Below are 230,686 nucleotides of genomic sequence, written 5' to 3' on the forward strand. Positions count from 1 at the left end.
AACCTGACCGAGGCCAACGCCAAGTCGTACTTCGACTTCGCCCAGGTCGGCGACCCGATCACCTACACCAACACCGGTGGCCCGACGATGCCGACCTGGGACGGGTACGGCGACTGGAACGTGGCCTGGACCACCTGGCAGGCGGGCGGCGCGGTGCCGGCCAACTGACCCACATCTTGACATGATGTCGGGCGTGGAGATCGAGCTTGTCACGGGGGACATCACCGCCGAGCGGGTGGACGCGATCGTCAACGCCGCGAACTCGTCGCTGCTGGGCGGCGGCGGGGTGGACGGCGCGATCCACCGCAAGGGTGGTCCGGCGATCCTGGAGGAGTGCCGGGCGTTGCGGGCCAGCCGGTACGGGCGGGGACTGCCGGTGGGGCAGGCCGTGGCGACGACCGCGGGCCGGCTCCCGGCGCGCTGGGTCGTCCACACCGTCGGGCCGGTGTGGAGCGCCACCGAGGACCGCTCGGCGCTGCTGCGCGACTGCTACCGCAACTCGCTGACGGTCGCGGCCGGACTCGGCGCGACGTCGGTCGCGTTTCCGTTGATCTCGTCCGGCGTGTACCGCTGGCCGAAGGAGGACGCCGTCATCCAGGCGTTGACCGAACTGCGGACGCTGCCGCCGGGCATTGAGCGGGTACGTCTTGTCCTCTTCGACGACGCCACCCGGCAGGCCGCCGAACGCGCCATGAACTCCGGCAGGCACTGACTCGGGCCGCCATGACGTGGGCGGCGCCCGAGCCCCGAAGGGTGTACGGGCTTATCCGCCGGGGTAGACGGCCGGGGTCCGCCGCCGGACGGCGATGTCGGCGAGCCGGGACAGCATCTCGGCGCTGCGCGGGCCGAGCAGCGCCGCTTGGACCCGGCGCGGGAGGTACCGGCCGATCCCCTCGGTGAGGTCGTACGTCAGGGTCACCCGGGTGCCGGCCTCGACCGGTTCGAGGTCCAGCCGTACCGTCGCCGCGCCGAGCGGCCACGCCCGGGCGTGCAGCTCGAGCATCTGGCCCGGGATCACCGCCCGCACCGAGGTCACGTCCGTGATGTGCAGTGGCCAGGGCCCTACCTGGTGGCGCAGGCGGGTCCCGGCCGCGGGCCAGGCTTCGTCGACGTCCCGGATGTGGGACGCGCCGACCACCCAGCTGGCGTACGTCCAGCCGTCGGCCAGGACCGCGAAGATGCGATCGGGTGAGGTGCGGACGAGTTTGCGTCGCTTGGCCACTGCCGTCTCCCTTCGACGCGCCGGGATCCGCAGCCTTCCCGATCCTGGCCGGATTAAAAGCCTGCGCGGTTCAGCCGTACAGCCGCCCAGGCCCGAGCCGCGTTACGAGCGCGCCGGCGCCGTCGCCTCGGCCAGGTCCGCGGCGGCGGTCGCGGTGAGGCCGTCGACCGCCGCCGCGGACTCGGTGCGCGCCCGCGTCGCGTCGCCCAGGGCGTGATGCGACGCCGCGTACTCGGCGATCGGCAGGTACGGGTTGGCCCGCAGGTTGGCCGCGGCGATGCGCAGCGCGAGCGGCAGCCGGGCGCACTGGGCGATGACGTCGGCCACCGCGTCCGCCTCACCCGCGACCCGCTCGGTGCCCAGGATCGCGTGGGATGGCCCGGCGTCCAGCGGCGCCGGCGGCACCGGGGCGGCACCGTCCAGCGCGACCAGCCCGCGCAGGTGGTCCCGGCTGGTGACGATCACGCCGCAGCCGGGGGTGCCCGGGCAGCAGCGGGCGGATCTGGCCGGGCTCGGCCGCGTTGTCGAGCACGATCAGCAGCCGGCGGTCGGCGGCGACGCTGCGGTACAGACTGATCAGCTGTTCATCGTCGGCCGGCAGCTGGGCCGGGGGCACGCCCAGCGCGCCGAGGAACCGGGCCAGTACCACCGCCGGTGCGAGGGGCGGGGTGACGGAGTACCCCTGCAGGTTTGCGTAGAGCTGCCCGTCGGGGTAGTCGCCGCGCACCCGATGGGCGACGTGCAGCGCGAGCGCGGTCTTGCCGACCCCGGGCGGACCGACCAGCAGCACCGGGGCGGCCGCGAGGCGCCGCCGCACGTCGGTGTACTGCGTCTGGAGCCGCAGCGGCCGTCGAAATCGTGGCCGGCCTTGTCTTCCGCTATTGGCGCGACGATCTCGCGGCCGGAGAACGGCTGGCTCCCAACGTGCGACGGCCAGGCTGAATGGGCTCACATCAACCGGATGGGACGCCGCCTCCCGGCCGGCTTGCAAAGTGCGCCCAGAGGCGGTTCGGCGGTGTCTGAACGGCTGCTGATATCCGCGTTCGAATAAGATATGAAGGTCGATGTGGAGGCTGGGGAGAAGCTGGCTCAGGGTGGCTTGTTGCGCGGTGAACTGTTGCTGGCCGACGCGCTGGAGAGCCTGCGCGAACAGCTGACGGAAGCGGTCGACCGGGCTCAAGGCCAGGACTTGTTGCTTTCGTGTGAGAGCGTCGAGGTGCAACTGCAGGTGGTCGTGTCCACCACCCGTAAGGGCGAGGCCAAGGCGGGGCTTTGGACTGTCGTCACGGTCGGCGGTGGCGTCGACTACGCGTCCAGCGCCACGCATGTCGTCAAGCTCGTGCTCAAACCTGAGCTCAACGGCGCCGGCGGCAAGCTGAAGCTGAGCGATGCATGACGGGCTCGTGATCGACGACGTGCACGCCAGGGTTGTTGAGGTGTCGAGCGCAACTGGCGGGCGCGGTTCAGGATTTGCCGTCACCCCCGATCTGGTACTGACGGCGGCGCACGTCGTCGCGGACGGTTCGGCGGTCGAGGTTGTCGCCAGTGGCGGCGAGCAGTTCCGTGGCGCTGTCGTGTGGCGTAACGCGACGCTTGACGCCGCGTTGGTTCGTGTACCTGTTCGGCGCTGGGACGGTATCCACACCCGGTGGGCCACGCTGTCGGGCACGCAGCCGGTGTCGTGCACCGCGATCGGCTACCCGAGGGTGCAGAAGACCCCCGACGGTCGTCGCGTCGAGGAGCATCTGGCCGGGTTCATCATGCCCGCCACCGGACGCCGCATCGGCCGGTATGCGATCAACGTCATCAGCTCGCTGCCGTATGAACGGGCCGGAGGCGGGTCACCGTGGTCGGGCCTGTCCGGGGCCGCGGTGCTGACCGGCGACGGCCGTCAGGTTCTCGGTGTGCTGGTGGACGATCCGACCGGGTTCGAGGCGTCGCGTCTGGAAGCGGTGCCTGTGGCGGAGCTGCTCAACGACGCCGGCTTCGCGGGTCTGGTCGGCGTCGGCCAGGCCGCACTGGTGGTGGTGATCGGCGGACCGAGCGCGGGCGCCGCCGTGGACCGGGTGGCTGTAGCGGCATCAGTGGCTTGGCCGTTGTGTGTCGGCATGGTGCCGGAGCTGGCCGCGGCATTCCAGCCCCGTCGGCTGCTGCGGGAGCGGGTCGAGGCTGCGCGGAACGCCGGCGCCGATGTGATCCTGGCCGACGGCGGACGGATTCGGCGGCGGACCGGGCTTCTGGCTGGTCACGGCGGCGTCGGCAAGTCGCAGCTGGCGGCTTGGTTCGCCCATGAGGCGATCAGCGATCCGGGCCTCGATCTTGTGGTGTGGGTGCCGGCGGACAGCGCGGAACAGGTCATCGCGACGTACGCGAGGGCCGGCGGGCGGGTGGTGGCTCCGGGTGTCACGGGCGGTGACGCCATGGCCGACGCGGTGGCGTTTCGGGAGTGGCTGCTGAGCACGGACCGGTCCTGGCTGGTCGTGCTGGATGACGTCACCAGCCCGGCGCAGCTGGCGGACTGGTGGCCACCGTCGCGGCCGAACGGCTGGACCCTGGTCACCACCCGGTTGCAGGACGCCACCGTGATCGGCTCGGGACGCTACAAGATCGACATTGACGTGTTCGCGGTGGAGGAGTCGGCGGCGTATCTGGCCGATCGGCTGTCCGAGGCCGGACGGCAGGGCCTGCTCGACGGGGCGGCCCCGGAGCTGGCCCGGGAGCTGGGCCAACTGCCGCTGGCGCTGTCGCACGCCGCCGCGTTCATGATTAACGAGGAAGAGTCCTGCGCGCGGTACCTGGCCCGCTACCGCGGCGGCCGGCAGCGCCTGTCCGAGCTCATGCCCGCCAGCATCGATCCGGACGGGTACGGCCGGCCGGTGGCCGTCACGCTGCTGCTTGGTCTGGACGCGGCCGACGCGCTCGGCTCGGATGCCGCCGCGTCCGCCGTTGACGGGCTGGCCCGGCCGACGCTGTTGCTGGCATCGCTGCTGGACCCGGCCGGTCACCCCGAAGCGATGTGGGCCACCTCTGCGGTCACCGGCTACCTGTCCGCGCACCGGACGCGCTCCGCAGGAACGTCGGTCAGCGCCGGTCAGGCGCGGATGGCGGTCCGGCGGCTACACCGTTACGGCCTGCTCACCCACACCAGCTCAGACCCCACGCGCGCCGTCCGAATACACGCCCTGACCGCACGAGCCGCTCGCGAGGCCGCTGACGATCTCACCGCCGCGGTCCGCGCCGCGGCAGATGCCTTGATGGAACTGTGGCCCGTCCTGGAACGGGACACCGCCTACTCGCAGGCGCTTCGGGCCAATGCCATGGCCCTGCGCTCGGCGGCCGACCCGCTCCTGTGGACGGTTTGTGGTGGCGCTCATGAGCTGCTGCTGCAGCTCGGTCGCGGCCTCGGCAACGTCGGACTCGTCGACGCCGCGCGCGCCTACTTCGACCAGTTGCACGCCACGGCCGTCGACCGGCTCGGCCCGGATCACCGGCTCTCCTTCATCGCCCAGCACAACGTCGCCCGGTGGCAAGGGGAGGCCGGAGACCCGGCTGGCGCCGCGCGGGCTTTCGAGCGGCACCGGGACGACATGTTGCGCGTATTCGGTCCGGACCATCCATACACACTGACCAGCCGACACAGCGTGGCCTGGTGGCGCGGCAAGTCCGGCGACGCTGCGGGCGCCGCGGCCGCGTTCAAGGCACTGCTGACCGACCGTCTTCGGGTGTTCGGCCCCGACCATCCCGATACCCTGGCCAACCGCCATGACGGCGCCCTGTGGCTGGGGAATGCCGGCGACCCCGTCACGGCGACGGCAGCGTTCGAGGTGCTGGTGACCGACCGGCTGCGAGTCCTTGGCCCCGACCATCCCGATACCCTTTCCAGCCGCCACACGCTGGCCTGGTGGCGCGGCACATCAGGCGACGTGGCTGGAGCTGTGGCGGAGTTTGAGACACTGCTGACCGACCGGCTGCGGATCCTCGGTCCCGATCACCCGGCGACCCTGACCGCACGGAGCAGTCTCGCCTGGTGGCTCGGACGGGCCGGAGACGCCACGGGGGCCGTGGCCGCGTTCGAGGCGCTGCTGGCGGATCGTCTTCGAGTGCTCGGCCCCGATCATCCCGCCACTCTGGCGACCCGTCACTGCCTCATCCACTGGCGCGGGGCGACCGGTGAGGTCGAGGGGGCGGTCGCGGCGTCCGAGGTTCTGCTCGTCGATCAGCTGCGGGTGCTCGGGCCCGGCCACCCCGACACCTTGGTGACCCGCTTCACCCTCGCCTGGTGGCGCGGCAACGCCGGGCACGTCGTTGCCGCGACGACCGACCTTCGGACACTGCTCGCCGATCGGTCGCGGCTGCTCGGCGCGGACCACCCGGACACGCTGGCCACGCGGCGTGCCATGGCCCAGTGGACCGCACGGGCGGGCGACGTTGCCGGCGCGGTGGCCGCGCTGGAGACGGTGCTCGCGGACTGCGAGCGAGTGCTCGGGGTGGCGCATCCTGACACACGCGCAATTCGTGACGACCTGGTCGCGTGGCGGTCGGCGGCGGCTACGGCGGCGAAGGACGACGGTACGGCTCGGTAAGGCGTCGCGGGTCGGCCAGGCCATCGGCGTACTGTGCGTCGATGGCGAGCGGCCGGGCCGGCGGGAGATACAGGGAGCGGCCCGGCTCCTGCGGCGCGGACTCGGTGCCGCCGAGGTCGCCCAGGACGAAGCAGTCGAGCTGCGGCTCGCGAGACCCGGCCATGCTTGACGAGACGTACCACACGAGGTGCTCGGCGGGGTAGAAGCGCAGCAGGTAGTCGCGCAGGGGCCGCAGTGCGAGCGCGGTCGGTTGCCGGTCGCTGGCCACGAACACCGTGCCGAAGGCATTGGGCTGCATGAGCAGGCAAGCGATGTCGGTACGCGGCTGCAGCTGATAGATGAGCAGCGTGCTCGCCTCATAGATCTGCAGACCGGGAGCCGCGTCCCGGCGCAGGTCGACCAGGATCGTGTCGATCGAGGAGACGCCGGCGAGTATCTCGATCGACAGCCCGAGCCGATCACCAGCGGCGAGGAGGCCCTGTGCGACGCTGTCGAAGACCATCGGGTTGCCCGGCGTGAGGTAGGCGACAGGCGGATCTGCCCGCGCGGCCGACACGATTGCATCGACCTGGAGGGCATAGGTATCGTCGCGCAGCTCGCCCGGCCGGTAGAGGGGCATGAGACTACGGAACCGGGCGCGCAACCCCTCCGGCAGCAGAACCTGATAGCCGTCCGGCCAGATGCTGAAGATCGTGCTGCAGGCGTCCAGCGCCCGCAGCACCTCGATGGTCAGGTGATCCGGCAGGCGTACACCCGATCCGCAGACGTAGACGTCGACCACTCAGCCGCGACCTCCGCTAGTTGGTCCAGTTGCCCCAGTTGGTCCAGTCGTTCCAGTTGTTCCACGCCGGCGGCGGTGGTGCGTTGGAGAAGTCCCCCCAGGACGGATCGGTCATGGCCTCGGCTTCGCCCGCGAGGTCTTCGTCCAGGAGGTTCAGCAGCGCTGCTGAGGGCGACGAGATGAGCTGTTCCAGGATGGTCACGGCGACTCCTTAGACACTGTCGAGTGCAACGCGGTCACGAGCGCTTGCTGGGTATTGACGCAGTAGGTGGTCTCGGCGATGTCGAACGTGCCGTGCTCGAAGTACCGGTTTCCGGCCTGGGCGCCGCCGCAGAAGTCATAGAACTCGCAGGTCGCCGCGCACGCGCTCAGGGCCGACTCGAATTCGGCGACGTACCGTCGATCATGGGCCTGCGCGAGCATGGCCGGTAGGAGTTCCCGGGCCACGTTGCCGATCACGAAGTTGTCGTACGCCTCGTCCTGAATGCCGGCCAATTCGGGTGACAGCAGCACTGTGTCGCCGTTCCAGGCAACGGTGGGAATCGGCTCGTACTTGCGATTCGACGGCATCCGGCCGGTGCGAGCTACACGCAGGTATGACAGCAGCCGCTCGATCTCACGCACCCGGAATTCCATGCCCTGGGCGCGGCGCCGGAACAACGACGCCCAGAACTGTTCGACGGCGGCTCGGGTGATGACCGGCTCCCGTCTGTTCGCGCCCTCGAACTCCTCAATGTTGAAGCCGACACGGTCGGCGCCGAGGTCGTTGAAGAAGTCCACCAGTTCATCGGCACGGCCGATCGTCTCGGCCGTCACGACGGCGATGACCGTGAACCGCAGGCCGTGGCGCTTGAGTGTGTCCAGGCCGCGCATTGCCCGGTGAAAGGCGGGGCGGCCCCCGGCGTCCCGCCGATGCGCGTTCGCCCATTCCGGGCCGTCGACGCTCACGCCGATGCTGAATCCGTGACGCGAGAACAGCTCGCACCACTCGGTGGAGATCAGGCCCGCATTGGTCTGGACGGAGTGCCGCACGCGTCCGGCGGCGCGCAGCGGTTCGAACGGCACGAGCAGCCGTTCGAACCGTTCCCTGCGCAACGACAAGGGCTCGCCGCCGTGCCATACGACGGTCACCGGATCGGCGCGGTCCTGGGCTTCGATGCCACGGGCCACCCCGTCCGCCACGCCAGGGGTCATCTCGAGTCGCTGATCGCGGGTGGTCAGGTAGCAGTAGTCGCAATTCCATGAACAACGGGTCGTCGGCTGGAGAACGACCATGCTGAACTTGCGGCCGACGCGCCGATCGGTGTCGACTCTCACGGCAGGCTCCGTATTGGCGGGCTGATCGACGACTGACGCTGTTCAGCGTACGGAGCGGCTTCCCGGAACGACTCGCCCTAAACGGCGAATCAGCCAAGCCACACAGCGCGCTGTTCGCGGATCACGTCGCCGCACCTCGATGGGAGCAGTTCCGTATGCGAGCCCAGGTCAGCTCGCCCTCGGCAAATGGGTCATCGGTGCGACCGATGGAGCCGTAACGTCGACGGTGATCACCGCCAAGGGCGTGTTTCGCGGTCCGCACTCGGCCGGTTCGATGCAGTCGAGGTACAGGTCGATGCGAGTCCGGCCGATCTGGTCGTGCGACACGACCAGTCCGATTCCGTCGGTGAAGTTCCAGTCCCCGGACGGCCCCGGCCCTTGAAGGAAGATGCCGTCGGGGTGAAAGCGCAGCTGTGCCGCACACGGCCCCTCGGCCTGCAGCAATATCATCGAGTTCCCGGGCATGGTGACGAGGTTCCCGCCGCCGCCGGGCTGAATATGCGCGAGCGGCGTGGTGGGGCCGCCGGCGGTGGTGGGAGGCTTGACCGCGGTGACCGACAGCCCGGCACAGGATCCGTTCGTGACCAGCGCGACGGGCTTGGTCGCGTCGTACGAAGCGGTTGCGGCGGGATCTCCGTCTCCGGTGACGAACGCACGGTTCGTGATGGCACCCGCGGCAAGCACCAGTACAGCGATGCCGAGGACAGCGGCAAACCGGCGGCGTCGGTATCGGCGCAGCGCCCGCCTACGGACGACGACCAACAACGTCGTGTCGTCGGGCGCCTGATCGCCCTGCTCCACGAGGGCCTGCCGGACAAATTCCTCCAACCGACTCACTGCCGATCCTCCCGCCGCGCCGTCGTGCGTTCGATCTCGTCACCTAGCTCAGGGTGGCTTCGTAGCGTGCTGAATGCCCGGGTGGCGAGGCTGCGCACGGTGCCCTCAGCGCACCCCAGGAGATTCGCGATCTCCCGATCGGGAAGTCCCTCGTAGTACCGAAGGACCAGGACGGCCCGCTGTCTTCGCGGCAGTTGCGACAACACGCGCCGTATCCGTGCCCGTTCCGTCACGCCTTCCGCGTGATCACCGTCGGAACGATCCGGAACCGGCCCGACGACCTCCCGACTGGATCGCCTCCGCCACCAGCTCACGAACTCGTTGACGATGATCTGCCGCACGTACGCTTCCGGCCGCTCGATGGCCGCCCGTCCATCCCAGCGGAGGTACGCCTTGACCAGGGCGTTCTGAACGAGATCCTCAGCCAGGCCGCGATCGCCGGTCAGCACGTAGGCAAAGCGCAACAAGACCGAGCCGCGCGCCCGCACGAACTCATCGAATGCCGCCATGCGTCCCAACCCGATGCCCTCCACAACCTGACTGGACGCGATGACGCACACGATCCGCTGCAACCGACTTGTGTCACCGGGCGGGACCCGGCCGGGTGCGGGCCGGGTGCGGTTCGGCGGGGACCGGACGACATCGCGTCGGGTGGTCGGGCAGGACCGGCGGCCGAGCGGGCAGACCCGGCCCGCGACCCCTGGCCTGGCAACCAAGGCCCGGCATGGTGGAACCCGTCGCCGCATGGAAGCGGCGGGAACGGAGCACCCCATGCCATCGAGGGCAAAGCGGCGACGGATCGTCGCGTCCGTCGCGGCCACCGCTGCGGCCGTCGCCGGACTCGGCGCGGCCGCGGCACCGACCCACCCCATCAGCGACGCGGCCGGGTGGGCGTCCAGCGCCTGGCTCGGCGGCAGCTCGAGCGGCACAGGCACGAGCCTCGCGACGGTTCGCGCGGCCATCAACGCCTCCACCGGTACGGCGGCCACCCTGACCGGCGCCGGAGTCGGCGTCGCGCTCATCGACACCGGCGTCGCCCCCGTCGCCGGGCTGCCCGCGTCGCAGATCGTCAACGGGCCCGACCTTTCGTTCGAGTCGCAGTCCCCGGACCTGCGCTACCTCGACACGTACGGCCACGGCACCCACATGGCCGGCATCATCGTCGGCAATGACACCGCGACCGGGACTGTCGGGCTGGCCCCGAAGGCGAAGCTGACCTCGATCAAGGTCGGCACCGCCAACGGCGCCGTCGACGTGTCGCAGATCGTCGCCGCCGTCGACTGGGTCGTGGCCCACCGCAACGACGACCCGGCGAACCCGATCCGCGTGCTCAATCTCTCGTACGGCACCGGCGGCACCCCCGAGTCGTGGAGCGACCCCGTCCAGTTCGCGGTCGAGCAGGCCTGGCTCAAGGGCATCGTCGTGGTCGCGGCCGGCGGCAACGGCGGCAACAGCGACCTCACCCTGACCGACCCGGCCAGCGACCCGGCGGTCATCGCGGTCGGCGCCGCCACCACCAAGGGCACCACGATCGCCACCGACGACGACTTCGCCAGCTTCACGACGGTCGGCGGCAACAACCGCCGCCCCGACTTCATCGCCCCAGGCGAGTCGATCCTCTCGCTGGCCGACCCCGGCTCCAACGTCGACCTGTCCTACCCGTCGGCGAAGGTCGGCACCACCCTTGTGCGCGGCAGCGGCAGCTCCCAGGCGGCCGCGGTCACCTCGGCGGCGATCGCGCTGCTGCTGCAGGCCCGCCCGACGCTGACCCCGGACCAGGTCAAGACCGTGCTCAAGACCTCGGTCAGCAACACCTCCGGCCTGGCCAACGCCCGCAACGTCGGTGAGCTCAACCTGGGCGCGGCCCTGACCAGCCAGAACACCTGGGCGTCGGGCTGGAACCGGTCCAGCGGGACCGGCGCGCTCGAGGGCGCCCGCGGCCCGAGCCACGTGGTCCGCGACAACGTGACGCTCAGCGGCGAGAACACCGTGTGGGGGCCGATCAGCACGCCCGCGTGGGCCCCGAAGAGCGCCGCCCAGACCGCCTGGTCGGGTGGCACCTGGCTCGGCTACCGCGTCGCCGGCGACAGCTGGACCGGCACCTCCTGGGCGTCGAAGACGTGGGCCGCCGCGACCTGGTCCGGAAAGCCGTGGAACGGCGCGTCGAGCTGGACCGACCCCGACTGGTCCGGGCACTACTGGTCGGGCCACTACTGGTCCGGGCACTACTGGTCGGGCCACTACTGGTCCAGCGACGACTGGTCGACGGCCTACTGGAACTGATCGAGGTCCCGCACCGCGGCGACGACCGCGGGGGAGTCCTTACTGAGGATCTTGGAGTGGTTGCTCGCGACCCGGGCACTGATGCTGATGTTCGGGTTGCGGGCGACGATCGGGTCGAGGGTCGACCGGCCCTCGTCCATCTCGCCGTCCTGGCTGCCGAGGCTGTCCCCGGTGGCCAGGACGAACCGCACCGGGCGGGTCAGCCGCTCCAGGACCGGCCCGCTGGCCGCCCCGATCTCGTTGAGCTCGATGTTGACGTCGGCGTGCTCGTCGGCGCTCATCCGCGCGCCCATGCCGAGCCGGGCGGTGATCGGCAGCAGCAGCCGCATCCGGCGGAACAGCTTGCGGATGCGGGCGGCGCCCTCCGGGCCGGTCAGCCCGACCGGGAACGCGTCGACCGTCACCAGGCCGACGACCCGCTCCGGGTTCCGCTCCGCCCAGTGCCAGCCCAGGACGCCGCCGTAGGACCAGCCGACGAAGATCGCCCGCTCGACCTCGCGGGCGGCGAGGACGGCGTCGAGGTCGCGCAGGCAGGCCTCGAACGAGTAGTCGGCCGAGCGCTTGGACTTGCCGCGGGCCCGCTCGTCGTAGCGGATGTGCCGGTAGCCGTCGCCCAGCCCGGCGACGACGTGGCGCCAGTGCGACTGGTCGGCGTAGGCGCCGTTGAGGTAGACGACCGGCAGGCCGGGGCCGCCGGTGTCGGTCACGTACAGCTCGGTGTCGTCGACCGGAACCCAGTACTGCTGCTGCTGTGTCATGGTGAGAACGATCGCGGGCCGCCCTGACACGGAACCGCCACTGCGCTGACACCGTCCGGGATATCGTGGACGACCGTGATAGCGCTGGCGTTCGCCGTGGCCGGCGCGCTCGGCTACGGCATCGGCTCGATCGCCCAGGCGGCCGGCGCCCGGCGCAGCCGCGACACCCTGCGCGCCCTGGGCCACCCCCTGTACCTGGCCGGCCTCGCGTGTGACCTGCTGGCCTGGTTCGCCTCCCTCGTCGCGCTGCGGACCCTGCCGGTCTACCAGGTCCAGGCCGTCCTGGCCGGCTCCCTCGCGGTGACCGTCGTCGCCGCCCGGCTGTTCCTGGCCGCTCGCATCCGTCCGCGGGACGCGGCGGCGGTCGTGGTCACGATCCTGGCGCTGGCTGTCGTGGCCGCGGCCGCCGGGCCCCAGGACGAGGTGCGGCCGTCCGCGGCGCTGCGGTGGGGCCTGGTGGCGTCGGCGGCCGTGCTCGCGGGCGGTGGATGGCTCGCGACCCGTGCGCTGCGGCCGGCCGCGGCCGCGCTGGCCGGGCTCGCCTACGGGGGAGCGGCGCTGTGTGCGCGGGCCCTGCCCGTGCCCGCCCACCGCGATGTCCTCGCCATCGCCGGCTCGCTGCTGGCCGAGCCGCTCACGTGGGCCCTGGCCGTGTTCGGCGTCACCGGGACGCTGCTGTACGCGTTCGCCCTGCAGTACGGGCAGGTCGGGCCGGTGACCGCGGTGCTGTGGATCACCGAGGTCGTGGTGCCGTCCGTGGTGGGGGTCGCGGTCCTGCACGACACGGTCCGGGCGGGCTGGGCCCCCGCCGCCGTGCTCGCGGTCCTGGCCACCACGGCCGCCGCGGTCGTGCTGGCCACCGCCCCGGCCACCGCGACCGCCACCGTGGAGAGCGCCGAATAAGCTGTGCCGAGTGGGATGGGAAGCACTCCGGCGATGGGGTGAGGACGCCACTCGCCTCGAACCGCTCACCGGCGGCGTCGCCAACGACGTGTGGAGCGTGCGCGTCGACGGGCGGCTCGCGGTCGGCCGGCTCGGCACCCGGAGCGACGCCGATCTCGCCTGGGAGACCGGGCTCCTCCAGCACCTCGACCGGGCGGGGCTGACCGTTCCGGTCCCGATCCCCACCACCGACGGCCGGCAGTTCGCCGACGGTCTGGTGGTGATGAGCTACGTGGACGGCGGACCGCCCGAGACGCAGGACGACTGGCGTCGCGTGGCGGCCACGCTCCGCGAGCTGCATCGCCTGACGCGGGGCTGGCCGCAGCGGCCGGGCTGGCGTTCGTCGACCGACCTCCTGCACGCCGAGACCGGGACGAAGATCGACCTCGGCGCGATGCCCCCCGAGGGCGTCGCGCGATGCCGGGCGGCGTGGGCGCGGCTCGCCGGACGTCAGACGTGCGTCGTGCACGGCAACCCCACCAACCCGGGCAACGTCCGGGTGACCGCGGGCCGGGTCGCGCTGATCGACTGGGACGAGTCGCACGTCGACGTCCCCGACCTCGACCTCGTGCTGCCCGGCAACGCCGCCGGCCTCGACGACGGCGCGCTCGACATCGCCGGGCAGGCGTCGGCCGCGTGGGAGGCCGCCGTGTGCTGGGACGACGAGTACTCGGCCAGGCGCCTCGCCGAGGTCCGGGCAGTCTGAGAACGGCCTACGGCCGCCCGTTTGCCGCGCGAGAATGTGGTTGCGGGTATGAGATGCGCCTCGTCTTCGCCTACTGAGTTGCACCCAGTGCATCGTTGCACCTAGTGTAAGCGGACGTGAGTGATCATGGGGGACGGCGGGAGGCGCTCAAGGCCCGCCACCGCGCGGCCATCCTGGATGCCGCGCGGAGCCTCATCGACGAGCGGGGCGGGGCGCACTTCTCCGTCGACGAGCTTGCGGACCGGGCCGACGTCGCCCGCCGTACCGTCTTCAACCACTTCGCCTCCCTCGACGACGTGCTGCTCACGCTCGGCACCAACGTGCTCTCCGTCGTCATCAACGACTTCCTCGCGCAGGTCGCGGCCGCGCCCGTCGGCGACGGCAGCCGGGCCTCCATGTTCGACGAGCTCGCCCGGACCCTGCGCGCGGCCGACCTCGCGGCGGTGATCGTCTCCGTGACCGCGATCGTCGGCGTGGCCTTCGAGGACGACGCTCGCTCCCCGATGCTCACACACACCGCGTTCCGGCGGACCGGGGGCGCGCTCGCGGCCGAGGTCACGCGCCGGTACCCCGGGGCCCACCCGCTCGACGTCGAGTTGCTCATCAACTCGCTCATGAGCGGCATGACCGTGATCGCCGGCCGCTGGATCGCGATGACCGGCGCCGCCCTCGACGACGAGTCCCGGGCGGTGTGGGACGACCTGCTCACCCGGCTTCTCGACAACATCCGCAACGGATATCTGCCTGCCTGAAAGGAATACCGCGGCCATGGCCGAACTGTTGTACCGGCTCGGGCGTTTCAGCGCCCGCCGCCATTGGGTGGTGATCGCGACCTGGATCGTGGTCATCGGCCTCGCCGGGGGCGCCTACGCGCTGTTCCACGGCTCGCTGTCCGGGGCGATCACGATCCCCGGCACGCCCACGAGCAAGGTGGCCGACGAGCTCGCGGCGAAGTTCCCGAAGGCGAGCGGGGGCAGCGGGACCGTCGTGTTCGCCACCACCTCCGGCTCGGCCTTCACCGACCAGCAGAAGGCGGGCATCGCCGCGCTGCTCAAGGACCTCGGCGGCGAGCCCGGCGTGAAGGGCACCACCGACCCGTTCCAGACCCAGACCGAGCGCGACGCCCAGCAGCAGAAGATCACCGACGGGCGGGCCCAGCTCACCCAGGGCAAGCAGCAGCTCGACGCCGGTCAGGCGCAGCTCGACACCGGCAAGCAGCAGCTCGAAGCCGCCCAGCAGCAGCTGGACGCGGCCAAGGCGCAGTCGCCCGGCTCGGCCCAGCTCGCGGGCCAGCAGCAGCAGCTCGACAAGAAGAAGCAGGAGCTGCAGGCCAGTCAGAAGCAGATCGACGACGGCCGGGCCCAGCTCGAGGCGCAGGGCAAGCAGCTCGAGGTCGGCGCGCAGCTGATGGACCTGGCCAAGGAGCTGCGCACGGTGTCCAAGAGCGGCTCCGCGGCCGTCGGCGTCGTGCAGTTCGACACCCCGACGTACGAGGTGCCGAAGGAGGTCAAGGACGACATCGTCCAGAAGGCCGCCGACGCGAAGATCGACGGGGTCGAGGTCAACGTCTCCAACGACATCGCGCAGACCGTGCCGAGCGTGCTCGGGCCCGGCGAGGTCGTCGGTGTCGTCATCGCCGCGATCGCGCTGTTCGTGATGCTCGGCACGCTGCTGGGCGCCACCCTGCCGCTGCTCGGGGCGCTGCTCGGCGTCGGCGTCGGGGTGCTCGCCGCGCTGTCGTTCTCCGACGTCGTCACCATGATCTCGGTGACGCCCGTGCTCGGCGTCATGCTCGGCCTGGCCGTGGGCATCGACTACGCGCTGTTCATCCTCAACCGGCACCGGCGCCAGCTCAAACAGGGCGTGGAGATGGGGGAGTCGATCGGCCTGGCCAACGGCACCTCCGGCAACGCCGTGGTGTTCGCGGGCTCGACCGTGCTCGTCGCGCTGCTCGCCCTCAACGTCACCGGGATCCCGTTCCTGGGACTCATGGGTACCGTCGGCGCGGTCTGCGTCGCCGTAGCCGTGCTCGTCGCGATCACACTCACCCCGGCGCTGCTGTCGCTCGTGGGCCTGCGGATCCTCAGCCGCAAGGAGCGGCGCCGTATCGGCGAGGCCTCCGCGCTGCCGGCCGTGCCGCAGACCACGATGTCGACGGGCCGCTCGGTGCTCACGCTCATCGCCGGGGTGCTCGTGCTCGGGGTCATCGCGATCCCGGCCATGTCGATGCGGCTCGGGCTGCCGGTGGGCTCCGCGGAGGCGGAGGACTCGCAGCAGTACCGCGCCTACAAGACGGTCGAGCGGGAGTTCGGGGCCGGCGTGAACGGGCCGCTGCTCGTGGTCGCCCACCTGCCCGGCAAGCCCACCGGCACCGACCTCACCGCGATCGAGGCGGCCATCGGCGCCAAGCTCGCCGCCCAGCGGGACGTGGTCGCGGTCGCTCCGATCGGCGCGTCCGACGACGGGACCGTGGCCGCGTTCCAGGTCGTGCCCAAGGACGGGCCGTCCAGCGAGTCCACCGCGCAGCTCGTGCGGGACCTGCGCGCCGCGTCACCGCTGAGCGTCGAGGCCGGGAAGGTCGAGCTCGGCGTGGCCGGCAACGCCAGCGGCAACATCGACGTGTCGCAGAAGCTCGCCGACGTCCTGCCGTTGTACCTCGCGCTCGTCGTCGGACTCTCGCTGATCATCCTGATCTTCGTGTTCCGGTCGATCCTGGTTCCGCTGACCGCCACCGCCGGCTTCGTGCTGTCGCTGCTGGCGGCGTTCGGCGGCCTGACCGCGATCTACCAGTGGGGCTGGCTCGGCGGGATCTTCGGCGTGCACGACCCGTCGCCGGTGCTGAGCTTCCTGCCGACGATCGAGATCGGCATCCTGTTCGGCCTGGCCATGGACTACCAGCTGTTCCTGGTCTCGGGGATGCGGGAGGCGTACGTCCACGGCGCCCCGGCCCGCCTCGCCGTGCGCCGCGGCCTGCACGCCGGCCGGGCGGTCGTCACCGCGGCGGCGATCATCATGATCGCCGTGTTCGCCGGCTTCATCTTCTCGGAGTCTGCGACCATCCGGCCGATCGGCTTCGGGCTCTCCTTCGGCGTGCTGGTCGACGCCTTCGTCGTGCGCATGCTGCTCATCCCCGCCGCGATGCACCTGCTGGGCCGGTCGGCCTGGTGGCTGCCGAAGTGGCTCGACCGCATCCTGCCCGACGTCGACGTGGAGGGCGCGAAGCTCGAGCGCACCCACCCGATCGACCCGCACACCACTCACCCCGAGCCCGTCCCGGCGGAGGCCGCGACCGGCACGGCCTGAGTCATCGCAACTGCCCGGCCGGCGTTCGCCCGGCCGGGCAGTTCGCCGTTCAGGCTCGACCCGCGCCGGCCGCGACCGGCACCGGCCGGGCGTCCGCTCCGGCCTGGGTGCCGCTCCGGCCGGGCAGGAGCAACGCGAGCACCAGCGCGATGCCGGTGAAGCCGACGGTCCACCAGAACGCGATGTCGAACGCGGACGCGAGCGAGCCGGTGCGGGTGGCCGAGGTGGCCAGGATGACGGCGAGCAGCGCCACCCCGACCGAGCCGCCGACCTGCTGCGCGATGCGGGTCACGGTGCTCGCGTGCGGCACCTGCTCGCGCCCGAGGCCGACGAACGCGACCGTCATCAGCGGGATCATCACGATGCCCATGCCGAGGCCCCGCACGAACAGCGTCGCCAGGAGCCACCAGGTCGCCGTGTGGGCGCCGGCGAACGCGAACGGTACGGTGCCGAGCCCGACGAGCAGGAACCCGAGCACGGTCACCGAGCGGGCGCTGAAGCGCTCCATCAGCCGACCGGCGACGCTCCGGCTCAGCAGCGAGCCGACGCCCTGCGGGATCAGCAGCAGGCCCGCGCCCAGCGCGTCGGTGCCGCGCAGCTGCTGCCAGTACAACGGCAGCAGCAGCATCGCACCGTAGAGCGACGCGCCGGAGAGGAACATCAGCGCGGAGGCGGCCCACGTCGGGCGGGAGCGCAGCACCTCGAGGTCGACGAGCGCGGCTCCCCGGCGGTGCAGCGCCCACAGCACGAACGCGACCAGCAGCGCGGCGCCGGCGATGAGCGGCGCGAGGACGTCGGCGCGGCCGAAGCCGCCCGGCTTGGTCACGTTGGACAGGCCCCACAGCAGGGCGACCAGCGACGGGGACAGCAGGACCAGGCCGACGGCGTCCAGCGGGGCACGGCGGGCCGGGCCGTCGGCCGGGATCATCCGCCAGGCCAGGAACAGGCCGGCCAGGCACAGCGGCACGTTGACCAGGAACAGCCAGCGCCAGTCGCCGACGCCGAGGATCAGCCCGCCGATCACGGGTCCGAGGATCGGTCCGACCGCGGCCGGCAGCGCGACGGTGCTCATCAGCCGCGCGCGGTCCGGGCCGGTCGCCGCCTGCATGACGATCGTGGTCAGCAGCGGCATCATGACGCCGCCGCCGAGGCCCTGGACCACGCGGAACGCGATGAGGCTCGGGGCGTCCCAGGCGAACGAGCACAGCACCGAGCCGAGCAGGAACACCGTCAGCGCGGCCATCCACAGCCGCTTCGCGCCGAGGTGGCTCTGCAGCCAGCCGACGAGCGGGATGACCACGCCGAGGGCGAGCAGGTAGGCCGTGGAGACCCACTGGATGGTGCCCACGCCGGCGTGCAGGTCGCCGCCGAGCTCGTGCAGGGCCACGCTGACGATCGTGGAGTCGAGGATGACCGCCACGGCGCCCACGAGGACGGCGACGGCGGTGCGCATGGCGGTTCGGTCGGTCATCGGAGCCACCTTAAGATACGCGTGTGTACCTAACCGACGGTACGGCGGCATGTTAAGATACGCAAGTGCACCTTAAAACGCGTCGACGCGGCGCCGATCTCGAGGACGCGATCCTCGAGGCGGCGTGGGAGGTGCTGAACGAGCACGGCTACGAGGGCTTCACCTTCGAGGCGATCGCCGCGCGGGCGGGGACGAGCCGGCCGGTGCTGTACCGGCGCTGGCCGCAGCGTGACGACCTGCTCCTGGCGACCCTGCGCAAGCACTGGACCGCGACGCCGATCCCGGTGCCCGACACCGGCAGCCTCCGCGACGACGCCGTCGGCGTGCTGCGCAACGCCGACGGCTCGCGCTCCCAGTGGATCACCCTCGTGAGCGTGCTGCTGGTCGACTACTTCCGCGAGACCGGCCAGAGCTTCAGCGACCTGCGTGCCGCGATGCGCCCGCCGGGCCTGGCCACGCCGTTCGAGCGGCTCGTGGCCCGCGCCGTGGAGCGCGGCGACCTGCCGGCCGCGCCGCGCTCGCCCCGCGTGGTGAACCTGCCGTTCGACCTGCTCCGCCACGAGATGCTGATGACCCTGCGCCCGGTCCCGCCCGAGGTCATCGACGAGATCGTCGACGACGTGTGGCTGCCGCTGCTGTATGCCACCACCGGTGCCGCATGAGGCTGCTCGTCGACGACCTGCGCGACTTCCTCGACCCCGCCCCGGCGCACGTGGCGCGCACGAGCCTCGCCGGCCTGGGGCTGCTGCGTCGGTACCGTCACGAGCGCATCGACGAGCTCTGGCTCGATCACGACCTGGGCGGCGACGACACCATCTGGCCCGTCGTCGAGGAACTGGAGCGGGCCGCCTTCGACGGCGCCCCCTTCGACGTCGGCACCGTCTACGTGCACTCCGCCAACCCGCCGGGCGCCGCGAAGATCCTGCAGGCGCTGCGCCGCTGGAACTACCACGCGGTGGCGGCCACGCATTCGGCCGCCGTCGGCTACCGGGACGTGTGAGGGCCCCGGATGTCCTGGCGGCCCGCAGCGATCCCGTGGACCGAGCCCGATCCGGCCGGCCCTCGCGGCGAGCCGGTCGCGGTGTCGGCGGACGGGCGGCTGCGCGCGGTCGGGAAGTACCAGACGGCCGAGATCTGGGACACGGCAAGGTCGACCCTGCTGCGCACGATCGCCGCGCACCGGCGGCTCGTCCAGGCCGTCGCCTTCTCGCCCGACGGGCGCACCCTCGCCACCCGCAGCTTCGACGACCTGGCGCTGTGGGACGTCGAGAGCGGGGCGAAGCTGGGGGAGATCGCCGGGCTCGCCGGGCCCACGTGCTCGGTCGCGTTCTCGCCCGACGGCGGGCTGCTCGCCAGCGGCTGCGACAAGGCTGGCGCCGCGCTGTGGCGGGTGAGCGACCTGACGGTCGCGGCCTGGTTCCCGGTCGGCGGCTTCCAGCTCGCGGCCGCGTTCTCGCCCACCGGGGACCGTATCGCGTTCGCCGGGCAGGACGAGACCGTCCGCATCTGGCCGGTCGACGGCGGCGGGCCGGTGACGCTGCGCGGGCCGGTCGGCTGGGTGGACGCGCTCGCGTTCGGCGCGGACGGGCGATCCATCGCCGCGACGAGCCGTGGCCGCGTCCACCACTGGACCGAGACGCCCGAACCGGGCCCGGCGTTCGCCGTGTCGCCGAAGGCCGCGGAGTTCATCGCCGGGGCGGTACGCCTGCCGTGGTTCACGCAACTCGGCCGGCCCTCCGCGCGGGACGACACCTGCGTGCGGCTGGCCGGCTGGGACGACTGCTCACCCGAGCCCGACGAGCAACAGCAGGGCTGGGCCGACGCGATCGAGCTCGAGGCCCGCACGCACGGCCGGGCCGAGGTCACCGGGCTGGTCGAGCGCGCCCGGCGCGAGGTGCTCGCCGCCGCCCGCCGGGCCGTGCCCTACGACGACGCCGAGGACTACTACCACCTGCCGAACGTCTGCGTGTGGGACGCGGCCGAGACCGCGGCGACCATCGCCGGCTTCCTCGCCCTCGGCTGGGCCGTCCCGGCCGGGCTCGAGCGGCGCTGGACCTGGTTCGCCGCCGGCCACTGGCCCTGCGGCGTGGACGGCACCGGCCGGCTGCGGGTGTTCTAGTCGCACCCTGAAGGAATAGTTAACAAACCTTGACATTAGGCGACCGAACCACTCTCATCAATGCATGCGTAGGTGGAGAGGTCTGGCGATCGGCGCCGGGTGCGTCACGGCCGCCGTGGTGGCGATTTCCGCGATGGTGCTGCCGGCCAGCGCCGGCACGAACGCCGTCGGCGATCCGGGCTTCGAGTCCGGCCTGTCCGGGTGGACGTGCAGCGGCACCGCGAGCGCGGCGACGGGCACCGTCCACTCCGGGACGTACGCGCTGAAGGCCACGCCCAGCGCCGCCGACACGGCCCAGTGCACCCAGTCCGTGCCGGTGTCGCCGAACACCACGTACACGCTGACGGCGTGGGTGAACGGCAGCTACGTGTACATCGGAGCCTCCGGCGCGAGCATCTGGACCCCGTCCACCGGCGGGGCGTTCCAGCAGCTCTCCACGTCCTTCACGACGTCGTCCACCACGACGAGCGTGACGGTGTTCGTGCACGGGTAGTACGGGCAGCCGACGTACTACGCCGACGACTTCGCCCTCACGAGCGGCTCGGGCGGCGGCGGTACGACGGCACCACCGACCAGCCCATCGCCGTCGAAGAGCCCGTCGCCGACGAGCAGCCCGAGTCCCACCAAGAGCCCGACCACCAGCCCGACCACCAGCCCGACCACCAGCCCGACGGGCGGCACGGGTCCCGGCGCGAGCCTCGCGGCCTGCCCGTTCTGGTCCACCGTCACCCCGCCGGCCCGGGTCATCGGGCCGAGCCACAACGCGACGAGCCAGGCCCCGATGATCAGCCTGAGCGGCCGGCTCCCCGCCCCGTCCACGGTGACCGGCTCCCTGAGCGGCTCGAGCGTGACCATCACGTTCAGCCGGGTGACGGGCGCCGCGGCGTACCGGGTGTGGCGCAACAGCCAGTCCGTCGGCTGGGTCGACGACTGGGGCCAGGCGACGCTCTCCGTGACCGACACGGCCCCGTGCCGCAACGCGCACTACACGATCGCGGCCCTGCGCTCCGACGGCAGCGACGCCTCCACCGGCGCGCTGTCCCAGCCGTACATCCTCGCCGACAGCGGCGCCGTCCAGCCCTACGCGCTCACCCCGGGAACCCAGTTCCAGTACGAGATCACGTCCTACAACGACGCCGGCCAGACCGCGAGCGGCATCAACACGGCGCTGGGCATCTGCGCGGTCGACACCCGCTACATCCCGTGGGGGACCCGCTTCAAGGTCGACGGGTACGGCTACTGCTACGCGGCCGACATCGGCACCTGGATCCAGGGCCAGATCGTCGACGTGTGGCTCCCGGGCGCCGAGGCCGACGCTTGGGGCGTGCAGAAACGGACGATCACCATCCAGTAAGCGGTGGTGAGTGACCGCCCACCGAACCTGCACATGTTCGCCCCGGCGCCTGCACGCCCGCGTCGCGAGTGTCGAGTAGCGTGCGCGCAATGGGTGTGCGCTGGGCTGCTTGGGTGTCAGCCCTGGGATTGACGCTCGCGCTGCTCGGCGGGTGTGCTGGTCGTGATCGGGGCCCTGTGACGGCGGTGGGCTGGACGTCGGCCGGGGATGTGGTGCTGGTGCGCGACGCGTACGACGAGGCGGCCGTGCTGTGGACGGGCCCTCGTGGTGGCCGCCTGCAAGCGGTGTCGCTCGGTCGGGTTTGCTCCGGCGTGACGGTGATGTCGATCTTCGCGTTGGCCGCACCGAAGATCGGGTTGGTCGTGTCGTGCGGCGGGAACGACCCGCGCGTCGCGTTCGTGTCCTTCGACCCGCTGACCCTTCAGGGACAGGCCCTTGCGGCGGTGGCGAGCGCGAATCTGCCGCTGCTGTCCGGGTACGGCGGGGGTGTCTGGTCCGAGCCGGATCGCTCCGCGTTGATCGAGTACACCACCTTGGGCTGCGCAGGCTTGGGGACGCTGACCGGAGCCACGGTGCATCCGCTGGACATCGACGTCGTGTTGCCCGGCGGTTCCCTGCGGCTCGCGGACGCGCTGCCGGAGGTCGGCGGTGCGGGGTGCGCGGCCCGATCGTTGGCCCGGGCTGTGTCCCTGTCGCCGCACGGACGGTATCTCGGGTTCTTCGTCCATGTTTGCGCAACGCCGTGCGCCGGGCCGATGCCCGATGCCCGGCCTGGACCGGTCGCCGTGGACGAGATCTGGCAGGTCGTGGTGCAGGACCGGATCAACGGCACGGTCACCGTGCCCGGCGCGCGGTTTCGATGGCCCCTGAACACGGCGATGACCGACGAGGGTGTACTTGTGATCAGCGCCGGTCAGGGCGACGAAGCCGGGTTGTACAGGTGCCGCATCACGACCTGCGACACCCCGATCCGGTTGGCGAACGGCCGGTTCGGCTCGGTGCACATCCGGCCGGACGGCGACGAGATCATCGCGCTGCGGCAGGGCACAGACGAGCCGACCTTCATCCCGCTCGGACGGTGACAGCCGTACCCGGTCCTCGCCGCGACCTGCCGGGACACACGGGTGCGGTAGGACCGAATGACCGCGCGAGATGCTCCGAGTCTCGGCCAACCGGGGAAGTATCGCTAGTACGTCTTGCTCGTGACGGATGGGAAGAGGACGGATGACAACCAGCACGGCCGCCGGGAAGGTCAGTCTCGTGACCGGGGCCAACAAGGGCATCGGGTTGGAGATCGCGCGACAGCTGGCCAGGCTCGGCCATACGGCATTGGTCGCAGCGCGCGACACCACGCGCGGCCAAGCGGCGGTGCGGCTACTTCAGGCGGAGGGACTGGATGCGGTGTTCCTGCCGCTGGATGTCACCGATCAGTCGAGCATCGATGCGGCGGCGAACGCGGTCGAGGAGCGTTTCGGCCGGCTCGACGTGCTGGTCAACAACGCTGCCGTCGCCTTGGACGACGCGCCGCCCAGCGGCCTGGACGTCGCCATCCTGCGTCGGACCTACGAGACCAATGTGTTCGGTGTCTTCGCGGTCATCCGGGCGATGCTGCCTTTGCTGCACAAAGCGGACGCCGGCCGGATCGTGAACATGTCCTCTGGTGCGGGATCGCTCACGCTGACCAGCGGCCCGGACTGGCGACCGGAATGGAACACGCTGGCGTACAACACGTCGAAATCGGCGCTCAATGCCATCACGGTGCATTTCGCCGTCGAGCTGCGGTCCACTCCGATCAAGGTCAACGCGGTCAATCCCGGCTACGTGCGTACCGACATGTCTCCGCAAGGCGACCGCACCGTGGAGCAAGGAGCGATCGCCCCGGTCCGGCTTGCCACCCTGCCGGCCGACGGCCCGACCGGTGGCTTCTTCGACGAAAACGGCATCGTTGCCTGGTGAGGGCTTACGAACCGGCGCAATCAGCGAACACGGTGAGGCCGGAGACGCCTACCTGACAGCGCAGGAGGTATGGCACCGGATGGAACGCGTTGCTGATGCCGGGCGATCCCGTCCCGGCGACGAGCACGCATCGAAGGAGCGCGATCATGACGCACCCGTTCCGCACGTTCCTGCGCCGGTCCACCCTGGTTGCCCTGGCCGTGGTGGCCGCGGTCGGGCTGACCGCCACGTCGGCGTCGGCGTTGAACCCACGCACCTACAACCAGCTGCAGAATGCCAACGCCCACCGGTACTGCATGGACATGAAATCCGAGGACCCGGCCGAGGGGGCCAGGGCGCAGCTGTGGAACTGCACGCACGTAGCGGAGCAGCAGTTCATCCTCGTCGGGGCGAGCGGGCCGGTGCTCGGCCTGCAGACCATCCGGTCCAAGAGTGCCGGCAAGTGCCTGGCGGTCGCCGGCACGACGGCCGGGTCCGGCATCATCCAGCACACCTGCTACAGCGGCCCGGTTCCCAACCCCGGCGGCAGCTTCACCCAGGCCGAGAACTGGGATCTGCGCACGACCGGTGAGATCGTCAACGAGCTGACCGGCATGTGCCTGGACACCACCGCCGACAGCAAGGGCGCGTTCCTCATGGTGTGGCCCTGCAACGGCAACATCGCCCAACGCTGGTTCTTCTGAGAATCCCGGCTGTCCTGCGCCCACCCGCGTCACCGCTGCGGGCGGGCGCAGGACGCTGCGCGGGTTCGGTGGACGCGCTTGCTGGCAACCCCGGCGGCCGCGTAGTCTGCACAAAGATTAGCGTAGTGCTAACTAGTCGAGGCCAGCCCGAGTCGCACCAAGTTGGGTCCGGGTGTGATCCGGGGGAACCATCTGCGGGGAGTGACATGACGGGGGTTCACGAGATGCCGGAGGCGGCCCCGGCCCTGCCGACGTGTGAGGTTCACACGCGTCAGGGCGCGGTGCGTGGAGTGGTGCGTGGGGGTGTTCGCACCTTCTGGGGCCTGCGTTACGCCAGTCCCGCAGTGTTTCCAGCGTGCCCGGCCGAGCCTCGGCTGGAGCGGCGTCTTCGACGCCACGGTGCCGAAGGCGATGGCCCCGCAGGCTCCGTTCGGCGACATCTTCCGGACCCCGCCGGGTGGCTTCTCCGAGGACTGCCTCTATCTGAACCTCCATGTGCCCAATGAGCCCTCCCTGGCTCCGCGGCCCGTCCTCGTCTGGATCCATGGGGGCGCGGGTGGCTCCGGGGCTGCGAACCAGTACGACGGAACCGCGCTCGCCCGCCAGGGCGACCTCGTCGTCGTGACGATCAACTACCGGCTCGGGCCGCTCGCCCAGGTCGACGTCGCGGAATGGGGGCCCGGGTATGAGGGCTCGGGCGATCTCGCCTTCTACGACCAGGTGTTGGCCCTGGAGTGGGTGCGCGATCACGTCGGCGACTTCGGCGGGGACCCGCAGCGCGTCACCATCGCCGGTGAGTCCGCGGGCGCCGGCGCGGTCGTCGAGTTGTGCGCGTCCCCCGTCTCCGCCGGCCTGTTCCGCGGTGCCATCGCCTCCTCCGCGCCGGTCCTGTCCGGCCGGCGGCCGGGTGGGCACCTCGCGGAGCTCGGCAAAAAGCTCAAGCTGGCGCCGGAGGAGTTGCGGCGCCGGCTCGTCGAGTGCTCCTGGCCCCAGCTGTTCGACCTGGCGGCGAAGGCGCGAGGGCGGCGCGAGGTGGCGAAGACCTACCTGCGCGGGCGGGTCGCTGATCTCATCGCCGCGAAGGGGGAGCGGGCCCCGGACCTGGTGATCGGATACGCGTGCCACGAGGGTGACTCGATGGAGTTCCTCATGCGGCGGGGTCTGCGGCGGCTCGGTCCGCTCGCCGGGCCGGCGCTGCATCTGCTGATGCTGCAGGTCGTGCCGCACGTGGCGGGTGGACGGGGCCTGCGAGGCGAATACCTGCGGCGGCTGCGGCGCGAGCACGGTGTCCGGTACGGCGCGCGATTCAACGACCTCGTGTGGACCGACCTGTTCCGGCGCGGCGCAGTCGAGGCGGCGGAAGGCGCGACGCGCTCGGGCGCTCGGGCGCACCTGTACGAGCTCGACGTCCCGACCGTCATCGCCGGGCAGCGTATGCGATCCACCCACGGCGTGGACATCAGCCTGACGTTCAACTGCTGGCGTGATCCGGGCGCGATGGACGATCCGCTCACCGACGATCCGCACGCCCCGGCACTCGCCGACCGATGGGTGGCGATGATCGCCCAGTTCTGCCGGACGGGCTCGGCGGACGGTCCCCTGGGTGCATGGCCGGCGTACGACCTGGTTGCACGCCGGGTCCTGCGGGTGACCCCGCAGGAGAGCCGGGTCCTGCGCGACCCCGACCCGGAGTACCGGCAGCGCGTCTGGCCTGAGCGGGCCGAGTAGGCGGATCTCTTGACGCCGCCCCGATCGAAAGTTTAGCGTAATGCTAAATCGGCTGTGAGTCAGGAGTGCAAATTGGTGGCCGTGCCCGCTGAGTGCCACTTCGCGACCCTCTGGGAGGCCATCGCCGATGTCATCGGCGACGAGCCCGCGGTCACGCAGGGCGCCCGAACCGTCACCTGGTCCGACTATGAGCGGCGGGCCGCTCAACTGGCCGGGGCGCTGAGCGACGCCGGCATCGGGGCCGGCAGCAAGGTCGCGCTCTACCTCCACAACGCCCCGGAGTACCTCGAGGCGCAGTTCGCCGCCCTGAAGATCCGGGCGGTGCCCGTCAACGTCAACTACCGGTATCTCGACGCCGAGCTCAGCTACGTGCTGGACAACAGCGACGCGGAAGTGGTCGTGTTCCACGCTTCGCTGGCCGGGCACGTGGCCGGGGTGATGGACCGGCACCCCGCCGTGCGGCTGTGGTTGCAGGTCGGCGACGCCGGGGCCGCACTGATCCAGGGCGCGACGTCGTACGAGCACGCGATCGCCGCGGCGAAACGCGCTCCGCGGCAGGCCAGGGACGAGCGCGACGTCTACATGCTGTACACCGGCGGCACCACTGGGACGCCGAAAGGGGTGATGTTCCCGATCGGGAGTTCACCCGGCGCTGGGTCAACTCCATCGCCGAGCTCCTCGAACAGCCACCGCCGCAGGGCCTCGGCTGGTGTATTGAGACCGCACGACACCTGGCGGCCGCCAAAGCCGCGCCGGTGGTGCTTCCCGCCTGTCCGCTGATGCACGGTACGGGCATGTGGCTCGGGGTCTTCCTGACCCACTCCATCGGGGGGCACGTCGTCCTGGCGCCCAGCGGGTCGTTCGATCCCGACGAGATCTGGGCCACCGTGAGCGCGCATGCGGTGACCGCGCTCGTCATCGTCGGGGACGCGTTCGCGCTTCCGCTGGCCCGGGCGCGCGAGACCGCCAGAGCGGCCGGGGCGGAGGACGACGTGTCCAGCCTGACGTTCGTCATGAGCTCCGGCGCCATGCTCAGCGCGCCCGTCAAGGCCGCGCTCATCGACGTGCTGGGCGACTCCGCGGTCATCGGGGACCTGATGGGGTCGACCGAGGGTCCGGGCGGATCTGCCACCACGACGAAGCACGACGCGACGGACACCGCCCGGTTCATGCCGGCGCCGGGCGCCCGGGTGTTCACCGAGGACGGAACCGACGTCCGGGCCGGCTCCGGTGTCCCGGGCCTGCTCGCCATCACGGGGCTGGGCAACGTGCCCATCGGCTACTACAAGGACCCGGAACGCAGCGCCCGGCTCATCCGCACCGTCGACGGGGTGCGTTACTCGATCCCCGGTGACTGGGCGACCGTCGAGACGGACGGCACGATCGTGCTCCTCGGGCGTGGATCGGGCTGCATCAATACCGCCGGGGAGAAGGTGTTTCCCGAGGAGGTGGAGGAAGTCCTCAAGCAGCATCCGAGGATCGACGACTGCATCGTCGTCGGCCTTCCCGATGAGCGCTTCGGCGAGCGCGTCGCCGCCGCGGTAGCGGCCGCCCCCGGCGCCGATCTGGACCACGACGAGGTTCGGTCGTGGGCCAAGACACAGCTCGCGGGCTACAAGGCCCCCCGGGTCGTGCTCATCCTGCCGAGCATCCCGCGGGCGGTCAACGGCAAGGCCGATCTGCGTGCCGCCCGCACCCTGCTGCTCGAAGCCGAAGCGCAGCAGCGCGCCGCGGGCCGGTCCGCCGAGCGGCCCACGACGACACAAGCCGCCCGTGCGGACGAGGAGAACCTGTGACCGACCCAGTGGCGATCATCGCCGACCTCGCGGACGAACACGCCGCCCTCGACGGGCGGGTGTGTGACCTGGACGAGCGCCAGTGGCAGGCGCCGTCGCCCGCGGCCGGCTGGACGATCCGCGACTCCATCAGCCACCTGTACTACTTCGACGCCCGCGCGCTGTTCGCGATCACGGACCCGGACGGGTTCGCGCGGCATCGCGCCGAGGTCCATGCGTCCGGCCTGGCCCCGGGTATCGACGTCGCCCCCGGCCGCGAGCTCGGCGGCCGCGGCCTCCTGCGAGCCTGGCGCGAGACCAGAGCCGACCTGCTCGCCGGGCTCGCCGCCTTCGACCCCGGCCGCCGGGCGCTGTGGTACGGGCCGGACATGTCGCTGACCAGCTTCGTGACGGCCCGCCTGATGGAGACGTGGGCCCACGGTCAGGACGTCGCCGACGCGCTCGATCTGCCGCCCGTGGTCACCGACCGGCTGCGCAGCGTCTGCCACATCGGGATCGGGGCGCGCGCCTACTCGTTCTGGCAGAACGCCGCGACGGACCCCGGGGACCCCATCCGTGTGGAGGTCACCGGCCCCTCCGGACAGCTGTGGACCTGGGGACCCCAGGACGCCGCCGACCGGGTCACCGGGACGGCCCTTGACCTCGCCCTGCTCGTGACCCATCGGCGCCATCGCTCGGACACCTCGCTCACCGTCACGGGCGAGACGGCCGAGGCCTGGCTTGCGATCGCCCAGGCGTTCGCCGGTCCCAGCCTACCCGGTCGGCATTCTCGGCAACAACGGCCCGCTGTTCCCGGAGTCGGCGGTCAAGGCTTCGCAGTTCATCCAGCTCTGCAACAAGATCAGCACGCCGTTGCTGTTCCTGCAGAACATCACCGGCTACATGGTCGGCAAGGAGTACGAGCGGGCCGGCATGGTCAAGCACGGCAGCCAGATGATCAACGCGCTGTCGAACTCGAAGGTCCCGCACATCACGGTCGTCCTCGGCTCGTCCTACGGCGCCGGCAACTACGGCATGGGCGGCCGCGGCTTCGACACCCGCTTCCTGTTCCTGTGGCCGACGGCCAAGCTCGCGGTCATGGGGCCGCAGCAGATGGCGGGCGTCACGTCCCTGGTGCGGCGGGGGCAGGCCGCGCGCAAGGGCATCGCGATCGACGAGGCGGCCGAGCAGGCGCTCACGGACGCGGTCGCGGACATCACCGAGCGGATGTCGCTCGCCCTGTACGCGACCGGTCGGGGCGTGGACGACGGCGTCATCGACCCGCGCGACACCAGGACGGTCGTGGGGCTGTGCCTGTCCGCCTGCCACAGCGCGCCGGTCGAGGGCGCCACCACCTTCGGAGCGTTCCGGCCGTGATCACCACGCTGCTCGTTGCCAACCGGGGCGAGATCGCCCGCCGGATCATGCGCACCGCCGCGGCCATGGGCATGCGCACCGTCGCGGTCTACAGCGACGGCGACGCGCACGCGCCGTTCGTGCGCGACGCGGACCTGGCCGTGCCCCTGCACGGGCAGACCGCGGCGGAGACCTACCTCGACGCGGCGAAGGTGCTCCACGCGGCGCGTCTGGCGGGAGCGGACGGCGTGCACCCCGGCTACGGCTTCCTGTCGGAGAACGCGGGCTTCGCCCGGGCCGTCGCCGAGGCGGGGTTGACCTGGGTCGGCCCGACGCCCGCCGCGATCGCCGCCATGGGCGACAAGCTCGCCGCCAAGACCCTCATGGAGGAGGCCGGCGTCCGGACGCTTCCGTCCCTGCGGCTCGAGGAGGGTGCGGACCTCGCCGCCGCGGCCACCAGGGTCGGCTTCCCCGCCCTCGTGAAGGCCGCCGCCGGCGGCGGAGGCAAGGGCATGCGGGTCGTCGAGCGGGAGGAGGAGCTCGAAGACGCGATCGCGGGCGCGCGCCGCGAGGCGCAGGCCGCGTTCGGCGACGGCACGGTCTTCCTCGAGCGCTACCTCACCGGGGCACGCCACGTCGAGGTGCAGATCCTCGGCGACAAGTACGGCAATCTGGTGCACCTGTTCGAGCGGGAGTGCTCGATCCAGCGCCGGCACCAGAAGGTGATCGAGGAGTCCCCGTCCCCGGCGGTGAGCCCGGCGCTTCGCGAGCGGATGGGGCAGGCCGGACTGCTCGCCGCGAAGGCGATCGGCTACGAGAACGCCGGGACGGTGGAGTTCCTGCTCGCGCCGGACGGCGCGTTCTACTTCCTGGAAGTGAACACGCGACTGCAGGTCGAGCACCCCGTCACCGAGATGGTCACCGGGCTCGACCTGGTGCGGGAGCAGTTGCTGGTGGCGCAGGGCGCGGCGCTGTCGTTCACGCAGAGCGACCTGGCCCTCACCGGGCACGCGGTCGAGGCGCGCCTCTACGCCGAGGACCCCGACAACGACTTCCTTCCGGTCACCGGCACAGTGCTCGTGTGGGAACCGGCGACCGCACCGGAAGCGAGGTACGACAGCGGCATCGAGTCCGGCAGCCGCATCGGCGTCGAGTTCGACCCGTTGCTGGCCAAGGTCATCGCGCACGCGCCGAGCCGCGCTGAGGCCGCGCTGCGGCTGGCCCTGGCCCTGGAGCGGACCGCGATCCAGGGCACGACGACCAACCGCGACTTCCTCGTCGCCACCCTGCGGCACCCGGCGTTCCTGGCCGGCGACACCAGCACGGACTTCATCACGACGATCGACCCGCCGCGCTCGCGCGAGGTCGCTCCGGCCGACCTGGAGGCGGCGGCCGTGCAAGCCGCGCTCGCGGCCCAGTCCTGGCGCCGTGCGAGGTCGGCGCTGGGGCGCTTCCCGAGCGGATGGCGCAACAGCGTCCTGCCGCCCGAGACGTTCACGTACCTGCACGCGGACCGCGCTGTGCCGGTCACCTACCGCGCGCTGCGCGACGGCAGCTACGCGGCGACCGTGGCCGAGCGCGCCACGACCGCGCGGGTGCTCGCATGCACCGAGCGCGAGATCGAGGTCGAGTTCGACGGGATCAGGCACCGCTCGATCGTGCGCAACCACGGACCGCGCTGGTGGGTGCACGGACCGCACGGCGACGTGGAACTCGCGCTCGTGCCCCGCTTCCCCCAACCGGAGGCCGAGGGCGTCGACGGCGGCCTCGTGGCCCCCCTGCCCGGTGCGGTCATCGCCGTCCAGGTGAGCGCCGGGGACGCGGTCGAGCCGGGCCGGCTCCTGGTCATCGTGGAGGCAATGAAGATGGAGCATCGCATCACCGCCCCGCACGCGGGGACGGTCGCCGAGCTGCGTGTCGCGGTCGGCGACCAGGTGGCGGCCGGTGACCTGCTCGTCGTACTGGAGGAAGCGTGACCGCGCGGCGTGCTGTACGGATCGCGAACTGCAGCGGCTTCTACGGAGACCGGCTGGCCGCCGCACGCGAGATGGTCGAGGGCGGTCCCATCGACGTCCTCACCGGCGACTGGCTCGCCGAGCTCACGATGCTCATCCTCGCCAAGGACCGCATCAAGAACCCGGACGGCGGCTACGCCAAGACGTTCCTGAAGCAGATGGAGCAGGTCATGGGCACCTGCCTCGACCGCGGCATCAAGGTCGTCGCGAACGCCGGGGGCCTCAACCCGAAGGGCCTGGCCGGCGCGCTCGAGCGGCTCGCCGAGACCCTCGGGCTCGCCCCGGCGATCGGGTACGTGGCCGGCGACGACCTGCTCCCGCGGCTCGACGAGCTCAAGGGCGCCGGGCACGAGCTGCGCAACCTCGACACCGGCGAGGCCATCGGGGACCGGACCGTGCTCACCGCCAACGCGTACCTCGGCGGCTGGGGAATCGTCGAGGCGCTGAGCCGGGGGGCCGACATCGTGGTCACCGGCCGGACCACCGACGCCGCCGTCGTGATGGGCCCGGCGGCGTGGTGGCACGGCTGGGGGCGCACCGACTACGACGCCCTCGCCGGCGCGCTCGTCGCCGGGCACGTCATCGAGTGCGGCTGCCAGGCGACCGGCGGCAACTACGCGTTCTTCCAGGAGGTTCCCGGCCTGGAGCACCCGGGCTTCCCGATCGCCGAAATCGCCGCGGACGGCTCGTCGGTTATTACCAAGCACGACAGCCACGGCGGTCTGGTCTCGGTCGGCACCGTGACCGCGCAGCTGCTGTACGAGATCGCCGGGCCGCGCTACCTCAACCCGGACGTCACGGCGCGCTTCGACACCATCGCCCTCGCCCCGGTGGCGCCGAACCGGGTACGGATCAGCGGGGTCCGCGGCGAGGCGCCGCCCGCGACCTCGAAGGTCTGCGTCAACCTGGCCGGTGCGGTGAAGGCGTCACTCACGTTTCCGCTGGCCGGCCTCGACGTGCGGGAGAAGGCCGACCTGCTGGTGCGATCCCTGTTCGCCGCGGTTCCCGGCGGACGCGAGAGCTTCCAGTCGGTCGAGGTCGATCTGGTGCGCTCGGACCACGAGGACCCGCAACGCAACGAGGCGGCGATCGCCAACCTGCGCATCACGCTCAAGGACCCGGACGAGAAGAAGTTCGGCAAGCCGCTGACCTCGGCGATCACCGAACTCGGGCTCGCCTCGTACCCCGGCTTCTTCGGCGGCCCGAGCTCCGTTCAGGCGTACGGCGTGTACTGGCCGGCCGCGGTGCCCTCGGACCTGCTCTCGCACGAGGTCGTGGTGGGCGGCGAGGTGACGCGGGTCGCCCCGACACTGCCCACCGGGGCGGAGCCGGCGGTCGAGGTCGAGCGACCCGCGATGCCGGGGCCGGCCGGTGGGCGGACGCGGCGAACACCCCTGGGCCGGGTCGCCGGAGCCCGCTCCGGCGACAAGGGCGGGAACGCGAACGTCGGGGTGTGGACCCGCACCGACGAGGCGTTCGCGTGGCTGAGCGGCTACCTGACGATCGACCGGCTCAAGGCGCTGATGCCGGAGACCCATGGGCTCGAGGTCGAGCGGTTCGACCTGCCCCGCATCCGGTCCCTGAACTTCGTCATCCACGGGCTGCTGGGGGAGGGGGTCGCGTCGAGCGGCCGGATGGACCCGCAGGCCAAGAGCCTGGGTGAGTACCTGCGGGCCAAGCACGTCGAAGTGCCCGTCGAGCTGCTTGAGGGGAAGCCGTGACCGCGGTCCGCTACGAGGTGCGCCACGGCATCGCCACCCTGACCCTGGCCGAACCCGAGAACAAGAACGCACTCAACGCACGCATCATCAACGGTCTCGGCGATGGACTTTCGGCGGCGGCCGCGGACGAGGCCGTACGGGTCATCGTCGTCACCCACGAGGGCACCACGTTCTGCGCGGGCGCCGACCTCAAGGGGGGCGGGCCGGCGGAGACACCGAGGTACTCCTTCCCGGACGTGCTGGCCGGCATCCAGGACTCGCCCAAGCCGGTCGTCGCCGTGCTCCGGGGGCATTGCATGGGCGGCGGCGTCGGGCTCGCGGCCGCGGCCGACCTGTCGTTGGCCTCCACCGACGTGACGTTCGGCTTCGCGGAGGTGCGCATCGGTGTCGCGCCCGCGATGATCTCGGTCGTCCGCCTGCCCAAGCTCTCCAGGGCCGACGCGGCGGAGCTCTTCCTGACCGGGCGCAGGATTGCTGCCGCCCGGGCCGCCGAGGTCGGCCTCATCAACCGGGCGGTCGCGCCACCCGACCTGGACAACGAGGTCCGTGCCCTCCTCGACGAGATCGTGGCGGGAGGCCCGCAGGCGCTGGCGGCCACCAAGATGCTCCTGTCGAGCGTGCCGGCCCTGAGCCGATCGGAGGCGTTCGCGTTCACGCAGACGCTCTCCACGGAACTCTTCCGCAGTTCGGAGGCTGCCGAAGGGATCGCGGCGTTCCGTGAGCGCCGGCCTCCGGCATGGATGCCGTCCTAGCGGGCTCCCCCGCCGAGTTGGCGCTACGCTAATATCAGGGCATGGCTGAAGCGGCGGCGAACGACAACGACGAGGCGCAGGGTCGCCGGCGGGGTCGGCAGGAAACCGAGGCTGTGCTCATGCGTGCCGCCCTGGAGCTGCTCGCGCGAGAGGGTGTGCTGGCGGGCCTGAACCTCAAGGACGTGGCGGACGAGGCCGGGGTGAACCGCGGCCTGATCCACCACTACTTCGGCAGTCGCCAGACGCTGCTCCGCAACGCCCTCGACATGGAGATGCACGCCCTCGCCGAGCGCGTCGGCATGGAGGCCTACGTCAATCCGGCACGACGTGGCGCACGGAGCTTCCGGGCCCAGGCCGACGAGATGCAGCTCGCCCGCGTCGTCATGCTCCTGGCGCTCGACGGGGACGACGAGCTCGCGCCCATTCCGTTCTACGAGAGCTCGCTGGAGTTCCTGAAGGACGAGCAAAGCCGAGGCATCTGGGACGAGGATCTCGACCCGCGGGCTCTGCTGGCGCTGTGGTACTCCTTCCTCAGCGGTTACCTCGTGCTGCGTCCGGCGTTGGCCCGGCAGCTCGGGTTGGCGGTCAAGACCCTGGACGCCCGGGTGATGAGCACGATCGGCCGCATGTGGGGACCACTGTGGCACGAGGGCGACGACACCGCGGCGCACTGAGGACCTGACCTCGTCACCACGCGTTGATGGGTCCGCGCTGCGGGACCCGTCAACGCGGACTTCCGCGCGCGCCGGTGTCGCGCACCGAATTCGACTCGCTTGCAGTCACCGCGGCCGCGGACGGCATCGCGGTGGCTGACTCGCGCCTACCGTGCGCCGCGACCGCTTCCCCGCGACTTAGCATAATGCTAATCTCTGGGGCATGCGCGGACTGGTCTATCACGGCCCCCGGGACGTTCGTCATGACGTCGTGCCGGATCCCATCCTCTCCAACCCGGCCTGGAGCCGCACCCAGCGAAGCATCGTGGGGTAGAGCCGTTCGAGCAGCCGGCGGTCTTCGTAGTGGAGCCAGTGCTGCCATGGCACGTGCGCGGCCGCATCCGCCCAGCCCGCCGCGGTCGCGAAGAACGCCGCTTCGAACGGGTACTCGTCGCGCAGTGATTCGTGCCGGTCCGGGACGATCGTGGGGACGCCCCCGGACGGGTGCTGCTGTGCGGCGAGGTCGTGCAGCCACTTGGCGTTGAAGCCGGCGACGTCGTAGAGGAAGGCGGCGGTCGGCATGAACAGTTGCCAGTCGCCGGTCCAACCGGCTCGCTCCCGCGTCGGGCAGTCGGTGGGCACGTCGCAGGCGTTGCCCCGGAAGCTCCAGTCGCTGATCTCGTGCAGCTGGTTCAGCTCGTCGTTGCTGCAGGCGAAGTGCCCGGTGCGTTCCAGGTCGCTGTGCACGACCTTGGCCGTCACGTCCGCCACGGCCAGGTCGCGCGGATGGCCGGTGATCGAGACGTACCGGAATCCCTTGGTGGTGTGCCGCGGCTCGTACGGCTCGTCGTTCCCGGCGGAGACGATCGAGTCGGTCTGCGCCACGCCGTCCAGGTGCGCGAAGTGCAGATGCTCGATCGTGACGTCGCCGCCGGCATCCAGCGCCTCCCCGTACACCAGTGAGACCTCGCATCCGGCGGGTCCCGCGTCGCGCAGCCGCAGCCAGCCGTTGATGTTCTGCCCGACGTCGACGACCTGGGTGCCGTTCGGCAGCTTGTGCACCGCGGCAGCGGACAGTTCCTGGACCTGCCGGACGGGTGGTGCGACCGGGCCGACGAGCGTGTCGTGGCCGCGGTCCGCGCGGAGCACCGGCTGCCAGTCCGACGGCGTGATGCGCTGGTCCTGGTGCTGCCCGCGGGTCAGCTCGACCGCGGTGACCGAGCTCGGGGCGCACTCCCAGGCCGGGCCGGTGCCGAAGACCGTCGTCGTGCCGTCCTCGAGCTCGATGTGCAGCTGCCCCAGGAAGGCGGTTCGGTCGCCGTAGCCATCAGCGATGTTCATGTGCGGACTCACCGACCGGTACCAGCCGTCGCTGAGCAGTGCCGACACCTCGTTGCTACCCACGCGCAGCATCGGCGTCACGTCGTAGGACTGCACCTGTGTGCGGTGCGCGTATGCGGTGGAGCCCGGGGTCAGCTCCAGGTCGCCGACGCGGGTGCCGTTGACGAACGCCTCGTACAGGCCGTGCGCCGTGGCCAGCAGGGTCGCGCGCCGCACGGCAACGTCGAGGTCGAACGCACCCTTCAGCCAGTAGGCGGGCCGCTGGCCGCCGGGCGGCAGGGGCATCGTCTCATGTGGACCGATCCAGGCGGAGGCCCACTCGGGGAACGTGAGTAGCCCGGTGGAGAAGCGTTCCGGCTCGGACCAGTCGCTCTGGCCCAGGTCGGTCCAGACGCGCACCCGCCAGGTCAGGTCCTGCAGGCTCTGCAGGTGAAGACCCGCGGCCTCCACCAGGACGCTTCCCGTGGACTCGACGCGACCGGAATCCCATTCGCCCACCTGGAGTTGGTAGGCCACCTGATGGATCGTGCCGACCGGCAACCACCAGGAGAACCGCGGTGAGGAGAGCGTCAGGCCACGCGGGCCGCGCAGCCCCTCCACCCGAAGCCGGGATGGCCGTCCCACAACCAGTTCCGACACGTAGCCCCCTCGAATCTCGAATTTAGCAAAACGATAACACGGGTCGGAGAAGGCTCCGCCGGGCATTCGCGGGCGCGACGAGCGCACCGGAAGCGCTCGGGGTGTGCGCCGTGCACGGGATGCGCGCGGGACGATGCGTACGGTCGTACGCTGAGTGATGTGCTGGCAAGGCCGGATCGTGGGGCGGCGCCGGGAGCAGGCGGGCCTCGCCGCCGGTCACCCTCGGCGGGCGAATCTGTCGCGCTCGGGTGTGGGTCTCGTCGAAATGGAGAGCGTGGCTGTCGCACCCCCCGCGTGGTGCTCAGGGATCGGAGGGAACGTCGTGACCACCGAATCCATGCCCGCTGCTGCCGTCGTCGTCGGCGTCGACGGCTCCCACGACGGTGCGCGCGCCGTGCGGTGGGCAGCCGCCGACGCGGCCCGGCGGCACCGCCCCCTGCACCTGGTCCACGCGTGTGGGGCGCCGCCGGACCTCAACCCACCGGTGGGGCCGGCGGTGCCCGTCGCCTGCCAGGAGGAAGCCCGGCAGATTGCCGAACGGACCGTCGCCGGTGCGTCGGTGCAGGCCCGCGACGTCGCGGCCGATCTGCGGATCACCACCGAGATCGTCGCCGACCGGCCGGTGCCGGCCCTGCTGAACGCGGCGAGGAACGCCTCGGTGTTGGTCGTCGGCAACCGGGGTCTCGGTGGCTTCGCCGCACTCCTGGTCGGTTCGACCGGCGTCCAGCTCGCCGCGCACGCCGAGTGTCCGGTGGTGATCGTGCGCCGTCCCGATCGTCCGGACGGGCCGGAGGCCGGGCGGGTCGTCGTCGGCGTCGACGGTTCCCACGATGCCGAGCACGCCCTGCGGTTCGCCTTCGAGCAGGCCGCGTTCCGCGACACCGGGTTGACGGCGGTTCACGGATACTGGTTGCCGGTTCGGGTGGAGGCGGGTGGCATCACCGCGGTCGCGTACGACGAGGACGAGGTGCGCGAGGAGCGACGGCGGGTGGTGTCCGAGTCCCTCGCCGGTTGGCGCGAGAACTACCCCGACGTCGACGTGCGCCTGAACGTCGTGCCGAGACTGGCCGGCGGGGCCCTCAGCGATGCCGCGGCCGGTGCGGAACTCCTCGTTGTCGGCGCCCGCGGTCACGGTGGATTTCCCGGGTTGCACCTGGGTTCGGTCAGCCAGGCGATGCTCCACCACGCGCCGTGCCCGGTCGCGGTGGTTCGCGAGCCGCACAGCCCGCCGGGCCCGACGCGGTGACGATCGTGACGCCGGTTCCCGGCCGGACAGCGAGGAGGCGATGATGCCGGCCAGCATCAGCCTCGGCTACGACGGTTCCCCGGCGGCGACCGCGGCGATCGAGGCCGGTGCTCGGCTGTTCCCGCAGGCGTATGCGTGGGTGGCGCACCTGTGGACGCCGCCGTTCGGCAGCACGAGCTTGCGCGACCGGCTGTGGACCGGCGCCGAGCGCGTCGACGAGTTCGTCGAGGCGGTCGAGCGGGAGGGCCGACGGGAGGCCGACCGGATGGCGGCTGTCGGTGTCACCCTCGCCACGGCCGCCGGTTGGACTGCCGAACCACTCGTCGTGTCGAGCTACGGCGGGGAAGGAATCCGGTTCGCCGAACTCGCCGAGCGCGTCGACGCCGATCTCGCCCTGGTCGGATCGCGCGGGCTCGGCGGCACTCGGGCGGTGCTGGGCAGCGTGTCGGACATGGTCGTGCACTACACGTCCCGGCCGGTCCTCGTCGTCCCGTATCCACTGGTGATCGACGAATTCGCAGCCCTGGCCGAGGGACCGGTGCTCGTCGGATACGACGGCTCCGCCGGGGCACAGGCTGCGCTGGCGACCGCGGGCCGGCTGTTTCCGACCCGGACGCTGCTGCCGGCGACGGTGCAGGACGGTCAGGTCACCGGCGAGGCAGCACATTCGCCGCCGGCGGGCAACCGTGTGGCGGCGCGGCTGCAGCTGGCCGGCGGGCAGGGACCGCACGGACGTTCGGTTGCCGCGGCGCTGGCGGGATGCGCCCGGCAGCGCGCGGCGGCCGTGCTGGTCGTCGGGTCGCGCGGCCGCTCGGCCGTTCGTGAGATTCTGCTCGGCAGCGTGGCGATGGCCGCGTTGCACCACGCTCATCTGCCAGTGCTCGTCGTGCACACAGCCTCTGCCGGGGTCGAGCACGAACCCGCTGGGACGGCAGCAACGCAGCCGGCCGTGGCACCGTGAACAAGCGGGGACTCAGGGTTGCCCCGCGTCGGCGTCATGAAGTGGCGGCGGTGGGCAGGGTCAGGCTCACGGTGAGCGCGCCGCCAGGAGCGACGTGGTGGCGAAGCGTGCCGCCCATGGCCTCGGTGAGCGCGCGGGCGGTGTCCATCGGGATGCTGCGGACAGCGTCGACGCCGATCGTCCGAGGCGTTGCCCGGGTGTGCCGTTCGTCCACCGCCGGTGGCCGCCGGTCGTCGCCGGTGACGTCGATCGCGAGACCATCGGGCAGCACGTGCACGCTCAGCGTGGCCTGCGCGGGCCGTGGGGTGCGGCGTAGGACGTCGGTGGCGAGGCTGGTGATCACGCGGGTGAGCAGGTTGGCATCCGCGATGACGTCGGGCATGTCTTCGGGGGCGTCCACCGCGATGTCGCGGCCTCCCGGGCCGAGGTCTTCCAGCGCCACCGACAGGACCTCGTCGAGTTCGACGGGGCGCAGGTGGATGTCCAGTGCTCCCGCATTGGCCTGTGCGAGGTGTCGCAGGTCGGTGAGCACGCCCGCGATGCGGTCGAGGCCGGCGCGCCCGGCCGCGGTCCGATCCTGTCGCTGCCGGACGCTGAGCGGGTCGTCCGTGGCGAGGCGGTCGAGCGTGTCGCGTACCAGGGTCAGCGGCTCCTGCAGTTCCCGTTCTGTGGCCAGCAGCATCGTGGTGCGCGCCCGGTCAGCGGCGATCTGCTGGTCGGCGCTGGCGACATGCGCGGCAAGCCGCTGGCGGTCGCGGCAGGCGGCGAGCTGGGCGGCACACGCCACCAGCACCCGCTGGTCGTTGTCGCCCAGGACGCGGCCTCGCCCGGCGAGGGCGAGCGACTGTCCCGCCGGGACGCTCGTGTCGGCCTCGTCGGGGAGTTCCGGTGGGCGGTCGCCGGCCGATGCGAGCACCTGCCAGGGCCGCCGCGATGTGCTCGTCGATTCCCGGCCGAGCAGGCTGACCGCGTCCAGCGCGAAGAGCCGGCGGATTCGCTCCACCTGGGCCGGCAGGTTCGGCTCACCCAGCGCGGCGCGGGCCAGTGAGCTGAGCGCGGCCGCCTCCGCCGACGCGCGTACGGCGCGGCGGGTCTGCCGGGTGGCGGTGTCGATCGCCCAGCCGAGGATCGTCGCGACCGCGACGAAGAGGACCAGCGCGGCGATGTCGTCCGGCCTGGTGAGCAGCATCGCGTGCTGCGGCGGCATGAACCAGTAGTCGGCCAGCAGCGCGGCCGCCAATGCCGTTGCCGTGGCCGGGTACAGGCCACCGGTCAGCGCCGCGACGATCACGGGCAGCAGGTAGCCCAGCAGGACGCTGGAGTGCGTGAAGCGTGTTTGCAGCCCGGCGAGTGTGACGGCGGACAGCAGCAGCACCGACAGGACCACGGCGGCGAGATACTGCCGGGCACCCCGCCCTCGGCCCGCGCGTGGCAGCCGCAGCCCGGGTGCGACGGCCGCGTGCTCGTGCGTGACCATGTGGACGTCGATCGGCCCCGACAGGCGGATGACGCGGGCGCCAACGCCTTCACCGGTCAGCGCCGACATCGGCCACGGTGTGCGGCTGGCGCCGAGCACGATCTGCGTGGCGTTCTCGGCCTGGGCGAACTGCAGGATCGCCCTCGCGACATCGTCGCCCACGACCTGGTGGTAGTGACCGCCGAGCGACTCGGCGAGCACGCGCTGGGCGGCCAGCGCCGGTTGGCTGCCCAGCGTCAGGCCCCCGCTGGGGATGACATGGACCGTGAGCAGTTCGGCGCCCTGGATGCGTTCGGCGATGCGGGCGGCCCGGCGGATGAGCGTTTCGCCCTCGCGGCCGCCGCTGAGCGCGACCAGGATTCGCTCGCGCGTCTCCCAGCCTGTGGCGATGCCGTGCTCGGCGCGATACCGCTGCAGGCACTCCTCGACCCGGTCGGCCACCCACAGCAGGGCCAGTTCGCGCAGGGCGGCGAGGTTGCCAGGGCGGAAGTAGTGGGTCAGCGCCGCCTCGATCCGGTCCGGCGGGTAGACGTTGCCGTGCACCATGCGCCGGCGCAGCGCCTCCGGCGTCATGTCGACCAGTTCGACCTGCTCGGCGCGCCGCGCCACCGAGTCCGGCAGTGTTTCGTGCTGGGTGATGCCCGTGATCTGGCGGACGACGTCGTTCAGGGACTCCAGATGCTGGATGTTGAGCGTGGTGACCACGTCGACGCCGCGGTTGAGCAGTTCCTCGACGTCCTGCCACCGCTTGGCGTTGCGGCAACCGGGGGCGTTGGTGTGGGCCAGCTCGTCGATGAGCGCGACCTGCGGGTGCCGGGCCAGCACCGCGTCGAGGTCCATCTCGGTGAGCCGGGCGCCCCGGTACACGACCTCACGCCGGGGCACCAGCTCCAGCCCATCGGCCATCGCCGCGGTGAGCCTGCGGCCATGTGGCTCGATGAACCCGATCACGACGTCGGTTCCCCGCGATCGGCGGCGTTGCCCCTCGGCCAGCATGGCGTAGGTCTTGCCGACTCCGGGCGCCGCGCCCAGGTAGATACGCAACCGCCCCCTCGGCGTCGTCGTGCCGATCCGGCGCTGTTGTGCGGGGCGCGGCGAGGCTCCGGTCGCGGCCGAGCCGGTCATCGGTGGACACCTCCGGCGGAGAGCTCATTGTCCCGCCGCGGCCGACTCGACGTGAAGCGACCAGCCGACCGGCACCACGACGTTGACCTGATGGTTCGCGCCCAGGCTGACCGTCACGTCGCCGATGCGGACCCGGCCGTCGTGGTTGTCCGGCGGGCGTTGGCCCGCGGAGAAGGACGCGATCCAGGACAGCGCGGCATTCCAGTTGATCGCAAGCTCGTTGGTCGACCAGGACTCGATGTCGTCCAAATAGCAGAACTGCGGTTTGGGGTGTTCCCCGCTGGGCGTGTGGAACAGGACCTTCTTCGCCTTCGGGTCCTCCAAGCCGGGGTTGGGCCCGCCGGCGACGGATCCCGCGGGCGGCCGGGGCAGCCTGGGGTCGAGCTGGTGACCGTAGATGCGGCTGTGCTGGTTCTGGGAGCAGCGGCTGCCGTAGCCGGTCACGTAGGAGTTGTTGAGCGCGTTGCGGCCGAGGATGAAGTCGAGGCCTTCGAGGACGCCGTCGCGGTAACGGCGGTCGCCGGTCAGATCGAATGCGGTGGCGATGACCATGAGCTTGTTGAGAATGACGCTCGTAGAGCCCCAAGTGTACTCGTTGTCCCCGATCGGGACGCCGTAGGCCTGATCCCGGATGGTCTGCAGATAGTGGTCGGCGGCCTCACGCACCGAGGAGCGGGCGGCGTCACGGTCGTTGTCGGCCAGTCTGCTGGGCACTGTGGCGAGATCCATCCGGCCGAGCGGCGCGACGAACTTCCAGTCGGGCCCGGTGTTACGGAAGGCGTCACCGGTCCAGTACGGCGGGGAGCGCAGGTAGTCGAGGTACGGCTGCTCGCCCGTCGTGATGTACAGCTCGGCGGCGGCCCAGTAGAACTCGTCGCGGACATCGGTGTCGTCGTAGGCGCCGCCGCCGTCGGTGTCGTCCGGCCGGGCGTACATCGCCGGATGGTCCTGGGCGGCCTTCCACGTGGTGCGGGCCGCGGCCAGGCAGCGGTCGGCGAACGGGCCGTCGAAGGGCTTGAACAGCCGGGCGGCCTGGGCCGCGGTTGCGGCAAGGTTGAGGGTCGCCGCCGTCGATGGCGGGTGCAGCTCACGGATCTGCGGGTCCTGGTCGGGCAGGCAGGGCAAACCCGTCCAGCCACGGTCGTGGACCTTGTGGTGGACCATGCCGGCGTTGGGCTTGCCGTCCGGAACCTGCATGCGCAGCATGAACTCGAGCTCCCAGCGGGCCTCGTCGAGGATGTCCGGGACCTTGTTGCCCCGCTCGGGGATGTCGAGGGTGCCGTCGCCCAGCGCGTCCGGGTCGCCGGTCTTTGCGGTCTTGGTGCGTTCGTACTGGCTGAGCAGCTGGGCGGTGGCGATGCCGCCGTTGACGACGTATTTGCCGTGGTCGCCGGCGTCGTACCAGCCGCCGCGCACGTCCAGCCGGTAGTCACCGGCGCCGGGCTGGCAGGGCACGCTGGTATCGCCCTGGTTGGGCGGCACCCCGGTGTGACCGGCCGGGCGGGCGTAGCCGGGCGCGAGCGCGTTGTCGATGGCGATGCCGCTGCGCTGCACGTAGAAGAAGTGCAACGCGTCGCGGCGCAGCCGTTCGTGGACGGAGTCGGCGATGACGAACGGGAAGCTCTGCTGCCCGTCGACACGCAGGGTGTAGCCGTCGCCGGGCGTGGTCACCGCCGTGAAGTCGATGGTGTGCACCTTCTGCCCGGACGACGTGTCGAGGCCGCGCGGGTTCGACCGGCCGGACGCCACGACCTCGCCCGTGCCGGAGACGACCTGCCAGGACTGCGGGTCGGGTACGTCGGTCACCACCGTGGCGTGCTTCGGGCCGTCCGGCAGGTAGCCGACCTGGTTGACCCGCACCGGCGGGTCGGTCTTCGGGACGTACCACTCCCACGGCTCGCCGCCGACCAGCGAGACGTCGTCGAGGGTGAACGTCCACGGATCGCCGGACCCGCCGATCTGGAAGGAGACCTGGCCCCGCTCGGTGCCGAGGTTGGAGGTGAACGAGTAGTGGTACTGCTGCGCGTTCGTGGTGAGCTGAAGGTCCTGCGACCACGTCGCCGTGTAGGGCGGGTCGCTGAGCTGGACCTGAGCCTTGATTGCCACCGGTCGGCTGGCCGAGGCGGTGAACGAGATCGAGTACGGCGTATTGGCGCTCAACCGAATGTCGTTCTCGCCGACGAGCACGTCCCAAGGCTGGCGCGTGCCGCCGGGCACCTGCACCCGCAGCCTTCCGTCGGCCGCCGTCAGCGCCGTGCCGGCGGAGAACCAGCCCGCGGTGTCGTTGCCGTCGAACGTGCCGTTGAACACCTGCTCACGCGGTTCCTTGACTGTCACCATGTCTCGACCATGCCGCCGCAAACGCGGGCGTCACCACGGGATGTGACTCGTGGCCGATGCTCGTGTCGTTGCCGTCGCCCGATCAATCACCACTTCGGTGCGGGATGTGTGGTGGCCAACGGCTACTCGGCGCCGGCCGAGCTTCCGGTCGCACGACCGCATCGCGGCCGGACGCATCGTGGACGGCCGCGCGCGCTCACGAGGCACCGTATCCGCCGCCGCCCGGTGTCTCCACGACCAGCACGTCGCCTGGCTGGACGTCGACAGAGCCGCAGCCGGGGAGGCGGACGACACTGCCGTCGGCGCGTTCCACCCGGTTGGCGCCGAGCCCGCCGGGCGAGCCGCCGGCCAGGCCGTACGGCGGCACTCGCCGGTGGCCCGACAGGGTGCTGACGGTCATCGGCTCGCGGAAGCGGATGCGGCGCACGGCGCCGTCGCCGCCTCGCCACCGGCCGTCGCCGCCGCTGCCGTGCCGGACGGCGAACTCGTCCAGGAGCACCGGGAAGCGCCATTCGAGGACCTCGGGGTCGGTCAGCCGGGAGTTCGTCATGTGGGTCTGTACCACCGAGGCCCCGTCGAACCCGTCACCGGCGCCGGATCCGGAGGCGATGGTCTCGTAGTACTGGTGCCGGTCGTTGCCGAAGCTGACGTTGTTCATCGTCCCCGACCCTTCGGCCTGGACGCCGAGCGCGGCGTAGAGCGCGCCGACGATCGCCTGCGACGTCTCCACGTTTCCGGCGACCACGGCGGCGGGGTAGACGGGCGCGAGCATCGAACCGGCGGGCACCACGATGCGCAGCGGGCGCAGGCAGCCGTCGTTGAGCGGGATCTCGTCGGTGACCAGCGTCCGGAAGACGTACAGCACCGCCGCGGTGACCACCGACGAGGGTGCGTTGAAGTTCGTTGCCAGCTGCGGTGACGTGCCGCTGAAGTCGATCGTCGCGGCGCGGCCGGCGTGGTCCACCGCGACCCGTACCGCGATCGTCGCCCCTGAGTCCATCTCGTAGCGGTACTGGCCGTCACTGAGCGCGTCGATGACGCGCCGTACGGCCTCCTCGGCGTTGTCCTGGACGTGCCGCATGTACGCGTGCACCACGTCGAGGCCGAAATGGTCGATCATCCGCCCCACCTCTTCGACACCCTTGGCGTTCGCGGCGATCTGGGCGCGCAGGTCGGCAAGGTTGGTCGCCGGGTTCCGGGACGGGTACGGCGCCTCGGTGAGCAGCCGGAGCGTCTCCTCTTCGCGGAACCGGCCGTCCTCGACCAGCGGCCAGGTGTCGAACAGCACGCCCTCCTCGTGGACGTCGCGGCTGGTGGCGGGCATGGAGCCGGGCGTGAGTCCGCCGATCTCCGCGTGGTGGCCCCGGGAGGCGACGTAGAACAGCACCTCGGTCCGCTCGTTGCCGAAGACGGGGGTGACGACGGTGAGGTCGGGCAGATGGGTGCCGCCGTGGTACGGATCGTTGATCGCGTACACGTCGCCGGGCCGCATGCCGGGGCGGCGGCGGATGACCTCCTTGACGCTGGCGCCCATCGAGCCGAGGTGTACGGGGATGTGCGGCGCGTTGGCGATGAGATTGCCGTCCGGGTCGAACAGCGCGCACGAGAAGTCCAGCCGCTCCCGGATGTTCACCGACTGCGCGGTCGACTCCAGCCTTGCCCCCATCTGCTCGGCGATCGACATGAAGAGATTGTTGAAGATCTCCAGCAGTACCGGGTCGACCTGGGTGGTCGCCTCGGATGCCGTGTCGCTCGGCCGCACCCGTTCCAGGAGCAGGTGGCCGAACTCCGTCACCGCCGCCTGCCAGCCCTCGTCCACCACTGTGGTCGCGTCCGCCTCGGCCACGATGGCCGGGCCGCCGACGGTGTCGCCGGGACACAGGCGCTCCCGCTCGTACAGCGGCACCTCCCGCCAGACTCCGCCGGTGTACAGGCGGGTGGTGGTGAGCGGTCGTGCGGCGGCGCGTTCCGGCGCGCCGGCGGGCTCACCTAGCAGGGTGAGGTCCGGGGGTTCGGTCAGTCCGACGGCTTCGAGCGAGACCGCCTCGACGATCAACGGCCGGTCCATGAGGAACGCGTACATGCGCCGGTACGCCGTCCGGAACGACGCAACCATCGTGTCCAGCTCGGCGAGCTCGACCGGCAGCGCGGTGTCGGTGCCCTCGAAGCGCAGGTGCACGCGCCGGTGCACCCGGATCCGCCGGGCCGGCACGTCCTCGTCCAGCAGCTGCGAGCGCGCCGCCGCCTCGAGGGCGTCCGCGACTTCGGTCAGCCGCCCCATCACCGCGGGCTCCAGGCGGCTCTCCACCGACTGTTCACGCATCGCGGTGGTGTCGGCGAGGCCGATGCCGAGCGCGGACAGCACACCGGCCATCGGCGGCACGAGCACGGCGCGGATACCCAGCGAGTCGGCCACCGAGCACGCGTGCTGCCCGCCGGCGCCCCCGAATGTCGTGAGCACGTACCCCGTGACGTCACGGCCCTGCTGTACCGAGATCCGCTTCACCGCGTTGGCCATCTTCGCGACCGCGATCTGCCGGTACCCCTCCGCGACCTGCTCCGGCGTGCGCTCGTCGCCGGTCTGTCCGGCGATGGCCGCGGTCAGGTCGGCGAAGCGCCGTCGCACCACGTCGGCATCCAGCGGCTGATCGCCGGCCGGACCGAAGACCTGGGGAAACGTCGCAGGCTGGATGCGGCCGAGCATCACGTTGGCGTCGGTGACGGTGAGCGGCCCGCCGTTGCGGTAGCAGGCCGGTCCCGGGTCGGCACCGGCGGAGTCCGGGCCGACGCGATAGCGGGCGCCGTCGAAGTGCAGGACCGACCCGCCTCCCGCCGCGACGGTGTGAACGTCGATCATGGGGGCGCGCAGCCGCACCCCCGCGATCTGGGTGTGGAAGACCCGCTCGTACTCGCCGGCGTAGTGCGACACATCGGTGGAGGTGCCGCCCATGTCGAAGCCGATCACCTTGTCGAAGCCGGCCAGCTGCGACATGCGCGCCATACCGACGATGCCACCGGCCGGGCCGGACAGGATCGCGTCCTTGCCGCGAAAATGCCCTGCCTCGGCCAGGCCCCCGTTGGACTGCATGAACATCAGCCGTACACCGTGCAGCTGCTCCGCCACCGCTTCGACGTACCGGCGCAGCACCGGCGACAGGTACGCGTCGACGACGGCGGTGTCGCCACGCGGCACCAGCTTCATCAACGGGCTCACTTCGCTGGAGCACGAGACCTGACCGAAGCCGATCCGCTCCGCCAGCCTCCCGATGTCCCGTTCGTGGGCCGGGTACAGGTGGCTGTGCAGGCAGACCACGGCGGCCGCGTGAATGCCGCTGTCATGCACACGCTGCAGGTCGCCGGCCAGCCGATCGAGATTCGGCGAGCGCAGCACGGTGCCGTCGGCCGACATCCGTTCGTCCACCTCGACCACGCGCTCGTACAGCGCCTCCGGCGGCACGATACGCCGGTCGAAGATTCGTGGCCGGTTCTGGTAGCCGATCCGCAGCGCGTCACCGAAGCCTTCGGTGATGACCAGCACGATGCGTTCGCCCCTGCGTTCCAGCAGCGCGTTCGTGGCGACCGTGGTCCCCATCCGCACCGCCTCGATCCGATCCACGGGTATCGGTGCCGCATCGGGAAGGCCGAGCAGTGCCCGAATTCCGGCGACCGCCGCGTCGGCGTAGCGCGCCGGGTTGTGCGACAACAGCTTGCGTGTCACCAGCCGGCCGTCGCCGGGCCTCCTGGCGACGATGTCGGTGAACGTGCCGCCACGGTCGATCCAGAACTGCCACCGTCCGCCTAGCATTGCGGTCCCCCCTTCGGGTTCCGGTGACGCATCGCCGCGGATCCACGGACGGGGTACCGTTCGCTGTGTCTGCGACGAAACGCGTTCCCATGGCACACCAGACAGTCGGCGTCTACAGCGAAACCGCGCCGGGCGAACGGCGCGTGGCGGTGGTGCCTGCGGCCGTCCGTTCGATCCTCGACCTCGGGCTCGCGGTCGCCGTCGAAACCGGCGCCGGGCGCGAGGCCTGGTTCCCCGACACCGCCTACACCCGGGCCGGGGCCACGCCGGTGCCCCGCGCCGAGGTGTTCGACGCGGCTGACATCCTCATCGGTGTCCAGCCACCGAACGTCGCCGCGACACACCGCTTCCGGGCCGGGCAGGCGCTCATCTGCCTCCTGCAACCGCAGCACGTGCCGGATCTGATCCGCCGCTGGGCCGATCAGGGTCTCACCGCGATCGCCGCCGACCTGATGCCCCCCACTTCTGGCCGCGCCGGGCCGATGGACTTTCTCGGCGCGCAGGAGCGGGTCGTCGGCTACCAGGCGGCGGTGACCGCCGCCGACATCTTCGGTCGCTGCCTCTGCGAACCCGCTCCCGGCAGCGGCACCGGCCGGCCCGCGCGCGTCCTTGTCGTCGGCCGTGGACCGGCCGGCCACCAAGCCGCCGCCACCGCGCGCCGGTTGGGTGCGGTCGTCCACGTCTGCGAGGCTCATCCCGCAGCGTGCCCGGACATCGCGGCGAGCGTTCGCGGCAGCGACATCGTCATCGTCACCGCCGAGCACCCGGGCAGGCGGCCGCCCGTGCTCGTGCCCGCGCGAGGCATCCGGGCCATGCGCCCTGGATCCGTCGTCGTCGACACCACGGCCGGCGCGTTCGGCCGCGCGGTCGAGCTCGCCCAGCCCGGCGACACACGGGTGGTGGAGCCCGGCGTCACCGTCGTCGGCGACGACAACCTGGCCTCCAGGACGCCCACCGATGCATCGACGGCCTACGCGATGAGCGTCACGGCCCTGCTCAAGCGTCTCGTCCGCGGCGGTGCGCTGTCGATCGATCTCACAGATCCCGCCCAGGCCGAGGCGGTGGTGACACATCACCGGGACATCCTCAACGACGCAGTGTGGCAGCGAATCCTCGACCAGATCTCACTGGCGGGTCTGCCCTGAGTCCGCGGCCAGGATCGCGTGCCGAGTCATGGACACCGCGAGCTCAGCACAGCGTGCGTAGTACCGGCACGCCAATGAGGTGTCCAGCGCGGCATCCACATCGACCGGAGCCGGGTCGTGCAGCAGCAGGCGACAGAGCCGCTGTCGCAGCCGCCGCACCTCGGCATCGGCCGCCTCGATCCGTGCCTCCGTATCGGCCCGCGGCGACCTGCCGGCGCTGCCCGCCGTGGCCATCATGTCGGTACAGAGCCGACCCATGCGGCACACGACGGCCTGCACGTCGCCCGGCACCGCCGGCCGCCCCGGCCGTGACCCGGCGATCTCAGCCAGCCGCCTCGCCAGTCCTTCGACACACTCCGCGTCGGCGTTGACCTGCGCGGCGACGATGATCGCGCGCACAGGGACCGCGGGTGACACGACCCGGGTCTCCGCGATCGCCAACGCCTGATCCTCGACCGCCTGGCGCAGCGCGTACAGGGCCTTGTCGGCGTCGGGCAGAGCGCTCGCGGCGGAAGGACCGGAGTCGCACAGAGCCCTGGTGACGTGTTCCAGCGCGATGTGCGAGCGTTCGATCACCTCGGTCAGGTGACCGCTCAGCCCGCTCGACATTTGTTGATCCCACACCCCAGCCTCCTACTGGATGGTCGCGGCGCCGCAGCGTATCGGGGTGGCTCGTGGCCTGGGCGTCATTCGCGGTGGGGGTACCCCGGGCGCCGAGGACGAATCACCCGCGGCCCGGCACGCCCTCGCTCAGCCGGACACGTTGACCCCCGCGATGCCGGTCATCCTGGGCCGTCTCGGGTCTGCGTCGCGCGGAGGAACGCCGGTGTGCTGGCCAGCGTCGCGAGCTGTGGATAGTCCTCCTCCTCGATGCGATGCCCGGCCAGGTTGGCGTACCACCGGTCGGCCTCGAACTCGCCCGCGTCGACCAGCACCGTGGCGCCGTGGGCGAGCGGGGCGATGATGCCGTGCGACGTGCCGGTGACCCAGCCGGGATCGGCGGTGCACCAGAACACTTCGTCGCGGGTCGGCACGCACGGGCGCCACCTTCTGCTCGTAGTACTCCGGCGTGGTCACCAGGACGGCGGCGTCGCCGAGCCGGAGCCGCTCCCGCACCGGCTCCGGCCCGAAGGCCGAGAACAGCGGCGACAGCACCGCGGTGTACTTCAGGGTGCCCAGCGCCGCGACGTAGAGTTCGGGGCAGCGGCCCAGCAGGGAGAACACGCGCTCGCCGGGTTGGACGCCCAGACCGGCGAGCATGTTCGCGAAGCGGTTGGTCTGGCGGGCCAGTTCGGCGTACGTCAGGTCCTGCGGCACTCCCCGTGCCTTCTCAAGGCAGGCAGCGCCTAAGTGTCGGTAGCACCCGAACAATGCCTCGAGGTCTCACCCCGCCAACGCCACGCCCTCGGCGTAGCGTTGGCGGCGATTCCCACCGACCTGATCCAGGTCTCTTGCTCCGCCCGGGTCGTGGCTGGACGTCCGCGCGTTCGCGAGGAGGCGGACGATGATCTTCGAAGGCTCGGTCTTCGAGAACCGTGCCGACGCGGGCCGGCAGCTCGCCGGGAAGCTGTCCTTCCTGCGCGGCCAGGACATCGTGGTGCTGGGGCTGCCGCGTGGTGGGGTACCCGTGGCCTATCAGGTCGCCGCGGCGCTGCAAGCTCCGCTCGACGTGATCATCGTGCGGAAGCTCGGCGTCCCGGAGCAGCCCGAACTCGGCATGGGCGCTATCGGTGAGGATGGCGTGCGTGTCCTCAACCCGCAGGTGATACGTCTTGCCTGGGTCAGCGCCGGCGACCTGGCGGAGGTCGAGAAGTCCGAACGAGCCGCGTTGGCCAGGCGCGTCGGGCGGCTGCGCGGGGACCGTCCGGCGGAGGAGCTGGCCGGGCGCATCGCGGTCATCGTCGATGACGGCGTCGCCACCGGCGCCACGGCTCGCGCCGCGTGCCAGGTAGCTCGCGCCCGGGGCGCGATCCGCGTCGTCCTGGCGGTCCCGGTTGCGCCGGCTGACCTGATCGAGCCGCTGCGTCGAGATGCCGACGAGGTGGTCTGCGTGCGAAGCGTGAACTGGTTGTCGTCGATCGGCGAGTGGTATGCCGACTTCGCCCCCACCTCGGACGACGAGGTCCGAGACTCGCTCACCAGGGCCGCCGCCCATCGACCGTCCCCCGGAACAGCGGCCGAGGCCCGGTAGGGCGCGATGACCGGCCTGTGCACCGACTTGGCGCGACGCGAGTCCGGGCAGGCACGACTGCCCGGACTCGCGGGTTTCAAGCGCGTCAGCTCGGGAAGCTCGCGTATGCAGATGTGCGAGCCTGATACAGCACACCGCACGGGTGGAAGTGGTCGACATGTCCGTCGAATTGCATGACGCGATCGACAGCATGAGTAAGGTGCAGAATCCCGCCGAACAGCAGCATCTGGTGCAGTCGGCGGTGGAGCTGATTCCACCGGGGCAGCGCGAGGCGGTCGTGGAGGACGTGGCGTCGTCCGTCCTCGGCAGCCCCTCCAAGTGGGGTTACGAACGTCATCTGGCTGATCGTGTTCGGGATGCTGGCAGCCGTTGTGGTAGGCGGCACGCTGCTGGGGCTGAACGCGAGCGGTAGCGGGCAGACCGCGGTGTTCGGATTCGTCGGGATAGCCCTTGGCGCCATTGTCGGCATCCTCGCCCCGCGGCCCGGAACGAAAGCATGAGTGAGCGCTGCATCGCGCGAATGGCCACTGTGGATGTGGTCCTGACATCCAAGGTTCACCCCTGAATCGCTCGACGGCACCCGCAGGTGGCCGCGGGCGTGCTGGTGGCGGGTTCCCCCATCCCGGCCATCCGCGAGATCGTCGAGGGCTCGTCTCCTCCGCCGCGTGCCGAGGCCCACGTGCGCTACCACGCCCGCCATGCGGCGGAGGCGTCCGTCGGCAGCCGTGAGATCGGCAACCCCGACCAGCCGCACCTGTACGTACAGTGACCTGCCCGCGCCGGGCGAGCCCCGATCGATAGCATTCCCGCATCGTCGGCGGCCTATGCCGCCTGTGATCTCGCCCAGGGCGTACCGCGCTGCCCGGACGATGGCCGGCATCGGTGCAACCCTCGTCCGGCCTTCGGGGGGATTTTCCGTCAGACGAAACGGTACGTCGCCGGTGCGGAAGTCGTGGCGTGGTTTGGCGGGAGATCATCCAGCGCCGCGGCCGCGACGGGCCGCCGGGCGGCGGGCGGGTCGACTCGGCGTTTTTCGGGAGTTGGAAGGTTTTGCTTTCCGTCCTTCGCGTCGCGGAACAAAGGTGATTCGCCATTGACACTAGGAGCATCGATGTCAATATTGGTGACGGGTTCGATCGGTCTCGGCGGCGAGTCAATCAATTTAGGAGAGTCAATGATTGGGTCGATTAGTGACTCTATCTACTACCCGGTCAGTGACATAATAATGGTGCGGGGTGAAGGTATCTACGTCTACGACGACGGTGGAAACCGATACATCGACTGCGCCTCCGGGACATTCAATCTCAGTCTCGGCTACTCGCACCCCGCGGTTGTCGCGGCCATTCAGAAACAGGCCGAGAGCCTCGTGCACGTCACCTCTTCGTTTCAGACGGAGTCGGTCAACACGCTCGTGAGGCACCTGCTCGCCGCAGCACCGGCAAACCTCGTCAAGGTCCACCTGAAGGTCGGCGGGGGTTCCGAGGCCAACGAGGGCGCGATCAAGATGGCGCAGCACGCCACCGGCCGCGGCGAGGTGATCTCGCTGTTCCGCAGCCACCACGGCCAGACGATGATGACGACCTCGCTGTCGGGCAACGCCTTCCGCAAGGCGCCGTTCCCGCTGCTGTACCCGGGCTCGCTGCAGGTCCCCGACCCGTACTGCATGCGCTGTTTCTACGGCCAGCGGCGCGAAACCTGCGGGCTGATGTGCGTCGAACGCATCGACGACTTCCTGGAGTACGCCAGCGGCGGACAGGTCGCGGCGATCATCCTGGAGCCGATCTCCGGCAACGGCGGCAACATCGTGCCGCCCGAGGGCTACCTGCCGCGGCTGCGCGAGTTCTGCGACGAGCACGACATCCTGCTCATCTTCGACGAGATCCAGACCGGCATCGGCCGCACCGGGCGGATGTTCGCCGCCGAGCACTTCGGCGTGCGGCCCGATGCCATCACCGTCGGCAAGGGCCTCGGCGGCAGCGGCGCGCAGATCGCCGGGATTCTGGCCGGCGAACGTCTCGCCGGGCTGCCCGCCCATCACCACTCGTTCACCTACGGGGCGAACACGCTGGCCGCGGCGGCGGCTGTCGCCGCCCTGGAGGTCATCGACCGACCCGAGTTCCTGGCGAACGTCCGCGCCACCGGCGAGCACATCATGCAACGCCTGCGCGACCTGCAGCGGCGGATGCCGGTCATCGGCGATGTGCGTGGTGTCGGCCTCATGATCGGCATCGAGCTCGTGCAGCCGGACGGCGCACCGGCCGTGGACCTGGCCAACGAGGTCGCCCGCCGCGGATTGGGGCACGGGCTGTTGCTGCGCACGTCGCGGTACGGCTACGGCAACGTCGTGAAGATCCGGCCCCCGCTCATTCTCACCCACGAGCAGGCCGACGACATCTGCGACGCGTTCGAGACGGTGCTGCGTGAGGTCGTGGCGTGAAGGACCTCGTGACCGGCACCGCGGCGGCGGTGCGCAGCGCGTTGATGGCGCAGGGGCATCGCCGGCGCAGTGTGCACGGCGATTCGCCCGGCGGCGATGCCCAGTTCGACATCGACAAGGTGGCCGAGGAGGCGGTCTGGGAGTACGTGTGGCGGCACGCGCCGGTGCCCGTGGCCGTCTACACGGAGGACGAGGGGCTGCGGACCACCGGCCCCCAGCCTGAGCACGTGCTCGTCGTGGACCCGATCGACGGCACCCGCCCCGCCTCGGCCGGGCTGGAGATGGCCACCGTCTCCATCGCCGCGGCGCGGATGGGCGAAGGCCGCCCGACCGTCGGCGATGTCATAGCCGCGCACGTCCTGGAGATCAAGTCCGGTGCGTGGTTCTACGCGGACACCCACACCGGACTGCGAACGGGCGGACACGACCGGCCGGTGCCGTGCTTGAGCCCGAACACCGACCTGACCCGGATGTTCTGGTCGATGGAGCTCAACGGGCACCCGATGCGGCTCATGTGCGACGCCTACGGTCACCTGGTCGACGCCTCGGCCAACACGGGCGGGGTGTTCGTGTTCAACAGTGCGTCGTACTCCATCACGCGCATCATCACCGGCCAGCTCGACGCGTTCGTCGACGTAGGCAACCGCATTCTGCGCGATCACCCGGAGACCGAGGCCGCGTTCCGGCGGGTCGGCCGGGGCAGCGTCCTGCACTTGTTCGGGTACGACATCGCGGCGAGCGTCTATCTGGCCCGTCGTGCGGGTGTCGTCATCACCGATGCCTACGGCGATTCGCTGGACACCATGCCGCTGCTCGCCCTGGACCCCGCCAGTCAGCGTTCCTGTGTCGCGGCCAGTACGCCGCGGCTGCACGCCGCGCTTCTTGAGTCCATCACCTGGAACACCGTCAGTGGAGGTACACCGTGAAAGCGCTTGTCCTGCAAGAGGATCGAAGCCTGCGCCTCGTCGAACGGCAGCGCCCCGTCTGCGCCGCGCCCGACGACGTCATCGTCCGCATCACGCAGGCCGGCATCTGCGGCACCGATCGCGGCGTGCTGCTCGGCAAGTTCCAGGCGGATGCCGGTGTGGTGATGGGCCATGAGGCCGTCGGCGAGGTCACCGAGACCGGGGCCGGTGTCACCACGCTCAAGCAGGGCGATCGGGTCATCATCAACCCGACGCTGTACTGCGGACTGTGTCACTGGTGCCGCCGTGGCGCGCTCAACTTCTGCCTGAACAAGGCGGGCAACGAGATCGGCATCGACCGCGACGGCGCGTTCGCCGGATTCATGCGGCTGGAGGAGCGCTTCCTGCATCTGGTGCCGGAAGGGATGTCGGACGACCAGGCCGTGCTCGCCGAGCCGATCGCATGTGTGCTCAACAATCTCGAGGCCGCCGCCATCCGCCCGGACGACGAGGTCGCCGTGCTGGGCGGCGGGCCGATCGGCACGCTCGTCGCCCTCGTCGCGGGCCACTCCGGCGCCGCGGTGCGGGTGGTGGAGGTCGACCCGTACCGGCGCGCCGTCGCCGAGGCGTTCCTGGCCGCCGTACCGGGCTGCACGGCGCGCGTCGAGGAGCCGGGTGCCATCGCCGCGCGTTCGGCGTCGCTCGTGGTGGACAGCGTCGGATCGCTGACCGCGGAGGCATGGGAGCTGGCGGCGAACCTCGGCCGGATCGTCGTGATGGGGTTCAACGACCGCGCCACGTGGACGATGCGCCCGCTGGAGCTGCTGCAGCGCGGCCTGCGCGTCATCGGTGCCGGCGACTACAACAGCCTGCTGTTCGACCGGGCCGTCGACCTCGCATCCCGGCTGCCGTTGTCCGGCCTGATCAGCCACCATGTGCCCATCGACCGCTTCACCGAGGCCCTCGCCGCGATCGGGGCCGCCGGCGGCGACCACGACCAGTACGCCGGCATGAAGGTCGTCATCGATCTGCGGGACGCGGCATGAGCACCGGATATCCGTTCGGATACGAACGACCGGTGATCTTCGGCGAGTACCCCTACTATCGGGCGGACCCCGATCGCTGGGGGCCGAACCTCGCCGCGCTCGCCGAGGCCGGTGTCGATGTCGTCACGTGCTACATCCCGTGGCGTTTCCACGAGCGTGCACGGCACCGCTACGACTTCCGTGGCGTCGGCGACAAGCAGCGCGACCTGCTTCGGCTGCTCGACCTCGCCGCCGCCGCCGGGCTGCGCGTGCTGCTCAAGCCGGGGCCGTTCATCCACGCCGAGGTACAGCTCGGCGGTCTGCCGGACCGGGTCAGCCCGACCGTCGATCCGCGGTTCGCGGCGGTGCTCGACGTGGGCGGCCGGCCGGTGACGTCGCAGGGACTCGCCCTGCCGAGCCTGTTCTGCCCGCTGTACCGCGAGGAGGTCCGCCACTGGCTCGGTGCCGTCGAACGGCACGTCCTGGCGACCGCGCTGGCGCCGCACGGACCGGTCGTGGCGGTGCAGCTGGGCAACGAGGGAATCTACAGCGACGCCAATCAGCCGGTGACCGCGCACGATTTCAGCGCACCGGCCGTGGCGGCGTTCCTGCGCGACACCGGCCGGTCCGACGCCGGCGACCCGTCGACGTGGCCGGTCGAAGTGCGCGAGGCATGGGCCGAACACAGCGGCACGGTGCTGCGCCGGCACTACCTCGACCTGGCCGAGGGGCTCTCCCCGGCCGTGCGTCAGGCGGCGACGGTCAACCTGCCGCTGCCGGCGCTCGACGGCGCGGCCGGTGGCGCCGCGGCGTGGTTGCTGCGCACCGCGCCGCTGGCCGGGATCGGGTTCGCGCTGGGGTACACCGGCTGGGTCGGCAGCGTCGCGCGCAGCCGCAGCGCCTTCGCATCGCACTGGTTCGGGGTGCGCGCTCGGCGGTACAGCAACGTCGAGGACAACTGGGGCTTCACCTGGACCGACCCCGCCTACGACCGGCCCGGCAACGCCATGTTCCAGGCGCTGCTGGCCCTCGCGCTGGAATCCCGGACCTACAGCGTCTACACCGCCTGTGCCACCGAGCACTGGGGAGCGGCGATCGACTTGGACGCGCAGGCGCTGCTGGCGGAGGGCATCGACCCGATCGACTACGCGCCGCCCTACTGCCCCGGTGCGCCACTGCGCGAGGACGGCGGTACCGGCGCGAACATCGCCGCACTGCACGCCCTGCGCGACGTCGTCCGATCTGCCGCGCCGCTGCCGGAGTCGTTCAGCGCGGACCTGGCACTGCTGGTGCCCTCGGCGCTCGCCCGATCCGAGGCTTGGCCGGAGGAGACCGCACCGGCCGGACCCGCGCTGCGCGACGCGGCCGATTTCTGCGTCGAGCTGATGGAGCGGCAGCAGTACCAGATCGAGGTCCTCACCGAGGAGAGCGCCGAGCACAGCTCGCTGCCGTGGCTCGTGCCGGTAGGGCCGGACGGGCCCGGCGAGCGGCTGGCCGGGCTGATCCGCGACCACCGGCGCGCCGGTCACCTGGTCGTGCTCCTCACGGGCGCCGGCGGTGCCCCGCGCACCCCGCACGACCCGCTGCCGGTGTTCCCGCTCGCGACGCGCGATCGGGCACCGCTGCTGCGGATACTGCCGGCGGCGCGGCACGCGCACCCGGCGACCGATCCCGCCGTCGTCCTGGTGCACACCGGTCCCGACGGCGCGGCGCGCTCGGTCTTCGTGTTCAACCTCGGCGCCGAGCACGCCACCGTCCGCCGGGCGATCGACGGAGGCACGGTGAGCGTGGAGGTGCCGCCCCGCAGCGCGGCCCTGCTGCGTCGCACCGGCGACCGGTTCAGCCGCATCATCACCAGCGCCGAGCTGGATCCGCCACCGCCACCGCCGACGGGCATCTTCGCCACCGTCCCGGCCAGCATCGAGGAGAGCCCATGACCGCCGACACCATCGCGCCGCCCGCGGAAATCACGTTCGACAACACGGTGCCGCGCGCGCTCGTCGACCGCGGCGACACGACCACCGTGCTCATTACCAGCTGGGTGAAGACCCCGACGTCGATCACCGCCGGTGCGGTATGGCCACGGCTGGGCGGCTACTACACGCTCCTGGATCATCAGCGGCACGACCCGATCCTCGTCCTGGAGACCTTCCGGCAGTGCGCGTTGCTGCTGGCCCACGTGGTCGACGACGTTCCGCTGGCGACGATGCAGATCCTGCGCGCGGCGCACTACACCGCCGACCCGGAGGGCCTGCGCGTCACCGACAGGCCGACCGAGGTCGTCGTCACCATCGACTCCGGCCGGATCGAGCCGACGGGTCACGCGATTCTGCAGACCTCGATGGACTGCCGGCTGTTCCGGGACGGCCGCCTCGTCGCGAGCGGTGGCGGCCGGGTCATCGTGCCGCCGAACGACCGGTACCTGAAGGTGCGCGGCCGCGACCCGCAGGAGGTGAAGATGCCCGCCGCGGCACCCGAGGCGTCCGTGCCGCCGGCGAGCGTCGGGCGGGCACTGCGGCGTGACGTCGTCATCGCGCCCGGAGCACGCCCCGGCGCCTATCTGCTGCACATCGATGCCGCGCACGCCAACTTCTTCGACAATCCCACCGACCACACGCCGGGCATGCTGCTCACCGAGGCGATGCGTCAGGCGGTCGTCGCGGAGTCCGGCGACCCGTACTTCGCGCCGATGACCCTCGCGGTGCGGTTCCACCGCTTCGTCGAGCTCGACCAGCCGGGCGAGGTCCTGGTGCGCCGAACCCGGCAGGGCTTCCACACCGAGGTCCGGCAGGACGGCAAGCTCGCCGCGCACGCCGACTGGCCCGTGACCGGCCAAGCCGATGGATGAGCTGCTCGCGGCCGGCGCGGTGCGGACGATCGCGGCGCTGCGCTCCGGCGAGGTGAGCCCGGCGGACCTGCTCGACGCCGTCGAGGCCCGCATCGCCGAGACCGAACCGCGGCTGCACGCGATGACGGCGGTCTGCGTCGACCGCGCCCGGCGGCGACGATCCGGCAACGACGGCCCGCTCGCCGGGCTGCCGGTCACGGTGAAGGACGTCGTCGACGTCGAGGGGGTGCCGACGACGTTCGGATCCGAACCGTATCGCGGGAATGTGCCACGGCGTTCGGACCGGCTCGTGACGCGTATCGAGGCCGCCGGCGGCGTGATCGTGGGCAAGACGAACCTGCCGGAGTTCAGCGCCGGCGCCGACACCGTCAGCCCGGTCGGCGGTCGTACCGTGAATCCGGCCGATCCGTCCGTGTCGTGTGGTGCGTCCAGTGGCGGCGCCGCGGTCTCCGTCGCCGCGCACCAGGCGTGGCTGGCCCACGGCGCGGACACCGCCGGTTCGATCCGCATCCCGGCCGCGTTCTGCGGCGTGGTCGGGGTGCGGCCCACGCCGGGGCTCGTCACCACCGACCGCGACGACGATCCTTCCGGGCTCGAGGTACACGGACCGCTGGCGCGCACCGCCGCCGACGCCGCGCTGTTCCTGCGGGTGTTGGCGTCCCAGGACCTGCCGTCGCCGGAGCCGGGTGCCCGGCTGCGGATCGCGTTCAGCCCGGACCTCGGCGGCATCGTGCGGGTCGAGGACGAGGTCGCCGCGGCGTGCGCTCGAGCCGTGGCGGACCTCGTACGGCTGGGTCACCAGGTCGAGGAGGCGGTGCCGCCGGTGCGGGGGGTCCACGACGCTTGTCTGATCCTGCTCGGGCACCGAGCCGTGGCGCTGCACGCCGAGCGGGTCGAGCGGCACGGTACGGCGCTGGGCCCGGCCCTGCGCGCCGAGGTTTCCGCCGGGCTGGCGATTCCGGCCGACCGGGTCGCGTCCGCGCTGCGTCGCCGGGCCGAGCTGCGGGCGGCGATGGAGACGTTCTTCGGCCGGTTCGACGTCCTCGTGACGCCGGTGTTCGGGGTCGGGCCGTGGCCGTTGCCGCACGGAACGAGCCCGTACCCGGACGAGCCGTACCTGAGCCTGGGCGCGGCGGCGTGGCCGCTGACGACCCTCGCGCCGATGGCCGGCTGCTCTGCGGTCGCGGTGCCCTGCGGCACCGCCGGCGGGCTGCCCGTGGGCTTGCAACTGCTCGGCGCGCCGTACAGCGACCTGCGACTGCTGCGCCTCGCCGCCGACCTCGAGACGGCCGGCCTGGACACGGCCGCCGCGGCCGCCGGGTCGGCGACCCGCGATGGGACCGGCGATGGGAGGCGATCGTGAACGAATACCCGGCCGCTCGCGAGGCTCCGGACCTGGTGCCCGCGCGGTACGCGGACTGGCGGGAGGAGGGCCCAGCGACTCGGGTGAAGCTGCCGGACGGGCGGCCCGCCTGGCTGGTCACCCGCTACGACGACGTGCGCAACGTGCTGCGGAACGCGACGCTGAGCTCCGACACGAGCGCGCCGGCCTGTCCCCGCTTCGGCTCGGCGGTCGAGGTACCGCCGCTGAACACGACGCTGATCGCGCTCGACGGACCTGCGCACACCCGGCTGCGCCGCATGCTCGGGCCGGAGTTCTCGATTGCTTCCGTTGCCCGGCTCACGCCGGTGGTCGATCGGATCGTGGAGGAGTCGCTCGACCGGCTCACGGCAGGGCGGCACACCGCCGACGCGCCCGCCGACCTGGTCGAGGGGTTCGCGCTGCCGGTCGCCTCACGGCTCATCTGCCACATCCTCGGTCTGACCTACGAGGCCCACGCGACCTTCGAGCGGAGCACCCACGTGCTCTCCGCGGGCACCAGCACGGCGCAGCAGAAGCTCGATGCGGGAGCCACCATCGTCGGGCTCGTCACCGAACTCGTGGCCCAGCGGCTGCGTGAGCCCACCGACGCGGACCTCACCGGCCGGCTGACCGGACGCTACGTCGCCACCGGTGAGCTGACCGAGCAGGAGGCCGTGCACAACCTGACGCTGCTGCTCGGCGCCGGGCACCATACCTCCGCCAACATGACCTCGCTCAGCGCGCTGAGCTTCATGCTGCATCCATCCCTCGCGCGGCGTTTCCGCGACGAGCCGGAGGTGCGGCCGAACCTCGTCGAGGAACTGCTGCGCCATCACACGATCGTGCAGCTGGGCCTGTCGCGGGTGGCGGGGACCGACATCGCCCTCGGCGACACGGTGATCCGCGAAGGCGAGGGCATCGTCCTGAGCCTGCAGGGCGCCAACGGCGACCCGCGGCATTTCACCGGTCCGGGCACGCTCGACCCCGACCGTGCGGAGGCGCGCTACCACCTGGCGTTCGGGTTCGGACCGCACACCTGTATCGGGCAGAACGTCGCCCGCGTCACCATCCGCAGCGCGCTGAGCGGGCTGGTGCAACGGCTGCCCGGCATGCGCCTCGCCGTGCCGCTCGAGCAGCTGAGCTTCAACGACGCCCTGGACTTCCACGGGCTGCGCCGGCTGCCGGTCCATTGGTAAACCGTCACCCAAGTTAGGAGCAACAATGAGTACCACCGAGACCAACCGTGAACTCCTGCGCCGCTGCTACGAGTCCTACTTCGTGCACGGCAGCCTCGACGAGGTCGCCGAGGCGGTCCACGAGGAATTCGTGCAGCACAGCCCGGACGCACCGTCAGGCCGGGAGGCGTACCTGGCACACCTGGCCGAGGCCGCCTTCAAAGGCGGCACCAGCGACGTCAAGCGGATCCTCGCCGACGGCGACTTCGTCGCCGTGCATCATCATCTGCGGCTGCGCGACGACAACGGCCCCGGTCTGGCCGTGGTCGACCTGTGGCGTGTCCAGGACGGCAAGCTGATCGAGCATTGGGACGTCGAGCAGCCGGTGCCAGACCCGCAGCGGGTCCCCAACGGCATGTTCTGACGGACACCTGGGCAGGCGCGCGCAGCCGGACAACGCGGTCCGTGCGCGCCCGGCCGCACCGAGAACCTGCACAGAAGCGAGGAGACCGTCAACGTGACGATCGGCCTAGAACTCGTACGTACCTCCAACGATCGGGTCTTCGAACTTCTCGACGCGCTCGCGTCGCTCGGCCCGGGGGCGCACCGGCTCCGGGACGTTGCCGCCCGCGCCCGACTCGCGACACCGACCGCCCATCGCATCCTGCAGGCCGCGATCCGCGCCGGTACCGTGTCCAAGGCCCAACGCGGCCAGTACTCGCTCACGGTCCGCGCCGGATCGCCCGGCCCGCAGCCCGTCGTGTCCGCGCCGGCTACCGCGACGCGGCACAGCGCACAGGACGCGACCGGGCCGGGGAGCCTGTCGCTGGCGATCTCCCGGCGCATCCGGATCGGCCTGGCGGCCCTGCAGAAAGCGACCGGGCAACCGGTGCTGCTGTACGTCCCGCTCATCCTCGACGCTCCGATGCGGTACTGCCTGGCCTATTTCGCTCCCGAACGAGACGAGCTGCTCGGCGACGCGGAACGGTTGCTCGCCACCGACATGGTCTTCTGCGCGCCGCTCACCGTCGACGCGGCGGGACGGCTGATCGAAGCGCACATGATGGGCCACCTGCCGGGCCGGGCGGACCAGCGCGAGCGCGCGATCCTGCAGGCCGGCTACACGTACGGTCCCTCGCCGGTCGCGGGCTGGGACACGCTCGCCGCGCCGCTGCGCAGGTACGGGCAGATCGCGGGGGCGATCTGCGTAGCGGCGCGAACCGCCTGGCTGGAAGAGCACCGGGACCGAACGGTCGGGCAACTGCGACAGCTCGCCTCGGAACTGAGTGACGAGGTACCACCGCGATAGAGCCGCGGGTCCCTCGCGGAAGGAAGGACGCTCGATGACATCGAAGACCCCCGCGGTCGTGCTCGGCGCCGGCATGGCCGGCCTGCTGGCGGCCGCCGCCCTGGCCCGAACGGCCGATGTCGGTGAGGTCGTGCTCGTGGAACGTGACCGGCTGCCGGCCGGCCCGCACCCGCGGCGTGGCCTGCCGCAGGGGCGGCACGCCCACGTGCTCATGTCCAGCGGTGCCCGTGCGATCGAGGCGCTGCTGCCCGGCACCACCGAACGATGGCGCGCCGCGGGGGCGCACCGCATCGGACTGCCCGACGGCTACGTGATGCTGCTGCCGCAGGGCTGGCTCCCTCGCGGCGAAACCGGCCAGTTCGTCGTCAGCTGCAGCCGGGCGCTGCTCGATTGGGTGGTCCGCGAGCAGGTCCTGGCGCTGCCCGGGGTGCGCCTCGCCGACGAGACGGAGGCCGTCGCGCTGTGCGGCGACACAGCTCGCGTCGACGGCGTCGAGGTGCGCGATCTGCGCGACGGCAGCACGCGGCGGCTCGACGCGGGAATCGTGGTCGACGCCACCGGCCGCGGTTCCCGGGCACCGCACTGGCTGGCGACGCTCGGCCTGCCGAGCGTCGACGAGGACGTCGTCGACTCGGGACTGCGCTACGCGACGCGGGTGTTCCGGGCACCGGCGGGTGCGGAGACCGCGTTTCCGATCGTCAACATTCAGGCCGATCCGGAGCAGGACCGTCCGGGCCAGACGGCCGCGCTGATGCCGATCGAGGACGGTCGGTGGCTGGTGACGCTGTCGGGCACCAGAGGTGGTCAGCCACCCGCGGACGAACGCGAGTTCGTCGGCTTCGCCCGGGCCATGCGCCACCCGATCGTCGGCGACCTCATCGCGGGCGCCGAAGCCCTCGGCCCGGTCGCGGTGACGAACAGTACCGCGAATCGGCGCCGGCATTTCGAGCGGCTCGCCGAGTGGCCGGACGGTTTCGTTGTGCTGGGTGACGCGGTCGCCAGCTACAACCCGGTCTATGGCCACGGCATGACGGTCGCGGCACACGGCGCGGCGGCCCTCGCCGCCGTGCTGGACACCGTGCCGGTACTGCAACCCGGCGCGGCCCACGAGGTGCAACGGCGGCTCGCGTCCATAGCGGCGGACGCCTGGGGCCATGCGACCGGGACCGACATCCGCTTCCCCGGCGCGCGTGGTCCCGCGCCGTCGCGGGTCGAACGGGCGATGTGGCGGTACCAGAGCCGCCTCATGCGAACCGCGCTCGGCCGGCCCGGGGTGGCTCGCGAACTGGTCGAGGTGTTCACGCTGTCGGCGCCGGCGAGTCGCCTGATCCGCCCGCGGATCGTGCTGGCGACGCTGCTCGGGCCCGGCCGTGCGCTGCTGCAGCAGCCCCCGTTCACCGCGACGGAGCGGGCGGCCGCGGCGGTGTGAACCCGCCGTGCCGGGAGGCGCCCGAGCGCGGTTCCCGGCACCGCGCGGCCCATACCCGGGCCTCGTCCGGTACGGGTGGCGCCGGCTCCTGCCCGCCCGGGGGACGCTGGCCTTGATGACTGACGTCCGGTACCGCACGGCCGAGGTCGACGGCCTGCCGGTCTTCTACCGGGAGGCCGGGCCACCCGGCGCGCCCACGCTGCTGCTCCTGCACGGCTTTCCGTCCGCGAGCCACATGTTCCGCGAGCTGATTCCGCTGCTCGCCGACCGGTACCACCTCATCGCGCCGGATCTGCCGGGCTTCGGGCAGTCGGCCACGATCGGGCGGCCCACCTTCGAGCGCCTCACCGACGTCATCGAGGGTCTGACCGAGCGGCTCGGGCTCGCCCGCTTCGCGCTGTACGTGTTCGACTACGGCGCGCCGGTCGGGTTCCGGCTCGCGCTGCGCCACCCCGAGCGCATCACCGCGATCATCTCGCAGAACGGCAACGCCTACGAGGAGGGGCTCAGCGACGGCTGGAAACCGATCCGTTCGTACTGGCACGACCCGTCCCCGGCCAACCGCGAGGCGCTCCGGTTCATGCTGGCGCCGCAGACGACGATCTGGCAGTACACCGAGGGCGTCACCGATCGGTCCCGGGTGAGCCCCGACGGCTATGGGCTCGACAACGCCTACCTCGCCCGCCCCGGCGCCGATGCGGTCCAGCTCGACCTGCTCCTCGACTACGCGAGCAACGTGGCGTGCTACCCGGCGTTCCACGAGTACTTCCGCACCAACCGGCCGCCCCTGCTCGCGATCTGGGGCCGCAACGACCCGTTCTTCCTCCCGGCCGGCGCCGAGGCCTTCCGGCGCGACCTGCCCGAGGCCGACGTCCGCTTCCTCGACACCGGCCACTTCGCGCTCGAGACCCACGCCGGGGACATCGCCGAGGCGATCGGAGGGTTCCTCACGTAACTTCGGAGCTGGTAGGTGCGCCGATCAGCCGGAGACGACCGCATCGGTCAGCCGGGCGGGACGGCCTTCCTCGGCCGGACTCTCACGGTCGCAAGCAGCACGCAGCGCCGCCTCGACCCGGCGGTTGCTGGTCATGGTCGACGTGACGGCGGTCATGGCAAGCAGGAGGCCCGCGGCGGTGTAGAGCGGGGCGCGTACGTCGTAGGTGGTGGCCAGCCAGCCGCCGAGGAAGGCGCCGAGCGGGGCGGCGCACATGGCGAGCATGCGGGAGGTGGAGGCGACCCGGCCCATCAGGTGGGCGGGGACGATCGCCTGTCGGAGTGAGGGGCCGAGGACCATCGTGGCGCCCATGCCCGCTCCGCAGACGGCGAGCGCGAGACCGGCGACGTACGGGTTCGGGGCTCCGGCAAGACCCAGGATGGCGAGTCCCTCGACCGCGGCCGTGCAGGTGAGCGCGGTGCCGGTGCCGAGCCGTCGGCCGAGGGCGGAGGCGATGCCCGCGCCGAGCAGACCGCCGGTGGCCTCTGCCGTGAGGAGCAGGCCGAAGCCGGAGGTGCCGATGCCGAGCCGGTCTCGGGCGAAGAGGGCGAGGACGGTCTCCACGGCGAGGAAGGCGATGTTCCCGACCGCCGGACGCAGCGCGAGCCCGAGCAGCAACCGATCTCGGAATACGTACGAGGCGCCGGCCCGCGCTTGCCGCAGCAGCGACTCACGGGCCTGCGGTGCGGGCCGGGGTACGGCGGGCAGCGACCGTACGAGCAGTGCGGAGAGCGCGAACGACACCGCGTCGGCGAGCAGCGGGACCGCCCGCCCGAGCGTGAGCAGGGCACTGCCCGCGGGTGGCCCCGCGAAGCCGGATGCGGCGGTCTGGGTGCCGCGCAGGCGGGAGTTGGCGCGTTCCAGGAGCGCGGGGTCGCGGCCGAGCAGATCCGGCAGATAGGCCGTGGCGGCCGTGTCGAAGAAAAGTCCGCCGAGGCCGAGCAGGAAGGCGACGGCCGCGAGCAGCGGAATGCTCAGCACGTCGAGCATGGTCGCTGCCGCCGGGATCGCGAGCAGTACCGCACGCGCTGCATCCGCGACCCACATCGTGCGCCGGCGGTCCCAGCGGTCCACCAGCGCACCGCCGAGCACCCCGAAGAGCAGCCACGGCAGCGTTCCGGCGGCCGTGACGACGGCGAGCGCCATCGGATCCCGCGTCAACGTCAACGCGAGCAGTGGCATCGCGGCATGCGTTACCCCGTCACCGAGCGAGGAGATCGTCTGCGCGGTCCACAGCCGTCCGAACCCGGTCGGCAACTTCCGAGCGTCCGAGGTCATTCGGCGTCCTTCGGGGCCTGCTCGCGCCACGCCGGGTGGAACAGAGCGAAGACGAGTGACGCGTCCGGCAGCGACGGATCCGACAGTTCCCGGTACTCGTCCGCCAGTGCGTGCAGCCGAGCCCCCAGTTCCGCGAACTGTTCCTCGGTGAGCCGCAGGTGCGTCATCTTGACGTGCCGCTCGCCATCCAGCGGCGCTGCCTCCAGGTCCGCCACCGCATGCCGCATCAGCACGTCCGGCCCTCCCTCGCCCGGATCCGGCAGCACGATCGAGCGCGCGGCCATCGCGTAGTACCGCTCGGTGACCCCCCGAACCTTCCGCGTCCGTACGACCTTGATCAGGCCGGCCCGTTCGAGCAGCCGCACGTGGTAACTGGAACTTCCCTTCGCGAGGCCCACTCGCTCGGCGATCTGCGTGATCGTCGCGGGCTCGAAGCGAAGCACGGCCATGATCCGGTGACGGGTGAGATTGGAGACGGCACGTAGCTGCTCGTCAGTGGTGACGTGGAACGCCTCGGGAAGGTCGGCGGTAGGCACGCGGACAATGGTCAACGATTCTTGACCATTGCGCAAGGGGGTTCCCGATCGACGTATGGATGGGCGTGCGTGACCCCGGCACAATGTGTGCCGTGAAGCCGTTTCGGCCGAGTGCCGTGTCTGTTGCCGCGGCCGGGCTCGCGCTCGCCGGCGGGGGAGCGGCCGCCCTCGCCAACTTCGTCGCCTGGCCCGTGGCCGTGGTGCTCGGGGCCGGCTCGGCCGCCGCCGCGCTCGGTGCCGCGGCCGTCGTGCGCCGCGGCGAGGCGGCGCGGGGGCGACAGGGAGCGCTGGGCGACGGGACCGACAGCGCCTACGACGTCGACGGGCCGCTCAACGCGCTCGACCCGCGGCTGGAGGTGGTTCGGTTCAACCATGCGCGGCACCGGGAGCTGACCGGGCTGCGCGCCTGGGCGCTCGGCGAGACCGACGGGCCGGCGGTGTGGCTGCTGGCGGGGGAGCCGGGGGCGGGCAAGACGCGGCTCGCCGTACAGCTCGCGGGGGATCTCGCCGAGCACGGCGTCGCGGCCTCGTGGGCACGGCCGGAGCGCGGGGCGGCGGCCGCCGGGCTGGTGGGGGAGCGGACGGCGCCGTCGCTGCTCATCGTCGACGACGCCGATCTCGCGCCCGATCTCGCCGACGTCCTCACCGCGTTTCTGCGGGAGCCCGCGGGCAAGGCGCGGCTGCTGCTCGTCGCCCGGGACTTCGGCGGCTGGTGGCTGCGGCTGTGCGCGAGCCTGCCGTCCGGGGTCGCCGCCGCGGTGCCGATCGTCGCGCCGGCCCCGCTCGGGCCGCTGACCGTCTCGCCTGCGGTACAGAGGCAGCTGTTCCGGCAGGCGCTGCGGGCCTACAGCGTGTGGTGGGAGCTCGACCCGCCCGCCGCGACCCTCGCGCCGACCGGCGAGCCGGTGCCGGTCGGCCTGGTCCACGCGGCCGCGGCCGTGCGGGCCTGGGAGTCGCAGGACGGGCCGATCGAGCTCGGCGCCGCGCTCGAGGCGCTCTTCGCCGCCGAGGAGGAGCGCTGGCACGACGACGAGCGCGCCGCCGTGATCCGCCCCTACGGCCGGGCCGCCGTGCGGGCCGCGGTCGTCGCCGCCGTGGTGGCCGGCGCGCCCGACGACGACGCGGCGGTCGACATGCTGGGCCGGATCGACGACCTCGCCGGGCTGGACGACATCACCCTGCGGCGCATCGCGCTGTGGCTTCGCAGTCTGTACCCGCAGCAGCCCCCGGACTGGCTCAGCCCCCGGCTGCCGATGTACCTCGTCGAGCGGTACGTCGCCTTCGCCCTGACCCGCCAACCCACTCTCGCCGCCACGCTCGCCCGGGCCGTCCCCGAGTCCCGCGAGGCCCGCATGGTCACGGCGCTGGCCCGGGCCGCCCGCCACTCCGCGGCGACCGCGACCGCCCTGCGCGAGGCGCTGCTGGTCCGCCCCGCCCTGCTGCGCGGTGCGATCGCGGCGGTCCGCGCGGCGTCCGGCCCGGTGGACGCGGTCGTCGCCGAGGTCGTCGCCGAACTGCCGCCCACCGCCGAGACCCTGGCCGTCCTGCCGGTGGTGACCCCGCTGGACATCCGCCACGCCCCGCGCACCGCCCTCGCCGTGACGCTGCACCGCCTCGCCGCCGCGACCGACGATCCCGGCCCCCTCCTGGAGACACTCGGCACGGTGCTGCTGGCCGTCGCCGACGACGAGGCCGGCTACGCCGCGACCGTGGACGCGGCCGCCCTGGTCCGCGGCTTCGTCGCCGGCGGGCACCCAGGGCTGGCCACGCCGCTGGGCCTGATGCTGACCGCGCTGGCCCGCCAGCTCGCCGCCGCCGGACGCCCCGCCGAGGCGCTCATCGCGGCCGAGGACAGCGTCGCCCTGCTCGCCGCGGCGGCCGGCTCGCAGGACTGGGTGCAGGCCATGACCACGCGCGCGATGGTGCTGCACAACAGCGGCCGGTACGAGCCGGCGGTGCAGTGCGCGGCTGAGGCCGTCGAGGGCGCCGCCGGGCCGACCGCCCGCGCCCGGGCCCTCGTGCACCACGGTGGCCGGCTCGTCCTGCACGGTCAGGAGATCCGCGCGTACCGCGCCTACGCTGGGGGAGCGGAGGACTTGCCGATGTTCGCCGACCCGACCGCCGACGGCCGCCGCGAGCTCGACGAGGCGATCGAGCTGCTGGAGGCGGGCAGCCCGGCCGGCTCCGACCACGAGACGCTGCTCGCCGATGCGCTGATGCTGCGGGCGGTCGCGGGCGCCATGGACGACGGCGAGCGCGCGATCGAGCTGCTGCGGGGGTGGGACGCGGCGGGCGGGTCGCGTTACGAGCTGCGGCTGGCCGCCGCGCTGACCAACTCGATCGCCGACCTCATCGTGCGCAACCGCGGCGACGAGGCGGTGGCCCGGGCCCGCGAGGCGGTCCAGATCGTGCGCCGCCTCGCGCAGCAGCGCCCCGAGCGGTTCCGGCACTGGCTCGCCGCGACACTGCTGAACCTCGCCACCGCGGAGTTCTTCGTGCACCACGACGAGCGGGGGGCCATGGCCGAGGCCCTCGACCTCGGCCATGAGCTGCGCCGGGCCGAGCCGGCGCAGTTCTCCGGCCTGCTCGCCGCGATCCTGTTGAACGGCTCGGCGATCCTGGGCGCCATGCGCCGCGAGACCGACGCGGCCAGGCTGTGCGACGAGTGCCTCGCCCTGGGCGCCGACGACGGCACGGGAGCCTCGTCGATGCCCCATGCGGTGAGCATAGCGCTGGCCAACGTCGTCATGAACCGCATCAACGCGGGGCCGGCCCCGAACCTGCTCGCCGCCGAGGAGGAAACCCGGCGCATCGTCGTCGACCTGCGCACCGCGCTGCGCGACGCCTCAGTCCGCGGCATCCCGACGCTGGGCCAGAGCAACGACGGCGTGTACACCGTCTACATGGTCACCCTCCTGATCTTTCCGACGCTCGCGTCGCGGATGGCGTTCGCGGCCTGAGCCTCAGGCGAGGATCACATCGGCCGCATCCAGGTCCGCTCCCGCACCGTTGCGCTCAGGCGGTCAACTCGGCGGCCGAGACGATCTGGGCGCGCAGCGGGGCCAGTGCCGCGGCGATCTCCATGATGTCGTCGTCCGGCACGCCGAGGTCGGTCAGGGTGGCGGCGAGGTGGCCCACCACGGCGTCGAAGGCGCCGTCGGTGATGTTCAGCCCGGCATGCGCAGCGGACATGTCCCGGCCCGCGTAGATCGCCGGCCCGCCGAGCGCCGCGGCGAAGAACGCCCGCTGGTGCGACTTCAGGCGGTTGATGTCCACGTCCTTGAAGTAGGGCGCGAGACCCGGGTCGTCCAGCACCCGCGTGTAGAACTGCTCGACCGCCGCCTGCACGGCCCCCGCGCCGCCGATCCTGTCGTAGATGCTCATGTCGCCTCCGTCGTCGCGGCGCCCCACCGGCCGGGGGCGCCTGCGTTCGGCGGCGACGCTAGGCGTACCGCGTTGCCCGGCCGTTGGGGCGCGGAAACATCAGCGATTCCAACGCCGCACAACGCCGCGCGGCGCGTCGTGAACGCCGCCGGAAGCGGCCCGCTGCAGCGGTTGTACTTCCACGTCTCGATCACTGAAACAGCGCCCGCGTTGACCAAACGGCCGATGTCGGACCGGCCAGGTGGTGCTAGCTTTAAATCATCCAAAATGGTATGATTTGGGCCTGGCGTGTCTAGCATTCGGGGCAACCTCCCGGGTCGCCGGCGGCGGCCCGATCGTCCATTGTGGAGAGGATCCCCGCTCGTGTGCTACGACGCCGACGCCAGCCCACCGATCCACGGCCCGGCCGTCACGACGGTGAGCAGCGCGCCGCTGCTGCTCACCTCGGCCGACGTGACCCAGTTCGCCGCGTATCTGGCCGTACCGGCCCAGCCCACCGGCATCGGTGTGCTGCTGCTGCCGGACAACGGCGGACTGTCCAAGTTCTACGAGCGCCTCGCGGTACGCCTGGCCGAACAAGGCCACACCGCGCTGGCCGTCGACTACTACGGCCGTACGGCCGGCACCCGCTACCTCGAGCGTCCGGCCGATTTCGCCGCCCTGCCGAACCTCATGCCACACCTGGCGCAGCTACGGCCCGACACCCTGTACGGGGACTTCGACGCCGGCATCGCCCACCTGCGCGCCGACGGCGGCGGGGCACACACCGTCGTGTCGCTCGGCTTCTGCCTCGGCGGGCGGTTCGCGTTCCTCACCGCGGCCGAACGCTTCGGCCTGTCCGGCGCCATCGGCCTGTACGGGGCGCTCGACGCCATCAACGGCGCACCGGGACCGATCCAGCGGGCCGGCGAACTGCGGGCGCCGATCCTCGGCATGTTCGGCGGCGCGGACCCGCACATCCCGGCGAGTACCGTCGAGGCGTTCGACGCGGCACTGTCCGAAGGCGGGGTGCCGCACGAGATCGTCACCTACCCCGGCGCACCGCACGGCTTCTTCGAGCAGGAACTGCACGAGCAGGCCGATGCCTCGGCCGACGCCTGGCGACGCATCCTCGCGTTCCTGGAGCGGGCCAAGGACTGAACACGCGCCGTGCCACGCCGGCGGATGCCGGCGTGGCACATGCGTCTGCTTGCGATCAGTGGCCCTGGTCGTGCGGAACGGTGACCGTCACGGTGCAGCCGGCCGGGCGGCCGATCTCGTCGTGGCCGCGATAGGTCAGGGTGTAGACCCGGTCGCCGCCGTTCCCGGACCTCTCGGCCCGCAGCTGTCCGGTCAGCGACGGCTGCCCCGCCACGAACCCCGTGACGTCAGAAGCGTCGCCACCGGTGACGCCGACGAGCTCGAACCCGCGCGGCCCGAGGACGCCGTTCTGGAGGTCGACGCTCACGTTGACATCGACCATGCGGTGGTTCGGCGGCCACAGCCGCGGCCGGTCGACCGTGCAGTTCAGCTGCCGCTCGGGCAGCGGCTCGTCCAGCGTGGCCACCGCGTGCCCGATGGTGGCGGTGAGCCGGGCACCGGCCTCGTAGTACATGTGGACGGTGGTGCCGTCGAAGTAGAAGGTCGGTGCCGCGGAGCGGCCCGAGTCCGGCGCGGCCGTCATCGAGTCGTGCACGACGCCGAGGTGAATCTCCTGGTCGAAGTTGTCGCCGACGTCCACCGCGTGCATGTCGCCGTCGGACGCGTGGAAGATCACCAGGTTGCGGCCCTGCCAGCGCAGGAAGAACGGGCCGGAGGCGTTGGGGGCTTCGTCGCCCTGCGGGGTGACGATCGGCTGCGGCTGGATCGTCCAGTTCCGGGCGTCGGTGGAGACGGCCCAGCGGATGCGCCGCGCCACCGGACCGGTCGGGCTGGGGGGCGCGGAGATCGGGTTGTCCATGAACAGCATCAGGTACCGGTTGCCGAGCCCCGGAACCGACTGTTCGAAGACGCGGGCGTACGAGGTCTCGCCGCCGGTGCTGCTGTCGCGCTGGACTGCGGTGCCGCCGTACTCGAAGTGGATACCGTCGTCGGACGTGGCGTACCGGGTGATCGGGTTCTCGCCGTGGAAGTACAGGAACAGCTTCTGCTCACCCTCGACCCAGATGGCGTGTGGTGAGGAGATGTGGCTGACCGTGTTGTAGTACGGCAGCCAGGTGTTCGAGATCAGCGGGTTGTTCGCGTACTCGGTCCAGGGCCCGTTGATGGAGTCGGAGTAGGCCAGGGCGATGCCGCCCGGCTTCTCGTGCGGCGCGTAGTACATGTAGTAGGTGCCGAGCGGGTGGGCGAAGTAGTCGGCCGCCCGGATGACGCTGGGGAAGATGAACTCGCCCGTCGGGTTGTACTTCAGCTTCGTCTTGTCGAACGCCGTGCCGACATAGCTGAAGCTGGGAAAGCTGAACGAGGCGCCGTCGGCCGGTGACGCGGTCGCGGCCGGCGTCGCGGCGAGGGCGGCGGTGACGAGTCCGACGGCCGCGGCGCAGGCGGTACGGCGGACAAGGCGCTGAGATGTCACAGAAGGCTCCCTTGTGGACGGTGGTCGACATCGCGCATGGTCGCGACGGCGCCGATTGCGGCGGTCGTAGGACAGGCGCGACTGACCGTCCGGGCGATGAACGGTAGAGGGTGGAAAGCGATCAGCGGTGCGGTTGCGGAGCCAGAAGCTCCACAATGGATGGAAACGCCACGGAGGGCCGCGGGTGTCGGACACTCCGCGCCGAGACGGTGCCGTCGGGGATCGGCGGCACCGTGGTCCGGCTGAAGTCGACGGGACGAGGGACGTCGTGCTGAGCCGTGCGGTGGTAGCCGTACACCAGCTGTCCCTCCTGCCCATTCGTGTTAACGGCGTGTTATCGAATCGTGGCGGGCACGCTGCGTTAAGTCAAGATGGTAATACGTATTATCTATGGCTTGGCTCGATGCAAGATGTCTCCGAACACGCGCCCCGGGCCCTGGTGGGTGCACATGGCTGACGGCCACCCGCCGACAGTGCGTCGCCGGGTCCGCCGCTGTACGAGCATGGGATACCGAGCTTCTTCCGCCGCCGTCACGAGGTGCGACGTGCGCGCTCGGCCGTACGCGGCAGCCGCCCATCCGAGACCGGCAGAACGGTCAATCTCGGCATCGTCGATCGCATGAGCAGACACGCGAAGCGCGGGCCGATCCCCGGCTCAGGGCCGCCGGCGGTGACCGCGGCGCAGCGCGGCGGTGGCGTTGCTCGTGCGCGCGCCCCCGACCCGCTCGTCGGCGCCGCGGCCCCGCGGCGCGTCCGGACGCGGCGACGCCTCCGGCCGCAGATGCTGGGCGAGCGCGGCGATGGTCGGATGGGCGAAGAACGCGGTCAGCGGGATGTCGATGCCGTGCCGGTCGCGCAGCTCCTGGCGGATCCGCACGATCAGCAGCGAGGTCGTGCCGGCGTCGAATACGTTCTCCGTGACCCCGACCCGCGAGACGCCGAGCACGTCGCACCAGATCTCGTGCAACAGGTCCTGGCCGGGCCCGCTCGGGGCCGTGGGCTCCGCGCTCGCCGGCTGCCGGCGGGCGATGGCGCGCAGCGCGTTGCGGTCGGTCTTGCCGTTCGGGGTCAACGGCAGCGCCGGCAGGGTCAGCACGCGGCTCGGCACCATGTACTCGGGCAGGCTCCGCCGCAGCGCCGCCCGCGTGCTGTGCCGCAGGACCCGCAGCAGCGCGCCGAGCCGCGGGTCGTTGCTGACCGGCCCGTCGACCGCCGGCCGATCGCCGACGAACGGGGCCGCCGGCCCGTCGGCCGCCGGGTTGCGGCGGGTGAAGGTGGTCCGGATGCGCCCCTGCTCGGGGTGGCGACCGGACCAGGCGTGGTGGGCCCGCCGGCCGCACCGGGCGGCCACCTCGTCGAGGTCCGCCGGCGACCACGCGGGCTCGGGCGCGTCGACGTCGCCCACGAGCCGGGCGAACCGGGCGACGCGGGCGTTCGGGATGTCGTCCACGACGACCGTCCCCGGCGCCGCGTCCAGCAGCCGGTGCAGCCCGGCCAGGTCGGCGACGTCGGCCCAGTCGCGGTGCTCGACCGGTTCGGGAGCCGGCGGGGCGGCCGTGCCGATCCGCAGCAGCACGTCGTAACGGAAGCGGGTCATCTCGTTGTCGCGTCCGGAGGCCTTGAGCGTCACCTGGATGCCGGTGATCGCGGGGAGCGCCTGCCGCAGCAGCGTGAAGTACCCGGGGTCGAGCAGGAGCTCGTCCTCCTCCAGCGCCCGCCGGGCGGCGAGGGCACGCAGCTCGTCCGGGCCGATCCGCTCGTCGGCGCGCAGGACGCCGGCGTGGAAAGCCTCGGCCAGGCGCAGGCTGCGCAGGTCACCGACGAAGATGTGGCCGCCGGGCTCGACAATCCGGCTCGCCTCGGTCAGCACCGCGGTGAGGTAGTCCGCGCTCGGGAAGTACTGCGCGACGGAGTTGAGCACCACGCAGTCGAACCGCTCGCCCGCGGCCGCCGTGCCGATCTCGGTGGCGTTCGCCGTGACCAGCCGCACCCGGTCGGACAGCCCGCGCCGGCCGACGGCCGCCCGGACCTGCTCGACGGCGCCGGCGGAGAAGTCGAGGCCCAGGTACCGCTCGGCGGCGGGGGCCAGCCGCAGCAGGAGCAGTCCGGTGCCGCAGCCGATCTCGGCGAAGGTGCGCGCGCCCGTCGCCGCGATCCGCTCGACGGTCCGGGCCACCCAGTCGCGCATGTCCGCCTCGGGCAGCGGTTGCCGGGTGTAGCTGTCCTGCCAGCCCCGCAGGTCGAAGTCGTCGGCCGCGGCGCGGTCGGGGGAGCCGGCCGCGACCCGGTCGGGGGAGTAGGTGCCCTCCCACAGGTTGCGCCAGTCGTCCGTCGAGTCGCCGGCCGGCTCCGGCGTCACGAAGGTGACCAGCTGGTCCTCGCCCGAGGGGGCCGGCACGGCCAGCGTGCAGGCGTCGCGGACGCCGGGGCAGGCCCGGGCGACGGCGTCGATCTCGCCCGGCTCGACCCGGTGGCCGCGGATCTTCACCTGGTCGTCGAGGCGGCCGAGGTACTCGAGGTTGCCGTCGGAGCGCCATCGGACGAGGTCGCCGGTGCGGTACACCGGGATCCCCTGCACCTCGGTGAACCGCTGCGCGGTGAGCTCGGGGCGGTTCAGGTAGCCCAGGGCCAGCCCGGCACCGCCGATGCACAGCTCGCCCGGCACCCCCAGGGGCAGCTCGCGGCCATCCGCATCGGTTACGAACAGCCGCGTGTTCGCGATCGGGCGCCCGATCCCGGTCACGGTGTCGCGCCGGCCGAGCACCGCCCGCGTCGACCAGATGGTGGTCTCCGTGGGCCCGTAGAGGTTGTGGATCTCCGGCCCGAGCGCCGTCAGCGCCTGGGCGAGCGAGTGCGGGAGGTGCTCGCCGCCGCTCCAGATCTGCCGGAGCGCGGGCGGGGTGGCGGCGAGGGCCGAGACGTACAGCTTCCAGGTCGCCGGGGTCGCCTGGACCACGGTGACGGCCTCGTCGGCCAGCAGCCGGTGCAGCCGCTCCGGGTCGCCCCCGACCCCGGCCGGGCCGACGATCAGCGTCGCGCCGGTGAGCAGCGGCAGCCACAGCTCGAGCCCCGCGATGTCGAACGACAGCGAGGTCAGGGCGAGCAGGCGGTCGTCGGCGTCGAACCGCGTCTCGAACCCGAAGTCGTCCAGCAGGTTGCCGAGGCTCGCGTGCGTGACACGGACCCCCTTCGGGCGGCCGGTCGAGCCGGACGTGTAGATCACGTAGGCGACGCTGTCGCCGTCGACCGCCGGGGCCGGTCGGTCGCCGGAGGCCGCGGGCATCGGCTCGTCGAGGCGGAGCACCTCGGTGCCGGCCGGCACCGGGATGCGCTCGGCGAGGTCGCGCGTGCTCACGAGCACCTTGATGCCGGCGTCCTGCGTCATGTGCGCCAGGCGGGCGGGTGGGTAGGCCGGGTCGAGCGGCACGTAGGCGCCGCCGGCGATCCAGACACCGAGCAGGGCCGCCGGCAGGTCGCGGCAGCGGGGCAGGGCGACGCCGCCGAGGTCGCCGGGCCGCAGCCCGCGTGCGGCCAGCTGCGCGCCGATGGCCTCGGCGCGCTCGATGAGTTCGGCGTACGTGTACTCCCCGTCGGGCGCCCGCACCGCCGTGACGTCCGGCCGGCGGCGCGCGGCCTCCGCGAGCCGGGCCGGCAGCGCGCGCGGGTCGACCGGGCGGGTCGGCCCGGTGCCGAGGCCGCGCAGCACGGCCCGCTCCGGGGCCTCGACGAGGTCGAGGTCGGCGAGGCGGACGTCCGGGTCGGCCGCGACGAGCTCCCACAGGCGCCGCAGGTGCCGCGCGAACCGCTCCGCAGTGACGCGGTCGAAGAGGTCGGTGGAGTACCGCAGCCGGCACCGCAGCCGCCCGTCGACCGGGGCGACGTCGAGGTCCAGGTCGAACTGCGAGGCGCCGGTCTCGATGCCGGCCGCGTCGGCGAGCTTCGGCGGGAGGTCGGGTTGGTCCCGCCACGCCGCCATGACCTGGACCAGCGGGTGGTGGGACAGGTTGCGCTGCGCGGCCAGCCCGTCGACGAGGTCCTCGAACTCGACGTCGGGCTGGGCGTGCGCCGCCGTGAACGCGTCGCGGATGCGCTGGAGGTGCTCGGCGAACGACGGGTCGCCGGTCATGTCGGCCGGGACGACGAGGGTGTCGACGGCGGGGCCGATGAGCGGTGGGCCGGCGGGCGCCGGCGCGGCCACCAGGATGCGCGACTGGCCCGCCCAGCGCCCCAGCACGACCGCGAACGAGGCCAGCGCCGTCATCGCCGGCGTGGCGCCGACCCGGCGGGCCACCCGGTCGAGCCCGAGGACCAGCGGGGCCTCGACGCTCCAGTCGACGTGCGCCGCCGCGAGGCTCTGCAGGGCCGGTCGGGGGCGGTCGGCCGGCAGGTCCAGCACGGTCGGGAAGCCGGTCAGCTCGTCGACGCGGGACTCCCGCCGCTCGGCGGCCGTCGACTCGGCCGCAAGCGCTCGCCGGCGCGCCGCGAGGTCGGCGTACTGCATGGCGGGCGGGGGCCGGTGGCCGCCGTACAGGTCCGCGACCTCGCGCAGCAGGACGTGCAGCGACGGCGGGTCGGCGACGATCCGGTGCAGCACGAACACGAGCCGGTCGCGGCCCACCAGGCCGACGCGCAGCAGGGGCGCGTCGGCGAGGCCGAAGGGCTCGCGGGCGAACTTCTCCACCGCGTCGTCGTCGAGCAGCCGGACGGCGACGCGGGCCTCGGCGAGCACCCGCTGGACCGGGGCGCCGTCGACGACGTCGAAGCGGGTGCGCAGCACCTCGTGCCGGGCGATGACGGCGTTGACCGCCCGTTCGAGGGGCGCCGGGTCGATCGGGTCGCGGGCGAGGACCGACACGCCGAGGTTGTGCAGCGCGGTGCCCGGCACCAGCTGCTCGACGAACCAGATCCGGTGCTGCGTCGGCGAAATGGGCGTCATGAGGCCTGCTCCCTCGACAGATCCGCGGGGTGGTGGTGGTCCTCCCGCAGCGCCGGGTGCACGTAGGCGGTCCGGTCGAAGCGGCGGGGCGCCGTGTCGATCCGCAGCGCGGGGTCGCGCTCGGCGTAGGCGTTCCAGTCGACGGGCACGCCGCGCTCCCACAGCTCGCCGACGGTCTGCGGCAACGAGCGGCCGATCACGGCGTCGTCGGCCGCGCCGCTGGCGGTGCCGCTCAGGTGGAGGTATACGGCGCCCGGGTGCCGCGCCGCCACCGTGCGCACGGCCGCGCCGAGCTCGGCGGGCGCCCGCAGCTGCGCGCCCCAATACCCGGGGTCGCGCGCCTCCTCGTCGGTCAGCCACGCTCCGGTGACGGCGGACAGGATCGGCACCGTCGGCGCGTGCAGCCGCAGCTCGCGCAGCCGGCCGGCGAGGCGAGCCGCCTCCACCGGGTCGGCGTCGGCGTCGGCCCGGCCGCGCCAGCACACCGCCCGGGCCGCGTCGTCGAAGGACAGCACGCCGCTGAGGTGGGCGGCCGTGAGCTCGCCGACGCCCTCGCCGACGAGCGCGTCGGGCCGGATGCCGAGCGTGCCGAGCAGCGCGTGCTGCCCGACGGCGGCCAGGTGCAGCACCGGCTGCCGGACGGGCGCCGCGGCCGGGACCTCGCCGCGGCGGACGGCGTCGCGCACGGCCGTGAACGCCTCGGGGGCCAGGGCCCGCTCCATGACCACGAGGCCGTCGTCCACGGCGGATCGGAACGCCGGCTCGTCGGTGTAGCCGGCGAACCCGCCGACGCCCCGGCCCGGCAGCACGAACACGAGCACCGGCGGCTGCTCGGGGGCGATCCGCGACCGCCGCGCCTCGGCCGGGCCGCCGTCGACGGGCACGAGGACGGCGGCGCGGGCGGCCAGCTGCGGCCGCCCGGTGCGCAGCGTGTGGCCGAGGTTGCGCCGCTCGTCCGGCGCCGCCGACGCGACGGCGGCGCGCACCGCCTCCACCGCCGCCGTCAGCCGCGGTGGATCGTCCGCGGACACCGGCAACACCTGCCAGGAGCGGCCCCGGCGGGCGGCGGCGCGCGGCTCGGGCTCGGCGTCGCCGATGATGACGTGCGCGTTCGTCCCGCCCAGGCCGAAGGAGCTGATCGCCGCGTAGCGGCCCTGCCCCGCGCGCGGCCAGGCGATCGGCCCGTCTGCCACCGCGAACGGCGTGCCGTCGAGGTCCGCCGGTCGGGCGCCGTGCGCCAGCGGGGCGTTGGGCGGGATCGTCCCGTGCCGCAGGGCCAGCAGGGCGGCGACGATGCCGGCGGCCCCGGCGGCCGCGGTGAGGTTGCCGACGTTCGCCTTGACCGAGTGCAGCCGGCACGCGCCCGGCTCGGCCCCGCTGGACCGGTAGGCCTGGCTCGCCGCGTCGATCTCCAGGGCGTCGCCGATGCGGGTGCCGGTGCCGTGGCCCTCCAGCAGCCCGATCTGGGCGGCCTTGAGCCGGGCGACCTCGAGGGCCTCCCCGATGAGCTCGACCTGGCCGGCGATCCCGGGCGCGGTGAAGCCGGCCCGCTCGCGGCCGTCGTTGTTCACCGCCGTGCCGGCTACGACGCCGAGGATCGGGTTGCCCTCGGCCAGCGCCACGTCGAGGCGCCGCAGGAAGAGCGCCGCGACGCCGTTGCCGTCGACCGTTCCGTCGGCCGTGGCCGTGTAGGGCTCGCAGCGCCCGCGGGGCGAGTACAGGCCGCCCTCGACGTAGCGGTAGCCCGCGTCCCGGACGTTCACCGCGACGCCACCGGCGAGCGCGGAGTCGCACTCGCCGGCGAGGATCGCCTGGCACGCCAGGTGCACTGCGACGCTGGAGGAGGAGCAGGCGGTCAGCACGGCCATCGACGGCCCGGTGAGGCCGTAAGTGTAGGAGATCCGGCCGGCCAGGTAGTCGGGGTCGGTGCCGAGGGCGAGTCGGCCCGGGTCGAGATCGTCGCCGGCCGCCGCGTGGTGCAGTCCGATCCGTGCGCCGTAGTCGCTCGCGCGCAGGCCGACGAACACGCCGACGCGGTCCGGCAGCGCGCCGATGAAGCAGCCGGCGCTCTCGACGGCCCGGTAGCACGCCTCCAGCATCACCCGGTGCTGCGGGTCGATCAGCTCGGCCTCGGACGGGTCGATGCCGAAGGCCGGCGCGTCGAACGCCAGGGAATCGTCCATCGCAAAGGTGACGGGGACGAAGTCCGGATTCTGGTACCGACGTTTCGCGACGCCCCGCCGCGCCAATTCCTCGGGGCTGATTTCGCGCCGGCCGCAACCGCCGGTGCTGAGCAGTCGCCAAAATGAAGATGGGTCGCGCACCCGGGCCGCGCGGATCGACATGCCGACGACGGCAACACGATCGGACATTACGCTACTCACCTCACGAATAGCATCGGTGCACGGCAGATTCGGACCGATCCTGTCTCGCCGGCGAGACAAACGCAATGCGCGCGCGCCAACAATTGCCGCGGTGGGCGGCGGGCGGTCACAATATGACGACTCCGTCGGTTACGGTGTCAAAATTCGAGGAGAGTGTCATGACGAATCCGTTCGAGAACGAAGAGGGCACATATGTGGTGCTCATCAACGATGAGAATCAGCACTCATTGTGGCCGGCGTTCAGCGCGGTGCCGGCCGGCTGGACCGTGGTCCACGGCGAGGATTCGCGCAAGAGCTGCCTTGATTTTGTCGCGGCCAACTGGACGGATATGCGGCCGGCCACGCTGATTGCCGCAATGGGCGAGCGGGCGCGGTAGGGCGGTGGCGCAATCATGGTGACCGAGGACGAATTCCGCAACCCCATGGATGCGTTGGTAATCGCCAGCGTGCGCCGGCTCGTCGGCGACGCGACCGTCGGCATCGACGACGACTTCTTCGCGATCGGGGGCAACTCGATCGTTGCGATGCGACTCGGGCAGATCCTGAGTGAGAAGCTGGGCATCGCCCGCCCGGCCCGCGTCATCTTCCGGAATCCCGTGCTGGGCGACCTCAGCGACGCGCTCAGCGAGCTGACCGGCCGCCCGACCTGAGGGCTCAGCCGGATGCTGCGGCGCGCCGCAGCATCCGGGCCGCCCAGGTCTCCAGCGGCGCGCTCTCCTTGCTGGCGGCGCGCTCGAAGCTGGCCAGATCTTCGGGGGAGAGCTGCAGGTGTAGCAGCAGTGCCGTGGGCGTCGGGCGGTCGCCGACCGGCCGGCCGCGCTCCTCGTGCGGGCGTGCCGCCTCGCCGTGCTGGGTCAGCAGGCTGCTGCGGACCTCGGTGCGCAGCTTGTTGCGGCTCCAGCTCAGCTCCTCGGCCTTGCGCAGCCAGTAGTCCTGCTGGGGCTGGTCGAGGGCGACCACCTCGAGGTGGTGGCTGAAGCTCAGGCCCTGCCGGCGGCGCGGCAGCGGGAACTTGCGGGCGACCCAGGTGTAGTTGCGCAGGGTCTGGTAGCTCAGCGGCGTGCGCTTGACGGCCTCGCCGTAGCGGTCGCAAAAGGTGGTTTCGCCGTAGACCAGCCAGTCGGCGATCCACCACGCCGACGAATTCGCGAACGAGAACAGGTCGACGCCGATTTTCTCCCACATGTTGAGGCTCTGCCGCGACGTGAACAGCAGGCCCGACTTGTGCAATTGTACGCCCAGCCCGATTGGTTGCCCCGAAGTGCTGACGGCCACCGCACGCGAGATGGCCGCGCCGATTGGTCTGGCATGAATTGCATCTGTACCCATCGCTCCCCCGTTGGATGCGCTATGTACAACTTTCGATCGGCCACTATAACAGCGGCTCGCCAGTCCCGCCGCCCCACGCGGGCGAGGAACCGGTCGGGCGCGCGCGCCACATCGCACATCGACGCCTAACTGACCAGCGCTGATACGCGCCGCCGTTGCATCCTCCCAAGTTGCTGACAGTGCGGCGGTGGTCGGCGAGCGCGGGCAGCGCCGACGATAGCCCGAGGGTGCGGTTGTCCCGCCAGTCTTGTCTCGCCGGCGAGACAGGACCGGCCCGGTCGTTGTGGCGGTATTGCATCGACGCGTCATGGTTCGGTTAAGCTCGCCTCCGCCCGGTTTCGCCGGGTCATCCGTACCGCGGCTTCTTTGCCAAAATGCAATAGGTGTCCGTGATTCTCTGTCCCGCCGTGCGGGAATGCTTTCTCGTTGCATACGGCCGATCGGTCGGAGGTTTTTCGTGTCGCAAACGCGCCAGATGAAATGGCAGGACAAGCCGGCTGCCCCGGCGGCCGCGCCCGGCCCGCGGGAGATCCCCGCGACGTCGGCCCAGCGAAGGATGTACTTCGCCTCGATGCTGCTGCGGCCGGGCAGTCTGGCCGATGTCTGGGGGACCGTCCTCGTCGTCGATGGAGAACTCGCGATCGACCGGCTCGAACGCGCGCTCGAGGTGCTGCACGGCCGGCATGACGCGCTGCGGGCGACGTTTCTGGAGCGCGGCGGCGAGGTTCGGCAGGTCGTGCACGACGGCGCCGCCCAGGCGGTGCGGATCCGGTTCGTCGACGCCGAGGGTGAGGGCCGTGAATGGGCCGACGCCGAGGCCCGGCGATTCATCGATGCCCCGTTCGACATCGTGTCGGGACCCCTCTGGCGAGCGGGCGTCATACGGCTGTCGGCCATCCGGCACCTGCTGGTCTTCGGGTTTCATCACCTCATTACCGACGACATTTCCGTACAGGTGTTCGCCGAGGAGCTACGGGCGGCCTACGCCGACCCGAATGCGCCCGAGCTGCTGGTGCCGGCGGCGCAGTACGCCGATTACCGTGCGGCCCAGAAACCGGATCGCGAAGGCCTTGACTATTGGTGTCGGCGGCTCGCCGGAATCGAGCCGGCGCGGCTGCCGGAGGACGGTTCGCCGAGCCCGGACGGGCTCGTCGGCGCGCGCCTGCCGGTCGCCGTGGCGCAGCCGGTGCTGGCCGAGTTCGAGGCGTTCTGCCGCGACCGCGCGGCCACGCCGTTCATGGGCCTGCTGGCGGTGTACTGCCTGCTGCTGCAGCGCTGGGCGGGCACGAGCGACGTCCCGGTCGGCACCCAGGTGCTCGGCCGGCCGCATTCGGCGCTCTTCGGCACCATCGGGTTCTTCGCCAACACCGTCGTGCTGCGCTGTCCGGCGGCGCCGACGCTGACCTTCGAGGAGTACCTCGATCAGGTTCGCGAGGCGGTCCACGACGCGCTCGACTACCAGGACGTGCCGTTCGAGGCGGTGGTGGACGCGCTGGCACCGCAGCGCGACGCCGACCGCAACCCGCTGTTCCAGCTCGCCATCGGCTATCGGGCGGTCGACCCGGCCGACGTGTGGGCGCTGCCCGGGCTTCGGGTGACGCCGGAGCCGGACCCGGCGCAGGTGCCCGGGGTCCAGTTCGACCTGACGCTGGACATCCAGCGGCTGGCCGGCGAGACGACGATCGCCGTCGAGTTCGACCGCCGACGCTTCTCCGAGGCCGCCATGCGGCGGTTCGCGGCGGCCTACGCGCACCTGCTGCCCGCGCTGTGCCGGGCGCCCGGCGCCCCGCTCGCGAGCATCGCGCTCATGGATGCGGCCGCCCGGGCCGAGACGCTGGCGCTCGGTGCCCCCGAGGCGCCCGACACCGCCCCGCCGGCCGGCACGTCGGTCTGGGAGCTCTTCGAGCGGACCGCGGCCGGCGTCCCCGACCGGGAGGCGGTGCGTGCGGCGGGCGAGCGGCTCACCTTCGCCGAGCTGGCGGGCCGGGCCCGCGCGGCGGCTGCGGGCCTGCGGGCGCGCGGGGTACGTGCGGGCACGACTGTGGGCATCTGCCTGCCCCGGCGCGCCGAGCTGATCGTCGCGATCCTCGCCACCTGGTGCGCGGGCGGTGCCTTCCTGCTGCTGGACCCGCAGCAGCCGCCGGCGCGTCGCGGGCTGCTCGTCGAGGAGGCGGGCGTCGGCCTGGTGATCGCGGACGAACCCTTCGCCGGGGCGGCCACGGTCGCCGTGGCCGCGCTGCACGGGGAGCCGGCTGCGAGCGCCGTCGACCGCCCGGCCGTGGCCCCGGCGTACGTCGTGTTCACCTCGGGCTCCACCGGGCGGCCCAAGGGCGTCGTCGTCGACCAGGCGGGCGTGATCGCCCTCGCCACCACCCAGCTCGGGCCGATGTACGCGCGGCTGCCGGCGGGCCGCCAGGTCAACGTCGGCGGGCTCAGCGCCCTGACCTTCGACGTGTTCATCAACCACTGCCTGGCCATGATGGCCTTCGGGCACCGGCTGCTGCTGCTCGACGACGAGGAGCGGACGGACCCGCTGCGGCTGCTGGAGCGCGGCTCGGACCCGGACACCGCGATCGAGGTGCTCGACGGCAGCAGCAGCCAGATCGAGGTTCTGGTCGACGCCGGCATCCTCGACGTGCCGCACCCGCCCAGGATCGTCGTGATCGGCGGCGAGGGCGCGTCGGACCGGCTGTGGCGGCGCCTGCGCGACCAGCCCGGGCTGCTTGCCTTCAACACCTACGGCGTCACAGAGTGCACGGTCGAGTCGGCCATCGTCGCGATCGGCGGGCACCGGCGGCAGGTGGCCGGCCGGGCGGCCGGCACGTCCCGGCTCTACATCGTCGACGACCACGGGCAGCTGCTGCCGCCGCTGTTCGTCGGCGAGGTGTGCATCGGCGGGCTCGGCGTGGCCCAGGGGTACGTGGGCCGGCCCGCGCACACCAGCGAGCGCTTCGTCGCCGATCCGTTCAGCGGCGTCCCCGGCCAGCGCATGTACCGCACCGGCGACAAGGGCCGCCTGCGCCCCGACGGTCAGCTCGAGTTCTGGGGCCGCATCGACGACCAGGTGAAGGTGCGCGGCCTGCGGGTCGAGCCCGGCGAGCTGGAGGCCGCGCTGTGCGCCCACCCCGATATCGCCCGGGCCGCCGTCGTCGCGACCGATCCCGGCACGCCCATCGCGCAGCTGGTGGCCTACGTCGTGCCCGGCGCCGCCGGCCGCGACGGGCTGACGTCCGCCGCGGTCCGGCAGTTCCTGCGCGGCCGCGTCCCGGCCGCGTTGCTGCCCGACCGGGTCGAGCTCGTCGAGGCGTTCCCGGTCACGGCCAACGGCAAGCTCGACCGCGGCGCGCTGTCGCGCATCCGGTCGGCGGGCGCCGGGCCGGCCGCCGACCGCGGCGTGGCGCCGGCCGGCTCCCGCGAGCGACGGCTGTGCGAGATCGTCGCCGAGGTCGTGGGGGTGCCGGGCGCCGGCCCGGCCGACAACTTCTTCGAGCTCGGCGGCAACTCGCTGCTCGCCATGACGCTCATCGGCCGGGTGCGCACGGTGCTGGGCTGCGAGCTGCGGATGCGGTCGATCTTCGAGTCGGAGTCCATCGAGGACCTCGCGGCTCGGCTCGGTCCGGGGGCGGCGGCGCGGCCCGCGCTGGTCAGGAGGGATGGCTCGTGAACGCGGTGGATCGGCTGCCGCGGCAGCTGCGGGAGCGGGGCGGCGCCGTGGCCATGGCCGGGCACGGCGGCACGGTGACCTACGCCGAGCTGGCCGAGCGGAGCGCCGGCTGGCTGGAGAGGCTGGATCGGTGGGCGGTGGCCCAGGGCGACGTCGTGGCCGTCGTCGGCGCCGCGTCGCCGGCCGTGGTCTCGCTCGTCGTCGCACTGGCCGTCCGCGGCGCCGTCGTGGTCCCCTTCGCCCCGGCCGACCCGCCGCCGCCGGAGCGGGCCCGGGATCGCGACCGCCCACGCGACCCGGATCGTCGAGTTCGCCGGCCTGGCCGCGTGGGCGGCGCGGGCGCTCCCGGCGCCGGGAGCGCCGCGGCCGGCCCTCCTGGCGCGGCTGGCCGCGGCGGGCGAGGCCGGCCTGGTGCTGTTCTCGTCGGGCTCGACCGGGGAGAGCAAGGCGGCGCTGCTGTCCCTGCCGCGCCTCCTCGACGGGTTCGGGGCCTCGTCGCGGCCGCGCCGGACGCTGCAGTTCATGGCGCTGGACCACATCGGCGGCGTCAACACGCTGTTTCGCACGCTCGTCGGCGGCGGCACCGTGGTCACCGAGCCGCGCCGCACGCCCGGGAATGCGTGCGCCGCCATCGAGCGGCACCGCGTCCAGGTGCTGCCGACGACGCCCACCTTCATCAACATGATGCTGCTGTCCGGCGCGTACCGCGACCGCGACCTGTCCTCGCTGGAGCTCATCACCTACGGCACCGAGCCGATGCGCGAGGTCACGCTGGCGCATGCGGCCGAGGTGTTCCCGCACGTGCGGTTCAAGCAGACCTACGGCCTCACCGAGACCGGCATCCTGCCCACCCGCTCCGTCGCGTCCGAATCGCTGCGGATGGACGTCGGCGGCCCCGGGTTCGACACGCGGGTGCGCGACGGGGTGCTGTGGGTGCGGTCGCCGAGCAGCATGCTCGGGTACCTCAACGCGCCCAGCCCCTTCGACGAAGATGGCTGGCTCAACACCGGCGACGCCGTGGAGGTGGCCGAGGACGGCGCCCTTCGCGTGCTCGGGCGGCTCTCGGCCCTTATCAACGTCGGCGGAGAGAAGGTGTCGCCCGCCGAGGTCGAGAACGTCCTGCTGCGCGCGGGCAACGTCGGCGACGTCGTGGTGACCGGGCGCCCCAACGCCGTCACCGGCGCGATCGTCGTGGCGACGGTGCAGCTCATCGAGGCGGAGGAGCGCCCGGCTCTGAGCCGTCGGCTGCGCCGGTTCTGCGCCGAGCACCTGCCGCCGCACAAGGTGCCGGCCGTGGTCACCGTCTCGGACGGGCCGCTGCACGGTGGGCGGTTCAAGCGGATGGGAGCCGCGACGTGACCCGGCCCGAGCCGCCGCGTCCGGTGGCGGTCGTCAGCGGGGGCAGCCGCGGCCTGGGCCTGGCGCTCGTGACGGACTTTCTGCGGCGCGGCCACCGGGTCGCGACCTTCAGCCGGACCGAGTCCGCCGAGCTGGCCGCGTTGCGCGAGGCGACCGAGCCGGGCCTGCTGTCGTGGTCCGCACTCGACGGCACGGACGCGGAGGCGGTCGACGGGTTCGTCCGGGCGGCGGTGCGCCGCCACCGCCGCATCGACGTCCTGGTGAACAACGCCGCGGTCGGGCTCGAGGGCCTGCTGACGCTGACGTCCGCGGCGGCGATCGACGCCGCGCTGCGGACCAACCTGACGCTGCCGGTGCTGCTCACCCGGGCGTGCCTCAAGCCGATGCTCGCCCGCCGGTCCGGCGTGGTGATCAACCTGTCGTCGATCAACGCGCTGCGCGGGCAGGCCGGCGTCGCGGTGTACGGCGCGGCGAAGGCGGCGCTCGACGGGCTGACGCGGAGCCTGGCCCGGGAGGCCGGCCCGGCGGGGGTCCGGGTGGTCAGCGTCGCTCCCGGCTACTTCGACAGCGACATGACCGCCGGCATCGGCGAGCAGCAGCGCCGGCGCATCGTGCGCCGCACGCCGCTGGGCCGGCTCGGCTCGGTCGAGGACGTGCTCGGCGTCGTGCGGTTCCTCACCTCGCCGGCGGCCGCGTTCATCACCGGCCAGACCATCGCCGTCGACGGCGGCTACACCTGCTGAAGTCCTGGCCGCGGGCCGGCCCGAACGTGAACGGGAGTGTGATCTGCATGAACAGGCGGGACGCGGTCATGGCTGTGCTGCTCGAGATCGTCAATGAGGCGGCCGGGCCGGTCGAGCGGCTGGAGGAGGACCAGTTGCTCGTCGACCAGCTCGGCCTGACCTCGCTGCACCTGGCCCGGTTGGTCGCGGTCCTGGAGCTGGAGCTGGACGCCGACCCGTTCACCGACGAGGTGCCCATCACGAGCGTGCGCACGGTCGGCGATCTGCTGCGGGCGTACACCCTGGTCGGCGAGCCGTCATGACGATCCGCGACCCGGACGGCCCGATCGCCGTCGTCGGCATCGCCGCGCGCTTCCCGGGCGCGTCCACTGTGGACGAGTTCTGGGACGCGATCGTCGCCGGCCGCGAGGCGATCCGCGACCTCGGCGACGACGAGCTGCTCGGCGGCGGCGTCGACCCGCGCTGGCTCGCCGACCCCGACTACGTCCGGACGACCGCCTCGATCGAGGACGTCGACCGGTTCGACGCGGCGTTCTTCGACATCTCCGGCCGCGAGGCCGCGGCCATGGACCCGCAGCACCGGATCTTCCTGGAGACGTGCTGGCACGCGCTGGAGGACGCGGGCCTGCGCACGTCGGCCGGCGCCGGCTCCCCGGTCGGCGTCTTCGCCGGCAGCGGCGGCGTGCTCACCAGCTACCTGCCCGAGGTGCTGGCCGCGGCGGGGACGCCGGCCGACCCGACCGCCTCGCTGGAGCAGCTCGGCTCCGACAAGGACTTCCTGGCCACCCGGGTGTCGTACAAGCTCAACCTGACCGGCCCCAGCCTCACCGTACAGACGGCCTGCTCGACCTCGCTCGTGGCCGTGCACCTGGCCTGCCAGAGCCTGCTGCGCGGCGAGTGCGAGGCGGCGCTGGCCGGCGGGGTGAACATCCGGCTCCCCGTCGCCGCCGGGTACTGGTACCGCCGCGGCGGCATCCTCTCGCCCGACGGCCGCTGCCGGCCCTTCGACGTCGGCGCGCAGGGGACGATCTTCGGCAGCGGGGTGGGCGCGGTCGTGCTCAAGCCCCTCGCCGCCGCCCGGCGCGACGGCGATCGCGTCTACGCCACCGTGCTCGGCACCGGCATCAACAACGACGGCGGCGGCAAGGCCAGCTACGGCGCCGCGAGCCGGCCGGGCCAGCTCGTCGCCATGCGCCGGGCGCTCGCGGCCGCTGGCGTCGATCCCGCCACGATCGGCTACGTCGAGGCCCACGGCACCGGTGTGCCGCTCGGCGACCCCGCCGAGATCGGCGCGCTGAAGCAGCTCTTCGGCCGGGAGGAGCCGTGCGCCATCGGCTCGGTGAAGGCATTGATCGGGCACATGGAGGCGGCGTCGGGCATCGCCGGGCTCATCAAGGCCGCCCTGGCGCTGCACCATGGCCAGATCCCGCCCAGCCCGTACTTCACCGCGCCGAGCCCCCGGCTGCGGCTGGACGGCTCGGGCCTGTTCGTCAACCCCGAGCCGCTGCCGATGCCCGGCACCCCGGGACGGGCGGCGGTCAACTCGCTCGGCATCGGCGGCACCAACGCCTTCGCGGTCCTCGAGCAGGGGCCGCCATGCGCGCTGGCCGAGCCGCGCCCGGGCCCGGAGCTCATCACCGTCAGCGCGCGCAGCGAGGAAGCGCTGCGCACCCTGGCCGGACGCTGGGCGCAGCGGCTGCGGGAGCCCGGCGCGGCGCTGCGCGACCTGGCGTACACCAGCCACGTGGGCCGCACCGGACTGCGGCACCGGCTCAGCGTGCTCGCCGACACCGCACCCGCGGCGGCGGAGCGCATCAACGCCTGGCTCGCCGGCGGTGGCGGATCGGCGGACGCCGGCGTGACGGCGCCGGCCCGCCCGCGGGTGGGGTTCCTCTTCCCGGGCCAGAGCGCGGAGTACGCCGGCATGGCGGTCGGGCTGTACCGCGCGCACCCGGCGTTCCGCGCCGCGGTGGACCGGCACGCCGAGCAGTTCCGCCGCATCACCGGCGTCGACCCGCTCGACGTCTTCGCCGACCCGGCCGCGCAGACGCGCGCCGAGCTGCTGCAGCCGGCGATCTTCCTGCTGCAGGTCGCGCTGGCCGAGCTCTGGGCGTCGCTCGGGGTGCGCCCGGACGCCGTCGTGGGCCACAGCCTCGGCGAATACGCGGCGGCCTGCGTGGCCGGGGTGTTCGACCCGGCGGAGGGGCTCGAGCTGGTCGGCGCGCGCGGTCGCGCGTTCGCGGCCGTGCCGGGCGCCGGCCGGATGACCGCCGTGGGCTGCACCGACGTGGCGGAGCTGGAGCGCCTGGTCGCGGCGCACGGCGACGCGGCGGCGGTCGCCGCGTACAACGCGCCGCAGCGCGTCACCGTCTCGGGCACCGATGCGGCGATGCGGGAGCTTGTCGGCGCGTTCGAGCGGCGGGGGTGGATGACGATCCCGCTGGACACGACGCACGCCTTCCACTCGGCCGCGGTCGCCCCGGTCGTCGCGCCCCTCGTCGCGGCGGCGGGCCGGATCGCCCATCGGCCGCCGGCCGTGCCGCTGGCGCTCAACCTCACCGGCGCCCGGGCGGGCGCGGACGAGCTCGACGCGCACTACTGGGGGCGCCAGCTCACCGCGCCGGTCAGGTTCGCCGACGGCGTGGGCGACCTCCTGGCCGTGGGCTGCACGGTCCTGCTCGAGGTGGGCCCGGGCCGGACGCTGAGCACCGCGGGCCGCGCGCAGTCCGACGGCGACGTGCTCTGGCTGCCGGGCCTGTCCGCCCGCATTCCGGACGCCGACACCGTGCTGGCCCACCTGGCCCGCCTGGCGCGGGCCGGGCTGGCGGTGGACTGGGCGGCGTACTACGCGCCGTTCCGCCCGGCCAAGGCGTCCGCCCCGCGCTACCCTTTCGCCCGCACCCGGCACTGGATCGCCCCGGGGTCGGCCGCGCCGCCGGCGCAGGAGCCGCCGGAGCTGCGCCGGCTGCCGCTGCCGCAGTCCCCGCAGCGGCGCTACGAGACCACGGTGAGCGCGCGGTCACCGCGCCCGCTCGCCGACCACGAGATCTCCGGCCGCCTCGTCGTGCCGGGGGCGTACCACACGGCGTGCCTGATCGAGGCGGCCGGCGCCGGGGCGGACGCGGTCGTCGAGGACCTGGTGTTCCCGCGGGCCCTGGTGGTCGGCGAGGCCGAGAGCCGGGTGCAGCTGGTGCTCACCCCGGACGGCGAGCGCGGGCTCGTCGCCCAGGCGCTCGGCCTGGCCCGCGCGGAGGATCCGTTCGCCGACGGCTCCTGGCAGGTCCAGGCGGAGGGGCGGATCCGGCCGGTCGACGCCCCGCCGGCGTCGTGGACGGCGCCGCCCGCAAACCATGGCGGCCGGGCCGTCGCCCCCGACGAGCTCTACGCACTGTTCGAGGCGGCCGGGTTCCGGTTCGGCCCGGCGTTCCGGTGGATCACGCGGCTCCGCCTGGACGGCGAGGACACCACCGGCAGCGTCGACCTCGCGGCCCGCTCGCCGCGCGAGCACACGATGGCGCTGCTCGACGCCTGTGTGCAGGTGGCGATCGCGGCCCGGGTCGCCCGGTCCGCGCCGACCGACGGGGTGCTGCTGCCGTTTCGCATCCACCGCGCCGTGCTCCACGCGCCGCGCGGCGCGGCGCGCACCGGCCTGGTTCACGTTCGGCAGCAGGCGGCCGAGGCGGCGCGGGCCCTGGCCGACGTGTCGCTGACCGACGAGCAGGGCAATCCGCTGCTCGACCTCGTCGGCCTCGAGCTGCGGGCGGTGCGCCTGGGCGCGGCCGCCCCCGACGGCCCTGCCCGCCCCGGTGCCGAGCCGCAGATCTACGCCGAGGCGTGGGAGCCGGCCCCGGCGCCCGGTCCGGCGACGGCCGGCGGCGCCGCGTGGATCGTGCTCGCGGACCGCCGGGGGCTCTGGCGGCCCGCCGTCGCGGCGCTGGAGGCCGCCGGGCACCGGTGCACGGTCGCGGAGGCCGGCGCGGGCTTCGCCCGCCGCGACGACGGCCGCTACGAGCTCGACCCGGCCGACGCCGGCGACCTGGCGCGGCTGCTGCACGAGACGGCCCCGACGGGCGTCCTGAGCTGCCTGGGTCTGGACGGCCCCGAAGGCCAGAACGGCCCCGGAAGCCAGAACAGCTATGACGGCCGGGACGTGCGGGCCGCCTGCGGGTTCGTGCCGGCGCTCGTGCAGGCCGCCGAGCGCGCGGGCCGGACGCCGAACGCGGTGGTCCTGCTGACCCGCGGTGCCGTCGCCGTGCACGACGCCGCCGAGGTCGACGATCCCCACGGCGCCATGCTCTGGGGGCTCGGCCGCAGCGCGGCGCTGGAGTCGCCGCAGCTGGGCGTGCGGCTGCTCGACCTGGACCCCCGCGACCCCGCGGGATCGGTACGCCGGCTCCCCGACGCGCTCGGCGCCGAGGCCGCGATCCGCGACGGCCGGATCTACCGCTGCGTGCTGCGGCCGGCGTCGGTGCCGGCGGCACCGGCGGTCCGGGCCGGCGGCGACGGCTGCTACCTCATCACCGGCGGGACCGGGGCGCTCGGCCGGCGTACCGCCGCGTGGCTGGCCGGGCGGGGCGTGCGCCGCGTCGTGCTCGCGTCGCGCCGGGCCGACGACTCGGCCGGCGCGTTCGAGCACCCGGGCCTGGAGGTGATCCGGGCCGGGCTGGACGTGACCGACCGGGCCGCGGTCGACGCGCTGGTCGGGCGCGCGCAGCGCGAGTGGGGCGGGCTGCGGGGCATCGTGCACGCGGCCGGGGTGCTCGACGACGCGGTGCTGTCCCAGCTGAGCTGGGACCGGTTCGCGGCGGTGCTCGGCCCGAAGGTGGCGGGCGCCTGGAACCTGCACCGCGCCACGGAGGGCATCGAGCTCGAGCACTTCATCCTGTACTCCTCGACGGCCGCCTTGCTCGGTGCCCCCGGCCAGGCCCACTACGCGGCGGGCAACGCGTTCCTCGACGGGCTCGCGCACCACCGGCGCGGGCGCGGGCTGCCCGCCCTGAGCGTCGGCTGGGGGCCGTGGTCGGCCGGCATGGCGGCCGGGCTGAGCCCGCGCCTGCGGGCCAGGATTCGCGACGCCGGATTCGCCCCGCTGGAGCCGGATCCGGCCCTCGCCGCGCTCGACCGGCTCATGGCCGGGCCAGGCGGACGGTACGGCGTCTTCTGCGTCGACTGGTCCCGCTACCGCGCTCGCCACCGCGGCGGGCCGGCCGTCGACGCCGACGAGCAGCCGGGGGCCGTCGCCCCGGACGGCTCCGAGCCGCTGCGGCGGCTGCGGAGCGACTGGCCCGGCGCCGCGGCCGGGGCCCGCCGCGGCCTGGTGCTGCGGTATGTGCGGGTCATGCTCGCCGCCCGGCTCGCTCGGCCGGTGGCGGACATCGGCGAGGACCTGCAGCTGCAGGCGGCCGGGCTGGACTCGCTGGTCGCGGTGGAGGTCCGGGGCCAGATCTTCCGTGACCTGGACGTCGACCTGCCGCTCACCGGCCTGCTGGAGGGCAAGGCCCTGGGGGCGCTCGTCGACGAGCTGCTCGACCGGCTGGCGCGCGAGGCGCCGGCCGCAGCGGCGCCCGCGGCGGCGTCGACCGGGGCGTCGACGGGGGCGCCGTCGCGGCCCGAGGCCGAGCCGTTCTCGCCGCAGGAGGCGGAGCGGTTGCTGGCCTCGCTCGACACGTTGACGCCGGACCAGCTCGACGCGCTGCTGCCGTGGCTGGCCGAGCAGGGCACGGCCGGATCGACCGAGGGATGATGCTGTGAGCGAGTACGACGTCCGCAAACGACTGGAGGCGGTGCTGCGGTCGCGGGCCGCCGAGGCGCGCGCCGAGCACCCGCTGTCGCCCGCGCAGCGTTCGCTACTGATCCTGCACCAGACGGACCCGGCGAACGCGGCGTACAACGTCGCCTTCACCGCCCGGTTCACCGGCGGCTTCGACACCGCCGCGTTCCACGGCGCGCTGCGCTCCCTCGTCGGCCGGCACGCGGCGCTGCGCACCACCTTCGGGCGCGTCGGCACGCCGGGCGCCGGGGCCGTCGAGGGCCGGCAGAGCGTGCACGGCTGGCTCGAGCCCGGCTTCGCCGAGACCGACGCCGGGGACTGGGGCGACGAGCGGCTCGCCCAGACGGTGCGCGACGACCATCGGGAGCCGTTCGACCTCATGAGCGGTCCGCCGATCCGGGCGCGGGTCTACCGCACCGCACCGGGTGAGGCGGTCGTGCTGTTGAGCGTGCACCACATCGTGTGCGACTTCTGGTCGCTCGGGCTCATGCTGGCCGAGCTGGAGCAGCTGTACCGCGCCGAGTCCGAGCGGCGCCCGGCGAACCTGCCCGCCCGCAACGCGCCGTACACCGACTTCGTCACGTACCAGCGCGACCTCATCGCCACGGCGAGGGGCGAACGGGCCCGCGCGTACTGGCACGGGCGGCTCGCCGGCCGCCTGGAGCCGACCGCGTGGCCGCGCTTCGAGCCCGACCCGGCCGACGCCGACGGGGGCGCCTCGATCGTGTTCGCGTTCCCCGACGCCCTCGCGCGCGACGTGTTCGCGCTGGCGCGGGAGGCGGGCTCGACGCCGTACGTCGTGCTGTTGACGGCCTTCCAGATCCTCATCGGGCGGTACACCGGCCGACGTGACGTGCTGATCGGGACCCCGGTCGCCGGCCGGACCGACCCGGCGCTGGCCGAGAGCGTCGGCAACTTCGTCAACCCGGTGGTGCTGCGGGCCGAGCTGGACGGCGCGGCGTCGTTCGGGGAGCTGCTCGGGCGGGCCCGCCGCACGGTCGCGGAGGCGCTGGAGCACCAGGACTACCCGTTCGAGCGGCTCGTCAGGGAGCTCAGCCCGCCGCGCCGCGACGGGCGCAACCCCATCTTCCAGGCGATGTTCAGCTACCAGCAGCCGCACCGGTACCCGGCGCACGCCGGCCTGTACGTGGCCGACGAGGGCGCGGCCCCGGTCGCCTGGGCCGGGCTGACCGCAGTGCCGTTCCGCCTCGCGCAGCAGGACGACCAGCTGGAGCTCGTGCTGGAGGTCGTCCACGACGGTGACCGGCTCGTCGCGGTGCTCAAGCACCGCACGTCGGTCTTCCCGTCCGCGGCGGCCCGGCAGGTCATCCGGTGCTACCTGACCCTGCTCGGGGCGGTGGTGGCGAATCCGCGGCACCGCGCGGACGACCTGCCGCTGCCGGCCGTGGGCGACCCCGGCAGCGACCGCGTCGGCGACGCGGTCGGCGCGGGCGACCCGGCCGGCGACGCCCTCGCGGACGCGGCGGCCCCGGCTGACGAGCCCGCGCCGGCCGGCCTCGGCGCGCAGGAGCGGCGGGTGACGGCGGTCTGGCGGCAGGTCCTCGGCCGCGAGGCCATCGGCCCCGACGACAACTTCTTCGACCTCGGCGGCAACTCGGTGCTGCTCATGCAGGTCCACCAGCTGCTCACCGACGAGGCCGCGGACCGCCCGCTGACGGTGCCCGACCTGTTCCGCTACCCGACCGTGACGAGCCTGGCCCGGCGGCTCGGTCAGGCCGCCGCGCCGGTCGGCGAGGGCCCGGGCCGGGGGCGCGCCTCGAGCCGGCGGGTGCAGCTGGCGGACGGCGCGGCGCGCGGCGCGCGGCTGCGGGCGCGGGGGCGTCAGCGCGTGGACGGCGACGGAGGCCGGGATGCCTGACGCGACCGAGGCCGCGGCGCCGATCCGGCCCAACGACATCGCCGTGATCGGGATGTGCGGTCGGTTCCCCGGCGCCCCCGACGTGGCCACCCTCTGGAGCCGGCTGCGGGCCGGCGACGACCTGCTGACCACGTTCACCGACGCCGAGCTCGCGGCGGCCGGGACGCCCCCGCGGGTGCTGCGCGATCCGGCCTATGTCAGGCGCGCGGCGGTCCTGCCCGACGCGTTCCGCTTCGACCACGAGTTCTTCGGCTACACCCGGCGTGAGGCGATGCTGCTCGACCCCCAGCAGCGGATCCTGCTGGAGGTCGCCTCGGAGCTGCTCGAGACGATCGGCTACGCCGGCGCGGCGGGCGAGCAGGCCGTCGGGGTGTTCGCCGGCGCGTCGATGAACACGTACCTGCCCAACCTGCTGGGCCGCCACTGCGATCCGCTCGGCTACGACGGTACCGAAATCATGATCGCCAACGACAAGGACTACCTGACCACCCGGATCTCCTACAAGCTCGGGCTGCGGGGGCCGAGCGTCAACGTGCAGACCGCGTGCTCGACGTCGCTCGTGGCGGTACACCTGGCCGTGCAGAGCCTCGTCACCGGCGAGTGCGACATCGCCCTGGCCGGCGGCGTCTCGGTGATCGCCAACCCGTACCCCGGCTACACGTTCAGCGAGGGGATGATCCTGTCCCCGGACGGGCGGTGCCGCCCGTTCGACGCCGCGGGGGCCGGCACGACGTTCGGCGACGGGGTCGGCCTGGTCGCCCTGAAGCGACTGGCCGAGGCGATCGCGGACGGCGACCGGGTGCTGGCCGTGGTGAAGGGCTCGGCGATCAACAACGACGGCTCGGACAAGATCGGCTACACGGCCCCCAGCACCGCCGGCCAGCGGGCGGTGATCGCGGAGGCGCAGGCGGTGGCCGAGGTGGGCGCCGGCACCATCACCTACGTCGAGGCCCACGGCACCGCGACCACGCTCGGCGACCCCGTCGAGTTCGCCGCGCTGCGCGAGGCCTTCGTCGCGGGCGGCGCGCGGCCGGGGCGGCGGGAGTGTGCCCTGGGCTCGGTCAAGGCCAACGTCGGGCACCTCGCCGCCGCGGCGGGTGTCACCGGGCTCATCAAGGCGGTGCTGGCGTTGCAGCACCGGGAGATCCCCGGCCACCCGACCTTCGCCCGGCCCAACCCCGAGATCGACCTGGACGACAGCCCGTTCTTCGTCAACACCGCCCCGATGCCCTGGGCGGCGGGGTCCACCCCGCGACGGGCCGGCGTGAGCTCGTTCGGCATCGGCGGCACCAACGCGCACGTCGTGCTCGAGGAGGCACCCCCGGCGCCCGCCGCCCCGGCGCCGGCCGAGGGCCCGTGGCTGCTCGCGGTGAGCGCCAAGAGCGACGCGGCGCTGCGGGAGCTGGCCCGCCGGGTGGCCGACGAGCTGGCGGGGGCCGACGCGCCCGGTCTGGCCGACGCGGCGTACACCCTGCGGGCGGGCCGGCGCGTCTTCGCCCACCGCCACGCGGTCGTCGCCGACGACCACGCCGGCGCCGTGACCGGGCTGCGAGCCCTGGCCGACCGTCCGGTCGCGCCGGCGCCGTCCGCCCCGACTGTGTCGTTGCTCTTCGGCGCGATGGGGGCCGAGGAACTGCGGGCCCTGGCCGGGCGCCTGCCCGCGGTCGCGGACCTCGTCGACCGCTGCACCGCCGGCGCCGGTGTGGACGACGATCCCTCGGCGGCCGCGGTGACCGCCGCGCGGGTCCTGGCGGCGCTGTGGACGGAGTCCGGCGTGCGGCCGGCGGCGGTCGGGGGAGCGGGGGCCGGCGAGGTCCTCGCGGCCTGCGTCGCCGGCGCCCTCGACCCGTCCGCGGCGGCGGCCCTGCTGTCCTGGCGGGCCGGACGGCTCGACCGGCCGCCCGCGGTGAGGCCGCGGGCGCCGCGGATGCCCATCCTGTCGGCCGTCACCGGCGGTGAGCTGCCCGCGGCGCGGGTGCTCGATCCGCGGCACTGGACACGGGACGTCTGGGTGGGCGACCGGCTCGCCGAGGCGTTCGCGGGCGCGAGCGCGGCCGTGCTGGCCGTCGGGGCAGCGTCGGCCGGTGCCGGATTCGACCCGGTGCCGGCCCCGCCGACGGTGGTCGGCCTGCTGGCCGCCGCGGCCCGGCTGTGGGTCGAGGGCGTGCCGGTGGACTGGTCGGCGTGGTCGGGCGGGGGGCCCCGGCGGGTGCCCCTGCCGACCCACCCGCTGCGGGGGCCCACCTTGCGGCCCGATGCGCCCGGCGCCCCGGCCGTCCCGGGCGGGGCCGCCGCGCGGGCGGACGGGCCGTGGCTGCTGTTCGCGGACGCCGGCGGGGTCGGCGACGCCCTCGCCGGGGCGCTGCGCGAGGGCGGCGCCGCCGTGTGCGTGGTGCGCGCCGGTCGCCGGTACGAGCGTGTCGACGCCGACTCCTTCGTCGTCGACCCGGCGGAGGCGGGCGACCGCGAGCGGCTGTCGGCTGCGCTCGCGGCGGCCGGGTTCGTGCCCGGGCGGGTCGTGCACCTCTGGTCGTTCGACCCGCCCGCGGGAACCGACTCCGACCGGGACGCGGACCGGGACGCCGTGCTCGATCGGGCGGAGCCGCCACGGACCGAGGCCCTCGACCTCGTCCTGCACGCCGGGCTGCGCCGGCTGGCGGCCGCGGCCGACGACCGGCGCCCCGCGGCGGGCGCCGGGCTGCGCCGGACGCTGGCCCGGCTGTGGTCCGAGGTGCTGCGTACCGACGTCGACCGCTACGACCTGAGCCTCTTCGACCTCGGCGGCGACGAGCTGCTCGCGGTCCGCCTCGCGCGGCGGATCGAGCAGGAGCTCGCGCTGCCGCTGACGGCGCGGGAGCTGCTGGCCAACCCCACCATCGACCGCCTGGCGGCGCGCCTGGACCCGACGGTGACCGCCTGATGCGCCGCCATCCGGGCGCCGAGCACGAGGAGAACAGCGTGGAGCCACTACTGCCAGGCATCGCCGCCATCGTCGGCGGCTACTTCGACATCCCGCCCGACCGGCTGGACCCCGACGTCGCGTTCACCGAGCTCGGCGCCGACTCGATGGCGCTGCTCGGCCTGCTGCGGCTGGTGGAGGACCGGTACGGGTGCAAGGTCACCCTGCGGCAGCTCTTCGGCGAGGTGCAGACGCCGGCCGAGATGGCCGCCTACCTCGCCGCGCACGCGCCGGCCGAGAAGCTGCCGGGCGCGTCCCCGGCTCCCGTCGTCGCGCCCGATCCGCTGGTGGCGGCGCCCTCCGTCGCGGCGCCGGCGCCGGTGCCGGTGCCGGCCACCGTGACGGCAGCGGTGCAGGAGCTGATCCGGGAGCAGCTGCTTGTCATGCAACGGCAGCTCGAGGTGCTGGGCGGCGCCCCGGCCGTGGTCCCGTCGGCCGTGGTCCCGTCGGCCGTGGTGCCGCCGGCCGCGGCGCCGGCCCCGACCCGGTCGGTGGTGCCGCTCGCGCCGGGCATGCGCCGGGCCGCGGCCGACCCCGAGGAGACGGCGCAGCGCACCCGCTATCTGCGGGCCCTGGCCGACCGGTTCGGCGCCCGCACGAAGGGCTCCAAGGCGTTCGCCCAGCGATTCCGCCCGATGGTGGCCGACAGCCGCTCCACGCTCGGGTTCCGGCCCGCGACCAAGGAGATGCTGTACCCGATCGTCGCCGAGCGCGGCCGTGGCGCGCGGCTGTGGGACATCGACGATAACGAGTACGTGGACCTGACCCTGGGCTACGGCGTGCACCTGCTGGGACACAACCCGCCGTTCGTCACGGACGCGCTGCGCGAGCGGCTGGACGTCGGCTTCAGCCTCGGGCCGCGCACCCGGCTGGTCGAGGACGTCGCGGCCGCCGTGCTGGAGCTCACCGGCATGGAGCGGGTCGCCTTCCTCAACACCGGGACCGAGGCGGTCATGACGGCGGTGCGCCTGGCGCGCGCGGCCACCGGGCGCGACAAGATCGTGGTGTTCTCCACGGCGTACCACGGCCACTCCGACGGCGTGCTCGCCGTGCCCTCCCACGAGAACGGCGTGTTCGGCACGCGGCCGCTGGCGCCGGGCGTCTCGCCGCGCGCGGTGGAGAACGTGTACGTGCTGGAGTTCGGCACTGACGAGGCCCTCGACTTCATCCACCGGCACGGTCCGCAGCTGGCGGCGGTCATGACCGAGCCGGTGACGCTGCGCACGCCGGGCGTGCAGAACCCCGAGTTCCTGCGGCGCGTTCGGGAGATCACTCGGGAGCACGGCACGAAGCTCATCTTCGACGAGATGGTGACCGGCTTCCGCTGCCACCCGGCCGGCGTGCAGGGCCTGTACGGCATCGAGGCCGACCTGGCCACCTACGGCAAGATCATCGGTGGCGGCCTGCCGCTCGGCGTGATCGCCGGCCGCGGCGGGGTGATGGACCCCGTCGACGGCGGCGTCTGGCACTTCGGCGACGACTCCGGCCCGACGGTCGAGTCGACGTTCTTCGGCGGGACGTTCAACCAGCACCCGATGTCGATGGTGGCGGCCAAGGCGGTGCTCGACAACCTCCGCGCGGCCGGGCCGGCCCTGCAGCGCGACCTCGACCGCACGACCGAGGCGTTCGTGGACGACCTCAACGCCGACTTCCGCGAGCTCGACGTGCCGATCGAGGTCCGCCGGTTCTCGTCGCTGTTCCGCTTCGAGCACGAGCAGAACATGGACCCCTTTTACTTCAACCTGCTCGACCGCGGGGTGTTCGTCTGGGAGCTGCGCAACTTCTTCCTGTCCACCGCCCACCGGCCGGAGGACCTGGCGCACATCCGCGCGGCCGTCCGGGACTCCGTCGCCGAGCTGCGGTCCCACGGAATGCTCGGCGACCGCCGCACGGGCCGGGCCGGCACCCGCCCGGCGCCGCCGCGCAGCACCCTCGCGCAGCGGCAGCTGGCGGCTCTCGACGAGGGCGGCGTCGCCGCCTACGAGATGTCCATCGGCTTCTGGCTCGACGGCGAACTGGACCGCGACGCGCTGCGCGCGGCCGTGCACGGCGTGGTCGCGCGGCACGAGGCGCTGCGCAGCACGCTCGGGGTGGACGGCGAGACGCTCGTCGTCCACCCCGCGGCCGAGGCGACGCCGGGCGTGCTGGTCGAGCACGCCTGCGCCGACGAGGAGGAGCTCGAGCGGTTCCGGCGCGAGTGGGCCGAGCGGCCGCTCGCCCTGGCCGGCGGTCCGGTCTTCCGCGCCGCGGTGGTGCGGGTCGCCCCGCGCCGGCACCAGCTGCTGCTGTCGGTGCACCACGCGGCGGTGGACGGCTGGTCGTTCAGCACCATCGTCGGCGACCTCGTCGAGCTGTACAACGCCGGACGCCGCGGCGCGGACGCCCAACTGCCGCCGGCCGCGCAGTTCCGCGACTACGTCGCGTGGCACCACCGGGTCGCCGCCGGGCCGGGCGCCGCGGCGCACCGCGACTACTGGCGGTCCCTGCTCAAGGAGGCACCGCCGGTCGAGCTGCCGTCGTCGGGCGGGCCGGCGGGCTACCCCTTCCGGGCGGTGCGGCACGGCGTCCGGCTCGACGCCGCGTTCCGCGACAGGATGCGCGAGGCCGCCCGGGAGGAGGGCGTGACCGTGTTCGCCTACCTCGTGGCGGCCTGGGGCGCGTTGCTGCACCGGCTGACCGGGCGTGACGACGTCGTCGTTCCGGTCGCCGCCGCCCGGCGGCCGCCGGAGCTCGATCTGGTGGTCGGGTACTGCTCCAACCTGCTCCCGCTGCGGCTGCGGCGATCGGCGGACATCCGGGTCGCCGACTACGTGGCCGAGGTCCTCGAGCAGCTGGTGACCGGGCTGGAGACCCAGGACCACCCGTTCGCGGAGCTCATCGCGGAGTCGGGCGGGCCGGGCGCGGGGCTGCGCGACGAGCTGTTCACCACGTCGATCTCGTTCTACCGCCAGGTCGCGGTGCCGGCCGTGGACGGGCTCGCGGTGGCGGAGGCCGACCCGCTGCCGATCGCGCGCACCGGCCATCCGCTGGCGCTGAACATCGTGGACGGCGCGGACGGCGTGCGGTGCGACTTCGACATCGCGGTGGACGTCGTCGCCCCGGCGCTGCTGGAAAGCATCCCGCCGGACTACCGCAACCTGCTCGACGCCATGGTCGCCGACGGCCGGCGACCGCTGGCCGACCTGCTGCACCACCCGACGGCCCCTCAGGCACACCCCGACAACGGACACAGGGGAGATGCGAACTCATGATCACCGCTGGCCTCAAGCTCACCCAGAGCGGCGGCATCGCGCTGCTCGACGGCGACCGCCTCGCGTTCAACATCGAGATGCAGAAGATCGGCAACGGCGCCCGGTACAGCAACGTCGACGAACTGGACGACCTGGCCGCGATCATGGGCCGGTTCGGCTACCAGCTCGGCGACGTCGCCACGTGGGCGGTGGACGGCTGGGACGGCGCGCGGCACGGCCGCGTGTCGCTGCTCAGCGGCGGCGTGCCGACCGAGGTCCTCGTCGCTCCGTACCGGGAGACCGAGGCGGTGCCCGACCCGGGCCGCCCCAGCCTCACCGGCCAGATCGTCATCGGCGGCAAGGGCCTGGACTACGTCAGCTACGTCCACGTGGCCGGCCACCTCGCCTCCGCCTACTGCTCCAGCCCGTTCGCCCGGCGCGGCGAGCCGTCCATGGTGCTGGTGTGGGACGGCGGCTGCTTCCCGCGGCTGTACTGCGTCGACGCCGACGGGCGCATCGAGGCCGGCGGCGAGGCGTTCCCGCTCATCGGCCACTCGTACTCCATGGCCTCGCAGTACTGGGGACCCTTCAAGCGGCCGAACAAGTCGACCCACGTCGATGACCTCTCGGTCGCCGGGAAGATGATGGCGTACATCGCCCTGGGCACGGCCCGGGAGGAGATCAAGTCGATCTTCCGCGAGGAGTTCTTCGAGCACTTCGAGGCCGGCTCGCCGCGGGTGCGTGCCTACCGCCGCACCATCATCGGCTGCGGCAGCACGGGCGAGCAGTCGCACTCCTTCGTGCACGAGTTCATGTCGGCGGTCCAGCGGCGCACGGCCGGCGCGGGCGTGTCCGACGAGGACGTGCTGGCCAGCGTCCACGCGTTCCTGGAGGAGCTGCTGCTGGAGCGGGTGACCGCGAAGATCCGGGCGTGGAAGGGCGGCGGCCGGTGGAACCTGTGCTTCGCCGGGGGCTGCGCGCTGAACATCAAGTGGAACAGCGCGCTGCGGGCGCACCCGATGATCAAGGAGATGTGGGTGCCGCCGTTCCCGGACGACTCGGGGGTCGCGATCGGCACCGCCTGCCTCGCCGCGGCCGGCGGCGAGGGGCTTCGGCCGATCGAGTGGGGCACCCGGCTCGGGCCGGACCTGGAGCCCACGCCGGAGGTGCCGGCGGGGTGGAGCATGTCGCCGTGCTCGCCCGAGGAACTGGCCCGGATGCTGCACGCCACGGGCCGGCCCGCCGTCGTGCTCAACGGCCGCGCGGAGCTGGGGCCCCGGGCGCTCGGCGGGCGCAGCATCATCGCCCCGGCCACGGAGGCCTCGATGAAGAAGCTGCTCAACGACGTGAAGGGCCGGGAGCACTACCGGCCGGTCGCGCCGATCTGCCTGGAGGAGCACGCGCCCGCCATCTTCGACCCGGGCACCCGCGACCCGCACATGCTCTTCGAGCACGTCGTGCGCCCCGAGTGGGTCGACCGGGTGCCGGCCGTCATGCACCTGGACGGCACCGCCCGGCTGCAGACCGTGAACGCGGACGACGACCCCAACCTGCACGCCATCCTCCGCGAGTACCACCGGTGCAGCGGCATTCCGGTGCTGTGCAACACGAGCGCGAACTACAACGGCCGCAGCTTCTTCCCCGACGCCGCCTCGGCGATGCGGTGGGGCCAGCTCGACCTGGTGTGGAGCGAGGGCGTCCTGTACCGCCGGGACGACCCGACCTGCTAGTGCGAGCCGCCGCCCCGGATCGCCGCGTGGCGCGGTCCGCCGAACAACGCCGTTGGAGGAGACGTTGATGCCCAGGCCCGATGTGTCGAAGGTTCTCGAGAAGCACGCCGCCGAGCGGGCCAAGCGCCTGCGCCCGGACGGCAACGACCAGTACCGGCCGCTCGCCGGCGACCTCGCGCACATGGCCGAGGACCCGTTCACCGACCGCGTGGAGCGGGAACCGTTGCGCGACCACGTCACCGTCGCCTTCATCGGCGGGGGCTTCGCCGGCCTCATGACCGGGGCGTACCTCAAGGAGGCCGGGGTCGACGACGTCCGGATCGTCGAGACCGGGGGCGACGTCGGCGGCACCTGGTACTGGAACCGGTACCCGGGCGTGCAGTGCGACGTCGCCTCGCTGATCTACCTGCCGCTGCTGGAGGAGACCGGCTACGTGCCGACGGAGTGGTACGCGCACGGCCCGGAGATCCTGGAGCACTGCCAGCGCATCGCCAAGCAGTACGGGCTGTACGAGCGGGCCCTGTTCCACACCCGGGTGACCGGCCTGGAGTGGGACGAGGCCGCCGGGCGGTGGACGGTGCGCACCGACCGCGGCGACGCGTTCACCGCGCAGTTCGTGGCCTGGGGCCTGGGCAACCTGTCGGTGCCGAAGCTGCCGGGCATCCCCGGCATCGAGACGTTCGCGGGCCACGCCTTCCACGCGAGCCGGTGGGACTATGCCTACACCGGAGATCCGGCCGGCGGGCCGCTGGGCGGGCTGCGCGACCGGCGGGTGGCCGTCATCGGCACCGGCGCCAGCGCCGTGCAGTGCGTGCCGCACCTGGCGACGGCGTGCGGGGAGCTGTTCGTGTTCCAGCGCACGCCGTCGGTGATCGAGGTCCGCAACAATCGGCCCATCGATCCGGAGTGGTTCGCGCGCATCGCCACGCCGGGCTGGCAGCAGCGGTGGCTGGACAACTACGCGGCGAACATGACCGCGGCCGAGCAGCCGGCCGAGGACCTCGTCGACGACAGCTGGACCGCCCTGGCCCGGCGCGGCCGCGCCGCCGGGGAGGGGCCTGACCCGGAGCAGGACGGCGCCGACGGGATCGGCCGCGAGGTGTACGCCGATCTGGAGAAGATGGACGAGATCCACGCCCGCGTGGCGGCGACCGTCCGGGACCCGCGCACGGCGGAGCTGCTCAAGCCCTGGTACCACCTGCCGTGCAAGCGCCTGACCTTCCACGACGAGTACCTGGCCGCCTTCAACGTCCCGACGGTCCACCTGGTGGACACCGGCGGCAAGGGGGTCGAGCGGATCGCGCCGAGCGGCGTCGTGGTGGACGGCACCGAGTACCCGGTGGACTGCATCATCTACGCCTCGGGGTTCGAGGTCGGCACCGACCCGATCCGCCGCGGCGGCTTCGACCCGGTCGGCCGGGACGGCCGGCGGCTGTCGCAGGCCTGGGCCGACGGCCTGCGCACGATGCACGGCCTGCACGTGCACGGGTTCCCCAACGCGTTCCTCGTGCAGCCGTTCACGGGCGGAATGCGGTTCTCCAACCTCGCGCACAACCTGGCGGAGGCGGCCCGGACGGTCGCGGCCGTGGTCGGGCACGCCGTGCGGGCGGGCGTCGACGTCGTGGAGGTCACGCGGGAGGCCCAGGACGCCTGGATGCGCGAGGTGGGCGTCGACGCGGAGTGGCGCTCGTTCCTGGCCACCTGCACGCCGGGCTACAGCAACAACGAGGGCACCGACCTCGGTGCCTACTCGATCTGGGAAGAGTATCTGTGCGCCGACGGCCTGGGCTACTTCCGGCTGCTGCAGCAGTGGCGCGACGCCGGGGACTTCGCCGGCTTGCAACGGCGCCACCTCGGCCGGTGAGTGCGCGCCCGCGGTCGGAACTCAGCGAGGGAGCCTGCATGATTCCGTTGTCCTTTGCCCAGCAGCGACTGTGGCTCGTCGGCCAGCTGGCCGGGCCGAGCGCGGCGTACAACGTGCCGCTGGTGCTGCGCCTGTCCGGCCGGCTGGACCGGGCCGCCCTGGCGGCGGCGCTGCACGACGTGGTCGGGCGGCACGAGAGTCTGCGCACGGTGTTCCCGGTCGTCGACGGCGGGCCGGTGCAGTCCACCCTGCCGGCCGGCGAGGTCGGGCCGCCGCTGGAGTGGGTGGACGCCGGCGCCGACGAGCTCGCCGACCTGGTGGCCGCGGCCGCCGGGCACGTGTTCGACCTCGCGGATGAGATTCCGGTGCGGGCCCAGGGGTTCGTCGTGGCGCCGGACGAGCACGTGCTGGTGCTGCTGCTGCACCACATCGCGTGCGACGGCTGGTCGGTGGGGCCGCTGACCCGCGACCTCGCGGCGGCGTACGCGGCCCGGGTGGTCGGGGTGGCGCCGGGCTGGGACGAGCTGCTGGTGCAGTACGCGGACTACACGCTCTGGCAGCGCGAGCTGCTCGGGGCGCCGGACGACCCGGACAGCGCCATGGCCCGGCAGTCGACGTACTGGCGCGACGCGCTGTCCGGGCTGCCGGACGAGCTGGCGCTGCCGTTCGATCGGCCGCGCCCGGCGGTGGCCAGCCATCGCGGGGCCGAGGTGCCGGTGGCCCTCGACGCCGAGGTGCACGACCGGATCGAGGCGCTGGCCCGCCCGGCCGGCGCGACGCCGTTCATGGTGGTGCAGGCGGCGCTGGCCGTGCTGCTGTCGCGGCTGGGGGCCGGGACCGACGTGCCGCTCGGCACGCCGGTGGCCGGCCGCGACGACGAGGCGCTGCACGACCTGGTCGGGTTCTTCGTCAACACGCTGGTGCTGCGCACCGACGTCTCGGGCGATCCGACGTTCCGGGAGCTGCTGGCCCGGGTGCGGGACGCCGACCTGGCGGCGTTCGAGCACCGGGACCTGCCGTTCGAGCGGGTGGTGGAGGTGCTGGACCCGCCCCGGTCGCTGGGCCGGCACCCGCTGTTCCAGGTGATGCTGGCCTTCGACGCCGACGCGGAGATCGCGGTGTCGCTGCCCGGCCTGCGGGTCGGCGAGGTCGAGGTTCCGCCGTGGGAGACGGCCAAGTTCGACCTGAACTTCGAGCTCCGCGCGCGGTACGGGCCGCAGGGGCGGCCGGCCGGGATCGTGGGGGTCGTGGAGTACGCCACCGAGCTCTTCGAGCGCGCCACGGTCGAGGCGCTGGTGGCTCGGCTCGGCCGGCTGGTCGAGCAGCTCGTCGCCGACCCCGACCGGCTCGTCGGCCGGGCGGACCTCCTCAGCGGCCCGGAGCGGGAGCTGCTGCTGGCCGCACGCGCGGACGATCCGGCCGGGCCGGCGGCCACGCTGCCCGCGTGGTTCGAAGCCCGGGCCGCGGCGACGCCGGACGCGGTGGCGGTGGTGTTCGGCGACACCGAGCTGTCGTACGGGCAGCTCAACGCGCGCGCCAACCGGTTGGCGCGCGCGCTGGTCGAGCGCGGTGCCGGCCCGGAGCGGTTCGTGGCGGTGCTGCTACCCAGGTCCGTGGACATGATCGTCGCGGTGCTGGCGGTGCTCAAGGCCGGGGCGGCGTACCTGCCGGTCGAGCCGGCGCTGCCGGCGCGGCGGATCGAGCTGATGCTCAACGACGTCGAGCCCGTCGCGATCGTCACCGCGTCCACAGTGGATGAATCGGTCGCGCGCCGGGCCGGCATCGTGCTCGACGACCCGGACACGGCGGCCGCGCTGCGGGCTCGGCCGGGCGGCGACCTGGCCGACGGCGAGCGGGTCGCCCCGTTGCTGGCGCAGCACCCGGCCTACGTCATCTACACCTCCGGCTCGACCGGCAACCCGAAGGGCGTGCTGGTCGCGCACCGCAGCGTGGTGAGCCTCATGAGCGGCACCCGCGACACGCACCGCTTCGGCCCCGACGACGTGTGGGCGATGGTCCACTCGCTGGCCTTCGACGTGTCGGTGTGGGAGATCTGGGGCGCGCTGCTGCACGGCGGGCGCCTGGTCGTGGTGCCCGCGGAGGTCACCCGGTCCCCGGCCGACCTGCTGGACCTGCTCGCCGCGCACCGGGTGACGGTGCTCAACCAGACGCCGTCGGCGTTCTACGAGCTGCTGCGGGCCGACCGGCCCGACGAGCGCCCGCTCGCCCTGCGCACGATCGTCTTCGCCGGAGAGGCGCTGTCGTTCGAGCGCGTGCGGGACTGGTACGCCGGCCGCCCGCACGATCCGGCCCGGCTGGTGAACATGTACGGCATCACGGAGACGACCGTGCACACCACGACCCTGGCGCTGGACGCCGGCCTCGTGACGGACTTTCCGAGCCGCAGCCTCATCGGCCGGGCGATCCCGGGGCTGGCCGTGCTCGTACTCGACGCGGGCCTGCGGCCGGTGCCGCCGGGGGTCACCGGTGAGCTGTACGTGGTCGGGCCGCAGCTGGCCCGCGGCTACCTCAACCGGCCGGCGTTGACCGCCGAGCGGTTCGTGGCCTGCCCGTTCGGCGCGCCGGGCGAGCGGATGTACCGCTCGGGCGACCTGGGCCGGTGGCGGGTCGACGGGAGCCTGGAGTACCTCGGCCGGGCCGACCAGCAGGTGAAGATCCGAGGGTTCCGCATCGAGATCGGCGAGGTCGAGGCGGTCCTGGCCGAGCACCCCGGGATCGCCCACGCCGCCGTTGTCGCGCGCGAGGACGTCGCCGGCGACCGGCGCCTGGTGGGGTACGTGGTGCCCGGGCCCGCGCTCGACCCACGCGCGGCGGCGGAGCTGCCCGGCCGGCTGCGCCGGCACGCGGGCGGGCGGCTGCCCGAGTACATGGTGCCGGCGGCGGTGGTGGTGCTGGACCGGCTGCCGCTGACGGTCAACGGCAAGCTCGACCGCCGGGCACTGCCTGCCCCGGACTACGCCGCGGCCTCGACGCGCCGCGCCGCGCGCACCGTGCGCGAGGAGCTGCTGTGCGACGCGTTCGCCGCGGTGCTGGGGCTGGCGGCGGTCGGCGTCGACGACAACTTCTTCGACCTCGGCGGCCACTCGCTGCTCGCGACCCGCCTGGTCGCCCACGTCCGCGCGGTGCTCGGGGTCGAGCTGACCGTCCGCACCCTGTTCGAGTCGCCCTCGGCGGCGGCGCTGGCGGCCGCGCTGGCCGGGGCCGAGTCGTCGCGCCCGGCGCTGACGGCCGCGGCCCGCCCGGAGCCGATGCCGCTGTCCTTCGCCCAGCAGCGGCTGTGGTTCCTCGGCGAGCTGGAGGGGCCCAGCCCGACGTACAACCTGGCGGCGGTGCTGGACCTGTCCGGCCCGCTCGACGTCGCCGCGCTGGCCGCGGCGCTGCGCGACGTGCTGGCGCGGCACGAGGTGCTGCGCACGGTCTTCCCGTCGGCCGACGGCCGGCCCCGCCAGCGGGTGGTGCCCGTCGAGGAGCTCGGCGAGGTGCTCGCGGTGACGCCGGCCGACCGCGTCGGGCCGTCCGGCGTGGCCGCGGCGGTCGCGCGGGCCGTCGGGCACGGCTTCGACCTGTCGGCCGAGGTGCCGCTGCGCGCCCGGCTGATCGGCACCGGCGCGCGGGCGCACGTGCTGGTGCTGCTGGTGCACCACATCGCCGGCGACGGATGGTCCCTGGCGCCGCTGGCGCGGGATCTGTCCGTGGCGTACGCGGCGCGCCTCGCCGGCCGGGAGCCGGGGTGGTCGCCGCTGCCGGTGCAGTACGCGGACTACACCCTGTGGCAGCACCGGCTGCTCGGCGCGGCGGACGATCCCGGGAGCCGGCTGAGCGGCCAGCTGGCCTACTGGCGCCGGGCGCTGGCCGGCCTCCCCGAGGAGCTGCCGCTGCCGGTTGACCGCGTCCGCCCGGCGACGGCCTCGCACCGGGGCGCGAGCGTGCCGCTGCAGCTGCCGGCCGCGCTGCACGCCCGGATCGCCGAGCTGGCCCGGGAGGCCGGCGCGACGGTCTTCATGGTGCTGCAGGCCGGGCTGGCGGTGCTGCTCATGCGCCTGGGCGCCGGCGAGGACGTGCCGATCGGCACCCCGACGGCCGGGCGCACCGACGCCGCGCTCGACGACCTTGTCGGGTTCTTCGTCAACACGCTCGTCCTGCGCACCGACCTGTCCGGCCGGCCGTCGTTCCGTGAGCTGCTCGCCCGGGTGCGCGAGACGGCGCTGGACGCGTTCGCTCACCAGGACGTGCCGTTCGAGCGGCTGGTCGAAGACCTGGCGCCGGCCCGCTCCATGGCCCGCCATCCGCTGTTCCAGGTGCTGCTCGCGCTGCAGAACAACGCCGACGCCGTCCTGGAGCTGCCCGGCGTTGTGGTCGAGGTCCGGCCCGACGGCGACCCGCCGGCGAAGTTCGACCTCGCCGTCGAGCTGCGCGAGTCGTTCGACGAGCACGGCCGGCCCGCCGGGCTGACCGGCGACGTCTCCTACGCCGTCGACCTGTTCGACCACGACAGCGTGCGGCGCATCGCCGAACGCTTCGCCCGGGTGCTCGACACGTTGACGGCCGCGCCCGACCGGCGGGTCGACCTGGTCTCGGTGCTCTCGGCCGAAGAGCGGGAGCGGGTGCTGTACACCTGGAACGACACCGCCCGTCCGATCCCGCCCACGACGCTGCCGGCGCTGTTCGAGGCCCAGGTCGCCCGCACGCCCGCGGCCACCGCGGTCGTCTTCGACGGCGTGGTGCTGGCCTACGGCGAGCTCAACGCCCGCGCGAACCGGCTCGCCCACTACCTCATCGGCCGCGGCGTCGGACCCGAGCACGTCGTGGCCATGGCGGTGCCCCGCTCGATCGAGCTCATCGTGGCGCTGCTCGGCGTGGTCAAGGCGGGCGCGGCCTATCTGCCCATCGACATCGACTACCCGGCGCAGCGCGTAGCGTTCATGCTCGAGGACGCGGCGCCGTCGTACGTGGTGACGGTCGGCGCGGTCGCGGACCGGCTGCCCGCCGGCGCGCCGCGGCTGGTGCTCGACGATCCGGCCACCGACCGGGAGCTGTCGGCCGAGCCGGGCTGGGCCGCCGACCCGACCGACACGGCGCGCACCCGGCCGCTCGACCCCGCCCACCCGGCCTACGTCATCTATACGTCGGGCTCCACCGGCACGCCCAAGGGCGTGGTGATGCCGCACCGCGCGATCACCAACTTCATCACCGTCCATCGCGAGTCGGTGTTCGCCGCCGGCTCGGTGCGCGGGCGGCCAATGCGGGTCGCGCTGACCAACTCCATCTCGTTCGACGCGTGCTGGGACCAGCTGGCGAGCCTCGTCGAGGGCCACGAGCTGCACATCGTGAGCGCGGCCGAGCTGGCCGACCTCGGGCTGCTCGCGGCGTGGCTGGACGCGCACGACGTCGACTTCCTGGAGCTGACGCCGTCGCACATGGCCTCGGCCCTGTCGGGCGGGCTGTTCGACACCGTCCGGCGCCGCCCGGCGCTGCTCGTCGTCGGCGGCGAGGCCGTGCCCGACGCGCTGTGGGAGTGGCTGGGCGCGCTCGACGGCAGCCGCAGCTTCAGCTTCTACGGACCGACGGAGTGCACGGTGTACCAGGTCTTCGCCGAGCCGAGCCGCGCGCCGCGGCCGATCCTGGGCCGGCCGACGTTCAACATGCGGGTGTTCGTCCTCGACACCGGCCTGCAGCCGGTCGCCCCCGGCGTGACCGGCGAGGCCTACATCGCGGGCCCGGGCCTGGCGCGCGGATATCTCGGGCGGCCGGCGCTGAGCGCGGAGCGCTTCGTCGCCTGCCCGTTCGGCAGGCCGGGGGAGCGGATGTACCGCACGGGCGACCTGGTGCGCTGGCGCTCCGACGGCACGCTCGAGTTCATCGGGCGGGCCGACGACCAGGTGAAGATCCGCGGGTTCCGCATCGAGATCGGCGAGGTCGAGGCGGTGCTGGCCGAGTGCCCCGGCGTCGCCCGCGCCGCGGCCGTGGTCCGCGAGGACGTCCCCGGCGACCGGCGTCTGGTCGCGTACGTGGTGGCCGACCCGGCGGCGGGGCCGGGCGGTCCGCCGGCCGCCACGGTGCGCCGGTACGCGGCGGGGCGGCTGCCGCAGTACATGGTGCCGGCCGCGGTTGTCGTCCTCGACCGGCTGCCGCTGACCGCCAACGGCAAGCTGGACCGCAAGGCCCTGCCGGTCCCGGACCACGCGCCGGTCACCGCGCACCGGGCGCCCGGCACGCTGCGGGAGGCGCTGCTGTGCGCGGCGTTCGCCGAGGTGCTGGGGCGGCCCGCCGTCGGCGTCGACGACAGCTTCTTCGAGCTCGGCGGCCACTCCCTGCTGGCCACCCGGCTCGTCGCCCGCATCCGCGCGGTGCTGGGGGTGGAGGTCGGCATCCGGGCGCTGTTCGAGGCTCCGAGCGTCGCCGCGCTGGCCGGTGCGCTCGAGGCGACGGGGACCGCGCGGCCGGCGCTGGTGACCGCGGACCGTCCGGATCCGTTGCCGCTGTCGTTCGCCCAGCAGCGGCTGTGGATCGTCGGGCAGCTGGCCGGGCCGAGCGCGGCGTACAACATGTCGCTGATCCTGCGGCTGTCCGGCCGGCTGGACCGGGCCGCACTGGCCGCCGCGCTGCACGACGTGGTGGGGCGGCACGAGAGCCTGCGCACGGTGTTCCCGGTCCTCGACGGCGAGCCGGTCGCCCGGGTCGTGCCGGCAGGCGCGGTCGAGCTGCCGGTGGCGTGGGCCGACGCCGAGGCCGACCGGATCGGCGAGCTGGCGACCGCCGCCGCGACCCACGTGTTCGACCTGGCGACCGAGATCCCGGTGCGGGCCCAGGGGTTCGCGGTGGCCCCGGACGAGCACGTGCTGGTGCTGCTGCTGCACCACATCGCGTGCGACGGCTGGTCGGTCGGGCCGTTGGCGCGGGACCTCTCGGTGGCCTACGCGGCGCGCTGTGCCGGCGGGGAGCCGGGCTGGGCGCCGCTGCCGGTGCAGTACGCCGACTTCACGCTCTGGCAGCGCGAGCTGCTCGGCGCGGCCGAGGACCCCGAGAGCCGGCTGAGCCGGCAGCTGGCCTACTGGCGCGGCGCGCTGGCCGGTGTGCCGGACGAGCTGCGGCTGCCCTACGACCGGCCGCGCACCGCGGAGGGCGGCCGCCACGGCGCCGAGGCGGCCGTGCGCATCGGCGCGGAGGCGCACGCCGGGATCGAGGAGCTGGCGCGGCGGGTCGGCGTGACGCCGTACATGGTGGTGCAGGCGGCACTGGCGGTGCTGCTGTCGCGGCTCGGGGCCGGGACCGACATCCCGCTGGGCACGCCGGTGCTCGGGCGCACCGACGAGGCGCTGCACGACCTGGTCGGCTTCTTCCTCAACACGCTCGTGCTGCGCACCGACGTCTCGGGCGACCCGACGTTCCGGCAGCTGCTGGCCCGGGTGCGGGAGGCCGACCTGGCGGCGTTCGAGCACCAGGACCTGCCGTTCGAGCGGCTGGTGGAGCTGCTCGCCCCGCCCCGCTCGGGGGCCCGCCATCCGCTGTTCCAGGTGATGCTGTCGTTCAACACGAACGCCGAGGTCGCCTACGACCTGCCGGGGCTGCGCATCAGCGAGCTGGAGTTCCCGGGGCGCGAGGAGGCGAAGTTCGACCTGAACTTCCTGCTGCGCGGGCAGGTCGACCCGGACGGGTGTCCGGCCGGGATCGTCGGTGTCATCGAGTACGCCACCGACCTGTTCGACCACGATACGGTGCAGGCGCTGGCCGGGCGGTTCAACGAGGTGCTCGCGCAGGTGCTCGCGGACGTCGATGTACCTGTCGGCCGGGTGGAGGTCCGGCCGCCGTCAGACCGCGGCGCCCACCGCGGCGGTCTCGCCCCCGGCCGGCGGCGGGTGCTGGCCGGGCCGGGGGCCCGGGCGCTGAGAGCGCCCGGGCGGTTCGGCGGAGATTTCGAACAGAGAGGAACCCTGTGATGACGAGCGAGGCCACCGCGACGAAGCCGCGGTCGCTGCTGCGGCAGCGCACCTTCGCGCTGCTGTGGGTCGGCCAGTCGGTGTCGGTCTTCGGCACCCAGATCACCTATGTCGCGGTACCGCTGACTGCCGTGCTCCTGCTGCACGCGACGCCGATGGAGGCCGGCGTGCTCGGCGCCCTCGACACGCTGCCGTTCCTGCTGTTCGGCCTCTTCGTCGGCGTGCTGCTGGACCGCCGGGCGCGCCGCTCGGTGATGATCGCCGCCGATGTCGTGCGGGCGGCGGCCCTCGGCTGGATCCCGATCGCCTACGCGTTCGGGTGGCTGACGATGCTCCAGCTCTATGTCGCGGTCTTCGTCGTCGGCGTCATGACGGTCTTCTTCGACCTGGCCTACCAGTCCTACCTGCCCGGCCTCGTGGGCCGGGACCGGCTCACCGAGGCGAACGGGAAGCTGCAGCTGTCGGACTCCTCGGCGCAGGTCGCGGGGCCGGGCCTGGCGGGACTGCTCATCACCTGGCTCGGCGCGCCGGTCGCGCTGCTCATCGACGCGGCCAGCTATGTGCTGTCGTTCGCCACGGCGGCCGCCCTGCCGGCCGACGAGGCGCCGCGGCGGCCGCCCGGCGCGCCGGCCGGCTCGGTTCGCGCCGCGATCCGCGAGGGGTTCGTCGCCATCGGGCGGCGCCCGCTGGTGCTGTGGTGCACCATCGCCGCGGCGATCATCAACCTGTTCTCCGCGGCGATCATGTCGGTGTTCTTCCTGTTCCTGGTCCGAGTGGTGGGGATCGGCGCGGCACAGGTCGGCCTCGTCGTCGCCGCCTCCAGCGCGGGCGCGCTGGGCGGCGCGATCCTGGTCGACCGGCTCATCGGATGGTTCGGCGTGGGGCCGACGCTCGTGTCGTCGATGACGCTGACGGCGCTGGGCTTCCTCGCGCTGGGCGTGGTGCCCGCGCACTCGCCGGCGGCGTTCCCGATCGCGGCGGTGGCCGGCTTTGTCGTCATGTTCGGCGTGCCCGTCTTCGACGTGACCGTGATCAGCTTCCGGCAGGCGTCCACCCCGGACGAGCTGCTCGGTCGCGTGAACGCCACGGTGCGCACCTGCATCCTCGGGGCCGCGTCGCTCGGCGCGTTGCTGGGCGGCGCGTTCGCCACCGCGGCCGGGCTGCGGGCCACCGTCCTGGCGGGCACGGCGGGCACGTTCGTGGCCGCCCTGGTGCTGCTGTGCTCGCCGGTGCGCACCGTCCGCCGCCTCCCCGCGCCGCCCACCGACGCGCTGCCGACCGACATCGCCCCGTCCGCCGATGCCGCCCCGTCCGCCGATGCCGAGCCGTGCGATGCCGCGCCGGCCGCCGTGGCGGTGCCGTCGACGACCACTGAGCAACAGACGCCATGACAACGACGCCGAGGCCCGCGGCCGCGGATCGGCCGGACCGCCACGACGGACACCGGAGGGACGGACGATGACGAGCGTCGAGACGTGGCAGGAGGAGGGCTACCAGCTCGCCCCGCAGCAGCTAGCCCGGCTGGGCGAGGCCGGGAGCACGGCGGTGCGCACGGTGCGCACCGGCGCCCGGGTGCCGGCGCAGCGGCTGGAGACCCGCCTGGCCGCGGCGGTCGCGGCGCACGAGATTCTGCGCACGCGGTACGCCGAGCTGCCGGGCCTGGCCGCGCCCGTGCAGGTGGTGGCGCCGCCCGGGCCGGTCGCGGTCGAGCGGATCGGCGCCGAGGGCACCGTGCTGCGCGCCGGCGAGCTGACCGTCGAGCACGAGCTCGGCGCGGCGGGCACGCGGTTGGTCGTCTCCCTGCCGCGGCTGAGCGTCGACGACGCCTCCTGGAGCCGGCTCGTCGGCCTGCTGCTCGACGACGTCGTGGAGGAGCCGGCGGGGGAGGTGCTGCAGTACGCCGACGTCGCCGCCTGGCTCAGCGAGGCCCTGGACCCGCCTGCGTCGGCGCCGGACGGGCCGGCCTCGGCGCTGCCCTTCCTCGTGCCGGCCGAGCGCCGGGACCCGGCCGCCGAGCCGGTGATCGCCTCGCTCGTCGTCGCCGGCGCGGCGCTGCGGCGGCTGGAGGCGCTCGCCGGGCGGTGCGGCGTGAGCGAGGCGGCGGTGCTGCTGGCCCTGTGGCGCTCGCTGCACCTGCGCTACGACCGCGACGCCGACGACCCGGTGGTGGTGCTGGCCGCCGGCCGGTCCGAGGACGGCCTGGAGGGCGTGCTCGGCCTGCTGGAGCGCCCGGTGCCGGCGCGGGTGGAGCTGGCCGCCGACGCGACGGTCGCCGACGCGCTGCGGGCGGCGCAGGACGCGCTGCGTGCCGCGGCGGCGATGGAGAACCAGGTCGACCCGGGCCTCGTGGCCGCCGGCGGCCCGCTGTCGTACCGCCACCGCCGCGACCGCTGGGCCGAGGAGCTGTCGGCCACCGGCTCGCCGCTGGATGCCCCCGGCCAGCTGCACCTGGACTGCGTTCGCGGGCCGGACCGCCTCCGGCTGACCCTCGTCGGCGCCGCCGGCCGGATCGCCCCGGCCGACCTGGCCCTCGTGGCGGACGCCTTCGAGCACCAGCTGGCCGACGCGGTGGACGGCGACCCGGGGCGCGCCGTGGGCACGCTGCGGCTGACCGCGCCGCGCGGGCCGGCCGCGGTGGGCCCGCCGCCCGCCCGGTCCGCCTCGGTGCTCGAGCGCTTCCTGGCGCAGGCCGACCGCACGCCCGATCGGCCCGCGCTGCGCTGCGGCGAGACCGTCGTGTCCTACCGCGACGCGGCGCTGCGCGCGGACGCGCTGGCCCACCTGCTGCGCGGGCACGGCGTGCGGCCGGGGCAGCGGGTGGCGATGCTCGCCCCCGCCGCGACCGAGACGGTCGTCGCGATGCTCGGCGTCTGGCGCTGCGGTGCGGCGTTCGTGCCCCTCGACCCCGGGTGGCCGCGCCGGCGGGTCGAGGCGATCCTGGGGGAGGCCGATCCGGCGCTGCTGCTCGCCTCCGGGCCGGACGCCGAGGGGTGGGGCACGGTACGCGTCGTCGACCCGGCCGCGGCGGTCGTGGACCCGGGGCGGGCGGTCACCGCCGACGCGCCGGCCCGCGGCGCCGCCTACGTGATCTTCACGTCGGGCACGTCGGGGCGGCCCAAGGGCGTAGTCATCGGGCACGAGCAGGTGGCGCACTACGCCACGGCGATCGGCGAGACGCTCCGGCTGTCCGAGGGCGCCGAGTTCGCGGCGGTATCGACCCTCGCCGCCGACCTCGCCTACACCGCCATCTTCCCGACCCTGGCCGGCGGCGGGTGCGTCCAGCTCGTCCCGGCCGGGACCGCCACCGACCCGGCGGTGCTCGCCGAGTGCTTCGGTGCGCATCGCCCGGCCGCGCTGAAGCTGGTCCCCTCGCACCTCACGGCGCTGCTGGCCGAGGCGGCCGACCCGCTCGCGCTGCTGCCGGCCGAGGCGCTGGTGCTCGGCGGGGAGCGGCTGCCCCGCCGGCTGTACGAGCGGCTGCGCGAGATCGCGCCGGGGCTGCGGGTGTACAACCACTACGGCCCGACCGAGACGACGGTGGGCGCCTCCTGCATCGCGCTGGACGCGTCGGTCGACGGGCGCTGCGCCTCGATGCCGGTCGGTGGTGGCCTCGGCGCGAACGTGCTCACGGTGCTCGACCCGGCGGGCGCCGCGCTGCCGCCCTGGTGCCTCGGCGAGGTGCAGGTGAGCGGCCCCGGCGTCGGCCTGGGCTACCTCGCGCGGCTGCGGGAGGGCCGGGCGGGCTTCGGCACGGCGGACACGCCGTACGCCCATCGGACCGGCGACCTCGGCCGCCTGGTGCCCGGCGGCGGCGTCGAGATCGTCGGCCGCCTGGACGACCAGGTGAAGGTGCGCGGATACCGGGTCCAGCTCGGCGAGATCGAGGGGCTGGTGGCCGCTCAGCCCGGCGTCGACGCCGCCGCCGTCGTGGCGCGTGCGGACGAAGCCGGCCTCGTGACGCACCTCGACGCCTACCTCACCGCCGCAGCCGGCGGGCCGGCGCCGTCGGTCGAGCAGGTGCGGGCGGCCGTCGGCCGCCAGCTGCCGGCCGCGCTGGTGCCGACCGGCTGGCAGGTGCTGCCGCGGCTGCCGCTGACCGGCAACGGCAAGCTCGATCGCCGGGCCCTCGCCCCGGTGGCGGCGCCGCGGGCCGGGACCGGCCGGCCGCGCGACTCGGTGGAGCAGCGGCTGCTGACGACCTGGTCGTCGATCCTGGAGCAGGACGTCTCGTCGCCGGACGCTGACTTCTTCGAGCTCGGCGGGCACTCGCTGCGGGCGATCAAGCTCATGGCGCAGATCAACAACGCCTTCGGCTGCCGACTGCCGATGTCCGCGGTGTTCACCGCCCCGACCGTCGCGGCGATGGCCGCGCTCGTGCGCGGCAGCGACGTGCAGGACTCCAACCTGGTCCCGCTGCGCGCGGCCCCCGCCGGGCCCGGCGGCGCCCCGATCTTCTGCATCCACCCGGGCGGCGGCAACACGCTGAGCTACTGGGAGCTGGCCCGGCTGCTGCCGGCGGACCGGCCGGTCTTCGGCATCGAGTCGTGGGGCCTGCACGGCCGGGAGCCGCAGCGGGACTACGCCGCCATGGCCGAGGGGTACGCGGCGAGTATCGCGGCCGTCGGCGGGGGCGCGCCGGTGATCATCGGCTGGTGCTTCGGCGGCGCGATGGCCTACGCCACGGCCGAGGCGCTGCGCCGCGGCGGGCACGACGTGGCCCGACTGATCATCGTCAATGGGGCCCTGCCGAGCGAGCAGGACGGGGCCGACTGGACGTCGCCGGAGTACCTGGTGCGCCGCTTCGCCTTCCACTGGCAGCTGCTGGACCTGCCGGACGGGCCGATCGGCCACCGGGAGCTGCTCGACGCCATGCGCCGGGCCGGGCGCCTGCCTCCCGGCGCCGGCGAGGCGGAGCTGCGCAGCATGCTCGACGTCTTCACGATCAACATGACCGCCCTGGACCGCCACTTCGTGCGGCAGGGCGCCACCTTCGACCCGCCCGACTTTCCGGTACTGCTGGTGCGGGCGGAGCCGGCCGACGAGGAGCCCGACCCGGACCGTACCTGGGGCTGGGCTTCGGTGGTCGGCGCGCCGCTCGGCCTCGCGTCGGTGGCGGCCACGCACCACGGCATCATGCGCCAGCCCGCCGTCGCCGAGCTGGCCGACCTCATCGGCCGGGTGCTGCCGGCATGACGCCGGGCCCGGCCGGACTCCATCGCGATCGAAATGAGGCCCATCCATGAGTGACGTCACGTCCCGGCGCCCGCCGCTGGGGGCGGCCCGGCGCACGGTGTCCTCCGCCGGTGGCGAGCCGGTCAGCATCGGCTTCCTGCCGGAGGCGCCGTCGGCACCCGTGCTCATCACCCCGAACGGCCCCGGCGCCGACCTGCCCGGGTGGCTGCGCGCCAACCGTGAGCCCGTCGAGACCCGGCTGCTGCGGCACGGCGCGGTGCTGCTGCGCGGGTTCAACGCCGGCTCGGTCGAGCGCTTCGAGCAGGCCGCCGCGGCCCTGTGCGCCACGCTGCACCGCGAGTACGGCGACCTGCCGCGCGAGGGCGAGTCGGACCGTATCTATCAGTCCACGCCGTACCCGCAGGATCTGTCGATCCTGTTCCACAACGAGAGCTCGCACCTGCCGCGCTGGCCGATGCGGCAGTTCTTCTCCTGCATCGTGGCCCCGCGCTCCGGCGGCCAGACGCCGATCGTCGACTGCCGCACGGTGCTGGCCCGGATGCGGCCGGAACTGGCCGAGCGCTTCGCGACCCGGGGGCTGCGCTACGTCCGCAACTTCATCGAGGGCGTCGACGTGAGCTGGTCGCGCTTCTTCGGCACCACGGACCGGGCCGAGGTCGAGCGCCGGTGCGCCGAGGAGGGCACGAGCCTCGAGTGGACGGCCGACGGCGGCCTGCGCACCTCGCGGCGGGCGCCGGCGGTGCTGCGCCACCCGGTGACCGGCGAGGCGGTGTTCTTCAACCAGCTGGCGCTGCACCACCCGTCGGCGCTGGACCCGGAGACTCGCTCGGTGCTGCTCGGGATCTGCGGGGCGCAGGGGATGCCGCGGAACGTCTTCTGGGGCGACGGCGGCGTCATCGAGGACGAGGTGGTCGACGAGGTCCGCGAGCTGATGGACCGCGAGTCGGTCGCGTTCGCCTGGCGGGAGGGCGACGTGCTCGTCATCGACAACATGCTCGTCGCGCACTCGCGTAGCCCGTTCACCGGCCCGCGGAAGATCGTGGTGGCGATGGGCGAGCTGACCGGGGAGCCCGTGACGCCATGAGCCCCGCGACGATCGAGGTGGACTACCTGGTCATCGGCGCCGGGGCCGGCGGGATGGCGTTCGCGGACGTCATCGCCGAGGACAGCGACCGCACGATGGCCGTCGTCGACCGCTACGACGCCCCCGGCGGGCACTGGACGATGTCGTACCCGTTCGTCCGGCTACACAGCCCGTCGCACGTCTACGGCGTGCACTCGCGGGCGATGCCGAGTGACGCCGACGCGACCGGCCGCGCGTCGCGCCACGAGATCCTCGACTACTACGACCGGCTCATGCGCGAGCGCCTGCTGGAGTCGGGCCGGGTCGTGTACCTGCCGATGCACCACGTCGAGGAGGTGCTCCCCGGCCGGCCGGCCACGGCCCGGGCCCGCTGCCTCGTCAGCGGCGAGACCACCCGGATCGTGGCCGCCCGGCGCGTCGTCGACGCCGCGTACCTGGACGTCACCGTGCCGGCGATGGGCCGCCGGCCCTTCGAGGTCGCCGACGGCGTGCCGGTCGTACCCGTCAACGAGCTCGTCAACCTCGGCGCGGCGCCGCAGCGGTTCACCGTGATCGGCGCCGGCAAGACCGGCATCGACGCCTGCCTGTGGCTGCTGAACCGGGGCGTGGACCCGGCCCGCATCACGTGGATCTCGCCCCGCGACGCCTGGCTGCTGCCGCGCGGGCAGGGCGGCCCGGAGCCGGAGTACCGCCAGCTGCAGCGGCTGCGCGACTGCCGCTCGCCCGGCGAGGCGATCGGCGCGCTCGAGCGGCTGGAGATGATCGTCCGGCGGGATCCGGCCGTGACGCCCGGCGCGTTTCGCTGCGCCACCGTCAGCACGTTCGAGCTGGCGCAGCTGCGCCGGATCGAGCACGTGGTGCGGCTGGGCCGCGTGCGCCGCGTCGACGCCGGCGGGGTGCGCCTGGAGGGCGGGGACATCGCGTCGCCGCCGGGCACGGTGTACGTCGACTGCACCGCCGACGGTCTCACGCGGCGGCCGCTCCGGCCGGTCTTCGCCGACGGCGCGATCACCCTGCAGCCGCTGCTGCCGTGCCTGCTCGCGCCGAGTGCTGCCGTCATCGGGCACCTGGAGCGCCTCGAGCTCGACGACGACACGCGCAACCGGCTCGCCGCGCCGGCCGCCAACCCGAGCGCGGCCGCCGACGTGATCGCCTTCTACGCCACGCGCATGCAGCGGCTGCACCAGTGGTCCGGCGCGCCTGACCTGTTCGACTGGCTGCGCAGCTCGCGGCTGGCGGCGGCGCTGCCGGGCCTGGACGACATGGGCGAGGCGGGCAACCGCGACGCCGCCGGGCTCGTCGCCGCCCACCTGGGGCAGCTCGCCCGGCCGGACGGCGGCGACGGCCGCCCCCGTCCGGTGGCCCGGGCGGCCCGGCGGCGGCTGGTGCCGGAGCGCTAGGGCGCGCAGGTGCACCGTGCCGGGCCGGCGCCGCGCCGCACCGGCGTCGCCGGCGCCATCTTCGACGGTGCCGCGCCGCCGATCAGACCCGCGCCGGCGTCGCCGCTACCCATCAGGAAGGTCTGCCAGCGGTCCAGGCCGAGGAAATTGGGGATCGCCGTCGGCGCCGATCACAGGGCTTGGGGTCACACCGGTTTCGAGACCGCCTGGCGCGGCCACCGCTCGAAGCCGTCCAGTAGAGCCCGGAGTCCCTGCTCGAACTGTTCCTGCGGCCGGTATCCGCCGGCGGTCGCCCGGGCGAGGTTCGGGTAAGGGCCGAGCAGCTCGGCGGCCTCCTGCTCGGTGGCGACCGGGCCGCCGACCGGGTCGCCGACCTCGGCGAGCACGTGCCCGATCGTGAACGATCGCAGCGCGTTGACCATCACGAGGAGCTCCCGGTCGGCGAACCCGGACCGGCCGAGCGCGCCGAGGGCCCGGTCGGCGAGGCCGAGCACCGCGGGGCTGTAGGCGGGGCGGGTCGCCACGAGCGGCACGACGTGCGGGTGCCGCCGCAGGACCTCGCGGAGGCTGCGGGCGAACGCGGCCAGGAGGTCCCGCCAGCCGCCGGTGCGGGCCAGCCCGTCGATGTCGATGTCGATCTCCGCGTACGCCGCCTCGATCACGCCGTCGAAGAGCGCGCTCTTGTTCGGCAGGTGGTGGTAGAAGGCCATCGGGTTGGTGCCGAGCTCGGCGCCGAGTTTCCGCATCGACAGCCCCGCCGCCCCGTCGCGGTCGAGGATCGCGAGCGCGGTGCGGACGATGTACTCCCGGGTGAGCGCGGGGCGGACCGGCCGGCCGGTGTCGTCGGTGGCCAGGGGGCGGTTCGCGGCGGGCGGCATGACGTCGACCCTAGTCGGCAGTCCGGCCGGGCCGCTCGGGCAGGACGGCGCGCAGCGCGGCCGTCCAGGGCTCGGCTCGGTCGAAGTACGAGGTGTGGTGGCCGGGCATCGTTACCGGCCGGGTGCCGAGCCGGTCGGCCAGGATCGCCGCGGGCCGCCCGTAGTAGCGGTCGGCGGCCAGGGTGACGGCGCCGACGGCGAAGGCGATCGGGATGCCGCCGGCGGCGAGGGCGGCGATGTCGGGTTCGTAGCTGACGAATGGGTACATCTCGGTCCGGACGAAGAACGGCTGATTCGCGCCGCTGCGGGCGGCGAAGTCGGCCGGGTGGAACGCGTAGGCGGAGAACGGGATGCCGGTCGTCAGCGCGAACACGAACATGGCGGTCGTCGCGCCGCCCATGCGGGAGATCGGCCCGGTGATGGCGCGGAACACGCCCAGCCACCGCTCGCGGTCGGGCAGCACGGTGAGGACCGGCGGTTCGTGGGCGACGGCGGCGGTGACCGAGTCAGGGAAGGCGCGGGCCATCTCCAGCGCGACGATCGCCCCGCCGCTGTTGCCGAACACGAGCGCCGAGCGGTGGCCGGCCGCACCGAGGACGGCGACGGCGTCGGCCGCCTGCTGGTGCATGTCGAACCGGCCGGCGTTGCGGCCGGTGCTGCGCGAGTTGCCGCGCCGGTCGTAGGTGATGACCTGGAACTCGTCGGCGAGCAGTGCCGCCGGGTAGGTGTAGAAGCCGGCGTCGCCACCCCCGCCGGAGATCATGAGCAGCGGCGGCCCGCTGCCGCGCACCTCGTAGTAGAGGTCGTCGCCGTCGGTACTGACCCGGCCGGTGCGCATCGGGACGCGTTCCGCCAGCGCCTTCGTGCGGGCCAGGTCCGCCTTCGAGGATCTCGCCGGGTTGCGGGTGAACATGCCCGCGGTGCCTCGCGCGACGGCGTCGACCAGCGCTGCACCGGTCCGCAACTTGCTGAACATCCCCGCCTCCATCGATCATCGCGCGACTGGCTATACGGCGTATAATAGCTATACGACGTATAGAAGCTCAAGCCGTCCGGGCTAGGGAGCCGCAGCATCGCCTGCGGCGGGCCGGTCACCCCGGCGCGTCGGTGGGGGTGGCGGTCCAGGTGTCGAGCAGGTGCAGGGCCTGGTGGGCGGGTGTGCCGGGGCGGGCGGTGTAGGCGACGATGGTGAGGCCGGGGTCGGCCGGCAGTTCGAGGGCGTCGTAGTCGAGGTCGAGGTCGCCGACGGCGCGGTGGTGGAAATGCTGGACGCCGCTGCGGTAGTAGCGCACGTCGTGAGCGGCCCAGCGGGTGCGGAACCGGTCGCTGCGGATGGCCAGGTCGCCGATGAGCGCGGACAGAGCCGGGTCGTCGGGGTCGCGGCCGGCGGCGGTGCGCAGGCTGCCGACGGCGTCGTTGGCGATGGCGTTCCAGTCGCGGTAGAAGGTGGCGGCGTCCGGGTCGAGGAAGACGAACCGGGCGAGGTTTGCGTCCAGCTCGGGGCGGTCGAGGACCTGGGCGTAGAGGGCGGCGCCGCGCCGGTTGGCGGCGAGGATGTCGAGGCGCTGGTTGCGCACGAACGCGGCGGCGCCGGTCATGCTGTCGAGCAGCTGCCGGACGCTGTGGCGCAGGCCCGGGCCGGCGGTGGCGCGCCGGCGGGTGCGGTGTGGTGGGGTGTTGGCGACGGTGATGAGGTCGATGAGGTGGGCCCGTTCCACGTCGTCGAGTTGCAGGGCTCGGGCGAGGCTGTCGACGACCTCGTCGGAGACGCCGCGGGCGCGGCCGCGTTCGAGCTGGGTGAGGTGCTCGACGCTGATCCCGGCGAGCAGGGCGAGTTCTTCGCGGCGCAGCCCGGGCACGCGGCGGCGGCCGCCGTAGTCGGGCAACCCGGCCTGCTGCGGGGTGATGCGGGCGCGGCGGGTCATGAGGAACTGCCGGATGTCGCCGCGCACGTCGGGGCCGGTCACGACTCGAGCGTAGGACGGCGTGACGGGCGGAGAGGGGTGCTGGTAGTACCCCCTGTCGACAGCGTCTGCCTCATCGGCAGCCTCGGTGGTTGCCTTGGCTACATGTCCGCTGCTGTCACCTCCGAACGGCGCCCGGCCGCCACCGCGGCGGGCACCGACGTGCACGCCCGCTCTACCCTCGCCGCGGCGGTGCTCGGGTTCTTCGTCATCACCCTCGACGCGACCATCGTCAACGTGGCGCTGCCGTCGATCCGGGCCGGCCTCGGTGGGGGGATCACCGGCCTGCAGTGGGTCGTCGACGGGTACACGCTCATGTTCGCCGCGCTGCTGCTGTCCGCCGGCGCACTGTCCGACCGGGTCGGCGCCAAGCGCGGCTTCGGCGCCGGGCTGCTGCTCTTCGGGGCCGCGTCCGTGCTGTGCGGCATCGCGCCCAGCCTGACCGTCCTCGTCGCCGCCCGGTTCCTGCAAGGCGTCGGTGCCGCGGTGGTGATGCCGGCGTCAATGGCCCTCGTCCGGCACGCCTACGCCGAGCCGGCCGCCCCGGGCCGGGCGGTCGCGGTCTGGGCGATGGGCGGCGCGGTCGCCGCCGCGGCCGGGCCCGTGCTCGGCGGCCTGCTCAGCCTCGCGTCGTGGCGCCTGATCTTCTGGGTCAACGTGCCCGTGGTGGCGCTCACCCTCGCCCTGCTGGCCCGGTCGCCTCGCAGCCCGTACCACCGGGTGCCGTTCGACTGGACCGGGCAGGTCCTGGCGATCGCCGCGATGGGCGCGCTGACCTTCGGCGCGATCGACGCCGGCCCACACGGACTGACCAGCCCGCGCGTCCTCGCCGCCCTCACGGTCGCGGTGCTCGCCGGCGTGGCGTTCGTGCTCGTGCAGGCGCGGACGGCGCACCCGATGGTGCCGCTGGGGCTGTTCCGCTCGGCCACGGTCAACGTCGCCGTCGCGATCGGGTTCGCGTTCATGGTCGGCTTCTACGGCCTGCCGTTCCTGTTCAGCCTGTACTTCCAGACCGAACGCGGCCTGTCACCCCTCGCCGCCGGGGCGGCGTTCCTGCCGATGATGCTGCTCAGCGCCGTCCTGACGCCGTTCACCGCGCGGATCGTCGAACGCGTCGGCCCCCGGGTGCCGGTGGTGACCGGGCTGGTCCTGCTCGCCGCCGGCTCTGCCGCCCTGGCGCTGCTGCCCGCATCCGCACCGATCTGGCTGGTGGCGCTGCTGCTGGTGCCGATCGGTCTGACCGGCCCGCTGATCATGCCACCGACCACCGCGGTCCTGCTCGAGAGCGTCCCGGCCCGGCGCACCGGCGTCGCCTCCGGCGTGTTCAACACCAGCCGCCAGGTCGGCGGCGCGCTCGCCGTCGCCGTGTTCGGGGCGCTGGTCTCCGCCTCCGGCGGCTTCCTGCACGGGGCCCGTATCAGCCTGCTCATCACGGTGGTCCTCGCCCTGGCCACCGCCGTCGCCGGGCTCACACTGCGCTCCCGACCGGCCGCCGAAGGGGTCGCTACCGGCTGATCGGTTGGCTGCGGCTCAGGCGAGGTCGCGCAGCCAGTCGCGGCTGGCGCGGGCCACCCGGGCCGGCACGCCCAAGCCGTCGAGCAGTTCCGCGGCGGCCTGCATCTCGTGGGTTCGGCGCACCGCGTGCCTGCGCGAGCCGGTGACGAGGCGGTCCAGTGTCGCCGCGTCGGCCCGGGTGAGTTCGTCGGCGATGTTGCCGCTGAGCCACTCCTCCAGGTCCGCGGCGCGGGCGGCGGCGAGGGCTTCCACCGCCGCGGCGGCCATGCCTTTGTAGAAGATGCTGCGTAACAGCTTCCGGGTGGCGGCGAGGCCGACCGGGCCCTCGAGCACCTCCACGGGGGTGCCCAGCGGGCCCATGATCGCGGCGAAGCGGTCGGCGCCCGGGCCGGAGACGGACATCGGGGTGCCGAGGCCGCGGGGCGGGACCGGCGCCATGATGGCCACGTCGGCGACGACCGCGGCGTCTCCCGCGGCGCGCTGCACGGCCTCCTTCACCGCGGGCGCCGCGGTGTTGAGCTCGGCCCACACGATGCCCGGCGCGCAGCCCGGCAGGCCCTGCGAGAGGGCATCGAGGGCGGCGGCGGCACTGTTGACGCTGAGCACGAGCGCGGCGCCGTGACACGCCTGGGCCGCGGTGTCTGCCGGGTGTACTCCCGGCGGCGCCACGACGCGAGGATCGTACCCGCGCACCGTCGCACCACTGGTCACCAAGTCGCGAGCGAAGTGCCCGCCGGCCTCACCGAGGCCGAGGACCGCGATTACCGGCGTCGCGCTCACACCAGGCCCGCCCCGTCGAAGCCGCGCAGGTTTTCGATGACGCTGGCGATGTGCTCGCGCATCGCCGTCTCGGCCTCCTTCGGGTCACGCTGCCGGATCGCCTCGATGATCCGCTCGTGCTGCGGCAGCGACACCTGGGGTCGTCCCGGCTGCATCGACAGCATGAACTGGTGGCGGACCAGTTGCCCGCGCAGCGTGGCGATGATGCTGTCCGCGGTGCGGTGCCCGGCGATCGTGCGGATCAGCGCGTGGAGGCGCTGGTTGAGATCGCTGTAGCGGCGGAACTCTCCGGCGCTGACGGCCCGGCGCATGAGCAGCGCGACCTCGTCGAGCTCGCTGGCCTGCTCGTCGGTGACCCGGGTGGCGGCGCGGGCGGCGACGAGGCCCTCGACGACCATGCGGACCTCGCTGATCTCGATCGCTTCCTCGACCGACACTTTGCGCACGAGCGCACCGCGGTTGCGCTGCACCTCGACGAGCCCGTCGGCGGCGAGGTCCTGCAGGGCGGTGCGCACGTTGAACCGGCTCACACCGAAGCGCTGACTGAGCTGCGCTTCGACGAGTCGTTCACCCGGTAGGTACTCGCCGCGCAGGATGGCCTCCCGCAGCGCCTCCCGGGCCTGCGCGGCCGGGGTGTCGGAATGCGGCTGAACTGGCACGTAACGAGTGTGGCAACCCGCCCACAGTATTGTCAACAATCTCCCGTGAGTAGGGCAATGGCCGCAGGACGGCGCCAGGCAGACATCGTTAACAATCCGGTCCTGCTGATCATGCCATGGTCGGCGTACCGGTGTCCGGGCCGCGCTGGTGGCGTGCACTCGAATGCGAGCGCGGCGCCTTCCGCTGAACGGAGGCGCCGCGCCGGCGGGGCAGTGCGGATCAGAGGACGAGCCGGCCGTTCACCACGCGGGGCCAGGTCTGGTAGTTGCTGGAGAACAGCCGCTGCCCGACCCAGTTCGCGTCGTTGCGGACGGTGTCACGAGGGGTGTACGGCACGAAGCTGGCGGCGTCGTCGACGTTGCCCGTGCCGTCGTAGCGGGCGACGGTCGGGTACGGGTAGACCGGGCGGGTGCGGGTGATCGTGCCACCGGTGCTTTGGCTGGCCGCGATCTTGCCCGGCTGCGCGCCGCTCTCGACCCACGCCGTGACCGGGGTGAGGACGTCGAAGGTGCTCGGGCCCTCGCCGCCGCCGCAGTGGGCCATGCCGGGGAAGAGGTACAGGCGGGCGAAACGGTCCACGGTGCGCTCGCCCATGGCTTTGTTGACGGTGTCCCAGTACACCAGCGTGTTCTGTGGCGAGATGTGCTGGTCGTTCCAGCCGTGCCAGAGGATGAGCTTGCCGCCGCTGCGCTGGAAGCGGCTGAGGTCCGGGTCGAGCGCGGCCATGTAGGTGGAGGACGGCAGCACGGTCTTCCAGAACGACGACACGGTGAACTGCAGGTCGGTGAGCTGGTAGCCGGGGTTGGGGCGGTTGGGGTCGGCGAGGTAGCGCAGGTAGGACAGCGCGAACATCTCGCTGGCCACCGGCTGGCCCTGAGCGGCCGGAATGAACAGCGTCCACTCCAGCTCGGAGCCCCATTCGTGGGCGATGGCGGGTTCGAGGCGGTTGCCCTGGGCGTCGGTGGCGCCGTCATGCAGCTTGCGTACGACGGCGGCCTCGGCGGGGGACAGGCAGGTGGTCGGGTCCTGGCCGGTCGCGCAGCGCAGGGTGTCGGGGCTGAACCGGCACAGCCGCGGGTCGTCGATCAGGCCGTCGGTGAGCCCGTCGAGCTTGTCGCAGGCCCGCAGCACGGCGGTGTGGATGAGCGGGAGCTTGCCGGCCAGCAGGATGTAGCTGCCGTTGGCGCCCTTGTTGGCCAGCACGTTCCAGGCGTGGTGGAAGGTGTTCTGCACGGCCATGTTGCTCGCGGGCGCGCCGGCGGCGATGCCGTCGAAGTCGTCCGGGTAGCGCTGGGCCTCCATGAGCGCCTCGCGGCCGCCGTCGGAGCAGCCGGTGAAGTACGAGTAGACCGGTCCATGTTTGTAGAAGGCCCTGATGAGCGCCTTGGCGGCGACGGCGGTCTCGTGCACGCCCCGGTAGGCGAAGTCGATCTGCGCCTGCGGGTTGCCGGCGGCCCAGGAGCCGTCGTTCTGGCCCTGGTGGCCCATGTCGGTGGTGGCGCTGGCGACGGTGCCGTCGGCGATGATGGGGCAGTCGGCCGCCTGTCCGTAGTTGATGTTCGCGTTGCCGCACAGGCCGCCGCAGCCGGTCTGCACGTACCGCTGGGTCCAGCCGCTGACGGGCATCCGGACGACGATGGTGTTGTTCGGGGTGATGGTGCCGCGGACCTCGCAGTAGGGGGCGGGGGTGTTCGCGGTGACGATGGTGGCCGACTGCAGCGTGACGTTGCTGATCCTCAGGCCCAGCACGTCGGTGCATGGGATGACGGGCTGGACGGCCGGGAGGGCGGCGAGGCCCTGCGGGGTGGTGGCGGGGCGGCGGGCGGCGTCGGCGGTGGCGGGGGTGACGCCGACCGTGGCGGACAGGACCATGGCGGCCGTGGCCACCAGGATCGTGCGGATCGGTTTGGGCACGGTTCGTCTCCTCGGTGCGAACGATCGGACGGGGGTGCGGTGTCAGGCTGCGGCGTCAGGTTGTGGCGTCAGGTTGTGACGGCCTGCCGCCGCAGCAGGGCGGCGTCCAGCCGCGGGTATACGCGGCGGGCGTTGGCCTCGTAGACCTTGCGCCGGTCGTCCGCGCTCAGGCCGAGCGTGTCGACGTAGCGGCGGGTGTCGTCGAAGTGGTGGCCGGTCTGCGGGTCGATGCCACGCACGGCGCCGACCATCTCGGAGCCGAACAGGATGTTGTCGACGTCGACGACGCCGAAGAGCAAGTCTATGCCGGGCTGGTGGTAGACGCAGGTGTCGAAGAAGACGTTGCGCATGACCGCCTCGGCCAGCGGCGGCCGGCCGAGCATGTCGGTGAGCCCGCGGAAGCGGCCCCAGTGGTAGGGCACGGCGCCGCCGCCGTGCGGGATGACGAACCGCAGGTCCGGGAAGTCGCGGAACAGGTCGGCCCGCAGCAGCTGCATGAACGCGGTGGTGTCGGCGTTGAGGTAGTGCGAGCCGGTGGCGTGGAAGTTCGGGTTGGTGACGGCCGAGACGTGCACCATGGCCGGTACGTCGAGCTCGACCATGACCTCGTACAGCGGGTACCAGCCGCGGTCGGTCAGCGGTGGCGCGGTCCAGTGCCCGCCGCTGGGGTCGGGGTTGAGGTTGACCCCGACGAACCCGAGATCCTCGACGCAGCGGCGCAGTTCGGCGATCGAGCCGGCGATCGGCGCGCCCGGCGACTGCGGCAGCTGGCCGACGCCGATGAAGTGCTCGGGGTACAGCTGAACGACCCGGGCGATGAGGTCGTTGCAGGCGCGGGTCCATGCCCGGCTCACCGCCTCGTCGCCGAAGTGGTGGCCCATGGCGGAGGCGCGGGGCGAGAAGACGGTCAGGTCGATGCCGCGCTCGCGCATCAGTCGCAGCTGGCTGCCCTCCACGGAGGCGCGCAGGTCGTCTTCGGGGATGTCCGGGTACGCCGGCGTGGCCCGCCCGGCCCGGAACGCGGCCTGCTGCGCCTCACGCCACGCGGTGTGGGCCGCGGGGGCGGTCGTGTAGTGGCCGTGACAGTCGATGATCACTCCGGGTCTCCGGCGGGGGCGACGACCGGCGTGCCGTGGGTGTGGAAGGTCTCGATGGTTTTGAGCCCCCAGGCCTGGCCTTTCGCGCGCTCCTCCTTCGTCCAGCTGATCGTCTTCCAGTCCGGGGCGAGGATGAGCCGGGCACCCGCGTTGCAGATCTCGATGCGGTTGCCGCCGGGCTCCCAGACGTACAGGAAGAACGTCTGCTGGATGGCGTGCTTGTGCGGGCCGGTCTCGATGTGCACGCCCGCGTCGAGGCACACGTCGGCGGCGCGCAGGATCTCCTCGCGGGTGTCGGTGGCGAAAGCGACGTGGTGCAGCCGGCCTCGGGTGCCGGTCCAGTCCTCGGTGTAGACGAGGTCGTAGGTCTTGTTGCCCAGCGAGTACCAGATCGCCTGAGGGCTGCCGTCGTCCTTGACGATCTGCTCGGTGCAGCGGGCGCCGAGCACGTCGCGCAGGTAGGCGGAGGTGCCGGGCACATCGGCGGTGAGGTAGTTGACGTGGTCGAGGCGGCGCAGGTTGGCGCCGCGGCCCGGGTAGGCGGCGGCCTGGTTCTTCAGCGCCGGGCGGTCGGTGTCGTCGGCCCGGTACCACTCGACGTTCCAGTACAGGCCGAGCTCGTGCCCGTCGGGGTCGGTGCACACGTGCACCTCACCGAGGTTGTGCACGTCGGTGAGGACGCGGGTGGCGCCGGTCTTCGCCACCAGCCGTTGCAGCGCTTCGGGGCCGGCGGCGCGCAGGTAGGTCCGGCCGATCCCGGCGGCGTCGCGCTGGATGAGCCGGAGCGTCCACGACTGATAGTCGTCCCAGGTGTGCAGGTAGACCGAGCTGTCGTCCCGGTGTACCGCACGCAGCCCCATGACCCGCACGAAGAAGTCGGCGGACTCGTCGAGGACCGGGGTGTACAGCTCGATCGGCCCGACGTGGGCGATGTCGCGCCGGCCGTCCGGGTCGTGCGGGATCGTCATCCGGTTGCCTTTCCACTGCGGGGCCATACGAGCCCGTCGGAGATCTTGCGCGCGGTGCGGACCACGCTGCTGCGCAGCACCCGGGTCGCCGCGCCGCCCGGGTCGAGCTCGATGCCGACGTCGAACGTTCCGGTGGGGTGCTCGACGCGGACCAGCGAGTCGTCGCTGCCGGCGCGCGCCACGGTGCCCGGGGTGCGTACGGCCGCGGCGACGGAGACCGCGCCGAGAACGCCGATCGCGGTGTGGACCCGGTGCGGGATGAACGTCCGGGTGGTGACGGTGCCGCCGTTCCTCGGCGCGGAGACGATGCTCAGTTTCGGCACCGTCATGTCGGCCACGTCCCCGAGCCCCATCGCGGCCCCTGCGACCAGGCGCACCTGCTCCAGCTTTCCCCGCAGTTCGGAACGGCTCTCGAGGTCGGCCGGGTCCTCGGTGCCGTCGAGCCCGAGGTCGGCGGCGCACAGCACGACGACGGGCATGCCGGCGTCGACGCAGGTGACCGCCACGCCGGCGAACTCGTCGACGAGGGCGCCGGTCGGGAAGACCGGCGCTGCGCCGCCGGGGAACGTGAGGTCGATCGGGGCGGCCGGGAACGGGGTACCGGCCATGACCGTGTCACCGTCGTAGCGGACCCGGCTGCCGGGCGTACGCACGCGGGCCTCGACCAGGCTGACCGACGGGTTGACGATCCGGATCCGCACGGTGGTCGTGTCGCCGGTGACCGGGACGAGTCCACGCTCGATGGCGAACGGTCCGACTCCGGCGAGGAGATTGCCGCAGGTCTGGGCGTCGGTGACGACCGCACGGCCGGGCACGATCTGCAGGAACAAGTAGTCGACGTCGGCGTGCGCGTCGGCCGACGGTGAGACGACAGCGACCTTGCTGGTCAATGGATGTCCTCCGCCGAGGCCGTCGATCTGGCGGTCGTCCGGGGAACCCAGGATGCGCAGGAGCAGGTCGTTGCGCTCGGCCGGGTCGGCGGGCAGGTCCTCGGCGAGGAAGTAGGCGCCCTTGGAGCTGCCGCCGCGCAACTGCATGCAGCGGATGCCGTCGCTCATTCGGGGAGCCGATCCACATACCGCACGCCGAGTTCCTCCAGCAGGGGGCGCAGGTTGTACAGGTCGACGCCGAGCACACCGCCGGCGAGGGTCTCGCGCTTGCCGGCCTCGTTCTCGAGGCGCTTGGCGGCGGCGTCGGCGACCGCCGGGCCGGAGGCGGCCCGTAGCACGAGCACGCCGTCGTCGTCGGCGATGACGATGTCGCCGCCGCGCACCAGCTGCCCGGCCGCGACGACGGGCACGTTGACCGAGCCGGGGCTGGCCTTGACCGTGCCCTGGGCGTGGACGGCCCGGGACCAGACCGGGAAGCCGATCTCGCGCAGCGTGGCGATGTCGCGCACGCCCGCGTCGATGACCAGGCCGACGACGCCGCGGGTCATCAGCGAGGTGGCGAGCAGGTCGCCGAACATGCCGTCGGTCGACGGCGAGGTCGTGGTCACCACGAGCACGTCGCCGGGCCGGCACATCTCCACGGCCGCGTGCAGCATCAGGTTGTCGCCGGGGTGGCTGGAGACGGTGATCGCGGAGCCGCCGATCGCCGCGCCGGTCTGGCGCGGCTGGACCTCGGGGCCGAGCAGGCCGATGCGGCCGGCGGCCTCGTGGACGGTGGCGACGCCCGCCGCGCGCAGGGCGGCGATGACGTCGGGTTCAGCCCGGTCGACCGACCGGACGATGTAGTGCGCTGCCATGCGTTCTCAGCTCCGTCGGACTCGACCGGTGGCGCGTTGCGATTGTCAACAATCCACTCCGCAATAGATGCTGTCAACCTCCGCAACCGAGATACCGTGCTTAGATCCTGTCGGTCGATTGACTTCACAATTGTTGACGATATGTGTAACGTCCGGCTCGTCGGCCTCGCGAGCCCCCGCCGGGTGCTCGTCGTCCACAGGAGGACCCATGCCCCGACCCCACACCCCCGCCCCAGCACGCATGCGCCGTCGTTCCGTCCTTGCTCTCACCGCTGTCGCCGCCCTCGCCCTCGCCGGCTGCGGCGACGACGCCGGTTCCGGCTCCACCGGCTCGACGTCGTCGGGCGGCACCACCAAAATCAAGGTCGGCGTCATCGCGATCGTCGACGTCGCCCCGATCTATCTCGGTGTCAAGCAGGGCTTCTTCACCGCCGAGGGCCTCGACGTGACACTCGAGACGGCCCAGGGCGGCGCCGCGATCGTGCCCGCCGTCGTCAGCAGCCAGTACCAGTTCGGCTTCTCCAACACCACGTCGCTGCTGCTGGCCAACTCGCAGGGCCTGCCGCTGAAGGTCGCCGCCGCCGGTGTGGCCTCGACCGGCACCGAGGGCAAGGACTTCGGCGCCGTCATCGTCAAAGCCGACAGCCCGATCAAGACGGCCAAGGACCTGGCCGGCAAGAAGGTCGCCGTCAACACCCTCAAGAACATCAACACCACGACCATCAACAACGTGGTGAAGAAGGACGGTGGCGACCCAACAAAGATCAACTTCACCGAACTGGCGTTCCCTGACATCACCGCGGCCGTCGGCAAGGGCGATGTCGACGCCGGGCAGGTCGTCGAGCCGTTCCTGACCATCGCCATGAACCAGGGCTACCGGCAGGTCGCGTCCAACTACGCCGGCACCGACCCCGACCTGACCGTCAGCATGTACTTCACCTCGCAGCAGTACGCATCGCAGAACGCCAAGGTCGTCGCGGCGTTCACCGCCGCGATGAAGAAGTCCATGGAGTACGCACAGGCGCACCCCGACGAGGTGCGGGCCATCCTGAGCACCTACACCAAGCTCGACCCGGCGGTCCAGGCGAAGCTGACCCTGCCGAAGTGGCCCAGCTCGGTCGACAAGGAATCGGTGCAGCTGCTCGGCGACCTGGCCAAGAACGACGGCCTCATCACCAAGCCGCTGACCCTGGACACCCTGCTGCCGTGACCTCCACGACCACGGATGGGTCGGCGATCGGCCGGCCCATCCGCCGCAACCGGCCGACGCCGAGCCGCCCCGCCCTGGGCCTGCTGGGCCTCGCCGTGGTCGCCGCGCTGGTCGAGGCCGTGTCGCGCATCGGCCTCGTCGACCGCAACTACCTGCCGCCCTTCACGAGCATCGCCGCCAAGCTGGGCAGCGTGCTCACTGAGCACGACTTCTGGACGGCCCTCGGCCAGACGGTACGCGGCTGGGCACTCGGCCTGGCGATCGCGATGGCGGCCGGCATCGTCATCGGCGTCCTCATCGGCTCGGTGCCGATCCTGCGCGCGCTGACCGCCTCGACGATCGAGTTCCTACGCCCGATCCCGTCGGTCGCGCTCATCCCGCTCGTCGTGCTCATCTACGGCAGTCAGATGCAGTCCGCGCTGGTCCTTGTCGTCTACGCCTCGTTCTGGCAGGTGCTCGTCCAGGTGCTGTACGGCGTCGCCGACATCGACCCGGTCGTACGCGACACTGCCCGCTCCTACCGCTTCTCTCGCTGGGCGGTCGTGCGCACCGTCGTCTGGCCCACCGCTCTGCCCTACGTGGTGACCGGGTTCCGGCTCGCCGCCGCCGTCGCCCTCATTCTGGAGATCACCGCCGAGCTCATCATCGGCGTGCCCGGCCTGGGCAAGTCCATCGGCGTCGCCCAGGGCTCCGGAGCCGTGGCCGAGACCTACGCGCTCGTCATCGTCGTAGGCATCATCGGCGTCCTGGTCAACCTGTCCGCCCGCGCGGTCGAGCGCCGGGTGCTGCGCTGGCACGCCTCGGTCCGGAGTGATCTGTGAAGACCGTCGACATCCTCAAACGCATCCTGCTCGCTCTTGGCCTGCCCGCTGTCCTCCTCGCCGTGTGGTGGTCGGCGTCCGCCGGCAGCGTCAGCTTCTTCTGGCCACCGCTGTCCACGATCGTCCAGGCGTTCCCGGAAACCTGGTTCGCCAAAGACCCGATCATGCACGACGTACTGCCCAGCCTGACCCGGCTCGTGCTGGGCTACCTCATCGCCCTGGTCGCCGGCGTGGGCCTCGGCACCGCGATCGGCTCCTCACCGACCCTGCGCGCGCTGTCCGAGCCGACGCTGGAGTTCTTCCGCGCACTGCCCCCGCCGGTGCTCATCCCGGTCATCGCCCTCTTCGCCGGCTTCACCGGCTGGACCCCGAAGCTGGTCACGATCGCGCTCGGCTGCGTATGGCCGATCCTGCTCAACACCGTCGAGGGCGTGCGCTCCGTCGACGAGGTCCTGCGCGACACGGCCCGCTCCTATCATCTCGGCCGCCTGGCCACGACGCGGTCCTGCAGACCGGTGAGGCCGGACCCCCGCTGTGGGTCGGCGCCTCCGACGCCGTCGTCGCAGACCGTCAGGTGCAGCGTGCCGTCCCGGGTTGCCGCCTGCACCTGCACGACCGTGGCGTGGGCGTGCCTGGCGGCATTGGCCAGCGCTTCGGACACGAGGTGATAGGCGGCTACCTCGACCACCGAGGGCATGCGTGGGCAGGTGTGGAGGTCGAGGTCGACCGGTACCGGGGATCTGCGGGCGAGCGCTTTGAGCGCGGATGACAGACCGCCCGCAGCGAGCAGGGTGGGATGGATGCCCCGGGCGATCTCCCGCAGATCCTCCACGGCACTGTTGAGGCCGCGTTGGACGCTCGACAGTTCCGCCTTGGTCTGCTGCAGTTCTGGTGGCAGGCCTGACCGCACAGTGCCGAGTTGCATGGCGACGGCGAGGAAGGGCTGCAGTGCGCTGTCGTGCAGGTTGCGTTCGATGCGCTGGCGGGCCTGGTCGGCGGCGGTGACGAGCCTGGCCCTGGACGCGGCGAGCTCGGCCCGGCTGTCGGCGTTGGCGATGGCGGTGGCGGCGAGGTCGGTGAAGGCCGCGACGCGTTCCGCGGTGTCGGGTGGCAGCGGCTCGGACCGGGCCCACGCAACGCATGCCACGCCCCACAACCGCCCGTCAACTACGATCGGCACCCCGACCGCGGAGCGGATGCCCTTCTCACGGGCGTACGCGGCGGCAGGACCAGCCGCATGCTCGAAATCGTCCACCCTGGCGGCACGGCCTGTGTCTCGCACCTTGATCAGGACGTTCTCGCCCTCGAGCGGCCAGCGGATGTGGTCCGCTCCCGGGCCGGTGAGGCTGCTCGAGAGGCCACTGGCCGTGCCGTCGGGTTCGTAGCGACACAGCCACGTGCTGTATTCGCTCAGCAGCCCGTGCAACTCTGTGGTGATCGCGTCGAAGACGGCGAGTGGATGACTGCCGTGGGCCACGAGGTTCGCTACTCGCCCCAGCGCGGCTTGCTCGGCGGCGAGCCGGCCCGAGTGCTCCCGGCTTGCTTCCAGCGACTCCAGCACGGCCGCACGTTCGTAGCCCGCTTGCAGCAGCGATGCCAATGACGGCACGACCCACTCCCGCAGCCGCTGCATTGTTCGCTTGGGCACGTCCACCGGCACCATCAGCGTCCCGATCCGGGCGGCGCCGACGTGCAGGGGTAACGCCGAGCGTCGGTCATCATCCGGGACGATGGCGAGGTGGATCTCGGCGTCCGGCAGTTCGAGCGATCGCGCGATACACGCTGCGACCGCGGGCAGCACCGTGCGGAGGTCGTCCGCGTGCAACAGCAGCCGGGCCATCTCGGCGGTGAGATCGGATTTTTCGGCCTGGACCGCGCGCACCCGGGACAGGTCCGCAACCGCGCTCGTCGCCACCGCGACAAGGAGCAGAACCGTCAGCCCGACGACTTCTCGTATGTCGGCGACGGCGAACCCGCCGACGGGCGGAACGTGAAAGTAGATGAACGCCAGCGTGCTCGCCACCGCCGTGGCCAGCCCGAGCCACAATCCCCACACCATTGAGGCGACCAGTACGCCGAGGATGTAGATGACGCCCGGGTCGAACGGTGCCATCACCTGGTGGAGCGGATAGACCAGGAGCGTCTCCGCGACGACCGGCGCGGCGGCGACCGCGATCCCCAACCCGTAGGGCGGGGGTGTCGGTCGCACCAGCCGGGACAGCGATCCGACATGCATTTATGCTATTTTAGTGCGATTTACGTCAAGGTCTAAAGCTCCGGGTCTGGTCGGTCCGGCAGGTTGTCCGTGTCCGCCCCCGGATGCGGCTCCCTCAGGATTTCGATGCTGCGTACCACGATTGCGGTCACCGGCGTGGCCAGGGCCAGTCCGGCGACGCCGGCCAGTACGCCGCCCACCAGCGTGGCGAGCAGGATCGCCGGTGGACTCATTTGCAGCGTGGCGCCGAAGACGACCGGGTTGACGAGATTCTGGAGCACGACGTTGGCGAGCACGACGACCACGATCATCCACAGCGCGGCCGACTGCCCGCCGCTGCCGAGCGCGATCAGCACGGCGAACATCGAGGCGATCGCGGCGCCGAGGTAGGGCACGTACGTTCCGAGGAACATGACCACCGCGATCGCGCCCACCAGCGGTACACGCAGTACCAGCGCGCCGATCGCGACCGCGGCGGCATTGATCGCCCCGACCAGGGTCAGCCCGCCGTAGTAGCGCCTCACGACGGTGGCGGCCCGGCCGAGCAGGCGCTGACCCAGGTCTTCGGGCAGCGGGAGCCGTGCGGCGACCCTGGCGGTGATGGCGTGACCGTTCATGAGCAAGAAGAAGCAGACAAACAATGCCACGAACACGCCGAGCAGGATGTTGACGCTGGCGCCGAGCAGGTTGCCCAATGCCGGCAGCAGGCCGGCCAGGAGGTTGTTCTCCGCCTGGCGCACGGATTGTCGGCCGGACTCGGCGATGTTGCCGTTGGCTCCTGCCGAGGCGAGGATGCGGTGCAGTTCGCCGACGGCTGCGTTCAGGCTCTGGCTGATCTGTCCCCCCTGGCTCGCGACGCCCCACACCACGAGCACGATTGCTCCGGCGCCCAGCGCGATCACGAGCAGGAGCGTTGCCGCGGAGCCGGCGCTGCGGGGCACGCGACGCCGCGCGAGGCCGTCGACGATCGGCAGGAACCCGGTGGCCAGAAACAGGGCGACCAGCAGCGAAATCACGATGGACCGCAGGACGACCAGCAGGAAAATCGCCCCGGCGAGCAGCAGCGCCACACCGACAAGCGACCAGGCCGCAGCGCCCACCGTCAGCAGCCGGTGGGACAGGCGTCTTGACGGTGCCCGGCCGTGGCGGACCATCAGGCCGGGACCTTCCAGCCGTGAACGGCCAGTGCCCAGATCACGAACACATCGAGCGCGATGATCAGCAGCGCAGCCATGCTCGGCACCCCCTCCACCTGGCGGGCGCCGTTCAACGGGTCACGCCGCGCGTAGCCCTGGTCAGCGTCCACAACGCCGGATGCGGGACGCCACCCGGGAAGGATGGACCGGCCATACCCCCGCAGAGCGCGGACAATCCTTCTGGGCGGCCATCTTCAGGAACGACCTTCCCCTTGGTTGCCTCACGGTGGCGCTGACCCGATGGGCTCCTGACGCAGCGGGGACGAGCCGACAGCCGAGCGTGACACGGGGGCGGTGGGGTAGGTGCCCGTCGTGGTCGCGTGGTTGGATCGTTACCAGCGTCGGCACGCCTGGCTGGGATTCCCGCTGGCGGTGATCTGCAAGTTCGTCGACGACCGTGGTCCCTATCTTGCCGCGATGGTGACCTACTACGGCTTCATCTCGCTGTTCCCGCTGACGCTGCTGTTCCTCACTGTGCTGGGCTTCGTCCTGGAGGCCAACCCTGACCTGCAGCAGCAACTGGTGCACTCGGCGGTGGGGGACCTGCCGGGCATCGGGCCGGAGTTGGAGCGCAACGTCACCGGGTTGCGCGGCAGCGGCGCGCGTCTGGCACTCAGCATTCTCGGTGCACTGTACGGCGGGCTGGGGGCGATGCAGGCCGCGCAGGCCGGCTTCAATCACATCTACGGCGTCCCGCGCTACGAACAGCCCAGTTCGGTCAGGTCCAGGCTGCGCAGCCTTGGTCTGTTGCTGATGCTCGGCACCGCGGTGCTGCTGTCGGCGGCGACGGCGACGTTTGTGGCCTTCATTCATGAGCTCACCGGCCGGTCCGGGGCCGGACTGCAGGTCCTTGGCTACCTGTTGACGTTTGCGATCAATGCCGGGCTGTTCATCGCGGCGTTGCAGTTGCTGACCGCCCGCACGCTGCGTGTACGGCAGGTCATCGCCGGCGGGTTGATCGCCGCGACTTTGTGGATGGTGTTGCAGACCGTAGGCGCTCGATTTGTCGCCTCCCGGCTCAGCCACGCGAGCGCGCTCTACGGCGCATTCGGACTCGTACTCGCCGCTTTCGCCTGGATCTATCTGCAGGCGCTCGTGCTGATGCTCTGCGCCGAGATCAACATGATCGCGAACTACCGCCTGTGGCCCCGGGCACTGCTCACCCTGTTCAGCGATGATGTCGAACTGACCGAGGCCGACCGGCGGATCTACACGACGTTGGCGGAGGCGCAGCGATTCAAGTCCTTCGAGACGGTGCGGGTCGACTTCGACCGGCCGTCGCGACGGTAGGCGCTTGGCCCCGTACCGAGCCAGGGCCGAGATCAGGCGGGCCCCGGGTTGACCGCGGCGTCGCGGGCGGCCGTGGCGAGGGCGACGAACGCCCGGAACCGCTCGAACGTCGCGGCGTCCATGGTGAGCAGCGCGCCGCCGTAGACCTGGCCGCTGACCACTGCGCCGACCCGCACCTTGTAGCCGTTTCCTTTCGGCTTGACGTCGACCCCCATGAAGGCGACGTGGAACCGCATCGCGTCCGGCGTGCCTTGGTGGAAGACGTCCATGACCCGTCCGTCGAGGACGAAGATGTACCCGTCGTGCTGAAACTCGGCTGCCATGCCGGCGACGATAGGTGATCACCGCCAGCCCTGCCAGGACGTCCGCATGGTGGCGTGCCGGACGAGGGCGCGGCCGGAGCCCCGGTGGCGGCCCCGCGTGAGCGGACCGGCCCGGGTTCAGGCGGTGCCTCGCGTGCGGTGGCGCCGCAGCCACGGTTGGCACAGGACGATCGCGCCGCCGATGAGGCCGCCGATCACCGTCTCGACCCCGCGGTCGAGGAGGAGCTGCCCGGCCGGGCGGGCCACCGTGAGCTGCCCCATCAGCAGTGCCATCGGGGTGATGAACAGCAGCGCCAGCCCGTAGTGCCGCCCGGCCAGCAGCTCCGTGACGATCTGCAGCGCCGCCACGACCAGCACGGTCGCGTACGGCGGGAGGTGCATCGCGAGCAGCGCCGCGCTGGGCAGCAGCCCGAGCAGCGTGCCGAGGATCCGGTGCGCGGCGCGGACCAGTTGGGCGGTGCGGCCGGGGGCGCTGAGGGGAGCGACCGCCGCCACCATCGCCCAGTACGGGTGGCCGATCCCGATCCCGGTCGCCAAGCCACCCGCCAGCACCACGGCGAGTGCGTAGCGCACCGGCTCCCACGTCCACACGTGCGCCAGCCGGGCCGGTCGGCTCCGCTGCCGTCGGACGAGGCTGCCCACATTCCCGACCACCAGCGCGAACAGGCTGCTGGCCCCGGCCACGGCGGCGGCGACCGCAACGTCCGACACCTGGTGCGGTGCCGAGGCGACCGCGCCGAACGCGAAGATCAGGAAGAGCGGCCCCGGCGGGTGCCAGTCCTGCGCGGCGGCGAGTACGGCGCCGGCCGCCGCGACGAGCGCGGCGGCCGGTACCGCGACCAGCGCCCGCGACTCCAGCGAGCCGACGAGCACGCCGAGGACGACCGACACCGTCAGCGCCGCTGCGGCGCTCGCCTGCATCGCGGCGCGGGACAGGTGCACGTGGTTGCGCCCGTACAGCGAGGTGAACGCCCCGAAGGCGGCGTAGGCCGTCCAACTCGGGTGGCCCAGCGCCAGCACGGTGAGCAGGGGGACCAGGATGCTGACACCGGCCCGCAGCGCGACCCGGTGGGTGCCTCGCATCGGGCGGATGTGCAGCAGGCCCGTGAGCATCGCCCGTACCTGCTCACCCATCCTCTTCACCCGTCTTCTCAGCGCCTGCGATGGCCGCCCATCCTTCATACCGCGCCGGTCAGCTCCGGCCGGGGCAAGGGCGGAAGGGCGGGTGATGCGCCGCGCCCAAGGTGAATCACGGGGTGATCCGCGGCGCCCGGACCGCAACGAGTCCGGCGTTCGATGCCCGCCGCCCTAGCATCGACTGGTTGCCTCCGCTCGACCGGCTCCGCCTGCCCAGCCACGCCGGAACCGACGTCTTCGACAAGAGGACCGATTGATGCACGGACGCCTTACGCCATGGCTGGTGCGGGTCAGCCGGCCGTCAGCCGCCGTGGGGATCGCAGTCGGTGCCGGGTTGACCGTCGTGGAGACCCTGCTGGTCGTCCCGCTGCGGCAGGTCGCTCCGATCGGAGCCCTGGCGATCGTCTACCTGCCCGGTGTCCTCGTCGTGTCCACGGTGTGGGGCCTGTGGCCGGGTGTGGCGACGTCGATCTTCAGCGCGCTCGCGTTCGACTACTTCCACACCCCGCCGATCGGGCGCCTCGAGACCGAGGACTGGCGCGACTGGCTCGGGCTTTCGGTGTACCTCATGGTCGCCACGGTCTCCGGTTCGCTGGCGCAGCTGGCCCGCGTGCGGGCGCTCGAGTCCATCGAACGAAAACGGGAGGCCGACGCGGTCGCCGAGATGACCCGGCTCATCCTCGGTGCCGACGATGTGCGCGCCGTACTTCCGGAAGCCTCCGACCGGATCGCGTACGCCATGAAGTTGCCGTATGCGGCGATCGAGCCTGACCCGGTACCGCGGCGCGAGGGCCAGATCCAGCTGCCATTGGACCCGGGCGCGCTCGTCGTCCCCGCAGATGTCCCGGACCGTGTCCTGCGGCGTCTGCAGGACGGGGTGGTGCCCGGGCTGGCGACCGTGCTGCGGGCCGGCCGATCCCTGCAGGCGAACCGGGCCGGGCGGGAGGCGCTGCTCACCCAGCAGGCGGCGTTGCGCCGGGTGGCAGTGCTGGTGGCCAACGGCGTCGCCTTCGCCGAGATCGTCACAGCGGTCGCCACCGAGGCGGCCGACCTGTTCAACGCGGACGCCACGCGGGTCTGGCGCTGGGACAGTCCCAGGACGGTGACCGGCGTCGCCGAGTACAACAGAGAGCCGGCGTCCGAGTCGATGCTGGGCAAACAGGTCGACTTCGCCGATGGCGTCACGGACCTGGTGCTGCACGGCTCCCGTCCGGCCCGCATGGACTCGTATGAGGGCCGCAGCGGCCCGCTGGCCGATCTCGCCCTGGCGGGGGGCATGCACGCCTCGGTCGGCGCGCCGATCGTCGTCGAGGGCCGGGTCTGGGGCGTCGTCGTTGCCCTGTGGCGCCAGGCCGGGCGGCCGCCGCTTGGCATCGAGCATGAGCTTGCGAAGTTCACCGAGCTCGTCGCGACCGCGATCGCCAACACCGAGAGCCGGGCGGAGCTCACCGCGTCGCGGGCCCGGCTCGTCTTCGCCGCGGACGAGGCCCGCCGCGGCATCGAACGCGAGCTGCACGACTGCGTGCAGCAGCGGCTCATTTCGCTCGGGCTGGAGCTGCGCTTCGCCGAGGCGATGATCCCCGAGGAGTTCGGCGAGGTGCGGTCCCGGTTGTCGGACACCTCCGCGGGGCTGTCCGCCGCCTTCGACGACCTTCAGCGGATCGTCCGTGGTATCCATCCGGCGCTGCTCTCCCAGGGCGGACTGGTCCCCGCGGTCAAGGCGCTCGCCCGCCGCAGCGCGGTCCCGGTGGCGGTGCGCGGCAGGCTGAACCATCGCCTGCCCGGCTACGTCGAGGTCGCCGCCTACCACGTGATTTCGGAGGCGATCGCCAACTCGGCCAAGCACGCCGACGCCTCGGAGGTCTCCGTGGAGATCGGCGTCGTCGCCGACGAGCCGGCGACGGACGAGTCGGCGCCTGGCGAGATCTTCAGCGTGACCATCCACGACGACGGCGCCGGCGGCGCGGACCCGAACCAGGGCTCCGGCCTGGCCGGCCTGCGCGACCGCGTCGAGGCGCTCGGCGGCACATTGACAGTGACCAGCCCGGCCGGCTGTGGCACGTCCGTCAACATGAAGCTGCCCATGGACGGCCAAGGCCGGCAGGGTCCGGAGGCCGACTGGTCAACCGGTGGAACGTGACGGAGCGGAACGCGGCGGCGTTTCAGCCGCTCAGCAAGGTCGAAAGCACGTCGGCGTTGCGCTGGGCGAAGTCCCGATAGCAGTTGTCTGTGCAGCAATGAGCGCTGTGCCGAGCAGGGAAAAGAGCGTCCACGAGGGGAGCGTCGGACGCACGCTATCAGAACAAGCTCAGCGGGCCGCTGCGGAAAGTAGCCGGGCCCCGAGGGTGCTGGAACACCCACGAGGCCCTTGATCCCAACCCTCTCAGGAAGGGCAAGGACCCATGTCCATCATCCCAGACCCGCTCGAGGCCGCGCGGCTGCGTGTCCAGTACGCGGGTAACCCGATCGTCGACCTGGCGGAGCAGGCGCTGCGCGCGTTCGTTGTCGACGACGCGCGCCAGGCGTTCGAGCTGCTCACGATGTGGGCCCGTCAGGACGAGCTCTCGCCGCGCGAGTGCCGCGCCGTCGTCGCCCGCTTCGTACCCGAGCCCGAGCCGTCGAGCCCCGCCGCGGTGTCGCAGGTGCCCGCGGTCGCGAACGCCCTGCACGTGCTCGGCTGCGTTACCCGGAGCAACGCCGCGGCGTTGCTCGATCTCACCACGGTGCAGCTCAGCGAGGCTGAGCGAGTCGCGGTGCTCGCGGTGTTCCCGCTCGAGGTGTTCCCCGGCGCCGGCAGACACATGGGCAAGCTACCGGCCGTGCCGGGCATGCTGTGCGCCTGCGGCCGCCCTGCGGTGCGGGTCGACCTCACCGAGCACGCGGGCGAGGTCCCCACCTGCGGCCAGCACCCGGGGCGTGAGTGGTGACCGCCTCGGCGCCGAGGCGCACAGTCTCCGAGGCCGGGCGCGAGGTTCTTGCTGCTGCGGTCGCGATCGATCACGACTGGTCGCTCCGGTTTAGCAGTGAGGACATGCTCATCGACACGGTTAAGGACCTCACCGACGAGGACCTGGAGGCCGCCGCGATGCTCGTCGGGCACCTCCAGGAGGCGATCGCCTGCAACCAGGTCCGCCGCGGCTGCTCGAGCACCGGGAGCCGGTCGTGACCGCCGCGGCGCACCCGTCGTGGTGCGACGGCACGGAGCCGACGATCCCGCCGAGCGCCCACCTCGGTCAGGTCGGTGCGGACATCGAGCTGAGCGCCGAGCACGTCATGTTCGTCGACCTCATGCAGGTCGAGGACCGCCCGACCACCATCGGTATCGGCAACCACACCCCGGACGAGACGTCCGTAACCCGGCTGTCGCTCGTGCAGGCCGCGATCCTGCGCGATCTGCTCTCCGAGGCGCTCGGGCTCGTCGCGCGGGAGGCGGGGCTGGGCCGTGGCTGACGAATGGTTCGACGACGTGGCCGCCGGGGCATTCCTGCCCGAGACGATCGCCACCGCGGAGGCGCTCGAGGCTGCGCGCCAGGCCAAGTGGCTGGGGTACGCCGAGGGCCTGCAGGACAGCCGGCTGTGCCGCCCGCGCCCGCGGGTGCGTAGCCTCGTCCGCCCGGGCGGCCGGCGGTGAGCGGGCCCCGGGCGGCGGTCGCGCTGATCCTGCCCGAGGAGTCCAGCAGCTGCGCGGAGCAGCTCGACGCGCTCGCCGACGTCGCTGCCCGGCGCGGGCTCGAGGTCACCGCGGCCGCGCACGACGTGCCGGCCGCGCTCGAGCTGGTCGCCGCCGGGCGAGCCGCGATCGTGCTGGCTGTGCGACGGGACGTGGTCGCCGGGTCCAGCGGTGCGCGGGTCCGGGTCGTGACGCCCGTCCCGCTGCACCGCGCCGTGTCGATCGTGCGGCCGGGCCGCCGGTGACGATCGACGTTGACGTGGACCGTCCGCGCACGGCAGCGGCGACCGCGGCCAGGCAGCGCAAGGCGGCCGAGCGGGCGGCGTTCCGGCTAGCCGTGGAGCAGGTTGGCCAGCTGCCCGACGCGTACCTCGTGGCCCTGACCGCGGCACTGCTCGGCGAGGTCCAGCGGCGCAGGCTCCCGCTCGAGGTGGCGTAGCGCTACGGCACGACTGTGCACGACAGCGCCCCCGGCCCTTGGTTGCCGGGGGCGCTGTCGTGACGCCTGTAAGGCGCTCAGTCACGGGTGCCCCGCAGGACGCGCACGGGGTCGCCACCGCGGAGCCCGACCTGCTCGCGGATGACCTTCAGGACGAACCGGCCGAAGTCGTCGCCGGCCGTGAGCACGACCGATCCCTCAGCGTGGCTGCCGCCGCCCGCGGGCGTGACCCGCTCGCCGGCCTGTAGTACGGCGAGCACCTCACTGCCGAGCCCCCCGCCCACGACGCCGCCCTGGTGGAACTTCGGCAGCGTCGGCGCCGAGATGCTGTTGCCGCCGACGCCGGGCACCCAGCTGGGCACCGTCCAGTGCAGCCGGCCGATCGTGCCGTTCCAGGCGCTCGAGACGAGGTTGAACGCGGCCCGGAATGGCGCGAAAATGTAATCCGTCACCTGAGAGAAAACGGATTTGAGCTGGCCAGGAATTGACTTTATGTAGGTCCACAAATTGCCGAAATAGTCCATGACAATGCGGAAACCCTTGACGAAAAAATCGGCGAATGGGCCTGCGAACCAGGCGCCGACATCTTTCAAGAACCCCCACACCGCTTTCCAGGTGTCCTGAAAGAAGGTCGTCTTGGTCGCGACGATCACGATGATGGCGACCAGCGCAGCAATCGCGAGGACGATCCACGTGATCGGCGACGCCCAGAGCGCGGCGTTGAACAGCCACTGCGCGCCGGTCGCCAGGCCGACCACGCCGACGAGCGCGGTGATCAGCGGCGAGACCATCTGGAGGTTCTCGGCCCACTTCTGCATCTCGGGCGGGTGCGCCTCGCGCATCGCGTCGTTGAGGTCGAGCTGAGCGCCCTTCGCGTCGGAGACCGCCCGGGCGGCATCGTTCGCGGCCTCGGTCGCGTCGGCCTGCGCGACGGTAACGTCCTGGTTGGCCTGCTTGAGCGCGAGCATGGCCCGCTTGGCCTCCATGCTGCCGGCGCCGTGCTCCTTGACCGCCTTGTTGTACGCGGTCTGCGCCTCGGCGGCGTCGAGCTGCGCGGTCTCGAGGTCGATCGACGCCTGCGCTATGTCCAGCTGGGCTCGCTTACCGTCCTGCAAGGCCTCGTTGTAGTCGAGCTGGGCGGACAGGATGTCGTCCGTCGCGCGGGCCAGCCTCGAGGCCCGCTCTGCGCCGGCCTGTTGCAGCTGGTTGACCGCGTCGAGGCTGCCGCCGATCGCGTCGATCGCGTCGTTGGCGCCGGATACCGCGGAGCCGAGGTGACCCATCTTGGCGCCGAGGTCGCTCGAGGACTTCGCGGCGTCGGCCAGCTCCTTGCCGGATTTCCCTGCCGCGTCGGCCACGTCGGCGGTCGCCTTCTCCGCCTGCTTGGCAGCCTTCGACAGCGCGTCGGCGTCACCCGCGAACGTGAGCTTGATGCTGTTGCCGGCCACGTCAGCTCACCCCCCGGCGCTGGCGACGAGAGATCGCCAGCTCGATGGCCGCCTCGAGGTCGACCCCCGTCAAGCCGTCGACCTCCGCGCGTACCGCGACCGCGTCCCGCACGTCCAGCCCGGCCGAGATGGCCCGATGCAACGCCACCTCGTCACCGACGACCTCGCGCAGCCGGGCGGGCGAGCCGCCCGGCTGGCGCAGGGCCCGCCGGACGACGCCCGCGATCAGCGCGGGGTCACGGCCACAGCGGAACGAGATGACCGCGACGTCTGCCTGCGTGAGCCCTCCCGCGATCGCGTTGCGCAGCGCGACACGGCGCGCCATGTCGCTACCGCCGGGGGTACGAGCCCGCTTGAACATCAGTCCTCCATTCTGGACAGTCGACAGCGGACGATCAGCTCTGCCGGGCGCGTGGCGCCCAGCCCGCATGCGGGCCCCACCGCACCGGTTCCGGTGCTACCCAGTCCGCGGACGGGGTGCGGACCTGCGGGGCGCTCGGACGAGCGACCGGCGTCCAGTACAGCCCCGGCCGCCAGCCGAGCGCGTCGGCGAGCGCCAGGTGAACCGGCTGGGGCAGTTGCTCAACAAAAGCGCTGACGTTGGGATCGATGGCGTCCTCGGGGAACACCCGCACCGTCCCGCCGGTCGCGGCGCACAGCTGGTCGGCCGCGGCCTTGATCGTTTCCAGCTGCTCCGTGGCGCCGGCGGCGGCCGACCAGGCCACGGCGAGGCGCCCATCACGCATGATCGCCTGCATGTCGAGCTTCGGCATGACCGGCGGGTTGTTCACCCACGGGTGCTCCCAGCCGCTGGGCCGGACCCGCGGGTCCGGCACCTCAGGCGCCTTCAGGAGCCGCGCGACCCCCTTCACGTCCACCAGCAGTGCCCCGGCGTCCACGGCGGCGCGTACGGCCGCGTCAGCCTGCCGAGCAAGCGCCTTGTGGGCCCCGGGGGCGTCGTCACGGGCGGCGCGCACGGCGCAGTCACGTAGCAGCGCGACGGCGCGGTCCGTGATCCGACCGCCCGAGGTGAGTCCCTGCCCCTCCGCGGGGAGCCACGGCGCCAGGGTGGCCAGCTTCGCGGCCGCGGCGTCGAGACCGGTCGAACCGTCCGCCACCGCACCGGCGAGCCGCTCGGCCTCGAGCTCGGCCTGGCCCTGCGTATCGGCGCCGGCGCGGCGCAGCTCGTCAGCGCGCGCCAGCATCCCGCGGGCGTTCAGCAGCTCACCGGCCAGCCCCACGCCGTCGAGCGCCTGCAGCGCCTGCAGCAGGCGGGCGGCACGTTCGCCGATCGCGCCCCGGCGCGGGGCGAGCGGCTCGGGGGCGGCCGGGGCCGACTCGGGGGCCGTGAACGTCTTCAGCCCCGTCTCGTCCCGATCGGCAGTGAACCAGCGCCTCATGCGATCTCCCTCGTCTCCGGGTTCCACACGAGCACGTCGTCGCCGCTGAGCGTCTCCACGAGGTCCTTGTTGGTCGGCCCCGCCGGGGACGCCGGGTCGAAGCCCTTCCGGCGAATCCACCTCCGACCCGGCCCGGTGTCGCGGGTCCAGCCCTGCCCCTCGAGCTCCTGCCGCATGGCCTCCGACAGGAAGATCTTCGTCGGGGGCACGGTGACCGCTCCCGTCTTCGCGTCCCACGTCGGCGCGTCGCGCAGCTCCTGCGCAAGGGCGGCCAGCATGTCCGCGGGCGGCTCGAAGTCCTTCCGGCGGATCCAGCCCCCGCCGGGCACCCTTGCGTAGCCGTGCGCCACGAGGTCACCCCGCTGCCCCTCCGACACGAACGGCACACCCTTACTCATATCGAGCCCAATCGCTAGAAGGTCACGCGGCGAGGTCCGCCGACGAGTCGATCAACCAACGTGTGCAGCTGCGCGGCCTGGTCGGCGCTGACGCTGACGCCCTCGGCAAGCCACCGCTCGAGGCGAGCGCGTAGCACCTCGGTCGCGAGCGCGCCCCGCGCGGCGCGCTCGGCCGGACGGTCGCCGGCCTTCACCGCGCGAGCGACGGCGGTACGTGCACGATCAACGGCTGTCACAGACACAGAGTAGGCACCCGCTCGGCCACTGTCCACTGTCTACTGTCCATTGTGGAACAGATGCAGTCATGTGCAGCGATGTGCAGTTTAGTCACCAGCGACGGACACGTGCGGGCCGCGCCACCTCGCCGCGGATGGCGGGCGCCGGCGCTGGGCCCGGGCGCCCGGCGACAGCCCGCTCGAGCGCCGCCAGGCGGGCCTCGCGCTGCTCGAGCTCGGCGACAGCCCGCTCGAGCGCCGCCAGGTTGTAACCGCCGTCCCGGCCGACCCGCATCACCTCGTCGTCGGTCATGCCGGCGGCGACCGCGCGAGCTATGACCGCCGGTCCGTAGGTGCGCAGTTGCACGAGCGTCTCGAGCGCTGCCGGGTCCCCGCCGGACTGGGCCATGGCCCGCCCGATCTTGGCCACGTTGAACCCTGCGGCGATGGCGGCCAGCACGGCCGCCTGCTGCCCCTGCCTGCTGTAGATCATGTTCACTCCTAACTTAGATGTAACGCTGAGTAACATTGAGAATCTTGAATTAAAAGCAGTTACGGATAGTAATATCAAATAAAAGGGGCTTTGAGCTGCGAATATAGCTATCGGTAAATGTCAAGCGGCGGCGCTGCTCCGCTTTCGGGGAGAGGGAGAGGACCGGTACGGCGGGTGTCCGGGGCACCCCTTTGGGGAAAACGGACATCCCGGCCATCGCTCTGAGTCACAGTCACTCTGTGACACCAGCCCGCACCGCGCTCGTCGACCTTCGCGAGCGCCTCGAGTCCGCCGCCCGCGACCTGCGGCGCCTGGCTGCCGACCTCGACGCGCTCATGCGACAGCAGCAGCTCGAGGCGACCCGTGCGGCTGGGCCGCCCCCGCTGCTGTGCTCCATCGCGGGCGCCGCCGTCATGCTCAGCGTGAGCGAGCGGACGGTCCACGCGATCGTGAAGCGCGGCGACCTCGAGACCGTGAAGCTCGGCGGCCGGCGGCTGGTCGTGGTCGCCTCGATCCGCGCGCTTGTCGAGCGCCTGCGTGCAGACCGAGGATGAGCGGCTCACCGCGAGACCTTCGGGTGCTCGGGGCAGCTCGGATCAAGGCAGAACGCCCCGCGGTCGCACGCCTTCGGCGCGCCTATGCCCGCACCTTCGGAGCCGCCGGATCTTGCGTCAGCGGCCTCGCCGAGGGGCGCGCCGGGCGCCTTCTGCCAGCAGGGCTCGCAAACGTCCGCGCCATCCCCGGTCGGCACCCCGCACTCCACGCAGTAAGTGACCCCCGCGGGCCTGCGCTCGTACGGGTCGCCGATGCGCCAGCAGTAGGGGCACAACGCAACGGTCTCGTGGCCGCCCTGGCGGGCGAACGGCCGGCCGCAACGCTCGCACGGCGGAGACTCCGCCGCCTGCGTGAGCCACGCGGACTTCATCGCCATCTCGTCGACGCCCTCGCCGAGGCTCGGCCAGCACTCGCCGCACACCCCGTATCCGGCGCCAACCGGCGGCTCTTCCGCCGGGTCGACCTGCCACACGAGGAGGTGCAGCGCGCGCTTCTTACCGCACTCGATGCAGCGCGCGACCGCGGGCTTTACCGGCGTCGCCTGGCGCGTGCGTCCCGTAGGGGCGGAAGCCCCGGCGTTCGCCCGCTCGAGCTGGTCGGCGATGGCCGCCCGGATGTACCCGGTCGGGTTTTTCGGCCTGTGCTTGGCGAGGATGCCCGCCACCCACTCGCGGCACGCCTCGAGCGGCCAGCCGAGCACTTCCGCGGCCTCGTTCGCGAGATCCGGCTTGCGCATCAAGGGAGCGGCGCCGGTCGGCGCGCCAGCGCCGGGCCGGTCGCCCGCGACCGAGTCGTCATCGTCAGAGGCTCTTTCATCGCTCTGACTCTGACTTGGATTATCGGTCTGTGGGACCGACCCCTTATCGGTCTGTGGGACCGACCCCTTATCGGTCTGTGGGACGGTGCGGCTCTTATCGGTCTGTGGGACCGAGCGGTCCTTATCGGTCTGTGGGACCGACAGGTCATCGCCCCATATCAATATGAGACCCCATCGGATGGTGCCCCGCTTGACCTGCCCGGTCCGCGGGTCCCGGCCACCACCGACGATGCCCAGGCGCTTGATCGCTCCGGCCGCCTCGAGCTCGCGGAGCGCACGGCCCACGGTCGACACGCTGAGCTTGGCGCGGCGCGCGATGGACTCCTGCTCCTTGAAACAGACCGGCTCAGGGTCGGTCGGGTCCGCCCAGGTGGCCATGACCGCGAGCACCACCATGGCGTAGTGGCCGAACGAATGCGGCTCGCTGCGGATGATGGCCCGGGCGGCGTAGTGGCGGCGGGCCTTGCGTGCTGCTTCAGCCACGCCGCTCACCGCCTGAAAGGTGATCGGGCGACGCCGGCGGCGTGCCAGCCGACCGCCGAGCGCGCGTCATTGATGCCGGGGCAGCCGTCCGAGTGCACGACCATCCACGGCGCCGAGCTGCCGTTACGCCGCCGGTCACGACGGTTCTGCTTGACAACGACAGCATTGCAGCCGTACGGGCAGGGTGCCGCGGTCGGGACTATGCTCGACCTGGTCTCGCCGACCTGCTGAGCGCCCGCCCCAACGGCTCCGGGGCGGGCGTTTCGCTTGCTCGACATCAGGCCGCCGCCCCCGCGCGCTCGAGCCGCGGCGCGGTCCGGATGAGCCGGGCCAGCAGCTCGGCCACGTCGTCAGGTAGTGGCGGCGCCTCGGCGACCGCGGCCGCGATCCTCGCGTCAACCTTGGCGCTGTGCACGTGCCGCAGGTCGCTAGGCTCGAGTTCGTCTCGGTTCTTCGACATGGTGAAGCATCCTGGCTGTCGCACTAGGCACCCCGATTCGCACGGCGCGCCTGCGCGGACTTCAGCGCCAGCAGCGCGAAGTACGCCTTGCGGGCGCTCTCGGCGCGCCTGGCGCGCTCGTGCGGCTCGAGGATGCCGTCCGGGTCCACCTCGCGCTCAAAGCGCTCAAGCGCGGTCCTGCGGGCGGCGGCAGTGGCCGCGGCGCGGTCGGCAGTCTTGGCCCAGCGCGTGTGTGCCGCGGCGCGGGCGATCAGTGCGCGGTCGCCGGCGTGGGCGGCGCTCACCGGGCGCTCGTGGCGAAGGTGTGGCGGCTCGAGGCGCCGATCGACTGAAGGTCTGCGGCGGTTAGGTGACCGGCCGCGAGCGCGGCGCGAACGATCCGCGCGGCGCGAGCCAGCTTGATCGGATCCTGCGCGGCGCGCTCGGCGGATCGGCGCTGAAACTCGGCACGAGCCTGCTCGGGGTTCCTGTTCACGGCGAGTACTCCCAGAATGGAAGATCCTCACCGCGGCCAACGTGGGGGCGGTGCTGTCCCGGGGTTTGGGTGCCTGCCCGGCTCTGCCGTTTGCGCCCGGCGGACCCTTGAACGTCCGCGCGCCAGCCGAATCCGGTCGGGCAGGCGATACCTTACTCCGTTGCACGCTATTGCGGCACTCCGACACACCGGAGTGCCGCGGATCACGCGGCGCTAGAGCCGATCGCCGTAGCTCAGGCGCCGGTACGCCTCTCGGGCGCGATCGCCCGCCGCCACCTTGCCGTACCGATCGAGCATGTTCCTCGAGCGCCAGCCGCCCAGCAGCATGAGGTCACCCTCGCTGCCGCCGGCCGCGCGGAACGCCGATGCCCAGGTGTGCCGGAACATGTGCGGGTGGAGCTCGACGCCCACGCGGGCGCCCCGCCGCTTGAGCATGGCGTCGATGCCGTCCGCGGAGATCGTGGCGCGGCCACGGTCACCGAGCCACAGATGGGCCTGGCCGGCATGCGGATGCTTGCGCCGCTCGCGCTGGTAGCGGTCGAGCGCCTGCGCGCACTTCACGCCGACCGGCACGGCACGGTGCCGCGGCCCAGAGCGGTTGCTGCCCTTGCCCGCGACGTACACGACCCGGTCGCCCAGGTCGACGTCGGCCACCCGCAGCCCGGCCATCTCGGCAATCCGCAGCCCGCCGTCGATGAACAGAAAGATGATCGCGGCGTCACGCCGCGGCACGAACCCCGGCCCGGCGCAGTCGGCCAGTAGTGCCTTCACCTGCGCGTCGGCGAGCACCGGCGTCTGCGGGTCGTTCGGCGCCGGCGTACGCACGCCCTCGGTGGGGTCCGTGGCCACCTCCTGCTCTGCGAGCGCCCAGCGGTAGAAGTGCCGTACGCCCGGGAACCACGACCGGGCGGTGCCGCTCGAGGCGCCGTCGCGCACGTGGACGATCCAGCCGCGTACGTGGTCACGCGTCGCCTGGCCCGGACCGACCTCTGGATGCTCGCGGTGTAGCCACGTCGTGAAGCTCTCGAGCCCGACGCGGTACGAGCGGATGGTGTTGGCGGCGTACCCGTCCGCTCGCAGGGCGAGATCCCACGACGGTGCGAGCGCCAGAAATTCAGGATGTTGGGCTTGCGGCTCCGGAGGCATCCGCGTACGTTAACAGAACTAGAAGCGCTGTACTACCCGCCAGGCGAGCAGATCACGAGTCATCATGGCTGCTCAGAAGGCTTTTTAGCTCCGCCGCGTTGCGCTGGGCGAAGTCCCGATAGCAGTTGTTCATCAGCACGTGGGTCTCGGCGGTGCTCGCGGCCAGGGTCTGCAGGCGCGGGGCCCACGCCGACAGCTCCGCGTCTGAGTACAGGTAGCCGAACTTCTCGTGGATGTCCTTGCTCGTCCAGCGCTCGCTGTGCCCGTGGAAGCGCACGACCGCCAGGTCGGAGGTGGCCTCGACGACCGGGGGGATCGACGAGCGGTGGCCCTGAGGCATGTCGACCACCACGTACGGCAGGTCGTGCGCGCGCAGGAAGTCGAGCGTCTCGCGCTCGTTGTCGCCGTCGAACCACGACGCGTGGCGGAACTCGACGGCGGCGCGCAGGGGCTTGCAGCGGGCGGCCGCCTCGAGCAGGGTTTGCTTGTTGTCGCGGCGGATCGTGAACCACGGCGGGAACTGGAACAGTACCGAGCCGATCTTGCCGGTCAGCGGGTCGAGGGCGGACAGGAAGCGCGCCCAGACCTCGTCGACGGCGGCGGGCGGCAGGTCCCGCGGGTAGACGTTCGGCTTGTCCGTGTCGGGGCGCAGGTCGCGGGGGAGCGCGCTCACCTTCGTCGGATGGCCGGTCAGCAGGCTGAAGGCCTTGATGTTGAACGTGAAGCCGGGCGGGGTCCGGGCGGCCCAGAGGCGGGTGGTCTCCGCGTTCGGCGGGGCGTAGTAGGTCGCGTCGACCTCGACCAGGGGAAACTGCCGCGCATAGTAGGCCAGCCGCTCCTGCGCGGTCGTGGCCGACGGCGGGTACCAGCCCGACTCCAGCAGCGTCCGGTCGGTCCACGATGCCGTGCCTACCTTGATGTCGCCCATCGGCACTGCTGTTTCCCGCGGCGGCCGGGGCAAACGTCAGACGGTGGCGCGTGCGGGCGGGCCGTTGGGCGCGTCCGCACGCACCTGCGGGTCAGCGGAAGCGGCGGAAGAAGGTGCGCACGTCCTGCACGAGCAGGTCGGGTGCCTCCATGGCGGCGAAGTGCCCGCCCCGGTCGAACTCCGACCAGTGCACGATGGTGTTGCCGCGCTCGGCGTATCGGCGGATGGCGATGTCCTCGGCGAACACGGCGACGCCGGTGGGTACCTCGCTGGGGGTGGGCCAGCTCTGGGTGTGCATGCTTTCGTAGTAGAGGTTCGCGGCGGAGCCGGCCGTGCCGGTCAGCCAGTACAGCATGACGTTGGTGAGCATCCGGTCCCGGTCGACCGATTCCTCGGGCAGGTTGCCGTGGGTCCATTCCTTGAACTTCTCGACGATCCAGGCCAATTGCCCGACCGGCGAGTCGAGCAGCGCGTGGGCGAGGGTCTGCGGACGGGTTGCCTGGATCTGGAAGTATCCGTTGCCCTCGCCCAGGAACGCCTTCATCCGCGCCGCGCGCGCCCGTTCCGCGTCGGTGAGCTCGGCCAGCTCGGCCTCGCTGATCTCGCCGAACGGGATGAAGCCCATCGTGGCGGCGTTGACGTGCACGCCGACCACGTGCTGCGGATCGACCCGGCCGAGGTCCGGCGCCACGAACGCGCCGAAGTCGCCACCCTGCGCGCCGTACCGCTCGTAGCCGAGCCGGTGCATCAGCTCGGCGAACGCGGTCGCGATCCGCCGGCTGTCCCAGCCCGGCCCGGACAGCGGTCCGGAGAACCCGAATCCGGGCAGCGACGGGATCACCACATCGAACGCGTCGGCCGGATCGCCACCGTGTGCCCGTGGGTCGGTCAGCGGGCCGATGACGTCGAGGAACTCCACGATCGAGCCGGGCCATCCGTGCGCCAGCAGCAGCGGCAGCGCGCCGGGTTCGGCGGCTTTCACGTGTACGAAGTGCAGCCGCTGCCCGTCGATGCCGGTGACGTACTGCGGGTGGACGTTGAGCTCGGCCTCGTGCGTGCGCCAGTCGTACTTCGTGGCCCAGTGCTCGGCCAGTTCCTGCAGGTAGCCGACCGGCACGCCGCGCTCCCACGCCGGGCCCGGCAGTTGCCCGCCCCACCGTGTGCGGGTGAGACGCTCGCGCAGATCGTCGAGGTCGATCTGGGGGATGTCGATACGGAACTCGGTGATCGCTGTCATGGAGCTAGCCTGACGAACACTGCGGACAGGTCCTGTCCTCAACGCCTACTCCCATTCGTGTGATCTCGCCAATGGAAACGGTGCCGGTCAGGACTTGTCCTGGATCTCCCAGACATGATCGAGGACGTGCCAGGCGAAGCGGCGGGCGGCATAAGCCGGTGGCCAGCCGCTGCCGGTGAGCGGCACACCGTCGGCCGGGTTGCCCAGTGCCTCGAGGACCGCGGCCCGCAGCGCGGCCAGGGCAGTCCGGTCCTGGGGCCCGAACGGCCGGTGCCGGATGCCGATCTTGCGGGCGTACGCACGATCGTTGTCCACGACGTGGGTGACGATCTCGTCCCGGTCGCGTCCGCCGCCGCGAGGGCCCTTGCGGAGGGTGTGCGGAGCGGTTTCGGCAAGGTCGTCGAGGGCCCGCCATGCGGCCCGCAGGATCGCGGCGGTACGGTGCGCCGCCGCGATGCTGTAAGGCCGGCTGTCCTCGGCGACGGGTACGCCGGGCGCGCCCCAGTCGGTGGTGTTGACGCCGGTCACCGTCTCGACGATCTCGACCGGGCCGGGGTCGAAGGACAGCCCGGCATCGGCGGTGATGAGCCGGTACCGGTCGGTGTAGGCGGTCAGCTCGGCCATGGCGCGGTCCTCGGTGGTGCCGATGCGCGCCCACCCGGGCCAGTCCAGCGCGCAAGCGACGATTTTCGTACGGCCCTTTTCCAGGTACACGCGGGTCATTGCTCGGCTACTCCTCAACATCGATCAGAACGCGGCGGCGTGGTCGAGGACCCAGTCGTGGTAGCTGCGCGCGGGACGACCGGTGAGCTTCTCGATGTCGGCGGTGGTGGGTGCGGTACGGCCCGTGGCGGAGGCCCAGGTGGCGAGGATGTTGTCCAGGATCGGGGCCGGCACGTGGGCGCTCATCATCTGGCGTATCGCCTCGGCGGGGAGTTCCTCGTAGCGGATGGGCCGACCGAGCGCCTGGCCGAGGATGGCGGCCTGGTCGGCGTGTGTGAGCGACTGGGGCCCGGTCAGCCGGTAGACCTGGCCGGCGTGTCCGTCCTCGGTGAGGGCGGCCACCGCGACCGCGGCGATGTCCGCCTCGTGTACCGGCGCGGACGCCGCCTCGGCGTAGGCCCCGCGGATCACGTCACCGGCCTTCGTCTGCCCGGCCCACATCAAGGTGTTCGCGGCGAACACATCCGGGCGTAGGAAGGTCCACGCCAGGCCGGAGTCGCGCAGGGCCTGCTCGATCTCGGCGTGGTAGGTGGCGATCGGCCCGTCCTGGACCTCCGCGTCGTCGTCGACTCCGCCGGAGGACAGCAGCACAACTCGGCGTACCCCGGCCCGCCGGGCGGCGGCGACGAACGAGGGCCCGCTGCCCGGCACGGCGAACAGGAAGACCGACTCGACGCCCGCCAGCGCCTCGGCCAGCGCCGCGGGGTCGGTCAGGTCACCGGCCACGACGTCGATCTCGACCGGCCACGCCGCCGCCTGCGGGGACCGGGACAGGGCGCGCACCTCGTGGCCGCCGGCGGTGAGCAGGGTGAGCACGTGGCGGCCAACGTTTCCGGTCGCGCCAGTGACGAGAATCATGAAGCTCTCCTTGGGTTTCGAGGTACCGGGCGGCCCCGGCAGGAGCCAGGCTAGAAACCCTTGAGGACAGTTTCGGTCCTCAAGCCGAGACCGGATTGGACGCGAATGCTGGAGACCTCGGCACGGTTGCTGCGGCTGCTGTCGCTGCTGCAGTCTCGCCGCGACTGGCCCGGTGCCGAGCTGGCCGAGCGCCTCGGCGTCACCACCCGCACCGTGCGCCGCGACGTCGACCGGCTCCGCGACCTCGGGTACCCCGTCGAGTCCGCCACCGGCACGACCGGCGGCTACCGGCTCGGCGTCGGCGCCGCGCTGCCGCCCCTGCTGCTCGACGACGACGAGGCCGTCGCCGTGGCCGTCGGCCTGCGCGCCGCCGCCACCGGCACGGTCGCCGGGATCGAGGAGACCTCACTGCGCGCCCTCGCCAAGCTCGAACAGGTCCTGCCCTCCCGGCTGCGCCACCGCGTGGGCGCGATGCAGTCGGCCATCCTGCCGCTGACCGGCCCAGGCCCCACCGTGGACCCCGATCTGCTCACCGCGCTGGCAGCCGCATGCCGCGCCCGCGAAGGCATCCGCTTCGGCTACCAGCAACAGACTCGCCGCGTCGAGCCGTACCGCCTGGTCCACACCGGCCGGCGCTGGTACCTGTTCGCCTTCGACCTCGACCGCGACGACTGGCGCACCTTCCGCGTCGACCGCATCGACCGCGCCCCGCAACCCGGCCCGCGCTTCACACCCCGGCCCGAACCCGCCGAGGGAGTGCACACCTACGTCTCCAACGCTCTCACCGCTGCCCCATACCGGTACCGGGCGACCATCCTGTTCCACGCACCACTCGACGCCGTCGCCGAACACACGTCACCGACCGCCGGCCGTCTCGAACCTCACGACGCCGGCAGCTGCCTCTTCTACGCGGGCGGCGACTCACTCGACAGAATCGCCCTCTACGTGGCGCTCAAGGGCATCGACTTCCAGGTGCTCGACCCACCCGAACTCAAGGACCACATTCGAGCGCTCGCTCACCGGCTCACCCGCGCGAGCACGGAGGACCAGCCGCTCGACGTCGACGAGCACGGCTGACGCGTCACGTCCTCGGCCGATGCGCCGCCGCGACGCTTCGCGGTGCCAGAAACGCTACAGACCGGCCCCGGCGCGCCGATCAGCCGGAAGGACGGGATCGTTTCGCACAGAACGGGCAGGCCGGTGAGTGTCACCCATACCGCCACAGAGGACGCGGAGCACCCCGGCGGTCTCGAGGCCGGGCGATACCTGACGTTCACGCTGCACGGCGAGGCATACGCGCTGGACATCTTCCACGTCATCGAGATCATCGAGTACCGGACGCTGACCGCGGTGCCGATGGCGCCCGACTTCGTGCGCGGGGTGATCAACCTGCGCGGACGGGCGGTGCCCGTCGTCGACCTGGGCATCCGGTTCGGCCAGGGTGCCACGGCCGTCGCCCGGCGCACCAGCATCATCATCGTGCGCAGCGGTGACGCCGGCGGCACCGACGGCCAGGACGTCGGGATCCTCGTCGACATGGTGAACAAGGTCGTCGGGTTCGGCCCCGGCGACGTCGAGCCGCCGCCGACGTTCGGCACCGGCATCCAGCCCGAGTTCATCAGCGGCATGGCCCGCCGCGAGAACGACTTCATCATCGTGCTCGAGCTGGAGCGGGTCCTGTCGCCGGCCGAGTTCGCCGCGCTGTCCCGGGCCGGCCGCGAGGCGCCGGACGACGGCCCGTGACGGGGTCGCTGGAGGCGCCACCGGAGATCACCGGCGCCGACTTCGCGGCGATCAGTGCGCTCCTGCAGCAGCGTACCGGCATCCGGCTCCAGCCCGGCAAGGAGACGCTCGTCATGGGGCGGCTCAGCAAGCGGCTGCGGCAGCTGGGGGTCGGCGGCTACGACGAGTACGTCCGGCTGCTGCACGCCCCCGACGGCCGCGAGCTGCGGCAGGCGATCGACCTGCTCACCACCAACGAGACGTCGTTCTTCCGCGAGCCGCAGCACTTCGACTACCTGCGCGACGAGATCGTGCCCGCGCACCGGCCGGGGCGCATGTTCCGGCTGTGGAGCGCGGCCAGCTCCAGCGGCGAGGAGGCGTACACGGCCGCGATGGTCCTGCTGGAGCGGCCCCCGTCCGGCGGCTGGGAGATCCTCGGCACCGACATCTCGACCCGGATCGTGACCGGGGCGCGCCGCGGGCTCTACCCGCTGGAGTCGGCCGGGCGGATCCCGCTGGAGCTGCTGCGCCGGTACTGGCTCAAGGGCCGCGACGAGTACTCCGGGCTGATGGCGGCCGGCTCGACGCTTCGGGAGCGGGTCGCGTTCCGGCACGCCAACCTGCTCGACGACCTGAGCGACCTGGGCCTGTTCGACGTCATCATGCTGCGCAACGTCATGATCTACTTCGACCAGCCGACGAAGGTGGCGCTGGTCGCGCGGCTGCAGAAGATGCTCTACCCCGAAGGCCACCTCGTCGTGAGCCTGTCCGAGACGCTCAACGGCATCCCGTCGCGGCTGCGGATGATCCGCCCGTCGATCTACCGGCTCCCGGCGGGCACCCGTGACTGACGACGTGTTCCTGTACCCGGGCGGGTTCCACTTCGCGCACGCCGGAACCAGCATCTCGACGCTGCTGGGCTCGTGCGTGGCCGTCTGCCTGTGGCACCCGCGGCGGCGCATCGGCGGCATGTGCCACTTCATGCTGCCCAGCCGCCGCCGCGGCCCGGACACGCCGGGCGACGGCCGCTACGCCGACGGGGCGTTCGAGCTGTTCCTGCGCGAGCTGGCGCGGACCGGGACGGGGCCCGCGCAGTACCGGACGAAAATCTTCGGCGGCGGCGCGCAGCTGACCGAGGGCCGGGTAGCCGGCGCCAACGTGGCGGCCGGGCTGACGCTGCTGGACCGGCACGGCTTCGCGGCCCCGACGGGGGACGTCGGCGGCGGCGGGGCGCGGTTCCTGCGCTTCGACCTGGCCACCGGCGACGTATGGGTGCGCCGCAACGAGCGCTTCGAGCTGGACGTGGCGTCGTGAGCATCCGCACGCTCATCGTGGACGACTCGGCCGTCGTGCGCCAGGTGCTGTCGGCCGTGCTCGGCGCGGCGCCGGGCATCGAGGTCATCGGCGCGGCCTCCGACCCGCTGCGCGCCATGACCCTGATGCAGCGCATCTGGCCGGACGTGATCGTGACGGACATCGAGATGCCGGGCATGGACGGCGTGGCGTTCGTCAAGCAGGTGATGTCGACCCGGCCGACGCCGATCGTGGTGTGCTCCTCGCTCGTCGGCCCGGGCGCCCGGGCCGGGCTGGAGGCGCTCGCCGCGGGCGCGGTCGCCGCCGTCGCCAAGCCGGCGAGCGGTCTGAAGCGGTACCTCGAGGACGACAGCGGCCACATCGTGCCGGCCGTGCGCGCCGCGGCGGCGGGCACGGCGCGGCGCCCGCAGCGTCCGGCGGCCCGCCCCGTGGACCCGGCCCGCACGCCCCACCGGGCGGAGCGGCGGATCGTGGCGATCGGCACGTCCACCGGCGGCACCCAGGCGCTCGAACGCGTCCTCACCGCGCTGCCGGCCCGCCCGCCGGCCGTCGTCGTCGTGCAGCACATGCCGGAGAAGTTCACCGCCGCGTTCGCCGAACGGATGAACGCGCTGTGCGCGGTCGAGGTGCGCGAGGCCGTCGACGGCGACCGGGTCCGTGACGGCCTGGTGCTCGTCGCGCCAGGCGGCCGGCACCTGGAGCTGCTGAGCGACCCGCTGGCCGGCTACCGGGTGCGGGTCTTCGACGGCCCGCCGGTCAACCGGCACCGCCCGTCCGTCGACGTGCTGTTCCGCTCGGTGGCCAAGGCGGCGGGCCCGGACGCGCTGGGCGTGATCATGACCGGTATGGGCGACGACGGCGCCCGCGGCCTGCTGGAGATGCGCCGCGCCGGCGCCGCGACCGTCGCCCAGGACGAGGCAACCTGTGTCGTGCACGGCATGCCGAAGGAGGCCGTGGCGATCGGCGCCGTCGAGCGCGAGGTGCCGCTTCCCGCGATTGCAGAGGTGATCCGTAACCATGGCTGAGGTCTTGTACGTCATCGTGGCCCTGCTGGTGGGCCTGGGGATCGGCTTCGCGGCCGGCCGTCGCCGCCCGGCACCGCCGCCGTCGCCCGGCACGGCTCCGGACGCGTTCCGCCGCGGCGTCGGCGAGTTCGCCGAGGCGGTGGCGCCGGTCTGGTCGGCCCAGATCGAGTCGTCGCGGGCGCAGATGGAGTCCGGGATCGGCGCCGTCACCCAGCAGTTCAGCCAGATCGTCGACAACGTCGACGCGGTCCTGGCCTCCTCGGCCGACGCGCTCGGCCCGCACGGCGGCGGCGCGGGGTCCTTCGACCGCGGCCGGGAGCGCCTCGGCAACGTCGTGCACACCCTGGACAACGCGATGCGGGCCAAGCGCCAGGCCGTGCACGATCTGGCCGGGCTCGCCGGGTTCAACGACGAGCTCAAGCAGATGACCGCCGACGTGGCCCAGATCGCCGCCCAGACGAACCTGCTGGCCCTCAACGCCTCGATCGAGGCGGCCCGGGTCGGCGCGGCCGGCGCCGGCTTCGGCGTCGTGGCGCTGGAGGTCCGGCGGCTGGCCGACCGGTCGCTGCAGACGTCGGAGCAGATGGCCGAGAAGGTCGGCGGCATCGGCTCGGCCATCGCGGGGGTCCTGGCCGGTGCGGAGGGCGACGCGGAGCGGGAGAGCGTCGCGGTGGCCCGGGCCAACGACGACGTCCAGGAGGTCATCGACGACCTGCAGGAGGTCGTCAACCGGTCGCGGGAGTCCTCGCAGCGGCTGGAGCGGGCGGCGGTCGAGATCCGCTCGTCGGTCTCCGACGCGATCGTGAACCTGCAGTTCCAGGACCGGGTCGGCCAGGTGCTGCAGCATCTGGAGGACAACATCAAGCGCCTGCCCCGCCACGTCGCCGAGGCTCCGGACGCCGGGCCGCAGGCGCGGACGCTCCTGTCCGAGCTCGAGCGCACGTACACCATGCAGGGGGAGCTGCAGGCGCACCGATCCGGTGCGGTGACCGAGGTGCCCACCTCGGAGATCACATTCTTCTAGGAAGGCGGCACACATGTCCAAGACCGTTCTGATCGTCGATGACTCGGCCTCGGTACGACAGGTCGTCACGATCGCGCTGAAGGGCGCCGGCTACGAGGTCATCGATGCCGTCGACGGCCAGGACGCGCTGCGCAAGCTCGTCGGCAAGCGGGTCCACCTGATCATCTCGGACGTCAACATGCCCAACATGGACGGCATCACCCTCGTCAGCGAGGTCCGCAAGCAGCCCGACCACCGGTTCACGCCGATCATCATGCTGACCACCGAGTCGCAGGAGGAGAAGAAGCGGCAGGCGCAGGCGGCCGGGGCGAAGGCGTGGGTCACCAAGCCGTTCCAGCCGGCGCAGATGCTCGCCGCCGTGTCGAAGCTGATTGCTCCGTGACCGGCCCGGTGCCGGCCCGGCTGGAGATCGAGGGCGAGCTGACCATCATCTCGGCGGCCGAGCACCACGAGCGGCTGCTGCGCTTCCTCACCGGTGGCCCGGACCTGGAGATCGGGCTGTCGGGCGTGATCGAGCTGGACACCGCCGGGCTGCAGGTGCTGCTGATGGCCCGGCACGAGGCGCGGCGGCGGGACCTGCGGCTGCGGCTGACCGAGCACAGCCCGGCCGTACGCGATGTGCTGGCCCTGGCGTGGCTGACCCCGGACCTGGAGGCGGCGGCATGAACGACGACGACTTCCGCGATGCCCTGGACACGTTCCTCACCGAGGCCCGCGAACTGGTGCAGGACTTCGAGGAGGGGCTGCTGGAGCTCGAGTCCGCGCCCGACGGGCCGGAGGCGGTCCGGGCGCTGTTCCGCGCGATGCACACGCTGAAGGGCTCCGCCGGGCTGTTCGGGCTGAACCACCTGGTGTCGTTCACCCACGTGCTCGAGTCGGTCCTCGACGAGCTGCGCGAGGGCCGGCTGCAGGTCAGCGCCGGGCTGGTGAGCGCGCTGCTGCCCTGCGCGGACCACATCACCGCCCTGGTCGACGGGGTCGCCGAAGGCCGGCAGGAGTCGACCGCGGCCGAGCAGGAGGTGAGCGCGCGGCTGCTCGCCGGGCTGGCGCCGTTCCAGGCCGGCGCCGTGTCGCCGCCGCATCCGGCCCCGGCCCCGCCGTCCGGGCCGCGCACGTGGCTGCTGAGCATCCAGTTCGGGCCGGACTGCCTGCGCAACGGGATGGATCCGCTGTCGTTCGTGCGGTACCTCGCCAGGATGGGTACCGTCACCCGCCTGGTGACCCGCACCGACGCCCTGCCACGGGCCGACGAGGCCGACCCCGAGGTGTGCTACCTCGGCTTCGACCTGGAGTTCACGAGCGACGCGTCGAAGGCCGACATCGAGAGCGTCTTCGAGTTCGTCCGCGACGACAGCACGATCCGCATCCTGCCCTCCGACGAGGCCGCCGAGCTCATCGCGGCGCTGGAGGAGGAGGACCGGCTCGGCGACCTGCTGCGCCGCGGCGGGGTCGTCACCGACCGGGAGCTGGCCGCGGCGCTGGCCAAGCAGCACGCGGGGGAGTCGGCGGGCCGCCCGCTCGGCGAGATCCTGGTCGAGGAGCAGATCGTCCAGCGGCCGGTGGTCGAGGCGGCGCTGAGCAAGCAGCGCAAGACCGCCGAGGGCCGGGTGCAGGACACCCAGACGATCCGGGTGTTCGCCTCCCGGCTGGACAAGCTCATCGACCTCGTCGGGGAGCTGGTGATCGCCCAGTCCGGGGTCGCGCTGGTCGACGGGCACTCCGAGGAGCAGGCGCACGTCCTGCGGCTGGTCGAGGAGGTCCGCCACACCGCCCTGTCGCTGCGGATGGTGCCGATCGGCACCACGCTGCGCCGCTTCGAGCGGGTGGTCCGCGACGTGTGCGTCGAGCTCGGCAAGGACGTCGACCTGGTCATCACCGGCGGCGACGCGGAGATGGACAAGGCGCTCGTGGAGCGCATCGGCGACCCGCTGACGCACCTGGTGCGCAACGCCCTCGACCACGGCATCGAGACCCGCGCGGAGCGCGAGCGGCTCGGCAAGCCGCCCCGGGGCCGGCTGGCGCTCAACGCGTCGCACGACGCCGGCAGCATCGTCATCGAGATCTCCGACGACGGCCGCGGGCTGGACCGCGAGCGCATCCTCGCCAAGGCCGTGGAGCGGGGCCTGGTCGCGCGCGGCGACACGCTGAGCGACCAGGAGGTCTTCGCCCTCATCTTCGAGCCGGGCTTCTCCACCGCCGAGACCGTGTCCAACCTCTCCGGCCGCGGCGTCGGCATGGACGTCGTCCGCGGCGCCGTCACCGCGCTGCGCGGCAGCATCGACGTGCAGACCACCCCCGGCGCCGGCACGGTGATGCAGATCCGGCTGCCGCTGACCCTCGCGATCATCGACGGGTTCCTGGTCTGCGCCGGCGACACGCACTTCATCGTCCCGCTGGACCGGGTCGTCGAGTGCGTGGAACTGCCGGCCGGGGCCAGCGGCCGGCAGTTCATGGACCTGCGCGAGCAGGCGCTGCCGTTCGTGCGGCTGCGTGAGGTGTTCGGCCTCGGCGGGCAGCCGCCGCGCCGGCAGAGCGTCGTCGTCATCGAGCACGCCGGGCAGCGTGCCGGGCTCGTCGTCGACCAGCTCCTCGGCCAGTCGCAGACGGTCATCAAGCCGCTCGGCAAACTCTTCCAGGACGTGCGGTGCGTCGGCGGGTCGACGATCCTCGGCAACGGCAGCATCGCGCTGATCCTCGACATCGACGCGCTGGTCTCGCAGTACATCGCGCGCGACCGGCGTGCTCAGAACCGGTCGAACTTGCTCTCGTCGATGGCGGACATGTCCTCGGCCGAGCGGCTCGCCCCGGCCGGGACCAGCGCGGGCGCCGGGCGCTGAGCCCGGCCGTTGCCGCCGCCGGCGTAGTGCGCACCGCGCTCGTAGGAGGCGGGCAGCGCCGGGGCCCGCCCCGCCCGGCCCGGGTCGGTGACGAAGAACGTCATCATGTCTTGCAGCTGGTGGGTCTGCGCCGCCATCTGCTCGGCGGTGGCGGCCAGCTCCTCGCTGGACGACGCGGTCTGCTCGGTGACCTTGCCGATCTGGGTCATCGCGATGTTGATCTGGCGCACGCCGGTGGCCTGCTCGCTGCTGGCCGCCGCGATCTCCTGCACCAGGTCGGACGTCCGGGTGATGCTCGGGATGATCTCGCCGAGCAGGCTGCCGGCCCGCTCGGCGGTCTGCACGCTGCCGGCCGCGAGCTGGCTGATCTCCTGCGCGGCGACCTGGCTGCGCTCGGCGAGCTTGCCGACCTCGGTGGCCACCACCGCGAAACCCTTGCCGTGCTCGCCGGCCCGCGCCGCCTCGATCGTGGCGTTGAGCGCCAGCATGTTGGTCTGGAACGCGATGTCGTCGATGATGCTGATCTTGCTGGTGATCTGCTTCATCGCGTCGACGGTGCGCTGCACCGCGTCGCCGCCCTGGTCGGCCTCGGTCGCGGCCTGCGTGGCGATGCCCTCGGTGGTGGTGGCGTTCTCGCTGTTCTGGCTGATGCTGGCGGTCATCTGCTCCATGCTCGCGGTGGTCTCCTCGACGCTGGCCGCCTGCTCGGTCGCGGCCTGCGACAGGCTCTGCGACGCGCCGCTGATCTGGTTGGAGGCGTTGGCGAGCTGGTGCGTGGAGTCGATGACCGTGCGGACCGTCTCGGAGAGCCGGTCCAGGGCGCTGTTGAGCGCGGTACCCATCCGGCCGACCTCGTCCTGGCTGTTGACCGCCAGACGCTGGTCGAGCCGGCCCTGCGCGAGCCCGGTGAGCACGGCGACGGTCTCGCGCAGCGGGCGGGACACGGCCCGGACCACCACCGTCACCATGCCGAACGTGACGACGATGGCGACCAGGGTCAGCGCGAGCAGCAGCAGCCGGGCGGTGCCGTAGTCGCGCTTGGACTCGTCCAGCGCGGCCTGCGCCGCGGCGTTCTGCCGCTCGACCAGGCTGCCGATCGCCGTGGACAGGCGCTGCGCGATCGGGTCGACCTCCTCGCGGCTGATCCGGTTGTACTCCGTGTAGTTGCTCGCCCGCGCGGCCGGGATCGACTTGCCGTTGAGCACCTTCTGGTACTCCGACCAGGCGGCCTCGAACGCGGCGCGGTCCGCCTTGGCGGCCGCGTCGGTGTCCTTGGCCGTGTACGCCTGCCAGCTCTGGTTGAGCCCGGCGACCGCGTCGGTGACCTTCTGCTCGGCGGCCGCGGCCTCGGCGTCGCCCTGGGCCAGGGCCAGGCCGCGGACCTGGAAGCGGACCTGCAGATAGTCCCCCGCGACGTCGTCGAGGATCTGCACGGACTGCAGGTTGCGGTGGTACAGCGCGTTGAGGCGGTCCTGGCTGCCGCCGAGGTAGAACAGCCCGATCAGGCCGACGGCGGCCAGCAACGCGCACACCACGATCGCGACGATGCGGAGTTTCCACGCGACGGACACGTTGCGGAATGCGGACCCGATACTCACAGCTGCTGCTCCCCCCGGACGGCGCACTTCAACCGCACCAATCGGACCGGGCCCGCCTCACCTGAGCGTTCTGCCGGCGGTCATGTGAAGCGGACATGCCGATGATCGCCGAGTTCGATGCCGTACCGCCTGTAGACCTTGGTGGTGTTCTCGCTGGTCAAATCTTGCTCGTCGTAGCCGAGGATGGCGGCGATACGTCGGACTTCTTCGGGCGATGCTGCTTCGATCTCCAAGTACGGTGGGATCATCGGCCACTCGTCGATCTCGAGCTGTGCGCCCTGGAGGACGAAGCTCGCGCGGCGGTTCTCCTGGTAGGACTTCGGACGGAAGCCCAGGAGGCCGAGCAGTTCGTTTGCCGCGTCGAGGTCGTCGACGGTCACCTCGACCTCGTTGGTTCCGTCGATGCCGTCGTGCCGGATCTCCTTGACGGCGAGGGTCGTCTTCGTGCCGTTGTCACGCAGACGGACCCACCTGCTCTGATCGGCAGGGTCGATGTCGTATACGTAGCGCCGTTGGAGCGTTGGTTCGCCGACCGCCTCTCCGCCTTTCGAGCGGATCAACTCAGCCGTAGCGGCAGGATCGATGTCGAGCACCTTGGCTTCGTACTCTGCGGGCACCCGGGCCCCCTCTCAGGACACGCTCCGGATTTGCTTGAACCAGACCGTGCGACCGTACGGGAACCGGTTCAATAGCCCGCTTCGCGGTCCACCATCGCGGCCAGCGGCGCGCCCGCGGCGAAGCGGCGCAGGTTCTCGGCGGCCGTGTCGAACGACCGGCGCCGGGACTGCCGGGTCGTCGAGCCGTTGTGCGGCGTCACGATGACGTTCGGCAGATCCCACAACGGGCTGCCGGCCGGGAGCGGCTCGACGTGGTGGGCGTCGAGGCCGGCGCCGGCGATCCACCCCTCGAGCAGCGCCCGCTCGAGGGCCGACTCGTCGGCGACCTCGCCGCGGGATACGTTCACGTAGTAGGCGGTCGGCTTCATCGCCCGGAACTCGGCCTCGCCCAGCATGCCCCGGGTCTGCGGCGTGAGCGGCGCGGTGACGACGACGGCGTCGCACTCGGCGAGCATCTCCGCGACCCGCTCCGGCGGGTACAGCGCGTCGACCTCGGGCGTCTCGACGGGCGTGCGGCGGGTCGCAAGGACTCGCAGGCCCAGGCCCCGGGCGATCCCGGCGAGGTGCCGGCCCGCGTGGCCGAGCCCGACCAGGCCGAGGGTCCGGCCGGCCAGCTCGCCGTGCATCGCCGGGTCCCAGCGGTGCTCCCGCTGCGCCCGTGCCCAGTGCCAGCCGCCCCGGTCGAGCAGCAGGAGCAGTAGGACCGCGTGCTCGGCCAGCCCGATCGCGCCGTTGCCGACCGACGCGGTCAGCGTGACGTCGGGGCGGGCGGCCAGGCCGGGGGTGAAGGCGTAGTCGGCCCCGGCCGTCCAGAGGTGGATCCAGCGCAGCGCCGGCGCGGCGGCCAGCTCGGCGTCGGAGATCCGGCCGATGACCGCGCCGACGTCGCCGAAGCCGACGGGCTCGCCGTCGGCCGGGAAGCGCAGCTCGAGCCCCGGGCCGGCGGCGTCGCGCAGCTCCTGCCGCTCCCGCTCGTCCAGGCCGAGGCCCCGCACGACGACGGGGGTGCGCATCACCGGGCCGCTCCGGCCGGGTGCGGCGCCGTCGCCCGGTGCCGGCCGGGGCCGAGGCGTTGCGGCGGTACCCCGTCCAGGTCGAGGACCGCCGTGGTGCCGGTCGGCACCGTCGTGTCGACCTCGATGCCCTCGGCCGTCAGGCGCCACGCGATGGCCGCCTCGCCATACGGCGTGATGTGGCGCGCGGAGGCCGACGTCAGCCCGCCGCCCGGGCGGGGCCGGAACAGGATCTCGCGGTAGCCCGGCGCGGCCGCGGCGAGCCCGGCGACGACCCGGTGCATCCAGTCCGCCACGGCCCCGAGGGCGTAGTGGTTGAACGACGTCATCTGGCCGGGGTTGACCGTGCCGTCGGGGAGCAGGGCGTCCCAGCGCTCCCACACCGTGGTCGCGCCCTGGGTGACTGCGTAGAGCCAGGACGGGCACTCCCGCTCGAGCAGCAGGTCGTAGGCGGTGTCCAGGTGCCCGTTGGCCGACAGCGCGTCGCTGACGAGCGGCGTGCCGACGAACCCGGTCGCGATGCGGTTGCCGGCCTGGGCGACGAGCTCCGCCAGCCGGGCGGCCGCCGCCGCGCGCTCGGCCGCATCCGGGACGAGGTCGAACGCCAGCGCGAGCGAGTAGGCGGTCTGGGCGTCGCTGGTCATCCGCCCGTCCGGCCGCACGTACTGGGCGGCGAAGGCCTTGCGGACCGCCTCGAACAGGTCCGCGTAGTGCGCCCGGTCGTCGGCCCGGCCGAGCAGCTCGGCCATCCGGGCCGCGGCGCGGGCCGAGGCGGCGAAGTACGCGGTGGCCACGAGGTAGCGGTCCGTCGTCGCGTCGGCCGGGTCCTCGGGCGGCGCGGCCGGGTCGAGCCAGTCGCCGAGCTGGAACCCCTCGTTCCACAGGTGGTCCGGGCCGGCGAGGCGGTCGATGAGGTCGACCCAGCGCCGGGCGCTGTCGAACTGCCGCTCGACGAAGGCCAGGTCCCCGTAGCGGTCGAACATCGTCAGCGGCGTCAGTGTCGCGACGTCGCCCCAGGCCGCGCCGGGCCGGATCGGCGTCCACATGTACTTCGACGGGATCACCGGCACGTACCACGGGATCGTGCCGTCGGGCAGCTGCTCGCGGGCCACGTCCTGCAGCCAGCCGCCCAGCATCCCGGACACGTCGTAGAGGAACGCCGCCGTCGGCGCGAAGACCTGCAGGTCACCGGTCCAGCCGACGCGCTCGTCGCGCTGGGGGCAGTCGGTGGGAATGTCGAGAAAGTTCCCCCGCATGCCCCAGACGACGTTGCTGTGCAGCTGCTCCAGCATCGGATCGGAGCAGGCGAACCAGCCGGTGCGCTCCAGATCGGTGTGGTAGACCCGGGCCACGATGTCGCCCGCGTCGACGGCGGCGTCCAGGTCGCCCGGCCAGCCGGACACTTCGGCGTAGCGGAAGCCGTGGAACGTGAACCGCGGCTCCCACTCCTCGGCCCCGCGCCCGGCCAGCGTGTAGTTCTCCGTGGACCGGGCCGAGCGCAGCGGGCGGGTGTACAGCTCCCCCTCCTGCAGCACCTCGGCGGTCCGGATGCGCACCGTCGTGCCCGCCGGGCCCTGCACCCGGATCCGGGGCCGGCCGACGAGGTTCTGCCCGAAGTCGAGGATGCGCGCGCCGCTCGGGGCGGTGAGCACGGCGACCGGCGCGACCTCCTCCGTGCACCGCACCGGTGGGCCGCTGGGCGCCCGCAGTACCGCCGGATCCTGCCGGTGCACCGCGACCGGGGTCCACGTTGCGTCGTCGAAGCCGGGCGACGACCATCCGGGCTGCTCCTCCCGGGCGTCGTAGTCCTCGCCGTCGTAGTTCCCGGTCCGGATGATCGGGCTCGGCGCGGCCCGCCAGGACGCGTCCGTGGCCACCGTCTCGGTCCGACCGTCGTCGTAGCGCAGTTCGAGCTGGGCGAGCAGGGACAGGTCCGAGCCGAAGAGGTTGCGGAACCCGCCGCGCCAGCCCAGGCGGCCGCGGTACCAGCCGTCGCCGAGCCACGACCCGATGGCGTTGCCGCCCGTCCGCAGCAGCGGCGTCACGTCGTACGTGTAGTAGCGCAGGTGCTTGGCGTAGACGGTCCAGCCGGGCGACATGGCGTCGTCGCCCACGCGCCGTCCGTTGAGCTCGACCTCGTACAGGCCGTGCGCCGTCACGTAGAGGCGCGCCGAACGCAGCCCGGCACCCACCTCGAACTCGCGTCGGACCAGGGAGGGGCGCCGGTCGTCGGAGTCCGGGTCCTCGTCCCACGCCGCACCCACCGGCGCGGCCACCCAGTCGCCCGGCTCGAGCAGGCCGGCCTCGAGTTCGGTCGGCTCCGACCACGGGCCGTAGACACCGTCGGCGCCCGCGACCCGGACGCGCACGGTGGCCCGCTCCCGGGACGCGAGCGGGGCGGACGGCCACGGGACGAGGATCTGTTGGGACGTTTCAACGCGAACCTCCTCGACGGTACCGCTCCGCGTGACCTCGAGTTGGTATGCGTGCTGATCCCAATGCGGTTCCGCCGTAGTCGTCCACGAGACGCGCGGAGCGGGCTCGCCGATGCCTCGGGGCTCGCGGTGATGTTCGATCCGCGGCGCGGAAGGCGTGCCCGGCATGCGTTGCCCTTTCATCGAAACGGCTGGGGGACCGAACTGTAACAACAGTTCTTGACACGTTTCAACCGGCGAAACAAGATGGACCCCGTGCCGATCTACACCCCCTCGGAATGGCTCAACGATGCCACCCGTCCGTCCGCCGCCTCGTTCGGCTCCGCCGGGCGGTTCGCCGTGCCGCTGCACGGTGGCCGGTTCGACCGCCACTTCCACGACACCTCGGAGCTGTGGTTCGTGGCCGAGGGGCGGGCGAAGATCCTCGTCGACGGGGCCGAGCGGTACGTCCAGTCCGGCGACATCGTGCTCACGCTGCCGGCCGACGAACACGACTTCATCGAGGTCTACGAGACCGTCCGCGGCTTCTTCGTGGAGAGCGCGGGCGGCCGCGGAGGGCACCGGCACACCGACCCGGGGCTGGCCGCCGGTCACGACGTGCTCACCCGGCCGCTACCCGGTGATTTCCCAGCTCGTTACGGGGACGGGGCCTCACGGGAGGGGACGGCATGAGGATCGCGGTCACGGGTAGCTCCGGCAAGCTCGGGCGGGCCACCACCGCTCGGCTGCGCGACGAGGGGCACGAGGTGCTCGGCCTCGACCGCGGCGGCGAGGCCGGTTCCGGCTTCACCCGCGTCGACCTGACCGACTACGGCCAGGTGCTCGACTCGCTGCTCGGCGTCACGGCCCGGCACACCGGGCTGGACGCGCTGGTCCACCTGGCGGCCATCCCGGTCAACGGCCTGGTGCCGGACGCCACGACGTTCCACAACAACATGGTCGCGTCGTTCAACGTGCACTTCGCGGCGCTGCGCGCGGGTCTGCGCCGGATCGTGTTCGCCTCGAGCATCACCGCGATGGGCTTCCCGTTCGACCAGGCGCCGCCCGCGCTGCCGGTGACCGAGGAGCACCGGGCCGCCCGGAACACCTACGGGCTGGGCAAGGTCCTCGAGGAGACGATGGCCGAGCAGCTCGCCACCTGGCAGCCGGAGCTGTCCATGACGGCGCTGCGGTTCACCAACGTCGTCGGCCCCGGGGAGTACGGCGGGTTCGCCCGGGCGTCCGACCCCGGCTACCGCCGGGACCTGCTCGGGTCCTACGTCGACGCCCGCGACGGCGCGCTGGCCGTGTCGCTGGCCCTGGCCCGGGACGAGCCGGGCCTCGCGGTCTACAACGTCGCGGCGCCCGACACCGGCCTCGACATCCCGTCGGCGGAACTGGCCGCGCGGTGGTTCCCGGGCGTCCCGGTCGCCGCCGACCTGGGCGAGTTCGAGTCGCTGATGTCGACCCGGAAGGCCCGGGACGAACTGGGCTTCACCGCCGTGCACCGCTGGCGGGACGAGTACCGCCCGGCGCGAGCCGGCCGGCCGAAGGAGACGAATTGGGACAGCTAGAGGGCCGACGGGCGATGGTCACGGGGGCCGCGGGCGCGCTGGGCGCGGTCATCTGCGAGGTCTTCGCGCGCGAGGGCGCGGACGTCGGCGGGCTCGACCTCAACGCGAGCGGCCTCGCCGCCACCGGCGAGCGGGTCCGGGCCGCGGGTCGCGAGTGGGCCGGCGCGGCCGTGGACCTCACCGACTTCACCGGGGTTCAGGAGGCGACCGCCGGGCTCGTCAGCCGCCTCGGCGGCGTCGACATCCTGGTCAACTGCGCCGGCGGCGGGGCGGTGAGCTTCTTGCACGAGATGAGCCCCGAGACCTGGCGCACGCAGATGGCACGCAACCTCGACCAGGTCTTCAACGTCACCCGGGCGGTGCTGCCGACCATGCTCGCCGCGCGGTCGGGGCGCATCGTCAACATCGCCTCGATCGCCGCGGTGTCGGGCGGCCGGCTGGTGCGCGGGGCGACCGCGTACGCGGCCGCGAAGGCCGGCGTCGTCGGGCTCACCAAGGCGCTCGCCATCGAGGTCGCCGAGCAGGGCGTCACGGTCAACGCGATCGCGCCGGGCGCCCAGGCGACGCCGGGCCGGGACCGGGACACGCCGGAGCGGCGCGAGGCCCTGCTCGACCAGATCCCCACCCGGCTGCTCGGCGAGCCCGAGCACCTGGCCGCGGCGATCGTGTTCCTGGCCGGCCCGGCCGGGGTCAACGTCACCGGCGTCGTGCTGCCGCTCGACGGCGGCCACTCCATCTGACGACCGGGAGGTCAGCTTTGAAACGGTTCGAAAAGGGCGCGCACTGGTTCGAAGAAGTCTACGGCGCCGGCAAGGCCGACGGCCTGGTCGAGATGCAGACCGGGCTCGCCCAGGACCTGGCGCGCTTCGGCGTCGAGTTCAACTTCGGCGACATCTACTCGCGCCCGGGTCTGACGCTCGCCCAGCGGGAGCTGCTGTCGCTCGCCTCGCTGGTGACGATCGGCGGCCTCGAACCGCAGTTGCGCGGGCACACGCGGGGCGCGATCCGGGTCGGCTGCACGCCGACCGAGATCCTCGAGACGGTCATCCACGTGGTGCAGTACTGCGGCTTCCCGAAGGCGCTCAACGCCATCCGGGTGGTCACCGACCAGCTGATCGAGCTGGGCGTGGAGATTCCCCCGGCGCTGGGGGAGGGTGGGGAGTGAGCGTGTCGCCGCTGGTAGGGATTCAAGTCGGCGCCATCTCGTTCGCCGACGAGGGCGTCGAGACGGTCCTCGACACCGTCGTTGAGAAGGCGGCGGTCAACACCGTGTTCGTCGCGACCCAGGCGTTCGACCGCGGGCTGGCCGGACGCCAGACGTGGTACCGGCCGTGGCCGGGGCACGGCCCGGAGGAGAAGGACGACGTCCACCTCGGCGGGTCGTTCGTCGAGCAGCACGCCGAGTTCTACGGCGGCACCGTCCTCGGCCCGCACCGGGCCCCGGACGCCGAGGTCGTCGGGTTCGACGCGCTCGGCGACGTGATCCCGGCGGCGCGGGAACGCGGCATCGCCGTCTACTCCTTCGTCCTGGAGAACACCCACTCCGGCCTGACCAGGCACGTTCCCAACTGGCCGAAGGTGCTGCAGGTCGATGCCTGGGGCCGCGCCGACGCGTACGCGTGCCTGCGCAACCCGGACTACCAGAACTGGTGGCTCTCGCTGGTCGAGGACCAGGTCAAGAGCTATCAGCTGGACGGCATCATGTGGGGGTCGGAGCGCAACGGCCCCCTGGACAACGCGCTCGGCGACGGCGGGTTCGCCCGCAACGGCAACCCGTACTGTTTCTGCCGTTGGTGCACAGAGGCCGGCGAGCGCGAGGGCATCGACGTGCGGCGGGCCCGCCAGGGCTACCTGGAGCTGGACCGCCTGCTCAACGACGAGGCCCCGGACGTGCCGGTCGGCGACTCGTCCTTCATCCGCTTCCTGCGGCTGCTGGGCACCTGTCCGGAGATCGTGGCCTGGGACGCGCTCTGGCACCGCGGGTACGAGGAGTTCCAGGCCCGGCTCTACGGGGCTGTCAAGTTCCTCAACCCCGAGGTCCGGGTCGGCTGGCACATCTGGCACCACAACTCGTTCTCACCCTGGTACCGGTCGCAGCTGGACTTCGCGAAGATGTCGTCCTACTCGGACTTCGTCAAGCCGGTGCTGTACAACAACTGCGCCGGCTACCGGCTGCACCATTACATCCGGACCGTCGCGGGCCGTCTCTTCCGCGGCGTGCCGGAGCAGACCGTGTACGACCTGTTCCGGACCTCGCTCGGCTACGACGAGGCCATCGCGTTCGAGGACCTGCCGAGCGTCGGACTCTCGCCGGACTACGTCCTGCGGGAGACCCGGCGCACGGTCGCGGCCACCGCCGCCCGGGTGGCGGTGTACCCAGGCCTCGACATCAACATCCCCACCCCGGATCACGTCCGGCAGACGACGCCGGACGAGGTCCGCAAGTCGGTCCGGGCCGCGCTGGACGGCGGTGCCGACGGCGTTCTGTTGTCCCGGAAGTACTCAGAGATGACCTTCGCCAATCTCGAGGCGGCGGGCGAGGAATTGCGCTCGCGCAACGCCTGATTGCGAATCGGCCGAGGTTGTTGACCGGACCGAAACTTGCTTGTAACGTTTCATCACCCCACGCGCCCCCCGAGTTGCTCCGCTGGGCGCGGATCTTGAAGGAGCCCTGAACGTGAATCTGATGATGCGCACCATGCCCCGCCGGGCGAGCGTTCCCATCGCGTTCGCCGCCGTGACGAGCCTGCTCCTGGCCGGCTGCTCGGGGGGGAAGGACGACGCCCCCGCGGGCGGCGCCAAAGAGTTCTCCGTGCTGGTCACGACCGAGAACACCCAGACCGGCAAGATGTTCGACGACCTGAAGGCCAACCAGTGCTCCGACGCGCAGAAGCAGCTGCCGTACACGCTGTCGCAGACCCCCAGCTCGGAGATGCAGTCGAAGGTGCAGCTGCTCGGCGGCCAGAACGCGCTGCCGGTGATGTACGCCGGAACCCAGTCGCTGATCGCCCCCAAGGGTGACCTGCAGGTGTCCGGCCAGGTTCTGGACCTGAAGGAAACGTTTCAAAAGCTCGGCGTGCTGGACCAGGTGACCCCGGCCGCGCAGTCGGTGATCGAGCAGCTCTACGCCGGCAGCTTCCCGACGGTGCCGCTGCAGTTCAACATCGAGGGCATCTTCTACAACAAGAAGATCTTCGCCGACCACAACATCGCGATCCCGACCACGCTCGGCGAGCTCACCGCCGCCGCCGCGAAGCTGAAGGCCGAGGGCGTCACCCCGTTCGTCGCCTCCGGCAAGACCGGCTGGACGATCAGCCGGTGGCTGGGCGCGATCCTCTACAGCGAGCTCGGGCCGGACGCGCTGCAGAAGATCAAGGACAAGAAGGCCAAGCTCACCGACCCGCAGTACGTCGCCGCCGCCCAGAAGCTGCAGGAGCTGGGCAAGTACTTCATCGACGGCATCACGAACCTGGACTACGACACCATGAACGCGCAGATGCTCAACGGCAACGCGGCCATGATGTACATGGGCACCTGGTTCCTCGCCGCGGTCAACGACCCCAAGCAGAACAAGGTCGGCGACAACATCGGCTTCTTCGGCGTCCCCGGCATCAAGGGCTACCCGGCGAACGTCGGCTCCCCGAACGCCGTCAACGCCAAGCTGTACAACGACGGCGTCGGCTCGTGGCTGACCTGCATCGCCAAGAACTGGGGCTCCGAGTCGCTCAAGAAGCAGGGCACGTTCTCCGGCTTCAAGGTGAACACCCCGGTCGACAGCCTGCCGGCGCTCACGGCCGACATCCAGAAGAAGATCGACAACGCGCCGGCCAGCGTGCTGTGGTTCGAGGGCCTCTTCACCCCGAAGGCCAACAACGACTCCAGCGCGAACGCGGCCCCGCTGCTCACCGGCGCGATGTCCGCCAAGGACTTCATGACCCTCATCCAGTCGGACCTCGACGCCGAGGCGTAATCCGCCCGGTCCATGCCCCCGGGGGTGGCGGCGTCCGAGCCGGGCGCCGCCACCCCGCCCTCAACGGAGAGGAACTCCCGTGAAGCACGTCTTCGGGAACAAGAAGGCCATCGTGACCTTCCTGCTTCCCGCGCTTCTGATCTATCTGGGAGTCATGGTCGTCCCGGCGGTCTGGTCCCTCTTCCTGGCCTTCATGCACGGCAACCCGGTCCGCGGGTTCGAGTTCACCGGCATGAAGAACGTCGACCGGCTGTTCAGCGATCCCCAGGCGGGGCACGCGCTGTGGTTCACGCTCAAGTACGCGATCGTCATCAGCGTGGGCCAGATCGTGCTCGGCTACGCCCTGGCGCTGCTGTACGTCTTCGTCCTGCGCAAGGCCTCGACGTTCGTCCGCACGCTGGTGTTCTTCCCGGTGGTGGTGCCGACCGTCGCCGTCGCCCTGCTGTTCAACCGTATGTTCGCCTCCTCGCCGCAGGAGGGGCCGGTCAACGCGCTCCTCGGCCTCGTCGGGCTCGGCGGCACCGACTGGTTCGCCGACGGCAACAAGGCCTTCATCGTCATCGTGATCATGGACCTGTGGCGCACCATGGGCTTCTTCGCCGTCCTGCTCTACGCGGGGCTGATCGAGATCCCGGAGGAGATCATGGAGTCGGCCCGCCTGGACGGCGCCGGCACCTGGCGGCTCGTGCGGCACATCGTGCTGCCGCTGTCGATGCCCGTGCTGCTGGCGACCGTCATCTTCAGCCTCAACGCGTCGCTCAAGGTCTTCGACTCGATCGTCGCACTCAACAACGGCGGCCCCGGCTACCAGACGACGCCGCTGAACCTGCTCATGTTCAAGACGGCCTTCAGCTTCGGTGACTTCGGCTACGGCAGCACGCTCGCGCTCGTCATCACCCTGGTGTGCCTGACCGTGACCCTGTTCGTCTTCCGCTCCTCCCGGCGCGACCTCACGAAGGACTGAACCGTGACCGCGATCAATGTCGAAACGGCTCCGCGTCCGCGGACGGGGGCTCCGCGCCGGGAGTCCGGCACGCTCGCCGGCCGGCTCACCGGCGGCCTCCTCGTGAAGCTCCTCATCGCGGTGATCGTGATCGCGGAGATCTACCCGATGTTCTGGATCCTGACCAACTCGTTCAAGACGAAGAGCGAGATCGTCGACGAGCCCCTGTGGTCCCTGCCGGGCGGGCTGCAGTGGCACAACTACGTCGACGCCTGGACGACCGGCAGCCTCGGGCACTACGCCCTCAACAGCCTTATCGTCACGGTGCCGTCCCTGATCCTCATCCTCCTGCTGGGCGCCGCGGCCGGCTTCGCCCTCGAGGTGATGGTCTGGAAGGGCCGCAACGCCGTGCTCTTCCTGATCGTCGGCGGCATGATGGTGCCGCTGCAGATGGTGCTGCTGCCGCTGTTCACCATCTACTTCAACCTCAACATCTCCGACAGCTACCTGCCGCTGATCATCACGTACGTCGGCCACGGGCTCCCGCTGACCGTCTTCATGATGGCCACCTATTTCCGGGCCGTGCCCCGGGAGCTCTTCGAGGCGCTGGCGATCGAGGGCGGCGGGCCGTTCCGCGCGTTCTTCTCCATCGGGCTGCCGCTGATCCGCAACGGCCTGTTCACGATCGGGCTCCTGCAGTTCTTCTCGGTCTGGAACGACCTGCTCATCGCGCTGACGTTCAACGTGGACTCGAAGCTGTCGACGGTCCAGGTCGGCCTGCTGCACTTCAGCGACGAGTACGGCTCCGTCGACTACGGCCCCCTGTTCGCCGCCATCAGCATCACGGTGTTCGGCACCCTCGCCGTGTACCTCATCCTCAACCAGCAGGTCATGCGGGGCCTGACGGCCGGGTCGGTGAAGGGGTGATCGTCGACGCGCACACCCACATCTGGCCGCGCTGGCCCTACCGGCCCGACGTGCCCGACTCCGAGTCCCGCGGCCGGGCGGAGAACCTGCTGCTGGAGATGGACCGGGCCGGGGTCGGCGCCGCGCTCGTGGTGAACGCGCGCATCGAGCACGCCGAGGACAACAACGACTACGGTGCCGAGGTCGCGGCCGTCCACAGGGGACGGCTACTGCAGGTCGCCGACATCGACAGCCGGTTCGGGCCGGACTACCACCGGCCCGGCGCGGCCGACCGCCTCCGCGCGACCATCGAGCAGTGTCAGCCGGTCGGCGTGTCCCACTACCTCGCACCGGACAACGACGGCTGGTTGCTGTCGGACGAGGGGCGGGAGTTCTTCCGGGTCGCGCAGGACGCGCGACTGCTGGTGACCCTCGCGGCCCCGCCGAACTGGTACGACGACCTGCGCGACGTCGCCCGCCGGTTCCCCGGCCTGCCGATCATGGTCAACCATCTCGCGGTCGTCATGCTGCATCCGGACGGGATCGACGCGGGCCTCCGGCTCGTCCTCGACCGGGAGGACGTACCGAATCTGCTGGTGAAGGTTTCCGGGTACTACTACGGGCACGAGCGGCCGTGGGACTACCCGTATCTCGACCGGCTCCCCATCGTCAAGGCGTTCGCCGAGAACTGGGGTGTTGGCCGGATGGTGTGGTCGTCCGACTGGCCGTCGCTGCTGCCGCACCACAGCTACCGGCAGGCGCTGCAGGTGCTGCGGGACCACGCGGACTTCCTGAGTGCGGACGACGTCGCCCGGATCCAGGGCGGCACGCTGGAGACACTGCTACGCGAACGGGGACATCTGCGATGAGCGCGCCGAAGCCACGGGTCGGGATCGTCGTGACCGGGGCGGGCCGCCGCCGGTACTTCTTCCCCAAGGACGTCGAGCGGATGGAGCGCTTCGCCGACGTCGTCTGGCTCGAGCTCGACGGCCCCGACCGGGTGTTCGGGCCGCCGGCGGAGGACCCGGCACTCACCGCGCGGGTCGCCGAGTTCGCCGCCGACCTCGATGCGCTCGTCGTGAGCTACGGCTGCCCGCGGATCACCGACGCGGTCATGGCCGCGGCCCCGCGCCTGCGCATGATCGGCGACACCCACGGCGACCGCTTCGGGTTCCGGGTGGACGTGGCGGCCGCGCACCGCCGCGGGATCGTGGTGTCCGACACGACCAACGGCTCGTCGGACCCGGTCGCCGAGTGGGCCCTCGCGCTGGCGATGATCGGCCTGCGCAACGCCGGCGCGCTGTTCCGCCGGCTGATCGCGGGGGAGCTGCTCTGGCCCGACCGGACCGTGTTCCTGGAGGACCCCGGCTACCTGCGCGGCGAGCTCACCGGCAAGACGGTCGGCCTCATCGCCCTCGGCAACATCGGCCGCCGGCTGCTGGAGCTGCTCCGGCCGTTCCACGTGCGGGTGCTCGCCCACGACCCGGGCACCCCGGACGTGCTCGCCAACGCCTACGACATCGACCTGACGAGCCTGGACAACGTGCTCGAGCGCTCCGACGTCGTCATCTGCCTCGTGCCGCTGACGCAGGCGACGGCGGGCCTGGTCGGGCCGGAGCAGATCGCCCGGCTGCGTCCCGGGGCGGTGTTCGTCAACGTATCGCGCGGCGCGGTGGTGCATACTGAAGCCTTGGTGGACCGGCTGCGCCGGGGCGACATCATCGCCTGCCTCGACGTCGTCGAGCCCGAGCCCTTGCCGACCGACTCGCCGCTGCGCACAATGCCTAACGTGTTCCTGAGCCCGCACATCGCCGGCGTGACGGACGCCGCGGAGCCGAGGTTCTTCGAATATATGGTGGACGATGTCGAGCGTGTCCTCGCCGGGGTGCGCCCGCGCTACCGGCTGGTGCCGCGCGAGCCCAGTTCCGCGTGAGACGTTGTGGAGTAGTCCGACAGTGAGTGAACGAGGCAACGGCGCGGGGAACAAGGCCGGCATTCGCGAGGTGGCGCAGCACGCGGGGGTCGCGCTGGGCACGGTGTCGCACTTCCTCAACCATCCGGAGCGGGTGTCGGAGGAGAAGGCCGAGCGCATCCGCCGGGCCATCCAGGAGCTCGGGTTCGTCCCCAACATCGTCGGCCGCCAGCTGCGCCTCGGCGAGAGCAACGCCATCGCATACATCGCGCCCGACTTCAGCAACCCGTTCTTCTTCACCCTCGTCGAGGGCGTGGAGGCACGGGCGGCGGAGCACGGGCTGGCGGTGTTCGTGGTCAACGCGCACGGCAACCGCGAGCGGGAGGACCAGTACATCGGGCTGTTCGAGCGCTACCGGGTGCGCGGCATGCTGGTGGCGTCGTTCGAGCGGCTGGAGGACCGGCTGGCGGAGGTGCGCCGGCGCGGCACGCCCAACGTGCTGATCGGCGGCCGCGCCGTTTCCGAGCAGCAGCCGTCGGTCTCGGTGGACGAGGTCGTCGGCGGGCGGCTCGCGGGGGAGCACCTGCTGTCGCTCGGGCGCCGGCGCCTGGCCTTCGTCGGCGGGCCGCTGTCGATCCAGCAGGTCGCCGGGCGGCTGCAGGGGGCGAGCCTCGCGGTGCGGGAGGCCGGGACGGCCACCCTGGAGGTGGTCGACATCGCCGAGCGCACGATCCGGGCCGGGCGGGCCGTCGGGCACCGCATCGTGGCCCGCGACCCGGCGCTGCGGCCCGATGCCGTGTTCGCGGTCAACGACCTGCTCGCCATCGGCATCATGCACGCCTTCGTCATGGCCGGCCTGCGGATCCCGGAGGACATCGCCGTCATCGGCTACGACGACATCGAATATGCCGAGTCGTCGATCGTCCCGCTCTCCTCGATCCGCACCCCGCACGAGGACTTCGGCTCGGTGGCGGTGGACCTGCTCCTGAAGAACATCGAGTCGGGTGCGGTAGACCACGAGGTCTTCACGCCCGAGCTCGTCATCCGTGCCAGCACGAGCGGCCCGGTTCCCGCCTGATCCGGGCCGCTCGGCCGTCGCTTATCGGGCGATCTCCTTCAGGTGCAGCATGCGGGCCAGCACGTGGTCGAGCTCGTCGTCGCGGAAGACCTTCTTCCAGTCGTCGCGCAGGATCGACTCGCGGCCGTAGTCCATCGCGATGAGGCAGGCGTCGCTGAACGGGTTGTCACCCTTCAGCGTGTTCGCCAGCGCGACCTGGGTGTGCCCGAGCAGGATCGCCCGGGCCGCCGGCTCCGGGACGCCGAGCTTCACGGTCTCGTCCAGCGCCTCCTTCAGCAGCGAGCCGACCATGCAGGCGATGGTCTCGACCAGGGTGGGCTCCAGCTGGGCGAGCTGCTTGACCGTCACCCAGTGCACGTCGCCGACCGGGGCGAAGATGGCCCGCACCACGGTCTCCACCCGGTCCTTGACGGCAGGGTCGTCCGACTCGACGGCGGCGATCGCGTCCTGGAGGGCCGCGATGCCGCCGAACGTGTCCGCGTACTCCTCGGGCGTGTGGCGCTCCACGAAGACCGAGGGGTGGCACGGGTGCGTGACCGCCTGGACGACCTCGTCGCGGCGGGCGAGCAGGCCGGCGTAGGCGGCCGCCGGGTCGAGCGTGAGCACGACGCCGCCCGGCTTCATCAGCGCGACCAGCTCGGCCGACACCGACTCCAGCGCCAGGTCGGGCACGGCCAGGATCACGACGTCGGCATCGGCGACGGCGGCGGGGGAGTCGGTGAGGGTGCGGCCGGCCGCCGTCACGCGGTCCCGCCCGGCGGGCGAGTTCTCGCTGTACCACACCTGGTGGGCCGTCTTGACGAGGTTGTCGGAGACCCGCATCCCCATCTTCCCGCCCGCCCCGATCACCGCGATCTTCAGCGCCTCGGTGTCACTCATGGTCGTGCTCCTTCTGATAGTCGCGGAGGTATTCGAGTGCGACGGCCGTCCACCGCTGCTCTTCGGCCGCGGTCGCCGCGGGGTCGCCCTGCCAGGGCAGCCAGTGCTCGACGATCTGGGAGATGCCGTTGGGCTCGGGCCGCACCGCGCGCTCGAGGTGCGCGTAGTCCAGCAGCCCGGTGCCGAGCGGGGTGCCGGTGTACTGGAACCCGACCCAGCCCTCGCTGCGGGTGAACGCGAAGTCCTTGACGTGGACGTCCTTGACGTACGGCGCGCACCGCTCGACGGTGTCGCGGGGCAGGTCGAGCGCGGCGACACCGTTGCCCGGGTCCAGGCAGATGCCGAGCCGGTCCGAGCCGACCGCCTCGACGAGCCTCCGCAGATTCCGCACGGGTACCCGCTCGTAGGTCTCCAGCGCGATCGTCACCCCGGCCCGGTCGTAGTCCGGCAGTACGGCCCGCAGCCGCCCCTCGGACTCCTCCAGCGGCGCGTCGTCGCCCACCGGGTTGAGCATCGTGCGCACGACCGCGGCCTCGAGGACGTCGGCGAGGCGCAGGAACGCGGTCAGGTGGTCGGTCGTCGTGCCGCGGGTGCCCAGCTCGAGCCGCAGGCCGAGGTCGTCCGCGCGGCGGCGCAGGTCGCGCAGCTCGCCCTGGCCGACCGTGAGGATCTTCGGGTAGTCGCAGATCTGAAACATGCCGACGCCCTGGGCCGCCGTGCGCTCCAGGGCCTGGGCGAGCGTGAGCGGCCGCGGCATCCGGTCGGACAGCTGCCAGAAGAACGCGTAGGTGCCGAGCCCGATCATGCCCGTCCCTCCGATGCCTCGTCCAAGACCTTCGCCAGGTTCGCGGGATCGTGGGCGAAGCGGCCGAGGAACAGGCCGTCCACGCCGTCGCCGAGCTCGCCGAGCAGGCCCGGGCCGGCGCTGCCGCCGTAGAGCACGGCCCCGCCCGGGGCCACCTCGGCGAGCACCTGGCGCAGGTGCCGGGTCACCGACGTGATCTCGGCGGCCGGCGCGGGCCGCGCGGCGCCGATGGACGCGAGCGGCTCGTAGGCGACCCACACCGGTCCGGCGGGTGCCTGTGGCAAGGCCGCGCGGAGCTGGGCCTCGGCGACGGCCGCCGCGTCCTCGTCCGGCCGCGCGCCGACGCAGATCAGCGCGGTGAGGCCGTGCCGGGCGGCGACCGCGACCTTGGCGGCCACCGTCTCGTCGGTCTCGCCGTACAGCCGGCGCCGTTCAGCGTGCCCGATCTCGACCACGGCGACGCCGGCCTCGGCGAGCTCGGCCGCGCTGACCTCGCCCGTGTACGGCCCCGGCTCGGCGGCCGCCACGTCCTGGGCGGCCAACCGGACCGGGGTGCCCGCAAATGCCGCGGCGGCGCCCGGGATGGCCAGGTGACTGGGCGCGACGAACAGCACCGTGCGCCCGTCCTCGAGCTCCGGCCGGTCCGCGGCCAGCGCGGCCACGGCCCGGCACCAGTCGTGGGCGGCGCGCAGCCCGAAGTACATCTTCAGGCTCACCCCGACGATCAAGAGGCTTCCTTCATCTCGTACCGGCCCAGCACGGCGAGCTTGTCGGAGCTCGCGCTGGTGGGGTCGAAGCGGTACCCGAGCCACTCGCGGACGAGCCGACGGGCCAGCTCGATGCCGATGACCCGCTGGCCCAGGCACAGCACCTGGGCGTCGTTGCTCAGCACGGATCGCTCGACGGAGAAGCTGTCGTGCGCCGTCACGGCCCGGATCCCGGGCACCTTGTTGGCCGAGATCGCCACGCCGAGCCCGGTACCGCAGACCAGCAGGGCCCGGTCGGCCTCGCCGCGGGCGATCATCTCGGCGGCCTCGATGGCGACGCGCGGGTACGGCGTGTGGCCGTCGGACCCCACCCCGACGTCGACGACGGAGGCGACGAGGTCGCTCGCCTCGAGGTCGGCTTTGAGCAGCTCCTTGTAGCGGTATCCGGCGTCGTCGCCGCCGACGACGATCCGCAGGCGATCGGTCACGATGTCTCCTCGAGTTGCGTCAGGCGATCGGCGGCGGCCGTCATGGCGATGGCGAAGGACCGCGCACCCGGGTCGGGGGTGCCGAGGCTGCGTTCGGCGTGCGGCCGGGCGCGGCCGAGCCGTGGCAGCAGGTCCGCGGTGGCGTCGGCCGCGGCGGTGGCCGCGCGGGCCGCCGCGCGCCAGGCCGCCGCGAGCGAGCCGCCGCCGACACCGCGGGACAGTTCTTCCGCGAACGGCGCGAAGGCGTCGACGAGCGTCTTGTCGCCCGGAGCCGCGCCGCCTTGGCGCCGCACGGCGGCAAGTGCGTCGGCGACCGCCGCGGCCATTGCGCCCGGCGTCGGCGCGTCCACGTCGCCCAGGCGGTGGCCGGCGGCGCGCAGTGCGGTGCCCCAGAGCGCTCCCGAGGTTCCGCCGCCCTTGTCCGCCCAGGCGTCACCGGCCACGACCAGGACCGCCCCGCAACCCAGGTCCCGAGCGTGGGCGGCGCGGGCCGCCGCGGCCGCGGCCAGCGACCCCCGGCGCATGCCGATGCCGTGGTCGCCGTCGCCGGCGACCGCGTCGAGACGGCCCAGTTCGTCGGCCGCGCCGTCCAGCGCCGCGGCGACGGCGTCGAGCACCGTGCGGGCGGTCGCGGCGGCCGCGCGCGACGCCTCGGACCCCGGCCCGGGTCCGGCGGCGGCCGGCTCGGCGGTCGTCGCACCGGCCGGCGCGTGTTCCCGCCGGGTCAGCGCGTTCGGGGCCTTGCGGTAGGCGGGCGTGTCCGCGGGGGCCCGCCAGAGCTCCTCGAGTTCGTCGTCGAGCCAGGTCAGCGTGAGCGAGGCGCCGGCCATGTCGAAGCTCGTGCAGAACTCGCCGACATCGGGGTCGACGGCCGTCACTCCGGCTGTGGCGAGGCGGCGGGCGATTTCGCGGTACACCACGAAAAGCTCTTCGTATTTGACCGAGCCGAGACCGTTGAGGATCACGGCCACCCGCCCGCCCTCCGGTGCGGCGACGTCGTCGGGCAGTTCCTGGAGGAGGCGGTCCACGAACAGGGCGGCCAGCTCGTCGGCGGTCGGCAGGCCGTCGTCGGAGATCCCGGGCTCGCCGTGGATGCCCATGCCGACCGCCATCCGGCCCGCGGGGACCCGGAACAGCGGCGCGGATGCGCCGGGCAGCGTGCAGCCGGAGAACGCGACCCCGAGGGTGCGGGTGCGATCGTTGGCCCGCCGGGCGACCCGCTCCACGTCGTCGAGCGAGTCGCCCCGGGCCGCGGCCGCGCCGGCCAGTTTGAACACGGCCAGATCGCCGGCGATGCCGCGGCGGCGCTCGGATGATTCGGGCGGCGCGCTGGAGACGTCGTCGGTGACGAGCACGGTCCGGACGTCGACCCCGTCGGCCCGCAGCCGCTCCTGGGCCTCGGTGAAGTTCAGGACGTCGCCCGCGTAGTTGCCGTAGCAGAACAGGATGCCGGCGCCGCCGTCGGCGGCCTGCGCGACCGAACGCACGCGGGCGGCGGACGGCGAGGCGAACAGGTCGCCCATGGCGGCGCCGTGGGCCAGGCCGGGGCCGACGAGGCCCGCGAACGCCGGGTAGTGCCCGGAGCCGCCGCCGACGACGAGCGCCACCTCACCGGTGGCGGTGCCTTCGCGGCGGACCACGCCGCCGGGGACGCGGTGGACGAACCGGGCGTAGGCCGCGGCGAAGCCGTCCGTCATCTCGTCGGCGAAGTCGGCCGGATCGTTGAACAGCAGGGTCACGGACCCTCCTCAAGCAGGGGTGGGCCTGATCATAGCAACCGGTTGACCGGTTTTGGGAAGGGCTGATCGGTGCCGTTCCGCACTCGGCTATCGTGTTGGGATGCCCGCGTACCGCGATGACCGCTCGGCGGAGATCGGTGCCGCACTCGGCACGCTGCCGTCGGGGAGCGCGGTGTCCGCGGTGGCGACGAGCCTGCTCGACCTGTTCACCGGCGGCAGCCTGGAGCCCGGCACCCGCCTGCCGCCCGAACGGCAACTCGCGGCGACGCTGGGCGTTGGCCGGTCGGCGGTCCGCGAGGCCCTCGCCGCCCTCGAGATCCTCGGCATCGTCGAGGTGCGCGCGGGGGCCGGTACGTTCCTGCGCGGCAGCACCAGTGAGCTGCTGCCGCAGAGCCTCAGCTGGGGCATGCTGATCGGGCGGCGCAGCACCGAGGACCTGGTCGAGCTGCGCGGGGCGCTCGAGATCTACGCGGCCCGGCTGGCCGCCGAGCGGATGAGCCCGGAGAGTGTCGCCCGGCTCGGTGCCCATCTGGAGCGGATGCGTTCGTCGCGGGCGGACGTTCCGGCCTTCGTCGAGGCGGATCAGCGCTTCCACCAGGAGCTGGCCGACGCGACCGGCAACGCGACGCTGATGGACCTGCTCCGGATCATCCGCTCGTTGCTGCGCGTGTGGGTGGACCGGGCGGTGCACGAGCCCGAGCAGATCGATCTCGCCATCGCCGAGCATGTCGCGGTGCACGACGCGATCGTGGCCGGCAACGGCGACATGGCCGCGTCGGCGATGGCGGTGCACATGGTCACCGCGGGCCGGCGGCTGCTGGCCGATGCGAGCACCGCGGAGTCCCCGGCCCGCTGACGCCGCCGGTCGGCCGGCCCGAATGAAACGTGTCAAAATCTCGGGCGAGTGGCTTTTAAAACGTATCAACGGCCTGTACGGTCACCAACGTGACGGACCTTTTCCCGCCAGATGCGGTCCTCGAACGCCTGTTCACCGGGGCCACCTGGAGCGAGGGTCCCGTCTGGCTGCCGTCGCCGCGCCGGCTGCGCTGGAGCGACATTCCCGCGAACCGCATCCTCGAGTACGACGAGGCGACCGGCGCCACAAGCGTCTTCCGGGCCGAGGCCGAATTCCCCAACGGGCGGACCCTCGACCTCCAGGGCCGCGTCGTGCAGTGCAGCCACGGCCGGCGGGCGGTCGAGCGGGAGTCGGATGACGGCCCGCGGACGCTCGTCGACCGCTGGGCCGGCGGCCGGTTCAACTCGCCCAACGACGTCGTGGTGGCGAGCGACGGCGCGATCTGGTTCACCGACCCGCCGTACGGCATCCACGAGAGCGGGCGCGAGGGTCATCCGGGCCGGCCGGAGTACGGCGGCTGCTTCGTCTTCCGCTTCGACGAGGCCGCGGGCACGATCGAGCCGGTCGTCACCGACATGGTGCACCCCAACGGTCTCGCGTTCTCGCCCGACGAATCGATCCTGTACGTGGCCGACACCGGCTACCTGCAGGTCCCCGGCGCCCCTGGCGGCATCCGCGCCTATGACGTCGTCGGCGGCACCCGTTGCACCGGCGGCCGGGACCTGGTCGAGGTGCGCCCGGGCGCGACCGACGGTCTGCGGGTGGACGTGGAGGGCCGCATCTGGAGCTCCAGCGCCGACTCGGTGCAGGTGTTCACGCCGTCCGGCGAGCGGCTGGCCGTGGTGCCGGTGCCCGAGAAGGTGGCGAACCTGTGCTTCGGCGGCGATGACGCCCGGACGCTGTACATCACCGCCTCGACAAGCCTCTACCGAATCCGGACCACCACGACGGATGCGCGCCGAGCGGCCCGATGAGGCAACCGCACGAAGCGCCCCGCGAGCGGTCACACAACAGCAAAGGAAGAGCCACATGGCAGGGTTGCAGACCACGGCCGGCGACGTCGCGGGAAGCGAATCGGTCCTGACCGCCGAGGCCCTCGAGTTCGTCGCGGGGCTGCAGCGGACCTTCGGCGAGCGCCGGACGGCGCTGCTGGCCGAGCGCCCCGCGCGCCGGCAGAGGATCGCTGCGGCCGGCCGCGACGGGGCCCGATGGCGCGCCGACACACAGGCCATCCGCGACGACCCGAGCTGGCGGGTCGCGCCGATCCCGCCCGCCCTGCGCCGCCGGCGGGTGGAGATCACCGGGCCGACCGAGCGGAAGATGGCGATCAACGCGCTCAACTCCGGTGCCGACGTGTGGCTGGCCGACCTCGAGGACGCGAACACCCCGCACTGGGACAACGTGGTGAGCGGCCAGGTCAACCTGCGCGACGCGGTCCGGCGGACGATCGCCTTCCGCGCGCCGGACGGGCGCGAGTACGCGCTGCGCCAGGACGAGGCCGGACGGCTGCCCGTCATCGTCGTGCGGCCCCGCGGCTGGCACCTCGACGAGCGGCACGTCCAGGTCGACGGCCGGCCCGCCGCCGGTGCGCTCGTGGATTTCGGCCTGTTCTTCTTCCACAACGCGCACGTGCTGGCCGAGCGGGGCGACGGGCCGTTCTTCTACCTGCCCAAGCTGGAGAGCGCGGACGAGGCCCGCCTCTGGGCCGACGTCTTCCGCCACGCCGAGGAGGCGCTCGGCGTGACCGCCGGGACCGTCCGGGCCACCGTGCTCATCGAGACGCTGCCGGCGGCGTTCGAGATGGAGGAGATCCTCTACGAGCTGCGGGAGTACATCGCGGGTCTGAACGCCGGCCGCTGGGACTACCTGTTCAGCATGATCAAGGTGTTCAAGGACTCGGGGGCCGAATACGTGCTGCCGGACCGCAACGCGGTCACGATGACGGCCCCGTTCATGCGGGCCTACACGGAGCTGCTCGTCTCGACCTGCCACCGGCGGGGCGCGATGGCGATCGGTGGCATGGCCGCCTTCATCCCGAGCCGCCGCGACGAGGCGGTCAACGCGACGGCGCTCACGAAGGTCCGCGACGACAAGCGGCGCGAGGCGGGCGACGGGTTCGACGGCTCCTGGGTCGCCCACCCGGACCTGGTGCCGCTGTGCGCCGCGGAGTTCGCGGCCGTGCTCGGCGACCGCGACAACCAGCTCGACCGGCAGCGCCCCGATGTGGACGTCAAGCCGGCCGAGCTCGTGACCATCGCCGGGACCGGGGCCGAGGCCACCGAGGCGGGCCTGCGCAACGACATCTCCGTGGCGCTGCGGTACCTCGCGACCTGGCTCGCGGGCAACGGCGCGGTGGCCATCTACAACCTCATGGAGGACGCCGCGACCGCCGAGATCGCCCGGTCCCAGGTCTGGCAGTGGCGGCGCAACACCGTGGTGCTGAGCGACGGCCGGCCGGTGACGGCCGAGCTGGTGCGCGACTGCATCGCGCAGGAGGCGGCGGCGGCCCGGGCCGAGCTCGCCGGCGGTACCGCCGCAAAGGTCGATCAGGCGGTCGCCGTCGTCGAACGGCTCGTGCTCGACGAGGAGCTCGCCGACTTCCTCACCGTCGCGGCCCTCGAGCTGATCTGATCCACAGTGGACACCGCAGATCTATCGGCGCTCGCCCGGTCGCTGCCCGAGGGCGCGGTCATCGTCGACCCGGACGTCATGGAGCGGTACCGCCAGGACTGGGCCCGGGACCGTTCGGCCGGAAGGCCCCTCGCGGTCGTGCGCCCGGCCGGCACGCAAGACGTCCAGTCGGTCCTGCGCTGGGCCACGGCCGCGCGCGTCCCGGTCGTGCCACGCGGCGCGGGCACCGGCCTGTCGGGCGGGGCCACGGCGGTGGACGGCGGGCTGGTCCTGTCGCTGGAGCGGATGCGGGCCGTCGCCGTCGACCCGGTGGCCCGGGTGGCCGTGGCCCAGCCGGGCGCGCTGAACGCCGACGTGAAGCGGGCGGCCGCCGCGGCCGGGCTGTGGTACCCGCCCGACCCGTCCTCGTTCGAGTCGTGCTCGATCGGCGGCAACGCGGCCACCAACGCGGGCGGGCTGTGCTGCGTGAAGTACGGCGTCACCGCCGACTACGTGCTGGGCCTGGAGGTCGTGCTGGCCGACGGCACCGCGGTGCGGCTCGGCGGCCCCCGCCTGAAGGACGCCGCCGGGCTGTCGCTCACCAAGCTCTTCGTCGGCTCGGAGGGCATTCTCGGGGTGATCACGGAGCTGACCCTGCGCCTGCTGCCGGCCCCGCCGCCCGCGTCGACGCTCGTCGCGACGTTCCCGACGGTCGAGGCGGCGGCCGCCGCCGTGCTCGGCATCACCGCGCGACTGCGCCCGGCGATGCTCGAGCTCATGGACCGGACCGCCATCAACGCCGTCGAGGACCACACGGCCATGGGCCTGGACCGGACCGCCCGCGCGCTGCTGCTGGCCTGCAGCGACGCGCCCGGCCGCGCCGCCGCCGAGGAGATCGCCGCGATGGAGGCCGCGTGCGCCGACCAGGCGGCGACGGAGATCTTCACGACCGACGACCCCGCCGAGGGCGAGGCCTTCGCCGCCGCCCGGCGGCTGGCCTTCCCGGCGCTGGAGCGCCGCGGTGAGCTCCTGCTGGAGGACGTCGGCGTCGCCCTGCCCGACCTGCCGCGGCTGGTGAGCGGAATCGAGGCGATCGCGGCCGCCCACGACGTGACCATCGCACTGGTGGCCCACGCGGGCGACGGCAACACCCATCCGGTGATCGTCTACGACGGCGGCGACCCCGCCCACGCGGCCCGCGCCGAGCGGGCGTTCGCGGCGGTGATGGACCTCGCGCTCGCCCTCGGCGGCACCATCACCGGCGAGCACGGCGTCGGGCGGCTGAAGCGGCCCTGGCTGCCGGAGTACCTCGGGGCCGGCGCCCTCGCCCTGACCCACCGGGTGAAGCGGGCCCTGGACCCGCTCGGCATCCTGAACCCCGGGGCCATGCTCCCGATGGAAGGAACACGATGATCGACCGCTACGCGGAAATGCTGAGCGCGCACATCCTCGCGAAGAGCGGCGAGATGACGCGTGAGCCGGTGGGCATCCTCCGGCATCCCTTCCTCGTCCCGAGCAGCCCGGACTCGCCGTACTACAGCGGCCACCTGTGGGACTGGGACTCCTGGTGGGTGAGCGTCGTGCTCGCCCAGGTCGAGCTCGAGACCGGGCAGCCCGGCCGGTACGCGCAGTACGAGGAGGGCAGCATCCTCAACTTCCTCGACCACAGCTCCGACGGCGTCGTGCCGATCCAGCTCAACCCCGAGGGCAGCCTCCGGCACGGCGACTTCGGCGGCGACGAGGAGTACGCCCGCCAGCAGAACACCCACAAGCCGGTGTTGGTACAGCACGCCGCCCTCCTGGCCCGCCGGCGCGGGGACGCCGAGTGGCTGCGCCCGCACCTCGGCAAGCTCGAGGCGTTCCTCACCGGGTACCTCACCCGCCACCTCCACGCCGATACCGGCCTCCTGTACTGGCAGACCGACTTCGCGGTCGGCGTCGACAACGACCCGTCGGTGTACTACCGCCCGGCGAGGAGCACCGCCGCCATCTATCTCAACAGCCTCATGTACCGCGAGCTGCTGGCGTACGGCGAACTGCTGGAGCGGCTCGGCGAGGTGAAGGAGTCGGTGCGGTGGAGGCGCCGTGCCCAGGACCTCGCCGATGCGATCAACCTGCACTGCTGGGACGAGCGCGACGGCACCTTCTACAGCGCCGACCTCGCGCTGCGCCCCGTCGACCCCGCCGACTGGCTCCACAGTGGAGCGCCGCGGGCCTGGTCGTCACTGCTGCTGCGGATCGACAGCTGGTCGAGCTTCCTGCCGATGTGGGCCGGATTCGCGTCCCGGGAACAGGCGGAGCGGATGGTCGAGCGGATCCGCGACCCCCGAACGTTCGCCGCGAGCTACGGCATCCGGTCGCTGTCGCGGCTCGAGAAGATGTACGACCTGCGGGCGTCCAACAACCCGTCGAACTGGCTCGGCCCGGTCTGGGGCATCAGCAACTACATGGTGTTCCGGGGGCTGGTGAAGTACGGCTTCACGGAGGATGCCCGCGACCTGGCCGAGAAGACGGTCCGGCTGTTCGGCCACGATCTGGAGACCAACGGCTGCCTGCACGAGTTCTACCACCCGGACAGCGGCGAACCGATCATGACGCGGAATTTCCAGAACTGGAACTTCCTGGTCCTGCAGATGATCGCGTTCCTGGCCGGCCGCCCGATGGCGACCGAGTTCTGAGGGCCGCCGCCGATGGTTGACACGTTTCAAAACGGGATCCAGGATGGGCGAGTGACCCTCTTCATACCGCCGACACCCCAGGCCCGGACATGACCGAAACCGCCGACAAGCCGACCGTCGCCCTGGTCGGCACGCTCGACACCAAGGGCGCCGAATACGAATGGGTGGCCGAGCGGCTGGCCGAACACGGCGTGGGCGTGCTCGTGCTCGACGTCGGAATCCGCCCGCCCGTCGGCCTGCCGGCGCCGCTGACGCCCGGGGCGCCGCCGGTCGTGATCGGGCAGGACGAGGTGGCGGCCGCCGCCGGCACCAGCATCGCCGCGCTGCGCGACGGCAATGACCGCGGCGTCGCGGTCACCGCGATGGGGGAGGGGGCGGCCGCCGTCCTCGGCCCGCTCGTCGCCCGGGGCGCCGTGCACGGCGTACTCGCCCTCGGCGGCAGCGGCGGCTCCTCGATCGCCGCCCGGGCCGTGCGGGACCTGCCCATCGGCCTGCCGAAGCTCATCGTGTCCACGATGGCGGCCGGCGACGTGTCGCCGTACGTTGGCGCCGCCGACGTGACCATGATGTACAGCGTCGTGGACATCTCCGGCATCAACCAGATCTCCCGCGCCATGCTCGGCAACGCCGCCGCCGGGATCGCCGGCATGGCAACGGCCTACGCGCGGCGGACGCCGGTCGCCGGCGACCGTCCGCTGATCGCCGCGTCGATGTTCGGCGTCACCACGCCCGCCGTCGAGGCCGCCCGGGCGCGGCTGGAGGAGCTCGGCTACGAGGTGCTGGTGTTCCACGCCACCGGCTCCGGCGGCCGGGCACTGGAGGGCCTCGCCCGGTCCGGCCTGCTCGCCGGGGTGCTCGACCTGACGACCACGGAGCTCGCCGACGACCTCGTCGGCGGCGTCCTCACGGCCGGGCCGGACCGGCTCACCGCCGCCGGTGCGGCCGGGATACCCCAGGTGGTCAGCCTCGGCGCGGTGGACATGGTGAACTTCGGGCCGGCGGAGACCGTACCCCCGAAATTCGCCGATCGGCAGTTCTTCGTGCACAACCCGACCGTCACCCTGATGCGCACCACCCCGGAGGAGAACGCCGAGCTCGGGCGCCGGATCGGCGGCAAGCTCGCGAACGCCGCCGGCCCGACCGTGCTCGCGGTGCCGCGCGGCGGGGTTTCCGCGCTGGACGCACCCGGCATGCCATTTCACAATCCCGAGGCATCGACGGTACTGTTCGAGGCCGCGCTCGCCGCGGTCGCGCCGAGCGGCGTCGAGGTCGTCGATTCGCCGTTGCACATCAACGATCCGCAGTTCGCCGTCGCGGCCGCCGACCGGCTGCACGCGCTCATCGCGGCCCGGCACTCGGCGGCGGTGAGTTGAGCATGGACCGAACCACCGCGCTGGCCCGGCTCCGGGCCACCATTGCGGCCGGCAAACCGGTGATCGGTGCGGGCGCCGGCACCGGCATCTCCGCCAAGGCCGCCGAGGCCGGCGGGGCCGACCTGATCATCATCTACAACTCGGGCCGCTACCGGATGGCCGGCCGCGGCTCGCTCAGCGGCCTGCTCGCCTACGGCGATGCCAACCAGATCGTCGTGGACATGAGCCGCGAGGTGCTGCCGATCGTGCGGGACACCCCGGTCCTGGCCGGCGTCAACGGCACCGACCCCTTCCGGGTGATGGGCCGCTTCCTCGACGAGCTCAAGGCCCTCGGCTTCGCCGGGGTGCAGAACTTCCCGACCGTGGGGCTGATCGACGGGGTCTTCCGGCAGAACCTGGAAGAGACCGGCATGAGCTTCCGGCTCGAGATCGACATGGTCCGGCTGGCCCGCGAGCGGGACCTGCTCACCGCGCCATACGTGTTCGACGTGGAGCAGGCCGCGGCCATGGCCGACGCCGGCGCCGACGTGCTCGTGCCGCACATGGGACTGACCACCAGCGGCTCGATCGGCGCGCAGACGGCGCTGAGCCTGGATGAGTCGGCCGAACGGGTGCAGGCCATGCGCGACGCCGCGACGGCCGTCAACCCGGACATCATCGTGCTCTGCCACGGCGGCCCCATCGCCGAGCCGGCCGACGCCCGGTACATCCTCGCCAACACCACCGGCATCGTCGGCTTCTTCGGCGCCTCCTCGGTCGAGCGCCTGCCCACCGAGCGGGCCATCGAGGCCCAGATGGTCGCCTTCAAGAACATCACCGCCACCGATCAGGAGCCCGCATGACGACCTTCCGCCGCCCCGATGAGAACCCGACCCGCGTCTTCGACTGGGGCACCATCAAGTGGCTGGTCACCCCGCACCTCGACGAGGGCGCCGGGCTGACCACCGGCGAGGTGATCGTCTACCCGGCGCAGGGCCACGCGCCGCACGTGCACCCGAACGAGGAGGAGGTCATCTACGTGATCTCCGGCGAGGGCGAGCAGACCGTCGGCGACGGCCCGGCGTTCCCGATCCGCGAGGGCGACGCCGTGTACATCCCGGCCAACACGCTCCACTCGACCTACAACACCACGTGGCGTCCGCTGCGGCTGGTGGTCGTCTACACCCCGGGCGGGGCCGAGACCGGCCTCGACGGCCTGCCCGACGCCCGCATCCTCGAGCCCGGGGTCGCCCCGGCCTGGAGCCAGGTGCGCCAGTAACCGGACCGAGGGTCCCCGCGTCCGGGGACCCTCGGCTGGCACACTGTCCTCCATGAGCGAAGTGCGGTTGCGTGACCTGGTCGAGGCCGACCTCCAGGTGCTCTACGAGCAGCAGCGGGAGGAGGAGGCGGTGCGCCGGGCGCAGTTTCCCGCCCGCGAGCGGGAGCCGTTCATGACGCACTGGCGCACCAAGGTGCTTGCCGACCCCGCCAATCACGTCCAGATCGTCGTGGCCGGCGGCGAGGTCGCCGGCAACTTCATGGCCTGGTGGCGTGAGGATCGGCGCTTCATCGGCTACTGGCTCGGCCAGCGTTTCTGGGGACGGGGCATCGGCACGGCGGCCCTGCGCCAGTTCCTGCGGCGCGAGCAGATCCGGCCGCTCTACGCCGACCCGTTCATCGGCAACACCGCCTCCGTGAAGCTCCTGGAACGGTGCGGCTTCCGCCAGGTGGGCACCGACCTCGAGGGGGATCTCGAGTTCGCGGTGCTCATGCTCGCCGACTCCGCCCTCGCGGACATGCCGGAGGCGTAGCGGTTCTCGGCGGCGTGGCAGAGTGATCCCGTGCGTGCCGTCGACGTCGCGGTGGTGAGCGCGGCGCCCGCCCTCCTGAGGCTGCTGCCCGGTGACCGCGAGACGGTCCACCATCCGGGCGGCACCGCCGTCGTCGTGCGCATCGGCTCGCTGCTCGTCGCGGTCGAGCCGCCGCCTGCGTCGTCACCGCCCAGCGGCGTCCCGCACGCGCGTCACCGGCTGTTCGCCGGCGTGGCCCGCGGCTTGCCACCGGTGCGCCCCGGCGACGTCCTGGTCCCCTCCGAGGTCGTCGGAAGGCCGGCGTACCGGCCCGACGCCGGGCTGCTCGCCCTGGCCAGAGCGATGCGGCCCGACGACTGGATTCCGGACCACTTCGCCCACAGCCCGGCCGTGCATCTCGGATCCGTGCTGGCCCGGTCCGAAGAGCGGTCCCTACCGGCCGGCGGCTTCTCGCTCATCGTGCTCGGCGCGCTCGATGCCGGAACCGACCCGGTGCTGCGGGCAGACGCGCTCGACGCGGCGGCGGCCTTCACCCTCGCCCTGCTGCGCCGCCTGGCCGGCCTCAGCTGAGCAGCGGCAACGAGTACGCCTCGCCGTCTCCGGCGCCCCGGGTAGTGCCGTGCCGCGCGCCGCGAACGATCAAAAGCTACATCCTCAAGCAGGGACTGCGGCCCGGTGACCCGCTCAAGCCGGAGTCCGAACCGGAAGGGGCTCCGGCACCTGATCGGACCGCGTATCAGGTGTCTCCTCGGAAGATCTTTTTGGCGACGGTCATCGCGGACATGGCCTTGGGCCAGCCGGCGTAGAAGGCGAGGTGGGTGATCGCCTCGATGAGTTCGGTCTCGGTCAGGCCGTTGTCGCGGGCCTTGGCGAGGTGGAAGGTGAGCTGTTCGGTGCTGCCGCTGGTGAGGAGGCTGGCCACGGTGATGAGGCTGCGGTCCCGCGGGGCGAGCTCGGGTCGTTCCCAGACCTGCCCGAACAGGACGTTGTCGGTGTAGTCGACGAGCGCCGGGGCGAAGTCGCCGAACATGCGCTGGGCGCCGGACGGCGCGGTGTTCTCTGCCATGATCGCTGGTGTCCTTTCGTGGGTCAGCGGACCTGAGCGGCCGGCTCGGGACGCATCGCTCATGCCACCCATACAAGCGGCGGCTCCGGGCAGGCGGGAGGGTTTGCCGAAGCAGGTAATGCCAGCACCCCTTTTCACCCGGTGCCGGGGTCGTACGGTGATGGCATGGACAACCGGGCCGAAGTGCACGAGTTCCTGGCCAGCCGCCGGGCCCGGCTCACGCCGGAACGGGCCGGGCTGCCGCAGTACGGCGGCGCCCGCCGGGTCCCCGGACTCCGCCGGGCCGAGGTCGCGCTGCTGGCCGGGGTCAGCCCCGACTACTACGTCCGCCTCGAGCGCGGCAACCTCAGCGGCGTCTCCGACGGCATCCTCGAAGCGATCGCCCGCGCGCTGCAGCTCGACGACGCTGAACGCGCCCACCTGCACGACCTCGCCCGCGCCGCCAACACCACCCCGCGCACCCGCCGCCGCCCGGCCCGGCAGCAGATCCGGCCCGCCGTACAGCGGCTGCTCGACGCGATGACCGACGCCCCCGCCTTCGTCCGCAACGGCCGCCTCGACATCCTCGCGATCAACCCACTCGGCCAAGCGCTGTACAGCCCGGCGTTCACCGGCCCGGACCGGCCGGTCAACCTGGCCCGGTTCTGCTTCCTCGACCCCGCCGCCGGGACCTTCTATCCCGACTGGGACGACGCCGCCAACACCACCGTCGCGCTGCTGCGCACCGAAGCCGGTCGCGACCCCTACGACAAGGCCCTTACCGACCTCGTCGGCGAGCTGGCCACCCGAAGCGACGACTTCCGAACCCTCTGGGCCGCGCACAACGTCCGGCTGCACCACACCGGCGTCAAACACTTCCACCACCCCGTCGTCGGCCCGCTCAGCCTCGGCTTCGAAGCCATGCCCATGCCCGCCGACCCCGGCCTCACCATGACTGCCTACCACGCCGAACCCGCCGCCCCCTCCCACGACGCCCTCCGCCTCCTTGCCAGCTGGGCCGCCACCAACACCCGCACCCAACCCCAGGACAAGACGCGGCGGCGCTGAACACTGCGCCGTTCAATGCGGGCTGGGCCCTCACGTGCTGTCGTCCATGTCGGAACTCCCGCGGTTGATGGCGGCGTTGACCGCGGTGCCGATGCGGCGCAGTGCTGCCAGGTCGCGGGGTTCGAGTCCGTCGATCAGGTATTCGCGGACCGCTGCGACGTGCCCTGGTGCCGCCGCCACGACCACCTGGTAGCCGGCCTCGGTCAGCTTCGCGACGGTGCGTCTGCCGGCGCCGGGAATTCGGGCCCGCTCGAGCAGTCCGCGTACCTCCAGCCGTCCGACGACATGTGAGAGCCGCGACAGCGACGCCGATGTCCGGGTGGCCAGATCGCTCATCCGCAGCGTGCGTTCCGGCTCCTCGGACAGCACCGAGAGCACCATGTACTCGAAGAACGTCAGGTGCGCCTCGCGCTGCATCCGCGCGTCCAGGGCGGCCGGCAGGCTGATCATGATCGCGGAGTTCGCGAGCCACGCCGCCAGCTCATCGCGACTCAGCCAGCGCGTTTCGGTGACCGGTGCAGCGGACCGCGACGCCGCGGACGCGTTCGCGGCGGCACTCGGGTCCTTCGCTCCTGCTGTCGTCTTCGCCATGCTCCCCACCCTATCGCACGTTGTTGACGCATCAAGTTCGAGCGTGCTTTGATGTTGACGCGTCAAGTTCGAGACCTTCCTGTACGCCGGCGCGGTGACGTGCGGCGCAGGCGGTCGATCTGAAGGAGGACCAAGCATGCGAGTCACACGCCTGGGCGGGCTCGAGGTCTCGCGCATCGGCCTCGGGGCCATGGGAATGTCGGCGTTCTACACCGGCGCGGGCCGCGACGAGGGCGAGTCGATGCGCACCATGCAGCGCGCCCTGGATCTCGGCGTCACGCATCTGGACACCGCCGAGGTGTACGGGCCCTATGCCAACGAGGAACTGGTGGGTCGCGCCGTCAGGGCAAGGCGGGACGAGGTCGTCATCGCGACCAAGTTCGGCCTCGTCTCCCACACCGGTCGGCCGGGCCCGGACAGTACACCCGCCAACATCCGCGCGTCCGTCGACGGCTCCCTGCGGCGGCTCGGAACCGACCGCATCGACCTGTACTACCAGCACCGGGTCGACCCCGGCACACCCATCGAGGAGACGGTGGGAGTGCTGAGCGAACTGGTGGCCGCCGGCAAGGTACGCCACATCGGACTGTCGGAGGCGGCTGCCGCGACGATCCGCCGGGCCCATGCGGTTCACCCGTTGGCCGCCGTCCAGAGCGAGTACTCGCTGTGGACCCGCGATCCCGAGGCCGACGTCCTGCCCACGCTGCGGGAACTGGGGATCGGCTTCGTTCCCTACTCGCCGCTCGGGCACGGCTTCCTCACGGGCCGAATCCGCTCCCTCGACGGCCTGGACGCCGGCGACTGGCGCCGTACCAACCCCCGGTTCACCGGCGACAACCTCACCCGGAACCTGCGCATCATCGACGAGGTGCACGAGATCGCCGGCGAGGCCGAGGCGACACCTGCGCAGGTCGCTCTGGCCTGGCTGCTCGCTCAGGGGGACGGCATCGCGCCCATTCCGGGGACCAGGCGCGTCGACCGGCTCGAGGAGAACAGCGCCGCCGACGACATCCGGCTCACCGCCGAACAGATCACGCGCCTGAACAACCTGACACCGGCGTCCGGCGATCGCCACGCCGAGGCCGACATGACCGCCATCGACCGCTGAGAACGGAGCAGTACAGCATGACAAGCAATCCGATTCGCGTCGGCATCATCGGTGCCGACACACAAGCGAGCTGGGCCGGGGCGTCGCACATCCCCGCGCTCGCGGCGCAACCGCAGTTCACCCTCGCGGCCGTGGCGACCCGGCACGAGGACAGCGCCCGGCGCGCTGCCGAGACCTTCGGCGCCGAGCGCTGGTTCGCCGATCCCCTCGCGCTCATCCACGATCCGTCGATCGACCTCGTCACCGTCGCGGTCAAGGTCCCGGCGCACCGCGAGCTCGTGCTCGCGGCCCTCGCGGCGAACAAAGCCGTGTACTCGGAGTCCCCGCTCGGCGCGACCCTCGCGCAGACGGAGGAGATGGCGGCCGCGGCCGGTGCACTGCACACGGCAATCGGCCTGCAGGGCCGGCTGAACCCCTCGGTACGCCGCGCGGCGGAGATCATCGCCCAGGGCCGGCTCGGTCGGCTGCTCTCGGCCCGGGTCGCCGCGACGACCTTCGGCAACGGCCCGGAGTCGACGAGCGCCTACGAGTACTTCGACAAGGCGGCGGCCGGGGCCGGCTTCCTGCCGATCGCGGCGGGGCACGTTCTGGATGTGGTCGAGGCGGTCCTCGGTGACATCACCGAGATCGACGCGCGCACCGAACTCCTCTGGCCCCGGGTGAAGCTGGTGGACACCGGTGCGACGTCCGTCCGGGAGGTCCCGGACCACCTCGACGCCATCGTCAAGACCGCATCCGGCGCCCCGGCCGGGGTACAGATCCTGGCCGGCGTGCCCGTGCCCGATGCCCACTTCTGCCTGGAGGTCCGCGGATCGGAGGGCTGGCTGAAGCTGACCGGCAACCACCCCGCGGGCGTCCAGGTCGGCGACCTCACACTCTCGTCCAATGTGGACTTCGCGGCACCCGACCGCCCCGTCGCCACCGGCACCGGCCCCACCGCCGCCGAGATCTGGACGGGCGCGTCCATCAACGTGGGCGAGGTCTACGCCAGCCTGGCCCGCGACATCACGAACGGGACCCACCACACCCCCGGATTCCAGCACGCCGCCCACAACAGCCGCCTGATCGCGCGAGTGGAACGGGCCGCCAGCACCGGCGTCCGGCACTGACGACGGCGCATCTCTCCGGGCCGTTGAGCCAACACCCGGGCCTGGTGTCCGCGGTCGAACTCGCGGACCATCCGCTATGGCAACCTCGTCGAGCTCAGCCCGGCGCGATCATCACCAGCCGCGGTGGCTGGCGTTCCTGACAAGTCGCGCCACGGATGCCGTGAACCTCCCCGCCGGGCAGGCCGTTCTACCGGCGTGTGCCGCTTGTCGGCCTGAGTGCGGAGGAGAACTTGTGAACGCTCCACGGGAGAAGGCTGCCGGCCCGCGAGGGGCGTCCCGGCGGCGCTGGCTGGCCCGAACGCTCGTCGCGATGGAGGTGCTGACCGCCGCAACGCTGGCCGCGCCGGTGGCGGCGCACGCGGGGCCGGCCAACCCCAACGTTCTGCGCAACGCTCAGACCGGGCGCTGCATACAGATGCACCGCAGAGGGGATCCGGTGTTCGTGTCGACACAACCGTGCGATGCGACCAATGATGACCAAAGGTTTCGCCTCACTGTGGTCGGGAAATCCAGCGACAGGTACCACGTGGTGAAATTCCAGAACGTCGGGACCGGGTACTGCCCTCGCCTACTATGAAGATGAGCGGAAAGGTCGCTCCTTCCTCATGCCCGACAAATGCAGCGACCCGGACCCGCTGGACGGCTACCTCCCGAAGGGCTGGTGGAGACTCAAGGGAAGCTCGTACGCTCAGTTCGAGATGACCTGGCAGTTCAAGCACAGCAAATGCGTGGACAATTATGGCGGAGAGCAATACATCATGCCGTGCAACAACGGCAAATATCAGAAGTGGAAGTTCGGCTGACCTCGGCGCCCCGGCATCGCCGGACGGGCGATGCCGGGGCAGGGAGTGCCTACAAGGCGACAGACAATGACCGACGCCCGCATCGGAGAATTTGAGGAGCCGGCATGGTCAATGAACGCAACTACGGGCGCGGAGTCGTACCGGCCCTGACCGTGCTCGCACAGGGGACGTGTTATTGGCCGACCTGCGACGAGCGAATCACCAAGTTCGTTGACGGCATCCCGGTGAACAACTTCGAGATCGTCCACATTCGCGCCGCGAATGCCGGCGGCCGCCGCTATGTGGCGAACCTGACCGACGAGAAGCGCGGCAGCTTCGACAACCTCGTCCTGCTGTGCATCGTCCACCACAAGATCGTCGACAAGATCCGCCCGGACGACTTTTCGATCGAGGAACTGCAACGGTGGAAGGACGAGCGCGAAGGTCCTGGGCTGGCGGCACTGCACGGTCTGCGAGGCCTCACGGAGGATCGGCTGCAGGAGCTCATCGGAAGGTCTTTCGCCGAGGTCACGAGCCAGATCCAGGATGCCGTCGACCGTCTCGGCGCCATCGACGCCGAGGCGGCCGACGTGTTGCGTCCCCTGGTGGAGCGGCTGGCCGAGTCGACGTTCTCGGGCCGGTATCCGAATGCGGACGTGGTCGGCCTGCTGCTGACGGCGGGGCGGAGCTTGCGTCACCTCGAGACCTCCGCGCCGCTGCTCAAGCATGCGGCGGACCAGGCCGCCGGCCTCGAGCACGTCGCTGACAACCTCGCCGCTGTCAGGCGGGGACTGCAATCGGTGCTCGACGACTTCAACGCCGCGGAGGTTCGCTTGGGCCGGTACCGCGAACTGATGTAGCGCCGACGGTGACGGCCACCGCGAGGACCCGGTGCGGCCGACCGCGAGGGTCGGCCGCACCGGGCCCGTGAGGGTTGATCAGGCGGTGCAGGTCAGCGTGGGGACGGCGTTCGTACCGCTCCACGTGCCCGTGAACCCGAACTCGGTCGAGCCGTTCGCGGGGATCGTGCCGTTGTACGCCGCGTTCGTGACCGTCACCGCGGAGCCGGACGTGCTCAGCGTGCCGTTCCAGAGCTGGCCGATGGTCTGGCCGTTGGCGAACGTCCACTTGACCGTCCACTTGGAGATGGCCGAGGTGCCGGCCTTCACCGTCACCGAGCCCTGGAAGCCGCCCGGCGAACCCGGCCACTGGCTCGTGACCGTGTACGTCGCGGTGCAGGCCCCCGTCGCGGGCGGCGGCGAGCTCGTCGGCGGCTGCGAGCTCGTCGGCGGGCGGGAGCTGGTCGGCGGGTTGGAGGTGGGGCCGCCGGTCGATCCGCCGCCCCCGGCGGGCGGGTTGAGGTACGGGCCGATGATGTTCATCTTGGCCTGGTTGACCGTGTTCCAGTCGTCGCCGACGATGCCGCCGGTGTCGCCCGAGTCCGGGTTCCAGGACCAGTACGTGAACGACATGCCGTTCGTGCCGGTGCCCATGTAGGCCATCAGCTTCGTCATCCACTGGGTGTCCAGCGGGTTGGCGAGGGTGCTGCCGAACTCGCCGACGAGGATCGGGGCGACGTTCTGCTTGTACAGGTAGCCCCAGAAGTGGTCCCACACGTCGGGCAGGTTGTTCGGGAAGTTCGAGTCCTTGAACCACGGCTGGCGGTCGTACACCGAGATGCCGTAGTCGTGGGCCGAATACACGAGCCGGTTGGCGACGTTGAGCCGGACCGGGTACGTGCCCGCCTTCGACAGGTTGCCGCCCCACCAGTCGCAGGCCATCGGGTCGTCGGGGATGTTGTCGTACGGGTTCGGCGAGCCGCCGTTGCCGTCGCAGCTGACGCCCTCGACGAAGATGAGCCAGTTGGAGTTGGTGCCGAGGATCGCGTTGCCGATGCGCTCGGCGGCCAGGCGCCAGTCCTTTGTGGTGTCGCCGCAGCCCCAGCAGGAGCCGGTGCCGTTGGGCTCGGTCCCGTCGGCGTGCGGCTCGTTGAACAGGTCCGCGCCGACGACCGTCGGGTTGTTCGCGTACCGCGTCGCCAGCATCTGCCAGTCGGCGATCTCGCTGGCCTCGGTCGCGGTCCCGCTGTACCAGAGCGCGGTCTGGCCGGAGGCGGTCGGGCGGTGGCGGTCGAGGATGATGCGCATCCCCTTGCCCCCGGCGTAATTGACGACCTTGTCCAGGATCTGCAGCGGGGACAGCCCGATGAGGTCCGGGTTGGTGTCGGTGTTGATGCTCGTGGCGGTCGCGCCCGAGCGCAGCGAGTCGCCGGTGTACGGCACCCGGATCGTGTTGAACCCGAGCTGCGCCATGTGGTCGATCTGCTGCGTCCAGCTCGCCGGCTTGCCCGCCCACAGCCCGTGGAAGGTGTGGTTGTCGGTCTCCATACCGAACCAGTTGATGCCGGTCAGCCGGACGGTCGCGCCGGTCGAGTCGACGATCTTGTTGCCGCTGGTGTGCAGGTATCCGGTGCCGGTGCCGGCGGATGCGGTGCCGGCGGTGAGCGTAACGGCGACGAGCGCGGCGGCCGCGACGGCGGCCAGGGCCACCGCGCCCCCGACGGCCCCGCGCGTCCTGATACGTCTGAGACCCACAGGGTCACACTCCGTTCCGTGACGACGTTCGTTCGCGCATCGTTTGCCGCTGGCACGATCGGCGTCAATGCGTGGGGCGCGGGGGCGGCCCAACAGGCGCGAATGGACCTGAAACTTTCCGTTCAGTCCTCGTCAGTCCTCGACCGCCAGGCTTACGGCGATCGGCTGGCGCGCGGCTCGGCGGGCCGGCAGGACCGCGGCGGCCAGCGCGGCGAGCACGGCCACGCCGAGCAGGATGCCGAGCCGGTCCCAGGGCATCACCAGGGACAGTCCCGAGCCGTGCATCTCGATGGCGCCGAGCACCGACAGGGCGATGGCGACGCTCGCGGCGACCCCGATCAGGGTGCCGGTGAGGGCGAGGACGAGCGCCTCGGCCGCGAGGGTCAGCCGCAGCTCGCGCCGGGTCAGGCCGACCGCGCGGAGCAGGGCGTTCTCCCGGGTGCGCTCGACCACGGACAGGGTGAGGGTGTTGGCCACGCCGATGAGCGCGATGACCACGGCCATGGCGAGCAGGGCGGTGACGACCTCGAGGCCCTGGTTGAGCTGGGCGTTGAGGCGTTCGACGTACTGCTCGTGGTCGTATGCGACCGCGGCCGGGAACGCGTTCAGGGTGCGGTCGATCGCGGCGCGGGCGTCGGCCTTGCTCACCCCGGCGGCCGGGTCGAGCTGCACCTCGGCCAGCCGCGGATCGTCGAACACGGCGGTGATGTCCTCGGCCGTCAGCCACACGCTGCGGGTGCCGGACACGACCGACGCCACGGTGAACGGGCGGCCGTGGATGGTGACGGTCCCGCCGGCCGCGACCCCCAGATCGGCGGTGACGTCCGCGGCGCCCGGCCGCGGCGCGCCGGTGTGCACCTCCAGGCTCGCGTCCTGGTCGTAGGTCTCGTACCGGGGCCGGAATCCGCCGAGCTGCGGCTGCCGCTGCAGCGCGTCGAGCAGCCCGGCCGGCAGGAACCCGAAGTCGGCGGAGTCGGTGACCAGGAACTGGGCGCGCAGCTTGGCATCGGCCCGGCGTTCGGCCGGGGCCTCGGCGCTCTTGGCGATGAGCGTGAAGGTGCCGACCAGGGTCACGCCGACGACGAGCGCGTTGGTGGTGGTCGCGATGCGGCGCGGGTTGCGCACGGCGTTGCGCAGCGCGAGGGCGACGGTGGCCCCGCCGAGCGCGCCGAGCGGCCGGCCGGCGAGGCGCACCACAGCCGGTACCACCACTGGGCTCAGCAGTAAAAACCCGGCGATCGTCAGCAGGGTCCCGGCGACCGTCACCTCGGTGCGCCCGGCCGCCGTCGCCGCGGCGAGGCCCGCGAGCCCGGCGGCCACGGCGAGCACCCCGAAGACCCGGCGGACCCGGCCGGTCGGGCGGGCGACCTGCACGGCGGCGTCGGACAACGCGGCGACAGGAGCCACAGTCGTACCGCGCCGAGCCGGCAACAGCGCCGCCAGCACGGTCACCCCGACGCCCACGCCGAGCGCGACGAGCACCGTCTTGACCGAGACCAGCGGGTCGACGCGGACCTCGACCAGCGCCGGAAGCCCGAACGCGACCAGCGCGCCGAGGGCGAGCCCGAGCCCGGACCCGCCGAGCCCGATGACCGCGGCCTCCAGCACCACGGACCGGAACACCTGCCGGCGGGTCGCGCCCACCAGGCGCAGCAGGGCGATCTCCCGCGTGCGCTGGGCGAGCACGATGGTGAACGTGTTCGCGATGACGAACGCGGCCATGGCCACGGCGATGACCGCGAAGCCGAGCAGCCCGGTGCGGAACGTGTTCGCATTGCCCACGGCCTCGTTCTGCGCCTGGTGTACCAGCTCATCGTGCGCCGTCGCCCGGACGCCGACGGCCGCGGAGATCCGGGCGGCGAGCTCCTCGTCCGGCACGCCGTCGGCGGCGTCGACGATCACGGTGGTCGACGGGTAGCCGGCCAGGGCCTCGACGTCGGCGCTCGTCAGGACGAGCAGGACGCCGTCGCTGTCGAACGGGCCCCTCGACGCCGTGGTCAGGCCGACGACGGTGTAGGTCGCGGCGTCCCCGCCGACGTTGCTGACCATCACCCCGTCGCCGATGCGCAGGTGCTCGCGGGCGGCGGTGTCCTTGTCGAGGGCGACCTCGCCGTGGGCGGACGGAAGCCGGCCTTCGGCGGCCGCGAGGGAGCGCAGGTGCTCGTCGGCGGCGACGTTGACGGCCCGGTGCTCGCCGCGGATCTTCCGGCCGTCGGCGGCGGCGAGGCCGAGGAAGTACAGCTGCCAGGTGGCCTCGGCGGCGCGGACGCCGGGGACCTTCCGCACGCGTTCGGCCAGGTCGGCGGACTCGTCGGCCCGGACGGTGCCGTCCGGCTCGACCTGGACGTCGACGTTGCGGTACTGCTCGGCGGCGCGGCCGGTCATCGCGGCGGCGAGCCCGTCGGTGAACATGAGGCTGCCGCAGACGAACGCGACGCCGAGGACCACGGCCAGCGACGAGAGCAGCGAGCGGGTGAGGTTGGCGCGGGCGGTGCGCAGGGTCAGCCGGAGCACGGCGGTCACCGGGCCCGGTCGAGGCGGGCCAGCGTGGCGACGATCGCCTCGGCGGTGGGGTCCTCGACGGCGGCGGCGTACCGGCCGTCCTGCAGGAACGCGACCCGGTCGCAGTGCGCGGCGGCGTGCAGGTCGTGGGTCACCATCACCACCGTCTGGCCGAGCAGGGCCACGGCGTCGCGCAGCAGGCCGAGGACCTCGGCGCCGGAGCGGGAGTCGAGGTTGCCGGTCGGCTCGTCGGCGAAGACCACCCACGGCCGGGTGATCAGCGCCCGGGCGACCGCGACCCGCTGCTGCTGGCCGCCGGACAGCTCCGACGGGCGATGACCGAGCCGGTCGGCCAGCCCGACGGCCGCCACCACCCGCTCGAACCACGCGTGGTCGGCCCGGCGCCCGGCGATCGTCAGCGGCAGCAGGATGTTCTCCCGCGCGGTCAGCACCGGCAGCAGGTTGAACCGCTGGAACACGAAGCCCACGTGGTCGCGGCGCAGCCGGGTCAGCCGCTCGTCGTTGAGCGTCGTGAGGTCGGCGTCGCCGATGCGCACGGCGCCGCTCGTGGGCCGGTCGAGGCCGGCGAGGCAGTGCAGCAGCGTCGACTTGCCGGAGCCGGAGGCGCCCATGATGGCGTGGAACCGGCCCTCCGCGAAGGTGACGTCGACGCCGTCGAGCGCGGTGACGGCGGTGTCGCCGTGGCCGTACACCTTGCTGAGTCCGGCCGCCTGCAGCGCTGGCACGATGGTGCTCCCGTTCGTCGAGGATCCGTGATCCCGACGCTAGGCAGCGCCGCGGGGCGGGGCGTCCACCGTGATGCTGGTTCGCCGCGTACGACTCAGGTCGTACGCCTGCGACTCAGGTATCGCGGCCGGGGCGCACCAGGCCCGACTCGTAGGCGAAGACCACCGCCTGCACCCGGTCCCGCAGGCCCAGCTTGGCCAGGATGCGCCCGACGTGGGTCTTGACCGTCGCCTCCGCGACGTGGAGCCGGCCGCCGACCTCGGCGTTGGACAGCCCCTGCGCGACCAGCAGCAGGACCTCCTGCTCGCGGTCGGTCAGGTCGGGCGCCGCCGCCGGGTCCGAGTTCTGCGGCCCGAGCCGCCCGGCGAAGCGGTCGAGCAGCCGCCGGGTCACCCGGGGCGCCACCACGGCCTCGCCGCCGGCCACGACGCGGATCGCGGACAGCAGCTCGTCCGGCGGCACGCTCTTGAGCAGGAAGCCGCTCGCCCCGGCCTGCAGTGCCGCGAACGCCTCCTCGTCGGTGTCGAACGTGGTCAGGACCAGCACCCGGGGTGTCGGGCCGGCCGCGCAGATCCGCCGGGTCGCGGCGACCCCGTCGAGCACCGGCATCCGCAGGTCCATCACGACCACGTCGGCGTCGGTGCCGCGCAGCAGCCGCAGCGCCTCGGCGCCGTCCCCGGCCTCGCCGACCACGGTGATGTCCGGCTGGTAGTCGAGCACCATGCGGAACCCGGCGCGCACGAGCTGCTGGTCGTCGACGAGCACCACCCGGATCACGCGGTGACCGCCTCGGCCGCGAGGGGGATGCGGGCCCGGACGCGCCAGCCACCGCTCAGCGACGGGCCCGCGTCGAAGGTGCCGCCGTAGAGCGTGGCGCGCTCGCGCATGCCGACGAGCCCGTGGCCGCCGCCCGGGGACGCGGCCGCGCCGGTGCCGGAGTCGGTGACCTCCAGCTCGACGGCGCCGGGCCGGTAGGCGATACGGACGGTCGCGGCCGGGGCCGGGCCCGCGTGCTTCAGCGTGTTCGTGAGCGACTCCTGCACGATGCGGTAGACGGCGAGCGCGACGCCGCCGGGGACCTCGGGCGGTACGCCTTCCACATGAAGCTCGACGTCGACACCGGCGGTGCGGGCCCGAGCCACGACGGAGGCGACGGCGTGGTCCCGGCTCAGCTCGTCGTCGGAGTCCCCGCGCAGGATCTGCACCAGGTGCCGGATCTCCTCGAGTGCGTCTCGGCCGGTCGCGCCGATCGTGCGCAGCGCCTCCCGGGCCCGCGCGGGATCGTGGTCGAACGCGTACTGCCCGCCGTTGGCCTGCAGCACGATCACCGACAGCGAATGGGCGACGATGTCGTGCAGCTCCCGCGCGATCCGGGCCCGCTCCTCGGCCACGGCGATCCGGGTCTGCTGCGCCCGCTCCCGCTCGGCGTGCCCGCGCCGCTCGGCCGTCGTCGCCCTCTGCTGGCGGGCGAACCGCACGCTCAGGGCGGCCGCCCAGACCACGGCCGCGTAGCCCAGCACGCCGAGCAGCGACCGCCCGAGACCCCACAGGTCGACCGGTGCCAAGCCGCCCTCGAACGGCGGCCGCGCCTCGAGCAGTACGGCCACGAAGAGCAGCACGGCGAGCGCGCACCCCACCGCCGCGCGCAGCGACCGCGCGTGCGCGAGGGCGGCGTGCGTGGCGGTGGCGAGCGCGACGAGCAGCATGCCCTCGTGCAGGTGCGTGCCGTGCACCATCACGGGGGCCACGGCGGCGGAGAGCACGACCACGACGGCGAGCACGGCGATCGGCCGGCGGCGGCGCCACAGCAGCGCGACGCCGACGAGCCCGCCGTAGAGCAGCCCGCCGATGCGGAACTGGTGCCACCACCAGGTCGACAGCGCGACGACCGAGGCGGACACCACCAGATCGGCGAGAAGCCCCGGGCCGAGGCGCCGCGAGAGGAACGACATACCGCGAGGATAGTGACGCTGCGTCAGGCCGGCCGGATCGGCGCGGGGTCAGCCCTGGCGGGTCGGGCGGATGGTCAGGTCGCCGATCTCGACGTCGTCGGGCTGGTCGATCGCGAAGGCGATCGCGCGGGCCACGGCCAGCGGGTCGATGCCGAGGTCGGCCATGTGCTGGCGGGCCTGCTCGCGTGCGGCGGGATCGTCGACGGCGTTGTCGATGAGCTCGGTGCGCACATAGCCGGGGGAGATCGACGTCGTGCGCAGGACGCCGTCGGTGCTCTCCTGCCGCAGGCCCTCCAGGAGGGTGCGGACCGCGTTCTTCGTGCCCGCGTACACGGCCTGGGTCGGCACGATCTTCAGGCCGGAGGTGGAGACGACGGTGACGAGGTGGCCGCTGCCCTGGCGCCGGAACACCGGCAGGGCCGCGGCGATGCCGTGCAGGATGCCCTTCACGTTGACGTCGACCATCGCCATCCAGTCCGCGACGTCGAACTCGGCGACGAGGCCGATCCGGGTCATGCCCGCGTTGCCCACGAGGACGTCGAGGCGGCCGAACCGCTCGACGGCGGCGGCGACGAGCGCCGTCAGGTCGCCCGGGTCGGTGACGTCCACGCGAACGGCCGCCGCCCGGCCGCCCGCCGCCTCGATCTCGGCGACGAGCCGGTCGAGGCGGTCGGTGCGGCGGGCGCCGAGCACGACGGGCGCGCCGAGCGAGGCCAGGTGGCGCGCGGTCGCCTCGCCGATGCCGCTGCTGGCCCCGGTGATGGCGACGACCTTGCCGTGGATGGCCATGGGGATCCCCCTTGCCTAGAGTGGACACATGTCCGGTTACCTCGACTCTAGCGGACACGTGTCCGCTTCGGCACGTCGCGCCGACGCCCAGCGCAACCGGGAGCGGATCTTGCAGGCGGCGCGCGACCTCGTGCACGAGCCGGGGGAGCTGCGGCTCAACGCGGTCGCGAAGGCCTGCGGGATCGGGCAGGGGACGCTGTACCGGCACTTCCCGACCCGCGAGGACCTGCTCGCCGAGGTCTACCGCCGCGAGGTGGACGAGCTCGTGGCCGCGGCCCCGCGGCTGCTCGCGGCGCACGAGCCGCTCGGCGCGCTCGCGGCGTGGTTCGAGCGGGTGGCCGCCTACGCCCGGGTCAAGCGGGACGTGTTCGCCGCGGTCGAGGCGTCGGTGTGGCGCGACCTCGCGACCCACAGCCTCGGCCCGATCGGCGAGGCGGTCGAGCTGCTGCTGGCCGCGGGGCGCTCGGCCGGCACCGTGCGCGGCGACGCCGAGGCCCGCGACGTGATCGTGCTCATCAGCTGGCTGTCGCGGCTGGACGACGCCGAGCTCGACGCGCGCGCCCCGCGCCTGCTGTCGATCCTGATCGACGGGCTCCGCGCCCGGTAGCGCGCCGGGGCCGTCAGCCGTCGGTCACGGGCAGCGCGTCGGGGAAGACGCAGCGGGTGAGCCGCTCCGAGGCCTGCCAGACGCGGACGGCCTCGGCCTCGCCGCGCAGGCGCGAGTACAGCTCCTGCTCGGCCGGCGGGCCCGCGAGGTGCTGGAAGCCGCTCGGGCCGTACATCCGGGCGCCCCGCGCGTCCGGGGACGTCGCGGCGTACAGGGCCGGGAGCGCGGCGGACTCGGGCGTGCCGACGAGGATGCCGAGGTTGCCGAGGGTGCGGACGACGCGGCCGCCCAGGGTGGGAGTGGGCCGGCCCGCGTCGGGCTGGGCCTGCAGGAGGTTGGTCGCGGCGACGCCGGGGTGGGCGAGGTTGCTCGTGATGCCCCAGCCGGCCACCCGGCTGCGGCGGTCCAGCTCGAGGCCGAAGAGGCCGAGGGCGATCTTCGACTGGCTGTAGGCGCGCATGCCGTCGTACGAGCGCTCCCAGTTGAGGTCGTCCCAGTTGATGGCGTTCTGGTTCGCCGCGACGCTGATCTGGGACGTGACGGTCGCGTGGCCGGCGCGCAGCAGGGGGAGCAGGTGGCCCACGAGGGCGAAGTGGCCGAGGTGGTTCGTGCCGAACTGCAGCTCGAACCCGTCGGCGGTCTCGCGGCGGGCCGGGGGCGTCATCACGCCGGCGTTGTTGACGAGGATGTGGATGGGGCGGTTGTCGTCGCGCAGCCGCGTGGACAGGGCGGCCACCGAGTCCAGCGAGGACAGGTCGAGGTCGCGCAGGGTGAGGGCGGCGTGCGGGTACGACTGCCGGATCCTGGCGATCGCCGCCTCGCCCTTGTGCCGGTTGCGCACGGGCATGATGACCTCGGCTCCGGCGGCCGCCAGGCGGGTCGCGAGGCCGAGGCCGACGCCGTCGCTGGCGCCGGTGACGACGGCGAGCCTGCCGGTGAGGTCGGGGACGGTGATGTCGGGCTGTCTGCGTGCCATGTGCCCAGGCTGCACGGGTTCCGCGGGCGCATCCACGGCCTGACGATCCCAGGCTGCGGTGCGGCGGCGGTGGTACAACGAACTGGTGATCGATCGAGCCGGGCTCGCCGAGTTCCTGCGGCGTCGGCGGGCGGCGCTGCAGCCCGAGGACGTCGGCCTGCCGCGCGGGCAGCGGCGCCGCACCAGCGGGCTGCGCCGCGAGGAGGTGGCCACGCTGTGCCACATCTCCGCCGACTACTACAGCCGGCTCGAGCGCGAGCGCGGCCCGCACCCGTCCGAGCAGATGATCGCCTCCATCGCGCAAGGGCTGCACCTGTCCCGCGACGAGCGCGACCACCTGTTCCGCCTCGCCGGGCACCATCCGCCGGCCCGGGGCACGACGAGCGAGCACATCGGCCCGGGCCTGCTGCGCATCTTCGACCGGCTCGCCGACACGCCCGCCGAGATCGTCACCGAGCTCGGCGAGACGCTGCGGCAGACGGCGCTCGGGGTCGCGCTGACCGGCGACCAGACCCGGTACACGGGGCCGGCCCGCAGCATCGGCTACCGGTGGTTCACCGACCCGGCGTGCCGGGCTCGGTACCACCCCGACGACCACGCGACGCACGCCCGCGTCTTCGCCTCCGGGCTGCGCCGGACGGTCACGCTGCGCGGGCCGGGCTCGCACGCCGCGCACCTGCTGCAGCTGCTGCTCGCCGGCAGTGAGGAGTTCCGCCGCGTCTGGGACCAGCACGAGATCGGCGTGGGGTACAGCCACGAGAAGCGGTTCCTGCACCCGGAGGTCGGCGTCGTCGAGGTCGCCTGCCAGGCGCTGCTCGACCCGGACCAGGGGCACTCCCTGCTGGTCTACACCGCCGTGCCCGGCAGCGAGAGCTACGAGAAGCTGCGACTGCTGTCCGTCATCGGCGCCGGCTTGTAGGGTGACCGGATGACGCGAGCGAGGTCGTCCGTCCTGCTGTCGGCCGCTGCTGCCGGGTGGTGGCTGGCGTCGCAGCTGCTGTTCCCGCCCGTGGCGGCCGGCGTCGGCGGCGCGGTGGTCGTGACCGGGTTCGCGATCGGGGCCGTGCTGCTGCTCGGCGCCCGCCGCGGTGGCCATGTCCGGGACTCGGTGCCGGCCGCGCTCGGCGTCGCCGTCCTCACGCCGCTGCTGATCTTCTCGCTCGTCACGGTGCTGTCCGCCTACGGCCCGGCGTGGGCCATCCCGGACCTCGTGCCGATGGCGCTGTCCCCGGCCGACGATCTGGCCAACAGTCGTATCGAGCTGCAGGATCCGTACGTCGCCCTGCTCCCTCTCGCCGCGTTCGCGGCCCTGGCGCTGGGCGGATCGGGCCTGCTGCGCCGGCGGTCGTCCCGGTAGCTCGGGCAGCCGTCTCCCTACGGCGGGACGCGGTCGCGCCTACACCTCCGCGGGGGAGAAGGCGGTGGACCAGTTGCCCAGTGCGCGTTCGGCCTCGTTCTGGGCCTCGACGATCAGCTGGCGGGCGGTCTGTTCGATGGCGGGGTCGGAGGTCATGATGGCCTGGACGAGTTGGCGGTGGAGCAGCAGCCCGCGGCGCATCGCCTCGACGACGGGGAACACCAGCGTCTCGCGGGTGCGGACGGCGCTGGCGATGACGCTGCTGAGGCACGCGAACATGCCGTTGCCGGAGAACTCCAGCAAGGCCAGGTGGAAGTCGATGTCGGCGGCGGTGAACGTGTGGGTGTCGCGCTCGTCGAGCGCCACGTACATCGCGTCGATCGCCTTGGTCAGCCGGGCGAGGTCGTGTGGCGTGGCCCGGTCGGCGGTCATCCGGGCCGCGAGCGGCTCGACCGCAAGGCGCATCGCGTACAGCTCGGCGACCTGTTCGTCGCGCTTGTTGCTGGCCAGGCGCCAGGCGATCACCTTGGAATCGAGGTAGTTCCAGGCGGAAGGGTCCGCGACCCGTGTGCCGATCTTGGGCCGGGCGACGAGCAGACCCTGAGACTGCAGGGTTCGGAACGCCTCACGCAGCACCGGCCGGGAGACCTGCAGTTCCTCGGCCAAGCGCTCGGGGGAGACCGGCGAGCCGGGTGCGATGCGGCCGGTGACGATCTCCTTGCCGAGGTGCTCGACCACCCGGTCGTACAGGCGATCGCCAGAGGGTGCGTCGATGTCGCGCACGCTTCGCCTTCCTACGCGCCAATAATCTGATCAAACAGTACACCACTGGTCTTTGTGACGCCGACAGCCTATCCGGTCGAAGGTGATGTGCCCATTCGCCATGTGGCTCGGGAGTCTGCTGCCTGGATGGAGCCGGTCGAGCTCGGGCCGGACGTCGGGCGGTGAATCTTGACACCTCCAGAGCTGGGCAGTTTAATCTGACTTTAACGCGATCGTTCGGCGTCGCTTACAGACAGGAGACGCAAGGTGCACGTGGTCGTAGCCGATCCCATGCAGATACGGCTGTCACAGCAGCTGACGGCGGCGGTGGGGGAGGGCGTGTCCTGGGACTTCGGCGGGTCGTACCGCCCCGGCGCACTGCAGGGACTGCTGACTGCGGCCGATGTCTACGTCGGGTCGCAGCTGCCGGCCGCCGCGGCCGCGGACGCGGCGGCGCTCCGGCTGGTACAGGTGGCCGGGGCCGGCTTCGAGGGCATCGACGTGACCGGCCTCCGGCCCGGCGCGATCGTCGCGAACACGCTGCACCACGGCCGGGCCATCGCCGAGTACTGCGTCATGGCGCTGCTGGCCCTCAGCCGCCAGCTGTTCGTGGAGGACCGGGCGCTGCGGGCGGGCCGCTGGCGGTCGGTGTTCCAGGACCCCGATGCGCCGGTGCACGAGACGGTGCTGGGCAAGACCGTCGGCATCGTGGGCTTCGGCGAGATCGGCCGGCACGTGGCGACGCTGTGCGACGCGCTGGGCATGCGGGTGATCGCGACCCGCCGGCGGCCCGGATCCACCCCGAGTGCCCCGGCGGCCTGGATCGGCGGACCGGACGAGTTGCCCCGGTTGCTGCGCGACAGCGACGTCGTGGTCGTCACCGTCCCGCTCAGCGCCGAGACCGCCGGCCTGCTCGACGCCGGCATGCTCGCCCATCTTCGCCCGACCGCGTTCCTGGTCAACGTCTCCAGGGGGCCGGTCGTCGACGAGGCCGCGCTCTACAACGCACTCGTCGACGGCCGGCTCGCCGGTGCCGCGATCGACGTCTGGTGGCGCTACCCGCGCTCCGGCGTACACGGCGTGCCCGCCGGCCTGCCGTTCCACGATCTCACCAATGTGATCATGACGCCGCACACGTCCGGAGTCACCAACGACGTCTTCACCAGCCGGATGCAGGACGTCGCCGCGAACATCCGCGCCCTGCGTGACGGGACGCAGCTGCGCAACGTCGTGTACCGGAGCCCGCTGGACCCTGCCGGGGCTCCTGCTGAAACACCCCACCTGCCTGCTGGAGGAATCTGATGACGAGAGTGCCGACCCGCGCCTTCGCGGGCGTCTTAGCGCTGAGCCTTGCCGCCACCGGCGCGGCTTGCTCGTCGGCCAAGCCGCAGAGCGGCGGCATCACCACCATCACCGTGATGGGCATCCCGCCCACCACCAAAGCCGCCGCGCGACAGACCTACCTCGACCAGGTGGCCGCGTTCGAGAAGGCGAACCCGGCCATCCACATCCAGACCACCGACGCCGCCTTCGACGCAACCGCCTACATCACCCAGCTGGCCGGCGGCACGGCACCGACGATGCTGCTGGTACCGCTGACCGAGCCCGCCGGCCTGATCGCCCGGCACCAGGTCGCGGACCTCTCCACGGCGGCGAAGGACCTGCCCGTGTACGGGCAGTTCGACCCGCGCGTCCTGGAGAACCTCAAGGACGCCTCCGGCAAGCTGTACGGCATCCCCACCAGTGAATACGCGCTCGGTCTCGTCTACAACCGGTCCCTGTTCAGCAAGGCCGGCCTGGACCCCGACCGGCCGCCCGCGACCTGGGACGACGTCCAGGCGTACGCCAAGCAGATCACCGAGCGCACCGGAGTGCCCGGCTTCGCCGAGATGACCGTCAAGAACAACGGGGGGTGGCGCCTGACCGCGGCGACGTACTCCCGCGGCGGCGCCATGGAGGCACAGCAGGACGGCAGGTTCACGGCTACCGTCAACAACCCGCAGGCGGTGGCGCACCTGACCCAGCTCAAGAAGATGCGCTGGCAGGACCAGTCGATGGGAACCAACCAGCTTCTCAACTACAACGACGTGAACAGCGGGTTCGCCGCCGGGAACTTCGCGATGATCATCTCCGATCCCGGCTACTACACCAGCTACATCAACCAGTTCAAGGGCGATCCGGCGAGCTTCGGTGCCGGCGCCTACCCGCAGGCCGGCGGCAACGCCACCCTGGTCGGCGGCCAGGCGGTGATGGTCAATCCGAAGGCCACCGCGGCTCAGCAGGCCGCCATCCTCAAGTGGACCGACTTCTACTACCTGCGACCCCAGTACGATCCGGCGGCGGGCGCCGAACGGGCGAAGTCCAACAAGGAGTCCGCGATTCCGGTCGGCGTGCCGACCGTCGCCCTGTTCACCGCCGACGTCCAGCAGAAGATCGCCGACGCGATCAAGCCCTACGTCACGGTCGACCCGAAGAACTTCGCGCCGTTCGTCTCCGGGACGGCCACGCTGCAGTACAAACCGGAACCCCCGGTCGCCGCGCAGTCGCTGTACGCGAGTCTGGACACCGCCGTGCAGGCGGTGCTGACCCGCCAGGACGCCGATCCGGCGACCGAACTGGCCACCGCGCAGAAGTCGGCGACCACGATCGTCCAGCAAGCCCAGCAATGATGACCGCCACCTCTGGCCCCGGCCTCCGGGATGGTGCCTGGTCCCGGAGCCGGGACCAGGCCGCCACCCCCGCCTCGCCGGGCGGCGCCGCCGGGCCGCCGCCGAACACCCGCCCGCGGCGGCGCCGCGACGGCCGGGTGCGCTGGCACTCCCCGCTGGCCGCCTGGCTGTTCCTGACGCCGGCGCTGCTGGCCTTCGGCTACTTCTCCTGGTGGCCGATCGTCAAGAGCGTGCTGCTGAGCCTGCAGCAGACGAACTTCGTCGACCCGCCCCGATGGGTGGGACTGGACAACTTCCGGCACGTGCTGGCCGACCCGCTGCTGCTCACCGCGATCGTCAACACCGTCAAGTTCGGCGCGCTGACCATCCTGATCGGCTTCCCGCTGCCGCTGCTGCTCGCGATCGTCATGTCGGAGCTGCGCCGGCTCGGCGGCCTGTTCCGGGTCCTGGTCTACCTTCCGGTGATCATGCCGCCGGTCGTCTCGATCCTGCTGTGGAAGTTCTTCTACGACCCCGACCACGGCCTGTTCAACTCGGTCCTCGGACACCTCGGACTCGGACCGGCCCCGTGGCTGCAGACCAAGGCATCGGCACTGCCCAGCCTGGTGCTGCTGATCGTGTGGGAGAGCACGGGCAGCACCGTCCTGCTGTACCTCGCGTCGCTGTCCGGGATCCCCGGTGAGCTGTACGAGGCGGCCGAGGTCGACGGTGCCTCGATCCGGCGTCGGGTCTGGCACATCACGCTGCCGCAGCTGCGGGGCATGATGCTCATCCTGTTGCTGCTGCAGATCATCGGCACGCTGCAGATCTTCAGCGAGCCCTTCGTGATGACCGACGGCGGCCCGGAGAACTCCACCGTCACCGTCATCTATCTCATCTACCGCGATGCGTTCGTCAACGGCGACTTCGGCTCGGCCACGGCGTTGAGCGTCCTGCTGGCCGCGGCCCTCGCGGCGCTGTCCGCGGTGTACCTGCGGCTGACCCGACGGTGGAGTGCGACATGACCGGACAGCTCAGCGAGACGTCACGCCCACGCCGGCCCCGGCGCGTCACGAGCCGCCCCGCCCGCGGCATCGTGTCATCGGCGGATCGCAACAGTACGGGCACCCGATGGGGCCTGCTGGTGACCCAGGCGCTACTGCTGACCGGGGTCGCGGCCGCCGCGCTCGTGCCCTTCTGGTGGCTGGTCAAGGGGTCGGTCTCCGGGACCCAGGAGCTGATCGGGGACCCGACCCGGCCGTGGCCGGGCGCACTGCACTGGGGCAACCTGAGTAGCGCCTGGAACGACCTCGAGGTCGGCCACTACCTGGTCAACACGGTGATCTACGCGACCGGCTCCTGCGCCGCCCAGGTGCTGGTCGCCACCACGGCCGGCTACGCCCTGTCGATCCTGCGGCCCCGGTTCGGGTCGCTCGTCTACGGGGCGATCCTCGCGACATTGTTCCTGCCGGGGACGGTGACGCTCGTGGCCCTGTACCTCACCGTCACCGACCTGCCCGGGCTGCACGTGTCGATCGCCAACGGCCCACTGGCGATCTGGCTGCCGGCCGGCGCGCACGCGTTCAACGTGCTGATCGCGAAACAGTTCTTCGACGCGCTACCCCGCGAACTGTTCGACGCCGCGGCCACCGACGGCGCGGGAGCCGTACGTACCTTCTGGTCCATCGTGCTGCCGATGTCGCGCCCGGTGGTCGCCGCGATCGCCATCCTATCGCTGATGGCGGCCTGGAAGGACTTCCTCTGGCCCCTGGTCGCCATGACCGATCCGGCCAAGCAGCCGCTCTCGGTGGCCCTGCCCCGCCTTGCCACGTACTCCGACCAAGCCATGCTGATCGCCGGTCTGCTGATCTCCACGCTCCCGCCACTGGTCGTGTTCGCCATCTTCCAGCGACACATCGTGCGCGGCATCGGATTCAACGGATTGAAGGGATGATGACGATGCCCACCGCCCAGCCGCCCGCCCTCCAACCGCGCCTCACGGTCGCGTGCGAGATCGAGTCCGGCCTGCAGATCCGGTCCGGCCGGCAGGTCACCCTCATCCAGCCCTGGGGGCCTGACGCTCTGCGCGTGCGCAGCGCGCTCGGGGCGGTCCAGGCCGGGGCCAAGCCCGGGGCGCTGCACGACCAACCTCCGGGAAGCACCGCCGACATCGTGATCGGCGCCGATGGGTCGGCGACGGTCACCAACGGTGCCATCCGGGCCGTGGTCGACCGCCGAGGCACCATCACCTTCACCGACGCGGACTCCGGCGCCGAACTCCTCGGCGAGCAGGAGCAGTGGCTGCAGAGCGCGCCGCCGCGGCACCTGCGGCCGTCGGGCGGCGAGCTCTGCCGGATCACCGCAACGTTCCGGGCGTACGCGGGGGAGAAGCTCTACGGACTCGGGCAGCACCAGCACGGCCGGTTGGACCAGAAAGGCTGCGTCATCGACCTGGTCCAGCAGAACACCCAGATCGCCATCCCGTTCGTGGTCTCCAGCCGCGGATACGGGCTGCTGTGGAACAACCCCGGAGCCGGCCGGGTCGAGCTCGGCCACACCAACACCCGGTGGATCGCCGAGGGCGCCCGGGAGCTGGACTACTGGATCGTGGCCGGCCCGACCGTGGCCGGCACGCTGAGCCGCTACGCCGACCTCACCGGCCACGCACCCGCCTACCCCGACTGGGCCACCGGGTTCTTCCAGTCGCGGCTGCGCTACGACAACCAGCAAGAGCTGCTCGACGTGGTGCACGAACACCTGGGCCGGGGGCTGCCGCTGTCCGTGATCGTGATCGACTTCCTGCACTGGAGCTTCCACGGCGACTGGCGGTTCGACCCACAGCGCTGGCCGGATCCCGCCGGGATGGTCGCCCACCTGCGCGAGCTCGGTGTCGAGGTGGTCGTCTCGATCTGGCCCACGGTCAGCGAACGCAGCTCCAACTACGCCGAGATGCAGCGGCAGGGGATGCTCCTGCACAGCGACGAGCTCTCGATCGCGTCCCGGTTCGTGGACGTCGGGCACACCGGCCCGGCGTTCCTGCACTACTACGACCCGAGCAACCCGCAGGCCCGCGCATACGTCTGGGACCAGATCCGCGCCGGGTACTACGACCTGGGCATCCGCGGCTTCTGGCTGGACGCCTGCGAGCCCGAGCTGGTGGCACCCGACCCTGCGCAGTGGCGCTACCACGCGGGCCCCGGTGTGGCGGTCGCCGGCCTCTACCCGCACTGGAACGCCCAGACGCTGCACGACGGCCTGGCCGGGGCCGGCGAGCCGGCCGCGCTCCTGCTCAGCCGCTCGGCATGGGCCGGCTCCGCCCGCTACGGCGTGGCGATCTGGTCGGGGGACATCTCCGCGTCGTTCGAGGCGCTGCGGGCGCAGGTGCCGGCCGGGCTCAACGCCGGACTCAGCGGCATGCCGTGGTGGAGCTCGGACATCGGCGGCTTCGTCACCTGGGTCCCCAACACCGACCCGCAACTGCGTGAGCTGATCATCCGGTGGTTCCAGTTCCAGGTCTTCACGCCGCTGTTCCGGCTGCACGGGCACCGCCGGCCGGACCTCGAGGGCGAGGTGCTGCGCGGCGCCCCCAACGAACTGTGGTCCTTCGGCGACGAGGTCCTCGAGGCCGCCGCCGCGATGCTGCGGTTGCGCGAGGCGCTGCGCCCGTACATCGGGCAGCACATGGCCGAGGCCACCGCCCGGGGCATCCCGCTGATGCGTCCGCTGTTCCTGGACTTCCCCGACGATCCGGTGTCGTGGGAGGTCGACGACGAGTTCATGTTCGGCCCGGACATCCTCGCCGCGCCGGTCCTCGATTACCGTGCGCGTGCGCGGTCCGTGTGGCTGCCCGGCGGCGTGGCGTGGATCGATCCGTGGACCGGGCGCGAATACCAGGGCGGCCAGCAGGTCACGATCGACGTCCCGCTGGATCGGGCGGGGTTCTTCCTGCGCGGCGGATCGCCCGTCGCAACGGCCGTGGCCGAGGTGCTGCCGTGACCGGTCCGCGTGGGGGCGATCGCGGGGCCGGTCGTGTCCTGGTCACCGGCGGGAGCGGCGCGATCGGCGCGGCGACCGCGACGGCGCTGCACCGAGCCGGAGTCGAGGTGTCCACACTGGACGTCAGCGCCGCCGGCCCGGCGCCGCACATCCGGCACGTCCGTTGCGACGTACGAGACCTGGACGGGATGATCGAGGCACTGGCCGGAGCCGACGCGGTGGTGCACTGCGGCGGCCTGGCCAGCGACCGGCCCGGGCGCGAACACGACACGTTCTCGGTCAACGTCGCCGGCACCTGCACGCTGCTGCAGGCGGCGGTGCGCGCCGGAGTGCACCGGGTGGTGTACATGTCGAGCATCAACGCCCTCGGCTGCGTCGGCGGCGGCCGCCCGGAGTACCTGCCCGTGGACGACGACCATCCGCACCGCCCCGCCTCGGCGTACCAGATCTCCAAGCACCTGGCGGAGGAGGCCTGCCGCCAGTTCGCCGGCCAGCACGGCCTCACCACCATCTGCCTGCGGCCCTGCTACGTCACCCACCCCGACGCCGGTCCCGTCTCGGCGAGACCGGCCGGACCCGGCCCCGCGGACCTGTTCGCCTACCTCGACATCCGGGACCTGACCGCCGCGGTGCAGGCCGCGCTGACGGCCCCGCTCACCGGATTCCACGCCTTTCTGCTGGCCGCACCCGAACCGTGGAACGGCGCCGACCCGGCTCGCGTCGCGGCCGACTATTACCCGGACACCCCCTGGCGCCACCCGGCCTCGTCCCTTGTGGACTGCCGGCGCGCCGGAAACGAGCTCGGCTGGACGGCCCGCCACCAGCGTGTTGCCGCCCCGTGACCTGATCCAAGATCACGCACCTCTCGATCGGCTGACCGCACAGCAACGGAGGTACTCACCACCATGCCCCGCGACATCTCCCGACGTACCCTGCTCGGTGCCGCCGCCGCGGCCGCCGGCCTGACCGCCCTCGGCCGCCCGGCCTTCGCCGGTCTCCCGCCGGGCCGCCCCATGCCGGCGGCGGGCAACCTCACCCCTTCCGGCGCGGTGAGCAACCTGCCGGACTCCTTCTACGACCGGCCGGGGCTGGAGGGGATGCCCCGCATCGACTACCAGAGCCTCCCGGTCGTCGACATCAGCGACCACGGCGCGGTCGGCGACGGCGTCACCTCGGCCGTTCCCGCCTTCAACGCGGCCCTCGCGGCGCTGCGGGCCCAGGGCGGCGGGGTCATGTACATCCCGCCCGGTCGCTACCTGTTCCCGGCTCCGGCTCTTCCCGGCAACAACTGGTGGTTCCAGAACGACATCCGCAACGTCCACTTCGTCGGTGAGGGCGAATCCAGCGTCCTGCTCTTCCATCGCCCGGTGATGACCCGCAACGGTCAGGAGGCGCCGCCGTACCCCAGCGGCCAGGCCTGGCAGTTCCAGACGGCCGTCGACGTCTCGCTGCGGGACCTCGCCTTCCAATGGGCGCCGCTGAACCTGTTGCGGCACAACGCGACCGCCACCGCGCTGATCATCCGGGCACCGCAGGCGGTGCAGATCCTGCGGGTCACCGTCGACCACTGCCAGCCCGGCATCATCCTGCCCAACGCCCGGGACTGCTGGATGGTCGGCAACGTGATCCGCAACAGCGGCTCCGACGCGTTCAACTACGGCGGCGCGAACAACTGCGTCGCCGCGTACAACTGGGCCGAGTCCATCGGCGACGACGGCATCGCCAACTGGCACGACAGCACCCGCTACCCGGACAGCACGGCGATCGCCGACGTGCGCTACGTCCACAACACGATCATCAATGCCTGCTACGGCCGGGGGATGACCCTCGGCGGCGCCCGCCAGACCATCGCGTACAACTGGATCGAAACGACCATGGGGTGCGCGGTCTTCAGCGACATCACCACCACCAATCCGGCGACGCTGATGGACGCCGTCGTCCACGGCAACGACCTGATCCGCAGCGCCTTGGAGATGCGGCCGGACAACCGCATCCTGCGCCCGGGCGGCGGGTTCCACGGGGCCGTGGCGTTCATCGACAAGGTCGCCACCCTGGGCATCACCGGCAACCGGATCCGGGGATCGCAGAGCAACGACATCGCCATCGGCATCGACAACTGGCTGCCGGTGAGCGCTTCGCGGGTCACCGTCACCGGCAACGAACTGCTCGGCGCCGGTGGGGCCGGCGTCAGGCTCTCCCCGGCGACGGTCGTCGACGGCCTGGCCATCGAGCACAACACGGTGCTGGAGAACGACGGGCCGAGCGTCTCGGTGGCCGGTTCGGCCGGCGGCGTGGTGAGCAGCGGGAACGTGGTCACCCGGCTGCCCGAGCTCGACGGCGGGACGGTCGACGGCGACCTGACCGGCTTCCAGGTCACGCAGCAGACCCCGTACCGGGATCCGTACGGGGAGCGGCGCAGCGAACCGAGCGAGACCGCGTGGCGGGAGCCCGCCGAGCGGTCCACCCATGGGTTGCCGGTGGCGAACGTCCGCCGGTTCGGTGCCCGCGGCGACGGGAGCCACGATGACACACCCGCCTTCCGGGCCGCCCTGGCCGCTCTTCCCCCGGGCGGCGGCGTCATCCACGTGCCGGCGGGCCGGTACCTGCTGTGCCCCGATCCGCGGCACTCCACCTTCCGCGACACCCGCATCGAGCACCACTTCGCCGTCGCCGAGCGTGACAACGTCCACATCGCCGGCACCGGCGACGACACCGAGATCGTGCTGTCGAGCGCCGACCACCAGGGCATCCGGTTCATCGGCGGGCACGGGTGCTCGGTGTCGCGGTTGCGCGTCACCCTGCCGCAGCGCCCGCAGCTGCGACACAACCGGGCGCTGATCGAGCTCAGCGGTGTCAAGGACTGTTCGGTGACCGACGTCGGGCTCAACGGTGCCAGCGGCGCGAACCTGCTCGTCGACACCGCCACGGGCGTGCTGGTGCGCGGCGTACGCACCGAGAACGCCAACATGTACGGCATCGACGTCGAGGCGAGCCGGCAGGTCCGGATCACCGGCTGCACGGCCGTGGCCAACCGGGACGGCGGCATCCAGATCGGCTACGCCGGCACGGTCTTCCGCGACGCCCAGTACGTCCGGGTCGACGCCAACACCGTCGACGGCGTCATCGAGGGCGGCGGCATCCAGCTCAGCAGCGGCACCGGCATCGTCGTCAGCGGCAACACGGTCCGCAACACCTGTCAGGCCGGCGTCTACCTGTGGGGCCGGTCGCCGCTCTTCCCGATGCACAGCGCCGACATCGTCCAGAACCACATCTCCGCCGCGTGCACCGGCGCCCTGTGCGTGACCCCCGGCGCGATCTCCATCCACAGCATCCGGGAGTCCGCCGGCACCGGCGAAGGGTTCTTCACCATCGCCGACAACACGATCAGCGACTCGCCGTTTTCGGGCGTCTGGGTCGGCGGCCAGTCACCCATCGGCAAGATGCTCTCGCAGATCAACACCCTCACCATCGCCCGCAACGTCCTGACCGGCGTCGGTGGCAGCCCAGTGCTGATCTACCCCGACCAGCAGGCCAAGATCGCCAACCTGATCATCGGCTGAGCCGAACGCACGAGGAGAAACGCGCGCCAATGAAGATCGTCAAGGTAGCGACATACCGGGTACCGCCTCGATGGCTGTTTCTCGCGGTGTCGACCGATGAGGGCATCACCGGCTGGGGCGAACCCGTCGTCGAGGGCCGCGCCGAGACCGTGCAGACGGCGGTCGCGGAGCTGTCCGACTACCTGATCGGCAGCGACCCGCTGCGGATCGAGGACACCTGGCAGGTCTTGACCAAGGGTGGCTTCTACCGCGGCGGGCCGGTGCTCTCCAGCGCCGTCGCCGGCATCGACCAAGCGCTGTGGGACATCGCCGGGAAGGTCCACAACGTACCCGTCTACGACCTGCTCGGCGGGCCGGTCCGCGACCGCGTACGCATCTACGGATGGATCGGCGGTGACCGGCCCACGGCGCTCGCCGAGGACGCCGAGCGGCAGGTCGCCGCCGGTCTGACCGCGGTGAAAATGAACGGCTCCGAGGAGCTGACCGCGATCGACACGCCCCGCCAGCTGGACCGGCTGGTCGAGCGGGTCACCGCGGTACGCGACGTGCTCGGGCCCGACCGGGACCTCGCGGTCGACTTCCACGGCCGGTACTCGCCCGCGATGGCCCGCCGTGCCCTGCCGTTGCTCGAGCCGCTGCGCCCGATGTTCGTGGAGGAGCCGGTGGTGCCTGAGCTCTCCGCCGACATCGGGCGCATCGCGGCAGGCACCAGCATCCCGATCGCCACCGGGGAGCGGCTGTACTCCCGCTGGGACTTCCGTGACATCCTGGGCGCCGGCGTGGCCGTCGTCCAGCCGGACCTCTCCCACGCGGGCGGCATCTCCGAGGTGCGCCGGATCGCGGCCATGGCCGAGGCGTACGGGGTGAGCCTCGCGCCGCACTGCCCGCTCGGCCCGATCGCCCTGGCGGCCTGTATCCAGGTCGACGTGGCCACGCCCAACTTCCTGATCCAGGAACAGAGCCTGGGAATCCACTACAACGTCGGCTCGGACCTGCTGGACTACCTCGCGGACCGCTCGGTGTTCAGCGCCCGGGACGGTCACCTCGACCGGCCCACCGGTCCCGGCCTGGGCATCGAGATCGACGAGGCCGAGGTACGCAGGGCCGCCGAACATCCGCACCGATGGCGCAGCGCCATCTGGCGGCACACAGACGGGAGCCTCGCGGAATGGTGAGCATCGTTTCTCCACAGTTGCCGGACGACCCGCAGCAGGCACGCGCGGACGACCGGCTGTTGACCGCGGGATCGGTCATCCAGGCGGATGGGTACTGCGACCAGCCATACGTGGTCGTCGCGGCGGACGGTGCCTGGGTATGCGTCGTCACCAGCTCCGCCACCCACGAAGGGGACCCGAGCCAGCGCGTCGTGTCGCGCCGGTCCACCGACCAGGGGCGCACGTGGAGCGATCCGGTCGACGTCGAGCCACCTACCGGCCCCGAAGCGTCGTGGGCGGTGCCGCTGGTCCTGCCCACCGGCCGGATCTACGTCTTCTACACGTACAACTCGGCAAACCTGCGCGAGGTCATCACCAACACCGGAACCAGTCCCCGCGTCGACACACTCGGCGACATGGTCTTCCGCTATTCCGACGACAACGGCCGGACCTGGTCCACGGACCGCTACACCGTGCCGATGCGGACCTTCGACATCGACCGGACCAACCCGTACCAGGGCCAGGTCCTGTTCTGGTGGTCGGTGGGCAAGCCCGAGATCGTCGGGGACGCCGTCTACATCGGCGCGTCGAAGGTCGGCGGGTTCCGTGAGGAGCGCCTGGGCTTCCAGCGCACCAGCGAGGGCTTCGTCATGTGCAGCACCAACATCCTCACCGAGCCCGATCCGGCCCGGATCACCTGGACCACGCTGCCCGACGGCGCGGTGGGCCTGCGGGCGCCACAGGGCGATGTCGCCGAGGAACACAAGGTGATCGGGCTGAGCGACGGCAGCCTCTACTGCACCTACCGGACCGAGGTGGGCGTGATCGCGGAGGCGTACAGCCGCGATGGCGGCCACAACTGGACCACGCCCCGGCCGGCCACCTTCGCGACCGGCCGGCCGATCAGGAACCCGCGGGCCGCCACCTTCGCCTGGGCCTGCGGCGACGGCCGGTACCTGCTGTGGTTCCACAACAACGGCAACACCTGGTTCGGCACCTACCGCAACCCCGCGTGGCTGTCCGGGGGCGTCGAGGTCGACGGCGTGATCCGCTGGTCCGAGCCGGAGATCGCCGTCTACGCCGACGACCCGCAGACCAGCATGAGCTACCCCGACCTGGTGCACGACGGCGACCGGTTCTGGGTCACCGAGACCCAGAAGTCTGTCGCCCGGGTCCATGCCCTGGACCCGGGCCTGCTGGACGGCCTGTGGTCACAGCACCACCGCTCCGGGGTCCCGGACGACTGCCTGCTGCTGGACCACCGGGCCGGCGGGCCGGTGCCGGGGCCCGTGACGCTGCCACGGTTCCAGCTGCGCCGCGGGAACTGGCGCATCGAGGACGGCCGCGCCGGATTCACCCTCGACGCCTGGCTCACCGTCAACGACCTGTCCCCGGGCCGGATGCTGATCGAGCAGCGTGATCCGGCCGGGGTCGGCTTCGCGCTCAGCCTCGCCGAACGGGGCCGGCTCCGGCTGACCCTCAACGACGGCCGCCGGGAGTGCGGCTGGGTGTCGGAACAGGACACGCTCACCGCCGGGCGTCGCGCCCACGTCGCGGTCATCGTGGACGGCGGCCCGAAACTGATCCTGTTCGTGGCCGACGGCCGGTTGCAGGACGGCGGCGACGAACGGCCCTACGGCTGGGGCCGGTTCTCCGCCGACCTGCGTGACGTCACCACCGGCGCCGACGTCGTACTGCACGGCCGCGACCGCGACGAGGTCGAAACCCTGCGCATCCACGGGCGGGCGCTGCGGGTCTCCGAGGCCGTCGCCGCCTATCGCGCCGGACCGGCCGGCACGGCGCCGCACCTGACCGGGAGGGCCTGAATGGCCTCTCTTTCTTCACTCGTGGTCTGCGTGGGCGAGACGATGGCGCAACTGAGCGCGACTCCGCCCGAGAGCCTCGCCGACGCGCGGCATCTCGCCCTGGATGTCGCAGGCGCGGAGTCCACCGTCGCGCTCTACCTGGCCCACCTCGGACACCCGGTCGCGTGGGTCTCCCGCGTCGGGCTCGACCCGTTCGGCACGCGCATCGAAGCGCTGCTCCGCGCCGCCGGCGTCGACACCAGCTGGGTCACCGCCGACCCGGGACGACCGACCGGCGTGTACTTCAAGGACCCGGCGCCCGGCGGGACGGCCGTCCACTACTACCGGGCCGGATCGGCCGCCTCGGCGATGACGCCCGCCACGGTGCCGGACGACCTGCGTGCCGCCGTCCACACGTTGCACATCACCGGGATCACTCCGGCGCTGTCGGACACGTGCGCGGCGATGACGCTGTCGTTGATGGACCCCGGCCCGGGGCGCGGCTACACCGTCTCCTTCGACGTGAACTACCGCGCCGCGCTGTGGCGGCATCGCGACGCGAGCGGCGAGTTGCTTCGACTGGCCAACCTGGCGGACGTCGTCTTCGTCGGCCTGGACGAGGCACGCCTGCTGTGGGGGAGTCCCACGGCCCGCGAGGTTCGCACCCTCATCGACGCGCCCGCCGAGCTGATCGTCAAGGACGGCGGCGTCGGTGCCACGGCATTCGTCGGCGCCGACGAAGTGTTCGAGCCCGCCGTCCCCGTGGAGGTGACCGAGCCCGTCGGCGCCGGCGACTCCTTCGCCGCCGGGTACCTCCACGAGCGACTGCGGGGCACCGCGCCCCGCGGGCGAATCCAGACCGCGCACCGCCTCGCGGCGGCCGTTCTGCGGACCACCGCCGACTTCGTGCCGCCGGCCACCACGCTCGGACCGGCGTGACATGGGCATCGACAACTCGTGGTTCGCGCGCGGCTTCCGCGCCACGCCGTTCATGGCGATCCTGCGCGGCCTCGGCCCGCAACGCACCCTCGACCTGGCCCGTCAGGCATGGGCGGGCGGCATCGACCTTGTGGAGGTGCCCGTCCAGCGCCCGGGCGATCTGGAGGTCCTGAGCGCCCTGGCCCGCGAGGCGGACCGCCTCGGCCGGCACGTCGGCGCCGGCACCGTGCTGACCGTCGACCAGCTCGACGCCGTCCGGCGCGCCGGTGCCCGATTCATCGTCAGCCCCGGGCTGGACCGGACGCTCGTCGCCCACGCGGCCGAGTCGGGAATCCCCGCACTGCCCGGCGTTGGCACCGCCACCGAGGTCAACGAGGCGATGAAGCTCGGCCTGACCTGGCTGAAGGCATTCCCCGCCGCCAGCCTCGGCAGCTCCTGGATCTCCCAGCTGCGCGGTCCCTTCCCGGACGCGCACTTCGTCGCCACGGGCGGGATGAACCTCGACAACGCCCAGGCATTCCTCGATGCCGGTGCGAAGGGCGTCGCCATCGGATCGGCCGTCGAGCGGTTCGTCCGGAGTAGACCGCAATGATGCCCGAGCCTCAGGAGAGCAAACCCGTGCCGACTGACCATCACGGACACGTCCACCTGTGCAACGGGGGCGTCAGCGTCGTCTTCGCTCTCGAGTCCAACCGCCTCCCCGCCGTCGTGTACTGGGGAGGAGAGCTTCCTGCCGCGACAGCCGGGGAAGTGGTCGCGACCGCCGCGCCCGCGGTACTCAACAGTTCCTTCGATCAGCCTCGATCGGTGTCGATCGCGCCGACGACGTTCCAGGGCTGGTCGGGCACGCCAGCGCTCGTCTGCCACCGCGGCGGGGTGCCGGCATCGCGGGTCGTGCTGGTGGCGGTGGAATCCGACCGGACATCCGCCGTCTTCACGCTGCGTGATCATGCCCTCGGCCTGGGTATCCGCCTCGAGTACAGGATCGACCCGGCGGGCGTGCTGACCGCGCTCGCCCGCATCACGAACCTCGCCCCGGCGGGCGAGCCCGTCGACGTCGGCGCCGTCCGGATCTTGCTGCCGGTCCCGGCCCGGGCGGCCGAGCTGCTGGACTTCACCGGGCGGTGGAGCGGGGAACGACGCCCACAGCGCTCGCCGCTGACCGACGGGACCCGGCTGCGGGCATCACGCCGCGGCCGGCCGGGGCACGACGCGGCGTTCGTGACGGTGATCGGCACGCGCCATTTCGGGTTCAGAGACGGGGAGATCTGGGCGGTCCACGTCGCCTGGAGCGGCAACTCCGAGCAGCTCGTCGAGCGTCTGCCGGAGGGAGCCGGCAGCCTTACAGCGCTGATCGGCGGGGCCGAATTGCTGGAACCCGGCGAACTGCGACTGGCACCCGGCGAGGAATACACCGGGCCGCCTGTCCTGTTCGCGTGGTCGGACGGCGGGCTCGACGGCATCTCGCGGCGGTTCCACCAGCATGCCCGGGCCCGGCCGAACCACCCGTCGAGTCCTCGCCCGCTCGTGCTCAACACCTGGGAGGCGGTGTACTTCGACCACGACTTTGGCCGGCTCACCGACCTGGCCAAGCGCGCCGCCGCCATCGGCGTCGAGCGCTTCGTGCTCGACGACGGCTGGTTTCGGGGGCGCCGCAGCGACGCGGCCGGGCTGGGTGACTGGACCGTCGACACTGAGGTGTGGCCGCGCGGCCTGGCCGAACTGGCCGACCTCGTGCACGGACTCGGCATGCAGTTCGGTCTGTGGGTCGAGCCCGAGATGGTCAACCTCGACTCCGACCTGGCCCGCGACCATCCTGAATGGATTCTTGGCCTCGACGATGCCATGCCGCTGTCCTGGCGCCACCAGTTCGTCCTCGACATCGCCCAGCCCGACGCATGGTCGTACCTCTATCGGTCGATCGATGAGATCGTGTCCCGCTACCAGGTCGACTTCCTCAAGTGGGACCACAACCGCGACGTGCACGGCGCGGTGGACCGTGCGAGCGGCGCTCTGCGCGGACGCGCGCAAACCCTGGCCGCCTCCGAACTCATGGACGCTCTCACCCGCACCCACCCAGGCCTGGAGATCGAGGCGTGCGCCAGCGGTGGCGGCCGGGCCGACCTCGGAATCCTCGCCCACGCGCACCGGGTCTGGACCTCGGACACGAACGATCCGATCGAGCGGCAGTGGATTCAACGCTGGACCGGACTGCTGCTTCCGCCGGAAGTCGTCGGCGCACACGTGGGGCCGGCGCAGGCGCACACGACCCACCGGGAGTCGAGCCTGTCGCTACGGCTCGCGACCGCTCTGTTCGCCCACGCGGGCATCGAGTGGGACCTCACCGCCTGCTCCGACGGCGAGCGTGCGACGCTCACGGCGTGGGCTGCGCTCTACCGGCAGCTGCGGCCGTTGCTGCACGGAGGCGTCACGGTCCATGCCGACGACCTCGACGACGGGGCCGTACTGGAGGGGGTGGTGAGCGAGGACGGCCGCCACGCGCTGTTCGCGTGGATGCGGATCGGGACAAGCGCGACCGCGCACACACCGCGCGTACGCTTCCCCGGCCTGCGCTGCGATGTGGACTATGCGCTGCGCACCCGTACCGAGATCGGCCCAGCCAGCCGCCACCAGGTGGCCGACCCGGCCTGGTTCCCGGCACCCGGCATGAGCGCGGCGGTCTCTGGCGGATTGCTCACTGGGGCCGGTGTGCCGCTGCCCCAGCTGAACCCTGGCCAGGTGCTGCTCCTGGAGCTCCTGGCGGGCGCCGAGCCACCAGCTTGAAGAGTGCGGGGTCCGCGACGACCGCTCGCTATTCGGCGTTGCCGTACGGGCGGCTCAGGGTGAAGAACACGCGGTCGAGCCGGCCGGCGGCGAGGTCGTCGGCGCGGATGAGCCAGTGCAGCAGTACCGCGTCGTCACCGTGCCAGGCGATGTCCGGGTCACTGCGGTCGAACTGGGCCAGCAGGCGCCACCGCAGCGCCTCCTCCCGCACCGCCGGGTCGCGCCGGTTCGTGGCACCGCCGAGCGCGGCGGCCGCGGCGTCGAACTCCACGGAGTGGCGCAGCGACCGCGGGTGGCCGCCGAGGCGATGGTCGGGCTCCTGGCCGGCGAGCGCTGCGGCGAGGCGCAGGGCTCGTAGCGGATGCCCGGGGTCGGTCACCGCGTTGCCGAGCGCCTGCGACACGGCCGGATCGTCGCCGGCCGGGACCGTGACGCACGGACGCGCGCCCAGGCGGGTCCGGTCGTAGGCGTTGCCGCGCGCCGGGGTGGCGCGGCGCCGCACCGCCTGCCCGGCCGGCACGTGCGCGAGGCGAGCCGCGCCGGGCGGGGGCGGCTCGTCCGGGTCGACGTCGTCCTCGAACAGCGCCTCGTCGACGAAGAACACCAAGCGCCCACCGTCGGGCAGCCCGGCGCCCACCGCGGGCAGCGCACCGCAGTCGACGGTCGCGACGTGGTAGAGCGGCCGGCCGTCGCCGGCGACCGGCCACGGCACGTCGTCCGGCAGATCCGGCTCCCCGCCGAGCTGCCCGACGACCGGTGTGAGCACGTCACCGGCCGGTACCGGCACGAGCTGCACGGCGGGGAGCCGCAGGGCCAGCCACCCCTCGGCGACGCCGGCGGGCAGGTGCTCGCGGGCGATGGTCATCAGCTCGTCTTCGGTTCGCACCCGGGCCATGCTGGCACGGCTCGTCAACCCCCGGGCCCGCGGGTCGACGCGACGGTCCCGTTCCAGCTCCTGCAGCAGCGTGCGCAGGTCGTCGAGGCGGCGGCCGACGGCGAGCCGGTCGATCTCGTCGGGCACGCCGTGCACCTGGCGCAGCACGGCACCCCGGGTCGCGTGGCTCACCCTCGACGTGTGCCGATGGGGCGTAGCGCGGTGGCGCGGTCACCGGCCATTCGACGGCCCAGCCGCCGCCCGGCGGCGCCGGGATCAACGTTCATGCCCACCGTTCTTCAGTGTGGTAGCGCATAGTAATCAGATAAGAGTATTTACAAAAGGCTAAGTCTTGTTTACTAATGGGGTATGGACACCCGTCCATGCATCTATCGCCCGCGCCCTACGGGAAGGTAGCTCCCCCATGCCCAGAAAACGTCTCCTCGCGCTCGTCGCCACGGCGGGCCTGGCGATCGCCGGCGCCGCGGCGGCGATCCTGCCGACGGTCTCCGCCGACGCGGCCGTCGCCTGCGTGCCCGCCTACGTCTCCAGCCAGGTGTACACCGGCGGCCAGCAGGCCTCGTACAACGGCCACAACTGGACCGCCAAGTGGTGGACGCAGTACGAGACCCCGAGCACCGGCGGGTCCGGCGTCTGGGCCGACAACGGCAGCTGCGGCGGCAGCACCGGCGGCGGTGGCGGCGGCACGACCACGTGCAACTACCCGAACTGGGTCGCCGGGCAGTACTACGCGGTCGGCGCGATCGTGCGGTACACCAACGGCCTGTACTACCAGGCGACGCACGAGAACCCCGGCTACGACCCGACGATCAGCACCTGGTTCTGGTCGCCCTACGGCTGCGACGGCGGTGGCGGCGGAGGCGGCGGCGGCACCACGACCGGCTTCGTGGTGAGCGAGGCCCAGTTCAACCAGATGTTCCCGAGCCGCAACGGGTTCTACACGTACGCGGGGCTGGTCGACGCCATGAAGAAGTACCCGGCGTTCGCCACGACCGGCAGCGACACCGTCAAGCGCCAGGAGGCCGCCGCGTTCCTGGCCAACGTCAGCCACGAGACCGGTGGGCTGGTCTACATCGACGAGATCAACACCGCCAACTGGCCGCACTACTGCGACACCAGCCAGCCCTACGGCTGCCCGGCCGGCCAGTCCGCCTACCACGGCCGCGGCCCGATCCAGCTGAGCTGGAACTTCAACTACAAGGCGGCCGGCGACGCGCTCGGCGTCGACCTGCTCAACAACCCCAACCTGGTCGCCACGAACTCGTCGATCTCGTGGCAGACCGGCCTGTGGTACTGGATGACCGGCACCGGCAACGCGGGCACCACGTCGCACAACGCGATGGTGAACGGCCAGGGCTTCGGCACCACGATCCGGGCCATCAACAGCATCGAGTGCAACGGCGGGAACCCCGCGCAGGTGCAGAGCCGCGTGAACCTCTACAACCAGTTCGTCGGCATCCTCGGTGTCCCCGCGGGCGGCAACCTCAGCTGCTGACCCGCACCTCGGTCACACGACGCCGCCGGCCGCGCATCCAGCGCGGCCGGCGGTTGTACGTACCGGCGCGGTTCGAACTGAGCCGGGTGCGGCGGAGCCTGCCGGTCACCGGGCCGCGGATCGCAGGCGCCCGGCGCGGGTCTTCGCCAGGTTGCGGACCCGCTTCGTGCGGCCGGCTTCGCCCAGCACCGCCAGAACCGTGGCTGAGTCGGCCTCCTCGACCAGTTTGCGCTGGAGCCAGTTGGACGCGGCCGTCAACGCCTCGCGATCCACCGGCTCGCCGGACTGCAGCGCCTTGAACAGGGCCCATTCCTGCACGCGCCGCGCGACGAACCCATCGGCGCCCACCGCGTCCACCACCGGCTCCGCCCACGCGGCGAACGCCGCCGCCGAGCTCAGCCCCTCGGCCCGAGTATCCACAAGAGACATCAACACCGACTCCGCCATGAGCCGGTCCGGCTCGGTGAGCAGAGCTGCGAGCAGCGCCGAGTCGTCACCGGGCCCGCTCTCCCGCACGGCGGCGCTGAGCTGGCGGAATCGGGCATGCCCGTCGGCGGGATCGTCGTTGGAGGTCACCCCGCGAGGGTACCGGCGCGAAACGCTGCGACCCAGCCTCCACTTCCCGGGCTGCGCGCAACGCGGTGGCCGCGCCGCGGCGGCGCAGTCCTGCCGTTAGCGGGCTCAGCCCCGCTGGACCCACAACTTCGAGACCGTGGTCAGCGCGGCGGGTTCACGAGGGCGGCCGGAGCGTCGCGATGCCGGCCAGGATGAGGTCGACGCCGGCG

The 230,686-nt window shown here is 72.4% G+C and carries 199 protein-coding genes and 4 pseudogenes (1 of these 203 cut by a window edge); 127 read left to right on the top strand and 76 right to left on the bottom strand.

Features of this window, described 5'->3' with window-relative positions; translation table 11 throughout:
• Positions 1–193: 193 nt before the first annotated feature.
• Positions 194–712, top strand: coding sequence for an O-acetyl-ADP-ribose deacetylase (locus tag ABT369_RS04795; protein WP_350610341.1), 519 nt, complete (start codon positions 194–196; stop codon positions 710–712).
• Positions 713–763: 51 nt separating this feature from the next.
• Here the strand turns inward: ABT369_RS04795 and ABT369_RS04800 are convergent, their stop codons facing one another.
• Both ABT369_RS04800 and ABT369_RS04805 read right to left on the bottom strand, forming a co-directional pair.
• On the bottom strand, positions 764–1,222 hold the full coding sequence (locus ABT369_RS04800) for an SRPBCC family protein (protein ID WP_350610342.1): 459 nt from the start codon (positions 1,220–1,222) through the stop codon (positions 764–766).
• A gap of 102 nt (positions 1,223–1,324) precedes the next feature.
• Positions 1,325–1,687: a hypothetical protein gene (locus tag ABT369_RS04805; protein ID WP_350610343.1), complete on the bottom strand. Its 363-nt coding sequence runs from the start codon at positions 1,685–1,687 to the stop codon at positions 1,325–1,327.
• On the opposite strand from ABT369_RS04805, the gene ABT369_RS04810 reads away from it, so the two are divergent.
• Genes ABT369_RS04810 through ABT369_RS04820 form a run of 3 tightly spaced genes read left to right on the top strand, consistent with a single transcriptional unit; the run spans position 1,677 to position 5,805 of the window.
• Positions 1,677–2,273, top strand: coding sequence for a hypothetical protein (locus ABT369_RS04810; protein WP_350610344.1), 597 nt, complete (start codon positions 1,677–1,679; stop codon positions 2,271–2,273). The two genes, ABT369_RS04805 and ABT369_RS04810, sit on opposite strands and share 11 nt — an antisense overlap.
• A 3-nt stretch (positions 2,274–2,276) precedes the next feature.
• Positions 2,277–2,618, top strand: coding sequence for a trypco2 family protein (locus tag ABT369_RS04815; protein WP_350610345.1), 342 nt, complete (start codon positions 2,277–2,279; stop codon positions 2,616–2,618).
• Positions 2,611–5,805, top strand: coding sequence for a tetratricopeptide repeat protein (locus tag ABT369_RS04820; protein WP_350610346.1), 3,195 nt, complete (start codon positions 2,611–2,613; stop codon positions 5,803–5,805). Before ABT369_RS04815 ends, ABT369_RS04820 begins: the two co-directional genes overlap by 8 nt.
• Here ABT369_RS04820 and ABT369_RS04825 read toward each other — a convergent pair.
• From ABT369_RS04825 to ABT369_RS04845, 5 genes are all read right to left on the bottom strand, one after another.
• The gene (locus tag ABT369_RS04825) at positions 5,771–6,586 is read right to left on the bottom strand and encodes an SAM-dependent methyltransferase (RefSeq protein ID WP_350610347.1); all 816 of its coding nucleotides are present in this window, start codon (positions 6,584–6,586) and stop codon (positions 5,771–5,773) included. The genes ABT369_RS04820 and ABT369_RS04825 overlap by 35 nt on opposite strands.
• Positions 6,587–6,602: 16 nt before the next feature.
• A complete protein-coding gene (locus tag ABT369_RS04830) occupies positions 6,603–6,788 on the bottom strand; it encodes a hypothetical protein (RefSeq protein ID WP_350610348.1) in 186 nt (61 codons plus the stop codon).
• Positions 6,785–7,903: a cyclophane-forming radical SAM peptide maturase AmcB gene (gene amcB / locus ABT369_RS04835; protein ID WP_350610349.1), complete on the bottom strand. Its 1,119-nt coding sequence runs from the start codon at positions 7,901–7,903 to the stop codon at positions 6,785–6,787. The genes ABT369_RS04830 and amcB overlap by 4 nt, the downstream gene beginning before the upstream one ends.
• Before the next feature lie 168 nt (positions 7,904–8,071).
• Positions 8,072–8,740, bottom strand: coding sequence for a hypothetical protein (locus ABT369_RS04840; RefSeq protein WP_350610350.1), 669 nt, complete (start codon positions 8,738–8,740; stop codon positions 8,072–8,074).
• Positions 8,737–9,312, bottom strand: a complete 576-nt coding sequence (locus tag ABT369_RS04845; RefSeq protein ID WP_350610351.1) for a SigE family RNA polymerase sigma factor — start codon at positions 9,310–9,312, stop codon at positions 8,737–8,739. The genes ABT369_RS04840 and ABT369_RS04845 overlap by 4 nt, the downstream gene beginning before the upstream one ends.
• A gap of 199 nt (positions 9,313–9,511) precedes the next feature.
• Between ABT369_RS04845 and ABT369_RS04850 the strand changes: the two genes are divergently transcribed.
• Positions 9,512–11,023, top strand: a complete 1,512-nt coding sequence (locus ABT369_RS04850) for a S8 family serine peptidase (RefSeq protein ID WP_350610352.1) — start codon at positions 9,512–9,514, stop codon at positions 11,021–11,023.
• On the opposite strand, the gene ABT369_RS04855 is transcribed toward ABT369_RS04850, so the two are convergent.
• Positions 11,011–11,781, bottom strand: a complete 771-nt coding sequence (locus tag ABT369_RS04855; protein ID WP_350610353.1) for an alpha/beta fold hydrolase — start codon at positions 11,779–11,781, stop codon at positions 11,011–11,013. The genes ABT369_RS04850 and ABT369_RS04855 overlap by 13 nt on opposite strands.
• 75 nt (positions 11,782–11,856) lie before the next feature.
• Here ABT369_RS04855 and ABT369_RS04860 point away from each other — a divergent pair, with 75 nt between their 5' ends.
• From ABT369_RS04860 to ABT369_RS04875, 4 genes are all read left to right on the top strand, one after another.
• A complete protein-coding gene (locus ABT369_RS04860) occupies positions 11,857–12,684 on the top strand; it encodes a hypothetical protein (RefSeq protein WP_350610354.1) in 828 nt (275 codons plus the stop codon).
• A 10-nt stretch (positions 12,685–12,694) separates the two neighbouring features.
• Complete coding sequence (locus tag ABT369_RS04865; RefSeq protein ID WP_350610355.1) at positions 12,695–13,429, top strand: phosphotransferase enzyme family protein; 735 nt, start codon at positions 12,695–12,697, stop codon at positions 13,427–13,429.
• Positions 13,430–13,545: 116 nt separating this feature from the next.
• Positions 13,546–14,181 (top strand): TetR/AcrR family transcriptional regulator, encoded by a 636-nt coding sequence (locus ABT369_RS04870; RefSeq protein ID WP_350610356.1) that lies wholly within the window; start codon positions 13,546–13,548, stop codon positions 14,179–14,181.
• Between the two features lie 16 nt (positions 14,182–14,197).
• Positions 14,198–16,732 carry an MMPL family transporter gene (locus tag ABT369_RS04875; protein ID WP_350610357.1) on the top strand — a complete coding sequence of 845 codons (2,535 nt, stop codon included), beginning with the start codon at positions 14,198–14,200 and terminating at the stop codon, positions 16,730–16,732.
• Positions 16,733–16,781: 49 nt separating this feature from the next.
• Here the strand turns inward: ABT369_RS04875 and ABT369_RS04880 are convergent, their stop codons facing one another.
• Positions 16,782–18,203, bottom strand: a complete 1,422-nt coding sequence (locus ABT369_RS04880; protein WP_350610358.1) for an MDR family MFS transporter — start codon at positions 18,201–18,203, stop codon at positions 16,782–16,784.
• A gap of 65 nt (positions 18,204–18,268) precedes the next feature.
• Between ABT369_RS04880 and ABT369_RS04885 the strand changes: the two genes are divergently transcribed.
• The 4 genes from ABT369_RS04885 (at position 18,269) to ABT369_RS04900 (ending at position 20,815) form a co-directional block, all read left to right on the top strand.
• Positions 18,269–18,865, top strand: a complete 597-nt coding sequence (locus ABT369_RS04885; protein WP_350610359.1) for a TetR/AcrR family transcriptional regulator — start codon at positions 18,269–18,271, stop codon at positions 18,863–18,865.
• Positions 18,862–19,203 carry a cyclic-phosphate processing receiver domain-containing protein gene (locus ABT369_RS04890; protein ID WP_350610360.1) on the top strand — a complete coding sequence of 114 codons (342 nt, stop codon included), beginning with the start codon at positions 18,862–18,864 and terminating at the stop codon, positions 19,201–19,203. The genes ABT369_RS04885 and ABT369_RS04890 overlap by 4 nt, the downstream gene beginning before the upstream one ends.
• Before the next feature lie 9 nt (positions 19,204–19,212).
• Positions 19,213–20,322 (top strand): WD40 repeat domain-containing protein, encoded by a 1,110-nt coding sequence (locus tag ABT369_RS04895; RefSeq protein WP_350610361.1) that lies wholly within the window; start codon positions 19,213–19,215, stop codon positions 20,320–20,322.
• A 64-nt stretch (positions 20,323–20,386) separates the two neighbouring features.
• Positions 20,387–20,815, top strand: coding sequence for a carbohydrate binding domain-containing protein (locus tag ABT369_RS04900; RefSeq protein ID WP_350610362.1), 429 nt, complete (start codon positions 20,387–20,389; stop codon positions 20,813–20,815).
• Between the two features lie 17 nt (positions 20,816–20,832).
• Here the strand turns inward: ABT369_RS04900 and ABT369_RS04905 are convergent, their stop codons facing one another.
• On the bottom strand, positions 20,833–21,177 hold the full coding sequence (locus ABT369_RS04905) for a hypothetical protein (protein WP_350610363.1): 345 nt from the start codon (positions 21,175–21,177) through the stop codon (positions 20,833–20,835).
• On the opposite strand from ABT369_RS04905, the gene ABT369_RS04910 reads away from it, so the two are divergent.
• The 13 genes and pseudogenes from ABT369_RS04910 (at position 21,170) to ABT369_RS04970 (ending at position 34,336) form a co-directional block, all read left to right on the top strand.
• Entirely contained in the window at positions 21,170–21,676 is a 507-nt protein-coding gene (locus ABT369_RS04910; protein ID WP_350610364.1) for a 3D domain-containing protein, read from the top strand. The genes ABT369_RS04905 and ABT369_RS04910 overlap by 8 nt on opposite strands.
• A gap of 89 nt (positions 21,677–21,765) precedes the next feature.
• On the top strand, positions 21,766–22,758 hold the full coding sequence (locus ABT369_RS04915; RefSeq protein WP_350610365.1) for a hypothetical protein: 993 nt from the start codon (positions 21,766–21,768) through the stop codon (positions 22,756–22,758).
• Between the two features lie 127 nt (positions 22,759–22,885).
• Positions 22,886–23,632, top strand: a complete 747-nt coding sequence (locus ABT369_RS04920; RefSeq protein ID WP_502891705.1) for an SDR family oxidoreductase — start codon at positions 22,886–22,888, stop codon at positions 23,630–23,632.
• A gap of 146 nt (positions 23,633–23,778) precedes the next feature.
• Positions 23,779–24,315: an RICIN domain-containing protein gene (locus ABT369_RS04925; protein ID WP_350610367.1), complete on the top strand. Its 537-nt coding sequence runs from the start codon at positions 23,779–23,781 to the stop codon at positions 24,313–24,315.
• A 297-nt stretch (positions 24,316–24,612) separates the two neighbouring features.
• Positions 24,613–26,043 carry a carboxylesterase family protein gene (locus ABT369_RS04930; protein ID WP_350610368.1) on the top strand — a complete coding sequence of 477 codons (1,431 nt, stop codon included), beginning with the start codon at positions 24,613–24,615 and terminating at the stop codon, positions 26,041–26,043.
• Between the two features lie 81 nt (positions 26,044–26,124).
• Positions 26,125–26,823, top strand: a complete 699-nt coding sequence (locus tag ABT369_RS04935; RefSeq protein ID WP_350610369.1) for an AMP-binding protein — start codon at positions 26,125–26,127, stop codon at positions 26,821–26,823.
• A gap of 14 nt (positions 26,824–26,837) precedes the next feature.
• Positions 26,838–27,839, top strand: a complete 1,002-nt coding sequence (locus ABT369_RS04940) for an AMP-binding enzyme (RefSeq protein ID WP_350610370.1) — start codon at positions 26,838–26,840, stop codon at positions 27,837–27,839.
• An 8-nt stretch (positions 27,840–27,847) separates the two neighbouring features.
• A pseudogene (locus tag ABT369_RS04945) lies at positions 27,848–28,540 on the top strand (TIGR03084 family metal-binding protein); the annotation flags it as partial.
• Positions 28,541–28,592: 52 nt separating this feature from the next.
• Positions 28,593–29,195: pseudogene (locus ABT369_RS04950) on the top strand (carboxyl transferase domain-containing protein); the annotation flags it as partial.
• A complete protein-coding gene (locus ABT369_RS04955; protein WP_350610690.1) occupies positions 29,192–31,150 on the top strand; it encodes an acetyl/propionyl/methylcrotonyl-CoA carboxylase subunit alpha in 1,959 nt (652 codons plus the stop codon). The pseudogene ABT369_RS04950 and the gene ABT369_RS04955, both read left to right, overlap by 4 nt.
• Complete coding sequence (locus ABT369_RS04960; protein ID WP_350610371.1) at positions 31,147–32,910, top strand: acyclic terpene utilization AtuA family protein; 1,764 nt, start codon at positions 31,147–31,149, stop codon at positions 32,908–32,910. Before ABT369_RS04955 ends, ABT369_RS04960 begins: the two co-directional genes overlap by 4 nt.
• On the top strand, positions 32,907–33,662 hold the full coding sequence (locus ABT369_RS04965; protein WP_350610372.1) for an enoyl-CoA hydratase-related protein: 756 nt from the start codon (positions 32,907–32,909) through the stop codon (positions 33,660–33,662). Before ABT369_RS04960 ends, ABT369_RS04965 begins: the two co-directional genes overlap by 4 nt.
• Before the next feature lie 41 nt (positions 33,663–33,703).
• Entirely contained in the window at positions 33,704–34,336 is a 633-nt protein-coding gene (locus ABT369_RS04970) for a TetR/AcrR family transcriptional regulator (protein ID WP_350610373.1), read from the top strand.
• A gap of 240 nt (positions 34,337–34,576) precedes the next feature.
• Here ABT369_RS04970 and ABT369_RS04975 read toward each other — a convergent pair whose 3' ends face one another.
• Positions 34,577–36,361 carry a family 78 glycoside hydrolase catalytic domain gene (locus tag ABT369_RS04975; RefSeq protein ID WP_502891706.1) on the bottom strand — a complete coding sequence of 595 codons (1,785 nt, stop codon included), beginning with the start codon at positions 36,359–36,361 and terminating at the stop codon, positions 34,577–34,579.
• A 256-nt stretch (positions 36,362–36,617) separates the two neighbouring features.
• On the opposite strand from ABT369_RS04975, the gene ABT369_RS04980 reads away from it, so the two are divergent.
• Together ABT369_RS04980 and ABT369_RS04985 are read left to right on the top strand one after the other, a co-directional pair.
• The gene (locus ABT369_RS04980; protein WP_350610375.1) at positions 36,618–37,541 is read left to right on the top strand and encodes a universal stress protein; all 924 of its coding nucleotides are present in this window, start codon (positions 36,618–36,620) and stop codon (positions 37,539–37,541) included.
• A gap of 40 nt (positions 37,542–37,581) precedes the next feature.
• Positions 37,582–38,502 carry a universal stress protein gene (locus tag ABT369_RS04985; protein ID WP_350610376.1) on the top strand — a complete coding sequence of 307 codons (921 nt, stop codon included), beginning with the start codon at positions 37,582–37,584 and terminating at the stop codon, positions 38,500–38,502.
• A gap of 34 nt (positions 38,503–38,536) precedes the next feature.
• Here ABT369_RS04985 and ABT369_RS04990 read toward each other — a convergent pair whose 3' ends face one another.
• The 3 genes from ABT369_RS04990 to ABT369_RS05000 form a co-directional block, all read right to left on the bottom strand.
• Positions 38,537–41,104, bottom strand: a complete 2,568-nt coding sequence (locus ABT369_RS04990) for a sensor histidine kinase (RefSeq protein ID WP_350610377.1) — start codon at positions 41,102–41,104, stop codon at positions 38,537–38,539.
• 24 nt (positions 41,105–41,128) lie between these two features.
• On the bottom strand, positions 41,129–43,444 hold the full coding sequence (locus tag ABT369_RS04995; RefSeq protein WP_350610378.1) for a glycoside hydrolase family 9 protein: 2,316 nt from the start codon (positions 43,442–43,444) through the stop codon (positions 41,129–41,131).
• Positions 43,445–43,640: 196 nt separating this feature from the next.
• Entirely contained in the window at positions 43,641–47,249 is a 3,609-nt protein-coding gene (locus ABT369_RS05000) for a hydantoinase B/oxoprolinase family protein (protein ID WP_350610379.1), read from the bottom strand.
• Between the two features lie 89 nt (positions 47,250–47,338).
• Between ABT369_RS05000 and ABT369_RS05005 the strand changes: the two genes are divergently transcribed.
• Complete coding sequence (locus ABT369_RS05005) at positions 47,339–48,394, top strand: Rossmann-fold NAD(P)-binding domain-containing protein (RefSeq protein ID WP_350610380.1); 1,056 nt, start codon at positions 47,339–47,341, stop codon at positions 48,392–48,394.
• On the opposite strand, the gene ABT369_RS05010 is transcribed toward ABT369_RS05005, so the two are convergent.
• From ABT369_RS05010 to ABT369_RS05020, 3 genes and pseudogenes are all read right to left on the bottom strand, one after another.
• Entirely contained in the window at positions 48,374–49,003 is a 630-nt protein-coding gene (locus ABT369_RS05010; RefSeq protein ID WP_350610381.1) for a phosphate signaling complex PhoU family protein, read from the bottom strand. The genes ABT369_RS05005 and ABT369_RS05010 overlap by 21 nt on opposite strands.
• Positions 49,004–49,176: 173 nt before the next feature.
• The gene (locus tag ABT369_RS05015) at positions 49,177–49,428 is read right to left on the bottom strand and encodes a hypothetical protein (protein ID WP_350610698.1); all 252 of its coding nucleotides are present in this window, start codon (positions 49,426–49,428) and stop codon (positions 49,177–49,179) included.
• Positions 49,429–49,456: 28 nt separating this feature from the next.
• A pseudogene (locus ABT369_RS05020) lies at positions 49,457–49,654 on the bottom strand (AMP-binding protein); the annotation flags it as partial.
• Positions 49,655–49,898: 244 nt separating this feature from the next.
• On the opposite strand from ABT369_RS05020, the gene ABT369_RS05025 reads away from it, so the two are divergent.
• From ABT369_RS05025 to ABT369_RS05090, 14 genes are all read left to right on the top strand, one after another.
• Positions 49,899–50,585, top strand: a complete 687-nt coding sequence (locus ABT369_RS05025) for a phosphoribosyltransferase (RefSeq protein ID WP_350610382.1) — start codon at positions 49,899–49,901, stop codon at positions 50,583–50,585.
• Between the two features lie 142 nt (positions 50,586–50,727).
• A complete protein-coding gene (locus tag ABT369_RS05030; protein WP_350610383.1) occupies positions 50,728–50,997 on the top strand; it encodes a hypothetical protein in 270 nt (89 codons plus the stop codon).
• Between the two features lie 186 nt (positions 50,998–51,183).
• Entirely contained in the window at positions 51,184–51,354 is a 171-nt protein-coding gene (locus ABT369_RS05035; RefSeq protein WP_350610384.1) for a hypothetical protein, read from the top strand.
• Between the two features lie 342 nt (positions 51,355–51,696).
• A complete protein-coding gene (locus ABT369_RS05040; RefSeq protein ID WP_350610385.1) occupies positions 51,697–53,022 on the top strand; it encodes an aspartate aminotransferase family protein in 1,326 nt (441 codons plus the stop codon).
• The gene (locus ABT369_RS05045; RefSeq protein ID WP_350610386.1) at positions 53,019–53,948 is read left to right on the top strand and encodes an inositol monophosphatase family protein; all 930 of its coding nucleotides are present in this window, start codon (positions 53,019–53,021) and stop codon (positions 53,946–53,948) included. Before ABT369_RS05040 ends, ABT369_RS05045 begins: the two co-directional genes overlap by 4 nt.
• A complete protein-coding gene (locus ABT369_RS05050) occupies positions 53,945–54,973 on the top strand; it encodes a zinc-dependent alcohol dehydrogenase (protein ID WP_350610387.1) in 1,029 nt (342 codons plus the stop codon). Before ABT369_RS05045 ends, ABT369_RS05050 begins: the two co-directional genes overlap by 4 nt.
• Positions 54,970–56,889, top strand: coding sequence for a beta-galactosidase (locus ABT369_RS05055; protein WP_350610388.1), 1,920 nt, complete (start codon positions 54,970–54,972; stop codon positions 56,887–56,889). Before ABT369_RS05050 ends, ABT369_RS05055 begins: the two co-directional genes overlap by 4 nt.
• On the top strand, positions 56,886–57,800 hold the full coding sequence (locus tag ABT369_RS05060; RefSeq protein WP_350610389.1) for a ScbA/BarX family gamma-butyrolactone biosynthesis protein: 915 nt from the start codon (positions 56,886–56,888) through the stop codon (positions 57,798–57,800). The genes ABT369_RS05055 and ABT369_RS05060 overlap by 4 nt, the downstream gene beginning before the upstream one ends.
• On the top strand, positions 57,793–59,163 hold the full coding sequence (locus tag ABT369_RS05065) for an amidase (protein WP_350610390.1): 1,371 nt from the start codon (positions 57,793–57,795) through the stop codon (positions 59,161–59,163). Before ABT369_RS05060 ends, ABT369_RS05065 begins: the two co-directional genes overlap by 8 nt.
• Complete coding sequence (locus tag ABT369_RS05070) at positions 59,160–60,359, top strand: cytochrome P450 (RefSeq protein ID WP_350610391.1); 1,200 nt, start codon at positions 59,160–59,162, stop codon at positions 60,357–60,359. The genes ABT369_RS05065 and ABT369_RS05070 overlap by 4 nt, the downstream gene beginning before the upstream one ends.
• A 25-nt stretch (positions 60,360–60,384) precedes the next feature.
• Positions 60,385–60,762, top strand: a complete 378-nt coding sequence (locus ABT369_RS05075; protein WP_350610392.1) for a nuclear transport factor 2 family protein — start codon at positions 60,385–60,387, stop codon at positions 60,760–60,762.
• 93 nt (positions 60,763–60,855) lie between these two features.
• Positions 60,856–61,647: a helix-turn-helix domain-containing protein gene (locus ABT369_RS05080; protein ID WP_350610393.1), complete on the top strand. Its 792-nt coding sequence runs from the start codon at positions 60,856–60,858 to the stop codon at positions 61,645–61,647.
• A gap of 34 nt (positions 61,648–61,681) precedes the next feature.
• Positions 61,682–63,076, top strand: a complete 1,395-nt coding sequence (locus ABT369_RS05085; protein ID WP_350610394.1) for an NAD(P)/FAD-dependent oxidoreductase — start codon at positions 61,682–61,684, stop codon at positions 63,074–63,076.
• A 115-nt stretch (positions 63,077–63,191) separates the two neighbouring features.
• On the top strand, positions 63,192–64,031 hold the full coding sequence (locus tag ABT369_RS05090) for an alpha/beta fold hydrolase (protein ID WP_350610395.1): 840 nt from the start codon (positions 63,192–63,194) through the stop codon (positions 64,029–64,031).
• Between the two features lie 24 nt (positions 64,032–64,055).
• On the opposite strand, the gene ABT369_RS05095 is transcribed toward ABT369_RS05090, so the two are convergent.
• Both ABT369_RS05095 and ABT369_RS05100 read right to left on the bottom strand, forming a co-directional pair.
• Positions 64,056–65,348 carry an MFS transporter gene (locus ABT369_RS05095; protein ID WP_350610396.1) on the bottom strand — a complete coding sequence of 431 codons (1,293 nt, stop codon included), beginning with the start codon at positions 65,346–65,348 and terminating at the stop codon, positions 64,056–64,058.
• On the bottom strand, positions 65,345–65,884 hold the full coding sequence (locus ABT369_RS05100) for an ArsR/SmtB family transcription factor (RefSeq protein ID WP_350610397.1): 540 nt from the start codon (positions 65,882–65,884) through the stop codon (positions 65,345–65,347). The genes ABT369_RS05095 and ABT369_RS05100 overlap by 4 nt, the downstream gene beginning before the upstream one ends.
• A gap of 92 nt (positions 65,885–65,976) precedes the next feature.
• Between ABT369_RS05100 and ABT369_RS05105 the strand changes: the two genes are divergently transcribed.
• On the top strand, positions 65,977–68,844 hold the full coding sequence (locus tag ABT369_RS05105; protein WP_350610398.1) for a hypothetical protein: 2,868 nt from the start codon (positions 65,977–65,979) through the stop codon (positions 68,842–68,844).
• A gap of 55 nt (positions 68,845–68,899) precedes the next feature.
• Here the strand turns inward: ABT369_RS05105 and ABT369_RS05110 are convergent, their stop codons facing one another.
• Positions 68,900–69,268: a group I truncated hemoglobin gene (locus tag ABT369_RS05110; protein WP_350610399.1), complete on the bottom strand. Its 369-nt coding sequence runs from the start codon at positions 69,266–69,268 to the stop codon at positions 68,900–68,902.
• 363 nt (positions 69,269–69,631) lie between these two features.
• On the opposite strand from ABT369_RS05110, the gene ABT369_RS05115 reads away from it, so the two are divergent.
• Positions 69,632–70,408 (top strand): dienelactone hydrolase family protein, encoded by a 777-nt coding sequence (locus ABT369_RS05115; protein WP_350610400.1) that lies wholly within the window; start codon positions 69,632–69,634, stop codon positions 70,406–70,408.
• Positions 70,409–70,463: 55 nt separating this feature from the next.
• Here ABT369_RS05115 and ABT369_RS05120 read toward each other — a convergent pair whose 3' ends face one another.
• The 3 genes from ABT369_RS05120 to ABT369_RS05130 all read right to left on the bottom strand — a co-directional run bounded on the left by ABT369_RS05120 (position 70,464) and on the right by ABT369_RS05130 (position 79,130).
• Positions 70,464–71,822 carry a glycoside hydrolase family protein gene (locus ABT369_RS05120; protein WP_350610401.1) on the bottom strand — a complete coding sequence of 453 codons (1,359 nt, stop codon included), beginning with the start codon at positions 71,820–71,822 and terminating at the stop codon, positions 70,464–70,466.
• A 655-nt stretch (positions 71,823–72,477) separates the two neighbouring features.
• A complete protein-coding gene (locus ABT369_RS05125; RefSeq protein WP_350610402.1) occupies positions 72,478–76,758 on the bottom strand; it encodes a non-ribosomal peptide synthetase in 4,281 nt (1,426 codons plus the stop codon).
• Positions 76,755–79,130, bottom strand: a complete 2,376-nt coding sequence (locus ABT369_RS05130) for a beta-ketoacyl synthase N-terminal-like domain-containing protein (RefSeq protein WP_350610403.1) — start codon at positions 79,128–79,130, stop codon at positions 76,755–76,757. Before ABT369_RS05130 ends, ABT369_RS05125 begins: the two co-directional genes overlap by 4 nt.
• A 170-nt stretch (positions 79,131–79,300) precedes the next feature.
• Between ABT369_RS05130 and ABT369_RS05135 the strand changes: the two genes are divergently transcribed.
• Positions 79,301–79,519: an MbtH family protein gene (locus tag ABT369_RS05135; protein ID WP_350610404.1), complete on the top strand. Its 219-nt coding sequence runs from the start codon at positions 79,301–79,303 to the stop codon at positions 79,517–79,519.
• 15 nt (positions 79,520–79,534) lie between these two features.
• Positions 79,535–79,792 carry a phosphopantetheine-binding protein gene (locus ABT369_RS05140; protein ID WP_350610405.1) on the top strand — a complete coding sequence of 86 codons (258 nt, stop codon included), beginning with the start codon at positions 79,535–79,537 and terminating at the stop codon, positions 79,790–79,792.
• Between the two features lie 4 nt (positions 79,793–79,796).
• Here ABT369_RS05140 and ABT369_RS05145 read toward each other — a convergent pair whose 3' ends face one another.
• On the bottom strand, positions 79,797–80,372 hold the full coding sequence (locus ABT369_RS05145; protein WP_350610406.1) for an LmbU family transcriptional regulator: 576 nt from the start codon (positions 80,370–80,372) through the stop codon (positions 79,797–79,799).
• 556 nt (positions 80,373–80,928) lie between these two features.
• Here ABT369_RS05145 and ABT369_RS05150 point away from each other — a divergent pair.
• The 15 genes from ABT369_RS05150 (at position 80,929) to ABT369_RS05220 (ending at position 119,304) form a co-directional block, all read left to right on the top strand.
• Entirely contained in the window at positions 80,929–84,135 is a 3,207-nt protein-coding gene (locus ABT369_RS05150; protein ID WP_350610407.1) for a non-ribosomal peptide synthetase, read from the top strand.
• Positions 84,136–84,546: 411 nt separating this feature from the next.
• Positions 84,547–85,494 carry an ANL family adenylate-forming protein gene (locus ABT369_RS05155; protein WP_350610408.1) on the top strand — a complete coding sequence of 316 codons (948 nt, stop codon included), beginning with the start codon at positions 84,547–84,549 and terminating at the stop codon, positions 85,492–85,494.
• Complete coding sequence (locus tag ABT369_RS05160) at positions 85,491–86,237, top strand: SDR family NAD(P)-dependent oxidoreductase (protein WP_350610409.1); 747 nt, start codon at positions 85,491–85,493, stop codon at positions 86,235–86,237. Before ABT369_RS05155 ends, ABT369_RS05160 begins: the two co-directional genes overlap by 4 nt.
• Before the next feature lie 47 nt (positions 86,238–86,284).
• On the top strand, positions 86,285–86,539 hold the full coding sequence (locus ABT369_RS05165) for a phosphopantetheine-binding protein (RefSeq protein ID WP_350610410.1): 255 nt from the start codon (positions 86,285–86,287) through the stop codon (positions 86,537–86,539).
• A complete protein-coding gene (locus tag ABT369_RS05170) occupies positions 86,536–91,980 on the top strand; it encodes a type I polyketide synthase (protein ID WP_350610411.1) in 5,445 nt (1,814 codons plus the stop codon). Before ABT369_RS05165 ends, ABT369_RS05170 begins: the two co-directional genes overlap by 4 nt.
• Positions 91,981–91,984: 4 nt before the next feature.
• On the top strand, positions 91,985–93,886 hold the full coding sequence (locus ABT369_RS05175) for a condensation domain-containing protein (RefSeq protein WP_350610412.1): 1,902 nt from the start codon (positions 91,985–91,987) through the stop codon (positions 93,884–93,886).
• The gene (locus ABT369_RS05180) at positions 93,879–96,806 is read left to right on the top strand and encodes a type I polyketide synthase (protein WP_350610413.1); all 2,928 of its coding nucleotides are present in this window, start codon (positions 93,879–93,881) and stop codon (positions 96,804–96,806) included. Before ABT369_RS05175 ends, ABT369_RS05180 begins: the two co-directional genes overlap by 8 nt.
• The gene (locus tag ABT369_RS05185; protein WP_350610414.1) at positions 96,806–100,096 is read left to right on the top strand and encodes an aminotransferase class III-fold pyridoxal phosphate-dependent enzyme; all 3,291 of its coding nucleotides are present in this window, start codon (positions 96,806–96,808) and stop codon (positions 100,094–100,096) included. The genes ABT369_RS05180 and ABT369_RS05185 overlap by 1 nt, the downstream gene beginning before the upstream one ends.
• Positions 100,093–101,805, top strand: coding sequence for a carbamoyltransferase N-terminal domain-containing protein (locus tag ABT369_RS05190; protein ID WP_350610415.1), 1,713 nt, complete (start codon positions 100,093–100,095; stop codon positions 101,803–101,805). The genes ABT369_RS05185 and ABT369_RS05190 overlap by 4 nt, the downstream gene beginning before the upstream one ends.
• Positions 101,806–101,872: 67 nt before the next feature.
• On the top strand, positions 101,873–103,669 hold the full coding sequence (locus ABT369_RS05195) for a flavin-containing monooxygenase (protein ID WP_350610416.1): 1,797 nt from the start codon (positions 101,873–101,875) through the stop codon (positions 103,667–103,669).
• A gap of 38 nt (positions 103,670–103,707) precedes the next feature.
• Positions 103,708–111,627, top strand: a complete 7,920-nt coding sequence (locus ABT369_RS05200; RefSeq protein ID WP_350610417.1) for a non-ribosomal peptide synthetase — start codon at positions 103,708–103,710, stop codon at positions 111,625–111,627.
• Positions 111,627–113,018 (top strand): MFS transporter, encoded by a 1,392-nt coding sequence (locus tag ABT369_RS05205; RefSeq protein ID WP_350610418.1) that lies wholly within the window; start codon positions 111,627–111,629, stop codon positions 113,016–113,018. The genes ABT369_RS05200 and ABT369_RS05205 overlap by 1 nt, the downstream gene beginning before the upstream one ends.
• Before the next feature lie 67 nt (positions 113,019–113,085).
• On the top strand, positions 113,086–116,820 hold the full coding sequence (locus ABT369_RS05210) for an amino acid adenylation domain-containing protein (protein WP_350610419.1): 3,735 nt from the start codon (positions 113,086–113,088) through the stop codon (positions 116,818–116,820).
• 46 nt (positions 116,821–116,866) lie between these two features.
• Entirely contained in the window at positions 116,867–117,904 is a 1,038-nt protein-coding gene (locus ABT369_RS05215) for a TauD/TfdA family dioxygenase (protein WP_350610420.1), read from the top strand.
• Positions 117,901–119,304, top strand: a complete 1,404-nt coding sequence (locus ABT369_RS05220) for an FAD-dependent oxidoreductase (protein ID WP_350610421.1) — start codon at positions 117,901–117,903, stop codon at positions 119,302–119,304. The genes ABT369_RS05215 and ABT369_RS05220 overlap by 4 nt, the downstream gene beginning before the upstream one ends.
• Positions 119,305–119,489: 185 nt before the next feature.
• On the opposite strand, the gene ABT369_RS05225 is transcribed toward ABT369_RS05220, so the two are convergent.
• From ABT369_RS05225 to ABT369_RS05235, 3 genes are all read right to left on the bottom strand, one after another.
• Positions 119,490–120,182: a TetR/AcrR family transcriptional regulator gene (locus ABT369_RS05225; RefSeq protein WP_350610422.1), complete on the bottom strand. Its 693-nt coding sequence runs from the start codon at positions 120,180–120,182 to the stop codon at positions 119,490–119,492.
• A gap of 10 nt (positions 120,183–120,192) precedes the next feature.
• The gene (locus tag ABT369_RS05230; protein ID WP_350610423.1) at positions 120,193–121,158 is read right to left on the bottom strand and encodes an alpha/beta fold hydrolase; all 966 of its coding nucleotides are present in this window, start codon (positions 121,156–121,158) and stop codon (positions 120,193–120,195) included.
• 115 nt (positions 121,159–121,273) lie between these two features.
• Positions 121,274–122,149 (bottom strand): helix-turn-helix domain-containing protein, encoded by an 876-nt coding sequence (locus tag ABT369_RS05235; protein WP_350610424.1) that lies wholly within the window; start codon positions 122,147–122,149, stop codon positions 121,274–121,276.
• 102 nt (positions 122,150–122,251) lie between these two features.
• On the opposite strand from ABT369_RS05235, the gene ABT369_RS05240 reads away from it, so the two are divergent.
• Positions 122,252–123,661 carry a DHA2 family efflux MFS transporter permease subunit gene (locus tag ABT369_RS05240; protein WP_350610425.1) on the top strand — a complete coding sequence of 470 codons (1,410 nt, stop codon included), beginning with the start codon at positions 122,252–122,254 and terminating at the stop codon, positions 123,659–123,661.
• A 15-nt stretch (positions 123,662–123,676) separates the two neighbouring features.
• Here ABT369_RS05240 and ABT369_RS05245 read toward each other — a convergent pair whose 3' ends face one another.
• The 7 genes from ABT369_RS05245 to ABT369_RS05275 form a co-directional block, all read right to left on the bottom strand.
• Positions 123,677–124,441: a DUF1932 domain-containing protein gene (locus tag ABT369_RS05245; protein WP_350610426.1), complete on the bottom strand. Its 765-nt coding sequence runs from the start codon at positions 124,439–124,441 to the stop codon at positions 123,677–123,679.
• Complete coding sequence (locus ABT369_RS05250; protein ID WP_350610427.1) at positions 124,438–125,100, bottom strand: GntR family transcriptional regulator; 663 nt, start codon at positions 125,098–125,100, stop codon at positions 124,438–124,440. The genes ABT369_RS05245 and ABT369_RS05250 overlap by 4 nt, the downstream gene beginning before the upstream one ends.
• 220 nt (positions 125,101–125,320) lie before the next feature.
• On the bottom strand, positions 125,321–127,015 hold the full coding sequence (locus ABT369_RS05255; protein WP_350610428.1) for a tannase/feruloyl esterase family alpha/beta hydrolase: 1,695 nt from the start codon (positions 127,013–127,015) through the stop codon (positions 125,321–125,323).
• 68 nt (positions 127,016–127,083) lie between these two features.
• A complete protein-coding gene (locus tag ABT369_RS05260) occupies positions 127,084–128,112 on the bottom strand; it encodes an amidohydrolase family protein (RefSeq protein WP_350610429.1) in 1,029 nt (342 codons plus the stop codon).
• The gene (locus ABT369_RS05265; protein WP_350610430.1) at positions 128,109–129,080 is read right to left on the bottom strand and encodes a VOC family protein; all 972 of its coding nucleotides are present in this window, start codon (positions 129,078–129,080) and stop codon (positions 128,109–128,111) included. The genes ABT369_RS05260 and ABT369_RS05265 overlap by 4 nt, the downstream gene beginning before the upstream one ends.
• Complete coding sequence (locus ABT369_RS05270; protein ID WP_350610431.1) at positions 129,077–130,138, bottom strand: PrpF domain-containing protein; 1,062 nt, start codon at positions 130,136–130,138, stop codon at positions 129,077–129,079. The genes ABT369_RS05265 and ABT369_RS05270 overlap by 4 nt, the downstream gene beginning before the upstream one ends.
• Positions 130,135–130,827: a 4-carboxy-4-hydroxy-2-oxoadipate aldolase/oxaloacetate decarboxylase gene (locus tag ABT369_RS05275; RefSeq protein WP_350610432.1), complete on the bottom strand. Its 693-nt coding sequence runs from the start codon at positions 130,825–130,827 to the stop codon at positions 130,135–130,137. The genes ABT369_RS05270 and ABT369_RS05275 overlap by 4 nt, the downstream gene beginning before the upstream one ends.
• A 208-nt stretch (positions 130,828–131,035) precedes the next feature.
• Here ABT369_RS05275 and ABT369_RS05280 point away from each other — a divergent pair, with 208 nt between their 5' ends.
• The 3 genes from ABT369_RS05280 to ABT369_RS05290 are packed head-to-tail and all read left to right on the top strand — an operon-like array spanning position 131,036 to position 133,526.
• On the top strand, positions 131,036–132,037 hold the full coding sequence (locus ABT369_RS05280) for an ABC transporter substrate-binding protein (RefSeq protein WP_350610433.1): 1,002 nt from the start codon (positions 131,036–131,038) through the stop codon (positions 132,035–132,037).
• Positions 132,034–132,858, top strand: a complete 825-nt coding sequence (locus ABT369_RS05285) for an ABC transporter permease (RefSeq protein ID WP_350610434.1) — start codon at positions 132,034–132,036, stop codon at positions 132,856–132,858. The genes ABT369_RS05280 and ABT369_RS05285 overlap by 4 nt, the downstream gene beginning before the upstream one ends.
• On the top strand, positions 132,855–133,526 hold the full coding sequence (locus ABT369_RS05290; protein ID WP_350610435.1) for an ABC transporter permease: 672 nt from the start codon (positions 132,855–132,857) through the stop codon (positions 133,524–133,526). The genes ABT369_RS05285 and ABT369_RS05290 overlap by 4 nt, the downstream gene beginning before the upstream one ends.
• Positions 133,527–133,657: 131 nt before the next feature.
• Here the strand turns inward: ABT369_RS05290 and ABT369_RS05295 are convergent.
• The 3 genes and pseudogenes from ABT369_RS05295 to ABT369_RS05305 form a co-directional block, all read right to left on the bottom strand.
• Positions 133,658–135,094 (bottom strand): annotated as a pseudogene (locus ABT369_RS05295) (DUF4118 domain-containing protein); the annotation flags it as partial.
• A gap of 32 nt (positions 135,095–135,126) precedes the next feature.
• Positions 135,127–136,143: an AI-2E family transporter gene (locus ABT369_RS05300; RefSeq protein WP_350610436.1), complete on the bottom strand. Its 1,017-nt coding sequence runs from the start codon at positions 136,141–136,143 to the stop codon at positions 135,127–135,129.
• Between the two features lie 83 nt (positions 136,144–136,226).
• On the bottom strand, positions 136,227–136,379 hold the full coding sequence (locus ABT369_RS05305) for a hypothetical protein (protein ID WP_350610437.1): 153 nt from the start codon (positions 136,377–136,379) through the stop codon (positions 136,227–136,229).
• 193 nt (positions 136,380–136,572) lie between these two features.
• Here ABT369_RS05305 and ABT369_RS05310 point away from each other — a divergent pair, with 193 nt between their 5' ends.
• Positions 136,573–137,559, top strand: coding sequence for a YihY/virulence factor BrkB family protein (locus ABT369_RS05310; protein WP_350610438.1), 987 nt, complete (start codon positions 136,573–136,575; stop codon positions 137,557–137,559).
• 32 nt (positions 137,560–137,591) lie between these two features.
• On the opposite strand, the gene ABT369_RS05315 is transcribed toward ABT369_RS05310, so the two are convergent.
• Positions 137,592–137,882: a hypothetical protein gene (locus tag ABT369_RS05315; RefSeq protein ID WP_350610439.1), complete on the bottom strand. Its 291-nt coding sequence runs from the start codon at positions 137,880–137,882 to the stop codon at positions 137,592–137,594.
• A gap of 117 nt (positions 137,883–137,999) precedes the next feature.
• A complete protein-coding gene (locus tag ABT369_RS05320) occupies positions 138,000–139,016 on the bottom strand; it encodes an FUSC family protein (protein WP_350610440.1) in 1,017 nt (338 codons plus the stop codon).
• 259 nt (positions 139,017–139,275) lie between these two features.
• Between ABT369_RS05320 and ABT369_RS05325 the strand changes: the two genes are divergently transcribed.
• From ABT369_RS05325 to ABT369_RS05355, 7 genes are all read left to right on the top strand, one after another.
• Positions 139,276–141,159, top strand: coding sequence for a sensor histidine kinase (locus ABT369_RS05325; protein WP_350610441.1), 1,884 nt, complete (start codon positions 139,276–139,278; stop codon positions 141,157–141,159).
• Positions 141,160–141,421: 262 nt separating this feature from the next.
• Complete coding sequence (locus ABT369_RS05330; protein ID WP_350610442.1) at positions 141,422–141,946, top strand: hypothetical protein; 525 nt, start codon at positions 141,422–141,424, stop codon at positions 141,944–141,946.
• 104 nt (positions 141,947–142,050) lie between these two features.
• Complete coding sequence (locus ABT369_RS05335; protein ID WP_350610443.1) at positions 142,051–142,185, top strand: hypothetical protein; 135 nt, start codon at positions 142,051–142,053, stop codon at positions 142,183–142,185.
• A complete protein-coding gene (locus ABT369_RS05340; RefSeq protein ID WP_350610444.1) occupies positions 142,182–142,469 on the top strand; it encodes a hypothetical protein in 288 nt (95 codons plus the stop codon). Before ABT369_RS05335 ends, ABT369_RS05340 begins: the two co-directional genes overlap by 4 nt.
• On the top strand, positions 142,462–142,650 hold the full coding sequence (locus tag ABT369_RS05345; RefSeq protein WP_350610445.1) for a hypothetical protein: 189 nt from the start codon (positions 142,462–142,464) through the stop codon (positions 142,648–142,650). Before ABT369_RS05340 ends, ABT369_RS05345 begins: the two co-directional genes overlap by 8 nt.
• Positions 142,647–142,934 carry a hypothetical protein gene (locus ABT369_RS05350; protein WP_350610446.1) on the top strand — a complete coding sequence of 96 codons (288 nt, stop codon included), beginning with the start codon at positions 142,647–142,649 and terminating at the stop codon, positions 142,932–142,934. Before ABT369_RS05345 ends, ABT369_RS05350 begins: the two co-directional genes overlap by 4 nt.
• Positions 142,931–143,128, top strand: a complete 198-nt coding sequence (locus ABT369_RS05355) for a hypothetical protein (protein ID WP_350610447.1) — start codon at positions 142,931–142,933, stop codon at positions 143,126–143,128. The genes ABT369_RS05350 and ABT369_RS05355 overlap by 4 nt, the downstream gene beginning before the upstream one ends.
• Positions 143,129–143,205: 77 nt before the next feature.
• Here ABT369_RS05355 and ABT369_RS05360 read toward each other — a convergent pair whose 3' ends face one another.
• From ABT369_RS05360 to ABT369_RS05385, 6 genes are all read right to left on the bottom strand, one after another.
• Positions 143,206–144,576, bottom strand: a complete 1,371-nt coding sequence (locus ABT369_RS05360; RefSeq protein WP_350610448.1) for a phage tail tape measure protein — start codon at positions 144,574–144,576, stop codon at positions 143,206–143,208.
• Position 144,577: 1 nt separating this feature from the next.
• Positions 144,578–144,901 carry a hypothetical protein gene (locus ABT369_RS05365; protein WP_350610449.1) on the bottom strand — a complete coding sequence of 108 codons (324 nt, stop codon included), beginning with the start codon at positions 144,899–144,901 and terminating at the stop codon, positions 144,578–144,580.
• A gap of 70 nt (positions 144,902–144,971) precedes the next feature.
• Positions 144,972–145,976, bottom strand: coding sequence for a hypothetical protein (locus ABT369_RS05370; protein ID WP_350610450.1), 1,005 nt, complete (start codon positions 145,974–145,976; stop codon positions 144,972–144,974).
• The gene (locus ABT369_RS05375) at positions 145,973–146,353 is read right to left on the bottom strand and encodes a hypothetical protein (RefSeq protein WP_350610451.1); all 381 of its coding nucleotides are present in this window, start codon (positions 146,351–146,353) and stop codon (positions 145,973–145,975) included. The genes ABT369_RS05370 and ABT369_RS05375 overlap by 4 nt, the downstream gene beginning before the upstream one ends.
• Positions 146,354–146,388: 35 nt before the next feature.
• Positions 146,389–146,610 carry a hypothetical protein gene (locus ABT369_RS05380; RefSeq protein ID WP_350610452.1) on the bottom strand — a complete coding sequence of 74 codons (222 nt, stop codon included), beginning with the start codon at positions 146,608–146,610 and terminating at the stop codon, positions 146,389–146,391.
• Between the two features lie 91 nt (positions 146,611–146,701).
• A complete protein-coding gene (locus ABT369_RS05385; protein ID WP_350610453.1) occupies positions 146,702–147,082 on the bottom strand; it encodes a hypothetical protein in 381 nt (126 codons plus the stop codon).
• A gap of 239 nt (positions 147,083–147,321) precedes the next feature.
• On the opposite strand from ABT369_RS05385, the gene ABT369_RS05390 reads away from it, so the two are divergent.
• Complete coding sequence (locus ABT369_RS05390) at positions 147,322–147,636, top strand: helix-turn-helix domain-containing protein (protein WP_350610454.1); 315 nt, start codon at positions 147,322–147,324, stop codon at positions 147,634–147,636.
• A 5-nt stretch (positions 147,637–147,641) separates the two neighbouring features.
• On the opposite strand, the gene ABT369_RS05395 is transcribed toward ABT369_RS05390, so the two are convergent.
• The 9 genes from ABT369_RS05395 to ABT369_RS05435 form a co-directional block, all read right to left on the bottom strand.
• Positions 147,642–148,946: a hypothetical protein gene (locus tag ABT369_RS05395; protein ID WP_350610455.1), complete on the bottom strand. Its 1,305-nt coding sequence runs from the start codon at positions 148,944–148,946 to the stop codon at positions 147,642–147,644.
• Positions 148,947–149,214: 268 nt separating this feature from the next.
• Positions 149,215–149,397, bottom strand: a complete 183-nt coding sequence (locus ABT369_RS05400) for a hypothetical protein (RefSeq protein WP_350610456.1) — start codon at positions 149,395–149,397, stop codon at positions 149,215–149,217.
• 23 nt (positions 149,398–149,420) lie between these two features.
• Positions 149,421–149,681, bottom strand: a complete 261-nt coding sequence (locus ABT369_RS05405; RefSeq protein WP_350610457.1) for a hypothetical protein — start codon at positions 149,679–149,681, stop codon at positions 149,421–149,423.
• Positions 149,678–149,872: a hypothetical protein gene (locus tag ABT369_RS05410; RefSeq protein ID WP_350610458.1), complete on the bottom strand. Its 195-nt coding sequence runs from the start codon at positions 149,870–149,872 to the stop codon at positions 149,678–149,680. The genes ABT369_RS05405 and ABT369_RS05410 overlap by 4 nt, the downstream gene beginning before the upstream one ends.
• A 213-nt stretch (positions 149,873–150,085) precedes the next feature.
• Complete coding sequence (locus ABT369_RS05415; protein WP_350610459.1) at positions 150,086–151,018, bottom strand: tyrosine-type recombinase/integrase; 933 nt, start codon at positions 151,016–151,018, stop codon at positions 150,086–150,088.
• Positions 151,019–151,070: 52 nt separating this feature from the next.
• On the bottom strand, positions 151,071–151,946 hold the full coding sequence (locus ABT369_RS05420) for a DUF72 domain-containing protein (protein ID WP_350610460.1): 876 nt from the start codon (positions 151,944–151,946) through the stop codon (positions 151,071–151,073).
• A 91-nt stretch (positions 151,947–152,037) separates the two neighbouring features.
• Positions 152,038–153,183, bottom strand: coding sequence for an epoxide hydrolase family protein (locus ABT369_RS05425; protein WP_350610461.1), 1,146 nt, complete (start codon positions 153,181–153,183; stop codon positions 152,038–152,040).
• Between the two features lie 87 nt (positions 153,184–153,270).
• A complete protein-coding gene (locus ABT369_RS05430) occupies positions 153,271–153,906 on the bottom strand; it encodes a hypothetical protein (RefSeq protein ID WP_350610462.1) in 636 nt (211 codons plus the stop codon).
• A 24-nt stretch (positions 153,907–153,930) separates the two neighbouring features.
• Positions 153,931–154,764: an NAD(P)H-binding protein gene (locus tag ABT369_RS05435; protein WP_350610463.1), complete on the bottom strand. Its 834-nt coding sequence runs from the start codon at positions 154,762–154,764 to the stop codon at positions 153,931–153,933.
• Positions 154,765–154,869: 105 nt separating this feature from the next.
• Here ABT369_RS05435 and ABT369_RS05440 point away from each other — a divergent pair, with 105 nt between their 5' ends.
• The 9 genes from ABT369_RS05440 to ABT369_RS05480 all read left to right on the top strand — a co-directional run bounded on the left by ABT369_RS05440 (position 154,870) and on the right by ABT369_RS05480 (position 162,686).
• Positions 154,870–155,841, top strand: a complete 972-nt coding sequence (locus ABT369_RS05440; RefSeq protein ID WP_350610464.1) for a helix-turn-helix transcriptional regulator — start codon at positions 154,870–154,872, stop codon at positions 155,839–155,841.
• Between the two features lie 123 nt (positions 155,842–155,964).
• Positions 155,965–156,507, top strand: coding sequence for a chemotaxis protein CheW (locus ABT369_RS05445; RefSeq protein WP_350610465.1), 543 nt, complete (start codon positions 155,965–155,967; stop codon positions 156,505–156,507).
• On the top strand, positions 156,504–157,337 hold the full coding sequence (locus ABT369_RS05450) for a CheR family methyltransferase (protein WP_350610466.1): 834 nt from the start codon (positions 156,504–156,506) through the stop codon (positions 157,335–157,337). The genes ABT369_RS05445 and ABT369_RS05450 overlap by 4 nt, the downstream gene beginning before the upstream one ends.
• Positions 157,330–157,800 carry a chemotaxis protein CheD gene (locus tag ABT369_RS05455; RefSeq protein ID WP_350610467.1) on the top strand — a complete coding sequence of 157 codons (471 nt, stop codon included), beginning with the start codon at positions 157,330–157,332 and terminating at the stop codon, positions 157,798–157,800. The genes ABT369_RS05450 and ABT369_RS05455 overlap by 8 nt, the downstream gene beginning before the upstream one ends.
• Complete coding sequence (locus tag ABT369_RS05460) at positions 157,797–158,825, top strand: protein-glutamate methylesterase/protein-glutamine glutaminase (protein ID WP_350610468.1); 1,029 nt, start codon at positions 157,797–157,799, stop codon at positions 158,823–158,825. Before ABT369_RS05455 ends, ABT369_RS05460 begins: the two co-directional genes overlap by 4 nt.
• The gene (locus ABT369_RS05465; protein ID WP_350610469.1) at positions 158,818–159,849 is read left to right on the top strand and encodes a methyl-accepting chemotaxis protein; all 1,032 of its coding nucleotides are present in this window, start codon (positions 158,818–158,820) and stop codon (positions 159,847–159,849) included. Before ABT369_RS05460 ends, ABT369_RS05465 begins: the two co-directional genes overlap by 8 nt.
• A 13-nt stretch (positions 159,850–159,862) precedes the next feature.
• Positions 159,863–160,231, top strand: coding sequence for a response regulator (locus ABT369_RS05470; RefSeq protein WP_350610470.1), 369 nt, complete (start codon positions 159,863–159,865; stop codon positions 160,229–160,231).
• On the top strand, positions 160,228–160,515 hold the full coding sequence (locus ABT369_RS05475; RefSeq protein ID WP_350610471.1) for an STAS domain-containing protein: 288 nt from the start codon (positions 160,228–160,230) through the stop codon (positions 160,513–160,515). The genes ABT369_RS05470 and ABT369_RS05475 overlap by 4 nt, the downstream gene beginning before the upstream one ends.
• Positions 160,512–162,686: a chemotaxis protein CheA gene (locus ABT369_RS05480; RefSeq protein ID WP_350610472.1), complete on the top strand. Its 2,175-nt coding sequence runs from the start codon at positions 160,512–160,514 to the stop codon at positions 162,684–162,686. Before ABT369_RS05475 ends, ABT369_RS05480 begins: the two co-directional genes overlap by 4 nt.
• Here ABT369_RS05480 and ABT369_RS05485 read toward each other — a convergent pair.
• From ABT369_RS05485 to ABT369_RS05500, 4 genes are all read right to left on the bottom strand, one after another.
• Positions 162,593–164,284, bottom strand: coding sequence for a methyl-accepting chemotaxis protein (locus tag ABT369_RS05485; protein WP_350610473.1), 1,692 nt, complete (start codon positions 164,282–164,284; stop codon positions 162,593–162,595). The two genes, ABT369_RS05480 and ABT369_RS05485, sit on opposite strands and share 94 nt — an antisense overlap.
• A gap of 80 nt (positions 164,285–164,364) precedes the next feature.
• On the bottom strand, positions 164,365–164,901 hold the full coding sequence (locus ABT369_RS05490; protein WP_350610474.1) for a class IV adenylate cyclase: 537 nt from the start codon (positions 164,899–164,901) through the stop codon (positions 164,365–164,367).
• Positions 164,902–164,969: 68 nt separating this feature from the next.
• Positions 164,970–165,914, bottom strand: coding sequence for a D-2-hydroxyacid dehydrogenase (locus ABT369_RS05495; protein WP_350610691.1), 945 nt, complete (start codon positions 165,912–165,914; stop codon positions 164,970–164,972).
• Positions 165,914–168,532 (bottom strand): family 78 glycoside hydrolase catalytic domain, encoded by a 2,619-nt coding sequence (locus ABT369_RS05500; protein WP_502891707.1) that lies wholly within the window; start codon positions 168,530–168,532, stop codon positions 165,914–165,916. The genes ABT369_RS05495 and ABT369_RS05500 overlap by 1 nt, the downstream gene beginning before the upstream one ends.
• Positions 168,533–168,604: 72 nt before the next feature.
• Between ABT369_RS05500 and ABT369_RS05505 the strand changes: the two genes are divergently transcribed.
• From ABT369_RS05505 to ABT369_RS05555, 11 genes are all read left to right on the top strand, one after another.
• Positions 168,605–169,021: an AraC family ligand binding domain-containing protein gene (locus ABT369_RS05505; protein WP_350610476.1), complete on the top strand. Its 417-nt coding sequence runs from the start codon at positions 168,605–168,607 to the stop codon at positions 169,019–169,021.
• Entirely contained in the window at positions 169,018–169,902 is an 885-nt protein-coding gene (locus tag ABT369_RS05510) for an NAD-dependent epimerase/dehydratase family protein (RefSeq protein ID WP_350610477.1), read from the top strand. Before ABT369_RS05505 ends, ABT369_RS05510 begins: the two co-directional genes overlap by 4 nt.
• Positions 169,890–170,642: an SDR family NAD(P)-dependent oxidoreductase gene (locus ABT369_RS05515; protein WP_350610478.1), complete on the top strand. Its 753-nt coding sequence runs from the start codon at positions 169,890–169,892 to the stop codon at positions 170,640–170,642. Before ABT369_RS05510 ends, ABT369_RS05515 begins: the two co-directional genes overlap by 13 nt.
• 17 nt (positions 170,643–170,659) lie before the next feature.
• Positions 170,660–171,067, top strand: a complete 408-nt coding sequence (locus ABT369_RS05520; RefSeq protein ID WP_229835708.1) for a carboxymuconolactone decarboxylase family protein — start codon at positions 170,660–170,662, stop codon at positions 171,065–171,067.
• A 2-nt stretch (positions 171,068–171,069) separates the two neighbouring features.
• On the top strand, positions 171,070–172,467 hold the full coding sequence (locus ABT369_RS05525; protein ID WP_350610479.1) for a hypothetical protein: 1,398 nt from the start codon (positions 171,070–171,072) through the stop codon (positions 172,465–172,467).
• A 121-nt stretch (positions 172,468–172,588) separates the two neighbouring features.
• A complete protein-coding gene (locus tag ABT369_RS05530; RefSeq protein ID WP_350610692.1) occupies positions 172,589–173,872 on the top strand; it encodes an ABC transporter substrate-binding protein in 1,284 nt (427 codons plus the stop codon).
• Positions 173,873–173,951: 79 nt separating this feature from the next.
• On the top strand, positions 173,952–174,836 hold the full coding sequence (locus ABT369_RS05535) for a carbohydrate ABC transporter permease (protein ID WP_350610480.1): 885 nt from the start codon (positions 173,952–173,954) through the stop codon (positions 174,834–174,836).
• A gap of 3 nt (positions 174,837–174,839) precedes the next feature.
• Positions 174,840–175,742: a carbohydrate ABC transporter permease gene (locus ABT369_RS05540; protein WP_350610481.1), complete on the top strand. Its 903-nt coding sequence runs from the start codon at positions 174,840–174,842 to the stop codon at positions 175,740–175,742.
• Positions 175,739–176,590 carry an amidohydrolase family protein gene (locus ABT369_RS05545; protein WP_350610482.1) on the top strand — a complete coding sequence of 284 codons (852 nt, stop codon included), beginning with the start codon at positions 175,739–175,741 and terminating at the stop codon, positions 176,588–176,590. The genes ABT369_RS05540 and ABT369_RS05545 overlap by 4 nt, the downstream gene beginning before the upstream one ends.
• Positions 176,587–177,654 carry a hydroxyacid dehydrogenase gene (locus ABT369_RS05550; protein WP_350610483.1) on the top strand — a complete coding sequence of 356 codons (1,068 nt, stop codon included), beginning with the start codon at positions 176,587–176,589 and terminating at the stop codon, positions 177,652–177,654. Before ABT369_RS05545 ends, ABT369_RS05550 begins: the two co-directional genes overlap by 4 nt.
• Before the next feature lie 22 nt (positions 177,655–177,676).
• Positions 177,677–178,711: a LacI family DNA-binding transcriptional regulator gene (locus ABT369_RS05555; protein ID WP_350610484.1), complete on the top strand. Its 1,035-nt coding sequence runs from the start codon at positions 177,677–177,679 to the stop codon at positions 178,709–178,711.
• A 21-nt stretch (positions 178,712–178,732) separates the two neighbouring features.
• On the opposite strand, the gene ABT369_RS05560 is transcribed toward ABT369_RS05555, so the two are convergent.
• The 5 genes from ABT369_RS05560 to ABT369_RS05580 are packed head-to-tail and all read right to left on the bottom strand — an operon-like array spanning position 178,733 to position 183,329.
• A complete protein-coding gene (locus ABT369_RS05560; protein ID WP_350610485.1) occupies positions 178,733–179,590 on the bottom strand; it encodes a phosphogluconate dehydrogenase C-terminal domain-containing protein in 858 nt (285 codons plus the stop codon).
• Positions 179,583–180,395, bottom strand: a complete 813-nt coding sequence (locus ABT369_RS05565; protein ID WP_350610486.1) for a sugar phosphate isomerase/epimerase family protein — start codon at positions 180,393–180,395, stop codon at positions 179,583–179,585. The genes ABT369_RS05560 and ABT369_RS05565 overlap by 8 nt, the downstream gene beginning before the upstream one ends.
• Entirely contained in the window at positions 180,392–181,123 is a 732-nt protein-coding gene (locus ABT369_RS05570; RefSeq protein ID WP_350610487.1) for a triose-phosphate isomerase, read from the bottom strand. Before ABT369_RS05570 ends, ABT369_RS05565 begins: the two co-directional genes overlap by 4 nt.
• Positions 181,120–181,590 (bottom strand): ribose-5-phosphate isomerase, encoded by a 471-nt coding sequence (locus ABT369_RS05575; RefSeq protein ID WP_350610488.1) that lies wholly within the window; start codon positions 181,588–181,590, stop codon positions 181,120–181,122. The genes ABT369_RS05570 and ABT369_RS05575 overlap by 4 nt, the downstream gene beginning before the upstream one ends.
• Positions 181,587–183,329, bottom strand: coding sequence for a dihydroxyacetone kinase family protein (locus tag ABT369_RS05580; RefSeq protein ID WP_350610489.1), 1,743 nt, complete (start codon positions 183,327–183,329; stop codon positions 181,587–181,589). The genes ABT369_RS05575 and ABT369_RS05580 overlap by 4 nt, the downstream gene beginning before the upstream one ends.
• A 100-nt stretch (positions 183,330–183,429) precedes the next feature.
• Here ABT369_RS05580 and ABT369_RS05585 point away from each other — a divergent pair, with 100 nt between their 5' ends.
• The 10 genes from ABT369_RS05585 to ABT369_RS05630 all read left to right on the top strand — a co-directional run bounded on the left by ABT369_RS05585 (position 183,430) and on the right by ABT369_RS05630 (position 193,206).
• A complete protein-coding gene (locus ABT369_RS05585; RefSeq protein ID WP_350610490.1) occupies positions 183,430–184,185 on the top strand; it encodes a FadR/GntR family transcriptional regulator in 756 nt (251 codons plus the stop codon).
• 89 nt (positions 184,186–184,274) lie between these two features.
• A complete protein-coding gene (locus ABT369_RS05590; RefSeq protein ID WP_350610491.1) occupies positions 184,275–185,159 on the top strand; it encodes an SMP-30/gluconolactonase/LRE family protein in 885 nt (294 codons plus the stop codon).
• Between the two features lie 55 nt (positions 185,160–185,214).
• Positions 185,215–186,816, top strand: coding sequence for a malate synthase A (aceB, locus tag ABT369_RS05595; protein ID WP_350610492.1), 1,602 nt, complete (start codon positions 185,215–185,217; stop codon positions 186,814–186,816).
• Between the two features lie 78 nt (positions 186,817–186,894).
• Complete coding sequence (locus ABT369_RS05600; RefSeq protein WP_350610693.1) at positions 186,895–188,208, top strand: FAD-binding oxidoreductase; 1,314 nt, start codon at positions 186,895–186,897, stop codon at positions 188,206–188,208.
• Positions 188,205–189,473, top strand: a complete 1,269-nt coding sequence (locus tag ABT369_RS05605) for an MGH1-like glycoside hydrolase domain-containing protein (RefSeq protein WP_350610493.1) — start codon at positions 188,205–188,207, stop codon at positions 189,471–189,473. Before ABT369_RS05600 ends, ABT369_RS05605 begins: the two co-directional genes overlap by 4 nt.
• A gap of 89 nt (positions 189,474–189,562) precedes the next feature.
• Complete coding sequence (locus tag ABT369_RS05610) at positions 189,563–190,846, top strand: Tm-1-like ATP-binding domain-containing protein (RefSeq protein ID WP_350610494.1); 1,284 nt, start codon at positions 189,563–189,565, stop codon at positions 190,844–190,846.
• 2 nt (positions 190,847–190,848) lie between these two features.
• Entirely contained in the window at positions 190,849–191,688 is an 840-nt protein-coding gene (locus ABT369_RS05615) for a phosphoenolpyruvate hydrolase family protein (RefSeq protein WP_350610495.1), read from the top strand.
• Entirely contained in the window at positions 191,685–192,104 is a 420-nt protein-coding gene (locus ABT369_RS05620; protein WP_350610496.1) for a cupin domain-containing protein, read from the top strand. Before ABT369_RS05615 ends, ABT369_RS05620 begins: the two co-directional genes overlap by 4 nt.
• 52 nt (positions 192,105–192,156) lie before the next feature.
• On the top strand, positions 192,157–192,636 hold the full coding sequence (locus ABT369_RS05625; protein WP_350610497.1) for a GNAT family N-acetyltransferase: 480 nt from the start codon (positions 192,157–192,159) through the stop codon (positions 192,634–192,636).
• 30 nt (positions 192,637–192,666) lie between these two features.
• The gene (locus ABT369_RS05630; RefSeq protein ID WP_350610498.1) at positions 192,667–193,206 is read left to right on the top strand and encodes a hypothetical protein; all 540 of its coding nucleotides are present in this window, start codon (positions 192,667–192,669) and stop codon (positions 193,204–193,206) included.
• A gap of 166 nt (positions 193,207–193,372) precedes the next feature.
• Here ABT369_RS05630 and ABT369_RS05635 read toward each other — a convergent pair whose 3' ends face one another.
• A complete protein-coding gene (locus tag ABT369_RS05635) occupies positions 193,373–193,702 on the bottom strand; it encodes a carboxymuconolactone decarboxylase family protein (protein ID WP_350610499.1) in 330 nt (109 codons plus the stop codon).
• 165 nt (positions 193,703–193,867) lie between these two features.
• Here ABT369_RS05635 and ABT369_RS05640 point away from each other — a divergent pair, with 165 nt between their 5' ends.
• A complete protein-coding gene (locus ABT369_RS05640; protein WP_350610500.1) occupies positions 193,868–194,749 on the top strand; it encodes a helix-turn-helix transcriptional regulator in 882 nt (293 codons plus the stop codon).
• Positions 194,750–194,779: 30 nt separating this feature from the next.
• Here the strand turns inward: ABT369_RS05640 and ABT369_RS05645 are convergent, their stop codons facing one another.
• The gene (locus ABT369_RS05645; RefSeq protein WP_350610501.1) at positions 194,780–195,340 is read right to left on the bottom strand and encodes a MarR family winged helix-turn-helix transcriptional regulator; all 561 of its coding nucleotides are present in this window, start codon (positions 195,338–195,340) and stop codon (positions 194,780–194,782) included.
• A gap of 136 nt (positions 195,341–195,476) precedes the next feature.
• Between ABT369_RS05645 and ABT369_RS05650 the strand changes: the two genes are divergently transcribed.
• From ABT369_RS05650 to ABT369_RS05670, 5 genes are all read left to right on the top strand, one after another.
• Positions 195,477–196,448, top strand: a complete 972-nt coding sequence (locus tag ABT369_RS05650; protein ID WP_350610502.1) for an aldo/keto reductase — start codon at positions 195,477–195,479, stop codon at positions 196,446–196,448.
• 17 nt (positions 196,449–196,465) lie between these two features.
• A complete protein-coding gene (locus ABT369_RS05655) occupies positions 196,466–197,557 on the top strand; it encodes a Gfo/Idh/MocA family protein (RefSeq protein WP_350610503.1) in 1,092 nt (363 codons plus the stop codon).
• A 310-nt stretch (positions 197,558–197,867) separates the two neighbouring features.
• A complete protein-coding gene (locus ABT369_RS05660; protein WP_350610504.1) occupies positions 197,868–198,134 on the top strand; it encodes a ricin-type beta-trefoil lectin domain protein in 267 nt (88 codons plus the stop codon).
• Between the two features lie 28 nt (positions 198,135–198,162).
• Complete coding sequence (locus ABT369_RS05665) at positions 198,163–198,360, top strand: hypothetical protein (protein ID WP_350610505.1); 198 nt, start codon at positions 198,163–198,165, stop codon at positions 198,358–198,360.
• Between the two features lie 104 nt (positions 198,361–198,464).
• The gene (locus ABT369_RS05670; protein ID WP_350610506.1) at positions 198,465–199,199 is read left to right on the top strand and encodes a hypothetical protein; all 735 of its coding nucleotides are present in this window, start codon (positions 198,465–198,467) and stop codon (positions 199,197–199,199) included.
• 78 nt (positions 199,200–199,277) lie between these two features.
• On the opposite strand, the gene ABT369_RS05675 is transcribed toward ABT369_RS05670, so the two are convergent.
• From ABT369_RS05675 to ABT369_RS05700, 6 genes are all read right to left on the bottom strand, one after another.
• Entirely contained in the window at positions 199,278–200,933 is a 1,656-nt protein-coding gene (locus tag ABT369_RS05675) for a cellulase family glycosylhydrolase (RefSeq protein WP_350610507.1), read from the bottom strand.
• Between the two features lie 132 nt (positions 200,934–201,065).
• Positions 201,066–203,456, bottom strand: coding sequence for an ABC transporter permease (locus tag ABT369_RS05680; RefSeq protein WP_350610508.1), 2,391 nt, complete (start codon positions 203,454–203,456; stop codon positions 201,066–201,068).
• On the bottom strand, positions 203,453–204,181 hold the full coding sequence (locus ABT369_RS05685) for an ABC transporter ATP-binding protein (RefSeq protein ID WP_350610509.1): 729 nt from the start codon (positions 204,179–204,181) through the stop codon (positions 203,453–203,455). Before ABT369_RS05685 ends, ABT369_RS05680 begins: the two co-directional genes overlap by 4 nt.
• Positions 204,182–204,296: 115 nt before the next feature.
• Entirely contained in the window at positions 204,297–204,959 is a 663-nt protein-coding gene (locus ABT369_RS05690) for a response regulator (protein WP_350610510.1), read from the bottom strand.
• Positions 204,956–206,134: a sensor histidine kinase gene (locus tag ABT369_RS05695; RefSeq protein WP_350610511.1), complete on the bottom strand. Its 1,179-nt coding sequence runs from the start codon at positions 206,132–206,134 to the stop codon at positions 204,956–204,958. The genes ABT369_RS05690 and ABT369_RS05695 overlap by 4 nt, the downstream gene beginning before the upstream one ends.
• A 48-nt stretch (positions 206,135–206,182) precedes the next feature.
• The gene (locus ABT369_RS05700) at positions 206,183–206,923 is read right to left on the bottom strand and encodes an SDR family oxidoreductase (protein WP_350610512.1); all 741 of its coding nucleotides are present in this window, start codon (positions 206,921–206,923) and stop codon (positions 206,183–206,185) included.
• A 28-nt stretch (positions 206,924–206,951) separates the two neighbouring features.
• On the opposite strand from ABT369_RS05700, the gene ABT369_RS05705 reads away from it, so the two are divergent.
• The gene (locus ABT369_RS05705; RefSeq protein WP_350610513.1) at positions 206,952–207,530 is read left to right on the top strand and encodes a TetR/AcrR family transcriptional regulator; all 579 of its coding nucleotides are present in this window, start codon (positions 206,952–206,954) and stop codon (positions 207,528–207,530) included.
• 13 nt (positions 207,531–207,543) lie between these two features.
• Here the strand turns inward: ABT369_RS05705 and ABT369_RS05710 are convergent, their stop codons facing one another.
• Complete coding sequence (locus tag ABT369_RS05710) at positions 207,544–208,506, bottom strand: SDR family oxidoreductase (RefSeq protein WP_350610514.1); 963 nt, start codon at positions 208,504–208,506, stop codon at positions 207,544–207,546.
• 85 nt (positions 208,507–208,591) lie between these two features.
• On the opposite strand from ABT369_RS05710, the gene ABT369_RS05715 reads away from it, so the two are divergent.
• Positions 208,592–209,425: a helix-turn-helix transcriptional regulator gene (locus tag ABT369_RS05715; RefSeq protein ID WP_502891708.1), complete on the top strand. Its 834-nt coding sequence runs from the start codon at positions 208,592–208,594 to the stop codon at positions 209,423–209,425.
• 9 nt (positions 209,426–209,434) lie between these two features.
• On the top strand, positions 209,435–209,863 hold the full coding sequence (locus ABT369_RS05720; protein ID WP_350610515.1) for a hypothetical protein: 429 nt from the start codon (positions 209,435–209,437) through the stop codon (positions 209,861–209,863).
• Between the two features lie 39 nt (positions 209,864–209,902).
• Here the strand turns inward: ABT369_RS05720 and ABT369_RS05725 are convergent, their stop codons facing one another.
• Positions 209,903–210,646, bottom strand: coding sequence for a FadR/GntR family transcriptional regulator (locus tag ABT369_RS05725; protein ID WP_350610516.1), 744 nt, complete (start codon positions 210,644–210,646; stop codon positions 209,903–209,905).
• Positions 210,647–210,892: 246 nt separating this feature from the next.
• On the opposite strand from ABT369_RS05725, the gene ABT369_RS05730 reads away from it, so the two are divergent.
• From ABT369_RS05730 to ABT369_RS05785, 12 genes are all read left to right on the top strand, one after another.
• A complete protein-coding gene (locus ABT369_RS05730) occupies positions 210,893–211,927 on the top strand; it encodes a 2-hydroxyacid dehydrogenase (RefSeq protein ID WP_350610517.1) in 1,035 nt (344 codons plus the stop codon).
• Positions 211,927–213,294, top strand: a complete 1,368-nt coding sequence (locus ABT369_RS05735; protein WP_350610518.1) for an ABC transporter substrate-binding protein — start codon at positions 211,927–211,929, stop codon at positions 213,292–213,294. Before ABT369_RS05730 ends, ABT369_RS05735 begins: the two co-directional genes overlap by 1 nt.
• Positions 213,294–214,298, top strand: coding sequence for a carbohydrate ABC transporter permease (locus tag ABT369_RS05740; protein WP_350610519.1), 1,005 nt, complete (start codon positions 213,294–213,296; stop codon positions 214,296–214,298). Before ABT369_RS05735 ends, ABT369_RS05740 begins: the two co-directional genes overlap by 1 nt.
• Positions 214,295–215,227 carry a carbohydrate ABC transporter permease gene (locus ABT369_RS05745; RefSeq protein WP_350610520.1) on the top strand — a complete coding sequence of 311 codons (933 nt, stop codon included), beginning with the start codon at positions 214,295–214,297 and terminating at the stop codon, positions 215,225–215,227. Before ABT369_RS05740 ends, ABT369_RS05745 begins: the two co-directional genes overlap by 4 nt.
• 5 nt (positions 215,228–215,232) lie before the next feature.
• A complete protein-coding gene (locus ABT369_RS05750) occupies positions 215,233–217,269 on the top strand; it encodes a glycoside hydrolase family 31 protein (RefSeq protein WP_350610521.1) in 2,037 nt (678 codons plus the stop codon).
• The gene (locus ABT369_RS05755; protein WP_350610522.1) at positions 217,266–218,111 is read left to right on the top strand and encodes an NAD-dependent epimerase/dehydratase family protein; all 846 of its coding nucleotides are present in this window, start codon (positions 217,266–217,268) and stop codon (positions 218,109–218,111) included. Before ABT369_RS05750 ends, ABT369_RS05755 begins: the two co-directional genes overlap by 4 nt.
• Positions 218,112–218,174: 63 nt before the next feature.
• Positions 218,175–220,829, top strand: a complete 2,655-nt coding sequence (locus tag ABT369_RS05760; RefSeq protein WP_350610523.1) for a right-handed parallel beta-helix repeat-containing protein — start codon at positions 218,175–218,177, stop codon at positions 220,827–220,829.
• Positions 220,830–220,858: 29 nt separating this feature from the next.
• Entirely contained in the window at positions 220,859–222,004 is a 1,146-nt protein-coding gene (gene dgoD, locus ABT369_RS05765) for a galactonate dehydratase (RefSeq protein ID WP_350610524.1), read from the top strand.
• Positions 221,998–223,809: an exo-alpha-sialidase gene (locus ABT369_RS05770; RefSeq protein WP_350610525.1), complete on the top strand. Its 1,812-nt coding sequence runs from the start codon at positions 221,998–222,000 to the stop codon at positions 223,807–223,809. The genes dgoD and ABT369_RS05770 overlap by 7 nt, the downstream gene beginning before the upstream one ends.
• 30 nt (positions 223,810–223,839) lie before the next feature.
• Complete coding sequence (locus ABT369_RS05775) at positions 223,840–224,727, top strand: sugar kinase (protein ID WP_350610526.1); 888 nt, start codon at positions 223,840–223,842, stop codon at positions 224,725–224,727.
• 1 nt (position 224,728) lies between these two features.
• Entirely contained in the window at positions 224,729–225,319 is a 591-nt protein-coding gene (locus tag ABT369_RS05780) for a bifunctional 4-hydroxy-2-oxoglutarate aldolase/2-dehydro-3-deoxy-phosphogluconate aldolase (RefSeq protein WP_350610527.1), read from the top strand.
• A complete protein-coding gene (locus ABT369_RS05785) occupies positions 225,319–227,511 on the top strand; it encodes an alpha-galactosidase (protein WP_502891709.1) in 2,193 nt (730 codons plus the stop codon). The genes ABT369_RS05780 and ABT369_RS05785 overlap by 1 nt, the downstream gene beginning before the upstream one ends.
• Positions 227,512–227,539: 28 nt before the next feature.
• On the opposite strand, the gene ABT369_RS05790 is transcribed toward ABT369_RS05785, so the two are convergent.
• Entirely contained in the window at positions 227,540–228,577 is a 1,038-nt protein-coding gene (locus ABT369_RS05790) for a DUF1963 domain-containing protein (protein WP_350610529.1), read from the bottom strand.
• 232 nt (positions 228,578–228,809) lie between these two features.
• Between ABT369_RS05790 and ABT369_RS05795 the strand changes: the two genes are divergently transcribed.
• The gene (locus ABT369_RS05795) at positions 228,810–229,901 is read left to right on the top strand and encodes a glycoside hydrolase family 19 protein (RefSeq protein ID WP_350610530.1); all 1,092 of its coding nucleotides are present in this window, start codon (positions 228,810–228,812) and stop codon (positions 229,899–229,901) included.
• 105 nt (positions 229,902–230,006) lie between these two features.
• On the opposite strand, the gene ABT369_RS05800 is transcribed toward ABT369_RS05795, so the two are convergent.
• The gene (locus ABT369_RS05800; RefSeq protein WP_350610531.1) at positions 230,007–230,477 is read right to left on the bottom strand and encodes a hypothetical protein; all 471 of its coding nucleotides are present in this window, start codon (positions 230,475–230,477) and stop codon (positions 230,007–230,009) included.
• Between the two features lie 154 nt (positions 230,478–230,631).
• On the bottom strand, positions 230,632–230,686 hold the end of the coding sequence (locus ABT369_RS05805; RefSeq protein ID WP_350610532.1) for a TetR/AcrR family transcriptional regulator. It continues 593 nt past the right edge of the window; the window shows 55 of its 648 coding nt (coding positions 594–648); its start codon lies beyond the right edge, outside the window — the gene reads right to left on this strand; its stop codon occupies positions 230,632–230,634.

Origin of the sequence: Dactylosporangium sp. NPDC000244 (assembly GCF_040300725.1) — a bacterium.
Lineage (GTDB): Bacteria > Actinomycetota > Actinomycetes > Mycobacteriales > Micromonosporaceae > Dactylosporangium.

Bases quoted from the DNA above. Each gene is read 5' to 3' on its own strand.
- ABT369_RS05195 (WP_350610416.1), top strand. From the start codon at position 101,873: ATGCCCAGGCCCGATGTGTCGAAGGTTCTCGAGAAGCACGCCGCCGAG.
- ABT369_RS05210 (WP_350610419.1), top strand. From the start codon at position 113,086: ATGACGAGCGTCGAGACGTGGCAGGAGGAGGGCTACCAGCTCGCCCCG.
- ABT369_RS05760 (WP_350610523.1), top strand. From the start codon at position 218,175: ATGCCCCGCGACATCTCCCGACGTACCCTGCTCGGTGCCGCCGCCGCG.
- ABT369_RS05325 (WP_350610441.1), top strand. From the start codon at position 139,276: ATGCACGGACGCCTTACGCCATGGCTGGTGCGGGTCAGCCGGCCGTCA.
- ABT369_RS05495 (WP_350610691.1), bottom strand. From the start codon at position 165,914: ATGCGCACCCCCGTCGTCGTGCGGGGCCTCGGCCTGGACGAGCGGGAG.
- ABT369_RS05705 (WP_350610513.1), top strand. From the start codon at position 206,952: ATGTCCGGTTACCTCGACTCTAGCGGACACGTGTCCGCTTCGGCACGT.
- ABT369_RS05795 (WP_350610530.1), top strand. From the start codon at position 228,810: ATGCCCAGAAAACGTCTCCTCGCGCTCGTCGCCACGGCGGGCCTGGCG.
- ABT369_RS05040 (WP_350610385.1), top strand. From the start codon at position 51,697: ATGTCAATATTGGTGACGGGTTCGATCGGTCTCGGCGGCGAGTCAATC.
- ABT369_RS05695 (WP_350610511.1), bottom strand. From the start codon at position 206,134: ATGTCGTTCCTCTCGCGGCGCCTCGGCCCGGGGCTTCTCGCCGATCTG.
- ABT369_RS04850 (WP_350610352.1), top strand. From the start codon at position 9,512: ATGCCATCGAGGGCAAAGCGGCGACGGATCGTCGCGTCCGTCGCGGCC.
- ABT369_RS05430 (WP_350610462.1), bottom strand. From the start codon at position 153,906: ATGACCCGCGTGTACCTGGAAAAGGGCCGTACGAAAATCGTCGCTTGC.
- ABT369_RS05465 (WP_350610469.1), top strand. From the start codon at position 158,818: ATGGCTGAGGTCTTGTACGTCATCGTGGCCCTGCTGGTGGGCCTGGGG.
- ABT369_RS04815 (WP_350610345.1), top strand. From the start codon at position 2,277: ATGAAGGTCGATGTGGAGGCTGGGGAGAAGCTGGCTCAGGGTGGCTTG.
- ABT369_RS05600 (WP_350610693.1), top strand. From the start codon at position 186,895: ATGGAGCGGTACCGCCAGGACTGGGCCCGGGACCGTTCGGCCGGAAGG.
- dgoD (WP_350610524.1), top strand. From the start codon at position 220,859: ATGAAGATCGTCAAGGTAGCGACATACCGGGTACCGCCTCGATGGCTG.
- ABT369_RS05090 (WP_350610395.1), top strand. From the start codon at position 63,192: ATGACTGACGTCCGGTACCGCACGGCCGAGGTCGACGGCCTGCCGGTC.
- ABT369_RS05270 (WP_350610431.1), bottom strand. From the start codon at position 130,138: ATGAGCGACGGCATCCGCTGCATGCAGTTGCGCGGCGGCAGCTCCAAG.
- ABT369_RS04890 (WP_350610360.1), top strand. From the start codon at position 18,862: ATGAGGCTGCTCGTCGACGACCTGCGCGACTTCCTCGACCCCGCCCCG.
- ABT369_RS04920 (WP_502891705.1), top strand. From the start codon at position 22,886: ATGGGAAGAGGACGGATGACAACCAGCACGGCCGCCGGGAAGGTCAGT.
- ABT369_RS05470 (WP_350610470.1), top strand. From the start codon at position 159,863: ATGTCCAAGACCGTTCTGATCGTCGATGACTCGGCCTCGGTACGACAG.
- ABT369_RS04875 (WP_350610357.1), top strand. From the start codon at position 14,198: ATGGCCGAACTGTTGTACCGGCTCGGGCGTTTCAGCGCCCGCCGCCAT.
- ABT369_RS05720 (WP_350610515.1), top strand. From the start codon at position 209,435: ATGACGCGAGCGAGGTCGTCCGTCCTGCTGTCGGCCGCTGCTGCCGGG.
- ABT369_RS05055 (WP_350610388.1), top strand. From the start codon at position 54,970: ATGAGCACCGGATATCCGTTCGGATACGAACGACCGGTGATCTTCGGC.
- ABT369_RS05565 (WP_350610486.1), bottom strand. From the start codon at position 180,395: ATGATCGGGCTCGGCACCTACGCGTTCTTCTGGCAGCTGTCCGACCGG.
- ABT369_RS04975 (WP_502891706.1), bottom strand. From the start codon at position 36,361: ATGCCCGGCGGAGCCTTCTCCGACCCGTGTTATCGTTTTGCTAAATTC.
- aceB (WP_350610492.1), top strand. From the start codon at position 185,215: ATGGCAGGGTTGCAGACCACGGCCGGCGACGTCGCGGGAAGCGAATCG.
- ABT369_RS05065 (WP_350610390.1), top strand. From the start codon at position 57,793: ATGGATGAGCTGCTCGCGGCCGGCGCGGTGCGGACGATCGCGGCGCTG.
- ABT369_RS05005 (WP_350610380.1), top strand. From the start codon at position 47,339: ATGGCACACCAGACAGTCGGCGTCTACAGCGAAACCGCGCCGGGCGAA.
- ABT369_RS04900 (WP_350610362.1), top strand. From the start codon at position 20,387: ATGCGTAGGTGGAGAGGTCTGGCGATCGGCGCCGGGTGCGTCACGGCC.
- ABT369_RS05135 (WP_350610404.1), top strand. From the start codon at position 79,301: ATGACGAATCCGTTCGAGAACGAAGAGGGCACATATGTGGTGCTCATC.
- ABT369_RS05425 (WP_350610461.1), bottom strand. From the start codon at position 153,183: ATGACAGCGATCACCGAGTTCCGTATCGACATCCCCCAGATCGACCTC.
- ABT369_RS05315 (WP_350610439.1), bottom strand. From the start codon at position 137,882: ATGGCAGCCGAGTTTCAGCACGACGGGTACATCTTCGTCCTCGACGGA.
- ABT369_RS04820 (WP_350610346.1), top strand. From the start codon at position 2,611: ATGCATGACGGGCTCGTGATCGACGACGTGCACGCCAGGGTTGTTGAG.
- ABT369_RS04880 (WP_350610358.1), bottom strand. From the start codon at position 18,203: ATGACCGACCGAACCGCCATGCGCACCGCCGTCGCCGTCCTCGTGGGC.
- ABT369_RS05745 (WP_350610520.1), top strand. From the start codon at position 214,295: ATGACCGGACAGCTCAGCGAGACGTCACGCCCACGCCGGCCCCGGCGC.
- ABT369_RS05190 (WP_350610415.1), top strand. From the start codon at position 100,093: ATGATCACCGCTGGCCTCAAGCTCACCCAGAGCGGCGGCATCGCGCTG.
- ABT369_RS05480 (WP_350610472.1), top strand. From the start codon at position 160,512: ATGAACGACGACGACTTCCGCGATGCCCTGGACACGTTCCTCACCGAG.
- ABT369_RS05185 (WP_350610414.1), top strand. From the start codon at position 96,806: ATGCGCCGCCATCCGGGCGCCGAGCACGAGGAGAACAGCGTGGAGCCA.
- ABT369_RS05710 (WP_350610514.1), bottom strand. From the start codon at position 208,506: ATGGCACGCAGACAGCCCGACATCACCGTCCCCGACCTCACCGGCAGG.
- ABT369_RS05225 (WP_350610422.1), bottom strand. From the start codon at position 120,182: ATGCCGCCCGCCGCGAACCGCCCCCTGGCCACCGACGACACCGGCCGG.
- ABT369_RS04925 (WP_350610367.1), top strand. From the start codon at position 23,779: ATGACGCACCCGTTCCGCACGTTCCTGCGCCGGTCCACCCTGGTTGCC.
- ABT369_RS04940 (WP_350610370.1), top strand. From the start codon at position 26,838: ATGTGGCTCGGGGTCTTCCTGACCCACTCCATCGGGGGGCACGTCGTC.
- ABT369_RS05660 (WP_350610504.1), top strand. From the start codon at position 197,868: ATGGAGGTGCTGACCGCCGCAACGCTGGCCGCGCCGGTGGCGGCGCAC.
- ABT369_RS05415 (WP_350610459.1), bottom strand. From the start codon at position 151,018: ATGCCTCCGGAGCCGCAAGCCCAACATCCTGAATTTCTGGCGCTCGCA.
- ABT369_RS05330 (WP_350610442.1), top strand. From the start codon at position 141,422: ATGTCCATCATCCCAGACCCGCTCGAGGCCGCGCGGCTGCGTGTCCAG.
- ABT369_RS05085 (WP_350610394.1), top strand. From the start codon at position 61,682: ATGACATCGAAGACCCCCGCGGTCGTGCTCGGCGCCGGCATGGCCGGC.
- ABT369_RS05560 (WP_350610485.1), bottom strand. From the start codon at position 179,590: ATGAGTGACACCGAGGCGCTGAAGATCGCGGTGATCGGGGCGGGCGGG.
- ABT369_RS05205 (WP_350610418.1), top strand. From the start codon at position 111,627: ATGACGAGCGAGGCCACCGCGACGAAGCCGCGGTCGCTGCTGCGGCAG.
- ABT369_RS05625 (WP_350610497.1), top strand. From the start codon at position 192,157: ATGAGCGAAGTGCGGTTGCGTGACCTGGTCGAGGCCGACCTCCAGGTG.
- ABT369_RS05170 (WP_350610411.1), top strand. From the start codon at position 86,536: ATGACGATCCGCGACCCGGACGGCCCGATCGCCGTCGTCGGCATCGCC.
- ABT369_RS05365 (WP_350610449.1), bottom strand. From the start codon at position 144,901: ATGGCGCGCCGTGTCGCGCTGCGCAACGCGATCGCGGGAGGGCTCACG.
- ABT369_RS05700 (WP_350610512.1), bottom strand. From the start codon at position 206,923: ATGGCCATCCACGGCAAGGTCGTCGCCATCACCGGGGCCAGCAGCGGC.
- ABT369_RS05635 (WP_350610499.1), bottom strand. From the start codon at position 193,702: ATGGCAGAGAACACCGCGCCGTCCGGCGCCCAGCGCATGTTCGGCGAC.
- ABT369_RS05615 (WP_350610495.1), top strand. From the start codon at position 190,849: ATGGACCGAACCACCGCGCTGGCCCGGCTCCGGGCCACCATTGCGGCC.
- ABT369_RS05655 (WP_350610503.1), top strand. From the start codon at position 196,466: ATGACAAGCAATCCGATTCGCGTCGGCATCATCGGTGCCGACACACAA.
- ABT369_RS05610 (WP_350610494.1), top strand. From the start codon at position 189,563: ATGACCGAAACCGCCGACAAGCCGACCGTCGCCCTGGTCGGCACGCTC.
- ABT369_RS05075 (WP_350610392.1), top strand. From the start codon at position 60,385: ATGAGTACCACCGAGACCAACCGTGAACTCCTGCGCCGCTGCTACGAG.
- ABT369_RS05620 (WP_350610496.1), top strand. From the start codon at position 191,685: ATGACGACCTTCCGCCGCCCCGATGAGAACCCGACCCGCGTCTTCGAC.
- ABT369_RS05385 (WP_350610453.1), bottom strand. From the start codon at position 147,082: ATGATCTACAGCAGGCAGGGGCAGCAGGCGGCCGTGCTGGCCGCCATC.
- ABT369_RS05335 (WP_350610443.1), top strand. From the start codon at position 142,051: ATGCTCATCGACACGGTTAAGGACCTCACCGACGAGGACCTGGAGGCC.
- ABT369_RS05650 (WP_350610502.1), top strand. From the start codon at position 195,477: ATGCGAGTCACACGCCTGGGCGGGCTCGAGGTCTCGCGCATCGGCCTC.
- ABT369_RS05645 (WP_350610501.1), bottom strand. From the start codon at position 195,340: ATGGCGAAGACGACAGCAGGAGCGAAGGACCCGAGTGCCGCCGCGAAC.
- ABT369_RS05130 (WP_350610403.1), bottom strand. From the start codon at position 79,130: ATGTCCGATCGTGTTGCCGTCGTCGGCATGTCGATCCGCGCGGCCCGG.
- ABT369_RS05320 (WP_350610440.1), bottom strand. From the start codon at position 139,016: ATGGGTGAGCAGGTACGGGCGATGCTCACGGGCCTGCTGCACATCCGC.
- ABT369_RS05420 (WP_350610460.1), bottom strand. From the start codon at position 151,946: ATGGGCGACATCAAGGTAGGCACGGCATCGTGGACCGACCGGACGCTG.
- ABT369_RS05440 (WP_350610464.1), top strand. From the start codon at position 154,870: ATGCTGGAGACCTCGGCACGGTTGCTGCGGCTGCTGTCGCTGCTGCAG.
- ABT369_RS05740 (WP_350610519.1), top strand. From the start codon at position 213,294: ATGACCGCCACCTCTGGCCCCGGCCTCCGGGATGGTGCCTGGTCCCGG.
- ABT369_RS05530 (WP_350610692.1), top strand. From the start codon at position 172,589: ATGATGCGCACCATGCCCCGCCGGGCGAGCGTTCCCATCGCGTTCGCC.
- ABT369_RS05550 (WP_350610483.1), top strand. From the start codon at position 176,587: ATGAGCGCGCCGAAGCCACGGGTCGGGATCGTCGTGACCGGGGCGGGC.
- ABT369_RS05240 (WP_350610425.1), top strand. From the start codon at position 122,252: ATGTCCGCTGCTGTCACCTCCGAACGGCGCCCGGCCGCCACCGCGGCG.
- ABT369_RS05125 (WP_350610402.1), bottom strand. From the start codon at position 76,758: ATGACGCCCATTTCGCCGACGCAGCACCGGATCTGGTTCGTCGAGCAG.
- ABT369_RS04915 (WP_350610365.1), top strand. From the start codon at position 21,766: ATGGGTGTGCGCTGGGCTGCTTGGGTGTCAGCCCTGGGATTGACGCTC.
- ABT369_RS05220 (WP_350610421.1), top strand. From the start codon at position 117,901: ATGAGCCCCGCGACGATCGAGGTGGACTACCTGGTCATCGGCGCCGGG.
- ABT369_RS05585 (WP_350610490.1), top strand. From the start codon at position 183,430: ATGCCCGCGTACCGCGATGACCGCTCGGCGGAGATCGGTGCCGCACTC.
- ABT369_RS05735 (WP_350610518.1), top strand. From the start codon at position 211,927: ATGACGAGAGTGCCGACCCGCGCCTTCGCGGGCGTCTTAGCGCTGAGC.
- ABT369_RS05280 (WP_350610433.1), top strand. From the start codon at position 131,036: ATGCCCCGACCCCACACCCCCGCCCCAGCACGCATGCGCCGTCGTTCC.
- ABT369_RS05200 (WP_350610417.1), top strand. From the start codon at position 103,708: ATGATTCCGTTGTCCTTTGCCCAGCAGCGACTGTGGCTCGTCGGCCAG.
- ABT369_RS05605 (WP_350610493.1), top strand. From the start codon at position 188,205: ATGATCGACCGCTACGCGGAAATGCTGAGCGCGCACATCCTCGCGAAG.
- ABT369_RS05370 (WP_350610450.1), bottom strand. From the start codon at position 145,976: ATGAGGCGCTGGTTCACTGCCGATCGGGACGAGACGGGGCTGAAGACG.
- ABT369_RS04895 (WP_350610361.1), top strand. From the start codon at position 19,213: ATGTCCTGGCGGCCCGCAGCGATCCCGTGGACCGAGCCCGATCCGGCC.
- ABT369_RS05140 (WP_350610405.1), top strand. From the start codon at position 79,535: ATGGTGACCGAGGACGAATTCCGCAACCCCATGGATGCGTTGGTAATC.
- ABT369_RS04855 (WP_350610353.1), bottom strand. From the start codon at position 11,781: ATGACACAGCAGCAGCAGTACTGGGTTCCGGTCGACGACACCGAGCTG.
- ABT369_RS05435 (WP_350610463.1), bottom strand. From the start codon at position 154,764: ATGATTCTCGTCACTGGCGCGACCGGAAACGTTGGCCGCCACGTGCTC.
- ABT369_RS05165 (WP_350610410.1), top strand. From the start codon at position 86,285: ATGAACAGGCGGGACGCGGTCATGGCTGTGCTGCTCGAGATCGTCAAT.
- ABT369_RS05640 (WP_350610500.1), top strand. From the start codon at position 193,868: ATGGACAACCGGGCCGAAGTGCACGAGTTCCTGGCCAGCCGCCGGGCC.
- ABT369_RS04985 (WP_350610376.1), top strand. From the start codon at position 37,582: ATGATGCCGGCCAGCATCAGCCTCGGCTACGACGGTTCCCCGGCGGCG.
- ABT369_RS05265 (WP_350610430.1), bottom strand. From the start codon at position 129,080: ATGACGATCCCGCACGACCCGGACGGCCGGCGCGACATCGCCCACGTC.
- ABT369_RS05095 (WP_350610396.1), bottom strand. From the start codon at position 65,348: ATGACCTCGGACGCTCGGAAGTTGCCGACCGGGTTCGGACGGCTGTGG.
- ABT369_RS05785 (WP_502891709.1), top strand. From the start codon at position 225,319: ATGCCCGAGCCTCAGGAGAGCAAACCCGTGCCGACTGACCATCACGGA.
- ABT369_RS04905 (WP_350610363.1), bottom strand. From the start codon at position 21,177: ATGGTCACGCTCGAGCCGCTCAGGGAGCCGGTCACCGTGGACGGGGCG.
- ABT369_RS05500 (WP_502891707.1), bottom strand. From the start codon at position 168,532: ATGAAAGGGCAACGCATGCCGGGCACGCCTTCCGCGCCGCGGATCGAA.
- ABT369_RS05025 (WP_350610382.1), top strand. From the start codon at position 49,899: ATGATCTTCGAAGGCTCGGTCTTCGAGAACCGTGCCGACGCGGGCCGG.
- ABT369_RS05110 (WP_350610399.1), bottom strand. From the start codon at position 69,268: ATGAGCATCTACGACAGGATCGGCGGCGCGGGGGCCGTGCAGGCGGCG.
- ABT369_RS04995 (WP_350610378.1), bottom strand. From the start codon at position 43,444: ATGGTGACAGTCAAGGAACCGCGTGAGCAGGTGTTCAACGGCACGTTC.
- ABT369_RS05665 (WP_350610505.1), top strand. From the start codon at position 198,163: ATGCCCGACAAATGCAGCGACCCGGACCCGCTGGACGGCTACCTCCCG.
- ABT369_RS05750 (WP_350610521.1), top strand. From the start codon at position 215,233: ATGCCCACCGCCCAGCCGCCCGCCCTCCAACCGCGCCTCACGGTCGCG.
- ABT369_RS05670 (WP_350610506.1), top strand. From the start codon at position 198,465: ATGGTCAATGAACGCAACTACGGGCGCGGAGTCGTACCGGCCCTGACC.
- ABT369_RS04970 (WP_350610373.1), top strand. From the start codon at position 33,704: ATGGCTGAAGCGGCGGCGAACGACAACGACGAGGCGCAGGGTCGCCGG.
- ABT369_RS05010 (WP_350610381.1), bottom strand. From the start codon at position 49,003: ATGTCGAGCGGGCTGAGCGGTCACCTGACCGAGGTGATCGAACGCTCG.
- ABT369_RS05180 (WP_350610413.1), top strand. From the start codon at position 93,879: ATGCCTGACGCGACCGAGGCCGCGGCGCCGATCCGGCCCAACGACATC.
- ABT369_RS05060 (WP_350610389.1), top strand. From the start codon at position 56,886: ATGACCGCCGACACCATCGCGCCGCCCGCGGAAATCACGTTCGACAAC.
- ABT369_RS05780 (WP_350610527.1), top strand. From the start codon at position 224,729: ATGGGCATCGACAACTCGTGGTTCGCGCGCGGCTTCCGCGCCACGCCG.
- ABT369_RS04990 (WP_350610377.1), bottom strand. From the start codon at position 41,104: ATGACCGGCTCGGCCGCGACCGGAGCCTCGCCGCGCCCCGCACAACAG.
- ABT369_RS05215 (WP_350610420.1), top strand. From the start codon at position 116,867: ATGAGTGACGTCACGTCCCGGCGCCCGCCGCTGGGGGCGGCCCGGCGC.
- ABT369_RS05400 (WP_350610456.1), bottom strand. From the start codon at position 149,397: ATGTCGAAGAACCGAGACGAACTCGAGCCTAGCGACCTGCGGCACGTG.
- ABT369_RS05230 (WP_350610423.1), bottom strand. From the start codon at position 121,158: ATGTTCAGCAAGTTGCGGACCGGTGCAGCGCTGGTCGACGCCGTCGCG.
- ABT369_RS05510 (WP_350610477.1), top strand. From the start codon at position 169,018: ATGAGGATCGCGGTCACGGGTAGCTCCGGCAAGCTCGGGCGGGCCACC.
- ABT369_RS05770 (WP_350610525.1), top strand. From the start codon at position 221,998: ATGGTGAGCATCGTTTCTCCACAGTTGCCGGACGACCCGCAGCAGGCA.
- ABT369_RS05000 (WP_350610379.1), bottom strand. From the start codon at position 47,249: ATGCTAGGCGGACGGTGGCAGTTCTGGATCGACCGTGGCGGCACGTTC.
- ABT369_RS05275 (WP_350610432.1), bottom strand. From the start codon at position 130,827: ATGGCAGCGCACTACATCGTCCGGTCGGTCGACCGGGCTGAACCCGAC.